Source organism: Actinoplanes sp. NBC_00393 (assembly GCF_036053395.1).
GTDB lineage: Bacteria > Actinomycetota > Actinomycetes > Mycobacteriales > Micromonosporaceae > Actinoplanes.
In genome coordinates this window covers 5,784,557-6,013,293 of record NZ_CP107942.1, presented here as the reverse complement: position 1 = coordinate 6,013,293, position 228,737 = coordinate 5,784,557, and the positions used below count along the sequence as shown (strand labels likewise).

The 228,737-nt window shown below is 68.9% G+C and carries 202 protein-coding genes, 1 tRNA gene and 3 pseudogenes (2 of these 206 running past the window's edge); 100 read left to right on the top strand and 106 right to left on the bottom strand.

Going from position 1 to position 228,737, the window contains the following annotated elements; all coding sequences use genetic code 11:
- From OHA21_RS27990 to OHA21_RS27960, 7 genes are all read left to right on the top strand, one after another.
- A protein-coding gene (locus OHA21_RS27990) for a copper transporter (protein WP_328459775.1) crosses the window boundary here: on the top strand, positions 1-717 show its 3' portion. 216 nt of this gene lie to the left of the window's left edge; the window shows 717 of its 933 coding nt (coding positions 217-933); its start codon lies off the left edge, out of view; the stop codon is at positions 715-717.
- Between the two features lie 21 nt (positions 718-738).
- On the top strand, positions 739-1,569 hold the full coding sequence (locus OHA21_RS27985; protein WP_328459773.1) for a hypothetical protein: 831 nt from the start codon (positions 739-741) through the stop codon (positions 1,567-1,569).
- Positions 1,524-3,227, top strand: coding sequence for a murein biosynthesis integral membrane protein MurJ (murJ, locus tag OHA21_RS27980; RefSeq protein ID WP_328459771.1), 1,704 nt, complete (start codon positions 1,524-1,526; stop codon positions 3,225-3,227). Before OHA21_RS27985 ends, murJ begins: the two co-directional genes overlap by 46 nt.
- Before the next feature lie 77 nt (positions 3,228-3,304).
- A complete protein-coding gene (locus OHA21_RS27975) occupies positions 3,305-4,417 on the top strand; it encodes a glycosyltransferase family 4 protein (RefSeq protein ID WP_328459769.1) in 1,113 nt (370 codons plus the stop codon).
- A gap of 17 nt (positions 4,418-4,434) precedes the next feature.
- Positions 4,435-6,648, top strand: a complete 2,214-nt coding sequence (locus OHA21_RS27970; RefSeq protein WP_442875177.1) for a hypothetical protein — start codon at positions 4,435-4,437, stop codon at positions 6,646-6,648.
- A gap of 133 nt (positions 6,649-6,781) precedes the next feature.
- Entirely contained in the window at positions 6,782-8,482 is a 1,701-nt protein-coding gene (locus OHA21_RS27965; protein ID WP_328459767.1) for a CTP synthase, read from the top strand.
- A 1-nt stretch (position 8,483) separates the two neighbouring features.
- The gene (locus OHA21_RS27960) at positions 8,484-9,062 is read left to right on the top strand and encodes an NUDIX hydrolase (protein ID WP_328459765.1); all 579 of its coding nucleotides are present in this window, start codon (positions 8,484-8,486) and stop codon (positions 9,060-9,062) included.
- Positions 9,063-9,216: 154 nt separating this feature from the next.
- Here the strand turns inward: OHA21_RS27960 and OHA21_RS27955 are convergent, their stop codons facing one another.
- From OHA21_RS27955 to OHA21_RS27945, 3 genes are read right to left on the bottom strand one after another with little or no spacing between them, the layout of a single operon-like run.
- Positions 9,217-11,373, bottom strand: coding sequence for a HEAT repeat domain-containing protein (locus OHA21_RS27955; protein ID WP_328459763.1), 2,157 nt, complete (start codon positions 11,371-11,373; stop codon positions 9,217-9,219).
- 32 nt (positions 11,374-11,405) lie between these two features.
- Positions 11,406-13,049: a HEAT repeat domain-containing protein gene (locus OHA21_RS27950; RefSeq protein ID WP_328459761.1), complete on the bottom strand. Its 1,644-nt coding sequence runs from the start codon at positions 13,047-13,049 to the stop codon at positions 11,406-11,408.
- 10 nt (positions 13,050-13,059) lie between these two features.
- Complete coding sequence (locus OHA21_RS27945) at positions 13,060-14,430, bottom strand: alpha/beta fold hydrolase (protein ID WP_328459759.1); 1,371 nt, start codon at positions 14,428-14,430, stop codon at positions 13,060-13,062.
- Positions 14,431-14,513: 83 nt separating this feature from the next.
- On the opposite strand from OHA21_RS27945, the gene OHA21_RS27940 reads away from it, so the two are divergent.
- Entirely contained in the window at positions 14,514-15,377 is an 864-nt protein-coding gene (locus OHA21_RS27940) for a CPBP family intramembrane glutamic endopeptidase (RefSeq protein ID WP_328459758.1), read from the top strand.
- Positions 15,378-15,576: 199 nt separating this feature from the next.
- On the opposite strand, the gene OHA21_RS27935 is transcribed toward OHA21_RS27940, so the two are convergent.
- Positions 15,577-15,972 carry a DUF4937 domain-containing protein gene (locus OHA21_RS27935; protein ID WP_328459756.1) on the bottom strand — a complete coding sequence of 132 codons (396 nt, stop codon included), beginning with the start codon at positions 15,970-15,972 and terminating at the stop codon, positions 15,577-15,579.
- A 43-nt stretch (positions 15,973-16,015) separates the two neighbouring features.
- Here OHA21_RS27935 and OHA21_RS27930 point away from each other — a divergent pair, with 43 nt between their 5' ends.
- Positions 16,016-16,417 (top strand): VOC family protein, encoded by a 402-nt coding sequence (locus OHA21_RS27930; protein WP_328459754.1) that lies wholly within the window; start codon positions 16,016-16,018, stop codon positions 16,415-16,417.
- On the opposite strand, the gene OHA21_RS27925 is transcribed toward OHA21_RS27930, so the two are convergent.
- On the bottom strand, positions 16,418-17,575 hold the full coding sequence (locus OHA21_RS27925; RefSeq protein ID WP_328459752.1) for a barstar family protein: 1,158 nt from the start codon (positions 17,573-17,575) through the stop codon (positions 16,418-16,420).
- A gap of 452 nt (positions 17,576-18,027) precedes the next feature.
- On the opposite strand from OHA21_RS27925, the gene ald reads away from it, so the two are divergent.
- From ald to OHA21_RS27895, 6 genes are all read left to right on the top strand, one after another.
- Positions 18,028-19,143, top strand: coding sequence for an alanine dehydrogenase (gene ald / locus OHA21_RS27920; RefSeq protein ID WP_328459750.1), 1,116 nt, complete (start codon positions 18,028-18,030; stop codon positions 19,141-19,143).
- Between the two features lie 14 nt (positions 19,144-19,157).
- On the top strand, positions 19,158-20,063 hold the full coding sequence (locus OHA21_RS27915; protein WP_328459748.1) for a site-specific tyrosine recombinase XerD: 906 nt from the start codon (positions 19,158-19,160) through the stop codon (positions 20,061-20,063).
- A 155-nt stretch (positions 20,064-20,218) separates the two neighbouring features.
- On the top strand, positions 20,219-21,151 hold the full coding sequence (locus OHA21_RS27910) for a ParA family protein (RefSeq protein WP_328459746.1): 933 nt from the start codon (positions 20,219-20,221) through the stop codon (positions 21,149-21,151).
- An 11-nt stretch (positions 21,152-21,162) separates the two neighbouring features.
- Positions 21,163-21,840, top strand: a complete 678-nt coding sequence (locus tag OHA21_RS27905; protein ID WP_328459744.1) for a hypothetical protein — start codon at positions 21,163-21,165, stop codon at positions 21,838-21,840.
- Positions 21,841-22,487: 647 nt separating this feature from the next.
- Entirely contained in the window at positions 22,488-22,799 is a 312-nt protein-coding gene (locus tag OHA21_RS27900) for a transposase (protein WP_328459742.1), read from the top strand.
- Entirely contained in the window at positions 22,796-23,680 is an 885-nt protein-coding gene (locus tag OHA21_RS27895; protein ID WP_328459739.1) for an IS3 family transposase, read from the top strand. The genes OHA21_RS27900 and OHA21_RS27895 overlap by 4 nt, the downstream gene beginning before the upstream one ends.
- Before the next feature lie 488 nt (positions 23,681-24,168).
- Here the strand turns inward: OHA21_RS27895 and OHA21_RS27890 are convergent, their stop codons facing one another.
- Together OHA21_RS27890 and OHA21_RS27885 are read right to left on the bottom strand one after the other, a co-directional pair.
- A complete protein-coding gene (locus tag OHA21_RS27890; protein WP_328459735.1) occupies positions 24,169-24,918 on the bottom strand; it encodes a DJ-1/PfpI family protein in 750 nt (249 codons plus the stop codon).
- A 90-nt stretch (positions 24,919-25,008) separates the two neighbouring features.
- On the bottom strand, positions 25,009-25,746 hold the full coding sequence (locus OHA21_RS27885) for a class I SAM-dependent methyltransferase (RefSeq protein ID WP_328459733.1): 738 nt from the start codon (positions 25,744-25,746) through the stop codon (positions 25,009-25,011).
- A 114-nt stretch (positions 25,747-25,860) separates the two neighbouring features.
- Here OHA21_RS27885 and OHA21_RS27880 point away from each other — a divergent pair, with 114 nt between their 5' ends.
- Entirely contained in the window at positions 25,861-29,256 is a 3,396-nt protein-coding gene (locus tag OHA21_RS27880; RefSeq protein WP_328459731.1) for a P-loop NTPase, read from the top strand.
- Positions 29,257-29,330: 74 nt separating this feature from the next.
- On the opposite strand, the gene OHA21_RS27875 is transcribed toward OHA21_RS27880, so the two are convergent.
- The 4 genes from OHA21_RS27875 to OHA21_RS27860 form a co-directional block, all read right to left on the bottom strand.
- Positions 29,331-30,296, bottom strand: a complete 966-nt coding sequence (locus OHA21_RS27875) for a GlxA family transcriptional regulator (RefSeq protein WP_328459729.1) — start codon at positions 30,294-30,296, stop codon at positions 29,331-29,333.
- A 10-nt stretch (positions 30,297-30,306) separates the two neighbouring features.
- On the bottom strand, positions 30,307-31,638 hold the full coding sequence (locus OHA21_RS27870; RefSeq protein WP_328459727.1) for a hypothetical protein: 1,332 nt from the start codon (positions 31,636-31,638) through the stop codon (positions 30,307-30,309).
- Positions 31,639-31,732: 94 nt separating this feature from the next.
- Positions 31,733-32,734: an acyl-CoA thioesterase/bile acid-CoA:amino acid N-acyltransferase family protein gene (locus tag OHA21_RS27865; RefSeq protein ID WP_328478571.1), complete on the bottom strand. Its 1,002-nt coding sequence runs from the start codon at positions 32,732-32,734 to the stop codon at positions 31,733-31,735.
- Positions 32,735-32,814: 80 nt separating this feature from the next.
- Entirely contained in the window at positions 32,815-33,081 is a 267-nt protein-coding gene (locus OHA21_RS27860) for an acylphosphatase (protein ID WP_328459725.1), read from the bottom strand.
- 215 nt (positions 33,082-33,296) lie between these two features.
- On the opposite strand from OHA21_RS27860, the gene OHA21_RS27855 reads away from it, so the two are divergent.
- Complete coding sequence (locus OHA21_RS27855) at positions 33,297-33,470, top strand: hypothetical protein (RefSeq protein ID WP_328459723.1); 174 nt, start codon at positions 33,297-33,299, stop codon at positions 33,468-33,470.
- A gap of 49 nt (positions 33,471-33,519) precedes the next feature.
- Here the strand turns inward: OHA21_RS27855 and OHA21_RS27850 are convergent, their stop codons facing one another.
- Positions 33,520-34,044 (bottom strand): GNAT family N-acetyltransferase, encoded by a 525-nt coding sequence (locus tag OHA21_RS27850; protein WP_328459721.1) that lies wholly within the window; start codon positions 34,042-34,044, stop codon positions 33,520-33,522.
- Between the two features lie 120 nt (positions 34,045-34,164).
- Between OHA21_RS27850 and OHA21_RS27845 the strand changes: the two genes are divergently transcribed.
- The 3 genes from OHA21_RS27845 to OHA21_RS27835 are packed head-to-tail and all read left to right on the top strand — an operon-like array spanning position 34,165 to position 37,026.
- The gene (locus OHA21_RS27845) at positions 34,165-35,199 is read left to right on the top strand and encodes a segregation and condensation protein A (protein ID WP_328478569.1); all 1,035 of its coding nucleotides are present in this window, start codon (positions 34,165-34,167) and stop codon (positions 35,197-35,199) included.
- A complete protein-coding gene (gene scpB / locus OHA21_RS27840) occupies positions 35,193-36,284 on the top strand; it encodes an SMC-Scp complex subunit ScpB (RefSeq protein WP_442875176.1) in 1,092 nt (363 codons plus the stop codon). The genes OHA21_RS27845 and scpB overlap by 7 nt, the downstream gene beginning before the upstream one ends.
- Positions 36,253-37,026 carry a pseudouridine synthase gene (locus OHA21_RS27835; RefSeq protein ID WP_328459717.1) on the top strand — a complete coding sequence of 258 codons (774 nt, stop codon included), beginning with the start codon at positions 36,253-36,255 and terminating at the stop codon, positions 37,024-37,026. Before scpB ends, OHA21_RS27835 begins: the two co-directional genes overlap by 32 nt.
- Here OHA21_RS27835 and OHA21_RS27830 read toward each other — a convergent pair.
- A complete protein-coding gene (locus OHA21_RS27830) occupies positions 37,020-38,003 on the bottom strand; it encodes an ABC transporter substrate-binding protein (protein WP_328459715.1) in 984 nt (327 codons plus the stop codon). The genes OHA21_RS27835 and OHA21_RS27830 overlap by 7 nt on opposite strands.
- 162 nt (positions 38,004-38,165) lie before the next feature.
- The gene (locus OHA21_RS27825) at positions 38,166-39,065 is read right to left on the bottom strand and encodes a LysR family transcriptional regulator (RefSeq protein WP_328459713.1); all 900 of its coding nucleotides are present in this window, start codon (positions 39,063-39,065) and stop codon (positions 38,166-38,168) included.
- An 82-nt stretch (positions 39,066-39,147) separates the two neighbouring features.
- On the opposite strand from OHA21_RS27825, the gene OHA21_RS27820 reads away from it, so the two are divergent.
- Positions 39,148-40,365: an MFS transporter gene (locus OHA21_RS27820; RefSeq protein ID WP_328459711.1), complete on the top strand. Its 1,218-nt coding sequence runs from the start codon at positions 39,148-39,150 to the stop codon at positions 40,363-40,365.
- Here the strand turns inward: OHA21_RS27820 and OHA21_RS27815 are convergent.
- Entirely contained in the window at positions 40,353-40,589 is a 237-nt protein-coding gene (locus OHA21_RS27815; protein ID WP_328459709.1) for a hypothetical protein, read from the bottom strand. The two genes, OHA21_RS27820 and OHA21_RS27815, sit on opposite strands and share 13 nt — an antisense overlap.
- 67 nt (positions 40,590-40,656) lie before the next feature.
- Here OHA21_RS27815 and OHA21_RS27810 point away from each other — a divergent pair, with 67 nt between their 5' ends.
- Entirely contained in the window at positions 40,657-41,811 is a 1,155-nt protein-coding gene (locus OHA21_RS27810) for a hypothetical protein (RefSeq protein ID WP_328459707.1), read from the top strand.
- A gap of 378 nt (positions 41,812-42,189) precedes the next feature.
- Here OHA21_RS27810 and OHA21_RS27805 read toward each other — a convergent pair whose 3' ends face one another.
- On the bottom strand, positions 42,190-44,418 hold the full coding sequence (locus OHA21_RS27805; protein WP_328459705.1) for a putative bifunctional diguanylate cyclase/phosphodiesterase: 2,229 nt from the start codon (positions 44,416-44,418) through the stop codon (positions 42,190-42,192).
- A 91-nt stretch (positions 44,419-44,509) separates the two neighbouring features.
- The gene (locus OHA21_RS27800; protein ID WP_328459703.1) at positions 44,510-45,904 is read right to left on the bottom strand and encodes an AMP-binding protein; all 1,395 of its coding nucleotides are present in this window, start codon (positions 45,902-45,904) and stop codon (positions 44,510-44,512) included.
- A gap of 226 nt (positions 45,905-46,130) precedes the next feature.
- On the opposite strand from OHA21_RS27800, the gene OHA21_RS27795 reads away from it, so the two are divergent.
- Positions 46,131-47,864, top strand: a complete 1,734-nt coding sequence (locus OHA21_RS27795) for an ABC transporter ATP-binding protein (RefSeq protein ID WP_328459701.1) — start codon at positions 46,131-46,133, stop codon at positions 47,862-47,864.
- Here OHA21_RS27795 and OHA21_RS27790 read toward each other — a convergent pair.
- From OHA21_RS27790 to OHA21_RS27775, 4 genes are all read right to left on the bottom strand, one after another.
- The gene (locus tag OHA21_RS27790) at positions 47,810-48,607 is read right to left on the bottom strand and encodes a PIG-L family deacetylase (RefSeq protein WP_328459699.1); all 798 of its coding nucleotides are present in this window, start codon (positions 48,605-48,607) and stop codon (positions 47,810-47,812) included. The two genes, OHA21_RS27795 and OHA21_RS27790, sit on opposite strands and share 55 nt — an antisense overlap.
- 1,117 nt (positions 48,608-49,724) lie before the next feature.
- Positions 49,725-50,561 (bottom strand): phosphotransferase, encoded by an 837-nt coding sequence (locus tag OHA21_RS27785; RefSeq protein WP_328459697.1) that lies wholly within the window; start codon positions 50,559-50,561, stop codon positions 49,725-49,727.
- Entirely contained in the window at positions 50,470-52,617 is a 2,148-nt protein-coding gene (locus tag OHA21_RS27780; RefSeq protein WP_328459695.1) for a 3-hydroxyacyl-CoA dehydrogenase NAD-binding domain-containing protein, read from the bottom strand. Before OHA21_RS27780 ends, OHA21_RS27785 begins: the two co-directional genes overlap by 92 nt.
- Positions 52,618-52,631: 14 nt before the next feature.
- Positions 52,632-53,846 carry an acetyl-CoA C-acetyltransferase gene (locus OHA21_RS27775; protein ID WP_328459693.1) on the bottom strand — a complete coding sequence of 405 codons (1,215 nt, stop codon included), beginning with the start codon at positions 53,844-53,846 and terminating at the stop codon, positions 52,632-52,634.
- Positions 53,847-53,960: 114 nt separating this feature from the next.
- On the opposite strand from OHA21_RS27775, the gene OHA21_RS27770 reads away from it, so the two are divergent.
- Positions 53,961-55,124 carry a TetR/AcrR family transcriptional regulator gene (locus OHA21_RS27770; protein ID WP_328459692.1) on the top strand — a complete coding sequence of 388 codons (1,164 nt, stop codon included), beginning with the start codon at positions 53,961-53,963 and terminating at the stop codon, positions 55,122-55,124.
- A 128-nt stretch (positions 55,125-55,252) separates the two neighbouring features.
- A complete protein-coding gene (locus OHA21_RS27765; protein ID WP_328459690.1) occupies positions 55,253-57,052 on the top strand; it encodes an AMP-dependent synthetase/ligase in 1,800 nt (599 codons plus the stop codon).
- A gap of 54 nt (positions 57,053-57,106) precedes the next feature.
- Here the strand turns inward: OHA21_RS27765 and OHA21_RS27760 are convergent, their stop codons facing one another.
- Entirely contained in the window at positions 57,107-57,421 is a 315-nt protein-coding gene (locus OHA21_RS27760; RefSeq protein ID WP_328459688.1) for a hypothetical protein, read from the bottom strand.
- A 627-nt stretch (positions 57,422-58,048) separates the two neighbouring features.
- Here OHA21_RS27760 and OHA21_RS27755 point away from each other — a divergent pair.
- Positions 58,049-58,867 (top strand): glycoside hydrolase family 26 protein, encoded by an 819-nt coding sequence (locus tag OHA21_RS27755; protein ID WP_328459686.1) that lies wholly within the window; start codon positions 58,049-58,051, stop codon positions 58,865-58,867.
- Between the two features lie 809 nt (positions 58,868-59,676).
- Here OHA21_RS27755 and OHA21_RS27750 read toward each other — a convergent pair.
- A complete protein-coding gene (locus OHA21_RS27750) occupies positions 59,677-60,429 on the bottom strand; it encodes a hypothetical protein (protein WP_328459684.1) in 753 nt (250 codons plus the stop codon).
- Between the two features lie 48 nt (positions 60,430-60,477).
- On the opposite strand from OHA21_RS27750, the gene OHA21_RS27745 reads away from it, so the two are divergent.
- Positions 60,478-60,840: a winged helix-turn-helix transcriptional regulator gene (locus OHA21_RS27745; RefSeq protein ID WP_328459682.1), complete on the top strand. Its 363-nt coding sequence runs from the start codon at positions 60,478-60,480 to the stop codon at positions 60,838-60,840.
- Here OHA21_RS27745 and OHA21_RS27740 read toward each other — a convergent pair.
- The 3 genes from OHA21_RS27740 to OHA21_RS27730 all read right to left on the bottom strand — a co-directional run bounded on the left by OHA21_RS27740 (position 60,767) and on the right by OHA21_RS27730 (position 62,540).
- Entirely contained in the window at positions 60,767-61,837 is a 1,071-nt protein-coding gene (locus tag OHA21_RS27740) for a LuxR C-terminal-related transcriptional regulator (protein ID WP_328459680.1), read from the bottom strand. The two genes, OHA21_RS27745 and OHA21_RS27740, sit on opposite strands and share 74 nt — an antisense overlap.
- A gap of 7 nt (positions 61,838-61,844) precedes the next feature.
- Positions 61,845-62,177, bottom strand: a complete 333-nt coding sequence (locus tag OHA21_RS27735; RefSeq protein WP_328459678.1) for an STAS domain-containing protein — start codon at positions 62,175-62,177, stop codon at positions 61,845-61,847.
- A 93-nt stretch (positions 62,178-62,270) separates the two neighbouring features.
- Positions 62,271-62,540: a hypothetical protein gene (locus tag OHA21_RS27730; RefSeq protein WP_328459676.1), complete on the bottom strand. Its 270-nt coding sequence runs from the start codon at positions 62,538-62,540 to the stop codon at positions 62,271-62,273.
- Positions 62,541-62,655: 115 nt separating this feature from the next.
- On the opposite strand from OHA21_RS27730, the gene OHA21_RS27725 reads away from it, so the two are divergent.
- The gene (locus tag OHA21_RS27725) at positions 62,656-64,473 is read left to right on the top strand and encodes a sensor domain-containing diguanylate cyclase (RefSeq protein WP_328459674.1); all 1,818 of its coding nucleotides are present in this window, start codon (positions 62,656-62,658) and stop codon (positions 64,471-64,473) included.
- Positions 64,474-64,554: 81 nt separating this feature from the next.
- Here OHA21_RS27725 and OHA21_RS27720 read toward each other — a convergent pair whose 3' ends face one another.
- The 6 genes and pseudogenes from OHA21_RS27720 to OHA21_RS27695 all read right to left on the bottom strand — a co-directional run bounded on the left by OHA21_RS27720 (position 64,555) and on the right by OHA21_RS27695 (position 69,383).
- Positions 64,555-65,094: a pyridoxamine 5'-phosphate oxidase family protein gene (locus tag OHA21_RS27720; RefSeq protein ID WP_328459673.1), complete on the bottom strand. Its 540-nt coding sequence runs from the start codon at positions 65,092-65,094 to the stop codon at positions 64,555-64,557.
- 142 nt (positions 65,095-65,236) lie between these two features.
- Complete coding sequence (locus tag OHA21_RS27715; RefSeq protein ID WP_328459671.1) at positions 65,237-66,028, bottom strand: S1 family peptidase; 792 nt, start codon at positions 66,026-66,028, stop codon at positions 65,237-65,239.
- Between the two features lie 127 nt (positions 66,029-66,155).
- A complete protein-coding gene (locus tag OHA21_RS27710; RefSeq protein ID WP_328459669.1) occupies positions 66,156-67,070 on the bottom strand; it encodes an aminoglycoside phosphotransferase family protein in 915 nt (304 codons plus the stop codon).
- An 18-nt stretch (positions 67,071-67,088) separates the two neighbouring features.
- A pseudogene (locus OHA21_RS27705) lies at positions 67,089-68,369 on the bottom strand (M14 family metallopeptidase); the annotation flags it as partial.
- A gap of 526 nt (positions 68,370-68,895) precedes the next feature.
- Positions 68,896-69,147, bottom strand: coding sequence for a hypothetical protein (locus OHA21_RS27700; protein WP_328459667.1), 252 nt, complete (start codon positions 69,145-69,147; stop codon positions 68,896-68,898).
- A 17-nt stretch (positions 69,148-69,164) separates the two neighbouring features.
- Positions 69,165-69,383: a hypothetical protein gene (locus OHA21_RS27695; protein WP_328459665.1), complete on the bottom strand. Its 219-nt coding sequence runs from the start codon at positions 69,381-69,383 to the stop codon at positions 69,165-69,167.
- 289 nt (positions 69,384-69,672) lie between these two features.
- Here OHA21_RS27695 and OHA21_RS27690 point away from each other — a divergent pair, with 289 nt between their 5' ends.
- Both OHA21_RS27690 and OHA21_RS27685 read left to right on the top strand, forming a co-directional pair.
- Positions 69,673-69,984 (top strand): hypothetical protein, encoded by a 312-nt coding sequence (locus OHA21_RS27690; protein WP_328459663.1) that lies wholly within the window; start codon positions 69,673-69,675, stop codon positions 69,982-69,984.
- A gap of 27 nt (positions 69,985-70,011) precedes the next feature.
- Positions 70,012-70,875, top strand: a complete 864-nt coding sequence (locus tag OHA21_RS27685; RefSeq protein WP_328459661.1) for a helix-turn-helix domain-containing protein — start codon at positions 70,012-70,014, stop codon at positions 70,873-70,875.
- Between the two features lie 209 nt (positions 70,876-71,084).
- Here OHA21_RS27685 and OHA21_RS27680 read toward each other — a convergent pair whose 3' ends face one another.
- Entirely contained in the window at positions 71,085-71,285 is a 201-nt protein-coding gene (locus tag OHA21_RS27680) for a hypothetical protein (RefSeq protein ID WP_328459659.1), read from the bottom strand.
- Positions 71,286-71,639: 354 nt separating this feature from the next.
- Between OHA21_RS27680 and OHA21_RS27675 the strand changes: the two genes are divergently transcribed.
- Entirely contained in the window at positions 71,640-71,891 is a 252-nt protein-coding gene (locus tag OHA21_RS27675; RefSeq protein WP_328459657.1) for a hypothetical protein, read from the top strand.
- 60 nt (positions 71,892-71,951) lie between these two features.
- Here the strand turns inward: OHA21_RS27675 and OHA21_RS27670 are convergent, their stop codons facing one another.
- On the bottom strand, positions 71,952-72,803 hold the full coding sequence (locus OHA21_RS27670) for a hypothetical protein (RefSeq protein ID WP_328459655.1): 852 nt from the start codon (positions 72,801-72,803) through the stop codon (positions 71,952-71,954).
- A gap of 486 nt (positions 72,804-73,289) precedes the next feature.
- Positions 73,290-74,255, bottom strand: coding sequence for an NADP-dependent oxidoreductase (locus tag OHA21_RS27665; RefSeq protein ID WP_328459653.1), 966 nt, complete (start codon positions 74,253-74,255; stop codon positions 73,290-73,292).
- A 93-nt stretch (positions 74,256-74,348) separates the two neighbouring features.
- Between OHA21_RS27665 and OHA21_RS27660 the strand changes: the two genes are divergently transcribed.
- The 5 genes from OHA21_RS27660 to OHA21_RS27640 all read left to right on the top strand — a co-directional run bounded on the left by OHA21_RS27660 (position 74,349) and on the right by OHA21_RS27640 (position 79,046).
- Positions 74,349-74,930 (top strand): TetR/AcrR family transcriptional regulator, encoded by a 582-nt coding sequence (locus OHA21_RS27660; protein ID WP_328459651.1) that lies wholly within the window; start codon positions 74,349-74,351, stop codon positions 74,928-74,930.
- Positions 74,931-75,063: 133 nt separating this feature from the next.
- Entirely contained in the window at positions 75,064-75,642 is a 579-nt protein-coding gene (locus OHA21_RS27655) for a DUF4956 domain-containing protein (protein ID WP_328459649.1), read from the top strand.
- Positions 75,643-75,647: 5 nt separating this feature from the next.
- On the top strand, positions 75,648-76,376 hold the full coding sequence (locus tag OHA21_RS27650; protein WP_328459647.1) for a polyphosphate polymerase domain-containing protein: 729 nt from the start codon (positions 75,648-75,650) through the stop codon (positions 76,374-76,376).
- A 36-nt stretch (positions 76,377-76,412) separates the two neighbouring features.
- Complete coding sequence (locus OHA21_RS27645) at positions 76,413-78,071, top strand: carbohydrate-binding domain-containing protein (protein WP_328459645.1); 1,659 nt, start codon at positions 76,413-76,415, stop codon at positions 78,069-78,071.
- Between the two features lie 57 nt (positions 78,072-78,128).
- Entirely contained in the window at positions 78,129-79,046 is a 918-nt protein-coding gene (locus tag OHA21_RS27640; protein ID WP_328459643.1) for an LLM class flavin-dependent oxidoreductase, read from the top strand.
- Here the strand turns inward: OHA21_RS27640 and OHA21_RS27635 are convergent.
- Genes OHA21_RS27635 through OHA21_RS27610 form a run of 6 tightly spaced genes read right to left on the bottom strand, consistent with a single transcriptional unit; the run spans position 79,036 to position 84,639 of the window.
- Positions 79,036-79,461 carry a YybH family protein gene (locus tag OHA21_RS27635; RefSeq protein ID WP_328459641.1) on the bottom strand — a complete coding sequence of 142 codons (426 nt, stop codon included), beginning with the start codon at positions 79,459-79,461 and terminating at the stop codon, positions 79,036-79,038. The genes OHA21_RS27640 and OHA21_RS27635 overlap by 11 nt on opposite strands.
- A gap of 19 nt (positions 79,462-79,480) precedes the next feature.
- Positions 79,481-80,671, bottom strand: a complete 1,191-nt coding sequence (locus OHA21_RS27630) for a glycerate kinase family protein (protein WP_328459639.1) — start codon at positions 80,669-80,671, stop codon at positions 79,481-79,483.
- A 9-nt stretch (positions 80,672-80,680) separates the two neighbouring features.
- Positions 80,681-82,174 carry an SLC13 family permease gene (locus OHA21_RS27625; protein WP_328459637.1) on the bottom strand — a complete coding sequence of 498 codons (1,494 nt, stop codon included), beginning with the start codon at positions 82,172-82,174 and terminating at the stop codon, positions 80,681-80,683.
- On the bottom strand, positions 82,171-82,830 hold the full coding sequence (locus OHA21_RS27620) for a response regulator transcription factor (RefSeq protein WP_328459636.1): 660 nt from the start codon (positions 82,828-82,830) through the stop codon (positions 82,171-82,173). Before OHA21_RS27620 ends, OHA21_RS27625 begins: the two co-directional genes overlap by 4 nt.
- Positions 82,827-84,293, bottom strand: coding sequence for a sensor histidine kinase (locus OHA21_RS27615; RefSeq protein ID WP_328459634.1), 1,467 nt, complete (start codon positions 84,291-84,293; stop codon positions 82,827-82,829). Before OHA21_RS27615 ends, OHA21_RS27620 begins: the two co-directional genes overlap by 4 nt.
- On the bottom strand, positions 84,280-84,639 hold the full coding sequence (locus OHA21_RS27610; RefSeq protein ID WP_328459632.1) for a hypothetical protein: 360 nt from the start codon (positions 84,637-84,639) through the stop codon (positions 84,280-84,282). The genes OHA21_RS27615 and OHA21_RS27610 overlap by 14 nt, the downstream gene beginning before the upstream one ends.
- 293 nt (positions 84,640-84,932) lie before the next feature.
- On the opposite strand from OHA21_RS27610, the gene OHA21_RS27605 reads away from it, so the two are divergent.
- Both OHA21_RS27605 and OHA21_RS27600 read left to right on the top strand, forming a co-directional pair.
- The gene (locus tag OHA21_RS27605) at positions 84,933-85,808 is read left to right on the top strand and encodes a DMT family transporter (RefSeq protein WP_328459630.1); all 876 of its coding nucleotides are present in this window, start codon (positions 84,933-84,935) and stop codon (positions 85,806-85,808) included.
- Positions 85,809-85,953: 145 nt separating this feature from the next.
- Positions 85,954-86,406 carry an HIT family protein gene (locus tag OHA21_RS27600; protein ID WP_328459628.1) on the top strand — a complete coding sequence of 151 codons (453 nt, stop codon included), beginning with the start codon at positions 85,954-85,956 and terminating at the stop codon, positions 86,404-86,406.
- A 206-nt stretch (positions 86,407-86,612) separates the two neighbouring features.
- Here the strand turns inward: OHA21_RS27600 and OHA21_RS27595 are convergent, their stop codons facing one another.
- The gene (locus tag OHA21_RS27595; protein ID WP_328459626.1) at positions 86,613-87,002 is read right to left on the bottom strand and encodes a RidA family protein; all 390 of its coding nucleotides are present in this window, start codon (positions 87,000-87,002) and stop codon (positions 86,613-86,615) included.
- Positions 87,003-87,078: 76 nt separating this feature from the next.
- Here OHA21_RS27595 and OHA21_RS27590 point away from each other — a divergent pair, with 76 nt between their 5' ends.
- The 3 genes from OHA21_RS27590 to OHA21_RS27580 are packed head-to-tail and all read left to right on the top strand — an operon-like array spanning position 87,079 to position 89,602.
- Positions 87,079-87,681, top strand: a complete 603-nt coding sequence (locus OHA21_RS27590) for a CGNR zinc finger domain-containing protein (RefSeq protein ID WP_328459624.1) — start codon at positions 87,079-87,081, stop codon at positions 87,679-87,681.
- A 7-nt stretch (positions 87,682-87,688) separates the two neighbouring features.
- Complete coding sequence (locus OHA21_RS27585; protein WP_328459622.1) at positions 87,689-88,336, top strand: DUF6518 family protein; 648 nt, start codon at positions 87,689-87,691, stop codon at positions 88,334-88,336.
- Between the two features lie 30 nt (positions 88,337-88,366).
- Entirely contained in the window at positions 88,367-89,602 is a 1,236-nt protein-coding gene (locus tag OHA21_RS27580) for an MFS transporter (protein WP_328459620.1), read from the top strand.
- A gap of 1 nt (position 89,603) precedes the next feature.
- Here OHA21_RS27580 and OHA21_RS27575 read toward each other — a convergent pair whose 3' ends face one another.
- The gene (locus OHA21_RS27575) at positions 89,604-90,350 is read right to left on the bottom strand and encodes a hypothetical protein (RefSeq protein WP_328459618.1); all 747 of its coding nucleotides are present in this window, start codon (positions 90,348-90,350) and stop codon (positions 89,604-89,606) included.
- A 254-nt stretch (positions 90,351-90,604) separates the two neighbouring features.
- Here OHA21_RS27575 and OHA21_RS27570 point away from each other — a divergent pair, with 254 nt between their 5' ends.
- Genes OHA21_RS27570 through OHA21_RS27560 form a run of 3 tightly spaced genes read left to right on the top strand, consistent with a single transcriptional unit; the run spans position 90,605 to position 92,247 of the window.
- Positions 90,605-91,264: a GTP cyclohydrolase II gene (locus OHA21_RS27570; protein WP_328459616.1), complete on the top strand. Its 660-nt coding sequence runs from the start codon at positions 90,605-90,607 to the stop codon at positions 91,262-91,264.
- A 1-nt stretch (position 91,265) separates the two neighbouring features.
- On the top strand, positions 91,266-91,742 hold the full coding sequence (locus OHA21_RS27565) for a deaminase (protein WP_328459614.1): 477 nt from the start codon (positions 91,266-91,268) through the stop codon (positions 91,740-91,742).
- Positions 91,743-91,767: 25 nt separating this feature from the next.
- On the top strand, positions 91,768-92,247 hold the full coding sequence (locus tag OHA21_RS27560) for a MarR family winged helix-turn-helix transcriptional regulator (protein WP_328459612.1): 480 nt from the start codon (positions 91,768-91,770) through the stop codon (positions 92,245-92,247).
- A gap of 14 nt (positions 92,248-92,261) precedes the next feature.
- Here the strand turns inward: OHA21_RS27560 and OHA21_RS27555 are convergent, their stop codons facing one another.
- Positions 92,262-92,594, bottom strand: coding sequence for a TM2 domain-containing protein (locus OHA21_RS27555; RefSeq protein ID WP_328459610.1), 333 nt, complete (start codon positions 92,592-92,594; stop codon positions 92,262-92,264).
- A 405-nt stretch (positions 92,595-92,999) separates the two neighbouring features.
- Entirely contained in the window at positions 93,000-93,662 is a 663-nt protein-coding gene (locus tag OHA21_RS27550) for an enoyl-CoA hydratase-related protein (protein ID WP_328459608.1), read from the bottom strand.
- Positions 93,663-93,806: 144 nt separating this feature from the next.
- On the opposite strand from OHA21_RS27550, the gene cmk reads away from it, so the two are divergent.
- From cmk to OHA21_RS27530, 4 genes are all read left to right on the top strand, one after another.
- Complete coding sequence (gene cmk / locus OHA21_RS27545) at positions 93,807-94,487, top strand: (d)CMP kinase (protein WP_328459606.1); 681 nt, start codon at positions 93,807-93,809, stop codon at positions 94,485-94,487.
- The gene (gene der, locus OHA21_RS27540) at positions 94,484-95,920 is read left to right on the top strand and encodes a ribosome biogenesis GTPase Der (protein WP_328459604.1); all 1,437 of its coding nucleotides are present in this window, start codon (positions 94,484-94,486) and stop codon (positions 95,918-95,920) included. The genes cmk and der overlap by 4 nt, the downstream gene beginning before the upstream one ends.
- Before the next feature lie 51 nt (positions 95,921-95,971).
- Positions 95,972-96,045: transfer RNA gene (locus tag OHA21_RS27535), tRNA-Pro, on the top strand.
- Between the two features lie 597 nt (positions 96,046-96,642).
- The gene (locus tag OHA21_RS27530; RefSeq protein ID WP_328459602.1) at positions 96,643-97,641 is read left to right on the top strand and encodes a class I SAM-dependent methyltransferase; all 999 of its coding nucleotides are present in this window, start codon (positions 96,643-96,645) and stop codon (positions 97,639-97,641) included.
- A gap of 132 nt (positions 97,642-97,773) precedes the next feature.
- Here the strand turns inward: OHA21_RS27530 and OHA21_RS27525 are convergent, their stop codons facing one another.
- On the bottom strand, positions 97,774-97,944 hold the full coding sequence (locus OHA21_RS27525; RefSeq protein WP_328459600.1) for a hypothetical protein: 171 nt from the start codon (positions 97,942-97,944) through the stop codon (positions 97,774-97,776).
- Between the two features lie 264 nt (positions 97,945-98,208).
- Here OHA21_RS27525 and OHA21_RS27520 point away from each other — a divergent pair, with 264 nt between their 5' ends.
- Together OHA21_RS27520 and OHA21_RS27515 are read left to right on the top strand one after the other, a co-directional pair.
- Positions 98,209-98,883 carry a DivIVA domain-containing protein gene (locus OHA21_RS27520; RefSeq protein WP_328459598.1) on the top strand — a complete coding sequence of 225 codons (675 nt, stop codon included), beginning with the start codon at positions 98,209-98,211 and terminating at the stop codon, positions 98,881-98,883.
- 297 nt (positions 98,884-99,180) lie between these two features.
- A complete protein-coding gene (locus OHA21_RS27515) occupies positions 99,181-100,068 on the top strand; it encodes a nitroreductase (RefSeq protein WP_328459596.1) in 888 nt (295 codons plus the stop codon).
- 91 nt (positions 100,069-100,159) lie between these two features.
- Here the strand turns inward: OHA21_RS27515 and OHA21_RS27510 are convergent, their stop codons facing one another.
- A complete protein-coding gene (locus tag OHA21_RS27510; RefSeq protein WP_328478567.1) occupies positions 100,160-101,098 on the bottom strand; it encodes an ATP-binding protein in 939 nt (312 codons plus the stop codon).
- A 368-nt stretch (positions 101,099-101,466) separates the two neighbouring features.
- Between OHA21_RS27510 and OHA21_RS27505 the strand changes: the two genes are divergently transcribed.
- The 3 genes from OHA21_RS27505 to OHA21_RS27495 are packed head-to-tail and all read left to right on the top strand — an operon-like array spanning position 101,467 to position 103,446.
- Positions 101,467-102,159: an SUMF1/EgtB/PvdO family nonheme iron enzyme gene (locus OHA21_RS27505; RefSeq protein ID WP_328478565.1), complete on the top strand. Its 693-nt coding sequence runs from the start codon at positions 101,467-101,469 to the stop codon at positions 102,157-102,159.
- Positions 102,156-103,088, top strand: a complete 933-nt coding sequence (locus OHA21_RS27500; protein ID WP_328459594.1) for an ATP-binding protein — start codon at positions 102,156-102,158, stop codon at positions 103,086-103,088. The genes OHA21_RS27505 and OHA21_RS27500 overlap by 4 nt, the downstream gene beginning before the upstream one ends.
- A 55-nt stretch (positions 103,089-103,143) precedes the next feature.
- On the top strand, positions 103,144-103,446 hold the full coding sequence (locus OHA21_RS27495) for a hypothetical protein (RefSeq protein ID WP_328459592.1): 303 nt from the start codon (positions 103,144-103,146) through the stop codon (positions 103,444-103,446).
- Positions 103,447-103,608: 162 nt separating this feature from the next.
- Here the strand turns inward: OHA21_RS27495 and OHA21_RS27490 are convergent, their stop codons facing one another.
- Entirely contained in the window at positions 103,609-104,034 is a 426-nt protein-coding gene (locus OHA21_RS27490) for a DUF5994 family protein (protein ID WP_328459590.1), read from the bottom strand.
- Positions 104,035-104,322: 288 nt separating this feature from the next.
- Between OHA21_RS27490 and OHA21_RS27485 the strand changes: the two genes are divergently transcribed.
- Positions 104,323-105,342, top strand: coding sequence for a fatty acid desaturase family protein (locus tag OHA21_RS27485; protein WP_328478563.1), 1,020 nt, complete (start codon positions 104,323-104,325; stop codon positions 105,340-105,342).
- 144 nt (positions 105,343-105,486) lie between these two features.
- The gene (locus tag OHA21_RS27480; RefSeq protein WP_328459588.1) at positions 105,487-105,942 is read left to right on the top strand and encodes a hypothetical protein; all 456 of its coding nucleotides are present in this window, start codon (positions 105,487-105,489) and stop codon (positions 105,940-105,942) included.
- Here the strand turns inward: OHA21_RS27480 and OHA21_RS27475 are convergent.
- From OHA21_RS27475 to OHA21_RS27445, 7 genes are all read right to left on the bottom strand, one after another.
- Positions 105,902-106,633, bottom strand: coding sequence for a GAF and ANTAR domain-containing protein (locus OHA21_RS27475; protein WP_328459586.1), 732 nt, complete (start codon positions 106,631-106,633; stop codon positions 105,902-105,904). The genes OHA21_RS27480 and OHA21_RS27475 overlap by 41 nt on opposite strands.
- 39 nt (positions 106,634-106,672) lie before the next feature.
- A complete protein-coding gene (locus OHA21_RS27470) occupies positions 106,673-107,467 on the bottom strand; it encodes a GAF and ANTAR domain-containing protein (protein WP_328459584.1) in 795 nt (264 codons plus the stop codon).
- A 331-nt stretch (positions 107,468-107,798) separates the two neighbouring features.
- Positions 107,799-108,035, bottom strand: a complete 237-nt coding sequence (locus tag OHA21_RS27465) for a hypothetical protein (RefSeq protein ID WP_328459582.1) — start codon at positions 108,033-108,035, stop codon at positions 107,799-107,801.
- Between the two features lie 85 nt (positions 108,036-108,120).
- Positions 108,121-108,300, bottom strand: a complete 180-nt coding sequence (locus tag OHA21_RS27460; protein ID WP_328459580.1) for a hypothetical protein — start codon at positions 108,298-108,300, stop codon at positions 108,121-108,123.
- Positions 108,301-109,040: 740 nt separating this feature from the next.
- On the bottom strand, positions 109,041-110,327 hold the full coding sequence (locus tag OHA21_RS27455; RefSeq protein WP_328459578.1) for a PP2C family protein-serine/threonine phosphatase: 1,287 nt from the start codon (positions 110,325-110,327) through the stop codon (positions 109,041-109,043).
- 343 nt (positions 110,328-110,670) lie between these two features.
- Complete coding sequence (locus OHA21_RS27450) at positions 110,671-111,012, bottom strand: hypothetical protein (RefSeq protein WP_328459576.1); 342 nt, start codon at positions 111,010-111,012, stop codon at positions 110,671-110,673.
- Between the two features lie 594 nt (positions 111,013-111,606).
- The gene (locus OHA21_RS27445) at positions 111,607-112,062 is read right to left on the bottom strand and encodes a response regulator (RefSeq protein ID WP_328459574.1); all 456 of its coding nucleotides are present in this window, start codon (positions 112,060-112,062) and stop codon (positions 111,607-111,609) included.
- A gap of 420 nt (positions 112,063-112,482) precedes the next feature.
- On the opposite strand from OHA21_RS27445, the gene OHA21_RS27440 reads away from it, so the two are divergent.
- Positions 112,483-113,277, top strand: coding sequence for a SigB/SigF/SigG family RNA polymerase sigma factor (locus OHA21_RS27440; protein WP_328459572.1), 795 nt, complete (start codon positions 112,483-112,485; stop codon positions 113,275-113,277).
- Positions 113,278-113,430: 153 nt separating this feature from the next.
- On the opposite strand, the gene OHA21_RS27435 is transcribed toward OHA21_RS27440, so the two are convergent.
- The 4 genes from OHA21_RS27435 to OHA21_RS27420 form a co-directional block, all read right to left on the bottom strand.
- Positions 113,431-113,889, bottom strand: a complete 459-nt coding sequence (locus OHA21_RS27435) for an ATP-binding protein (protein WP_328459570.1) — start codon at positions 113,887-113,889, stop codon at positions 113,431-113,433.
- Positions 113,890-114,803: 914 nt separating this feature from the next.
- On the bottom strand, positions 114,804-115,337 hold the full coding sequence (locus tag OHA21_RS27430; RefSeq protein ID WP_328478561.1) for an IS3 family transposase: 534 nt from the start codon (positions 115,335-115,337) through the stop codon (positions 114,804-114,806).
- The gene (locus OHA21_RS27425; protein WP_328459568.1) at positions 115,282-115,722 is read right to left on the bottom strand and encodes an IS3 family transposase; all 441 of its coding nucleotides are present in this window, start codon (positions 115,720-115,722) and stop codon (positions 115,282-115,284) included. The genes OHA21_RS27430 and OHA21_RS27425 overlap by 56 nt, the downstream gene beginning before the upstream one ends.
- 110 nt (positions 115,723-115,832) lie before the next feature.
- Entirely contained in the window at positions 115,833-116,759 is a 927-nt protein-coding gene (locus OHA21_RS27420) for an SEC-C metal-binding domain-containing protein (protein WP_328459566.1), read from the bottom strand.
- A gap of 185 nt (positions 116,760-116,944) precedes the next feature.
- Between OHA21_RS27420 and OHA21_RS27415 the strand changes: the two genes are divergently transcribed.
- The 4 genes from OHA21_RS27415 to OHA21_RS27400 all read left to right on the top strand — a co-directional run bounded on the left by OHA21_RS27415 (position 116,945) and on the right by OHA21_RS27400 (position 121,135).
- Complete coding sequence (locus OHA21_RS27415) at positions 116,945-117,325, top strand: hypothetical protein (RefSeq protein WP_328459564.1); 381 nt, start codon at positions 116,945-116,947, stop codon at positions 117,323-117,325.
- The gene (locus OHA21_RS27410) at positions 117,322-117,846 is read left to right on the top strand and encodes a DUF6036 family nucleotidyltransferase (RefSeq protein WP_328459562.1); all 525 of its coding nucleotides are present in this window, start codon (positions 117,322-117,324) and stop codon (positions 117,844-117,846) included. Before OHA21_RS27415 ends, OHA21_RS27410 begins: the two co-directional genes overlap by 4 nt.
- A gap of 921 nt (positions 117,847-118,767) precedes the next feature.
- Positions 118,768-119,823, top strand: coding sequence for an SEC-C metal-binding domain-containing protein (locus OHA21_RS27405; RefSeq protein WP_328459560.1), 1,056 nt, complete (start codon positions 118,768-118,770; stop codon positions 119,821-119,823).
- Positions 119,816-121,135, top strand: a complete 1,320-nt coding sequence (locus OHA21_RS27400) for a hypothetical protein (protein WP_328459558.1) — start codon at positions 119,816-119,818, stop codon at positions 121,133-121,135. Before OHA21_RS27405 ends, OHA21_RS27400 begins: the two co-directional genes overlap by 8 nt.
- Before the next feature lie 231 nt (positions 121,136-121,366).
- On the opposite strand, the gene OHA21_RS27395 is transcribed toward OHA21_RS27400, so the two are convergent.
- Positions 121,367-122,803, bottom strand: coding sequence for an ATP-binding protein (locus tag OHA21_RS27395; RefSeq protein ID WP_328459556.1), 1,437 nt, complete (start codon positions 122,801-122,803; stop codon positions 121,367-121,369).
- Between the two features lie 215 nt (positions 122,804-123,018).
- On the opposite strand from OHA21_RS27395, the gene OHA21_RS27390 reads away from it, so the two are divergent.
- Positions 123,019-123,912: an IS5 family transposase gene (locus tag OHA21_RS27390; protein ID WP_328459554.1), complete on the top strand. Its 894-nt coding sequence runs from the start codon at positions 123,019-123,021 to the stop codon at positions 123,910-123,912.
- Between the two features lie 385 nt (positions 123,913-124,297).
- Here OHA21_RS27390 and OHA21_RS27385 read toward each other — a convergent pair whose 3' ends face one another.
- Positions 124,298-125,230 (bottom strand): DUF1963 domain-containing protein, encoded by a 933-nt coding sequence (locus OHA21_RS27385; protein WP_328459552.1) that lies wholly within the window; start codon positions 125,228-125,230, stop codon positions 124,298-124,300.
- Positions 125,231-125,575: 345 nt separating this feature from the next.
- On the opposite strand from OHA21_RS27385, the gene OHA21_RS27380 reads away from it, so the two are divergent.
- The 4 genes from OHA21_RS27380 to OHA21_RS27365 all read left to right on the top strand — a co-directional run bounded on the left by OHA21_RS27380 (position 125,576) and on the right by OHA21_RS27365 (position 129,272).
- Positions 125,576-125,731: a hypothetical protein gene (locus OHA21_RS27380; RefSeq protein WP_328459550.1), complete on the top strand. Its 156-nt coding sequence runs from the start codon at positions 125,576-125,578 to the stop codon at positions 125,729-125,731.
- On the top strand, positions 125,728-126,600 hold the full coding sequence (locus OHA21_RS27375) for a hypothetical protein (protein ID WP_328459548.1): 873 nt from the start codon (positions 125,728-125,730) through the stop codon (positions 126,598-126,600). The genes OHA21_RS27380 and OHA21_RS27375 overlap by 4 nt, the downstream gene beginning before the upstream one ends.
- Positions 126,601-127,328: 728 nt before the next feature.
- Positions 127,329-128,060: a hypothetical protein gene (locus OHA21_RS27370; RefSeq protein WP_328459546.1), complete on the top strand. Its 732-nt coding sequence runs from the start codon at positions 127,329-127,331 to the stop codon at positions 128,058-128,060.
- Between the two features lie 438 nt (positions 128,061-128,498).
- Entirely contained in the window at positions 128,499-129,272 is a 774-nt protein-coding gene (locus tag OHA21_RS27365) for a hypothetical protein (RefSeq protein ID WP_328459544.1), read from the top strand.
- Between the two features lie 351 nt (positions 129,273-129,623).
- On the opposite strand, the gene OHA21_RS27360 is transcribed toward OHA21_RS27365, so the two are convergent.
- From OHA21_RS27360 to OHA21_RS27345, 4 genes are all read right to left on the bottom strand, one after another.
- Complete coding sequence (locus OHA21_RS27360) at positions 129,624-130,724, bottom strand: hypothetical protein (RefSeq protein WP_328459542.1); 1,101 nt, start codon at positions 130,722-130,724, stop codon at positions 129,624-129,626.
- On the bottom strand, positions 130,724-131,542 hold the full coding sequence (locus tag OHA21_RS27355; protein ID WP_328459540.1) for a toll/interleukin-1 receptor domain-containing protein: 819 nt from the start codon (positions 131,540-131,542) through the stop codon (positions 130,724-130,726). The genes OHA21_RS27360 and OHA21_RS27355 overlap by 1 nt, the downstream gene beginning before the upstream one ends.
- A 24-nt stretch (positions 131,543-131,566) precedes the next feature.
- The gene (locus OHA21_RS27350; RefSeq protein WP_328459538.1) at positions 131,567-132,496 is read right to left on the bottom strand and encodes a toll/interleukin-1 receptor domain-containing protein; all 930 of its coding nucleotides are present in this window, start codon (positions 132,494-132,496) and stop codon (positions 131,567-131,569) included.
- A 348-nt stretch (positions 132,497-132,844) separates the two neighbouring features.
- Positions 132,845-135,628, bottom strand: a complete 2,784-nt coding sequence (locus OHA21_RS27345) for an AfsR/SARP family transcriptional regulator (RefSeq protein ID WP_328459536.1) — start codon at positions 135,626-135,628, stop codon at positions 132,845-132,847.
- Positions 135,629-135,926: 298 nt separating this feature from the next.
- Here OHA21_RS27345 and OHA21_RS52800 point away from each other — a divergent pair.
- The 3 genes and pseudogenes from OHA21_RS52800 to OHA21_RS27330 all read left to right on the top strand — a co-directional run.
- A pseudogene (locus tag OHA21_RS52800) lies at positions 135,927-136,133 on the top strand (response regulator transcription factor); the annotation flags it as partial.
- Positions 136,117-138,849: a tetratricopeptide repeat protein gene (locus OHA21_RS27335; protein ID WP_328459532.1), complete on the top strand. Its 2,733-nt coding sequence runs from the start codon at positions 136,117-136,119 to the stop codon at positions 138,847-138,849. The pseudogene OHA21_RS52800 and the gene OHA21_RS27335, both read left to right, overlap by 17 nt.
- On the top strand, positions 138,846-141,584 hold the full coding sequence (locus OHA21_RS27330; protein WP_328459530.1) for a tetratricopeptide repeat protein: 2,739 nt from the start codon (positions 138,846-138,848) through the stop codon (positions 141,582-141,584). Before OHA21_RS27335 ends, OHA21_RS27330 begins: the two co-directional genes overlap by 4 nt.
- Before the next feature lie 25 nt (positions 141,585-141,609).
- Here OHA21_RS27330 and OHA21_RS27325 read toward each other — a convergent pair whose 3' ends face one another.
- Together OHA21_RS27325 and OHA21_RS27320 are read right to left on the bottom strand one after the other, a co-directional pair.
- Entirely contained in the window at positions 141,610-142,008 is a 399-nt protein-coding gene (locus tag OHA21_RS27325) for a MerR family transcriptional regulator (protein ID WP_328459528.1), read from the bottom strand.
- A 12-nt stretch (positions 142,009-142,020) separates the two neighbouring features.
- A complete protein-coding gene (locus OHA21_RS27320) occupies positions 142,021-143,481 on the bottom strand; it encodes a SulP family inorganic anion transporter (protein WP_328459526.1) in 1,461 nt (486 codons plus the stop codon).
- A gap of 335 nt (positions 143,482-143,816) precedes the next feature.
- Between OHA21_RS27320 and OHA21_RS27315 the strand changes: the two genes are divergently transcribed.
- From OHA21_RS27315 to OHA21_RS27300, 4 genes are all read left to right on the top strand, one after another.
- The gene (locus tag OHA21_RS27315; protein WP_328459524.1) at positions 143,817-144,146 is read left to right on the top strand and encodes an STAS domain-containing protein; all 330 of its coding nucleotides are present in this window, start codon (positions 143,817-143,819) and stop codon (positions 144,144-144,146) included.
- A 103-nt stretch (positions 144,147-144,249) separates the two neighbouring features.
- Entirely contained in the window at positions 144,250-144,705 is a 456-nt protein-coding gene (locus OHA21_RS27310; RefSeq protein ID WP_328459522.1) for a hypothetical protein, read from the top strand.
- A 75-nt stretch (positions 144,706-144,780) separates the two neighbouring features.
- Positions 144,781-146,286 carry a hypothetical protein gene (locus OHA21_RS27305; protein WP_328459520.1) on the top strand — a complete coding sequence of 502 codons (1,506 nt, stop codon included), beginning with the start codon at positions 144,781-144,783 and terminating at the stop codon, positions 146,284-146,286.
- Between the two features lie 90 nt (positions 146,287-146,376).
- Positions 146,377-148,065, top strand: a complete 1,689-nt coding sequence (locus OHA21_RS27300; protein ID WP_328459518.1) for a DEAD/DEAH box helicase — start codon at positions 146,377-146,379, stop codon at positions 148,063-148,065.
- A gap of 51 nt (positions 148,066-148,116) precedes the next feature.
- On the opposite strand, the gene OHA21_RS27295 is transcribed toward OHA21_RS27300, so the two are convergent.
- The 4 genes from OHA21_RS27295 to OHA21_RS27280 all read right to left on the bottom strand — a co-directional run bounded on the left by OHA21_RS27295 (position 148,117) and on the right by OHA21_RS27280 (position 149,433).
- On the bottom strand, positions 148,117-148,404 hold the full coding sequence (locus OHA21_RS27295; protein WP_328459516.1) for a TM2 domain-containing protein: 288 nt from the start codon (positions 148,402-148,404) through the stop codon (positions 148,117-148,119).
- Positions 148,405-148,529: 125 nt separating this feature from the next.
- Complete coding sequence (locus OHA21_RS27290; RefSeq protein WP_328459514.1) at positions 148,530-148,823, bottom strand: hypothetical protein; 294 nt, start codon at positions 148,821-148,823, stop codon at positions 148,530-148,532.
- A gap of 182 nt (positions 148,824-149,005) precedes the next feature.
- Positions 149,006-149,185 carry a hypothetical protein gene (locus OHA21_RS27285; RefSeq protein WP_328459512.1) on the bottom strand — a complete coding sequence of 60 codons (180 nt, stop codon included), beginning with the start codon at positions 149,183-149,185 and terminating at the stop codon, positions 149,006-149,008.
- Entirely contained in the window at positions 149,185-149,433 is a 249-nt protein-coding gene (locus OHA21_RS27280; RefSeq protein WP_328459510.1) for a hypothetical protein, read from the bottom strand. The genes OHA21_RS27285 and OHA21_RS27280 overlap by 1 nt, the downstream gene beginning before the upstream one ends.
- Positions 149,434-149,594: 161 nt before the next feature.
- On the opposite strand from OHA21_RS27280, the gene OHA21_RS27275 reads away from it, so the two are divergent.
- Positions 149,595-150,425 carry an isocitrate lyase/PEP mutase family protein gene (locus OHA21_RS27275; protein WP_328459508.1) on the top strand — a complete coding sequence of 277 codons (831 nt, stop codon included), beginning with the start codon at positions 149,595-149,597 and terminating at the stop codon, positions 150,423-150,425.
- A 498-nt stretch (positions 150,426-150,923) separates the two neighbouring features.
- Here OHA21_RS27275 and OHA21_RS27270 read toward each other — a convergent pair whose 3' ends face one another.
- The gene (locus tag OHA21_RS27270) at positions 150,924-151,361 is read right to left on the bottom strand and encodes a MarR family winged helix-turn-helix transcriptional regulator (RefSeq protein ID WP_328459506.1); all 438 of its coding nucleotides are present in this window, start codon (positions 151,359-151,361) and stop codon (positions 150,924-150,926) included.
- A gap of 55 nt (positions 151,362-151,416) precedes the next feature.
- Between OHA21_RS27270 and OHA21_RS27265 the strand changes: the two genes are divergently transcribed.
- Entirely contained in the window at positions 151,417-152,136 is a 720-nt protein-coding gene (locus tag OHA21_RS27265; RefSeq protein WP_328459504.1) for a hypothetical protein, read from the top strand.
- Between the two features lie 5 nt (positions 152,137-152,141).
- Here OHA21_RS27265 and OHA21_RS27260 read toward each other — a convergent pair whose 3' ends face one another.
- The 7 genes from OHA21_RS27260 to OHA21_RS27230 all read right to left on the bottom strand — a co-directional run bounded on the left by OHA21_RS27260 (position 152,142) and on the right by OHA21_RS27230 (position 160,030).
- Complete coding sequence (locus OHA21_RS27260) at positions 152,142-153,422, bottom strand: hypothetical protein (RefSeq protein WP_328459502.1); 1,281 nt, start codon at positions 153,420-153,422, stop codon at positions 152,142-152,144.
- 160 nt (positions 153,423-153,582) lie between these two features.
- Complete coding sequence (gene dhaK, locus OHA21_RS27255) at positions 153,583-154,578, bottom strand: dihydroxyacetone kinase subunit DhaK (protein ID WP_328459500.1); 996 nt, start codon at positions 154,576-154,578, stop codon at positions 153,583-153,585.
- A complete protein-coding gene (gene dhaL, locus OHA21_RS27250; protein WP_328459498.1) occupies positions 154,575-155,225 on the bottom strand; it encodes a dihydroxyacetone kinase subunit DhaL in 651 nt (216 codons plus the stop codon). The genes dhaK and dhaL overlap by 4 nt, the downstream gene beginning before the upstream one ends.
- On the bottom strand, positions 155,225-155,989 hold the full coding sequence (locus OHA21_RS27245; RefSeq protein WP_328459496.1) for an HAD-IA family hydrolase: 765 nt from the start codon (positions 155,987-155,989) through the stop codon (positions 155,225-155,227). The genes dhaL and OHA21_RS27245 overlap by 1 nt, the downstream gene beginning before the upstream one ends.
- Positions 155,986-156,846 carry a class II fructose-bisphosphate aldolase gene (locus tag OHA21_RS27240; RefSeq protein ID WP_328459494.1) on the bottom strand — a complete coding sequence of 287 codons (861 nt, stop codon included), beginning with the start codon at positions 156,844-156,846 and terminating at the stop codon, positions 155,986-155,988. Before OHA21_RS27240 ends, OHA21_RS27245 begins: the two co-directional genes overlap by 4 nt.
- A gap of 8 nt (positions 156,847-156,854) precedes the next feature.
- Positions 156,855-157,628, bottom strand: coding sequence for a LuxR C-terminal-related transcriptional regulator (locus OHA21_RS27235; protein ID WP_328459492.1), 774 nt, complete (start codon positions 157,626-157,628; stop codon positions 156,855-156,857).
- The gene (locus OHA21_RS27230) at positions 157,625-160,030 is read right to left on the bottom strand and encodes a transglycosylase domain-containing protein (protein ID WP_328478559.1); all 2,406 of its coding nucleotides are present in this window, start codon (positions 160,028-160,030) and stop codon (positions 157,625-157,627) included. Before OHA21_RS27230 ends, OHA21_RS27235 begins: the two co-directional genes overlap by 4 nt.
- A 164-nt stretch (positions 160,031-160,194) precedes the next feature.
- Between OHA21_RS27230 and OHA21_RS27225 the strand changes: the two genes are divergently transcribed.
- The 7 genes from OHA21_RS27225 to OHA21_RS27195 all read left to right on the top strand — a co-directional run bounded on the left by OHA21_RS27225 (position 160,195) and on the right by OHA21_RS27195 (position 167,081).
- A complete protein-coding gene (locus OHA21_RS27225; RefSeq protein WP_328459490.1) occupies positions 160,195-161,529 on the top strand; it encodes an ABC transporter substrate-binding protein in 1,335 nt (444 codons plus the stop codon).
- 1 nt (position 161,530) lies between these two features.
- The gene (locus OHA21_RS27220; RefSeq protein ID WP_328459488.1) at positions 161,531-162,433 is read left to right on the top strand and encodes a carbohydrate ABC transporter permease; all 903 of its coding nucleotides are present in this window, start codon (positions 161,531-161,533) and stop codon (positions 162,431-162,433) included.
- Between the two features lie 6 nt (positions 162,434-162,439).
- Positions 162,440-163,327, top strand: a complete 888-nt coding sequence (locus OHA21_RS27215) for a carbohydrate ABC transporter permease (protein WP_328459486.1) — start codon at positions 162,440-162,442, stop codon at positions 163,325-163,327.
- A 285-nt stretch (positions 163,328-163,612) separates the two neighbouring features.
- Complete coding sequence (locus OHA21_RS27210) at positions 163,613-164,704, top strand: IS630 family transposase (protein WP_328459484.1); 1,092 nt, start codon at positions 163,613-163,615, stop codon at positions 164,702-164,704.
- A gap of 32 nt (positions 164,705-164,736) precedes the next feature.
- Positions 164,737-165,231, top strand: coding sequence for a hypothetical protein (locus tag OHA21_RS27205; RefSeq protein ID WP_328459482.1), 495 nt, complete (start codon positions 164,737-164,739; stop codon positions 165,229-165,231).
- Positions 165,232-165,507: 276 nt separating this feature from the next.
- On the top strand, positions 165,508-166,413 hold the full coding sequence (locus tag OHA21_RS27200; protein WP_328459480.1) for a hypothetical protein: 906 nt from the start codon (positions 165,508-165,510) through the stop codon (positions 166,411-166,413).
- 14 nt (positions 166,414-166,427) lie between these two features.
- Positions 166,428-167,081 carry a hypothetical protein gene (locus OHA21_RS27195; RefSeq protein WP_328459478.1) on the top strand — a complete coding sequence of 218 codons (654 nt, stop codon included), beginning with the start codon at positions 166,428-166,430 and terminating at the stop codon, positions 167,079-167,081.
- A gap of 82 nt (positions 167,082-167,163) precedes the next feature.
- Here the strand turns inward: OHA21_RS27195 and OHA21_RS27190 are convergent, their stop codons facing one another.
- The 7 genes from OHA21_RS27190 to OHA21_RS27160 form a co-directional block, all read right to left on the bottom strand.
- Positions 167,164-167,559 carry a topology modulation protein gene (locus tag OHA21_RS27190; protein ID WP_328459476.1) on the bottom strand — a complete coding sequence of 132 codons (396 nt, stop codon included), beginning with the start codon at positions 167,557-167,559 and terminating at the stop codon, positions 167,164-167,166.
- Between the two features lie 121 nt (positions 167,560-167,680).
- Positions 167,681-168,427, bottom strand: a complete 747-nt coding sequence (locus OHA21_RS27185) for an ATP-binding protein (protein WP_328459474.1) — start codon at positions 168,425-168,427, stop codon at positions 167,681-167,683.
- A gap of 10 nt (positions 168,428-168,437) precedes the next feature.
- Positions 168,438-168,779: an STAS domain-containing protein gene (locus tag OHA21_RS27180; RefSeq protein WP_328459472.1), complete on the bottom strand. Its 342-nt coding sequence runs from the start codon at positions 168,777-168,779 to the stop codon at positions 168,438-168,440.
- Positions 168,780-168,885: 106 nt separating this feature from the next.
- The gene (locus OHA21_RS27175; protein ID WP_328459471.1) at positions 168,886-170,064 is read right to left on the bottom strand and encodes a TIGR02679 family protein; all 1,179 of its coding nucleotides are present in this window, start codon (positions 170,062-170,064) and stop codon (positions 168,886-168,888) included.
- Positions 170,057-174,094, bottom strand: a complete 4,038-nt coding sequence (locus OHA21_RS27170; protein WP_328459469.1) for a TIGR02680 family protein — start codon at positions 174,092-174,094, stop codon at positions 170,057-170,059. The genes OHA21_RS27175 and OHA21_RS27170 overlap by 8 nt, the downstream gene beginning before the upstream one ends.
- 8 nt (positions 174,095-174,102) lie before the next feature.
- On the bottom strand, positions 174,103-175,422 hold the full coding sequence (locus tag OHA21_RS27165) for a DUF2398 family protein (RefSeq protein WP_328459467.1): 1,320 nt from the start codon (positions 175,420-175,422) through the stop codon (positions 174,103-174,105).
- Positions 175,419-176,960: a TIGR02677 family protein gene (locus tag OHA21_RS27160; RefSeq protein WP_328459465.1), complete on the bottom strand. Its 1,542-nt coding sequence runs from the start codon at positions 176,958-176,960 to the stop codon at positions 175,419-175,421. Before OHA21_RS27160 ends, OHA21_RS27165 begins: the two co-directional genes overlap by 4 nt.
- Before the next feature lie 64 nt (positions 176,961-177,024).
- Here OHA21_RS27160 and OHA21_RS27155 point away from each other — a divergent pair, with 64 nt between their 5' ends.
- The 5 genes from OHA21_RS27155 (at position 177,025) to OHA21_RS27135 (ending at position 190,274) form a co-directional block, all read left to right on the top strand.
- The gene (locus OHA21_RS27155; protein ID WP_328459463.1) at positions 177,025-178,278 is read left to right on the top strand and encodes a hypothetical protein; all 1,254 of its coding nucleotides are present in this window, start codon (positions 177,025-177,027) and stop codon (positions 178,276-178,278) included.
- A gap of 220 nt (positions 178,279-178,498) precedes the next feature.
- Positions 178,499-180,001: a 3'-5' exonuclease gene (locus OHA21_RS27150; RefSeq protein WP_328459461.1), complete on the top strand. Its 1,503-nt coding sequence runs from the start codon at positions 178,499-178,501 to the stop codon at positions 179,999-180,001.
- Between the two features lie 3 nt (positions 180,002-180,004).
- On the top strand, positions 180,005-183,763 hold the full coding sequence (locus tag OHA21_RS27145) for a protein kinase domain-containing protein (protein WP_328459459.1): 3,759 nt from the start codon (positions 180,005-180,007) through the stop codon (positions 183,761-183,763).
- Positions 183,760-185,385, top strand: a complete 1,626-nt coding sequence (gene mads7, locus OHA21_RS27140; protein ID WP_328459456.1) for a methylation-associated defense system protein MAD7 — start codon at positions 183,760-183,762, stop codon at positions 185,383-185,385. Before OHA21_RS27145 ends, mads7 begins: the two co-directional genes overlap by 4 nt.
- Positions 185,382-190,274 carry an ATP-binding protein gene (locus OHA21_RS27135; RefSeq protein WP_328459454.1) on the top strand — a complete coding sequence of 1,631 codons (4,893 nt, stop codon included), beginning with the start codon at positions 185,382-185,384 and terminating at the stop codon, positions 190,272-190,274. The genes mads7 and OHA21_RS27135 overlap by 4 nt, the downstream gene beginning before the upstream one ends.
- 12 nt (positions 190,275-190,286) lie before the next feature.
- Here OHA21_RS27135 and OHA21_RS27130 read toward each other — a convergent pair whose 3' ends face one another.
- The 8 genes from OHA21_RS27130 to OHA21_RS27095 form a co-directional block, all read right to left on the bottom strand.
- A complete protein-coding gene (locus tag OHA21_RS27130) occupies positions 190,287-190,886 on the bottom strand; it encodes a hypothetical protein (protein WP_328459452.1) in 600 nt (199 codons plus the stop codon).
- Positions 190,887-190,987: 101 nt separating this feature from the next.
- The gene (locus tag OHA21_RS27125) at positions 190,988-191,692 is read right to left on the bottom strand and encodes a hypothetical protein (RefSeq protein ID WP_328459450.1); all 705 of its coding nucleotides are present in this window, start codon (positions 191,690-191,692) and stop codon (positions 190,988-190,990) included.
- On the bottom strand, positions 191,682-192,860 hold the full coding sequence (locus OHA21_RS27120; RefSeq protein WP_328459448.1) for a hypothetical protein: 1,179 nt from the start codon (positions 192,858-192,860) through the stop codon (positions 191,682-191,684). The genes OHA21_RS27125 and OHA21_RS27120 overlap by 11 nt, the downstream gene beginning before the upstream one ends.
- Before the next feature lie 100 nt (positions 192,861-192,960).
- On the bottom strand, positions 192,961-193,623 hold the full coding sequence (locus OHA21_RS27115; RefSeq protein ID WP_328459446.1) for an EcsC family protein: 663 nt from the start codon (positions 193,621-193,623) through the stop codon (positions 192,961-192,963).
- A 19-nt stretch (positions 193,624-193,642) separates the two neighbouring features.
- On the bottom strand, positions 193,643-194,065 hold the full coding sequence (locus OHA21_RS27110; protein ID WP_328459444.1) for a hypothetical protein: 423 nt from the start codon (positions 194,063-194,065) through the stop codon (positions 193,643-193,645).
- Between the two features lie 13 nt (positions 194,066-194,078).
- On the bottom strand, positions 194,079-194,570 hold the full coding sequence (locus tag OHA21_RS27105) for a hypothetical protein (protein WP_328459442.1): 492 nt from the start codon (positions 194,568-194,570) through the stop codon (positions 194,079-194,081).
- A gap of 5 nt (positions 194,571-194,575) precedes the next feature.
- Positions 194,576-195,076 carry a hypothetical protein gene (locus tag OHA21_RS27100; RefSeq protein WP_328459440.1) on the bottom strand — a complete coding sequence of 167 codons (501 nt, stop codon included), beginning with the start codon at positions 195,074-195,076 and terminating at the stop codon, positions 194,576-194,578.
- Positions 195,073-195,663: a DUF4352 domain-containing protein gene (locus OHA21_RS27095; protein WP_328459438.1), complete on the bottom strand. Its 591-nt coding sequence runs from the start codon at positions 195,661-195,663 to the stop codon at positions 195,073-195,075. The genes OHA21_RS27100 and OHA21_RS27095 overlap by 4 nt, the downstream gene beginning before the upstream one ends.
- Positions 195,664-195,997: 334 nt before the next feature.
- On the opposite strand from OHA21_RS27095, the gene OHA21_RS27090 reads away from it, so the two are divergent.
- Together OHA21_RS27090 and OHA21_RS27085 are read left to right on the top strand one after the other, a co-directional pair.
- Positions 195,998-197,908, top strand: a complete 1,911-nt coding sequence (locus tag OHA21_RS27090) for a hypothetical protein (protein ID WP_328459436.1) — start codon at positions 195,998-196,000, stop codon at positions 197,906-197,908.
- Between the two features lie 10 nt (positions 197,909-197,918).
- Positions 197,919-199,565, top strand: coding sequence for an Hsp70 family protein (locus tag OHA21_RS27085; protein WP_328459434.1), 1,647 nt, complete (start codon positions 197,919-197,921; stop codon positions 199,563-199,565).
- On the opposite strand, the gene OHA21_RS27080 is transcribed toward OHA21_RS27085, so the two are convergent.
- The 6 genes from OHA21_RS27080 to OHA21_RS27055 form a co-directional block, all read right to left on the bottom strand.
- Entirely contained in the window at positions 199,519-202,908 is a 3,390-nt protein-coding gene (locus OHA21_RS27080; protein WP_328459432.1) for a helicase-related protein, read from the bottom strand. The two genes, OHA21_RS27085 and OHA21_RS27080, sit on opposite strands and share 47 nt — an antisense overlap.
- 174 nt (positions 202,909-203,082) lie before the next feature.
- Positions 203,083-204,615 carry a protein kinase domain-containing protein gene (locus OHA21_RS27075; protein ID WP_328459430.1) on the bottom strand — a complete coding sequence of 511 codons (1,533 nt, stop codon included), beginning with the start codon at positions 204,613-204,615 and terminating at the stop codon, positions 203,083-203,085.
- Positions 204,616-204,646: 31 nt separating this feature from the next.
- Positions 204,647-207,682: a type I restriction endonuclease subunit R gene (locus OHA21_RS27070; protein WP_328459428.1), complete on the bottom strand. Its 3,036-nt coding sequence runs from the start codon at positions 207,680-207,682 to the stop codon at positions 204,647-204,649.
- A 1-nt stretch (position 207,683) separates the two neighbouring features.
- Positions 207,684-208,886 carry a hypothetical protein gene (locus OHA21_RS27065; protein ID WP_328459426.1) on the bottom strand — a complete coding sequence of 401 codons (1,203 nt, stop codon included), beginning with the start codon at positions 208,884-208,886 and terminating at the stop codon, positions 207,684-207,686.
- Complete coding sequence (locus OHA21_RS27060) at positions 208,883-210,844, bottom strand: type I restriction-modification system subunit M (protein ID WP_328459424.1); 1,962 nt, start codon at positions 210,842-210,844, stop codon at positions 208,883-208,885. Before OHA21_RS27060 ends, OHA21_RS27065 begins: the two co-directional genes overlap by 4 nt.
- On the bottom strand, positions 210,841-212,727 hold the full coding sequence (locus OHA21_RS27055) for an N-6 DNA methylase (RefSeq protein ID WP_328459422.1): 1,887 nt from the start codon (positions 212,725-212,727) through the stop codon (positions 210,841-210,843). Before OHA21_RS27055 ends, OHA21_RS27060 begins: the two co-directional genes overlap by 4 nt.
- 170 nt (positions 212,728-212,897) lie before the next feature.
- Between OHA21_RS27055 and OHA21_RS27050 the strand changes: the two genes are divergently transcribed.
- Both OHA21_RS27050 and OHA21_RS27045 read left to right on the top strand, forming a co-directional pair.
- Positions 212,898-215,312, top strand: a complete 2,415-nt coding sequence (locus OHA21_RS27050) for an AAA family ATPase (protein ID WP_328459420.1) — start codon at positions 212,898-212,900, stop codon at positions 215,310-215,312.
- Positions 215,309-215,701: a hypothetical protein gene (locus tag OHA21_RS27045; protein WP_328459418.1), complete on the top strand. Its 393-nt coding sequence runs from the start codon at positions 215,309-215,311 to the stop codon at positions 215,699-215,701. The genes OHA21_RS27050 and OHA21_RS27045 overlap by 4 nt, the downstream gene beginning before the upstream one ends.
- On the opposite strand, the pseudogene OHA21_RS27040 reads toward OHA21_RS27045, so the two are convergent.
- Both OHA21_RS27040 and OHA21_RS27035 read right to left on the bottom strand, forming a co-directional pair.
- Positions 215,643-216,505: pseudogene (locus OHA21_RS27040) on the bottom strand (replication-relaxation family protein). The gene OHA21_RS27045 and the pseudogene OHA21_RS27040 sit on opposite strands and share 59 nt — an antisense overlap.
- A 367-nt stretch (positions 216,506-216,872) precedes the next feature.
- Positions 216,873-217,553, bottom strand: coding sequence for a DUF2637 domain-containing protein (locus OHA21_RS27035; protein WP_328459416.1), 681 nt, complete (start codon positions 217,551-217,553; stop codon positions 216,873-216,875).
- A 512-nt stretch (positions 217,554-218,065) separates the two neighbouring features.
- Between OHA21_RS27035 and OHA21_RS27030 the strand changes: the two genes are divergently transcribed.
- Positions 218,066-218,887 carry a hypothetical protein gene (locus OHA21_RS27030; protein ID WP_328459415.1) on the top strand — a complete coding sequence of 274 codons (822 nt, stop codon included), beginning with the start codon at positions 218,066-218,068 and terminating at the stop codon, positions 218,885-218,887.
- 350 nt (positions 218,888-219,237) lie between these two features.
- Here OHA21_RS27030 and OHA21_RS27025 read toward each other — a convergent pair whose 3' ends face one another.
- Both OHA21_RS27025 and OHA21_RS27020 read right to left on the bottom strand, forming a co-directional pair.
- Positions 219,238-219,486, bottom strand: coding sequence for a GntR family transcriptional regulator (locus OHA21_RS27025; protein ID WP_328459413.1), 249 nt, complete (start codon positions 219,484-219,486; stop codon positions 219,238-219,240).
- A 315-nt stretch (positions 219,487-219,801) separates the two neighbouring features.
- Entirely contained in the window at positions 219,802-220,125 is a 324-nt protein-coding gene (locus OHA21_RS27020) for a hypothetical protein (protein WP_328459411.1), read from the bottom strand.
- Positions 220,126-220,380: 255 nt separating this feature from the next.
- On the opposite strand from OHA21_RS27020, the gene OHA21_RS27015 reads away from it, so the two are divergent.
- Positions 220,381-221,499: a cellulose binding domain-containing protein gene (locus tag OHA21_RS27015; protein WP_328459409.1), complete on the top strand. Its 1,119-nt coding sequence runs from the start codon at positions 220,381-220,383 to the stop codon at positions 221,497-221,499.
- Here the strand turns inward: OHA21_RS27015 and OHA21_RS27010 are convergent.
- Both OHA21_RS27010 and OHA21_RS27005 read right to left on the bottom strand, forming a co-directional pair.
- On the bottom strand, positions 221,490-221,843 hold the full coding sequence (locus OHA21_RS27010; protein WP_442874909.1) for a nucleotide pyrophosphohydrolase: 354 nt from the start codon (positions 221,841-221,843) through the stop codon (positions 221,490-221,492). The two genes, OHA21_RS27015 and OHA21_RS27010, sit on opposite strands and share 10 nt — an antisense overlap.
- A 60-nt stretch (positions 221,844-221,903) precedes the next feature.
- On the bottom strand, positions 221,904-222,050 hold the full coding sequence (locus tag OHA21_RS27005) for a hypothetical protein (protein ID WP_328459407.1): 147 nt from the start codon (positions 222,048-222,050) through the stop codon (positions 221,904-221,906).
- 215 nt (positions 222,051-222,265) lie between these two features.
- On the opposite strand from OHA21_RS27005, the gene OHA21_RS27000 reads away from it, so the two are divergent.
- The 8 genes from OHA21_RS27000 to OHA21_RS26965 all read left to right on the top strand — a co-directional run.
- Entirely contained in the window at positions 222,266-222,568 is a 303-nt protein-coding gene (locus OHA21_RS27000) for a hypothetical protein (protein ID WP_328459405.1), read from the top strand.
- 30 nt (positions 222,569-222,598) lie between these two features.
- Entirely contained in the window at positions 222,599-224,155 is a 1,557-nt protein-coding gene (locus tag OHA21_RS26995) for an AAA family ATPase (RefSeq protein ID WP_328459403.1), read from the top strand.
- A gap of 76 nt (positions 224,156-224,231) precedes the next feature.
- A complete protein-coding gene (locus OHA21_RS26990; protein WP_328478555.1) occupies positions 224,232-224,660 on the top strand; it encodes a hypothetical protein in 429 nt (142 codons plus the stop codon).
- Positions 224,657-224,875: a DUF2997 domain-containing protein gene (locus OHA21_RS26985; RefSeq protein WP_328459401.1), complete on the top strand. Its 219-nt coding sequence runs from the start codon at positions 224,657-224,659 to the stop codon at positions 224,873-224,875. The genes OHA21_RS26990 and OHA21_RS26985 overlap by 4 nt, the downstream gene beginning before the upstream one ends.
- A gap of 280 nt (positions 224,876-225,155) precedes the next feature.
- Positions 225,156-226,022 (top strand): ComEA family DNA-binding protein, encoded by an 867-nt coding sequence (locus OHA21_RS26980; protein WP_328459399.1) that lies wholly within the window; start codon positions 225,156-225,158, stop codon positions 226,020-226,022.
- The gene (locus tag OHA21_RS26975) at positions 226,015-226,650 is read left to right on the top strand and encodes a 4Fe-4S single cluster domain-containing protein (RefSeq protein WP_328459397.1); all 636 of its coding nucleotides are present in this window, start codon (positions 226,015-226,017) and stop codon (positions 226,648-226,650) included. Before OHA21_RS26980 ends, OHA21_RS26975 begins: the two co-directional genes overlap by 8 nt.
- A 72-nt stretch (positions 226,651-226,722) precedes the next feature.
- On the top strand, positions 226,723-227,190 hold the full coding sequence (locus OHA21_RS26970) for a hypothetical protein (protein WP_328459395.1): 468 nt from the start codon (positions 226,723-226,725) through the stop codon (positions 227,188-227,190).
- Between the two features lie 124 nt (positions 227,191-227,314).
- Positions 227,315-228,737, top strand: partial view of a putative bifunctional diguanylate cyclase/phosphodiesterase gene (locus OHA21_RS26965; protein WP_328459393.1) — the 5' portion only. It continues 512 nt past the right edge of the window; the window shows 1,423 of its 1,935 coding nt (coding positions 1-1,423); the start codon lies at positions 227,315-227,317; its stop codon lies beyond the right edge, outside the window.

The following is a 228,737-nucleotide window of genomic DNA, read 5'->3' as shown; positions in this document are numbered from 1 at the left end:
GCGCCGTACGGTCTGGCCGGCAAGCTGGCCGGGCGCAAGGTGGCCGTGGTGACGCTGCCGGAGGCCGGTGACTCGTCCGAGGGCGTCCTCGAGATGCTGAACGTGGCCGGTGCGACGGTGACCGCCCGGGTGACCGTGGAGACGAAGTTCTTCGAGACGGCCAACGCCAACGAGCTGCTCGACCTGGCGCACGCGTCGTCGCAGCCGAGCATCCCGGTGACCGGGCTGCCCAACAACAGCGACGGTGTGGAGACGGCGAGCGCGCTGCTCGCGCTCACCCTGCAGCAGGGCGCCGCCGCGTCGCCGACCGCGGACGACGTGACCGCCGTGCTGACCGCCTTCTCGCAGCCGGGCTACGTCACCGTCGCGGAGAAGGCGACCGGCGGCGCGGAGGCGATCGTGCTGGTGGCCGGCCCGCCGGCGACCGACAAGGAAGCCGGCAAGAAGAGCCAGGCTGCGGTCACCATGGCCGACCAGTTCGGCCGGACCCGGCCGTTGGTGGTGGCCGGCGACAGCGCCGGCGAGGGCAACCTGGTGTCCGGGGTGCGCAACGACCCGGCGCTGGTCAAGGAGATCTCCACGGTGGACAACGTGAGCACCGTGCAGGGCCAGGTGGCCACCGGGATGGCGACGTACGAGCGGCTGGTGCTGGACCGGGTCGGTCAGTACGGACTCGCCGCGGGCGCCACCTCGATGGTCCCGGCGCCGCTGCAGTAGCCGCGTCTAGACTTCTCGGCCATGGCTTTCCTCCGCTCGTTCGGCATCGGCGCGTCAGTCGCCCGGACCACGCTCGCCTGGGTGCGCCGCGACCCGAACGCGGGTGAGCTGCGCCGGACCAACTTCCACGGGCGTACCGTGTCGCTGGCCGGTGGCCCGGCACTCGCGCTGGGCGCCACGTTCGGCGCCGCTTCCGGAGCCCGCGACCGCAGGTTGGCGGCCGCGGCGGTGACGGCCGGGACGGTGAGCGGGGCGGTCGGTTTCTACGACGACGTCGTCGGCAACCGGCCCGAGCAGAAGGCGGCGAAGGGCTTCGCCGGGCACCTCGGCGCGCTGCGCGAGGGGCGGGTCACCAGCGGCCTCGTGAAGATCGCCGGCGTGGGCGCGGCCGGGCTGGCGGCGTCGGCTCTGGTCGGCAGCCGGCGGTCCGGGCGGTTCGGGCGCGGCGTGGACGTGCTGCTGGGCGCCGGGGTGATCGCGGGGACGGCGAACCTGCTGAACCTGCTGGATCTGCGCCCGGGGCGGGCGATCAAGGCTGGGATGATCATCGGCGCGCCGCTGGCGGTGGGCCGCAACGCGTCGATGACGGCCGGGACGCTGGGCGCCGGCTCGGCGCTGCTGCCGGCTGATCTGAACGAGGAGATCATGCTCGGGGACTCCGGGGCGAACGCGCTGGGCGCGCTGCTCGGGGTGGCGCTGACGGCGCGTACCGGGACGGCGGGGCGGGCGGTGGCGCTGGCCGGGCTGGCCGCGCTGACCGCGGCCAGCGAGAAGGTCAGCTTCACCAAGGTCATTCAGGACACGCCGTGGCTGCGGCGCCTCGACGAGCTCGGCCGCCGGCCACCGGCGTGAAGCCGCCCGCCACCGGCGTGGACTCGTCGGCCACCGGCGGGGACTCGTCGGCCGCCGGGGCGGAGCCGCCGGTCGCCGGTGGTAAACCAGCTGTCGGGACCGCGGCGAAGATCGCCGGTGCGGCCGCCCTGATCACCGTTCTGACCGTGGTGGCCCGGCTGGCCGGCTTCGGCCGGACCTTCGTCTTCAACAGCACGGTCGGGTACGGTGCTCTGGGCGACGGCTACAACGCCGCCAACGTCATCCCGAACATCGTCTTCGAGCTGGTCGCCGGGGGCGCCCTGGCCAGCCTGGTCGTGCCGCTGCTGGCCGGTTCGGTGTCGGCCGGCGACCACCGCCGGGTGAACGCCGTCGCCTCGGCCCTGCTGACCTGGGTCCTGTTGCTGCTCATCCCGCTGGCCGTGCTGGTCGCGCTCCTCGCCGGGCCGATCGCGGCCCTGCTGCCGGATGTGCCCGCCGACCAGCAGGAGACCGTCGCCGCCATGCTGCGGGTCTTCGCGCCGCAGCTGCCGCTCTACGGCATCGGCATCGTGCTGACCGGCGTGCTGCAGGCCCATCACCGGTTCGCCTGGCCGGTGATCGCCCCGCTGCTGTCCAGCGTGACCGTGATGGGGGCTTACCTCACCTACGCGGTGATCGACGGCGCCCGGAGCGATCTGCCCGGCCTGTCCACGGCCGGGCAGCTGACCCTGTCGGTGGGCACCACCCTCGGCGTCGTGGTGCTCTCGCTGTGTCTGGTGATCCCGATGCGGCGGCTGCGCGTGCGGTTGCGGCCGGCATTGCGGTTCCCGGCCGGTGAGGGGCGCAAGGCGGTCCGGCTCGGCTGGGCGGGTGCGGTCACCGTCGGCTCCCAGCAGGTGATGCTGCTGGTCGTGGTCGCGCTGGTGGCCGGTGGCGGGCTCACCCTCTACAACTCGGCGCAGACGGTGTTCCTGCTGCCCTGGGCGGTGCTCGCGGTGCCGCTGGCCACCGCGGTCTACCCCCGGTTGTCCGCCGCCGCGGAGCACGGTGACGAGGGCACCTATCGGGAGACGTTGGCGTCGACCGCGCGTACCGTGATGCTTCTTGCTGGTCTCGGCGCGGCCGCGCTCGCCGCGCTCGCCGTGCCCGCCGCGTCCCTGATGCAGGCCGAACCGGCCTGGTCGGGCATCGTCGGGTTCGCGCCCGGCCTGTTCGGCTACGCGTTGTTCGCGTTGTTGTCGCGGGCGCTCTACGCGCGGGGAGCGACCCGGGCGGCAGCGTTCGCCACGGCCGCGGGCTGGGTGGTCGCGGCGGCTGCCGCACTCGCGTTCGTCGGCCTCGGCGAGCAACGGCAGGTCTTCGGACTGGGCCTGGCGAACTCGATCGGGATGACGGTGCTCGCGGTGCTGCTGGTGCTGGCGGTGCGCCGGCATGCCGGCCCGGAGGCGCTGGCCGGCCTGACCCGGGCGACCGTGGCGGCGGTACTGGCCGGTGGCCTGGCCGCGGCCGCCGGATGGGGTGTGGTGTCCGGCCTCGACGCGGCGTTCGGGTCAACCCCGGGGGTGTTCGCCCGGCTCGCGGAAGGCATGCTGGGCGGTGTCGCGGTCGTGGTGGTGTTCGGCGTGGTGGCGTTCGCGCTCGACCGGCGGGACCTGAAACCGCTGGTGGCGCAGTTGCGCGGGCGTCTGCGCCGCTGACTCGCCGGGGCCGTGTCCGGCCCGGCCACCGGCGATGACAAGCTTTTGGCGACGTGCGCGAGGGAGGAACACAGGGCGTGAGCGGCGACGACGGTTGGTGCGGCTCGGTCGTGCTGGTGCTGGGATCCGCCACCGGCGGCACCGGCGGGCACGTCGCCTCGCTGGCCCGGGGCCTGCTGGCGGCCGGTTGCCGGGTGCTGGTCTGCGGGCCGGCGGCCACCGACGAGCACTACGGCTTCAGCGCGTCCGGGGTGGATTTCGCGCCGGTGGAGATCCCGGCCGACCCGGGGCCGCAGGACTCCGGCGCGATCCGGGCGCTGCGCCGGGCGATCGCCGGGCGGGACGCTGAGGTGATCCACGCGCACGGGCTGCGGGCTGCTTTCGTGGTGTCGATCGCGCGCACCGGCGTACCCCTGATCGCTTCCTGGCACAACGCCGTGCTGGCCAAGGGCCTGCGCGGCCAGGCCGGCGCCCTGGTCGAGCGGATCGTGGCGCGCAACGCCGCGCTGACCCTCGGCGCCTCGGAGGACCTGGTGGAGCGCGCGCTCGCGCTCGGCGCGAAGAACGCGCGGCTGGGGCCGGTCGCCGCGCCGGAGATGGCGCCGCCGCGGCGTTCGCGGGCGGCGGTGCGCGCGGAGTTCCGGCTCAAGCCGGAGACGCCGCTGATCCTGTCGGTCGGCCGGCTGCACCCGCAGAAGCACTACGACCTGCTGGTCGACGCGGCGGCCCGGTGGCGCGAGCTGGATCCGGCCCCGGTGGTGGCGGTGGCCGGTTCCGGGCCGAGCTACATGCCGCTGGCGCAGCAGGCGTCCCGGGTGCACGCGCCGTTCCACCTGCTCGGGCACCGCACCGACGTGCCGGACCTGCTGCTCGGCGCGGACCTGGCGGTGGTCACCAGTGACTGGGAGGCGCGCCAGCTGTTCGCGCAGGAGGCGCTGCACGCCGGGGTGCCGCTGATCACGACCGCGGTCGGCGGGCTGCCGGGCCTGGTCGGCGACGCCGCGATGCTGATCCCGCCGAAGGACCTGGACGCGCTCGACCAGGCGGTGCGGCGGATGCTGGCCGACCCGCAGCTGCGGGCCGACTACGCGGCCCGCGGGCCCCGGCAGGCCGCCACCTGGCCGACCGAGGTCGATGTGGTTTCCGGCGTACGCGCCGCGTATGCCGAGGTCTCGGCGGTTCGCCGGTGATCGCGATCCCGGAGTGGCTGGACCAGCAGCGCCGGGTACGCCGTCCCGGCACCCGCCGCGGCCGCCGCCCCCGGGCCTGGGTGCCGTATCTGCTGGTCGCGCTGGTGGCGGTGGCCAGCCTGCTCGGGCTGACGATCAGCCCCGCCGAACAGGACCGCCGGGGCCGCGCCGACTACGTGGTGGTGGCCGCCGCGGCCGGGCTGCGCTGGGAGGACCTGGACCCGCAGCGGACCCCCGCACTGTGGCAGGAGGCGACCCGCGGTTCGGTGGGCTGGCTGTCGGTGCGTTCGGCGCACGGGGTGACCTGCCCGTCGGACGGCTGGCTGACGCTGGGTGCGGGCAACTACGCGGCCTGGGACACCCGTGCTGTCACCGGCCGGTGCCCGCCGGCGGAGCCTGAGTTGACCCAGCCGGACGGGTTCGGGGCGAACCTGGTCGACCAGCGGACCGTGGTGCGGACGAATCAGGACCGGTTGCCGTACGGCACGACGCCCGGCGCGCTGGCCGAGTCGGTGCGCTGCACGGTGGCCGTCGGGCCGGGCGCGGCGATCGCAGCCGCCCGCCCGTTCGGCCGGGTCGACAACTACCTGCCCGAACTGCCCGATGAGCCGGCCTCGCTGCTCGACGACTGTGTGCTGAGCATCATCGACCTGGGCACGATCGCCGGCAGCGGCGTGGAACGGCAGGCTGCGGTGGCCGCGGCCGACGCGACCCTGGCCCGGGTGCTGGACGCCCGTCCGGAACGGTCACTCATGGTGATCGCCGGGGTGTCGGAGACCGAGCGCACCTCACGGCTGCACGTGGCGATCGCCGAGGGACCGGGCTGGGAGGGCGGCTGGCTGACCTCGGCGGGCACCGGCCGCGACGGCTACCTCCAACTGGTCGATCTGGCACCCACGGTGCTGTCGGCGCTGGGCCGGCCGTCGCCGGAGAAGCTGTTCAACGGGTACGCGGCGACGGTCTCCGAGGGCCGCCCGGCTGACCCGGCCGCCGCGATGCAGGGCAGCCAGGACGCCGACCGCCGGGCGATCGCCCAGCGCGGGGTGGCCGAGATCTTCTTCACCGTGCTGGCGATCGTGCAGTTCGTGCTCTTCGCCGCGGTGGTGCCGGTGCTGATCCGGGCCCGCCGGCACGCCGGCCCGGCCGGTCCGCCGCTGCCACCGGCCCGGCTGGTCGCGGCGGCCGAGGCGGCGCTGATCGCGGCCGGCCTGGCCATTCCGGCGGCGCTGGTCGCCGACCTGGTGCCGTGGTGGAACGCCGAACACCCGGCCTGGGTGTTCGGGTCGGCGACGGCGGCGGTGATGGTGCTCGGCACCCTGCTGATCCGGCTGTCGCCGCGCTATCCGCTCACCCTCTGGCCGATGGCGGCGGTGGCGGCGATCAGCGTCCTGGTGGTCGCCGTGGACCTGCTCACCGGCGCCCGGCTCCAGCTCAACGGGGTGGCCGGGTACTCGGCGCTGCACGGGGTCCGCTACGCCGGGCTGGGCAGTGTCGGGCTGGGGATCTTCGTGGCCGGTCTGCTGCTGCTGGCCGGCTGCCTGGCCCAGGGGGTGAGCCGGCGCTGGCGGCCGGTGGTGATCGTGTTCTTCGGCGGGATCGGCGTGGTCATGGTCGGCAGCCCGTACCTGGGTGCGGACCCGGTGGGCGCGATCGCGGTGACGGCCGGGGTGTGCGTGGCGGCGGCGATCAGTACGGGCGGCTGGCTGACGTTCCCGCGGTTCGCCTGGGCCGCGGTGGCCGGGCTCGCAGTGACAGCCGGGTTCGCGATGCTCGACCTGAGCCGGCTGCCGGTGGAGCAGGGCACGCTCGGACGCTTCCTGACGGCGCTGGGCAACGGCACCGCCGGACCGGCGATGCAGCGGGCGGCCGCGGCGAACGGGCAGGCGCTGCTGGACAGCCCGCTGACGCTGCTGGCGCTGGCCGGTGCGCTGATGCTGCTGTTCTGCCAGTTCTCGCCGTGGGGCGGGCTGAACCGGGTCTACGGCCTGCATCCGGCGGTCCGCGCGGGGCTGGCCGGCACAGCGGTGGCCACGCTGATCGGCGGGGTGCTCGGCGGCACGGCCGTGGGTGCGGCCGGCGCGGCGGCGGCTCTGGCGGTGCCGGTGGCCGTGCTGACCGCGTTGCGGGTGTTGTTGCACGCCGCTGACCGGACCCCGCCGCCGGGCGAAACGGACGGGCCGGGCGGACCGTCGTTGCGCAAATCCGACGAAGATCCAGTAGTGGTGCCGTAACGGCCCAAGGTGACACGCACGCCGACCAGCCCGAACATGGCGCGCGCGGCAATCAGTGTTACGGTGAACTCCCGTGGATGGGGCGCTGCCCCGGCCTCACAGTTGGAAAGATCGGCGACCACGGGAGCGGGCCTTGGCCTCAACAGTGCGCGACACGCGGCACATCTTCGTCACCGGGGGCGTCGCCTCCTCTCTGGGCAAGGGCCTCACCGCCTCCAGCCTGGGCAATCTGCTCACCGCTCGCGGCCTGCGCGTCGTGATGCAGAAACTCGACCCGTACCTGAACGTCGACCCGGGAACGATGAACCCGTTCCAGCACGGTGAGGTCTTCGTCACCGAGGACGGCGCCGAGACCGACCTCGACGTCGGGCACTACGAGCGCTTCCTCGACCGGGACCTGTCCGGCAAGGCGAACGTGACGACCGGCCAGGTGTACTCGGCGGTCATCGCCCGCGAGCGCCGCGGCGAATACCTCGGCGACACCGTGCAGGTCATCCCGCACATCACCAACGAGATCAAGAGCCGCATCTTCGCGATGGCCGACCCGGACGAGAACGGCAACGTCCCGGACGTCGTCATCACCGAGGTCGGCGGCACGGTCGGCGACATGGAGTCCCTGCCGTTCCTCGAGGCGATCCGCCAGGTGCGGCACGAGGTCGGCCGCGACCACGTCTTCTACCTGCACGTCTCGCTGGTGCCGTACCTGGCGCCGTCGGGCGAGCTGAAGACCAAGCCGACCCAGCACTCGGTGGCCGCGCTGCGCAACATCGGTATCCAGCCGGACGCGCTGATCTGCCGCAGCGACCGGGAGATCCCGGAGAAGATGAAGCACAAGCTGGCGCTCTACTGCGATGTGGACGCCGAAGCTGTCATCGCCTGCCCGGACGCGCCGAGCATCTACGACATCCCGAAGGTGCTGCACGACGAAGGGCTGGACGCGTACGTCGTACGCCGCTTGGGCCTGTCGTTCCGGGATGTGAACTGGAAGACCTGGAACGACCTGCTCGAGCGGGTGCACCACCCGAAGCGGACCATCACGATCGCGCTGGTCGGCAAGTACGTGGACCTGCCGGACGCGTATCTGTCGGTGAGCGAGGCGATCCGCGCGGCCGGCTTCGGCAACACCGTGAAGATCAAGCTGCGCTGGGTGCCGAGCGACGACTGCGTCACGCCGGCCGGCGCGGCGGCCGCCCTGAAGGGCGCCGACGGCATCGTGATCCCGGGCGGCTTCGGCGTGCGCGGCATCGAGGGCAAGGTCAACACTTCCCGGTACGCGCGGGAGAACAAGATCCCGATTCTCGGACTGTGTCTCGGGCTGCAGTGCATGACGATCGACGCGGCCCGCAACCTGGCGGGACTGGCCGGCGCCAACTCGGTCGAGTTCGACGAGAAGGCGACCTACCCGGTGATCTCCACGATGGCCGACCAGGAGGACATCGTCGCCGGCAAGGGTGACCTGGGCGGGACGATGCGCCTCGGTGCCTACCCGGCCGCGCTCAAGGAGGGCTCCATCGTCGCCGAGGTCTATGGCGCGACGGAGATCTCCGAGCGGCACCGGCACCGCTACGAGGTGAACAACGACTTCCGGGACAAGCTGGCGCAGGCCGGCCTGGTGTTCTCCGGGACGTCGCCGGACGGCCGGCTCGTCGAGTTCATCGAGCTGGACCGGGACGTCCACCCCTACTTCGTGGCGACCCAGGCGCACCCCGAGCTGAAGAGCCGGCCGACGCGGCCGCACCCGCTCTTCGACGGTCTGGTCAAGGCCGCGATCGCGTACGCCGCCGCCGACGAGCTGCCCGTCGAACTGCCGGCCGAGCCGGTCGAGGCGTCCTGACATGGCGTTCGAGCACGAGACGGTGTCGCGTGTCGAACGGTTCGAAGGGGCGATCTTCACGGTCTTCACCGACGCCGTGACGATGTCCGACGGCAGCACCGCCGATCGCGACGTGGTGGAGAACCAGGGCGCGGTCGTGGTGGTCGCCCTCGACGAGGACGACAAGGTCGTGCTGATCAAGCAGTACCGGCATGCAGTCCGGCAGCGGCTCTGGGAGCTTCCGGCCGGCCTGCGTGACGTGGCGGGCGAGGACGAGGCGTTGACCGCGGCGCGGGAGCTGGCCGAGGAGGCGGACCTCACGGCCGGCCGGATCGAGCCGCTGATCGACCTGCACACGTCGCCGGGGTTCTCCGACGAGTGGGTGCGGGTGTTCCTGGCCCGCGACCTGGCGCCGGTGCCCGAGGCGGACCGGCACGCCCGGACCGCCGAGGAGGCCGACCTGGAGGTCCGGCGCGTGGCCCTCGACGACGCCGTCGCCATGATCTTCCGCGGCGAGATCACGAACGCGGCGGCGGTGGCCGGGCTGCTGGCCGCGGCCCGTGCCCGCGACTCCGGCTGGAAGCTGCTGCCGGCGAACTGAGTGTGAATCCGCGTGCGGCCGCCTGGTGTTCCGGGCGGCCGCACGCGTTTCGTCGCGGTTGATCGGTCGCTTCGGGCACTTGCCACGTGCGGCCGGCCGGTCGTCACGGTTGGTGGGTCGCTTCGGGCACTTGCCACCTGCGGTCGGCCGGTCGTCACGGTTGGTGGGTCGCTTCGGGCAGCTGCACCTGCGGCCAGCCGGGATCGGGTGTCTCGTTCCGGATCCGGTCCAGCGCATAGCGGCAGGCCGCCACCCAGCCGTCGTCCTCGGCGATCAGGCCGTCGGAGCTGCCCCAGCGCCAGCCGACGGCACGGTACGGCGAGTCGACGTGCTGCTGCAGCAGCGGGACGGCAGCTGCGGCGGCCGGTCCGATCGCGGCCAGCGTGCGCACGGCCAGCACTCCCCAGGGGACGGCGGTGACGTAGCGGAGCAGCACCGGGACCACCGGCTCGGCGTCGCCGGTGAGATGCCAGTAAGCGGCGGCGGCGTGGATGGCCCGCCACTCGTAGTCGCTGTCGAACATCGGCGGAAGCAGCCCGGCGAGCGCGGAACCAGCCGCGCCCACCTCGGCCAGAATCTCGAGGGCGTGAAGCTCACGGATCTGCTCGCGGAGTAGAGCGAGCAGACCGTCCAGGTCGCCGGTGATCCGCCACAGCGCTCGCGCGGCGATCCGCTGCCGTGTGGGGTCGTCGCCGGCGCGCATCGCGGTCAGCTCGGGCAGCGCCGCGGCGGCGGCCGGGCCGAGATCGCCGAGTAGCGTGCCCGCCGAGTACGGATGGTCGGCCACCTGCCGCCGCAGCACGGGCGCGAGCGCGGCCGGATCGGCGCCGAGCCGCCCGGCCGCCCGGATCAGCCGGGCGCGCTGATAGCCGGTCTCGGCCGCCTCGATCGCGTCGATGATCACCGCTCGGCACGCCGTCGCCCACGGGCCGAGAGCCGCGACGGCGTCCTCCATCCCGGCCATCGGCAACGGGCGCTGCTGAAGCAGCGTGGCCAGCACCGCGTCGGCGCGGGGATCGCGCAGACGGCAGAGCGCGGTCAGCGCGGCGGCACCCACCGTGCTGTCGGACGCCCACACCAGGCTCTCATCGTGCATCGGCCCGCGCTCGGCGGTAGCCAGCAACAGGTCAGCGGCCGTCCGCCCGGCGTCGGCCGGCAGCAAGTCGGCAGCGTCGGCGGCCGTCTGCCCGGCGTCGGCCGGCAGCAAGTCGGCAGCGTCGGCGGCCGTCTGCCCGGCGTCGGCCAGCGGCAAGTCTTCAGGGTCGGCGGCCTTCCGCCCGGCATCGGCCGGTACCAAGCCGGCGGCGGCCTGTGCGGCGGCGGCCAGGTGCTGCAGGGCGATCGTGCGGACTGCTTCGCTGGGGTCCTGCTGGGCGGCGATCAGCGCGGGCACGAGCCCGGCCGCAGCGGCCCGCCAGGTGTGCAAGGGCCCGGTGACAGCATGGGCGGCGGCCTCGCGGATCGGTCTATCGGGATGCCGCAGCCAGGCGGTGAGCAACCGGATCTGCAGCTGTGGGTGCCGCGCGACGGAGTCGATGACCCAGGTCAGGCCGTTGCTGCCACCGCCGGGCAGCCGCTGGATCCGGGACAGGCAGGCGGGCGCCTCCCGCTCGATGATCCGCGCGACCGGCTCGGGCATCGGCTCGGCCGGCGCCGCGTTCATGATCGCGGCGGCCAGGCGCGGGAGGGGCTCGGGGTCGGCGAGGAACGGCGCGGTATCAGCGCGAAGCGACAGGACAGCACGGGCCCGGACCAGATCGCTGCGGTCCCCGGCGGCGGCCCGCCGCAGCCCGGCAATCGCGGCCGAGCCGATATCAGGCGAGCCGGTGCGGTTGGAATCGCTGCCGATGTCGCCCAGCAGCTGGGCGGCCGCAGCCCGGACTGACTCGTCCGGGTGGCCGGCGAGCAGTCGCAGGTAGACCGGCGTCCCGGCGGCCACGGCTCGGGCTGCGGCCGCCACCCAGCTGAGCTCGGCGTCCATCTGCGAATGCGTCTCGGCGGTGTCGCGCTGGGAGCTGGGCAGCAACTCGCGGTGCACGTCCATGTAGGAGGTGCCGTGGGCGATCGAGCCGAGCAGGCCGAGCACGCCTGCAGGGTCGGCGGCCGGCGCCTCCAGGATGCGGATCAGGAACGGCACCGCAAACGCCGTCGCCTCATACACCGTCCCCTGGTGCCAGATGTTGCCGTAGAGCTCGGTCAGAGCCTTCTCGCTGCCCTCGGCCAGGCCCCGCAGCAGGTCCGGCACGTCGTCCGCAGACCCGTACGCATGGGTCAGCGCAGCCCAGTCCACCGTCGCCAGGTCGTCCACCATGCCCGGCAACCTAGCCGCCGGGTACGACAGAATCAGCCGATGCGGGCCAGGGCTGCCGCGCAGGCGTCGCGCCACGCCTCGTCCTGGCGAACCCCGTCATAGCCCGCGGGCGAAAGACGGTACGGCGACTCGACCGCCGCCCGCAGCACCGGAACCGCCGCCTCGGCGGCCGGTCCGATCGTGCCCAGGCATTCCACCGCGATCAGACCGGACGGTCCGCCGGTCAGATGGCGGAGCAGAACCGGAACCACCGGCGCCGCATCGCCTGTGACGTGCCAGTAGGCCACCGCCGCCCGCACGGTGCTGGTGAACAGCGGCGGCAACAGCTCGGCAAGCGGCGCACCGGCCGGGCCGAGCTCGGCGAGCACCGTCAGAGCCTCCGGCTCCGCGATCTCCGCACGCAACACCGCAAGGAGATCGTCGCCGGCGATCCGCCACTGCGCCCGAGCCGCTCGAATACGGACCGGCGCGTCAGCGCTCTTCCGCAGCACCGCCAGCTCGGGCAGCGCGTCCGCAGCGTCCGGTCCGAGATCCCCGAGGATGCCCGCAACGGTGAGCGGATCCGTGGAAGCCTCCCGCCGCAGCATCGGCACCAGGTCACCCACCGGAAGATCCATGCGCTGGGCAGCCCGGATCAGCGCGGTCCGCACCGGCCCGGCCGGCGCGACCTCCACAGCGTCCAGGATCACCGCCCGGCAGCCGGTCGCCCACGGTCCGAGCGCCTCGATCGCCGCACCCAGCCGTTCCAGGTCAGCATCCGGCAGCGACCGCAGCAGCCCGGCCAGGTACGCGTCCGCGCGCGGATCACCCAGCCCGGCCAGCGCGATCATGGCCGAAAGCTCCCCGGTAGCCGCGAGATCATCGGCGTGGGCAGCGGTGATCCGCCCGGAGTGGGACAGGTTGCGCACGGCCCAGTACCGGACCTTCGGCGCCGGATCGCTCAGGGCGCCGGCCAGCAGCGGCGCCAGCAGTCCGGCGGCGGGCCGCCAGTGCATCAGTGGTTCCTCAGCGGCGTACGCGGCACCCTCACGAACCACCGGGTCCGGGTGCCGCAGCCACGCGCTGACCAGCTCGGTCTGCAGGTCACGCCGGTGCTCCAGCTCCCGCAGCACCCAGATCAGCGGATCGTCGTCGAAGTTTGGCAGCCGGCCGATCGCTTCCAGACAGGCGGGCGTGTCCCGTTCCAGAACAGCGCTGACCGTCTCCGGCAGAGCGTCACCAGTGCGCGCCAGCACCAGAGCCGCCCCGAGCCGAGCCAGCGGCGATGAGTTGCCCAGATACTCCTCGACCGCCTCACCCCGGGCCGCGAGCGCGTTGATCGCGGCGAGCCGGACGATCTCGCCGGTGTCCCCGCCGGCGGCCTGCCGCAGCGCCGCCACCGCGCCGCCCGCGACGTCCGGGCCGAGGGCGCCGACGGTGCCGGCCGCCGCGACCCGGACGTCGGGGTCGGGGTGTGCGGCCAGCAGCCGCAGGTAGACCGGCAGCCCGGCCGGCACGTCGCCGGCCGGGGCGAGGTCGCTGAGCACGTCCAGGACGAGCGCGGTGTTGGCGTCCGCGTCGTCCAGCAGGCGGATCAGGTGGGGAACCGTGGACGCAGTCGAGGGGTCAACCGTCGACTGGCGCCAGATGGTGCCGCGCAGCTCGTACAGTGCGCTGTCGTCCGCGAGATCCAGCATGCACCGCAACCTACCGAATCGGGCAGGTGAATCCACGCGGCGGGACGGTCAGATCGATCAGATATCGGTCGACGACCGCCTCCGTACAGTCGGTGGCCTGGTAGACGCCGTGCCCCCAGCCCTCGTAGGTGACCAGCCGCCCGTGCCGGCCCAGCTGCGCGGCGACGTGCGCCGCCCACTCATGACCGGTACGCGGATCGTGCCGGGCGTTGAGCAGCAGCACCGGCGTCCGGGTGTGGATGCGCGGCGGGTGCGGCGGGTTGGCCGGCGGCTGCGGCCAGCCCAGGCAGGTGGAGATCGCCAGTAGGCCGGCGCCGTACCGGATGTCCGGTCCGGCCTGGGCGGCTGCCCGCAGCAGCCTGCGGTACTCGCGGAAGTCGCGCACCGGCACCGGGAAGTCGGCGCAGGCGATCGCGGGCGCCAGTGGCGGCAGCGGGCGCAGGACACCTTCGGTACGGCCCTCGGCGAGGGCGGTGATGGCGGCGGCCAGCGCCGGCCAGTCGGGCTCCTGCAGGGTGCCGAGCGGCAGGGCGGCCACGTCGAACGCGGTGTAGGGCTCGTATTCGCCCTGGTCAGCCCGTTCCAGAACGGCACGCCAGGTGGTGCGGACGTCGGGCGGGCACGGGCCGGCCCGGTCGCACCAGGCCACGAACTCGTCGAACGAGTCCTGCACCGCGAGCGCCTGGGTGCGGACGAAGGTGGGCAGGTCCAGGCTGTGGTCGAAGACGCCTTCCAGGGTGAGCGCGCGGACCCGGCCGGGGAAGCGTTCGGCGTACTGCTGGCCGAGCAGCGTGCCGTAGGAGCTGCCGTGGAGGGTGAGGGTGGACTCGCCCAGGGCTCGGCGGAGTGCTTCCAGGTCGTACACCGCGGTCCTGGTGTCGGCGTGGTCGAAGACCGCGCTGGTGGCCCGGCACCGCGCCCAGAAGGCGCGGTTGTGCTTCACGGTGGCGTCGAAGTCGGCCTGGTCGCGCAGGATCACCGGCGGGCGTTCCGACACCGGCGCCGGCGCGCAGGTGGGGGCCTCACTGCCGGCGACGGTACGCGGATCGAGGCTCACGATGTCGAACCGGTCGAGCAACTCGTCGCTGAACCGGTCACCGGCGATCACCCGGTTGACCCCGGAGTCGCCCGGCCCGCCCGGCAGGAAGACCAGCGTCCCGATCGGGTGGGGCGCAGTCCGCCGGGCCACGGACAGCTCGAACGTCTCGCCGTCCGGTTCTGACCAGTCGACCGGCAGGCGCAGATCGGCGCATTCCACCGCCTCGCCGCCCTTCGGACAGTCGCCCCAGTCGAGCGCCGGTGTCGGCGGCCGAGCGTGGGCGACACCCGGCGTGAGCAGCAGAAGAGCGGCGACAGATCGAAAAAGGACCATGCGCCTCATCGTGGTCGCCGGTTGCGGCGTGACATATCCGGAATCGCCCCGAGGGGACACCGTAGGGGTCCGGCAATAACCACAATGGAGCGATGCGGACCAGGGTGTTGACCGCCGCCGGCCTCGTCCTGATCGCCGCGGCCCCGGTGCTGTTGTGGCTCACCGGACGGACTCAGCTCGCCGTGTCCGCCGACGCGGAGGCCGACACCGTGCCGCTGGCCGCCATCGCCGTGCCGTTCCTGGTCGGCCTGCTGCTGATCCGCCTGGTGCCGCCCCGGCTGCCGGAGCTGGAGCCGGCCACCGGCCCCGAGCGGGACGTGCTGGGCCGGCAGGTTCGCTGGCTGCTCGGCCTGGCGCTGGTGTTTCCGCTCGTCGGGCTGCTGGTGCGCGGCCCGCTGGACCTCGCCGACCTGTACCCGGTCGCCAAGGTCCTGGTGCTGCTGGTCGGCGCTTGGCTGGTGCTGCGCCGCATCCCCGGGCGGTCGGGCGCGCGGGAGCACCGCCACCGGATCCCCCGGTTGTGGCACTGGCTGGGCCCGGCCGTGGTCATCCTGGCCTGGGGTTATCTCTACTTCTACAGCCCGCTGGTCGGTGCGCAGGACCTGTCCGGTTACGAGGACTGGGATCGGGTGACGCTGGCGGTCGGGATGCTGTTCACCTTTCTCACGGCCAGCGTGCTGGAGGAGATCTTCTACCGGGTGATCCTGCAGACCCGCATGGAAGCGCTGTGGGGGCGGTGGCCGGCGATCACCGCTGCCGCGCTGCTGTTCGCGCTGATGCACGTACACCGTTTCGGCGACGGCCCGTTCTTCGACATCACCCTGCTGATCCTGGTCTCCAACGGCGGCCTCGGCCTGTTCGCCGGCTACCTGTGGTCGCGGTACCGCAACGTCTGGGCGATCCTGCTGGTCCACGGCGCGATCAACGCCTTGGCGCTGCTTCCGCTCTTCGTCTGAGCAACTTCAAGATCAAACCCCTTTCCGGTACGGGTCCGCGCCGCCCCCGCCGAATTCGACCCGTCCCGCCGCACCGCGCGAGCCCGCTGCCCACTCCCGGCCCCAGCGCGACCGCCGGGCTCATGCAGGTGGCTGGGCGTCAGCGCCCGGCCCGGCTGACGCCCAGTGCCGCTCCAGCGGGCGGGAGGGACGCTGAGCGTCAGCCGGGCCGGATGGCTGACCGCTGGGGGAGCACGGTCCAGGCGGAGTCGAGCCGGATCTGGTCGCCAGTGAGTTGCTCCAGGATCGCCTCGGCGAAGCCGGGCGAGAACGGGCGGCCGATGTCCTGGCGGGCCGGGAAGATCCGGACCTGGATGGTGTCGTAGGTGCCGGCCTGACCGGCGGCGATTCGGTCGTGCGCGCCGGACATGAACGCCCGGTAGGCGGCCTGGTCGTGCCAGCAGCCGATGATTTGCGCGCGACCGGGCTCGTGTTGGCTCCAGCCGCCGGCCTGGCCGAGGAAACCGGGCAGGTCACGCAGCGCGTTCCAGCCGGCCTGGGCGGTGGCGAAGGCCGCGGGGTCGGTGGTCGTGCAGGAGACCCATTTGATCAGCATCCGTCTCTGCTTAGCAGAGGGAAACCGGGGTAGAAAGGACGGCGTGAGCTTTCCGAAGCTGAGATCTTTCGTTCTGGACAGCCGTGACGTCCGCAAGTCCGCGGATTTCTACCGGGAGCTGCTCGGCCTGGAGTATCGGCCCGGCGACGAGACGCCACAGGAGGGGGAGGACTGGCTGGTCCTGCTCGCTCCGGACGGATCGTGGCGGCTCGCCTTCCAGCAGAGCGACGGGATGAAGCCGACCACCTGGCCGGACGACGCGATCCCGCAGCAGATGCACCTGGACACCGCGGTCGATTCGGTCGAGGAGTTCGAGCGGCAGCACGAGCGGGTGCTGAAGCTGGGCGGCACGGTGCGGTTCGACCGCAGCGATGACCCGGAGGAGCCGCTGCGGGTCTACGAGGACCCGGACGGCCACCTGTTCTGCATCTTTGTCGGATCCTGATCAGCGCAGGTCGACGTCGGCGCCGTCCGCGGCCAGCAGCTCGAGCAGCTGTTCCATGGTCAGCGACGGCGCCCACCAGCGCCGGTCGTAACCGGGCACCAGGTGCTTGCGGGCCACCGCCGAGTCGTGCCAGACCAGCCGGAAACCGGGCGACAGGCCCCACCCGCCGCGCAGGCAGTCGTGCAGCGCGCCCAGGTTCCAGCCGAAGTAGCCGCCGGGCCCGTTGACCGCCTCACCGATCGCGCAGTAGAAGCCCTCCTCGTCGGTGACGTGCCGGCCGTCGAGGTACACGGTGGCGCCGGGCTTGCGGTCCGGGCCGTGCCGGTGGTGGGCCAGGGCGGCGCCGGCCCACTCCTGCCGCAGCTCCCGGTCGTACCCGGCCCAGCCGGCCGGCTCGGTGGGGCGGCCCTGCTGCCAGCGCTGCCAGACCTCACGGGCGCGGGCCGGGCGGGGCGGTCCGACCGCGTCGGCGTACGTCGGTTCGAACGTGACATCGACCAGACCGTCGCCGAGCGCCGACGGGCGGACCGCGGCCACCTCGGCGCCGAGACCGGTGTCCAGCAGCCGGGTGGCGGTGCCGTCCCGGTCGGCGCTGAAGATCGACGCGTTCACCCAGCGCCGGTGCCGGGCGCCGCCGCGCTCCAGCACGTCGATGGCGCGTTGCAGCCGGGTGCCGGGCCGGCAGCCGAGCAGGGCGGCCGGCCGCGGCGGCGGGCCGGGCCGGTCGCGGATGACGCCGTCGATCCCGGCGCAGGCGCCGAAGTCGTCCTCGCCGTCCGCGTCGATGCCGGTGAGCAGGAAACTGTCGGCTTCCGGGGCCCGCTTCGGGGGCTGGCGCAGCCGTCCCTCGAGGATCACGTCCAAGGGGCCGTGCCGTCCGGTGCGGCTGCTCTTCAGGACGGTGACGTCGAGCAGCTCGGCGACGAACGAATCCGGCGGGTACTCCGCCTCCAGACCGATATTGCCCAGCCAGGTGGGGCCGCTGCCGTCACAGGCGGCGCGCAGCCGGCCGGCCGGGGTGCAGTCGAGCAGCGTGTAACGCTCGACCGGCGGCTCGGGCGGGTCGGCGAACAGTCCGTCGATGTCGGCGCACGTGGCGACGACGTTGTCACTGTCGTCGATGGTCTCGTCGACCAGAATCCAGGGAGTGCCGATCACCGGGCGACCGTACCGCCTCGCCCCCAACGGGGGGTAATCGCGGATATCGGGCCTTTCGTCGGGGGTGTGAGTTGCTGCGCCGGGAATGTCGGTTGTGTGCCGGGGAACGCCGGTGAATAGGCGTTACGCTGGTGGTCATCATGGCGGGGCGGGCGTGGGCTGCGTTCGCCTCATCCGCCAACTCGGCCGGGCTTCCGGCAACTGGTCAGCCGGTTCCCGACCGCGAAGCTCCGTGACCGGCGGGTCGCGCAGGCGTGCGAGGCCGGAATCAGCATCGTCGCGGTCGATCCGGCCTACACCAGCCGGGCCGGCGAAAGCGGGCGACCAGCCTGCCCAGAACCGTTCGGGACAGGCGCACTGACCAGCAGGCGAACACACTCCTGCCAGTGACCGGGAACGGTACTCTCCGCGCAAGGGACTAGCTCAGCGTTGAGAGAGGACGGTGTCGGCTCGTGAAGGTCGGCATTCCCAGCGAGGTCAAGAACAACGAGTTCCGGGTGGCGATCACCCCGGCGGGCGTCTTCGAGTTCGCCCGCGCCGGCCACGACGTGTATGTGCAGGCCGGCGCAGGTCTCGGGTCGTCGATCACGGATGCGGACTTCCGGGCGGCAGGAGCGACGATCCTGCCGGACGCGGACGCGGTGTGGCAGACCGGCGACCTGATCCTCAAGGTCAAGGAGCCCATCGCGCAGGAGTACCACCGGATGCGGGCCGGGCAGGTGCTGTTCACGTACCTGCATCTGGCCGCGTCCAAGGAGTGCACGGACGCGCTGCTGGACCGGAAGGTCACCGGCATCGCGTACGAGACGGTCGAGCTGGCGGACCGGTCGCTGCCGCTGCTCGCCCCGATGTCCGAGGTGGCCGGGCGGCTCGCCCCGCAGGTCGGGTCGTACCACCTGATGCGTCAGGGCGGCGGTCGCGGCGTGCTGATGGGCGGCGTGCCCGGGGTGTACGCGGCGAAGGTCGTGGTGATCGGCGCCGGGGTGTCCGGGATGAACGCCGCGGCGATCGCGCTCGGCATGCAGTCCGAGGTGCTGCTGCTGGACAAGAACGTGGCCCGGCTGCGCGCGGCCGACGCCGACTACCGGGGGCACATCCAGACGATCGCGTCGAACGCGTACGAGATCGAGAAAGCCGTCCTCGACGCCGACCTGGTGATCGGGGCGGTGCTGGTGCCCGGCGCGAAAGCGCCGACGTTGATCTCCAACGACCTGGTGTCGCGGATGAAACCGGGCAGTGTGCTGGTGGACATCTCGATCGACCAGGGCGGTTGCTTCGAGGACTCCCGGCCGACCACCCACGACGACCCGACCTACCGGGTGCACGAGTCGATGTTCTACTGCGTGGCCAACATGCCGGGGGCGGTGCCGCACACCAGCACCTACGCGCTGACCAACGTCACCCTCCCGTACGCTCTGGAGCTGGCGAACCAGGGCTGGCGCGACGCGCTGGTCCGGGATCCGGCGCTCGCGGCCGGCCTGAACACGTTCGACGGGCAGGTCGTCTACGGTCCGGTGGGCGAGGCGCACGGGATGCGCGCGATACCCCTGACGGAGGTGCTCCGCTGACTGTCGAGACGGCGATGAAGGCCTACCTCGACCATCTCGGTGTCGAGCGGGGCCTGTCGCGCAACACCCTGGCCTCCTACCGCCGCGACCTGGAGCGTTACGCGCAGGCGCTGGCAGCGGCCGGGATCGACGAGCTCGGGCAGGTGCGTGCGGCCGATGTGACCGCGCACCTGGCCGGGCTGCGCGAGGAGGGCCTGGCGTCGGCGTCGGCGGCGCGGGCCATCAGCGCGGTGCGCGGGCTGCACCGCTTCGCGGTCCGGGAGCGGCTGGTGCCGCACGACGTGGCAGCGGATGTACGCCCACCGGCGCCCCCGAAACGGCTGCCGAAAGCCCTCGACGTGGATCAGGTGGGGCGGCTGCTGGCCGTACCGGGGACCGACTCGCCGCTCGGACTGCGCGACCGGGCCATCCTCGAGTTCCTCTACGGCACCGGGGCCCGCATCTCCGAGGCGGTCGGCGCCGACATCGACGACCTGTCGCTCGACTCGCTCGACCCTGGACCGACCGCGATCCTGCGGGGCAAGGGCGGGCGGACCCGGGTGGTCCCGGTCGGCGGTTACGCGCGGGCCGCGTTGCAGGCCTATCTGGTACGCGCCCGCCCGCTGCTCGCCGCAGCCGGCAAGGGAACGCCCGCGATCTTCCTGAACGCCCGAGGTGGACGATTGTCGCGGCAGAGCGCGTGGACCGTCCTGCACCGCTGCGCCACCGAGGCCGGGTTGCCGGTGGACGGTCCGTACGCGGTGAGCCCGCACACGTTGCGTCACTCCTATGCGACCCATCTGCTCGACGGCGGCGCCGACGTCCGGGTCGTCCAGGAGCTGCTGGGACACGCGTCGGTGACCACGACGCAGGTGTATACGCTGGTGACCGTCGAGCGTCTCCGAGAGGTGTACGCGACGTCTCACCCACGGGCTCGTTAGAAGCTGCGTACCCGTAGGTGCGACACGCCGAAAGGCTGACCCCTTTAGGGCGGCAACCGTGGCGTACAGTCGGGCATCAGTTCCGGCTGCGCTAGCCCCGCGGCGGAAAACTGAATGAAACCCGGTTGAGGGCGAGTCGGGAGGGGGGCGGGAACATGTCAGGGAACGGCGAGCGGGCGGAAGCCTGGACCTCTACGCTCCGCGAACAGCAGAATTCCCTCGATCTCGGCGCCGACCTGGGCCCAGCCGACCCCACGGCGTACACGATGCGCCGCCCCATCCCCGAGCCGATGCCCACCGACCGGCACGGCCCGGCCCGCATCATCGCGCTGGCCAACCAGAAAGGTGGCGTCGGCAAGACGACGACCACCATCAACCTCGGCGCCGCGCTGGCGGAGTACGGCCGTAAGGTCCTGCTCGTCGACTTCGACCCGCAGGGCGCCTGCTCGGTCGGCCTCGGCGTCAACCCGCACAACCTCGACCTGAGCGTCTACAACCTGCTGATGCAGGACGACGTCGCCACCGAGGACGTCATCATCAAGACCGACGTGGCGGGTCTGCACCTGCTGCCGGCCAACATCGACCTGTCCGCGGCCGAGATCCAGCTGGTCAACGAGGTGGCCCGGGAGATGGCCCTGGCGCGGGCCCTCCGGAGTGTCCGCAAGGAGTACGACTTCATCCTGATCGACTGCCAGCCCTCCCTGGGCCTGCTGGCGATCAACGCGCTGACCATCGCGCACGGCGTGCTCATCCCGCTGGAGTGCGAGTTCTTCTCGCTGCGCGGCGTGGCCCTGCTGCTCGACACCATCGACAAGGTGCGTGAGCGGCTCAACTTCGACCTCGAACTCGAGGGCATCCTCGCCACCATGTACGACTCCCGCACCACCCACTGCCGCCAGGTGCTGCAGCGGGTCGTCGAGGCGTTCGGCGACAAGGTGTACCAGACGGTCATCACGAAGACGGTCAAGTTCCCGGAGTCGACCGTTGCCGGCGCTCCGATCACTACGCTGGATCCCGCGTCGTCCGGCGCCCGCAACTACCGTCAGCTCGCTCGCGAGGTCATCGCCGCCAAAACAGAACGAGGCTAGGTCACCCACCCGTGCTCTTCGCGCTCGGCGAACCGGTTGCGTTCGTCGCCCTGGTCGCCGCATTCCTGCTCGGCTTGCTGCTGCGCACAGTCGCCATGCGGTTCACCGCGCGCACAGTCGGCCTGGCCGAACGCCGTCAGGCCCTGGGCCTGCGCCTGCGCGAAGACATCGACCCGTTCGGTGCGGTATCAGCCGCGGTGGGCGGAATGGGCTGGGGCCGGCAGCTGACCGTCGACGAGGTACCCCGCTACCGCGGCCGCGGCCGGGCCGCAGCGGTCTTCGCCGCCGGGCCGGTCACCTGCATCCTCGCCGGCGAGCTGCTCATCGCCGCCTACGCGGTGATCTTCCCGGCCAACGCGGAAGCGGTCCTCTCCCTGGCCAGCATCGGCGACGTCCTGCGCGGCGTCGGCCTGCCCTACGCCGAACAGATCCTGCTCTCCCTCGGCGTCGGCCTGCTCGCCTTCGGCCTGCTGGCGCTCATCCCGATCCCACCGCTCGACGGTTTCGGCATCCTGTGGTTCGCGCTGCGCCGCCCCGGGGCCAGCATGAACTGGATGCGCCTCTGGTTCGAGGACAAGAACATCGGCGTACTGATCTTGCTGATCTGCGCCTTCTTCCCCCTCGGCCTGCCCATCCTGCTCATGATCCTCAACATTCTGGGCGCGCTTTTCCTGCGGGTTTGGGCTTAGACCCTTTTCAGTACGCGCGACGAATCCGTCCCCTTGCACCCTGAGCGACCTGGGTGCCGTCCCCGGCGCCCCAGCGCCCGTTCCGGGCTCACCCTGTGGTCCCGCTTCCGCTTCCGCGGAGGCTGCTCGGTTGCGCTCGCGGGCGGGGACGGTTTTGGGGCGGTGATGGCCCACTCCGGGCGGTCAGGCTTGATCCCTACGTGGGCCATCACCGCCCCAAAACCTCACCTGGTCACGGTGAGCGCCGCGGGTCCCGGCCTCCCCGCCCCTACCGCACCTCCGCGCCGACGCGTCGATCATGCCCGGCTGACGGCCAACGCTGCTTCAATCGCCCGGATACAGCCCTGCCGGTCAGCCGAGCGAACCGGCTGACGGTCACTGCTGCTTCGGGCGGTGGGATGCAGCGTTGTTGGTCAGCCGAGCGAATCGGCTGACGGTGAGTGCTGCTTCGGGCGGTGGGATGCAGCGTTGTTGGTCAGCCGAGCGAATCGGCTGACGGTGAGTGCTGCTTCGGGCGGTGGGATGCAGCGTTGTTGGTCAGCCGAGCGAATCGGCTGACGGTGAGTGCTGCTTCGGGCGGTGGTGAGGTTCCACCTTCGAGCCGGACACCTTGAAACCAGACAGTGGTCTGGGGGAAGGATGTCCGGGTGCCCCGCCCTTCGAAGTATTCCGAGGATTTCCGTCGGGACGCGGTCGAGCTGGTCCGTTCTGCGGGCCGCACGATCCGTGACGTCGGCCGTGAGCTCGGTGTCAACCATGAGACCCTGCGCGGCTGGGTCAACGCCGCGAAACGTGCCGAGGAGCAGCGTGCCGGCCACCGCGGTACGGACGACGGCGAGCTGAGCGGCGCCGAGCGAGACGAGTTGCGCCGGCTGCGGCGCAAGGTCGCCGAGCTGGAGACGGAGAAGGAGATCCTGCGGAAAGCGGCCGCCTATTTTGCGAAGGAGATGGGTCGTTGATCCACCGCTACCGGTTCATCTCTGAGCACCACGCTGTCTACGGCGTGGCACGGCTGTGCCGTGTGCTGGCGGTCAAGCGCAGGCAGGGCTACTACGAGTGGCTGGCCGCCGAACCGGCGAGGCAGGTGCGTCAGGCCGACGACGAGCACCTCGCCACCCTGATCCGGCAGATCCAGGCCGAGCATCGCGGCTACGGGTCCCCGCGGGTCAGCGCCGAGCTGCGCCGCCGCGGGCTGCGCATCAACCGCAAGCGCGTCGAACGTGTCATGCGTGAACGCGGTCTCGCCGGGATCACCCGACGCCGGCGGCGGTCGCTGACCCGGCCCGACGCCAAGGCCGCGCCGGCACCGGACCTGATCCGCCGTGACTTCACCGCCGCAGCGCCGGGCCGGCGGCTGGTCGGTGACATCACCTACCTGCCCACCGTCGAAGGCTGGCTGTATCTGGCGACCACGATCGACCTGTTCAACCGGGAGGTCATCGGGCACGCCATGGCCACGCACATGCGCGCCGAACTGGTCTGCGACGCCGTCGAGCTGGCCCACCGCCGCGGCCTGGTCCACCGGCGGGCGGTCTTTCATTCTGACCGCGGCAGCCAGTACACCTCCAGCACGTTCCGGGCGACGCTGACCAGGCTGAACATGCGGCCATCGATGGGCCGGACCGGGTCGTGTTTCGACAACGCCGTCGCCGAGTCCTTCTTCGCCAGCCTCAAAGCCGAGATCGGCACCCGGGTCTTCGCGACCCGCGCCGAGGCCCGCCGGGCGGTGTTCGCCTACATCAACTACTACAACAACAAAAGACTGCATTCCACCGTGAACCACCAGACACCACGCGAAGCACGTGTCTGCTACCGTCCACCCATCGCCCTCGCGGCATGAAACTCCGGTGTCCGGTCCCGGGGTGGAACTTCATGGGATGCAGCGTTGTTGGTCAGCCGAGCGAATCGGCTGACGGTGAGTGCTGCTTCGGGCGGTGGGATGCAGCGTTGTTGGTCAGCCGAGCGAATCGGCTGACGGTGAGTGCTGCTTCGGGCGGTGGGATGCAGCGTTGTTGGTCAGCCGAGCGAATCGGCTGACGGTGAGTGCTGCTTCGGGCGGTGGGATGCAGCGTTGTTGGTCAGCCGAGCGAATCGGCTGACGGTGAGTGCTGCTTCGGGCGGCGGGATGCAGCGTTGTTGGTCAGCCGAGCGAACCGGCTGACGGTGAGTGCTGCTTCGGGCGGTGGGATGCAGCGTTGTTGGTCAGCCGGGCGGGCCGGGCTGACGGCTAGCGCTCCTTAAAGTGCCCGGATGCAGCGCTGGGGGTCAGCTGGGCGGGCTGGGCTGACGGTCAGGGTTGTCTCGGGCGGCGGGATGCAGCGTTGGTGGTCAGCTGGGGTGGGTTGGGTTCGGTGGGGTGGCGTTTGTTCTTGGTTTGCGGAAGGCGGACAACGTCTGGCGCCAGGCGACTGTGGCTGCGGCTCGCATCTGGGACGGGGTGAAGGCTATTTTGCGGCTCAGGGCGAAAGCGCGGTCGACGGTTTCCTTGCGGGCCTTGGTGGGATGGCCGGCGTCGAACGGGGGCTGCGGATCGTACTCGATGTAGAGCTGGACCATTTCGGCGTGGTCGCGGCCGGCGATTTCGCCTACCAGCCAGAGGCCGAGGTCCAGGCCGGCTGAGACGCCGGCGGCGGTGGCTACTTTGCCCGAGCGTACGATGCGGTCGTTTTTGCGGGGTTCTGCTCCGAATGCGCTCAATGCGCGCTGGACGGTCCAGTGGGTGGTGGCCGGCTTGCCGGTCAGGATGCCGGCGGCGGCCAGGATGAGTGCGCCCGTGCAGACCGACGTGGTCCATTGGGTGGTTTCGTGGACCTGGCGCAGCCAGTTGAGCAGGTCTTCGTCGGCCATGGCGGTGGCGGTGCAGGGGCCGGAGCCGGGTACCAGGACGATGTCCGGGCGGGGAGTTTCGGCATAGGTGTGGGTGATGCCGAGGAACAGGACTCCGCTGTCGGCAACTACCGGGCCGGGTTCGGGGCCGACGAAGCGGACCTCGGCGCCGGGGAGGGAGCGCAGGAACTCGTAGGGGCCGATGGCGTCCAGGGCGGTGAGGCCTGGGTAGAGGACGATGGCGATCTGCATGGGTCGATCGTGGGCGTGCGGGTGTGTCGATCGCCGTAGGTGCGGTGGGATCGGTCCGAATCTGTGTGCAGCGGTGCCGGATTGCTGCGATCAAGCCGGCTTGCGATAGACGGAGATGTGTGTGGTGCTGTCCGGGGCGAAGGGCTCGCCGGCCCAGTCGGCGTAGCGGGCCTCCAAGTGGAGGCCGGCGTCGGCGGCGAAGGCGTCGATCTGCTCCGGCCACTGGTAGCGCATGCCGAACGGCTCCAGCTTCACGCCGCCGTCGCTGAAGACCAGCGTCTGGCGGAGGAAGGTCTGGGCCGCGCGGTCGTAACGGTGCAGGCGTACGCTGACCGACTCCTCGGTCACCGACCACACCTGGACCTGCTGTTCGTCGCGGTCGAACTGGGCCGGATCGGGGACGAAGGCCTCGATGACGAACGCGCCGCCGGGTGCCAGGACGCGGGCGACGTTGCGGAAGCAATCCTCCTGCCGGCCGGGGACGGTCAGGTTGAACAGGGTGTTGAAGACCAGGTAGACGAGCGGGTAGCTGCCGTCGACCGGCACGTCGGCCATGTCGGCGATGGTCACCGGCAGGTCGGCGCCGCCCGGCTTGGCGCGCAACAGGTCGACCATCTCGGGTGAGGCCTCGATGCCTTCAACCGGGATGCCGCGTGCGGCCAGCGGCAGGGCCACCCGTCCGCTGCCGATCGCCAGTTCCAGGACCGGGCCGCCGTCGGCGAGGCCGGCCAGGAACTCCACGGCCGGCGCCGGGTCGGGCAGGCCGGGCGAGTCGTAGTGGGGCGCCCACTGCCGGCCGAACAATCCGGGGTCGTCGAGAAGTGACATGAGTCCATGTCTACCGGTGATCTCGGATGTCGGCTACCGGACAGCCGCGCCTCTCGCCGCAGCGTGCGCAGTTGTCGTATGCGTTTGTGCCGGTCAGAGCTCCGGGGTGGTGCTGTGCGCGTCTGCGAGATCTACACCTGCGACCCGGAGACCGGGCCACTGCCGTATCCGGCGGGCTCCGGTCTGCTGCTCACCGACCGTACGGTGCTGACCGCGAATCATCTGCTGCCGACCGGCGACGTGCTGGTGCGGTTCCCGGGGGCGGACGAGAACACCTGTCATCCGGCTGAGGTGCGCTGGCGGTCGGAGGAACTCGACGCCGCCGTGCTGCACATTCCGGACGGTGACTGGGTGCCGCCGAATCTGCCTGGTCTGCGGTGGGGGCGGTTCGTCACCGGGATGTCCGGGGTCCGGGCGGAGGTGGCCGGCTTTCCCGACGCGCACGGCGGGATCCGGGACTGGGCGCAGGCTGTGGGGTCGCTCGAGGAAGATGACGAGCGGATCGCCGTGCACGTCGAATCGTGGCTGCGGCCGGGTGGGCGGACGTTGTGGAAAGGCATGGCCGGGGCGGGATTGTTCTCCGAAAGCCTGCTGGCCGGGCTGATCGTCGAGGATCCGCCGGAGGAGCGGAGTCGTCGGCTCATCGCGGTGCCGGTGGAGGCGCTGCTCGCCGATGCGGGCTTTGCGGCCGCGGTCTGGGGCGACGGTGGCGCGCCGGCTTTGGAACCGGTCGAGGTGGCCGGGCTGCGTAGCCGTCCGGTGCCGGTGCGGGTGAGTCCGGCCGGGTTGCTGCGGGCTGAGGCCGAGGTGGTGCCGTTCCACGGTCGCGAGGAGGAACTCGGGCGCCTGCGGGACTGGCTCGACGGGGGCGACGCGGCTGTGCGGGTGCTGACCGGGCCGGGTGGGCAGGGCAAGACCCGGCTGGCTCGGGAGTTCGCGCGGGAGGCGGGGCGGGCCGGGTGGCTTGTCGTGGAGTTACGCGAGGATGCGCCGGGCGGGCTGTTCGAGCGGTTGCGGGACGTTCGGGAGCCGTTGCTGGTGGTCGTCGACGAGGCGGACAAGCAGCGGGAACGGCTTGAGCGCCTGGTGGGCGAGCTTCCGGAGCAGCAGCGGGTGCGGTTGTTGCTCGTTGCGCGTACCGGTGGGGATTGGCTGCATGAGCTCGCCCTGGAAAGCGATCCGTTCGCTGCTCTGCTGCCGGGTGATGATCTTGGCGCGGTGACCGAGAGGCTCGGGCCGCTGGATGCCTGGCCGACGACGTTCCGGCGAGCGGTGACCGCTTTTGGTCAGCGGCTGGGAGTGGCTTCGCGGGCGTCGATCGAGGTGCCGTCGCTGGGCGATGATCGGTACGGCAACGTGCTCGCGGTCCACATGGAGGCGATGGCACGGCTGATGAACGCGGTGGATCCGGTGCCCGGCGATGATGCCGTGCAGGTTCTGCTGGAGCATGAGACGCGGTACTGGCTGCGGCGGGCCCGGACTACGTATGAGCTCGGTGGGCTGGATGCCGCGGTGCTGCGGCAGACGGTTGCGGTGGCGACGTTGTGCACGGTTCGGCGGGGGCCGGGGGAGCGGCTGTCGGATCTGCTCGAGCGGGTACCCCTGCTGGATGATCAGCCGCCGGCGGTGAAGGCGGCTGCGGCGCAGTGGTTGTCCGATTTCTACGGTGAGCCGGGCTGGCAATGCGCGGCGTTGCGCCCGCGGCCGTTGCACGAGCATCTGGTCGCTGTTGAGTTGGCGGCGGATCCGCGGATGCTGGATCGAGTAGTGCCGATCCTCACGGAACGTCAAGCATGTGAGTTGCTCACTGTGCTGGCGAGGGCGGGCGGAGAGACTGCCGCCTGGGTGATCGACACGCTGGTGCGGCGCTATCCGAAGCGCCTGGCATATCCGGCGTGGTTCGCGGCTGGGCTGGTGGATGAGGCTGCGGCGCAACCGCTGCACGCGGCCTTGGACGCGATCTATGACGGTGAGGCGGCGCGCGGCCGCAGATTCCGCCAGTCACTCTCCGATGCGACGGTCGCGGTGGGCATTGCGCTGAGCAGGCTCCGGCGGGGTACGCCCGAACAGCCCAAACCCGACTCCGAGTCGCTGCGTCCGCGGCCGGAGCGGCCGGTGGTGCCAGGCGTTCTGGCAGAGGTCGGAGCTCGGTCGTCCGCCGGAGCCCTCGTGCCCGTCGCGGTGCCGTCCTCCCCGCGCCGCTCCCGGCGTCTCCCGCTGAACTGGCTGCGACTTCCGTCGCCGGCGTGGGCTGGCCGTTCGCTGATGACCTGGGCTCGTCGTTGCTCGCCAGCGTGGATCGGCAGCTGGCTGGTGGCCTTGGTCCGACGTCGTTCGCCTGTGTGGGCGGCCCGTTCGCTGGTTGCTTGGTTGCGTCGTTGCTCGCCGGTTCGGGCGGGTCGTTCGCTGGTGGCCTGGGTGCGTCGTTCTTCGTCGGCGTGGGTGGGCCGTCCGTCGGCGGCGCGGGGCCGTCGTCCCTTGCTGGGTCGGTTCCGGCTTACTTCGCCGAGTTGGGTTCGGCGTCCCTCGCCCGGCTGGGTTCGGCGTCCCTCGCCCGGCTGGGTCCGGCGTCCCTCGCCCGGCTGGGTCCGGCGTCCCTCGCCCGGCTGGGTCCGGCGTCCCGCGCCCGGCTGGGTCCGGCGGGGAGTGCTGCGGTTGCCGGTCGTGGGGTCTGTAGTGCGGCTGGTGCGTGAGAATCCTGGGCCGGCGCGGGGCATCGCCGTAGGGGCAGCGGTGGTCGCGCTTGCCTCTCCGCTGCTGGCGATCATCCCGGAGAGTGAGGCCGGGGAGCCTGGTGTTGCCCCGGCCGAAGGGGCAGCTGCCGCGCCGCCGGTGCCGGAGCCGCCGGCCTCGATCGGGGAGCCGGCGTTCGTGCCGTCACCCACGCCGACCCGTAGCAACACCGGCACCGCACTTCCGAAGCGTGACCAGGTGGTTGGTCCGAAAAGGACGGAAGGTCGGAGTGGGCGGCGTGCCGATAGCCCATCCGCTGATAGCCCATCCGCTGATAGCCCATCCGCTGGCCGTCAGCCGGTGCGGACGGCCGCGCAGCCGGGGCGGACCGCTGCACCGCCGGTGCGGACCGCTGCGCCGAAAGCGCCGGCCGTGACATCGAGGCCTCGTCCGACGCGGTCGCCGTTGCCGACGGTGACTCGGACGCCGGTGGGTGGGCCACAGACACCGACCGACATTCCGACACTGACCGGGCTGCCTACCCTGCCGGGCCGCATGGCTCCGGCGTATTCGATTGCGCAGCCAGACCCGGCCGATCCTGCCGATCCGGCCGATACGTCTGGGTCTGACAATGCGCCCGATACCGATATTCCGCCTGAGCCGGATATCGCCCCTGCTGGGGACGATGCCGACGGGCCGGATGACATGTTCACACCGGACGACGGATCCACAGCGGATGGCGTGGCCGACGGAGATGGTGGGCCGGACGTAGGCGCCACTTCGGGTTCGGCAACGTCGGATGATGAGTCAGTGGCCGACGACGGGAGCGCGTGGTAGATCGCCGGGTCCGGCGCAGGTCGTTGATGGTTGGCCGCGGTGGGCGGCTGCGAAAGGCCAGCGCCAGGGGTGGGTCAGCCTGCGGTGGCGGCGGCTGTGCGGTAGCGGGACGGCGGTACCGCGTACCGATCCAGGAATGCCTGCCGCAATGACTCGGTGGAGCCGAAACCGCACCGCCTGGCCACCGCTGCCAGCGGCAGCTCGGTTGTGGTCAGCAGGTGGGCCGCGGCCTCGGTGCGGGCCCGGCGGACAAACTGCGCCGGGGTCTGGTGCACATAGGTCAGGAAGAGCCGCGACAGGTGGCGTTCGCTGACGCCGGCGCGGCGGGCCAGGGTACCGGTGGTCAGGTCGCCGTTGAGGTGGCCGACGATGTGGTCGGTCGCCCGCCGGACCACGAAGTCGTCGCTGCTGCGCCGGGCCAGGAACATGCTGACCTGCGACTGCTCTCCCGGCCGCTGCAGGTAGGCGACGGTGCCGAGGGCGACGCCGCGGGCCATCGCGGGACCGTTGTCCTCTTCGATGAAGGCCAGCGTGAGGTCGAGGGCGCTGGTCACGCCGCCGGAGGTGCTGACGTGGCCGTCCCGGATGTAGATCGGCTCGGGGTCGACCAGCACATCCGGGTAGTTCGAGGCGAGGCGGTCCGCGTACATCCAGTGGGTGGTGGCGCGCCGCTCGGTGAGCAGGCCGGCTTCGGCGAGGACGGTGGCGCCGGTGCAGACGGCGGCGACCCGGCGGGCGAGCGGGGCGAGGCGGCGGACGTGGCTCACCAGGTACTGATTGGCGGCCGCCCGCTCGTGCCCGAGCCCACCGGACACGAGCAGGGTGTCGATGGGCTCGTTGACCCGTTCGAGGATCGCCTGTGCCTCCAGCCGCAGCCCGGAGTCGCAGCCCAGGGCCTGCTGGCCGAGGGTGGCGAGCACCGTCCGGTACGCCGGGGTGGCGCCGATCCGGTTGGCGATGTGCAGCGCGGACGTGACGCAGGCGATGTCGAGCAGTTCCGCCCCGTCGTACCCGACGACCAGGAACAGTCGTTCATCCATACCGGCGAGCTTACCCCTGGGGGGTATCCGGATGGAACGTGGTTTTCACGGTGTGCGGCTCCAGCCGTACCGTCGCGCCGCCTGTGGTGGCCAGGCAGATCTTGTCGTCGGGGGTGGGCAGGGTGCTGATGTCGACGTCCTGGAGGGTGACGACCACGGTCGCCTCGTCGAGCGGGATCCGGAAGTCCGGGATCCGGGTGACCGGCTGTGGCGGCACCTTGGCGATCTGCCCCTCGACCGCCGCGGTGATCACCGGGGCGAGCGCGTTCACCACGATGCGCAGCAGGTTGTCGAGAAATCCGGGTACGCCGTTGAAGTCGAAATCGAAGGTCACCGCCTCCAGCCGGTCCAGTTTGATCACGACCTCGTTGGCGGCGTTGACCGAGGCGGTGACCCGTACGGTCGGGTGCGCGGTGGCGGTCCCGTCGAACGACCAGCCCACCGGCTTGGCCCACAGGTGCAGGTCGACGTCGACGCGGGCGGAACCGCGCAGCCGCCCGTTCTGACCGGGGATGATGTCCAGTTCGAAAGCCGAGAACCGGGCCGTGTACTCGGCGTTCACCGTGACGTCGACCGGGAACAGCCGGATCTGGGTGGACCAGTCGCCGGTCACCGGGTACGCCGCGGCCGCGTTGTCGAGCAGCCGGTTGAGCAGCGGCGCCCGGACCGCGACGAACGCCTTGCGCTCCGGCCAGGCCCCGGCGAGCGGCGCCACCTCGGGCTGGCCCGGCAGCAGGGCGGTGGTGGCCAGCAGCCGGCCCTCGCCGGTCGCGACGGCCGGTGGCGCCACCTGCAGCGTGCCCAGGCCGAGCGGCGGGATGCGCAGCGGGCGCAGGAACGTCTGCTCGATCAGCCTGGTCAACTCGGGCACGACGCCGCGGTTGACGATCTGGGTCATCACCGGGTTGCCGGGCACATCGACTCGCAGCGTCACCAGGTCGGCGGTGAGCACGCCGCCGGCTTCGACGATCATCTGCAGGCCGGCGTGCAGTGACGCCTCCAGCCTGGTCGGTTCGCCGTCGCTGAAGTGCAGGGTGAGGTCGACCCGGGGCACGACCAGCTCGAACGAGGCCCGGGACGCGGCCACGGCGGCCTGGTCGGCGCTGCCGTCGGCGATCTGGTCGAGCAGCGCGCGATGCCAGGTGCGGACGTCGTCGGACGGGGCCAGCGTGACCACCGGTGGGCTGGCCAGGTCGTAGTCGATGCGGGTCACCGACAGTGCCGGCAGGGCGATCGGCAGGCTGCCGGTGAGCAGCAGGTCGTGCGTGGCGTCGTACACCGAGCGGATGACCTCGTTGAGGCCGGCCTCGTCGATGCCGATCACCGCGTCGTATTTCGGCATGTCTCCTCCTCGGACGGACTGCACCCTTCACCGTGGACGGTGCGCGCCACCCACGGAACCCCCCGAACCGGTCATGGCACGCCGCCGAGAAACGTCAGCACGCGCGGCCAGCTGTCAACGCGGGCAGCCTGATCCGCCGACCGCGAGCCGCCGCCCGGCGCAACCAGATCGGTGCCGGTGGGCAGATGCGGAAAGGTGCCGACGCCATGACCGGCCGACGGATAGTGCAGCTGCTGCAGGCCGGGAAGCCGGGCAGCCAGGCGCCGGCCGCACCGGTGGAGTCCCACAGCCGGTCCTCGCCGCCGGTGATCGCCAGGACCGGGCCGCTGACCCGGTCCACCGCGATGCGGCCCAGCGGCACCGCCCGGCCGGCGTCGGTCCAGGCCGGGCGGGACTTCTCGGGGTAGCCGCCGTACACGAGGTCGGTGGGCGCGTAGACGACCACGCCCCCGATCAGGTCCGGGTGCCGCTGAGCGAGCAGCAGGGCGGCCTCGGTACCGCGCGAGTAGCCGACGACAGCGACCGTCCCGGTCCTGCCGCCGAGGAGCCGGGCGGCGCGGGTGAAGTATTCGAGGGGGACGTCGTTCAGCGTCGGTGGCAGGCCCGGTTCGCCGAAATAGGCGAGGGAGAGCGCGGGATGCCCGTGCGAGGCGAGCAGCGCGGCGGTCCACTTCTGGGCATTGCCGCCCTCGGAGCCGCCGAACACCAGCACGGGCCGGTTGGTACGGTCGCCGGCCGGCAGGTAGAGGTCGCCGATCAGGCCGTCGGAGGCGAGGGCCAGCGGGCGGTGAGTGACGCCGGGGAGCAGCCAGCGCCGGCGGAGGGTGGTGTTGATTCCGGCGTCGCCGGCGGAGGCGGTCAGGCGTACCTCGAAGGCAGCCTCGGCTTGCGGATCGCGCGAGCGGAAAGCATCGCGGTCGGCGTCGCCGCGCGGCGGTGCCATCGACCAGAGCAGGCCCATCGGGTCGGCGCCACGGTAGGTGCCGCCGGTCGAGGCGGCGGGCGCCGCCCTGATCGGAGCAGGCCGGAATGGTCGCCGCGACGACGAGCAGGGCCGCAGCCATCCGCGTTGCTCGCATCGGCGCCCCCGATCCACTCCGGACAATCGCCGTCGATGGTACGGCCGCCCTCCATCCCGATCAGCCGGCGCTGAGGCGCGGTGAGGGAGCCCGGGTGTCAGCGGATCTCGAAGTGGGTGGCGTCGGCGAGGGGCTCGTCGTGGACGGAGACGGCGGTGACATGGGCGTCCGGTGGGCCGGTGCGACACCAGGTGACCAGGCGTTCGACGGCTTCGGGGTCGCCCTCGAAGGCGGCCTCGACGCGGCCGTCCGGTAGGTTGCGCACCCAGCCGGTGACGCCCTGCTGCCCGGCGACGCGGCGGCAGGTGTCCCGGAAGAACACGCCCTGCACGGTGCCGGAGACCAGAACTCGCTTTCGGATCACGGAACGACCCTATGCCGCGTTCGGGATGGATAGCGTCGAAAGAAACCGGAATCCCGCGTTCGGCGATCTGTGGCGGCTGTACCCGCATCCGCCGATAAAACGAATGGTGAACATCTCAATTCTGGGACGTCAACGACGAATTTACGGTTCGCGTCTAGAGTCACTTCGCGCAGGCCACCCGGTCGCGCGTGGTGTGAGATCGAGGGGAGGCCGCCATGGCGAAGAAGGACAGCGCTAAGGCCAAGGCCACGAAGGCCAAGGACGAGACCAAGGTCAAGGCCGCCAAGGTCGAGGCGAAGGCCGAGAAGACCAAGGCGAAGGCGAAGGCCGCCAAGGCGGACGCCAAGGCCAAGGGCCCGAAGTCCAAGAAGGACAAGAAGAAGAAGTGACGGCACCGGGCCGCCGCCGAAAGACGGCGGCCCGACTGCTCGCGGCCGTTCAGGTTTCGTTGGTGAACAGTTCGCAGGTCATGTTGTAGTACCGGTCGGTCTGGCCCAGATGCCGCATTCCGAGGCGGCGGCACACCGCCTGCGAGGCGGTGTTCTCCGGCCAGGTCACCGCGAGGACGGTGGGCACGCCCATCCGGGCCGCGTACGCGAGAACAGCGTTCGCCGCCTCCGTGGCGTACCCGTTCCCCCAGGCGTCCGGGTGCAGATGCCAGCCGACCTCGGTCTCCTCGGCGGGTTGTGGCGGATCGCCGGAGGCGAGGAGCCGGACCAGCAGCGCGGTGCCCAGCAGATGTCCGCTGCGCCGGTCCTGGATCGCCCAGATCGCGTGCACGTCGTCCTGCCGATCACGCCAGCTCGCCAGCTTCGCGAGCGCCTCCGCGCGATCGCGCAGCACCTGTGGGTTGGAGCCCAGGTAGCGGACGACCTCCGGGCGGGAGTACATGTCGAAGATGAAGTCGGTGTCCTTGTCCTCCCACTCGCGCAGCAGGAGGCGTGGAGAGATCAGTGACCGCATCGCGGCAGCGTAACCGCGGAACAGCAACCGGTCACCCGTTGCGACGTTGGAACGTGCGGAAGCTGTCCGGCGAAGATCTGGAGGACCGACAGCGTGAGCCCGGAACAGGTCGTGACCGGCATGGTCTACGGTCGGCACGTGCCTGAAGAGCCTGTCCTGTCGCCACCCGGTGCGGTCGTGGAACCCGCCGGGCCTGTCGACACCGCTGAACCGGTCGTCGCGGAGGCCGAGTCCAGCGGGTTCACGGTGCGGCTGGACAACTTCACCGGCCCGTTCGACCTGCTGCTCCAGTTGATCGGCAAGCACAAGCTGGACGTTACCGAGGTGGCGCTGCATCAGGTCACCGACGACTTCATCGCGTACATCCGGGGCATGGGCGACGACTGGGATCTCGGCGAGGCCAGCGAGTTCCTGCTGGTCGCGGCGACCCTGCTGGACCTCAAGGCGGCCCGGCTGCTGCCGGCCGCCGAGGTCGAGGACGAGGAGGACCTCGCCCTGCTGGAGGCGCGCGATCTGCTTTTCGCCCGGCTGCTGCAGTACAAGGCCTACAAAGAAGCAGCCGCGCACATCGCGGAACTCGAGGCCACCGGCGCGCGTCGCTGGCCGCGGATGGTTTCGCTGGAGCCGCGGTACGCCGAAGCGCTCCCCGAGCTCGTGCTGGGCATCGGGCCGGAGCGGCTGCTGAAGATGGCGCTCAAGCAGTTCCTGCCGAAACCCGGCCCGCCGCAGGTCTCGATCGCGCACATCCACCAGGTGCGGGTCAGTGTCCGCGAGCACGCGGCGTTGCTGCGTGACCGGTTGCGCCGGGCCGGGACCGCGACGTTCAGCCTGCTGGTCGCCGACTGCGACAACACCCTGGAGGTGGTCGCGCGGTTCCTGGCGCTGCTGGAGCTGTACCGCGAGGGGCTGATCGACTTCGAGCAGCCGGTGTCGCTGGACGAGCTGACCGTGCGCTGGATCGGCGGCGACGATGTCGGCGGTGAGCTGGACATCGACGACTACGAGGGCACCAAACCGGCACCCGATGATGCCGCGCAGACCACCGGTTCGGACGAAACTCCCGAGGCTGAGCTTGACGCGCACCCTCCGCATGGTGATCTTGGCTCGGGTGATGATCCGGCCACCGGGCCGGCGGCGGTGGAGGAGAGATCGTGAGCAGCGAGGAGCGTCCCGAATCCCTGGCCGCGCAGGCGGCGGCCTGGGTGCCACCGTGGGAGCGCAGCCGGGAACCGGACCGGGAGTATCAGGCCGCTGCCGAGGCCGAGCACGACGCGGCCGGCGAGCAGTGGGACGACGCGGACGAAGCGGACCCGGTGGATGAATCGGGCGACGCAGACCTGACGGTTGAAAAGGACGAGGAGCCGGCGGGCGAGGTCCGGCCGCTGGTGGCGATCGACGCGCCCCAGGACGTGCCGGAGGGGGACGAGCCGGAGCCGTCCGAGGAAGAGGTCGGGCCGGAGCTGCCGCTGCCGGAGCCGATCGAGGAGGCCGCGGACGAGGACGGCGCGGACGAGGACGGCGAGCGCGAGGGCGAGGCCGTTCCGGTGGATGCGCCGGTGTCGCCAGGTGAGCCGGAACTCACCGGCGTTTCGGCGCCGACCCCTGCCCAGCGCACGGTGCCTGCCCAGGCCCGGGGGTCGCGGGACGATCTCGCTGCGGTTGGGGACGGCTTCGCGCGTACCCCGACGGTTCTTGATGATGCCGAGCTGGCGGCGGCCCTGGAATCGATCATGCTGGTGGTTGATGAGCCGGCCGGCGAGCTCCAGCTCGCCCAGGTGATGGAACAGCCGGTGGAGCGGGTGGCGCGGGCGCTGGAGAACATCTCGGCGCGGTACACGGCGGCCGGGCACGGCATCGATCTGCGGCGGGTGGCCGGTGGCTGGCGGTTCTACACGCGGCCGGAGTACGCCACGTACGTGGAGCGGTTCGTGCTGGACGGGCAGTCGGTGCGGCTGACCCAGGCGGCGCTGGAGACACTGTCCGTGGTCGCCTACAAGCAGCCGGTGACCCGTTCGCGCATCTCGGCCATCCGCGGTGTGAACTGTGACGGCGTGATGCGTACGCTGGTCACTCGCGGCCTGATCGAGGAGTGCGGCACCGAGCCGGAAACCGGGGCACATCTGTACCGGACGACGGTCCTGTTCCTGGAGAAGCTCGGGCTCAACTCGGTTGATCAGCTGCCGCCGCTCGCCCCGTTCCTGCCCGACGATGTGGAAGAAGTACTCGATGCCTCAGGCTGACACCGCCGAACGCCTCCAGAAAGTCCTGGCGGCGGCCGGTGTTGGATCCCGGCGCGCCTGCGAAGATCTGATCTTCCGGCGGCGCGTCACCGTCAACGGCCGGGTCGCCAAACTCGGCGACAAGGTCGACCCCGCCACGGCGGAGATCCACGTCGACGGGCAGCGGGTGATCACCAACACCAAGCTGGTCTACGTCGCGCTGAACAAGCCGCGGGGTGTGGTCTCCAGCCTCGACGACGAGAAGGGCCGCACCGAGCTCGCCGACTTCCTCGGGGCGAACTTCGAGCAGCGCCTGTTCCACGTGGGCCGGCTCGACGCCGAGTCCGAGGGCCTGCTGCTGTTCACCAACGACGGCGGGCTGGCGCACAAGCTGATGCACCCGTCCTACGAGATCTCCAAGACTTACCTGGCCGAGGTGGTCGGGCCGCTGCCGCGCAGCGTGGGCCGCGCCCTGCAGGCCGGTGTCGACCTGGAGGATGGCCCAGCGAAGGTCGACAGCTTCCGGCTGGTCGACGCGATCGGCAAGACCGCGCAGGTGGAGATCGTCCTGCACGAGGGCCGCAAGCACATCGTGCGGCGGATGATGGACGCGGTCGGGCACCCGGTGACCCGGCTGATCCGTACGGCGGTCGGCCCGATCCGGCTCGGCGACCTGCGTCCCGGTGGCTTCCGTCACCTGTCGAACGCCGAGGTGGCCGCGCTGTTCAAGGCCGTCGGCGACGAGGGCCCGGACGTTCAGTAGGGGCGCGAGGGGAGGGCGGCGACAGCGGATTCCTTGTTGAAGACCGCCTTCTCCGACGCGATGCGCTTGTCCACGCTGCCGCCGTGGAACAGGTCGACCACGACGCTCATCAGCAGGTCACCGATGATCGGGCTGCACTCGACGACGTAGTTCAGCTTGCCGTCGACCAGGCCCTGCAGGCCGGCTTTGGTGGCGTCGACGGTGGCGATCCGCGGCTTTTCGCCTGGCTCCTGGCCGGCGGCCTGCAGCACGGTGACCGCGCCGAGGCCCATCTCGTCGTTCTGGGCGAACACGGCGTCGATCTTCGGGTTGCGGCGCAGCAGCTTGCGCATGGCCGTGGCGCCGCCCTCCTTGCTCCAGTTGCCGGTCTCCTTGTCGATGACCCGCAGCTTGTTGTCCCGGGAGACGGTCGCGGCGAATCCCTGGGAGCGCTGTTTCGTCGGAGTGGAGTCGGGTGTGCCGAGGATCTCGACGACGTTGACCTGGCCCTTCGTCGTCTGGAAGTCGAGGCCCAGGTAGAGCGCGGCCAGGTTGCCCTCGGAGACGAACTCGGCGCCGATCGAGCTGACGTAGAGATCCTCGTCGGCGGCGTCGATGAGCCGGTCGGTGAGGACCACCGGGATCCCGGCTTCGCGGGCGCGGGTGAGCACCTGGGTCCAGCCGGATTCGACGACCGGCGAGAAGGCGATCACGTTCACCTTGGCGTCGATGAACGAGTGCAGGGCGGCGATCTGGCGTTCCTGGCTGCCTTCGGCATTGTCGAATCTCAAGTCGATGTTGTGGTATTCGGCGGATTTCTGAATCGATTTCGTGTTGGCCAGCCGCCATCCGCTCTCCGAGCCGACCTGCGAGAAGCCGAGCGTGATCGTCCCGGTCGGAGCGTTCTTGAGGTTGAAGCCCTCCTCGTCGTCGCCGCAGCCGGTGAGCGTCGAGTACAGACCGGCGGCGCCGAGCAGCACGAGGGAACGTCTACGCATCGGACATACTCCTGATGAGAGCGAAATTGTCGAGGATCGTTGTGAACGATAACAACGAGGTGATCGTCGATCAATGCGCAAATCAATTTGCCGTGCAATTCCGCGTCGGACTGTTTAAGAAGGAGATAGCGCCAGTTCCGGACAATGTTTGGATTTTTCGGCTCAATGCCGGGCGGTGGGCAGATAGTCGTCCAGCAGGGTGATCAGGGCCCGGGTGGCGGTGCCGGGCGTACGGTCCGCGGGCACCGCCAGCGACAGCGGCCAGACCAGGTCCGCCCCGGTCACCGGCAGGCTGACCACGCCCTCGGTGTCGGTCCGCAGGATGAACCGGGGCAGCAGGGCGATACCCAGCCCGTGCCGGACGTGCGCGACCCCGGTGGCGATGTCGGCGATCTCGATGGTGACCCGCCGCGGGACGCCGGCCGCGGTGAAGGCGCGATCGGTGACCGCCCGGTTGCCGTAGCCGGCCGGTGAGTCGATGAAATCGCTGCCGGCCAGCTCGTCGATCGCGACCGTGCTGCGTTCGGCGAGCGGGTGACCGGCCGGGACCACGAGGTCCATGACGGACGCGGCGAGCTCGATCAGGCGTACGCCGGACGGGTGCGCACCGGGCAGCGAGACGAACGCCAGGTCGAGCCGGTGCTCGATGATCGCCTCGATCAGGCCCAGCGAGCCGGTCGGCGCCGCGCTGGTGCGCAGCAGCACCCCGGGATGCCGGCGGTGGTACTCACCCAGCAGCGCGGGCAGGTCGATGATCCGGATCGAGGTGAGCGTGCCGATCCGCAGGGTGCCGCGCAGTCCGCCGCGGACCTCGTGCACCGCGTCGCGGGCGTCGCGGGCCGCGTCCAGGGCGGCGCGGGCGCGCGGCAGCAGGGCGGTTCCGGCGTCGGTGAGCAGCACCCGTTTCGCGTTGCGGTCCAGCAGGCTCGCGCCGAGCTCCCGTTCCAGCGTTTTCACGGCGGCCGAGACCGCGGACTGGACGACATGCAGGCGCACGGCAGCGCGGGTGAAGCTCTGCTCCTCGGCGACCGCGACGAAGTATTCGAGCTGGCGCAGTTCCACACCTGCAAGTATCAACAACGGAGATGGAATCAAGCTCGAACTTTCGTTGGCGGTGATGCTTGCCTCGTCCGACAGTGGCCGCATGACCGCATCGACCGCCAGGCTCCACGCCGGCTTCTGGGCCATCGCGCTGGCCTTCCTCACCGCCATGGCGTTCTCCACCGTGCCGACCCCGCTCTACCCGCTCTACATGGCACGCGACGGCTTCTCCACGTTCACGGTCACCGTCGTCTTCGCCGTCTACGCGGCCGGTGTGGTGATCAGCCTGCTGCTGGCCGGGCACGTCTCCGACCGGATCGGCCGCAAACGGGTCCTGCTGCCGGCGCTCGGGCTCGAACTGATCGCCGCCGTCCTGTTCCTCACCAGCACGGCGCTGCCGGTGCTGCTGGTCGCCCGGTTCCTCACCGGCCTGGGCGTCGGCATGATCACCGCCACCGCGACGGCGCACCTGCAGGAACTGCACGCGGCTCACCGGCCGGGTGCCTCACGGCACCGTTTCGAGGTGGTCTCGACGGCGGCCAACAGCGGTGGGCTCGGCCTGGGCACGCTGGCTGCGGGTCTGATCGCACAACTGGGGTACGCGCCACTGCGTACGCCGTACGCCGTCTTCTTCATCCTGCTGGTGATCAGCATCCTGGCCGTGGCGCTGACGCCGGAGACCGTGCCGCCGCAGGCGGAGAAATACCGGTACCGGCCGCAGCGGATCGGCGTGCCCGGCGACCGGCGCACCTACCTGGCCGCCGCCACCGGCGCCGTCGCCTCGTTCGCGGTGTTCGGCGTCTTCACGTCGCTGGCCCCCGCCTTCGTGGCCGGCACCCTGCACCACCCGTCCCGCTTGCTGGCCGGCGCCGTGGTCTTCGCGGTCTTCGGCAGCGCGGCCGTCGCGCAGTCGGTGACCGGCGGGCTCAGCGCCGCGGCGAGGACCACGCTCGGCCTGCTCGTTCAGGGCGGCGGCATCCTCATCCTGGTCCTGGGCATGCACACCGCCAGCCTCACGCTGTTCCTGCTCGGCGGGATCGCGGCCGGCGCCGGCGCGGGCGTGCTGTTCAAGGCGGCCCTCGGCTCGGTCGCGGCGAGCGCCGCCCCGTCCGAGCGCGGCGCCGCCCTGGCCGGGCTGTTCCTCATCGCCTACCTGGGCCTGGGCCTGCCCGCGATCGGCCTGGGCATCGCGTCGCAGATCGTGGCGGCGGTGACCGTGATGACGTGGTTCGCCGCGGTGCTGGTGCTGCTGCTCGCCGTGGTCGCCCTGCTCAGTTTCGGTCACCGCGTGCGCCCGGCCGCGGCGGCTCAGGTGCGGTAGCCGTGTGCTTCCAGGACCCGCAGCAGCCGCTGATCCCAGGCCCGCTCGTCGGCGTCACGCCAGCGGTGCTGTCGCGGGCACTGCCAGTTCGGCGGATCCGCGGAGGCCACGCAGCCTCCGAGCGCGAGGTCGCCGTCCTCGGCGGCCGCGCGTGCCTCCGGCACCGGCAGTCCGAACATCAGCGGTACGCCGGGCGCACCGCACTCGGGACAGGATGGGATCACGGCGGGAACGGTACCCGTCTCCAGTCCCTCTAATCGGACGCCGCCCGGCCGGGTAGGTTCGGGTGGCATGACCGATGAGTGGGTTTCGGCGCTGGCGAAGTACGCCCAGCGGTTCCATGCGGCCGCCGGTGACAAGCACCATGTGGCGTCCCCGTTGGGAGCGTGGCTCGTGCTGGCGCTGGCGGCGTCCGCGGAGACCGCCGGCGAGGAGTTGGGCGAGGTGCTCGGGATGGCGCCGGCCGACGCCGCACCGGTGGCGGCGGCGCTGCTGGACAAGCCGCATCCGCTGGTCGCGGCCGCCTCCGCGGTCTGGTACGCGCAGGGCCGCGTCGATCCGCACCGGCTGGACGCGTGGCGGGGCACCCTGCCGGCGGCCACCACCTTCGGGCCACTGCCGGACCAGGCCGCGCTGAACCGGTGGGCGCGCGACCACACCTTCGGCCTGATCGACAAGTTCCCGGTCGAGCTGACCCCGCAGGTCGTGCTGCTGCTGGCCAGCGCGCTCGCGACCAAGCTGAGCTGGGACACCCCGTTCGACGTGGTGCCGGGCGAGACGCTGGGCGGCGCCTGGGGATCGAGGCTGAAGCAGGTGCTGCGGACGCCGGTGGGCGGGCACACCGCGTTCGTCGCCACGTCACAGCCGGCCGGCGACGTGATCGTGCATGTCGCGCCGGCCACCGACGAGGAGTCGAAGGCGCGGGTGCAGGTGGTCTCGGTCGCGGCGGCCCCGGACGTCGCGGCCGACCGGGTGATCGCTGCCGCCTACGAGATCGGCCGGGATCCGTCCGCCGTCGCGCGCAAGTCGCTGTTCGACCTGCCGCTCGGGGACGGCCCGCTGTGGACGATCCGGGAGGAGCGGGCCGCGATGCACGCCGCCGAGCAGGTGAGCGCGGTGCTGCCGAGCTGGTCGGCGACGAGCGAACACGATCTGTCGGCCCCGGGACTGGGATTCGACGCGGCCGCCCGGGTGCTCGGTTTCCTTTCCGATTTCGAGGCCAAACAGGCAGCCACGGCACGGTTCGGCCGGTACGGGTTCGAGGCGGCCGCGGTCACCGGGTTCGCGACGCTCACGTCGATGCCGGCGGAACGGACGGTGCGCTTCGGCGAGCTGCGTTTCGCCCACCCGTTCGCGGTGGTCGCCGTGACCGGGCAGCCGGGCCCGTGGGACGGGGTGCCGGTCTTCTCGGCGTGGGTCACCGCCCCGCACGACGAGACGGTCTAGAGAGCTTTCGGCACCGGGTCTCACCGCCGGTCCTAAGCTCCGGCGGCCTCTGCAGCCCGCCCCGATCGCACCCGTCTGCCTTTCCTTCCGATCCAGCCCGACCCGCCCGGCTGACAGAGGACAGTGCGCGCTGCGGCCGAGGCTGTCCGACGGGGGACCTTCCGAAAAAACGGCCACACCCGCGGCGGGTGTACCCACACCCGCTGCGGGTGTGCCGGCGTTCGGGAACCCCTTCACCACCGGGCCGCCGTACCTCCCCGCCGGGTCGCATCGAAGGCGGGTTCCCGGACGCTCATCCCCGGCCTCCACCGGATGGGACGTGGTCCGCTTCCGCCTCCACCAACCGCCGCCGGACCCTGAGCGCAGGAGCCGTGCCGTCTAGCTGCGGACCGGCACGGGAGCGCTGAGGACGGCGTCGATCTGGTCGGCCGGGGCGGGGCGGGCGAAGTAGTAGCCCTGGGCGTATCGGTAACCGAGGTCGTGCAGCCGGGTGGCCTGGTCGAGGGTCTCCACGCCCTCGGCGACCGCGCGCAGGCCGAGGGTGCTGGCGATGGTGCTGAGCGAGGTGGCGATGGCCTCCTGCTCGGCGGTGCCGTTGAGGTCGTCGATGAACGACTTGTCGACCTTGAGGGTGGTGACCGGGCAGGTGCGCAGCAGGGTCAGCGAGCTGTGCCCGGTGCCGAAGTCGTCGAGGGCCACACCGACGCCGAGTTCGCGCAGCTCGTGCACGGTGCTCAGGGCCGCGCCGCCGGCGAAGACCGCGGTCTCGGTGATCTCGATGGTGATCCGGTCCGGGGTCAGCCCGTGCCGGTGCAGGGCGTCGGCGACCAGACCGGGCAGGTCCGGGTCGAGCAGCTGCCGGGCGGAGACGTTGACGTTGACCCGGGGGCTGTTCGCGCCGTGTTTGTGTTGCCAGGCGGCGGCGTCGGCGCAGGCGGTGTCGATGATCCAGGCGCCCAGGTCGATGATCAGGCCGCTGTGCTCGGCGACCGGGATGAACTCGGCGGGTGGGACCACCGGTCCGTCGACGGGGTGCCAGCGGACCAGGGCTTCCACGCCGGTGACGGCGCCGCTGGGCAGTTCCACGATGGGCTGGTAGAGCAGCCGGAACTCGCCGTGGTCGAGGCCGCGGCGCAGGGCGGCGGCGAGTTCGGCGTGGTGCTGGGCGGTGGCGTCGAGCTCGGGGGAGTGCTCGCGGTGCCGGTTGGTGCCGGTGAGTTTGGCGGCCTGCAGGGCGAGTTCGGCGCGGCGCAGCAGATCGGGTACGGCCGTGCCGTCCCCCGACGCGACCCCGACCGTGGCGGTGACCAGCAGGTCGTGGCCGTCCACCCGCAGCGGCGTGCGGAACGCCTGGAGCAGGGCCTCGGCGAAACCGGCGTGGTGGCCGGGCAGCAGCACTCCGAACTCGTCGCCGAGCAGCCGGGCGGTGACCGCTTCGGGACCGGCGACGGCGGCGACCCGGTCGGCGGCGGCGCGTAGCAGGGCGTCGCCGGCGTCGTCGCCGAGCCGGTCGTTGAGGGCGGCGAACCCGTCGAGGTCGCAGACGGCGACGGTGGTGGTGCCGGTACGGCGGGCCAGTTTCGCGGTGAACAGCCGCCGGTTGGGCAGGCCGGTCAGGTCGTCGTGGTGTGCCTGGGCGTCGAGGCGGTCGAGCAGGGCGTTGTTGTCCGACAGCGCGGCCAACTGCCGGACCAGGACGAGCAGGGTGAGCACGACGGAACCGCCGGCGAGCCCGGGTGGCAGGTGGCCGAACCGCAGCGTCGCGACGATGAGCATGACCGCGGTGACGGCGACGGCTGCGTACGGGACGGGGCTGAACTGCCGCATGACGCCGTGCCGGCTGTCGTCCCGGGTGACGTTCTCCGGCTGGGTCGCGGGTACGCCCAGCGCCAGGTTGGCCAGAGTCTGCAGGCGGGCGGCGGCGGCGATCAGCAGGCCGGCGGTGGGCAGGGTGACCACGGTCGGGTTGAGGAAGACGCGGTGGTCCAGCAGCGGGGCGACCGCCCAGGAGAGCGGGCCGAGCATGCCGATCGGGGCGAGGGCCCAGAGCGCGCGCCGGTGCACCGCGCCGCTGCGGGTGACGCCGACCTTGATCACGGCGACGACGGCGGAACACGCGGCGGCCAGGACCACGACGAGCATGGTGGCCTCGACGTTGTCGTTGAGCGCCGGGGTCGAGGTGGTCCAGAGGAAGTGCGTGATGATCATGGAGGAGGCGACCGCCACGACGGCGATGTCCAGGCACATCGCGACGCTGGCGCGCCAGGTGCGCCGCGGCCGCGGCAGCCGGACCAGGGCGACGACGCCGACGGCGACCGCGGCCAGGTAGAAGCCGGCGGTGACCGGGCTCATCTCGCGGGGGTGGCCGGTGAGGATGGTGTCGACGGCCTGCCCGGCGGTGCCGACAGTGAGCAGGGCGCCGGTGACCGCGAGGCGCTGCCAGAAGGCGCGGGCGGGGCCGTGACCGGTGCGGGCGGCGACGGCGCAGGCGAGGGCGGCGCTGGCGGCGGCGCCCACGGTCGACGGCCAGAGCAGCCAGATCGGTGAGCCCAGCGAGGCGTGCAGCAGGCCGAGCACGGCGCTGATCACGAAGAAGACGACGGACATGATGAGAACGCGTGTGGCCGCGGGGGCGGTGCGCAACGACGGTTTCATCATGCCGCGTCTGATCGGCAGGCGACGGCGCCGACTGAGAGGTTCAGCCGGCCGTGAGCTGCTTCTTCTGCACCTTGCCCATGGCGTTGCGGGGCAGCTGGTCGACCAGGTGGACGACGCGGGGGCGCTTGTGGGCGGCGAGACGCTGCGCGACGAACTGGATCAGCTCGTCCGGGCTGACCGGGTCGGCGACGACGAAGGCGGTGATCTGTTCACCCAGGTCGGCATGCGGGGTGCCGATCACCGCGGCCTCGCGGACGGCGGGGTGCAGGAGCAGGGTGTCCTCGACCTCCCCGGCGCCCACCCGGTAGCCGCCGGTCTTGATCAGGTCGGTGGAGGCGCGGCCGACGATGCGGTGCCAGCCGTCCGCGCCGATGGTGGCGACGTCGCCGGTGGGGAACCAGCCGTCGACCAGGCCGGCCGGCGCGAGGCCGCCGTCGCGCAGGTATCCCTTGAGCAGGGTGGGGCCGTTGACCTGCAGGTGGCCGATGGTGGCGCCGTCGGCGGGCAGTTCGGCGCCGGATTCGTCGACCAGCCGGGTGCCGACGCCGGGCAGCGGCAGGCCGACGTGGCCGGGACGGCGGTCGCCGGTGGCGCGGGTGCTGATCGTGATCAGGGTTTCGGTCATGCCGTAACGCTCGACGGGGGCCTGGCCGGTGAGCTGAAGCAGCGTGTCGAAGACCGGCACCGGCAGCGGGGCGCTGCCGGAGACGAGCAGCCGGGCGGCGCTGAGGGCGCGGGCGGCGTCGGGGGCGCCGGCGATCCGGGACCAGACGGTGGGGACGCCGAAGTACAGGCTGCCGCCGGCGGCGGCGTACGCCTGCGGGGTCGGTTTGCCGGTGTGGATCAGCGGGGAGCCGTGCCGCAGCGGGCCGAGCAGGCCGAGGACCAGGCCGTGTACGTGGTACAGCGGCAACCCGTGCACCAGGGTGTCGCCGGCGGTCCACTGCCAGATCTCGGCGAGGCCGTCGAGGTCGGCGGCGATCGCGGAGCGGGAGATCACCACGCCCTTGGGCAGGCCCGTGGTCCCGCTGGTGTAGAGCACCAGGGCCGGGCGCTGCGCATCCGGTTCGGGTGGCACGCTGCCGGGCCGCACGCCGGTCAACGGCATGATCGGTACGCCGGGCGAGCCCGCCGCCCCCGCATCGTCGGACAGCAGCAGGGTGGCGCCGGAGTCCCGCAGGATGTGGGCGCGCTCCAGTTCGCCGGCGTCGGGTGGCACCGGCACGACGGGCACGCCGGCCAGCAGCGCCCCGGTGATCGCGGTGACGGTGGCCCGGGTGGGGGTGGCGTGGACGGCGACGATCGGCGCCCCGGCGATCTCGGCGGCCACCCCGGCGGCCTGCCCGAGCAGCTCGTGGCGGGAGAGCGCGCCGTCGGGGGTGGTGACGGCGTCGGCGCGGTCGGTGTCGTCGTGCAGGGCGGCCAGCAGGCTCATCCCCGGATGATTGCACCTCCGCCGCAACCCCGTGCTTGAGCCCGGCGGCCGCGCTGTGGCCGTGACCCGGCAGATGATCGCGCGGTAGCTCGGGGCGGGACGCGTAGGCGTACCGGAAAGGGGTGAAATTGCGGAAACCCGGCGGCGGGCCTGGGTGAAGGACCCGTTGCTGAACGTGATTGTTGCTGGCTAGCGTCGACTTCCGCGCATGGTGGGGGAGGCGCATTTGTCCGATCGGGCCCGCTGGCGGGATCTGCGGAGGCTGACCCGCGGCTATCGGCGCTGGATCGCGGTGGCGGCGGGGCTGAGCCTGCTCGGTTCGGCGCTGGCGCTGGCCCAGCCGCTGCTGGCCGGCCGGGCGGTGGACGCTGCCGCTGGTGGGCGGATGCCGTGGCCGGTGTTCGTGGCGCTGGCCGGGCTGTTCGGGGCACAGGCCGCGGCGCTCGCGCTGGCCCGTTATGTGCAGGCGCACACCGGGGAGACGATGACGCGGGATCTGCGGCGGGCTCTCACCGGGCATCTGCTGAGGGTGCGGTTGTCCGTTCTGGATCGGTTACGCACCGGTGATGTGATTGCCCGGGCGTGCGGCGACACCACGGTGGTGAAGACCCTCGTCGCGCAGAGTCTGGGCACCGGGCTGGCCGGGGTGATCGGCCTGGCGGCCATCGTGGTGCTGCTGGCCTGGCTGGATCCGTGGCTGCTGGCGCTGGTGGCGGTGCTGTTCGGGGTAGCGGTCGGCAGCCTGCTGATGGTGGTGCGGCGGCTGCGGGTGGCGTCGCGCACCGCGCAGACCGCGGAGGGCACGCTGCTCGCGGATCTGGAGCGGGTGCTGGGTGGGATGCGTACGGTGCGCGCGTGCCGCGCCGAGCCGGTCGAGTCGCAGCGCCTGCGGAGTTCGGCGGGCCGCGCCTACCGGGAGAACCTGCGGATGGCCGGCCTGATCGCGCTGAGCGGCCCGACCAACGACCTGGCGGTGAGCGGCGCGTTCCTGGCGGTGCTGATGGTCGGCGCGACCCGGGTGGCGGCCGGTGAGACGACGCTGGGCCGCCTGGTCGCGTTCACCCTGGCCATGACGTATCTGTCGGCGCCGATCTACGAGATCTTCCAGGCGGTGAGCGCGGTGCAGCAGGGCTCCGGGGCGCTGCACCGGATCAACGAGGTGCTCGCCCTGCCGGTGGAGCGGGACCGGCCGGTCGGTGTGGTGCCGGTCGGCGGCGGCGAGCCGCCGGTGCTGGAGTTCCGCGGGGTGTGGTTCGGCTACGACCAGGCGCGGCCGGTGCTGTGCGGGATCAGCTTCGCGGTGCCGGCCCGCGGGCAGGTGGCGCTGGTCGGCCCGTCCGGCGCGGGCAAGTCGACGATCTTCGCGCTGGCCGAGCGGTTCTACGAGCCGGACCACGGGCAGGTGCTGGTGCGCGGCCGGTTCCTGCCCTACGAGCGGCATCGCGCGGTGGTCGGCCTGGTCGAGCAGGACTGTCCGCTGCTGGCCGGCACGCTGCGCGAGAACCTGCTGTACGGCGCCGGCCCGACCACCGACGACGAGGTCACCCGGGTGCTGGCGATGACCGGCCTGACCGCGGTGGTGGCGGCCCTGCCGCACGGCCTGGACACCCCGGTCGGCGAGCGCGGCGGGCGGCTCTCCGGTGGGCAGCGGCAGCGGGTGGCGATCGCCCGGTGCCTGCTGTCGCGGCCCGCGGTGATCTTGCTGGACGAGCCGACCGCGCACCTGGACCCGGACGGCGAGCGGGCCCTGGCGGCGGCGTTGCGGGAGGTGGCGCAGGTGTGCGCGCTGGTGGTGATCGCGCACCGGTTCTCCACGGTCCGGTCGGCGGAACGGGTGCTGGTCGTTGACGGCGGGGTGGTCTCGGCGGACGGCACGCACGAGGAGTTGCTGCGCTCCAGCCCGTACTACCGCAGGCTGGCGGCCGGGGTGCCGGCGCAGCGCCACCGGGCGTTCTCGTGATCCCACCAGCAGCGTTCGCAGACCAGCGGGGCCGGGACGCCCTCGGTGAACGCCTCCTCGGCGACCCAGGCGGCGTACTGGTCCTCGCCCATCGCGGCGATCAGCCCGGCGGTCTGGGTGCTCTGCGCGGTCAGCGCCTTCACCTTGCGGGCCAGGGTGCCCGGGTCGAGGCTGAGGCGCAGGGACAGTTCGTTATCGCGCCGGGTGACCGGATATCCGGGGGCGAAGACGTCGAAGCGCTCGTTGACGATGCGCCACTGCCGGGCCCAGTCGCCGGTCACCGCGGACTGCAGCAGCCGGGTGCGTGCCGGCGCCGCCCAGTCGACCGCGGCGGCGGTCCAGCGGCCCACAGCCTGATGGTCGGGGTGGCCGGTCTGCCCGTCCGGGCCGAACGTGACGACGGTGTCCGGGCGGATCTCGTCGATCAGATCGCAGAGCCGGGCGACGGCGCCGCTGGACGGCACCCGCGCACACTCGCCGTCGCGGTAGCCGAGCCAATGGTGCTCGGTGACACCGAGGACGTCGAGGCAGTCACGCAGTTCGGTGGTGCGCTGCGCGGCCAGCCGGTCCGGTGGCCAGCGCAGCGGGTCGGCGGTGCCCCGTTCGCCGTGGGTGGCGGTGACGCACACCACCCGCGAGCCGGCGTCACGGGCCAGAGCCATCAGCCCGCCGGAAAGGTAGGCCTCGTCGTCCGGGTGGGCCCACACGCCGAGGATGGTGCCGAGGTCACTGATCTGCTTCATGCCCTCGAGCATGGGCGTGGGCCCTTGCTGAATTCTGTGGGCTTCCTTGCTGAATCCTTGTCGGAGATACGTCGGCCGGTCCTCGCGGCACTCGAAACATGGGTCGAGGTCCGCTTTCCGATCCCGCTCCTTCGGGGTACGCGCCACGCCGCCCCACCGAATCGTGGCCGTCCCCGCCGCTCCCCGCGATCCAGGCATCCCGTCACGCCAGCCGGCGCGCCCGCCGGGCGCACCCTGATCGTCACGCTCAAACCACAGCCGGCTGATCGGCAAGCGACAGCGCTGTCGTACGGCCGGGTGATCAACCGGCAGGGCCGCTCAGGGCCGGCCTCCATCAAGACCGGCAGCCTGAGCCTGGCGCTCGCACCGAGGCCCGTGACCCCATCGCCGTGACCGCGTGGTTCGCCCGGGCAAGGCAGACCCGGCGCTGGAGCAGGGGTGACGTCCCTGGCGGGCGGCTGAGGCGGTGTTTTCAACCTGATCGATCACCAGGCCCTGCGGTAGCGCTGTTTCACCGCCCCGCAGGCAGCGCAGGCGCGCGGCCCAGTGATCGAACAGGCTCCAGAAGCGGCCCCGGCCGCGCGTCAGCGTTGCCTCCCGCCGATCCGCCGGCTGCTGTTCGGGAGCCGGCGGCTGCGGTTTGAGCGTGACCAACAGGGCGAGCCCGGCCGTCCCGCCGTCCCGCGTCCTGCCTTCCAGCGTCCCGCCGATGGGCGGGCAGCGGGCGAAGTCTCATCCGGGTCGGGGCCGGTTGAGCGTCTGCCTTCGGCGCCACCGCCGGGGAGATGCGGCGGCCCGGTGACATATGGGTTCCCGAACGCCGGCACACCCACAGCGGGTGTAGGTACACCCGCTGTGGGTGTGGCCGTTCATCCGGAAGGTCTCCCGCCGCAGAGCGCCGGCCGCCGCGCACTGTGCTCTGCCAGCCGGGGCGGGTCCGGCTGGATCGAAAGGGAGGGCAGACTGGTGCGCGCCGGCACCGCGACACTCGCGGATCCGAACCGAGACCGTAGACCGCGGCCCGGCCGGCCTGCCACCCGGCACATCTCGCGATCGAGGCGGGCGGCGGACGGCCGCCGACCCCGGACCGACGGCGAGAACCCGACGCCGAAAGCCTCTAGCGCGGGAAAGTGGCGAGTTCCTTGACGGCGGTGGCGAGCTCCCGGTCGTAGCCGTCCTCGATCATCTCCTGGCAGCCGGTGTCGCCGCCGGCGGCCAGGCGGCGGATGTCGTGGATGGATGCGCTGATCCGGTCGCGGACCTCGTGCACGATCTGGCGGACGGTGCCGCGCCAGCCGTACGCGTCGAGGAACATCCGCAGCCGGCGCGGCCGGTCGGCGAAGGCGGTGAACCCTTCCGCCTCGGCCACGCCGCGGGCGGTGAGCGGCACCCAGGCGAAGGCGGCGAAGGCCAGGTCGGCCTCGCGGGTGACCGGCCCGGCGAACTCCCAGCCGACGAAACCGGTGAGCCGGCCGTCGGCATAGGCCACATTGGCCGGTACGGCGTCGTTGTGGCCGATGATCAGGCCGGGTTCCCAGGTGCCGCCCTTGCGCCACTTCGCGTCGGCGGGCGGGACGAAATCGGCGACGGCGGCGTGATATTCGCGCATCCACTGGGCGACCTGCCAGAGGGTGTCGTCGTCGTGCACCCACTGCGGCCAGGGCCGCTGTTTGCCGAGCGGGTCGCCGGGGAGCTTGCCGTCCGGGGTCGGCGCGCCGTCGAACCCGGCGTCCGCCAGATGCTGCAGTAACGCGTCGACCGCGGGGACCCACACAGCGGCGGCCGGGCGGAGATCCGCCCGGCCGCCGGGTAACTCGTGTTCCTCGCACATGATCAACAACCGTAGACCGTGCGGTTGCCGATCAGGCGAAGACCTCCCCTGCCTCGGCCTTGGCCAGCAGCAACGGCGGCGGGGTGAACCGGTCGCCGTAGCGTTCGGCCAGCTCGCGGGCACGGGCCACGAAGCCGGGGAGCCCGCCCTCGTACTGGTTGATGTACTGCAGCACACCACCGGTCCAGCCCGGGTAGCCGATGCCGAGGATGGAGCCGATGTTGGCCTCCGGCACCGAGGTCAGCACACCCTCGTCGAGGCATTTGACCGTTTCGATCGCCTCGATGAACAGCATCCGTTCCTTGAGATCCTCGAACGGGATGGACCGGCCCTCGGGCGTGCCGAAGGCGGCCAGGCCCGGCCAGAGCCCGGTGCGCTTGCCGTCGGTGTACTCGTAGAAGCCGGCCCCGCCGGACCGGCCCGGCCGGCCGAACTCGTCGATCATCCGGTCGATGACCTCGTCCGCCGGGTGCGACTCCCACGGGATGCCGGCCGCGTCGGCGGCAGCCTGGTACTCCTTGCGGATCTTGCGGGGCAGGGTGAGGGTGAGCTCGTCCATCAGCTGCAGCACCGGGGCCGGGTAACCGGCCTGGTTGCTGGCCTGCTCGATGCTGGCCGGCGGAACGCCCTCGGCGAGCAGGGCGATGCCCTCGTTGGTGAAGGTGCCGATCACCCGGCTGGTGAAGAAGCCGCGGCTGTCGTTGACCACGATCGGCGTCTTGCGCAGCCGCTGCACCACGGCGAGCGCCCGGCGTACGGTGAGCTCGCTGGTCTTCTCGCCCTTGATCACCTCGACCAGCGGCATCTTGTCGACCGGCGAGAAGAAGTGCAGGCCGATGAAGTCGGTCTGCCGGCGCACACCCTCGGCGAGCAGCGTGATCGGCAGCGTCGAGGTGTTGGAGCAGAGCAGCGCGTCCGGGGCGACCACGCCCTCGATCTCGGCGAACACCTTGTGCTTGAGCGCCGGGTCCTCGAAGACCGCCTCGATCACCACGTCCGCCCCGGCCAGGTCGGCGACCTGGTCGGTCGGGGTGATCAGGTCGAGCAGGGCCTGGCCCTTCTCCTGGCTGATCCGGCCGCGGCCGACGTCCTTGGCGACAAGCTTCTCCGAGTAGCCCTTGCCACGCTTCGCGCCGTCCAGGGAGACGTCGCGCAGCACCACCGGCAGGCCGGAGCGGGCGCAGACGTACGCGATCGCCGCGCCCATCATGCCCGCGCCCAGCACCGCGACCTTGGTGATCGGCGGCACCTCGCCGACGTCCCGGTTGTTGACCTTGGCCAAGTCGAAGAAGAACGCCGAGATCATGTTCTTGGCGATCGGCCCGGTGACCAGCTCGACGAAGTAGCGGCTCTCGATGATGAACGCGGTGTCCACATCGACCTGGGCGCCTTCGACGGCGGCCGACAGGATGTTGCGCGGCGCCGGGTAGGGCGCGCCCTTGAGCTGCTTGCGCAGGTTGGCCGGGAAGGCCGGCAGCTGCGCGGCGAGCGCCGGGGTGGCCGGGGTGCCGCCGGGGATCTTGTAGCCCTTGGTGTCCCACGGCTGCACCGCGTTCGGGTTCGCCGCGATCCAGGCGCGGGCGGCGGTGATCAGCTCGTCCGGGCTGTCGACGATCTCGTCGATCAGGCCGATCTCCTTGGCGGCGGCGAGCTTGTGCCGGGTGCCCTTGAGCAGCACCTGAGTGAGCGCGGTGAACAGGCCGAGCAGCCGCACGGTACGCACGACGCCGCCCCCGGCCGGCAGCAGGCCGAGGGTGACCTCGGGCAGGCCGACCTCCAGCCGGGGATTGTTCAGCGCGATCCGGTGATGGGTGGCCAGCGCCAGCTCCAGGCCGCCGCCCAGCGCCGAGCCGTTGAGTGCGGCCACGACCGGCCGGCCCAGCTTCTCCAGCCGGCGCAGCTGTCCCTTGACCTCGTTGGACAGGGCGAACGCGTCGCCGCCCTGGTCCGGGCCGACCGAGCGCAGGTCCTCGAGGTTGCCGCCGGCGAACCAGGACTTCTTCGCCGACGTGATGATCACACCGGTGATCTGATCGCGCTCGGCCTCCAGCCGGCTGACGGTCGCCCCCATGCTGCGCACGTAGTCGCTGTTCATGGTGTTGGCGCCGGAGTTCGGATCGTCGAGGGTGAGGATGACGACGCCGTCGTCCTCGCGGTTCCAGCGGATGGTCTCAGTCATCTTCAAGATCTCCCTCAGAGCCGTTCGACGATCGTGGCGATGCCCATGCCGCCGCCGATGCAGAGGGTGGCCAGGCCGTACCGCCCGCCGCGCCGCTCCAGCTCGTCGACGAGGGTGCCGAGGATCATGGCGCCGGTGGCGCCGAGCGGGTGACCCATGGCGATCGCGCCGCCGTTGACGTTGACGATCTCGGGGTCGAGTTTCAGGTCGTCGATGAAGTGCAGCACGACCGCGGCGAACGCCTCGTTGATCTCGACGAGGTCGAGGTCGTCGACGGTGAGCCCGGCCTTCGCGAGAGCCTTGCGGGCGGCCGGCGCCGGGCCGGTCAGCATGATCGTCGGGTCGGCGCCGCTGAGCGCGGCCGCGACGATCCGGGCGCGCGGGGTGATGCCTGCGCGCTGCCCGGCGGCCTCCGAGCCGATCATGACGAGCGCGGCGCCGTCGACGATGCCGGAGGAGTTGCCCGGCGAGTGCACGTGGTTGATCTTCTCGACCCAGTGGTACTTCTGCAGCGCCACCGCGTCGAAGCCGCCCTGGTCGCCGATGACCGCGAAGGACGCCGGCAGGTTGCCCAGACCCTCCAGGGTGGAGTCGGCGCGGATGTGCTCGTCACGGTCCAGGATGAGCAGGCCGTTGCGGTCGCGGACCGGCACCACGGACTTGTCGAAATACCCGTTCTGCCAGGCCTTCGCCGCCTTCTGCTGCGAGCCCAGGGCGAAGGTGTCGACGTCGGTGCGGGAGTAACCGTCCATGGTGGCGATCAGGTCGGCGCTGATGCCCTGCGGGATGAAGTCGGTGTTCAGGCTGGTCTCCGGGTCGAGCGCCCAGGCGCCGCCGTCGGAGCCCATCGGCACCCGCGACATCGACTCGACACCGCCGGCGAGGACCAGGTCCTCCCAGCCGGAGCGGATCTTCTGGGCGGCCACGTTGACCGCCTCCAGACCGGAGCCGCAGAAGCGGTTGAGCTGGACACCGGCCGTCTCGTACGGCAGACCGGCGGCGATCGCGGCGGTCTTGGCGATGTCGGAGCCCTGGTCCCCGAGTGGGGAGACGACGCCGAGCACGACGTCCTCGATGTCGGCCGGATCCACGGTCGGGTAGCGCCGCCGCAGTTCGTCGATGAGGCCGACGACCAGGGAGATGGGTTTCACCCCGTACAGCGAGCCGGTCTTTTTGCCTCGTCCGCGCGGGGTCCGCACGGCATCGTAGATGAAGGCCTCGGTAGTCATCGCCTACTCCCTCGGATGCGAATTGCGGCTAACTTTTGCCGATGTTTCCGCTAGGTGTCAAGGCTACGGGAACGAACGTGCAGCGAACCGCAGATCACGACTAGGCTGGCGGCCGTGCACCCGCCGATCGAGGCCCGCAAGCGGCCCAAGGATCGCAAGGCGCAGCTCGCCCTGGCTGCCGCCGAGCTGTTCTGCGAGCGTGGCTACCACGGGGTGAGCATCGACGAGATCGCCACCGCGGTCGGGATCAGCGGCCCCGCGATCTACCGCCACTTCCCGAACAAGTACGCGATGCTCGTCCACGCCACCCGCCAGCTGGCCGACACCGTGCTGACCGCCACCGAGGGGCGTACCGATCTGGACGAGCTGCTCGGCGTGCTGGCCCGGCTCGCCGTCGAGGGCCGCAAGGTGGCCGGGCTCTACCAGTGGGAGTGGCGGTATCTGACCGGCGAGCACCGCGAGGAGTTCCGCGACGGGCTCGCGATGTTCGTGCAGCGGCTGGCCGTGCCGCTGCTGCAGGTGCGCCCGGAGCTCACCGGGCCGGACGCGGACGCCCTGGTCCGGGCCGCGCTCAGCGTCTTCGGCAGCCTCGGCACGCACCGCGCGGCGATCGCCAAGGGCCGCGCCGAGGCAGCCCTGCACCGGGTGGCGCGTGCGGTGCTCAGCGACGAGCCGCCCACGCCGGTGCCGGTGGCGGAGCAGCGCGCGGAGCCGCCGGTCACGCGGGTGGGCGCGCGCCGCGAGATCCTGCTGGCCGAGGCGGTCCAGCTGTTCCATCGGTACGGCTACCACGCCGTCGGCGTCGAGGAGATCGGCCGCGCCGCCGGCATCAACGCCTCCAGCGTGTACCGGTACTTCCCCGGCAAGGCCGACATCCTGGCCGCAGCCTTCTACCGCGCGTCGGAGCGGGTCGCCGAGACCACCGCGGTCGCGCTGTCGCGTGCCGACGGGGACGCCGACGCGCTGCGCCGGATGGCCGAGTCCTATGTCGAGCTGACCTTCGAGCGCAGTGCCCTGGTCTCGGTCTACCTGGCGGAGAACAACAATCTGCCCGACGCCGACCGGCACGAGCTGCGCAAGGTGCAGCGGCTGCACGTCGAGGAGTGGGTGGGGCTGCTCGGCCGGCTGCGTCCCGAGGTGCCGGCCGCCGAGGCGCGGGTGCTGGTGCACGCGGCGCTCAACGTGGTGGCCGATCTGAGCCGGTGGGTGCGGTTCGACCGGCGCACCGGGATGGACACCCACCTGGTGCGGCTGATGTGCACCGTCCTGACGGCCTGAAAGTTAGCCAAGATTCGCAATCTTGCCGACGGATCGACCACGCCCCTTCCCAAAGAAGTTAATCGGCGTTTACAGTCGCGGCGATGGAGGATGTGCCGAGCGTCACAAGCCTCGAAGGAGGCAACACGATGGATGCCGACCTCGCCCAGCGGTGCGCCGACACCGTCCGCGGCCTGACGATTCCCGCCCTGCTGCACCGCAACGCCACCGAGTTCCCCGACCTGCCGGCGCTCAGCGTGCTCGGCGACGACCGCACCCGCACGTGGCGTGAGCTGCGTGACGAGGTCGCCGTGCTGTCCCGGGGGCTCGCCGACCTCGGCCTGCGCTCCGGCGACCGCATGCTGATCCAGATGTCCAGCCGGCCCGAGCACTGGCTGGTCGACCTGGCCGCCGCCCACCTCGGCGCGGTGCCGTCCACGGTGTACGCGACGCTCTCCCCCGAGCAGCTCGCCTACCTGGCCCGGCACAGCGCCGCCGAGATCATCGTGCTGGAGGGCGAGAAGGAGCTGGAGCGGTGGAGGCCGCTCCTCGCCGACCTGCCCCAGGTGCGCCACGTCGTGGTTCTCGACGCCGAGGGTGACGGGCTGGTGAGCCTGCGGCAGCTCATGGCCGGCGAGCCGGACCTCGTCACGTTCGAGAAGACGTGGCGTGAGGTGCGCCCCGAGCAGCCGGTCACCCTGCTCTACACCTCGGGCACCACCGGCGACCCGAAGGGTGTGGTGCTCAGCCACGGCAACGTGATCTACCAGTCGGTGGTGCTCGAGGCCACGGTCGATGTGCCGGATCATGCCGCCTCGCTGGCGTACCTTCCGCTGGCCCACATCGCCGAGCGCATCCTCGGCATCTACAACCCGATCTACCGGGCCGGGCACGTGACCATCTGCCCCGATCCGGCGCAGCTGCTCGCCGGGCTGGTCCGGATCCGGCCGGTCTCGTTCTTCGGGGTGCCGCGGATCTGGGAGAAGATGGTCGCCGGGGTGCAGGGGCAGCTCGCCGCGGCTGAGCCGCAGGTGCGGGCCGCCGTGGACGCCGCACGGGCGGTCGCGCTGGAGGCGTACCACCTGCGCGCCGCGGAGAAGCCGGTGCCGCCGGAGCTGGCCGCCAAGCTCGCCGTCCTGGACGAGAAGGTGCTCAAGCCGCTGCGGGCCCGGCTCGGTCTGGACAACATGATCCACGCCGGAAGCGGCGCCGCGCCGATTCCCGTCGAGGTGCTGCTCTACCTGGCCGGGCTCGGGGTCGACGTGCTCGAGGTGTGGGGGATGACCGAGACCACCGGCACCGCCACGATCAACACGCCGACGCACTTCCGCACCGGGACGGTCGGCCGGGTCAACGCGGGCATGGAGCTGAAGCTCGCCGAGGACGGCGAGATCCTGGTCCGCGGCCCGCTGGTCTGCCTCGGCTATCTGCGCGCCGACGGCGGGGTCGACCCGGTCACCGACGCCGACGGCTGGCTGGCCACCGGTGACGTGGGCACGCTCGACGACGACGGCTACTTGACGATCACCGACCGCAAGAAAGAACTGATCATCAACTCGAGCGGGAAGAACATCTCCCCGGCGCAGATCGAGAACCTGCTGCGGGCGCACCCGCTGATCGCCCAGGCCGTGGCGATCGGCGACCGCCGGCCGTACGTGACCGCGCTGATCGCCCTCGACGAGGAGATGGTGCCGGTGTGGGCGGCCAAGCAGGGCATCACCGCCGCCGGGCTGGCCGAGCTGGCCGCCGAGCCCGCGCTGGTCGCCGAGATCACCGCGGCGGTCGAGGCGGCCAACTCGAAGCTGGCGCGGCCGGAGCAGGTCAAGACGTTCCGGGTGCTGCCGACCGGCTGGACGCCGGAGAGCGGTGAGCTGACCCCGACGCTGAAACTGCGCCGCCGGATCATCCAGGAACGCTACGCCACCGAGATCGACCAGCTGTACGGCTAGAACTCCGAGCGCGGGTGGATTTCAGCGTGCTCTGGAATCCACCCGCCAGGAGCGTCAGTCGCAGTATTCAAAGAAGCCCTTCTCGAAGCCGCGGTCGAATCCCTTGTCGTAACCGCGCATGTAGTCGGTCTCGTCGTCGTCGAACTTGAACGCGAACTTCTGCATCTTCTCGCACTCGTCGCGGGCCATCTCCCAGCCGTCGCGATAGCCGTCCCGGTAGCCTTTCTTGAAGTCCCCGAAGTCGGCGACACTCGTCACCGCCGTGCCACCGGCCGGTGCGGCCGCAGCCGGGCCGGCGGCCTGGGCCAGGCCCGCGGTGGCAAGGAAGAGCACGGTCCCGAATGCGGCACCCAGTTTCCGAACGCGCATGATGATTGAACCCCCGTCTGACTTTTCCGGGAATGGTTTCCCGTACCGGAAAAAGAACCTACGCCGCGCTTCCCGGGCCGTCCGGCGTTCGCTTTCCGGGCCGCTGTTCCGGCAGTTTTTTCGGATGATCGGATGATGCGGGATCCTGGGTAAATGCCCGGTTATTCCGACAGCGGGGGAGCTTGTCGCATTCGCGGTGTGCGGTACGTCATCAAGGTCATCCATGGGCCGTCCGGGCGAGACGAACCGCTCGGCGGTGGGGCATGATGAGGCGGACTTTGCAGTCGCTCGACAGGAGTAGGTGTGGTTTCCGAGCCGGACAACGGCCGTGGGCTCTCGCGTCGGGGCATTCCGGCGCTGCTGGCCCTGACCCTTCTGGCGGGCTGTGGCACCTCCGCCGGCGCTGAGACGACCGGGGCCGCCGCTCCGGCGCCGGCCACCACGACTTCCGCCTCCGCCCCATTGGATGCGGCCGTCGCAGCGGCCTCCGCCGTCCCGCCGGCGCCCCCTTCGGCATCCGCTGCCCCGTCGACTGCGCCTTCGGCTTCGGCTCCGGCTTCGGCCAAGCCGATCGCGAAACCGGCGGCCACGCAGAACGCGGCGGCCTCCGACGGCCGCGGTGGCCCGGTGCCGTTCCTCCCCGGCAAGGCGATGCTCGGCTCCTACATGGCGCTCGGCGGCAAGTCGCTGAGCCAGAGCCTGTCGCTGCGGCGCGGCCAGCTCGACCGTGAGCAGCGCATCGTGCACCGGTTCTACCCGTGGCAGGGCTACATCCCCACCTCCGAGCCGGACGTCAGCAAGAACAGCGTGCTGCTGGTCTCCTGGCACGGCGCGCCGCTGGGCGGCATCAACAACGGCTCGTCGGACGGGAACATCCGCTCGGTGGCCCGCAAGCTGAAGGCCATGAAGCGCCCGATCCTGCTGCGCTGGGGCTGGGAGATGAACGGCGACTGGTTCGAGTGGAGCGGCCCGCAGAACGGCGGTCCGGCCAACTACGTGAAGGCGTACAAGCGGATCCACCGGATCTTCGACGAGGTCGGCGCGAACAACATCGCCTGGGTGTGGAGCCCGAACTGGAACTCCTCGCCCAACACCACCGCCAACAAGATCCAGAAGTACTACCCGGGCGACGCCTACGTCGACTGGGTCGGCGTCTCCGGCTACAACTTCTACGGCGAGTCCCCGTCGACGCTGTTCAACCCGATCACCAAGCTCTACGGCAGCCGCAAGCCGATCATCCTGACCGAGACGGCCGCCGTGAAGTCGAAGGCCACCTGGATCAAGCAGCTGAACACGTGGGTCAAGAAGACCCCGTCCGTCGGCGCGGTCGTCTGGTTCGACACCGACGTCCAGCACGACAGCGACCACAACTTCCGGTTCGACACCGATTCCTCGGCCTTGGCCGCCTACCGCACCATGGCACGGAGCTCCCGCTTCGCAGGCTGATCATCGGTACGACCTACCCCGCCCCACCCAACCGTGACCGCCCCGCCGAACCACGCGGCCTCCCCATCGGGTCCCGGCCCCACAGCGCCCGCCGGGCTGAAGCACGGGCGCACTCTCACCAGCCCTCCCCGAGCCCACCCACCCACGTAGGCGGCCGGCCGAGCCGCAGCCGAGGCCGGTCGTGGGCGTCCGTTGGCATGCGTGGGCGACGGCCGAGCGGTCCGGGCCGCCGCCCAAGCACGCAATGGCGGGCTGCACCCGGCCGCCCGAGACGGCTGGCGCCCAGGCACGTATGGCGCGGGCGGACTTCTGCCGGTGGGTGTTTGTGCTGGTGGCGGTGGCTGACAGCAGCGCGTCGAGGGCTGGGGCGGGAGCGTTGAGTTCGGTGGCGACGGTAGCTGTGGATCGACAGGTCGGTGCCTTCCGGAAAGTACTGGCGCGTCGCACACGGTCGTGCGTCGCGGCCGGCGGGCCTGCACCCAGGGGCCGACGCAGGGTCCGGCCAGTCCGCAGGCACGCGATACCGGCCGGACCCCGTTGCTGATCACCCCGCCAGCCTGCTGGAACCGCCGCAACCCGGTGCACCCCGGAGGCGACCGCGGCCTCATCGGTCGACGCGAGCCCAGTCATGCCCGGCTGGCGCTGACGCATGGAATGGCGCGCGTATTAGATGCACCAGTGCCAGCTGAGCCCTGCCGGCTGGCGGTGACGCATGGAATGGCGGGCGTATTAGGTGCGTCAGTGCCAGCTGAGCCCTGCCGGCTGGCGGTGACGCATGGAATGGCGGGCGGGAAGCCGTGGGCTGTGGGTCAGCGCAGCGCCGCGGTCAGGGTTTCCAGCTCGGTGTAGAGGCGGGCCGCGGTCGCCGGGTCGAAGTTCGGGCCGGTCAGCGGGACCGGCGTGCCGCGGCGCAAGGCGGTCAGCGGCGCGGCGGGCGGGTTGTGGATCAGCGCGGCCAGCGGCTCGGCCGCCGTGGCCGGTGACTGGCCGAACAACCGTGCGGCCGCGCCCACCAGCGTGCGCCCCGGCTGCCGCAGGTAGCGGTGCATGCCGCTGTCGACGAGGAGCGGGTTGTAGAGGACGTACCGAATGCCCGGATAGCGATCCGGGAAGCCGGCGCCGAGCAGATCGTTCGCGCGGGCGGCCTGCATGGTCGCGGTGAACATCCGGTAGCCGCGGGTCAGCTGCAGATCGTCCCAGTGCAGATGCCTGGCCTTGATGCCGCCGGTGCCGCACAGGTTGAGGACCATCGGCGCCGGGCTCGCCTCCAGTGCGGGCCGTAGCAGGGAGGGGAGCAGATAGCGGGCCAGCACGCCGATCGCGAAGGTCTGTTCGAAGCCTTCGCCGGTGACCACCCGGCGCTGGTCGAAGCGGCCGGCCGCCAGGACCAGCGTGTCGATCCGAGGGGGCAGCCGGGTGGTCAGGTCGATGGTCTGCCGGACGGAGGTCAGGTCGGCGTCGGCGCTGCCGAGGGCGATGACCCGGTCGCCGTCCTGCCGGAGCCGGTCGGCGAGGGCCCCGCCGATGCCCCGGGTTCCTCCTGCGATGACTACGGTGCGCATGCTTTCATCGTGGTCAGCACCCGGCGCCGCCCGAAAGAAGGCACATTGATGTCACCGGTGATCCCGCTGCCCGCGACTCCGGCCGATCGTGCGACGTGCGCGGCGACCGACATCCTGACCCGGGTCGGCGAGAAATGGAGTGTGCTGATCCTCGCCGTGCTCAGCGACGGGCCGCGCGGCTTCAACGAGCTGGACCGTTCGGTGCTGGGGCTGAGCCGGCGCATTCTCACCCGTACGCTGCGGATCCTGGAGAGTGACGGCCTGGTGAGCCGGCGCGTGACTGCTCAGCGGGTGGAATATGCCCTGACTGATCTCGGCAGTTCGCTGCTGCCGCTGATCATCGCGATCGGGGAGTGGGCGGTGCGGAACGCCGGCGAGATCGAGGCGGCGCGGGCGCGGCACCGAAGGTGACGCCCGCGGGGATGTAGAGGCCCTCGCGCTGGGCGCGCAACGCGGCGATCGTGCGGGAGCCGGCGTCGAGCTTGGTCATGACGTGCTCGATGTGGCCGATCGTGGTACGCGCAGTGATGTTCAGCGCGGCGGCGATGGCGGCGTTCGTGCTGCCGTCCACGAGCAGGCCGAGGACCTGCAGTTCCCGGCGGGTCAGGCCGTGCAGATCGGGTGGCGGGGACAGCAGCACGACGGCCCGGTGGTGGCCGGGCGGTTGCGGGGGGCAGGTCAGCGCGGTGATCCGGGCCAAGTCGGTGCCCTCCGGATCGCAGGGCACCAGGAACGTCACGTGGCTGTGCAGGCCGACCAGCGCGGTGGCGTTGGCGAGTGCCGGTGAATCGACGTCGAGCAGCGGATCGCCGGGCAGGCCGGGCAGCGGCTCAGTGCGCCCGCCGTGGGTCAGTACGACTCCGGCCGCGGCGTCACCGACCAGACCGGCGAGTGCGGTGATGCCGCGCATCGGATCCACCGCGTGCGCGATGAGCGGGGCCAGCCGGTGCAGTTCGTCGCTGACCTCGTCGCTCGGCGGAACGCTGGACTCGTTGTGCGAGCCGAGAATGCCCAGGTAGCGGCCGTCCGGGGTGAGCAGTGAGGTGGTCAGGCCCTCGCCGAAGCCGGCCGGTTCCAGGTAGTCGGCCCACACCTCGAGGTCGGCGACCGGCACCGGGCAGTCCTTGGCCCGGATCGGCCGGTGGCGGGCGTTCAGGCCGATGAGCTCCATCTCCGCCATGAACGCGGCGCCGTTGTAGAAGCGGCGTACCCGCTCGGAGTATCCGGTGATGGCGACGGTGCGCTGCGCCCGGTGTTCCGGATCGAGCAGGCTGATCCAGGCCGCGTCGTACCGCAGCAGCGGGGCCAGCGGCTCCAGCAGGGCCTGGGCCCGTCGCTCCACGCTGCCGTGCATCGTCGCGATCTCGAAGATCTCGGCAGAGATCCGTCCGCGGTCCGCGGCGCTCACCCGTCCATCATGCCGCGACGTGGCCGAGCAACACCTCCACACCGCACAGTCGCATCACGAGATTCACGCACTGGTGTGCAGCCACGATCCGGACCGGCTCGGTCTCAAACGTACGCAGCTCCCGTAACCCCGCGTGATCACAGAACTCGAGCCCGCTGAGGTCCAGGTCGACGTGACCGCTCTGCAGGGGCCCGTTCAGATGCTCGCGGAACTTCGGCGCGGTGTAGAAATCGAGTTCGCCGGTGACCTCGACGAGCCAGTCACCGGTGGGCCGCCGGCTGGTTTTCACGTAGATCTGCGGCGGCGACGCGTCCAGCACGTATTCCCACGAATCGCGCATTTCGCCGTACCTCCACCCGTTCCCACGCTTCCAGGTGTGACGGTAGAGGCGAGGGCGGGGTGCGCACAGCGGAAGAAATTACGGTACGAAGTGTCAAGTAGGCGACGGTGCGTCGACCATGGCGGTGAAGAACCCCCACACCAGGATCTGCAGGACGATGCCGACCACGCCGAAGACCACCCCGGCGACGGCCTGACCGCGGTCTCCGGCGCGGATGCCCAGGATGCCCAGCACGATGCCGGCCACGGCCGAGGTGGCGCCGAACGGGAAACAGGCGACCAGCGGCAGCGACAGCGCCCCGAAGATCAGCGCGAGCATCGGCAGGCGGCTGACCTGCGGCACCCGCTTATACGGCACCACCACCTGCGGTGCCGGCGGCAGGTCGCTGTCCCGACCTTACCGACGGCCTTCAACCAGGTGATCCCTCAAGTCCGCGCTCCGCCGACCGACAAACGTGGCGGCGGAGGGAGGGACGGTCATGAGCACCGACGAGCACGATGCGGGCGCGACCCGGTGGATGCGCAGCGCGTTCGCGGCCTTCTACGTGGCCCTGTCGATCACGAACTTCCTCACCATCACCGGCGCGGCCCGCCCGGCGATGACCGCGCTCGCCGCCGCCACGGCCGCGATGCTCGGTTTCGCCGCGCTGCCGATCGCCGACCGGCCCGGTCTGCGCTGGCTCACCGGCGGCGCGCTGGGTTTCCTGCCGGTGCTGGACAGCGTCGCCCAGGTCGCGATGACCGGGCAGCTGCATTTCACCACGCTGCTGATGCTCGCCCTGGTCGGCGTCGGCGCGGCGGTTCCGTCCCGCGCGGTCGCCGTGGGCGCCGCGACGTTCGGCCTCGCCGGCTGGGCGCTCGCCGTCGCCGGGCGCCCCGAACTGCGTACGCCCGAGCTCGGCCACTACGCCGTGCAGCTGGTGATCGCCGCGCTGCTCGCCGCCATCCTGCACGAGGCGGTACGCCGCCGGCAGCGCCAGCTGCGGGTGGCCCGTGACCAGGTGGCCGCCGTAGCCGACCGCTTCACCAGCCTCTTCCACGCCACCCCGGCCGGGGTCGGGATCGCCGACGAGAACGGCGTCCTGGTCGCCGTCAACCCGGCGTTCTGCGAGCTGGCCGGCCTGCCCGAGGACCAGCTCGTCGGCGCGAGCAGCCGGCCCTACCTGGAGAACGGCGAGGCCGAGAAGCGTTTCGTCCGCCCGGACGGCACCGAACGCTGGGCCTGGCTGACCGTCGGCCACAGCAGCGGCGGTGACGGTTCGTGGACCTTGCTGCAGCTGCAGGACATCACCGACCGGCGTCTCGCGGAGTTCGCCGTCCGCGAGTCGGACCGCCTGCTCGCCGCCGTCTCGGCCGCCTCCCGGCGGATCCGCACCGGCGAGGACGCCCGCAGCACGATCATCGCGGCCGTCCGTGAACTCGCCGAGGCCGACAACGTCACCCTGCTGGAGCCCGCCGCGAACGGCCTGGCCGCCCCCACCGAACTGGTGGCCACGGGCGTGGCCGGCGCCGACGTGATGGGCACCCGGGTGACGCTCGACGGCACCTCGATGACCTCCCGCGTCTTCCAGGACCGCGAGCCGATCTTCCTGTCCGACCCGGCGCACGACCCGCGGGTCTCGCCCGCTCTGCTGAAGCTCGTCGAGGGCCGTTCCATGCTGTGGCAGCCGGTCCTCGTCGACGGCAAGGCGATGGCGGTGCTCGCAGTCGGCTGGAAGCGGCGGGTGGAATCGGTCAGCGATCACCGTGCCCGCGCCGTGGCCCTGCTCGCCGACGAGACCGCCCTCGCGCTGGAGCACGAGCGTCTGCTGCGTCGCCTCGAGCAGATGGCGTTCACCGACACTCTCACCGGCCTGCCCAATCGCCGGGCCTGGCAGCGCCGGCTGGACGATCTGATGGCCGACGGCGGTCCGCTCACCGTGGCGATCGCCGACCTGGACCACTTCAAGCGCTACAACGACACTTTCGGTCACAACGGCGGCGACGACCTGTTGCACCGGGCCGCGGCCGCGTTCGCCGGCGAGCTCGGCGCGGGCGACGTGATCGCCCGCTGGGGCGGCGAGGAGTTCGTGATCGCGCTGCCCGGTCACACGCCGGCCGAGGCCGCGGCGGTCCTCGAGCGCGTCCGCCGGGCGATGCCCGACGACGAGACCTGCAGCATCGGTTACGCAGCGTGGAACGGCGCCGAATCGGCCACGCAGCTGCTCGACCGCGCCGACCACGCCCTCTACGAGGCGAAGAACAACGGCCGCGATGCGGTCTGTGGGGCGCCGGAGAGCTTGGCCGTCACTCCCTGAGGTTTTTCTTTCCGGTACGGGCAATGCCCGTCCCCAACCCCAGCTACCCCGTTCCGCCGCACGACGCGAGCATCAGCGGCCTTACGGCTCCAGCGCGGCCGCCGGGCTTGAGCTTGACCGCCAGATCTGCCGGGGCGCGAAACCTTCGCGGCGAAGCCAGTGCTCGGTGTAGACGATCTTGTCGGCCGCGACCACCCCGATCGGGCCCAGCGGCGGGTCGTCCAGCGACCGGGACCGTTCCACGTGATCAGACTGCCAGCGCACCACCGCCCAGTGCTCGTCGAAATCCGCGTCGCCGGGCTGCAGGATCCGGGCCGCACCGAAGATCTGCGCGCCGCGGCTGCTGGCCTGACCGACCAGCGGAGCGAAGACGCCGACCGAGATCCGCGGGTCGGCGCGCAGGTTGCGCATCTTCGGCGAGTCCCCGGCGGCGGTGAAGACGAGGGTGAAGCCGAGGTGGAAGTAGCGGACCGGGGTGGCGAGCGGTCCACTCGGCCCGGCGGTGGCCAGCACGCACATGTTCTGGCTGGACAGCAGGTTGAGGATGCGTTCCTCGAGCCGTTCGCGGTCGAGCCGCTTCGTCGGCGCCGGCCCGGCCAGCCAGGGATTGGTCACCGTCATGGACGTGGATCATTCCAGGTGGGCGGCGCACCGCGGCGTTCTGGTCCCAGTCCTCGGCGGTCGCACCCGTGCCCGCAAGCAGCACTGCGGGTGGGCGGCCGCTCCCGGCGGCTCGCCGCACCCGCAGGGCGAGTTGTCTCTGTCAGCCGCCCAGGCTGCTCGCGGCCGAGCGGATCGCCGACGAGAAGTAGCTGACCTGGGTGTAGACGCCCGGCTTGTTCGGCCGCGCACACCCGGCGCCCCAGCTCACGATGCCCACCTGGATCCAGGCGTTGGCGGCGTCGCGACGGAACATCGGCCCACCCGAGTCACCCTGGCAGGTGTCGACCCCACCGGCCGTGTACCCCGCGCAGATCTCCTCGGCCGCGATCACCTCACCGCCGTACATCGCGCTCGAGTTGCACGTGGCGTCACTGACGAACGGCACGGTCGCCTTCAACAGGTACCGCTGCTGCGCCCCACCCTCCCGGTTGGCGCCCCAGCCCGCGATCGTGAACGTCCCCGAGTCGTAAGCGGTGCTGGTCGCGATCGGCAGCGTGGCCACCCCGGTCACCGCGCTGGACAGCCGGATGAACGCCCAGTCGTCGCCGTTCCCGTTGTACCCAGGAGCCCGGTACACGTAGTTCGACCGCCGGGTGATCCGGCTGCTGGACTGCAGGTCGACCGCGCCGAGAGTGGCCGTGATGGACGTGTTCGTGCCGGTCCGGCTCACACAGTGCGCCGCGGTCAGCACCAGCGTCGGGCTGTAGAGCGCGCCACCGCAGCCCATCGACAGCCGCACCATCCACGGGAACTCCCCGAGGGCGGCCCGGGTGCCACCGACGACGTACGGGGTCACAGGCGTCTCGTCCGCGACGGCGGAGCTCGGCGCGACGAGCACACCCATGCTCGCGGCGGTGATCACAGCGGCCAGAAGGGTTCGCCATCTGCGCATCGGGGGTCCTCCTCAGTCGGGGCGCCCCCGGTGGGGAACGCCGCTGAGGAGAGCATGCATTTATGTATGTAGATTTTTAAATCCCATGGCACTCATACCGCGGACCATGCCCGGCGGTAACCTGCCCTTAACCACTGAGGATCCGCTCCAGCGTGCGCCGGCCGATTCCGCTCATCACCGGATTGCTCGTCTCGTAGTACCAGACCAGGCCGAGCGACTGCTCGAACGCCCACGCCCGCCCGCGCGCCCACTCCAGGTCGTCACAGCCGAGTTCGGCGCGCAGCACCCGCCGCGGTCCGGGCTCCAGCAGATGCCAGGCGCAGGTCAGATCCAGCGCCGGGTCGGCCGGCCGGAAGCCGCCGACGTCGAGGACACCGGCCAGGCGGCCTGCAGCCACCAGCATGTTGCCGGGCATCAGGTCACCGTGGGTCATCACATCCTTGTCACTGCCGCGAGGCAACTCGCGCATTGCTTCCCAGAGCCTACGGAGCCGGGGTACGGGGAGCAGGCGCTCACTTTCGGTCAGGCAGGTCTGCACCCAGCCCTCGTGGTCGGCGATGACTCCACCCCGGCCGCGGCCGTCGAAGGTGCGTCCCTCGGTGCCGACGGCCCGCATCGCGGTGATCAGTTCGGCCAGGTCGCGGGCGAACGGCTCGGAGTCACCGGGGTCGTCGTCGGTGGCGATGGTGCCGGGCAGCCACGTCTGCACCGACCAGGGCAGCGGGTATCCGTACCCCGGCTCGCCGATCGCGACGGGCTCCGGCGTACCGAATCTGGTCTTGCCGTGCAACAACCTGGCCGCCCGCGCCTCGGCCTCGATCTCTTGCCTGACCTGCTCGATCTCGCTGTCCCGCTCGGTTTCGCTGGCGCGCTCGTTGCCGCTTTCGATGTCGCGCAGCGGGAAGCGGGCCGTGAGGCCCGCGCCGATGCGGAAGATCGCATTGACCGTCCCAGCGGAACGGACCTGCCGCACGGGCAGGTCCGTCCACTCGGGAAACTGTGCCGCGACCAGCTTGCGCACTGTTTCTTCGGATATCCGCACGCAGCGAGTATCCGATTAGCAGTAGGTGGCCTGCTTCCCAATTACCTTGTACGGGCAGTCCGCGACCTCGGCGAGCAGCAGCGCGGCCTCGCGGTTGCGGGACGTCTCGCGCGGGATGACGCTGGCCGACGGGTAGAAACCGCCACCGGACGCGCTGCCCGGGTACAGCTCGAAGGTGTACGCGAAGATCTTGTGCGTGCCCCAGAGCCAGTCGAGCGAGTCACCATCGGTGATGTACAGATCGCTGGACTGTTGCGGCGTGTAACCGTTGGTGGCGGCCATCTGCCGGCCGAACGTGGCGAACGTGTTGGCCTGGTCCGCGTTCATGCCGGTGCTGGTGTTTGCGGTCGTGTGCCCGTAGGGCCAGAGGACCAGCTGCGAATACGAGTGGAAGTCGATGGCAGCCTTGATCTGCTGGACGCCGCCGACCACCCGGCTGTTGACGAAGTCACGGATCACCCGGGTCTCCGGCGCGGAGAACGCCGACGGCCCGCGGTAGGTGGCACTCGAGGTGCTGCCGGACGAGCCGCCGCAGCAGCCCCAGCGGTAGCCGTAGTTGCGGTTCAGGTCGGTGCCGACATAGCTGGACCCGCTGTTGGGTTGCCGGTTCTTACGCCACGACCGGTAGCTGCCGGACGCGATGTCGTACTCGACGCCGTCCGGGTTCACCATCGGGATGATCCAGATCTCCCGGCTGTTGACGATGTTGCGAACCCGCGTGTCACCGGCATATCCGCTGGTGAACTGCCCCAGCAGGTAAAGCGCCTGCTCCACGGTGAGGTGCTCGCGGGCGTGGTGGTTGGCGTCGAACAGCACCTCCGGCTCGGCCTCGTCGGTCGCCACGTTGTCCGAGATCTTCACCGCCACGATGTCGCGGCCCTCGTACGACTTCCCGAGCACCCGCTTGCTGGCAATCGCCGGGTAGGCAGCCACAGCCGAGTTGATCGCCGCAATGGTCTCGCTGTAGTTGTGGTAGGCCGAGTCCGCCGGCGGGAAGTCAAAGGTCTGCATGACCTCTTGCACGGTGAACCCGAGCTTCCGCAGTCGGCTGACCTCAGCCCCGGTAGCCGTGACCGTGGCAACCCCGTGCTCGATGTCCTCGATCGCCACACCGGTGCGGGCGATGGTGTTGCGGTGCGCTTGCGTACGCACGTCGTAGATCTCATATTCAGCCGCGGGATCCGGCGTAGCTCCCGCGCCGGCAGGCGAGGAGCCGGCAAACGCGCCGGTGACACAGAGCGCAACCGCAGCAACGGCGGCCAGGGATCGTCGTCTCATGAACGACCTCCGGGGGTGCAGGGGAATGGTTCCCCTACCCCACCACCACGTATAGAGAGTCAGCAATGCATCAGGCCATGCCAATCATCCCCTGATACACATGTGATGCCCTGCCGTCCCAGCCAGCCGGCCGCCATCGGCCGCCTCAGTCCGTGCATCCCGCGCCGTGCATCCCCGCGCTGCTCACCACCCACCGCGGGCCGCACGCCGCGGTCCGCACGCGCAGACCGCGCACCGTCATCCGCCAACCACGGTCAAGGTTGCCGTAGTCCTGCCATCGCGGATCGCCATGACCGGCCTCCTGCCGTCCGTCCGCTGCGGTGGCCGTTCATGGCCGGCCGCCTACGGTGAACCGCCACGGTCGGCCTCCTGCAGCCAGCCGCCCACCGCAGTCCGTCCATAGCCTGGCCGTCCGCAGTCAGCCCCCTTCGGCCGGGCGGCTCGTACCTGAGCAAGGCCACGTGGGCAAGCCCGGTGGGACCCTGCGGAGGCGGGGCAATCGCTGCAGCTTCGTCCCGTTTCGCTGTTGATCGGTGCTGAGGCTTGCTCACATCGCCGTCGGCCGGTGCGGCCGGTTGAGCTCGTCCCGGCGTGCGGCGACCGCGGCTCGGAGGGCCGGCCACAGCCGTAACCGGCTGCTGCTGTCTGCTACTGCCAGCAGAAAGGCCAGTTCCCGTCGCTGTGCGGGCGGGACCAGGGTGATGACGATCAGCAACGGCAGCGCCGCCGAGACGAGTTCCACCAGCAGGAAGAACGCGACCAGCATGGTGACGAGGCCGACGATGGCGAGTGCGGACATGGTGGCCTCCCCTGGGGCTACTGGCTGAGGGCGGCGGCCAGGACCAGCACGAGGGCCAGGCCGAGGGCGAGGAAGACGGCGGCTGCCGCGGCGACCGATTCCACGATCGCGCCGATCGGCTCGAGCGCGCGCTTGACGAACCGGATCGCGACGACGAGGCAGAGTGCTGCAAGCATCAGGAAGATCAGGCTGTGATCACCGAGGAGCGGCAACTCCGGTAGCGATTTGTCGACCATGAGTACCACCAAGGGCGTGATGGATTCCTGCGTCGAGCATCTATGTGACGCCCATGAATTTCCACAGATATTCATAGGATGCGAATTCTCTACGCATAAAGGTCGATCAGGAACCTGGCAAACTGCTACGCTGCAGATCAGCTACAAGATGCCCCGCCGAAGCACCGTCGCCGGCATCCGGACGGGTTCAAAGATCCGACCTTTTCTGTCAAGAAGCTGACCGGTAAGTCACTCCATCAAGTGATCTATTCGCCTGGTTATCCAAGGCGCTTGACTATAGTTTTAGGCGGTGAATCTTGCCTTCAGCGCGATCGGTGGCATGGTCGTCCTCGGTGCCGCCGCCCTGGTTACTCTTCGTCTCATGAACGCCAGGCGGTCCGCTTCGGCCGGCGCCCCTCACTCGTTCGCCCCCTTGCGCCCGATTGCGAACGTGTGCACCGCCGGTTCGTGTCCGACGATCTACGTCTCGGACACTGGTCGCCTCGTCGTGCAGGGTTACACCGTGACCGCTGTTCAGGCCGGCGTCGACGTGCCCGACGGTGAAGCCCTCGTCGAAGTGCCACTTGATCTACTGAAGGAAGCTTTGCAAAAGCTGCCATGACCGTCCTGCGATTGGGGGACGAGCCTGTTGGATGGTCCCCTTGTCGATCAGGAGCCGGTCGGTGCGGTCCTGGCTCAAATGCGCCGCGCCCAGCGCCTTACCGGCGCGCAGCTGGCGGAGTTGGTCGGTATGAGCCAGCCGAAGATCTCCCGCATCGAACGCGGCCGCGGCCTGCCTGACCCGGAAGACATCGCCACCATCGCCCGTGCACTCGGAGCGGACGAGACACTCGTCCGCTCCCTGATGGAACGCGCCGAGCAGTCGCATGACCGGATGACCGACTGGCGTCCCACATCCGCCACCTTGGCCAGTCGTCAGGAGAACGTGGCTGACTGGGAGGCGGCGACCCGGACTGTCCGAGATTTCCAGCCCGCGGTGTTGCCCGGCCTCGCGCAGACCGGAGAGTATGCGCGAGCGGCGATGTTGTCCTTCCAGCGCCTGGTGCGAACATCAGCCGAGGACAACCTGGAGATGGCCATGGCGGCGGCTGTCACCGAGCGGACCCGCCGTCAGGAGATCCTGGCCGACCGGGCCAAATCCTTCCACTTCATCATCACCGAGGCAGTGCTACGCAACGGAATCTGCCCGCCGACCGAGATGCTGGGCCAAGTCGAGCGCCTGCGCACGCTCTCCGCCCGGCCCAACATCACCATCGGCGTCATCCCAGACGGAGCCCCCGTCGAGATCCCGCCGCTCCACGGCTTCACGCTGCTCGACGACAACATGGTGATCATCGACGTTTACAACACGGGCCTGACGTCCCGCGGCCGCAACGACGTCGACCGCTACCGCCAGGTCTTCGACCTGTTCCTAACCAGCGCCATCGACGATCTGGCCCCCTTACTGGATAAGTACCAGCGCTACTACGCCGATCAACTGAATCCGCGTTAGCCGCGGCAGGCGCCGCCGCCCCGGCACACCAACGAGCCGCACGGCGGCGCGACTGCCGTCCCAAACGGCAGTCGCATGGCGGAGTGGCCAGTGGCGGCTGCAGCCACATGCGAGTGGCCAGTGGCGGCCGCAGGCGCACGACGAATCGGCCAGCCGCCGGCAGCCGCACAGCCGAGCGGCGGCCGCACTCGCGAGACCCGCCCGGAACGTCAGTGACCTGGCGGCGGGTCGGCGACCTCACGCCCCGTCGGGTCGACGAGGCCGGGTGCCATGCTGCCGCCGTGTGCCTCCTGCTCCGGGTGCTCCTGCTCCGGATGCTGCTGCCCGTCGGGCCGCTCCGCGACGTCAGCCGAACCAGGCCCGTCCTGCGTGGTGAACTCGGCGAACTGCTCAGGGTCGTAGTCAGTCATGATCCGCGTATACCCGCTCACGCCACACCGACTCCTCACTCGTGGGCGGTCTCGCCAAGGGCCTTGCGCACCTGCTGACTCGTCACCTGTCGGCGTACGGCTAAGAGTGCAGAGCTGCGTACGGGTGAACGTGCAGAGGTGAGCACGGTTTGTCCGTCGTACGCGAAACGCTCAGCGTGACGCTGCTCGGGTCGTTGTCGAGCGGGCGTGGGGCGGCTGACGATGGGAGCGTTGGATGAGCAGCGATGGCTGGATGTGCGCCGGTTCCGGGCGCTACGACAGGGGCCAGCGTTTCGGAGATCGCTCGCGAGACCGGCCTGAACTGGCGGACCGTCAAGAAATACTTGGCCGCCGGTGCAGCTACGGTGGCGCCACCGCCCCGGGCCCGGCGGTCTCGCGGTCACCGGCCACGACGATCTGTTGGAACTGCTGCTCGAAGTCTGCGAAGACTTCTTCACCCACACCAACCCGGCGACCCGCGCCGAGGTCGACCGTTTCCTACGCGCCCACGGCGTCACCGGCGGCCCCGGCTGGCTGATCGACATGCTCAGCCTGACCCGCCGACACCTCCAGGATCCGGCCTACCGCGACGGATCTAGTTCCTAACGCTTCGCCGGCCGGGCTGTCGTTTGGGCGTTCGATCCCACTTCAGAACAGCCGCATTGATCAATGGCTGTAAGTGTGCGGCCCGCTGAGCCAGCGGCTGAGATACCTGCTCTGCAGGTCGCCGGTGAGCAAGCCGGCCAGAGTCGTGGTGAAGCCGCTATCGAAGCGCTCCCAGTAAGGGCCCCGCTCCTTCAGCACCACCGTCCAGGCGTCAGCGGGAACGTTCGGGCGAACGTGCCAGAACAGGAAAAGGGGTGAGGAGGTCCAACTGCCCCACGCGACGAGATCGTCGCCCGGCTGAAACCAGCTCGGGATATCGACCCGATCGGGTGTCCAGTGCGCGGCGTCGCCGAGCTGCCACTCCGCTTCCTCCGACCAGGCGTCCAGGTCACCGAAATCCATGCGCACCAACGATCGGGCCAACCGATTCTCTTCGGCCAGGTCGTACTGTCCTCCTATGCCGTTCACGATCAGGCAGTCGTCGATGGTGCCCGGCCCATAGGCGCCGATGAAGCGTTTGTAGTCGCGCGGCAGAGTGACGCCCAGAGCAGCTTCAGCTCCTGACCAGTCGAGCACCGCCGTCGACGGAGACAGGCCCAGAAGCTCGCCGAGGTCAACATCGCCACCATTCGGTTCAGCGTTGCGTTCACCGAACAGGTAGTCGCCGGGCCGGAGCAACTCGCCTCCGACGCCGGTGACGATGGCATGGGTTGCGGTGAGTTCGGCGACGGTGAGTTGGACCGCTCGCTCGTGACGCCCGTGCTCTTGCGTCACGGTGTCGAACCGCTCGCCGGGCTTCGGCCAGTGCCGCACATGGAAATCCGGCTTACCCTCCAGGCGCCAACCATCGTTGACGATCTCCGCAGAGTGGACCCTGAAACTCAGACGAATGACCGGCACAGTGATCATCATGTCGCATCAGCAGCGGCTACAACACGGCTGATCCAACCAGCAGCAATCCTTGACCAGTACCCCCAGTCGAGGCGGCTGAGCTGTGCAAGATCAGCAGTACTCGCCTCTGCAGAACAGCGAGTACCCCGACATCACCCGATAGCTGCCGGTGTGTAGAGGTGGACCGCTGCGGCGTTGGAGCCGAAGACGTTCAATACCGGTGCGCTGGCCCCGCGCTCCGCGACCGCGACCTCGCCGGCTGCTAGAAGCGCACGGCCCACGCCGTAGGCCCCGCAGTTCGGCGCTGACCTCCATTCCGTGGAGAAAGGCGCGGTGACCTCCATTTGCGCAGGGAAAGGCACAGCCGGGCGCTCCGCGCAGATTGGGTCAGGCCGATCCGAAGTCGGCTGGCCTCCAAGGGGCCGCAACCGTCTCGACGTGCGCACCTGGGGCGGCCTCCGCACGTCCGGCGAAAAGGTGCTGGGTCATTGACCGCCGCTGAAGCGCTCAGGGCAGGACGACCAGCTTGCCGACGGTGTGCCGATTGGCCAGATCGACGTAAGCCTGCGGGCCCTCCTCCAGCGAATAGGTGCGGCTGACCGTAGCCACGAGCTCGCCGTCAACGGCCAGGTCGGCGACCTCCTGCATGCCGCCCAGCTCACCCTCGGTGTCGAGCACCAACTGGACGGAGACGTCGTCTCGGCCCACCCACTCCTGGCGGGGGACCGGGAAGGTGATCGTGTAAAGCCGGCCGCCGGAGCGCAGGGCACGGGCCACACCCGCAAGCTGGTCACTAGGGAGCGCCAGGTTGAGAGCGACGTCAACGCCAGAGGGATAGGACGACTCCGCGTAACCGACGACCTCGTCGGCACCGAGCTTGCGCAGCAGATCGGCGTCTGCGGGATGGGCCGTGGCGACGACGTGCGCCGCATTGCGCAGCAACGGTATGAGAGCCGTGCCGACGCCGCCGGTGGCGCCGACGACCAGGACGACCTCGCCGGGCTGGATGGCCGCCGTGAAGGCGAGAGCCCGCGCGGTCAGGCCAGCAGTGCCGAGCGCAGCGGCCTCGACGGCGGAGAGCGTGGGCGGGCGGCGAGCGATGAACGGCGTGTCCGCCTCCACCACCGCGAACTCGGCGAGGGTGCCGGTGCCCAGCGAAGGGCGGCCTTGGCCGGCGATCGGGCGCAGCGCCCGGGGCATGGCATGCCCGAAGATCTCGTCTCCGACCTCATAGGTGGTCACGCCCGGACCGACCTCAGTCACCGTGCCGGCGAAGTCGTTGCCGAGCACATGCGGAAAGGCCAGCGCCACCATGGCCTGCATGTCACCGGCGGCGAGCTTGAGGTCGACCGGGTTGAGCGCGGCAGCAGCGATGCGGACCTGGATCTGCCCTGGCCCGGGCCGGGGGACCGGCACGTCAGCAACCGTGAACTTCTCTGCCGGGCCATAACCCGTGGTGACGACAGCCTTCATCCCCGCACCTCCGATAAGCGGACCGCTCGGTCAGGTTCCGAGCAAGACGCTAGCCCTAAGCGGACCGCCCGGTCAACTTATTAGAATCGTGCTGTGCGCGCCGATGCCGCCCGGAACCGGGCTCTCCTGCTGGCCGCGGCCGAGGCCGCGTTCGCCGAGCGGGGCCTCGACGTCTCGGTCGCCGACATCGCCCAGCGCGCCGGGATCGGCAAGGGCACCGTGTTCCGGCACTTCCCGACCAAGGGCGACCTGCTCGCCGAGGTCATGCTGGACCGGATCGGCGCGCTCAGTCACGCCGGAAAGCGGCTGACCACGGCTGACGATCCGGGCGCCGCGTTGCTGGAGTTCCTTACTCTCGCCGCCGAGCGTCAGCAGCAGAACGACATGTCCCTGCTGCGCGAGGCGCACGCCGTCAACGAACGGCTGGCCGATGCGCGTACCGAAATGTTTGCTCTGATCGACATCCTGGTGGAGCGGGCCCGGGAGGCCGGGGCGATCCGTGCCGACGTGACCGGGACGGATGTCGCGCTGCTGATGTGCGCGCCCGGCCATGTGGCCGGCTTCGCCCCGCACGGCGGCCCCGATCTGTGGCGCCGCTACCTGGCGATCATCTTCGACGGCCTGCGCCCGCAGGGCGCCGGGCCGCTGCCGGTGCCGCCGCCGCAAGTGGGCTGAGCGCCAAAGGTTCCGGAAAGACGATTCCGAGCGTTCTTTGAGGTTCAGCGCATGGTTTGCAGCGCTGCAGCCGGTTACCGTTCCATTGAAGTTCATCAATTGGTAATCCGAACGACAATGGAGGCGCTCCACTATGCCCCGGCTCGCGCTGTTCGCGATAGATCTGCTCGCGGTCTCCCTGCTGGTCTTCGGCCTCTACTTTCCCCGGCACCGCCGGCGGGACCTGGTCGTCGCCTACCTCGGGGTCAACGTCGGGGTGCTGGCCGTCGCCGGTTCGCTGAGCTCCAGCAACGTCGGCGCAGGGCTCGGACTGGGCCTGTTCGGCGTTCTGTCGATCATCCGGCTGCGCTCCACCGAATTGGACCAGCACGAAGTGGCCTACTACTTCTCCGCGCTCGCGCTCGGCATTCTCGGGCCGCTCAGCGGGGGACCGGCATGGCTGTGCCCGGCATTGATGGGGCTGATTCTCGTCGTCATGTATCTCGGTGACCATCCCCGGTTGTTCCGCACCTACCGGCGGCAGGTGATGGTGCTCGACTCGGCGCTCACCGACCAGGTCGCCCTGGTCGCCCAGCTGGAGCGGGTTCTCGGGGCACGGGTGCACACGGCCACCGTCGAGCGGATCGATCTGGTCAATGAGACCACCGTTGTCGAGGTGCGGTACTCGTACCCTCAAGGGCAGAGTGCGCCGATGCTCGCGCGGGCGCGCTGATGCGCGTGCCCACCCACTTGGACGCGATCTCGCTTGCCGAACTCACCGAGAAGGCCGAGCTGCAGACCCGGGTGGACCGCAAGTATGTGCTGCCTCTGGCGGCGGCGCAGCGCGTCCTGTCCCGGCTGGATCCGTGCACCCGGGTGCTGGAGATCGATGGCGCGCGGTCGTTCCGGTACCGGTCGGTGTACTTCGACACCCCGGATCTGGTGAGTTTCCGGCTGACGGCTCGCCGTCGGCGGCGCCGGTTCAAGATCCGGACCCGGACCTATCTGGACTCGGCGACCTGCTGGTTGGAGGTCAAGACCGAGGGGTATCGGGGCGGCACGGTCAAGAACCGGCTGCCGTATGCGACCGGTGACCAGGACAGCGTCGATCCCGGGCGCTGGTTCGTCGACGACGTCCTCGGTGACAGCACCGGCCTCGAGTTCGCGGCGACGCTGGTCACGCACTACCGGCGGACCACGCTGTATCAGCCGGCCGGGAACTCGCGGGCCACCGTCGACATCGGCCTGACCTGGACCGGGACCGACGGCCTCGGGCTGACGCTGCCAGACATGGCGGTGATCGAGACGAAGACCGGCTCGGCCGCCTCCCCGATCGACCGGCTGCTGTGGGCCTGCGGGCACCGGCCGGTGAGCATCTCCAAATACGCGACCGGGCTCGCGGCGCTGCGACCCGATCTGCCGGCCACACCGTGGCGGCGCCTGCTCCGCAAGCACTTCAGCGCCTGAACTCCATTCCTGAGACGACGAACAGAAGGATCAGCCATGCGCAAAATCGTCCCCGCCGTGCTCACCGCCACGGCCCTCGCGACCTGGGCAGCGCCCGCACTCGCCGCCGGCCCGGCAGCATCCGCCGCGCTCGCCGCCAATCAGGCGAGCCACGACAGCGCCGCCGACCACGTCTGGAACGAGTCCGACGTCGCCACCGTCACCCTCACCGGCTCCGGCGCCACCACGACGAGTCCGAACGTCACCGTCAACAGCGGCACGGTGACCATCACCGCCGCCGGCACCTACCGATTCACCGGTACGCTCACCAGCGGCCAAATCGTCGTCAACAGCACCGGAACCGGCATCGTCCGGCTGATCCTCAACGGCGTAACCGTCACCGCAGCCGCGGACGCCCTCAACGTGATCGCCGCCGACGAGGTGCTGGTGTTCCTGCAGGCCGGCAGCACCAACCGGCTGACTTCCGGCGGCGACGGAGCAATCGCCTCGGCCGCCGACCTGACCATCGCCGGCACCGGCACACTGAACCTCACCGGCACCGCCAACGACGCCGTCAACGTCAAGGACGGCCTGGTCATCGCCGGTGGCACGATCACCGCGACGGCGCCGGACGACGCGATCCGCGGCCAGGACTACGTGATCGTCACCGGCGGCACGACTACCGCGACCGCGGGCGGCGACGGCCTGAAGTCCGACAACGAGGAGGACGCCACCCGCGGCTACGTGGCGATAACGGCCGGAACCGTCAACGTCACGGCCACCGGCGACGCGATCACCGGACAGACCGACGTGATCGTCGCCGGCGGCACGATCACCGCGAGGGCCGGCGGCGGCAGCACCGTCACACCGGGGGAGACCTCGGCGAAGGGCCTCAAGGCCGGTGCGCTGCTGGTGATCAGCGACGGCCGGACCACGGTGGACGCCTCCGACGATGGCCTGCACTCCGACGCCGCGGTCACCGTCGACGGCGGCACCACCACGGTCGCCACGGCCGACGACGGCGTGCACGCCGAGACCACCGTGACGATCTCCGCCGGCACCGTGAACGTCACCAAGTCGTATGAGGGCGTCGAAGGGCTCAAGGTCTACCTCTCCGGCGGCAACGTATCGGCGACCGCCTCCGACGACGCGGTCAACGCCTCCGACCCGACGACCGGCGAGATGCAGAACTCCCCGAACGCGCTGATCTCGGTCACCGGCGGCACGGTCGTGGTCAGCGGCGGCACCGACGGCCTGGACTCCAACGGCGCGCTCACCATCGGCGGCGGCACGGTCGTCGTCACCGGCTCGGCCACCCGCGGCGGCGGCGAGGGCGGCCTGGACGCGAACGGCGCGGTCAGCATCACCGGCGGCACGCTGATCTCCTCCGGGATCAGCGCCACCACCAGCACCCTGCCGGCCTCCGGCCAGGGCTGGGTGTCGGTCACCTTCAGCACGAACCAGGCAGCCGGGACGGTGGTCCATCTGGCCACCATCTCCGGTACGCAGATCGCGTCCTACCAGCCCACGAAGGCCTTCCGCGGCGTGGTCTTCTCCTCGAACCAGATCAGCCGGGGTACGACCTACGCGATCCGAACCGGCGGCACAGTCTCCGGCACCGCGGTAGGCGGCGGCCTCTACGTCGGCGGCACCCTGTCCGGCACCCAGGTCACCACGGTCACCGCCGGCACTCAGTCGGGCGGCGGCCGCCCCTAGTTCGGCCGTACGCAGAAACCGTTCCCCGCGAGGAACACACGATGCCAGGGTCGTGGCATGACTCCCGTCTTCTCGGTGCAGGCCCAGCCCACGGACGCCGCCTCCTGGCTGGAGCTCGCGATCCGCTGCGAGCAGGCCGGTTTCGACACCCTGCAGGCCGCCGACCACCCCGGCTCGTGCTCGGCCCCGTCCGTCGCGCTGGCCGCGGCCGCCGCCGTGACCAGCAGAATCAGGCTCGGCGCGTACGTCTCGAACGCCGGTGTCCGCGAGCCGATCCACCTGGCCGCCGACGTGGTGACCCTGGACGTCGTGTCCGGCGGACGGGCCCGGCTGGGTCTCGGCGCCGGCCACACCCCGGCCGAGTGGCAGGCGATCGGCCGGGACCGTCCGGACGTGCGCGGCCGCGTCGACCGTTGCCTGGCGGTCGCGGAGGCGGTCGTCGCGCTGCTGAACGGGGAGACTGTGACCCGGCACGAGCCACTGCTGGACATGGTCGAGGCACGCTTGGAGGCGCCACGGCCGGTGCAGGAGCGGATCCCGCTGACCATCGGCACCGCCAATTCGCGGATCCTGCGCTGGGCCGGCGAGCATGCGGACATCGTCGGCCTCAGTGGTCTCGGCCGCACCCTGGAGGATGGGCACAGGCATGAGGCGCGCTGGCGTACCGATCAGGTTGATCAGCAGATTGCGCAGGTGGTGGCGGGTGCTGCCGGGCGGGCGCAGCCGCCGGCGCTGGAAGCGCTGGTGCAGATCGTCGAGGTCACCGACGATGCCGAGGCGGCCGCGGCCCCGCACGCGCAGCGCCTCGGCATGTCGGCGGCGGATCTCCTCGAGGCGCCGTTCGTGATGATCGGCACCGGCGAGGAGATCCGCGCGGCGTTGGCCCGCCATGAGAAGCGGTGGGGCATTTCGAGGTACGCGGTACGCGCGAACACCATCGACGCAGTCGTGGACGCCGGTCTGCTCACGGAGTGAGGTCGAGCAGCGCCTGACCGGTGGCCGGGTCGAACGGGACCGAGTCGTGGTCGTGCACGATCAGCCACCGGCCGTTCTCCCGGCGGCAGCCGAGGGTTGCCCGCACCCACATGTCGACCACGCCGCCGGTCTTGAGGGTCCCGGAGACGCGGTAGAGGTACGAGCAGAAACCGACGTCACCGTCCACGGTCACGTGCAGATCCCGCACCTCGTAGCCGATGTCGGTGGCGTAGCTGTCGAACCACGCCTGGGTGGCGGTCTCGACGGCGGCGCTGCCGCGTGAGTGCAGCGGCGGCAGCACGTTGAAGGCGATCACATCGGGGTGCTGGCGTGCGGCCAGCGGTTTCGGGTCCTTGGCGGCCACAGCGGCGACGCGTTCGTCGACCAGGGCTCGCAGTTCCGCTTCAGCATCCATGCCCCGGTTGTGTACCCCGTCAGCGGGCTGCGATAGCCGCTCCGAGCACGATCAACCGCAAAGCGCGTTCGGCGGCGTCGCGCAGCAGCGGTTCCGCGTTGGCCACCGCGTACTCCATCGGCATCGGCGCCGGCGGCAGCGCGACGATCGTGTCGATGCCGATGTCGCGGACCGTTTCCGCACCGTCGCGCAGCGACCCGGCCAGGGCGAGGACCGGGGTGCCGGTCCGCTGGGCCCGACGGGCGATCTCGGCCGGCACCTTGCTCATCCGGGTCTGCCGGTCGATGGCGCCTTCCGCGGTGATCGCCAGGTCGGCGCCGGCCATCAACCGGTCCAGGTCGAAGCCGGCCAGCCCGCTGTCGAGCAGCGCGGCGAACCGGGGCTGCAGCTGCGCGCCCAGCCCGGCGGCCAGGCCGGCGCCGAGCCCGCCGGACGCACCGGATCCGGGACCGTAGCGCACGTCGAAGTCCGGGCGCCCGTCACGCTCGAGCAGCCCGGCCCACACGTCGAAGGCGTCGGACAGTTCGTCGATCTGGGCTGCCGTCGCCCCTTTCTGAGCGGCGAAGACGCGGGCCACGCCGCGGGGCCCGCAGAGCACGTTGTCCGGGTTGCAGGCCACCACGATCTCGGTGTCGGCGAGGGCGGGGTGCAAACCGCTGAGGTCGAGGCGGTCGGCGGCGGCCAGGGCGCCGCCGCCGTCGGGCAGGTCACGGCCGTCGGCGTCGAGGATGCGGGCGCCCAGGGCGGTGAGGGCACCGGCGCCGCCGTCGCTGGTACCGGAGTCGCCGCAGCCGATCAGGATGCGGCGGGCGCCGGCGTCGAGGGCGGCGCGGATGAGTTCGCCGATACCGCGGGTGGTGGTGCGGGTCGGGTCACGGCGGTCGGCGGGGACCAGGCGCAGGCCGGCGGCGCTGGCCATCTCGATGACCGCGGTGCCGGTGGCGGCGCCGCCGAGGCGCGCCCAGGCGGCGGTGACCGGGTCGCCGACCGGTCCGGTGACGGTGACCGGGACGAGGGTGCCGCCGGTGGCGATGGCCAGGGCCTCGGCGGTGCCTTCACCGCCGTCGGGGACGGGGACAGCGTCGATGTGCGCGCCGGGCAGGACCCGGCGGACGCCGGCGGCGATGGCGGCGGCGACCTCGGCGGCGCTCATGCTCTCCTTGAATCCGCTCGGTGCGACGAGGATGCGCTGCGGAACGACCATGACCATGGGGAGTCCTTAAGTGGTGACGGGCAGGCCGAGCAACGGCCAGATGAACCAGGTGAAGAGCAGGATCAGGACGACGGTGGCCGGTCCGAGCACCGCGGACAGCCGTAGCAGGTCACGCGGCGTATAGGTGGGCACGTCTTTGAGCCGGGCGAACATGCCGACCGGTTTGGCGGAACTGGGCAGCGTGTGACAGAAGCCCGCAGCCGCCGTGGAGGCGAACGCCGCCGCGGCCGGGTTGACCCCGGCGAGCGGTGCCACCGCGACGATCACCGGGATCAGCACCGCGGAGCGCGCCGACCGGGATTGCACCAGCAGGTGCGACAGTGCGGAAACGGTCACGATGACCACCAGGAACAGGTTCGGTGAGGTGCCGCCGGTGAACGGTTCGAGCAGCGCCCCGGCCACCCAGCCGGCGGCCCCGGTGGCGGTGAGCGGCGTGCCGAGCGCGAGCGTTCCGGCGAGGAACAGCAGTAGCGACCAGGGCACGGTCTTCAGGGCGCCGTCCAGCGTGGTGGATCCGTACCGGGGTGAGGTCGCCACCAGCGCCCCGATCAGCGCGACGACCGCCGGGTGCACGTGGTGCAGCGGCTCGGTGCACCACAGCGTGACGACCGCCGCGAGCAGCAGCGCCGCCCGGATCTCATAGACGCTCAGCGGCCCGGTCACTGGCTGGTTCGGATCATTGTCGAGGTCGGCTACGGTCAGCCGCACCGGCGTGCGCCGCTCAGCGCGGTCCGTGCACATCCACAGCACGATCTCCGCGCACAGATGGCTGCTGACCAGCGCCAACGGCAAACCGAGCAGCATCCAGGTGACGAAACTGAATCCCTCCCCGGTCGCGGTCGCGACGACCTGGCTGGTCACCAGGTGCGCGCCGGCGCCGAGCAGCGACCCGACCGCGGACAGCAGGATCACCGACGGCATGAGCAGGGCGAGGGCCCGAACCAGGCGGGGCCGGTCCGAGAGGACTGAGGCCAGGGCGGAGAAGACCGGTACGGCCAGCGCCGCCCGCCCCGACGTCGACGGCATGGCGAACGTCGTCACCACCATCGAGGCGGTGACCAGGTGCACCAGCTGCCGGGGCGTCCCGGCGCCGGCCACGACGAACGCCGCCGCCCGCCGCGTGAGACCGGAATTGGTCAGCCCAGCCGCGATCACGAAAGCCGCCAGCAGCAGCCACACCGTCTCATCGCCGAGCGTCTCGAACAGCTCGCCGGTGTCGATGACCCCCGCGAGCACCAGCACGGTCGCCGCGCCCAGCGCGATATAGGTGTCGTCGATCTTGGTGAACGTCCACAGCCACACCGCAGCGGCGAACACCAGCAGCGTCACGGACGCCGCGCCACCGGGCCCACTGCCCGAGCGCCCCGCGGTCCAGGCGAACAACCCCGCCACCACAAGCCCGGCGATCGGCAACAGGATGCGCGGCCTTCTTTTCTCCGGTACGGGCGATGCGCCCGCCGCCACGACCGGAGGCGTAGTCGAGTATTCGGTAACGGTCATCGCAGCCGATAGCCCATCCCGTAGACGGTTTCGATCCGCGAGTCCCCGACCTTCTTGCGTAGCGTGCGCACGTACACGTCGACCACATTGGAGGCGGGGTTGAAGTCGTAACCCCACACGTGCTTGAGGATCTGCTCCCGGGTGAGCACCTGATCCGGATGCCGCAGAAACATCTCCAGCAGCCCGAACTCCCGCGCCGTCAGATCCACGACCCGTTCCCCGCACTGCGCCCGCCGGGTCCGCAGATCCAGCAGCAGATCCCCGTGCTCCAGATGGAGACCGGCATCGGCCGGCACCGCCTCCTGCAGCCGAACCCGGATCCGGGCGAGCAGCTCCGCGAACCGGAACGGCTTGGACACGTAGTCGTTCGCCCCGCCTTCCAGCCCCGCCACGGTGTCCTCCACCGCGTCCCGGGCGGTCAGCACGATCACCGGCAGCCGCAGCCCTTCGGTGCGCAGCTGCCGCAGCACCGCGAACCCGTCCATCACCGGCAACCCGATGTCGAGGATCACCAGGTCGAAGCCACCGCCGCGGGCCAGCAGCAGCGCCGTGCCCCCATCAGCGACATGCGTGGTCACGAACCCGGCCGAGTGCAGCCCTTTCTGAATGAACGAGGCGATGTTGACGTCGTCCTCGGCGATCAGGATGCGGCTCATCCGGCATTCCTTTCGAACCGGTCGGGCGCGGGCAGGTCCAGACCGAACGTGGCGCCCTCACCCGGAGTGCTGCGCACCCAGGCCCGGCCGCCGTGCGCGTCGGCGATGGTCCGCACGATCGCCAGACCCAGTCCGGCGCCGGCGCGGGGGCCGTGCCGGGCGGCGGACCCGTGATGGAACCGCTCGAAGATCACTTCGGCCTCCTCGGGTTGCACCCCGGGTCCGCTGTCGGACACCCAGATCAGCAGCCGCCGGTCGGCGCCGGTGCCGTCGAAGCGCGAACCCATCCGGATCTCGTCGCCGTCGGCGGTGTGCTGGGCGGCGTTCGCGGCGAGCTGCAGGACGGCCTGGGTGACGCGCTGCCCGTCGATCGTCGCGGTGCCTTCGGCGATGTCGCCGAGCAGCCAGGTGCGTTCGGCCAGGGCCTGGGACTTGGCTTCGATGTCGAGCATCAGGTCGGTCACCTCGGTCGGGCGGGCCTTGACGAAGTCGGGGCGTTCGGCGCGGGCCAGCACGAGCAGGTCGGAGACGATGCGGCTCATCCGGCCGAGTTCGTCGTCGACCAGGCGCAGGGTGTGCTGCCGGTCGGCGGGGTCGTCGCCGAGCAGTTCCAGGTGGCCGCGGATGACGGTGATCGGGGTGCGCAGTTCGTGGGCGGCGTCGTCGACGAAGCGGCGCTGCAGCCCGTACGCCTCCTCCAGCCGGTCGAGCATGGCGTTGAACGTGTTCGCGACCGCGGCGATGTCGTCCCGGCCGTGCACCGGCACCCGGGCGGTGAGGTCGCGTTCCCCGATGTCGGCGGCGACCCGGTGCAGGGCGCGGACCGGGGCGAGGATCCGGCCGGCCGCGATCCACCCGATGATCAGCGCGAGGGCCAAGCCGCCGAGCGAGACCAGGGTCATCAGCCGCACGACGTCGTCGGTGGCCTCGCGCCGCTGCTCGGTGAAGATGGCGATGACCAGCGACCCGCGGACCGGGGCGGCGCCGATGTCGACGCGTCCCCAGCGCATCGGCCCGGCCGGGGTGTCCACCGAGCCGTACCGGTCATCCGGGTCGCTGACCTCGGCCAGCAGCCCGGCGTCCGCGGCGATGTCGTACGGCGCCCGCGTGCTGCCGCTGCCCCGCCGGTCGGCCTCCAGCACGTCGGTGCCGGCCAGCCCGATCAGGGCCTCGTCATCGTCCGGATGCTGGCGGGCCAGATACACCTCCAGAACCCGGTCCGGCGAGGCGAACGGCTGCGCAGTCGTCGGATCGACCCCTTCGGCGAGGAACGCGGAGAACTCCTCGGCCTCCTGCTCCAGCTCGGCGTTCGCGCGGCGTTCCCCGTCGGCCAGCAGCGAGCTGCGCACGGTGACGATCACCGCGACCAGCGCAATCGTGGTGGCCAGCAGGATCCACCCGGTGATCCGCCACCGGGCCGGCACCGAGGAGCCGCGCCCGGCGACCGGGTCAGTCGTCGTCATCGGTGTCCTCGGCGTCGTCGTCGACAGTCGGCCGGGGCGTACGGATGACCGGCGGTTCCAGGCTGTCCGTGCCCGTGCCCGTGCCCGTGCCCGCGCTCGCGCCCGGGCTCGCGCCCGGGCTCGCGCCCGGGCTCGCGCCCGGGCTCGTGCCCGCGCTCGCGCTCGGCCCGGCGGTGGGCGCCGACGGTGGTGCGACCGCGGTGGTCGGCGCGAACGACACCTCGATCGGCGCGTCCGGCAGATCCGGCGGCCCGGGCGGCCGCGTCATCGCCTGGCTGGCGACGGCGAGCAGGACCGGGATGACGAGCACCGCGGCCAGGACGAGGAATCGGGGTATCACACGCACGAGACTCAGCGTGCCGACCGCTGGTGATCTTGGGATGAGAATGAGATGAGGATGTCTTCATCTGACCCCGGCGACGAGACAGACGAGCGCGACGTCCGAAAATCGCTCGCTCAGACCCCGGCGACGAGACCGGCGAGCGCGACGTCCGAAAATCGCTAGCTCAGATCCCGGCGACCGGGCCGGCGAGCGCGACGTCCGAGAATCGCTAGCTCAGATCCCGGCGACCGGGCCGGCGAGCGTGACGTCCGAAAATCGCTAGCTCAGAACCGGGCCGGCACGGTTGGCTCGCAGGTATGCCCGCGATAGCCGCCGCCACCGTCACCGTGATCCTCTGGGCTTCGGCCTTCGTCGGCATCCGGGCCGCCGCACCGCACTTCCACCCGGGATCCCTCGCGCTGGGCCGGCTGCTCGCCGGCGCCCTCACCCTGCTGATCTTCCTGGCCATCCGCCGCCAGGGCCTGCCGCCGCGCGCCGCCTGGCCGGGCATCGCGGTCTCCGGGGTGCTCTGGTTCGGCGTCTACATGGTCGCGCTGAACTGGGGTGAGCAACTCGTCGACGCCGGCACCGCGGCGATGATCGTCAACGTCGGCCCGGCCGTGATGGCCCTGCTGGCCAGCTGGCTGCTCAAGGAGGGCTTCCCACCACGGCTGCTCGCCGGGATCGCCGTCTCGTTCGCCGGTGCCGTAGTCGTCGGGCTGTCGATGTCCGACGGCGGGCGCGCGTCGATCCTGGGCGTGCTGCTCTGCCTGGTCGCCGCGGTCACCTACGCCGCCGGGGTAGTCGCCCAGAAACCGGCGCTGCGGCACGCCACCGCGCTGCAGGCCACCACGTTCGGCTGCCTGATCGGCGCGATCTGCTGCCTGCCGTTCGCCGGCCAGCTGATCGAGGACGTGTCCGAGGCGCCAATCGGTATCACCCTCAACGTCATCTACCTGGGCGTCTTCCCGACCGCGATCGCATTCACCACCTGGGCGTACGCGTTGGCGCGCACCACCGCCGGCAAGATGGGGTCGACCACGTACGCCGTACCCGTGGTGGTGATCCTCCTCTCCTGGATGCTGCTGGGTGAGGTGCCCGGCTGGCTGACCCTCGCCGGAGGCGCGCTCTGCCTGGCCGGCGTGGCGGTGTCACGCAGCCGCCCCCGCGAGCGCGTGCCCGCCCTGCAGTAAGCGGGGCAGTGCGGAGCGCGGCTGTCCGTGCCAGCCCCCTGCAGTAAGCGAGGCAGTGCGGAGCGCAGCTGTCCGTGCCAGCGCGTGCTCGCCCTGCGGTGAGCGGGGCAGCGCGGAGCGTGACTGTCGTCTACCGTCGGGCAGCGTGGCATGGGCGGGGGACTGGGCAGCCCGGATGGCGGGTGACGACTGCCGGTGGTGCGCCCACGGGCGGCCCGACGAGATCGACTTCGGCTTGCGCATCTTCACCGGCCAGGTCACCGACGCGTATTTCGCCCGCCGCGCCTTCGTGCGCGGCTACGCGGTCGTCGTCTGGCGCGGCCGGCACGTCGTCGAGCCGATGGACCTCACCGTCGGTGAGGCCGACCAGTATCACCGCGAGGTCATCTTTGTCGCCCGCGCCATCCGCGACTGCTTCCGGCCGGCCAAGATGAACTACTTGACCATGGGCAACTGGGAACCGCACCTGCACACCCACGTCACCGCCCGTTACGCCGACGACGTCGGCGACGGCGGCCCGCTGCCGGCCACCACGCCACCTCTGCTCGACGAGACGAGGTGGCGCGCCGACGCAGCCGCCGTCCGCGCCCTCCTGTGAAACCCGATCGTGGCCGTCCCGCGAGCACCCCGCGAGCCGCTGCCGGGCACGACCCCAGCGGTGTCCCGCGAGCCGCTGCCGGGCACGCCCCAGCGGTGTCCCGCGAGTACCCCGCGAGCCGCTGCCGGGCACGACCCCAGCGGTGTCCCGCAAGCGCCCCGCGAGCCGTTGGGGCACGCTCCCAGCGCGGCCGCCGGGCCGAAGCGTCAGATCACCGCCACCGCATCGATCTCCACCAGGCATCCCGGGTTCAGCCCCGACACGAAATGCACTGTGATCGCGGGCGGCGGATCGTTGCGATCCCACACCTCCTGGAACGCGGCCACCCCGTCGTCGAACGTCTGCCCCTCAAGAGCGGCGATCCGCCAGTGCACGACGTTCGCCAGTGTCGCCCCCTCGCTCTCCAGGATCGTCCTGATGTTGCGGAACACCTGTCGGGCCTGCTCGCCCATGGTCGGCCCGACGACCTTGCCGTCGGCGTCGACCCCGTTCTGCCCGCCGATGTAGATCGTCTTGGCCGGCTGCTCGACCACCACGGCCTGGCTGAAGGCCGGGCTCCGGTGCAGTCCCTCCGGGTTGATGTGCCGAACGCTCATCGTCACTCCTCCGTGCCAATCGAAATCGTAACCAGTTGAAGCGGTGTCCTCTTGCATAACCAGTTATAGTGGTTTCATGCGAGCGAGCGCAACCGGACGAGTGCTGACCGATCCCCGCGGCGGTTCATTCCGCTTCGACGCCGGGGCCGTCTGCCTCGACTTCGCCCACACCGGCGGCGAGGGGCCGTTCGCGGTCTTCGAGTCGCTGCACCAGCCCGCCGACCTGGCCGCCTGGCTCGCTGTCTTGCCACCCGGCGTGTCACCCACCACGCCGGTCACCACCGCCGAGCTCATCGCCGCAAAGATCCTGCGCCAGGCGATCTGGGTGGCCGCCCACGCCCGCGCCGACCACCTCCCGCTGCCGGCCGATGCCGTCGCCGTCATCAACGCCGCCGCCGCCGAAGCCCCGCTGGTCCCTGAGCTCGCCGCCGACGGCGCCACCGTCGGCTGGGCCGCCCCGGTCACCGCCACCCAGGCCATGTCGACCTTCGCCCGCGAGATGATCGAGTTGCTCACCGGACCACTCGCCGACCGCATCCGCGAGTGCGCCAGCGACAACTGCCCGCTCGTCTTCGTCGACTCGTCGCGCCCCAACGCCCGCCGCTGGTGCGCTATGGAACGCTGCGGCAACCGCCACAAACTGCGCGCCCATCGCGCCCGAAAAGCCACCGACGCGTGAGGGTCTCATGCAACCTGATCTCCAGCCGGCTGTTCTCCGGCCGGCCGCATCTCGGCCGACGCTGCTGATGGCGCTTGCCGTCCTGCCGGCCGGCTTCCTGCTCGGCTTCCTCGACTTCGTGTGGATCAAATACGTGCCGTCGCCGCTCGGCGACCTCGGCAACTCCTCAGCCGTGTGGGCGGTCGCCGCGTTCGCCTTCGGCTACTGGATCCGCACCGGCCGTCTGCGCGCCGCAGCAGCCGCCTCCGCCATGCTCGTCATCGCCGTGCCCAGCTACTACATCGCCGCCGCCCTCATCCAGAACGACGACTGGGCCGTCATCAGGCAACCCAGCTCGATCATCTGGATGGCGTTCGGCGTCATCGCCGGCACCGTCTTCGGCATCGGCGGCACCTGGGCCCACGACCACGACTGGCGCCGCATCGCCGGCCCCGCCCTGCCCGGCGCCGTCCTGTTCGCCGAGGCCCTGCTGCACGCCACCCGCATCGGCGACCCGAATTACGGCAACACCCCGATCGCCGACGTGCTGATCAACACCGCGCTCGGCGTACTGATCATTGTTTTGATCGCCCGCCAGCGCCTGCTGGCCCTGGCCGCTGCCGTGCCGTTAGCCTTGGCGGGCTTCGCCGCCTTCCTCCTTACCGGTTTCCGATAACCGGTCGGTGGGCGGGTAAGGGGAATCCCTATGAGATCCCGGCTCGGCAGCGCCCCCGCGGTGCTGTCGCTCATCGCGCTCACGCTGTCCACCTTCACCTACGTGACCGCCGAGACTCTGCCGATCGGCCTGCTGCCATTGATCGCCGACGATCTCGGCAGCACCGTCTCCGCCGTCGGGCTACTGGTCACGGTCTACGGCCTGGTCGTGGTCGTCGCTTCCGTGCCGCTCACCAAAGTCACCCAGCGCATCCCGCGCAAGCTGCTGATCTGCGCCTTGCTCGCGGTCTTCGCCGTCTCGAACGCGCTGTGCGCGTTCCTCGACGGCTATGGGCCGCTGATGGCGGCCAGGGTGGTCACCGCACTCAGCCAGGCGATCTTCTGGGCGGTCATCACCCCGGCCGCGGCGGCCCTGTTCCGCGCGCAGGTGCGCCCGCGGGCACTGTCGATTCTGTACGCCGGAAGCTCCCTCGGCGCTCTCGCCGGCGTCCCGGTCGGCACCTGGCTCGGTCAGCAGACCAGCTGGCAGATCGCCTTTCTCGCGCTCAGCGGCCTGAGCCTGCTCATCCTGATCACCCTGGTCGTGCTGATGCCCAGCGCGCCGCCGGGGGAGCGGGAGACCGCGCGCGGCAGTGCTCCGGACGTCGGGCGTTACTGGGCGATCGTCGTCTACACCGCGCTGGCGGTCGGCGGGTCGTTCACGATGTTCACCTACGTCAGCCCGTTCCTCACCGACGTCGCCGGGTTCGGCGAGTCCGGGGTCAGCCCGATGTTGTTCGTGCGCGGGCTCGCCGGGCTGGTCGGCGTGTTCGTCGCCGGGTGGGTGGTCGGCCGCAACGGCTGGCTGACCATGGTCGGTTTCATCGGCGTCCAGTTCGTCGCGTTGAGCTGCCAGTGGGCGTTCGGCACGTCGCAGGTCGGGGCCGCGATCACGCTGGGGCTGTCCGGGTTCGCGCTGGCCGGGATGGCCGCCGGGATCGGGGTGCGGGCTTTGGAGACCGCGCCGACCAGCTCCGACATGGCCTCGGCCGGTACGTCGACCGCGTTCAACGTCGGCATCACCGCCGGCGCGTTCCTCGGCAGCGTGCTGATCCCCGAGCCGGGGGTGCGCAGCACCGCGCTGGCCGGCGCCGGGCTGACGCTCGCCGCGCTGGTCGTGGTCCTGCTGGAGCCGGTGGTGTCGAGCCGGCGCCGGGCGGCTGCGGGCACCGGCGCCGGTCTCGAACCGGCTACTTCGTCGCGAGTCCGTTCGCAGCCGGAGCCTTGACCTACTCCTTCGCCAGCTCGTTCGCGGCCGGTGCCTTGACGTCGACCGGCACCCCGAACTCGGAGTAGGTGACGTCCATCTTCGTCGGCAGCTCGGCGCCCGGCGCGGCCGGCATGGTCATCGTGTAGCGGGTCAGCCGCCCCTCGTCGTCGATCTTCGCCTCGAACGGGATCGTCGGCTGCGGCAGCTTGGCGATGTCGGCCGCGCCGAGACCCATCTGCTTGCCGGTCTTGGCCAGGTCGATCGTCCCGGTCAGGGTGTCGGCGCCCGCCCACTTCACGTCGGCCGCCGTCTCCAGACTCTTCGCGTACTGCGAGGCGTCGAAGTTGCCGAGCGTGCCCGGACCGCCCTCGCCGCCCATCTTGCGCCAGGTCTTGCCGTCCATCCCCGGGATCTCCGCACCCGGCATGGTCATCCGCAGGTAGGTGACGCCGTCGACGGTCCGCATCTCGGTCTTCAGCGTCTCGCCGTCAGCGGTGTTCTCCATGCTGAACTCGCTGACGTTCTTCTTCGGGTCCAGCACGCCCTGGAAGCTGCCGGAGTCGCCCATGTCGATGACCGCCTTGTAGGACTGCTCCTGCAGCTTGGTGGCCGCCGCGACCAGGGCCTCGTTCGGGTCTTTCGACGTGTCGGCCGCCGCCTGGGTGTCTCCGCCCGTGCTCGCGTCCTGGTTGTTGGCGCAGCCGGTCATCGCCAGCACCGCGGCCGCTGCCAGTGCTATACCGCCACGCATCAGTCGCTTGTTCACAAAACCTCCCCGTCGTGCGGCGCCGGTACCAATAGCGCCAAAGCAGGCCACTCTAGCCACGTCCATCGACAGCAGTCGACCCTGCTCCGGTGTACGTGTGGTTGCATTTCGGAACTCCCCTTGGGTGGCGCCGCCCCGCTGCCGATTGCGTGGGACGCCGGAACAGGGGGTGGCGTTCGCCACCGAAATCGTTCTTGAAGTTTCAACATCGCCGGACGATGCTTGGTGAAGCTTCAACAACATGGGGGTTTGGTATGACGATCGCGCTGGGAACACCGCTGGCCAGGGTGCGCACCCGGGTCGTCGTCCCGCTGCGGTTCCCCGACGGGTACACGACCAGCGCCGAAGTGCACACCTTCACCGGTCTCGCTGACGGCCGCGAACACCTCGCCCTCGCCCTCGGCGACTGGCGCGCCGCCCTGGCCGGCTCCGCGCTGGGTGGTCCCGCCCCGCTGGTCCGCCCGCACAGCGAGTGCCTCACCGGCGACGTCTTCGGCAGCGAGCGCTGCGACTGCGGCCCGCAGCTGCGCGAGGCCGTCGAGCGCATCACCCAGACCGGCGGCTTCCTGCTCTACCTGCGCCAGGAGGGCCGCGGCATCGGCCTGTACGCCAAGCTCGACGCCTACGCGCTGCAGGACACCGGCCTCGACACCTACCAGGCCAACCTGGCCCTCGGTCACGGCGAGGACGAGCGGGACTACACGCCCGCCGCGCAGATGCTGGCCGCGCTGGGCGCCGACCGGATCCGCCTGCTCAGCAACAACCCGGACAAGGCCGCCCAGCTGGAGACGCTCGGCATCGCGGTGACCGAGCAGATCCGCACCGGCGTGCACCTGTCCGACGCGAACGCTCGCTACCTGGCCGCGAAGCGCGACCACACCGCCCACACCCTCGACCTCCCCTTGGCCGGCTGATATGACCGCTGTTGTTTCGGTGACCGCCGACACCGACCGGCACTGGATGCACGCTGCGATCACCGTCTCCCGCACCGCGCCGCTCGTGGCCGCCCGCTACGCCGTCGGCGCCGTGATCGTCGACCACGACGGCACCGTGCTGGCCACCGGCTACACCGGCGAGATCGACCCCACTCACCACGCCGAAGAGGTGGCCCTCGCCAAACTTCCCGGCGCCGACCTCTCCCGCGCGACCATCTACACCACGCTGGAGCCGTGCACGACCCGCCGCTCCCGGCCGGCGTCCTGCACCAACCTGGTCCTGGCCGCCGGTATCAACCGGGTGGTCCTGGCCCTGCGCGAACCCCTGCTGTTCGCCGACTGCGACGGCGTCGAGACCCTGCGCGGCCACGGCATCGACGTCCTCGAACTCCCCGACCTGGCCCACCACGTCCGCGAGGCCAACGCCCACGTGCTCGCCCCAGCGGTCGCGCCCTGAACTGAAGATCGGCGAGGATGATGAGGTGACCGACACCCGACCCGCTGTCGAACCCCGCTGGCTCACCGACGGGGAGCAGCAGACCTGGGTCAACGTCGCCCAGCTGCTCATGCTGCTGCCCGCCGCCCTGGACCGGCAGCTGCGGGAGGAGACCGGAATCCCGCACGCCTACTACCAGATCCTGGCCATGCTCAGCCACGAGCCGGGCCACTCGATGCGGATGACCGACCTGGCCCGGGTGGTCGGCAGCACCACCAGCCGCCTGTCCCACGCGGTAGCCAGCCTCGAACAACGCGGCTGGGTCACCCGGCAGGCCTGCCGCAGCGACAAACGCGGCCAGATCGCCTGCCTGACCGACGCCGGCATGGCCGCCTTGGAGGCCGCCGCCCCAGGCCACGTAGCCGAAGTCCGCCGCCTGATCTTCGACCACCTGACGGCCGACGACGTAGCTTGCCTCGGCGCCATCACCGCCAAGCTGCTACCCACCCTGAACCAGGGCACCTGACCCACCCGCAGCGGTCAGGGCGTCTGATCGACGATGCCGTAGCGGGCCATGATCGCGGCGCGACGGTCACGGTTGACAGCCCGAACCCGGCGCCCGACGAAGAAGACGTCCAGCAGAGTCCACAGCCCGCATCCGCCGAGCGTGAAAAGCATCGCGATCGAGCGCCCGGTGTCACCCAGGTAGAAGCGGTGACCACCGATCAACCCCACAAAACACCACATTGCGTACGCGACCCGCGCGTCCTTCCGCACCGACGCGTACTCGGACTCGGCCCGCAGAAGCCGGTACTTCTCCCACTCGGGCAGCCCCACCGGCACCGCAGACGGCAGTGATCGCCCCAAGCTCATCGGCGAACCATAGCCGGGCGCGCCTTCCCCGCCCAGGCCGCTCAGCCGCGCCCCGCCACCTCGCTGCCCCGCGTTCTGCCGCAGGCCGCGCCACGAGCACCCGGCTGACCGCCACTGCTGCTTCAGTCGCCCGCAAGCGACCGTGACCGTCAGCCGAATGGGCTCGGCTGACCGCCACTGCTGCCTCAGCTGTTCGCACACGACGCTGACCGTCAGCCGGGGTTGCTTGGCTGACGGTCAGTGCTGGCTGAACGCACGGGAAGCGACACTGGGCGTCAGCCGGGGTTGATCTTGACCGGGCCGGGATTCGGGCTCGTGAGGGGGCAGGGTCGCGTTTGTTGCGGTTCGGGAAGACGGTGGGGCGACTTGCCTTTTGCGCTGGGCTGAGCGGGTCGTGCATACAAATCAGATGGTGGAAAGGGCGAGGGCATCCAGGACGCTGGGGTACATGCGGGTTTTGATCATTCGCAGAGCGTGACCGGCCTTGCTCGCCTGGGCCTGAGCCAGGGAGATCGCCGTGCTCAGCACGGCGTCTTCCGAGACGGCCCGGTCGATGATGCCCAGGTCGGTGGCCTCCTCGGCGCCGTAGCGGCGGGCAGTGATCATGGCCTCGTGCGCGGCCTGTGGAGTGAGGCGGGCCTGGATCAGCGCGCTCATGCCGGGAGTGAAGGGCAGGCCGATGTCCGCTTCCGGCAGGCACCAGAAACCGCGATCGGCGCGCATCACGCGCAGGTCGTGGGCGAGCGACAGCATGGCGCCGCCGGCGAAGGTGTGCCCTTGCAGGGCGGCGACGGTCACCATGGGCAGGGTGAGCACGCGGGCGAGCAATTCATGAACAGACTTGGCGTACGCGACGCGCTGATCGGGGTGTTCACCGAGCCAGTCGAGGTCGAGGCCGAGGCTGTAGTGCTTGCCGGTGGCGGTGGTGACCAGCGCGGCCGGGGTGGGGCCCTTCTCGATCTCGTCGAGCAGGGTGTTGAGGGCGGCGATCTGGTCGGGGTGGAGTCGGTTCTCGGTGTCACCGAGGTTGAGCACGTAGACGTCGTCGTGGCGGTCGAGCTGCGGCATTGCGGCCCCCTTCGTAGTTACTCATCAGTAACATAGCGGAAGCCGGCGGGTTCGTCGATATCTGCTGCATGCAGCCCCGGTTCGTCGATGACTGCGTGGGCGGGCACAATGGGAGGGTTGGTGTTGGGGACGGTTGGAGGAACGGTGGCTCTTCAGGAACGGCCGGAGAAGTGCGTGGTGGCCGTCGACGGGCCGTCGGGCTCGGGCAAGTCCACCGTTTCCCGGCGGCTCGCCGCGGCCGTCGACGGGGTGTATCTCGACACCGGCGCCATGTACCGGGCGGTGACCTGGGCAGTTCTGCAGGGCGGCGCCGACCTGACGGACCCGGAGGCGATCGCCAAGATCGCGCTGGAGACCGAGCTGTCGATCGGTACGGATCCCGCCGCGCCACACTTCGCCGCGAACGGCACCAACGTCGACGCCCCGATTCGCGGCCCCGAGGTCACTTCCGCGGTGTCCGCGGTCGCCGCTGTCCCCGCGGTCCGCAAGCAGCTGGTGACGCTGCAGCAGGCGATCATCGCCTCGCACCCACGGATCATCGTCGAGGGCCGCGACATCGCTTCGGTCGTCGCACCCGACGCCGACCTCAAGGTCTACCTGACCGCGTCCGCCGCTGCCCGCGCCGCTCGGCGCAGCGCCGAGGACGCCACCGACGTCGCCGCAACCGAGGCCGACCTGGCCCGTCGCGACAAGCTCGACTCCAGCCGGGCGGTCGACCCGCTCCGGCAGGCCTCCGACGCCCTCGAGGTGGACACCACCGGCATGGGCATCGACGAGGTTGTCGCCCACCTTCTTGAACTGCTCAACAGCAAGGTAAGTAAGTGACTGAGCTTCCCGCCGGCCTCGATCTCAACGATTTCGAGGGTGGTTTCGACCTCTCTCCCTCTTCTGATTCGTCGTCCTCCGACGAGTTTCAGGGCCCGGTTCCCGTGGTGGCCGTCGTCGGCCGCCCCAACGTCGGCAAGTCGACGCTGGTCAACCGGATCATCGGCCGCCGGCAGGCGGTCGTGGAGGACGTGCCCGGCGTGACCCGGGACCGGGTTCCGTATGACGCGCAGTGGAACGGGCGCCGGTTCACCGTCGTCGACACCGGCGGCTGGGAACCGGACGCGCGTGACCGGGCCGCGGCGATCGCCGCCCAGGCCGAGATCGCCGTGCAGACCGCTGACGTGGTGGTGTTCGTGGTCGACGTGACCGTCGGCGCCACCGACGTCGACGAGGCCGCGGTGAAGATGCTGCGGCGTAGCCACAAGCCGGTGATCCTGGTCGCCAACAAGGCGGACAACCAGAACCTCGAGCTCGAAGCGGTTTCCCTGTGGTCGCTGGGCCTCGGTGAGCCGCACACAATCTCGGCGCTGCACGGCCGTGGTTCCGGTGACCTTCTGGATGACATTCTGGCCGCGTTGCCGCCGACGCCGCCGGTGACCGAGGGCGGGCCGCGAGGTCCGCGTCGTGTCGCCCTGGTCGGACGGCCGAACGTCGGCAAGTCGTCGCTGTTGAACCGGGTGGCGCGCGAAGAGCGCGCGGTCGTCGACTCGGTGGCCGGCACCACTGTCGACCCGGTCGACAGCCTGGTCGAGATGGACGGCGAGGTCTGGCAGTTCGTCGACACCGCGGGGCTGCGCAAGCGGGTGCATCAGGCTTCGGGTACGGAGTACTACGCGTCGCTGCGCACTGCCGGGGCGGTGGAAGCGGCTGAGGTGGCGGTCGTGCTGCTGGACTCCGGCGAGGTGATCAGCGAGCAGGACCAGCGCGTCATCACCCAGGTGATCGAGTCCGGGCGGGCGCTGGTGATCGCCTTCAACAAGTGGGACCTGGTGGATGAGGACCGCCGGTTCTACCTGGACAAGGAGATCGACCGGGATCTGAAGCGGGTGACCTGGGCTGTCCGGGTCAACATCTCAGCCAAGACCGGCCGCGCGGTGGACAAACTGGCGCCGGCCATCCGCCGTGCGCTGGCCTCGTGGGAGCAGCGGATTCCGACCGGTGCTTTGAACCAGTGGCTGACGGCTCTGACGCAGGCGACGCCGCACCCGGTGCGGGGTGGGCGGGCGCCGCGGGTCTTGTTCGCTACCCAGGCCGGGGTGGCGCCGCCGCGGTTCGTGCTGTTCACGACGGGGCCGTTCGATGCCGGGTACCTGCGGTTCATCGAGCGCAAGCTGCGTGAGGAGTTCGGGTTCGAGGGCTCCCCGGTGGAGATCTCGGTGAAGCCGCGCAAGAAGACCGGGCCGGGGGGTCGCGGGAAGGCGCACGGCTGAGGTTGGTAGGCTTTAGGAGATGTCGCGCCGGGCTGAGGCTCGGGGCGGGATCGGGCTGTAGCGCAGCTTGGTAGCGCACTTGACTGGGGGTCAAGGGGTCGCAGGTTCAAATCCTGTCAGCCCGACTTAACAAAAGGCCAGCGTAGCTGGCCTTTTGCATTTGTCGACCTTAATGCGATTGCATGTGTGCGACACGTGTTTTTGCCCGTACGTGCGTACGGTTTCGGTGGAACTGTCTCAATCGTGTTGCTCCTCAGCGTCTCTCGGGTGGGTCTTCGTGCTCAGTCCGGCTGGCCGGCCGCGATCCTCGCCAGTAGGGCTGGGCAGCGTCTCCTCGGGTGTGGCGTGCTTGGCGGGCTCCCTGATGTGGGCGGCGCGCTCGAACGCCGCAGAGGTCGTCCATTATGGATGATCGCGACACCCTGGTGACACGAATGCTCGTACGGTGATCTCCGGCGAGGCCAGTTTCTTGTCTTGATCCATGGTCGTGGTCGGTGGCAGGGTTGCGGAAGTGGACCGGGGTTGTCTTCGGTAGTCCCTCAACTAACCTCGCGCGGATGATGTGCCGGTGGCGTACGACAACGGGTCGGGGAGTCGTGACGAGCGTCTACAACAGCGAGCGGCTGGCAGCCGCGTATGCGTTCGACCGGCCGTCGGTCCATCAGTAAATCCTGCGATCAGCCCGCCTCGATCACCGCGCCGTCGGGCACTCGATGTCGGGTGTGGAGCGGGGCCTGTCCACAGCCGCGCTGGCCCCGCTTGCCGAGCACGTGTCCGGGCTGGAGGCCGTCCCCGCCATGCTCGCGCATTGTCGGACCGTCGCGCCGCAGGCCCAATTCGTAATCGGCGCGGCCGAGCAGTTGCCGTTCGGGGCAGGGATGTTCGATCTTGTTACGGCGGCCGGCTCGCTGAACTACGCCGACCTCCGGCCGGCGCTCTCTGAGGCAGCGCGGGCGCTGGCACGCGGTGGGAAATTCTTGCTCTATGACTTCTCCGAGGGCCGGCACTCGGAGAGCGGGGACGCGCTGGCGGATTGGTTTCGCCGCTTTCGAGCGCCGGTTTCCCTGGCCCGCTTGCTGGCGGCCGCTCGACCCGCGCGAGTTGCTCCCTGCGGCTTGCGGCTGCTGGACTACACCGATGTCGAGCTTCGGCTGCCGACGACCTTCGACGCCTATCTGCGGGATACGGTCAGCGAAGTCAACGTCGAAGCGGCGATCACGCGCGGAGCCTGCAATGCCGTGGAGGCCCGCGGCTGGTGCCGGGACACGCTGGCACCGGTCTTCGCGGCAGGCGACGTGACTGTCGTCATCCCGGGATACGTCGCGACGCTGAGCCGCGACGACAGCGAATCACCTTTGCGTCGGACACCGCGGGCTGATGTCGCTGGAACGCGCGCGGTATCGACCACCCGGCCGACCTCACCCTCTGTCGATCACTGCCACGCCGCGGCTCACCACGACGGCTGTCCGTGGCCAGTGAATGATGGCTATACCGCAGACATGATCATCCACATCGATGGTTATGGCGCCCCTGGGCGGCCCGCATTCACGAACTTTGTGCCAGAGCCCGTTCAGCGTGTCCGGCGACTGATCCATCAGCCGGCGGGTCGGGCGTCCGGCTCGGTCAGATCGGCCGGATCGAGCCGGAGCATGGCGAGCAGGCCGCAATGTCGGGAGACGTCGATATGGTCGGGCAGTTCCGGTCGACAAAGTCTGCCCTGACGTGCTGGCCGCGCTCGCGAAGAACGGAGATCACGGCTGCCTTGGAAATGGTCATGATGGGCTCTCTGAGAAGATGGAGCCGGTCGGCGGTTGTCAGCGCGACGCCGGTCAGGATGGCGGCGCGGTGACCGCTCAGCGGACGGAATCGGTAGCCGGTTCGGCGCGGACCGCGAACGGGTGGCAGAGCGCCTGCATTGCCTCAGCTCGGTGGTCGGCCGCCGGCAGTGTCCGGTCGGTCCTTCCGGCGTCCCGGCCGGAGGTCGGTGCCATGAACAACGTGGCCTGGTCGTGCGTGGGTGTCATGCAGATCCTTGTCGTTCGATTCGTGGGATGTGGCTGCGAGGCCGTTCCGGCGTGGCACCACCTCAGAATGGGGTGCTGAGCGCGGAGCCGACGGCGCACCACCTGAAGAGGAGCCGGCGGCGACCGGCAGCCACGACGCCTGATCCACACTGGCCTTCGCCGGCCAGCGGTGACTCGGTCATCCGCGTACAGTGGCGTTCGCTCCAGTGCGCCGCCTCCCCCGACGGTCAGCATCGCACCCTTCACCGCGACCCGAGGAGCATCATGTCCCTGACGCCGGCCGACATCCACAATACGGAGTTCGCGAAGGCTCCCCTCGGCCGGCGTGGCTACGACGGGAACGATGTCGACTGCTTCCTTGACGAGGCCATCGGAGAGATGATCAGGCTGCTCGAGGAGAACGAAGCGTTGCGCCACAGGCTCGACGCCCGCGCACCGGTGAGAGCGTCGGACGGGCCACGTCGAGTTGACCGAGCCGAGTTGTCCGCGGCGACGGCAGCACTCGGGCACGCCCAGCGAGCATGCGACCGCGCCGAGCGCGAGGCCCGGCACGTACGGAAGCAGTTCGACGAGGCGTACCGGGCCGCCGCTGCGGCGGCCACTGTCCGCGGCGAGGCGTCCCCGGAACGGGTTCTGAGGATGGCGCAGCACACCGCTGACGGGTATGTGGGTGAGGCTCGGGACAAATCCCGGATGCTGCTCACGGAGGCCCGCGAGCAGGCCGGCCGCGTGCTTCGTGATGCCCGGGACGCGGCCGCCGCCATCGACCGGAGATCCCACGACCAGCAGAACGAGGCGGCGACCGACCTGGCAACCGGCCGGGCGCGCATGGTCCGTGACATCGACGATCTGACTCGCCTGGCCGCGGGATACCACAGCGCCCTGAAACGCCATCTGCACCACCAGGGAGGACTCATCGACGGCACGGCCGGCAAGTGACCTCGCCGAGCGTTGCCCGCCGGGTCAGCATCCGAGTGTCATCGGCGTCCGAACACGCGTACCGTAGGCCTTGATCGGGACTTCGTCTCGGTCTGTGCCTTCACCGGCCTCGGTGGACCTCGTCCTCGCCCTGTTCGTGGGGTAGGGCCCTGTGCCCGCGTTGGTCCCCGACGATGGGAATCCCATGGCCTCGACCCGGCTGTTTTCCAGTGCCGTCCAGTCCCGCATCCGGTGCACGCTGCCAGGTCACCCGAAACCGCGCCTCATCGAAGCCACGCTGCCGCTGAGGGATGTCCGATGAAGCCGGCCCCGGTCGGCGTGGCCCGCCCGGTCAGTCACCACATCACCAACGAGGCTTTCCACCAGGCTGTCGCCGCGGCCCGGCATGCGCCTTCGGCATATGACTTACAGCCGTGGCAGTGGCGGATCACCGACGTGACACTGGATCTGTTCGTGGACCACACCCGGCTGACGACGAGAACCGACCCGGATGCCCGGCTCGCGACCATCAGCTGCGGCGCCGCACTGCACCACGCCCGTCTGACGCTCGCGGCCCACGGCTGGCGGGCCACGGTGACCCGCAGTCCCGACGACGCTGATCCCGCGCATCTGGCACGCGTGCGGATCGACGGCCCGGCCCCGGTGGACGCGGAGACCGCCGAGCTCGCCCGCGTCATCGACCTGCGCCATACCGACATCCACCCGGTCACCGGGGACCCGGTCGAACCGGCGACCTTGCGCACGATCGCCACCGCCTTCGAGGCGCAACATGTGCGGCTCGGGCTGCTCCGTCCTGATCAGATCCTGGAACTCGCGGTCGCCGCCGCCGACAGCGCGAGCCTGGAGCCGGCGGTCGCGCAATGGCAGAAGGAACTGGCTCTCTGGGCCGGTAACGATCGGATCGTGGGGTCGCCCGGCGGTCGTCTGCCCACCGTTTCCTGCGGGCGCGACCGGGCCGCGACATTCGCCCTGCTGCACGGCCCTCGCGATAACGCGATCGACTGGCTGCACGCCGGCGAGGCGCTGTCCGCGGGCTCGCTGGTCGCGTCGACGTTCGGTGTGTCGGTGCTGCCGTTCAGCGCGCCGATCGAGTTCGCGGTGGCTCGCGAAGCGCTGGCACGGGTTGTACCCGAACTGGGTTTTCCGTATCTGATGGTGAGCCTGGGCCGGCATCCCGCCCGGTAGCGGCGGCGGCGCCCGGCTGGAACTGACTGTTGGATTCACGCACCGGGTGTCGCTCCTCGCGACGGCCGATGCGTTGGTCGGCTTGGCCGCCTCACCCTGGTGCCGAATGGGTGAGCTGGAAGCTGAGCTGTAGCCGGGTGCCGGTGGAGTCGGTGGTGATCTCCATGGTGGTGCAGGCCTGCTGGATGAGCTTCATGCCGCTGGGACGCCTTTTTTGGGTTCCGACTCGCGGGCGGGTGGCGGGGTCACAGGCGGAGCGCAGGGTGGTACCGATGCCGGGGCCGTGATCGCCTATTTCGCACCAGAGGCGGTCATCGCGGTACCAGAGCAGTAACTGGCCGAGCCCGCCGCCGTGTTCGATGGCGTTGATCATCGCCTCGTGGACGGCCAGCACGAACCGGTTGGCGTCGTCGCCGGACAGGCCGTGGGCAGCGCTGACGGCGTGAACCTGTCGGCGCAACATGGGCAGCGAGTCGTGATCGAACCAGCGTGCCAGCGGCAGCGCAGCGCCGGGGTCGCCGGTCAGGCCTCGGCCGGTGGTGACCAGTGTGCCACCGGCCAGGGCGAGAATCGTCTGGTCGAGGCTGGCGTGGGTGAAGGCACTGGTCCAGTCCAGGCCGAGGCGCTCCAGGGTGAGCAACTCGGCGGCTGCGGCGGTGAACGCCGTCGCGGCGTTGCGGTCAGTGTCGTGCAATGCGCCCGGTGTGCGCCGGTACAGGTCGACGGCTCCGGCGTGCCGGACGGCGCCGGCATGCAGTGGCAGCGCGAACACGGCTCGTACGCCGGCGTTCAGCGCTGCGGGGGTGAACCGCGGCCAGCGTTCGCTCCATGACGAGTCGGTCAGGTCGGGGGCGTGAACGGGCTGGCGGGTAGCGGCGGCGTCATGGCAGGGGCCGTCGTGCAGCACGTCCTGTGCGGATTCTATCCGGGCACTGGCCTGATCGCTGGAGAATCGGACCTGGGGAGTCGTTGTGTCCGGTCGGCCGGGGAATGGCGGGGCTGATAGGCCGATCCCATGGATGCCCGGCATCAGGACGACGCCCGAGCGGCACAGTGCGGTCAAACTCGGGCCGTGGGCGCTGACAAGGTCCCAGACGCGGCAGGGATGGGCGTCATCTCGATCGTGCATGCTCTGCTGAATCATCAGCTACTCCTGGATGGCGCCAACTGATGCTGGAGGGCTACCAGGGACTGGGGCAGCTAGTGGAAGCGAATGCCGCGATCGTGCGCACGCTCAGCGTGTCAACGGCGACCGCCGTTGGATGTCTCGGTGCGGCCGGTCCGTCGAAACGTGCACTCAGCGACAACAGTAGACCTATCCATCGGCTGGTGCCGTGTTCGTTGCGGCGACCGGGTACGTCACGACGGCCGAGCGGGAAGGATGGTCGTTCGTGTTCGGTGGGTTGCTGCCCGACGACTTCCCGCCGACGGCGGCGGCCGCGGCACCTTGGTAGTGGCAGGGTGCCGCACGCCTCCTGGCGTCGCCCCGAGGGTAGGACATCGGACATCGGCGGACGGGGAGATCACCCGGTCGTGCATGTGTCGTGGCTGGACGCCCGGGCCTGTTGCCGCCGGGCCGGTGGCCGGCTTCCGAGTGAGTCCGAGCGGGAGTACGCGGCGCGCGGTGGGCTTGACGGGGCGCGGCGGCCCACCTGGCCGAATCCGGTGTCGTCCAGGGCGATGAACAGCACGTTGGGTGACCCGGGCGCCGCTCGGACAGGCTCCTGCTATGCAGGGCTCGACTCGTCAGTTGTCCGTTCGATCCGGCCTGAGTACGTCGTACCCGGCTTGTATTCACGCAGGCCCATGCAACCGTTCCTTCCGCTGACGCAGCCGACGGTCGGCTCACCGCAGCCTGACTGGACGCCTGATGTAGGCGCCTGTCCTCACCCGTGGTGGATGACTGCGCGCACAGTTGAAGCGTGGACGCCATCGGAGCGATCTTCGTCCGGTCCGTATACCGTTGGTCCCGTGGCGGTGTGGCCTCATCGTCGCTCGCTGCTCCAGACCTCGGCAGCGCACCGTTCTAGCCGGGCGCCCTGGAGTAGTCGTGACAGTAGTAGCGCACCACGCGTCGATTTTTGCGGGTGAGACGGGGGCTGAGCAGGCGATCCCCGACCTGCTCCCATCATCTGCTGACGTCCCGGCGGATTCGGGCATCGCGTGCAGCTACGGCCGGCGGTGACGTCGTGCAACAGCGCCATTGGGCACAGCCCCTTCGGCCGCCTTATCTGGTTACCGCGGGGACCGACGGTCGCGGAATATCGGTGGGTGTCATCGCTGATGCGAGCAGTGCCGTTGTCGAATTGAAGGTGCACGGCCGGTGGTCACGGGAGCTCGGCAGCCAGGTCACCGCAGGTCTGCGGCTGTGCCTGGCCGGGCCGTCCGAGGCGCTCATCATCGATCTGCACGATGTCGGCGATCTGCATGGGGTGAGCCTGCCGTACTGGGTGGCGGCACAGCGGACGGCGCGGTCCGGACCGGCACCGGCACACCTGGCGCTCTGCGCCCCGTCGACGACGATGCTGGACTACCGGCTGCGAAATCACGAGTGGGACCCGACGTTGTTGTTCGCCACGATGGCGGAAGCCCGCATCGCGATCGTCGGCAGGCTGTTGCGCGAACATTGGTGGCAGACCCGTCTGGCGCCGCAAGCAGCTTCCGTGCGGGCTGCTCGTGAGCTGGTTGCGCGGGCATGTCAGACGTGGCAACTGCCCGGTCTGCGACCTGCTGCCACGTTGATCATGTCCGAGCTGGCCAGCAATGCGGTCGAACATGCCGGCACCGAATTCGTGATCACCGTGTTCCGACGCGGCCGCGATCTGCACCTGGCTGTCCGGGACGGTGACATGCGCTATCCGCGCCCGGACGGGTCCGCACGTGATGGCGGGCAGCCTTCGCTCGCTGAGCGTGGGCGCGGTCTGGGTCTGGTTCATGCCGCCTCTGCGGGATGGGGAGCGATGCCGACACTTGGGGGCAAGGTGGTCTGGGCGACGGTGACCGGCGACTCGGACAGATAGCGGCGCGTTCCTGCCTCCGCCCCATGTGCGCGCGCACCCGGTGGGGGATTAGGGCATGAGCGTTCATGTGTTGGTGGCTTTCACCCTTGCCGTCGCCGTCGCCGTCGCCGTCGCCGTGGCGATGCGGTGGGTCGCCAACCGGACCGGGCTGCCAGCCGCCGCGCTGTTGCCGATCATCGGCATCGGCTACGCGCTGCTGCCGGGACCCAGCATCTCGCTCGATCCGGAGATCATGCTGACGCTCCTCTTGCCGCCGCTGCTCTACAGCGCGGCCCTGGATTCCTCGCTGCTCGGAATCCGCCGCAACCTGCGTACCGTGGTGACCTTTCGGTTTTCCTGGTTCTGCTCACCGCGGTAGTGATCGGCCTGGGCTTCGCGTGGTTCGTCGCCGGTGCCACCTTGGCCGCCGGCATCGCGGTCGGCGCGGCAGTGGCACCGCCGGACCCGGTGGCGGCGCCGGCGGTCGGCCGCAAGCGCCTGCTGCCGGACCGCTGGTGCAGCGGTAGGGCGGCAGCGGCGATCAGCCGGCCCGCTCGATGCCGGCGAGCAGCTCGGGTGCGCGGCGTTTGTCGTCGTTGTCCGCGGCGGCGGTCAGGGCGGTGTCAGCCGATCCCTGGCTCGCGTCGGGCGGGATGACCAGAAGGTCGAAGCGGTCGCGTCCGAAATCGCTCATGACCGTGATCAGCCCGGCGGGCTGGGAGGTGTACCAACCAAGTCGGGCCGCCGAGCGGTCGGCGGCGGCCCGCGGGGGATGCGGAAGGTCCCACTCGGCGGGGTTCATCAGTACGTGCGTGATGGCACCCCGGCGGTCGGAGAGGGCTTTCACCAGCGCCGGGAGCTCGTTGGTCAGGTTGGTCGAGCGTGGCCACCAGGCTCCGTCGAGAGCGGTGGTCCGGGAAGGGTGGGGGTCCAGCCGCAGTCGTGCGGCGTCGGCGGTCCGGTCCATCGGTGTGCCTTCCTGTCGGCGACGTCCGCGCCATCAAGGGGCGGGCGCGGTGCGCTCGTCAGGAGACGTCGAGAAGCCGGGTGTGGCTTCATCGTACGCGCGTTCGTAGTGTTTGCCGGGCGAGTGGCCGGGTACTCTCTACTCACTCGGCTGTCCAGACTCCCGCAGCCTTCGTCATCAGCTTCCGCTCGCCCGCACGATGGTTTCGTGTCCGGGGAGCCCGTTGCGAGGGAGTCGCGCGATGTGCGTCCCAAGTCCTGTTGCCGGCACGTCCGCACCACGCAATTCATGACATCCGCGATCGTGCGGCCGAGAGCGGCCGGTAGTGACTTCGCCGTACTGAACCGGCGTGTCACCGAGGCGGGCCTGCTCGAACGGCGGCCGGCCCACTACGCCGTACGGATGACCGCCGTGGCCGTGATGTTCGCCGCGGCGTGGGCAGCCGTCTTTTTGATTGGCTCGTCGTGGTGGCAGCCGGCTGTCGCCGTACTCATGGGTGTCGTGTTTGCGCAGGTGGCCCTACTGGCGCACGACGTAGCCCATCGGCAGGTCTTCCGGACGCGCAGAACCAGCGAGCTGGTGGGCCGGATGGTGGGCAACGTCGGCATCGGCATGAGTTATGGCTGGTGGGTGGACAAGCACACCCGGCACCACAACAACCCCAACCATGACGATCTCGACCCGGATGTGCAGCCGGAGTTGCTGATCTGGGCCACCGAGTCAGCGGTGGGCCGGCGCGGTCTGAAGGGCTTCGTCAATCGTCACCAGGCGGGGCTGTTCTTTCCGCTGCTGACGCTGCTCAGCATCGATCTACGGATTTCCAGCATCAAGGCGCTCCAGCGACCCGGCATGAAGCATCGAGGGCTGGAAGCCGGCTTGATGGCGCTGCACGTGGTGGGGTACCTGTCTGTTCTGCTAGTGGTGCTGTCCCCGTTGCAGGCGCTCGCGTTCTTCGTGGTGCATCAAGCGGTGTTCGGCGTCTACCTTGGGATGACGTTCGCGCCGAACCACAAAGGGATGCCGCATCCGACCGGCGACGAGGACTACCTGCGCAAGCAGGTGCTGACCTCGCGCAACGTCACCGGCGGCCGGCTGATCGACGCAGCCCTGGGCGGCCTGAACCACCAGATCGAGCATCACCTGTTCCCCGCGATGCCCGCCCCGAACCTGCGCAGGGCCCGGCCGATCGTCAAGGCGTACTGCACGGATGCGGGCATCCCCTACGAGGAGACGAGTCTGGTCGATTCGTACCGGCAGGCACTACGTCACCTGCACGAGGTGGGCGCCCCGCTGCGCTCGCAACGGTGACGGCAGCGCCGGCCGCCGTCTCCCAACGGGGGAAGACACCGCGTTCGGCCGAGATGATGCCGTAGCGTCGTCATTTGCGGGAAACTCTCGCACGTCGCTCCGGACCCTGGCGGCAACCCGATCTGCCGACGCCATGGAGCACCGATGAGGTTGTTCGTTCCCGGACTGGTTCAACCGCCACCCGTCACCGACATCGCCGACAGCACCAGCGATGTTGCGTTGCTCGACGCCATCTCACAGAGCAGCATTCCAGCCTTCCTCATCCTTCTCGACCGTACGTCGGCGGCGGTCCATGCTGTCCTGGCGGAGCTCCCGCCCGGGTACAGCCGCGACGAGATATTCGCGGCCAGTTACCTCGAGGTGTGGTGGCTGGCGGGCTGCCACATCGGGCCGGATCTCGACGTCGCCGCATGGATCACCGGCATCGCGCGGCGGCGGATCGCGGACGTCCGCACTGGTCCGCGGCCGGACCGCGACCAGCAGCAGCCCGGCTACGCTCAGTTGGAGTTCGCCGCCATGTTTCACCGCCCGAACCGCGACCCCTTGGCAAGGATGACTGTCAAGGCTGGGTCAATCCGGGCAGGGCGGTCGAATCGGTGACGATCAGCTCGGCAACCTCGGTCAGTCGCCGGTTGTTGTTGCGGGCGTAGGCGCGGATCCGGCGGAACGCCTCATCGACGCCGATCCCCTGGACCTGGGCGAGGGCGCCCTTGGCCTGCTCGATGATGATCCGGCTGTTCAGGGCTCCCTGCAACTGTTCGGTGAGCGCCTCACTGCGGCGGATCGTGCGTTCCTGCATCAGGCCGATGGTCGCGACGTCGGCGAGCGCCTGCATGATGGGAACATCGGCGGGGTCGAAGTCTCCGCCGGTGGAGCTGCCGAAGATGTTCAGGGCACCGATCACCTGGGCACGCAGCCGCAGAGGGAACGCGTGCACGGATCGGAAGCCCGCCTGCGCCGCCCGGGGCGCGAAGCGGGGCCAGCGTTCCGTAGCCGCCGCGAGGTCGACGTTGATCACCGACTGCCCGGTCCGGAACGCTTCCAGGCAGGGTCCCTGGTCGTTCTGCAGTTGGAACAGCTCCACCAGGCGGACGTTCTCGTCGGAACCCGCCATGAACTCCAGCCGCCCTCGTTCATCGGCGAGCATCAGCCCGGCGGCGGCCGCGTCGACCAGGCTGCGAGCCCGATCGGTGAGCATGTGCAGGAAGTCGAGCAGATCGAACTCGTCGACCAGAGTGTCGGCGGCCTCGACGAAGACCGTCGCGAGCCGCTCAGCCGAAACGGTGCTCATGGCCTGCCTCCCGGTAAACCTGTACCAAACAGCCGCTCATCAGTTGTTCCCGTCCAATCGCAGCCGGCGCTCGACGACGTCGCGGGCGACGTCCTCGAGACGACGGTTCTCGGCATAGGCGTGCGCTCGCATCCGTGCCAGAGCCTCACCGATGGATACCCCCAGCTGCACCATGACCATCCCTTGCGCCTGAAAAAGCTCCGCGCGCCGTCCGACATCGAGAACCGCGATGCCGTCGCCGTCACGCGCGACCTCGCTCTTGTGCGAGTCGAGCAGCGCTTCCACGGTGAGCTCCGCGAAGGTGAAAGCCGTCCGCAGTTCCGCGCCGCTCAACGGGCCCACCCGATCGCGGAAGATGTCCATGACACCGAGCCGGGCGGCGCCGACCTGCAGCGGGAACGCGAAAACGGCGCGGACGCCGTCGGCGCGGGCAGCGGGAGCGTACATCGGCCATCGGTCGTCGGCACGGTCGGACAGATCCGCCGTGAGCACCGGCCGGCGAGCGGCGAAGGCATCGATGCAGGGACCCTCGCCGAGAACGAACTGCAGCTCCTCGACGCGCTCAGCCACCGGATCCGAGGTCGCGCACACCCCCCGCGTCCCGTCGGCGGTCATCACACTGATGCCGGACCCGCTGGCCGACAACGCCTCGACGGCGGCACGGCAGACCCGCTGCAGCAGGACGAGGCCGGTCGGCTGCCGGCCGATGAGGTTTCGGGCGAGCGCCCTGCGCTCCTCCTCGCTGTGGGCCGCAGTCATGACGACGCAGCATCGCGAGAGTGCCGGGCTGAGCCGTGCGTCAATACGGGCACAGCCTTCCCCTTCCCGGCGCACACGCCGGGGGCTAGGGCGGCATGAGCCAACTGATGGGTCTCACCATACTCCCGGCCCGCGCAGCCACCCGCGTGCAAGCGACTCAGCGTCAGCTGGCGCGTGTCCCGCCATCGTCTTGGCCATCACGACGCCGACGTAGGTTTGCGGCACACTTCGAATCGGCGAATCGGCGCTAGGCCGGGTAGGGTCGAGGTGAGCAAGCCGCCAGGCGGGAAACCGGTCACGACATGCCACTCCCAGGAGAGGCTCAGTGGCGGACCGGCGGTTTCGCACTTGCCCTGAGGCGTACGACTCGGCGACGCGCGACCCCGGTGACCTGGCGGCTCACCGCTCAGCCGGCGAAGGTCACCTCGCCGTCAGCGACCAGCGAAAACTGTAGTTCAGCGGCTCTACTTCCTCGACCCGGAACCCTCTCCGTCTGGCCGCCGGGCAGCATCGCTGCATAGGATTCGTCATTCGACACCTCCACGCTGCCACGGACCCACTCGATCAGCACCCCGAGGGCGGCGCGCACCTCGTGTCTGAAGCTTGCTGGATTCGCGGCAAGCGGGCTGACGTCCTGGCCCACACGAAAACGCCTGATCAGGTTTCGCCGCTCGCGTGACGATTGCGTTTGCGCCCTTCCCCGAAGGGTCCCGGCTGGACGATTGTCGTCAGATCACAGCACCACGAGGCGCGACCTCGACCGCGGCGACGCCTCGGCCGAAGAGAACGACGAGCCGATCAGCATGCCGGGTGTGCAGCACTCCCGAATCCTGTGCCAGCGTGGAGATCATCCGGTCGATCAGCGTCTCCTCGTCCGTGACGTCGGGATCGTCGTATGTGATGTCCATGCGATCGCCGCCTATGAGCCGGACTCGCAGCACAGTGGACGCCATGCCCTCAAGCTAGTCGAATCGGACGCCGGTCAGTATCCATCGGGACGGCCGCCTCCGGAGGTTCAGGACAGACGCACCGAGCTGGACGACTGACAGGCCCGCGCTCGGTGGGTTCGCGGCTTCGTCGATCAGGTCGGCGATCCAGCCTGCGCAGGCCCCAGCCCGCCCGTTCCTGTCAGCCAGCATGGAGATCAGGTCCGGCGCTGCGCCACGCGCAGCGCCGAGCCGTGGATCAGTGCCAGGCCGAGTAGCGGACGCGCTGCGTATCCGGCTCGATGTAGTCGACCTGGTAGAGCACCCGGAACCGGGAGCAGATGCCGGAGGCCGGCAGCAGTCCCCGCCGCCGGTACGAGACCCGTCGGCTGACCGTGGGCGTGGCGGGTGCCGGTCACAGTCGCGGACCTCAACGATGATGCCGTCGTCGTCCCAGGTGAGCATGAAAATGCCCACCGCCAGCGGTGTGCTGGGTGACGTTCTGTACCAGTTCGGAGATCGCGAGCAGGACGTCGTTGACAACAGTGTCGAGGAAAATCGGAAACAGTACGGCGTGGGCGTCGTGGCGTCCGGAGATCAGCGGCCCTCTCCGGCCAGGTCTGATACCGGTGACCCCTGATATCAACTCGATGCGGCCTGGTCGATTCCAAGCTTTCACGCCCACGCGCCGGAAATGCCGGCACATAAGTCATAGGCGGGCGCTACCGGCCTGACGCGGCATGGTGCGACCGGTGGTCGTCAGCGTTCGCCGAAGCCGGCGCTCCGGAGGGCCAGCGCAGGTAGAGCATGGCGGTGTCGTCGCTGTGGCGGCCGGCGTCGGCGGCCTGGATGTCGGCGAGCAGCGTGTCGACGTATTCGTGCGGGTCGTCGATGGTGGCCAAGTGGGCGGCGAGTTCGATGAAGCGTTCTTCGCCGAGGCGGGTGCCGTCGTCGCAGAAGCTCTCGATGACGCCGTCGGTGTACAGCAGCAGTCCCGCGCCGTCGGGCACGGTGGTGCGCGTTTCGGTCCAGCGGGCTCGGCCGGGCGCCATGCCCAGCCCTGGCCCGTAGGTGGTGGGGGCGGGGTAGGCGCCGTCTCTGGTGATGATCAACGGTGCTGGGTGCCCGGCGCTGAGCAAGACCACTTCGCCGCGGCCGGGGGTGATGCCGACGGTGCAGACGGTGGCGAACATGCCGTCGTGGGGTCGTTCGGCGACCAGGACCTGTTCGAGCAGGCGCATCCGGTCGGCTTTGCGCAGGCCGGCGAGGGTCAGGGTGCGCCAGCCGAACCGTAGGCCGACCCCGAGGGCGGCTTCGTCGGGGCCGTTGCCGCAGACGTCGCCGATAAGGGCGTGGACTGTCCCGTCGGCGGTTTGCACGACGTCGTAGAAGTCGCCGCCGAGCAGCGAGCGTTGCTGGCCGGGCAGGTATCGGCTGACCGCGCTCACCGTCTTGTCGGTCAGTAGCGGCGTAGGGAGCAGGCCACGCTGCAGGCGGGTGTTCTCCTCGGCCTGCAGCCGGCTGTCGCGCATCCGCCGTTCGGCGCCCTGGACGCGTTTGCGCTGCACCGCGTAGCGGATGGTGCGCGACAGCACCGCGGCGTCGACCTGGTCCTTGACGAGGTAGTCCTGGGCGCCGGCCGCGACCGCCGCCGAACCCGTTCCGGCGTCGTTGAGGCCGGTCAACACCAGCACCGCGGCCTGCGGCCAGCGTTGCAGCACCAGGCGCAGGGCCTGTAGTCCCTGACCGTCCGGTAGGTGCAGGTCCAGCAGGACACATTCCGGGTCGTAGCCGCTGTTGCTGGCCTGGGTGAGGGTGCTGACGTGGTGCAGGCGGGCGTCGAGGTCGCTGTCGGCGAGGTACTCCTGGACCAGGAACGCGTCGCCGGGGTCGTCCTCGATCAGCAGGATGACGATGCCGGCGACCGACGCGTCGGCCTCGGACCCGCTGGAAAGCCGATCCAAGTTGCCCGGTCGCGACGCGACGCCCCTGCGCCCGTCAGCGGTCACGGTGTGTACCTCTTTCGCCGCCGGCTGGTCGTTCGCACGCTGTTGACCAGTAACCGGTCCACGTCAGTATGACCGACCCACGGCCTTCATGGGACAGCCGCTATCAGGGGTACGCCGCCTACCTGCCCATCGACTCCAGTGACGTGCCTGCACGTCAGGGCCGGGAACTATGGAGGTGAGTCGGTTGCCCTATTAGCCTGGAGCCGTGAGGCACGACGGCCAGGCTGCTGCTCTTGCCCGCCGTGACAGCAACGCGGTGCAGCATGAGACAGCCATCGCAGAACGAGAGACGCGGGTCACCGCCCGAGAGGCGGTGGCCGATCAGCGCGACATCGATCACGAATCAAGGCTCACTCGGCAAGCCGAACGCGAGGGTGCCTTGACCCGCCGAGAACTCGCTGTCCGGAGCCGTAGCCTGGAACTTGAGCGACGCGAATGCGCGATGGCCGATCGAGAACGACGCGCCGAGCTGCGACAGGACGCGGCCGACAAGCGCACTGCCCAGGCGGATGAACGGGACCGAGAGGCAGACCAGCGCGAGATCGATTTCCAAACCGAAGCAATCGACCCTCGCTAATGATCGCTTGTTCGTCACCAGTGTTCCCCAGGCGAGGTTCGGGGGTGCCCGGCTGCCGGAGCGCGCGAGGCCCGCATCACCGATCGTGAAGTTCGCTGTGCCGTCCATCCGGGCATCCGAGCATCCGCGCGAATCGGGAGGATCACCGTCGACGAGACGACTGGATCGGTAATTCGTGGGCACTCGACACCGCTCTCGGTGCAGGAGGACGCATGGCGATGGGTCAGGCTGGTGTGCGAACAGCTTCGCGTGAATTGTGTGAGGCTGCCGGATGGCTGCAGCGGCGGGCTTGGCTGGCGTGTGCGCAATCGCGGGAGCTGAGAGCCGTCCGAGACAGAATCCGGCAGCGCCTTCCGGCTGGGCAGCAGACAGCAGTGAATCGCTGACATCCCGGAGCTCGCTGGGGCGAGGTTGTGGGGCTGACTGCTGCCTTCTGCCGATGGTGCGGTGAAAGTCAGCGATGAGGCGCCGTGGCGTGACGGGGGTGATCAGATACCGGTCCGCTCCCGCGTTGATTCCGGACGTCCTGACCGCGGCGTGACAAAGCTTCTCAGCGTTGTTCGCGATCTCCGGCCGATTGCGGCCTCCGCGCCCGGCTGGCAGCAGCCCCGACCTGCATCAGCCGCAAGTATCGGTGTCCAGCCGGACGCCGTCACCTCGTTAGTCGAACTCGAGTGCCTGCCTCGCGGGTACAGCCTCGGCTCAGGTCGCTGATCCATCGGAAGCTCGGTTCGGCAGCACTGCGGTATGCCCGAAGAAGTTACGAATGGCGATGATCGCACGGTCGTAGTCGTCGAGGCCGGTCGGTTTGGTGACGTAGGCGTTGGCGTGTGAGCCGTAGCTGGCGGCGATGTCGTCCGGTGCCGCTGATGTCGTGAACACGATCGTGGGAATGCTCTTGAGGGCGTCGTCGGACTTGAGCGCGGTGAGGACCTGCCGGCCGTCGACGCGCGGCATGTTGAGATCCAGCAGGATCAGGTCCGGGCGCGGCGCATCGCGGTATCGGCCTTCGCGCTGCAGAAACGCCAGGGCTTCGGCGCCGTCCTCGACATGGTGCAGCACGCTGTGGATGCTGTGCTCGCTGAAGGCGTTCTCCATGAGCGCGACGTCACCGAGATCGTCCTCGACGATGAGTACCTGCAGCAGTTCGGCGGTCATGCCCGGCGCCCTTTTCTCGCGGTGTTCCCCATCGTCACGGGAGTCGGGCTGGGGTGACACATGATCGGTGGCCGTCACAGTACCGCGCTGCGGAGCAGGAGACGCCGCTGTGCCCGGCGACGGGCATGCACGCCGTTTATGGAAAGACGTCAGGCGGTAAATCGGTGACTGACTCAGCAGACGACGCTCCCACGTGTGTCATCAGCAGGGCCAATAGGGGTATGTGGCGTTGCTGTCAGCAGACGGTCTCGGGACTTGCGCATTGTCCGAATCAACAACCACTATTCGGCTGGGTTTAGATGGCCGATCGGGTGGTTTTCTGTGACGAATGGGCGGGGACATAGTGCTGCGACAGGCTGTGGCTGATCACGTTGACCAGCCGTCGCACCTGACGAAGTGCCTGACCAAAGGGGTTCCCGTATGACTGTCATCGCTGACACCGCTGTCCGTTCCGATGCCACCACGAGCACCGACCGGGCCAGCGAGCTGATCATGGCGATGGCGGCCCTCCCGGCCGGGCACCCGTCCCGGGCCGGCCTGCGGGACCGGGCGATCGAGGCGTGGCTGCCCCTCGCCCGGCACCTGTCCAACCGTTACGCCAACCGCGGCGAGCCCCGCGACGACCTCTACCAGGTCGCCGTCATGGGCCTGATCAAGGCCACCGACCGGTTCGAGGCCGACCGTGGTGTCGACTTCGCCGGGTTCGCGATCCCGACCATCGTCGGTGAACTCAAGCGACACTTCCGGGACAAGACCTGGTCGGTACGGGTGCCACGGCGCCTGCAGGAGCTGCGCCTCGCGATCACCGGCGCCAACAACACGCTCAGCCACACCCTCGGTCGCGCTCCGACCGTCGCCGACATCGCCAAGCACCTGGAGATCAGCGAGGACGAGGTCATCGAGGGCCTCGAAGGCGCCCGCGCCTACAACTCCACCAGCCTGTCCACCCCGATCAGCGAGGGCGGCACCGAACTCGGCGAGACCCTGGGCGCTGAGGACACCGGCTTCGCCGAGGCGGAGGCCCGGATTTCGCTCGGCCCGGCGATGGCCACGCTCGACGAGCGCGAGCAGAAGATCGTCACGCTGCGCTTCTACGGTAACCTCACCCAGCAGCAGATCGCCGAGCAGATCGGTATCTCCCAGATGCACGTCTCCCGGCTGCTGACCAAGGCATTGGCCAAGCTGCGCCGGCACCTCGACACCGTCGACGCCTGACCGGCAGCGTGACCACCTTCGGCCGCTCCCGGCTCGGCCGTGAGACGCCGTGAGCTCTGCTGCCACCGCTACGAGCCCGCCCTTCTGCGAAGCACCAGATCGGGCTGACCTGCACGGTGCATCCGGCTCGTCAGGTGTCCGAGGCCGGGGGCCTCAACGGTCCTGACTGAGGACGGCGACCGGCTGCGGCTCGACGGAGAAGGACGCCCAGACATGCTTGACGTCGTCTTCGGCATACCAGCCGACGTCCAGGGACATCGCGCGGACGATGGGCAGGCCACGGCTGCGATCCCCGGCCAGGGACAGCGCGGCCTCGACGGGGGCATAGCCGGGATTGTGATCGGCGACGTCAAGGACCAGACGACCTTCGTGATACAGCAGCCGTACGGTGGTGGGCGGCAACCCGTGTTGCAAGGCGTTCGTGGCCAGCTCGGTGGCGACCAGCACGACGCGCTCGGCGATGTCCTCCAGATCGTCGCAACCCGCGGTTCGTATCCCGCTGAGGGCCTGCTGCAGTGATGTGCGCAGCGAGCGCAACTCGGCGGAACCGGACAGTGCCCATCGCTGCAGTTCAACGGCGGGCGGCGGCCGGCAATTGTCGACGTGATTCATTCCTGTGCAGTGCCCTGCCGGAAAACTGTCAAGCCCCGAAACGGAAACTGGTTTCGGCGGTCCCAATGCTGCGGGTAGACGTAAACGGCATCGTCCGGGTCGTGGTCGCCGTCGGAGTTGACCGAGCCGCGTCTGACCGCGCCCACTCTGGACGCCGCGAGGTCAGTGACCGGGCGATGAGTGGCGCGGCGTGCCGTCTCAATGAGCGGGTGCGGGCCGCGGGCGGTACGGCGAGCGCGAACGACCCTCTGGAACAGGCCGTGCTCGGCCGCCGGTAGACCCCAGTGCGGGTGAGGTCAATCGCTGCCGTGACCGCTGCGGCACGGTAGGTTCGGTTCAGGTGTGCCGGGAAGCCTGGTCGGCGATGTCATCGCGGTGCCCGCTTGCCGGAGGAGAACCCGTGTCCGTGCCACCACCGCCTCATCGTCATCTGTTCGGCCGGGGCAGCTGGCCGGAGGTCAGCCGTCTGCCGATACATCGCCGTCAGCTGCCGGAGCCGCAATGGCTTCCGAAACGGGGCGCACCGCCTTCATAGTGGTCGCTGTACCGGCTGGGGGAGCGCCTCGTCCGAGGAGCCTATCGATGAGACCCATCGGCACAGGTTGCCAGTGATGACGGTCGGGCTCCAGAGGCAGACCCGTACTTTGCTGGATAACCCGATTGAGTGATATCGACGTTCGTTATTTGCCAGGCTTTGATCGTCTCGTTGGGCAAGGTGAAGGCTTCTCTGATCTGGAGGGACCCTTACCGAGAGCCGAGGTGCGGACCATGTCCGATACCAATGCGATCGTCCAAGACGAAGAGACGGGCCTGTTCGGGTGGCAATCCCCTGAAACCGTAGAGACTTTGATCTTGAGGTTTTTAGATCTTGAGGGTGGGAGAGCGGCGGCGTAGCCGCCTCCTTCTCCAGATCCTCATGCTGCCTGTTCGGCACGGACCCGGGCCTCGTAGACCGCCGGCGGGAGCCGGCCTGCGGTCGAGTGCCGTCTGTCGTGGTTGTATTCGTCGATGAACGCGGCGACCGCGGTGCGGGCCTGGGCCCGGGTGGCGTAGCGGCCGGCGTCGGCGAGCAGTTCGAACTCGAGGGTGGAGTTGAAGGACTCGGCGACCGCGTTGTCCAGGCCGGAGCCGGTGCGGCCCATGGACTGGCGCACTTTCGCCCGCTGGCAGGCGGCGCGGAAGAGGTTGCCGGTGTACTCCCCGCATTGATCGGAGTGGAAGATCACCCCGGCCACGTCGCCGCCGCGGACCGCGATCGCGACCTGCAACGCCGCGGTCGCGAGGGCGGCGTCGTGGTGGGCGCCCATGGCGAACCCGACCGCTCGGCGTGAGTGCAGGTCCAGCACGGTGGCGAGGTAGAACTTGCCCTGCTCGCACGGGATTTCGGTGAGGTCACCGACCCACGCGACGTTCGGCTCGGGTGGCGGGCTGAAGTCCCGGTTGAGCAGGTCCGGCGCCTTGCGCGCGGACTTGTCCGGGCTGGGTGAGGTTGCGGCGGCGGCGTTTCGGCCGGGCGACCAGGCGCTGCTCGGCCATGATTGCTGCGATCGTGTTCACGCTGACCCGCCAGCCCATCGCCCGCAGATCGTCGGTGATCCGTGGGGACCCGTAGCGGCCCTTATGCCGCCGGAACAGTGCGATCACCAGCGTGGTCAGCGCCTGCCGGCGGGCCCGGCGCAGCGACGTGTCGCCGGGCAGCCACTTGTACAACCAGGCCGGTGACACGCCGAGTGCCCGGCACGAGACCGCGTACGGGATGCCCGACCACAGGCCACAACCGTCACCGATCCCGAACCAGCCACACCGGAGCACGCCGATCACGCGATCGGCCATTTCTGCATGACTACCGAATCACCAGGCAGCGGAACCATCAGATCAACGCTTCACCAAACCGCGTCGGTGGATCGAAGCTTAGCGACCTCGAATGCTGACGATCCGTTTTGCTACCGGGGCCGGCCGCAGCACTTCTTGTATTTGCGTCCGGAGCCGCACCAACAGGCGGCGTTGCGTTCCGGCGGCCAGCTGATCGTGAGATGGTCGGGTGCGGTCTCGCAGTAGCGCCGTTTGGTGGTCGCGTCCGTCGGCGAACCGCCATGCTGACGAGCGAACTCGATGAGCTCGCCGACCTGGGCGGCGACGACGGTGATCGAGGTGACTCCGCTGTCGCGTACCTCGCGCCACCGGTGTTCGGCGGCGTCGTAGTACTCGTCTTCTGGTTGCTCGTAGACGCCGGGCCACTGCTGCTGGGCGAGTCGGCGTTGGTCGCGTTGGAAGGTGAGCATGCGGGTCTGCCGGGGGATGTAGCCGGAGTCCATCAGGTCGAGAACGTCCTCGGCGGTCGTCGGCTCCTCCGGATCGGGCAGCTCGGGCACCAGGGTGTCGAGCCGGTCGGGGGAGTGTCCGAGTTGCTGACGTACGTGCTGCCGGTTGCGCAGCATGATGGTGGTGCCGATGGTGAGCAGCTGGTCACGGCGGCGCAGTGCGTGGAGTTGCCCGTCGGTGAGGCGGGCGGCGGCGCGGTCGTACCAGCGAGCGGCCTGGTCGAGGTCGCCATGAGAGGTGAGAAGTTCCGCGGCGAGTTCGCACTGCCGTTCGCCCAGGGCGGGATCTTTCGCCGCGGCGTTCAGCTCGGCGTACGCCATCTCAGTGTCGCCTGCCTGCAGGTGCAGGTCGGCCATTTGGATGCGGGCGTCGCAGCCGTATTCGCCCCCGCCCCGGATGAGGTCGTCGAGGATGGCGCGGGCACGGTCCGGGAGTCCGGCCCGCTGCCAGGCGTCGGCCGCCTCCAGCAGGATCTCCGAGCGCTCGTCGGGGTACCTATCGGCGTCGGTTTCGAGCTCTTCCGCCAGCTTCGTGTCGGCGTGGGCCATGGCGCGGATCGTACTGGCCGTTGATGCTGATCGACACCGGCGGTCGCCCGCCCGTGTAAGACCGCAGTCGTCCGACCGGGGTTCGGTGTCTAGAACTGATCGGCCGGCAGGGCGGGTTGATCGTCTTCGGATGGCGGTAGCTCGTACGATCAAGCTGAGGGCGAAGCAGGAGGGAAGAGTCGATCATGGCGTATCAACCCATGACCTTGGTTGACCTGGCCGGCCGCCTGTCTCGTCAGCCTGACGCGAAGATCCGGTGGAAACATGTATGGGAGTTTCTCGAGGAGTATCGATGGGAGCCGGCCGACAAGCGGGCTGACCTACTGCTCCAGGAGCCACCTATGACGGGTGACGCGCGGTGGGATGTCCTGCTCGCCGCGCTCGCGGAACACCTCGCCGCGCAGCTCGACCGATCGCCACCTGATTGGGCCAGGTCTCGGGTGCTGGCGACGCCGTGGTTTCCTTCCCCGTTGCCGTCGAAGCGGATGGAGGCGCTTGTCTGGGCGCCCGCCGCTTTCCGCAAGCATGGCGTCTACTTGTCCGTACGTGATCTGGACGCTGCATGACTGACGACGGACTTCTCGGCCGAGCCGAACTCGAGCGTGCTTTCGCAGCGCTGGGCGACCGTCTTTTCCGCCGCGGAGTCGTGGCAGACCTTTTCATCGTCGGCGGCGCCGCGATGGCGCTGGCGTACGACGCCAACCGCGTGACGAGGGATGTGGACGCTACGTTCGTTCCGCACGGCGTCGTCCTGGAGGAGGCCCGCAACGTGGCGGAGGCGATGGGCTTGCCGCCTTGGTGGCTTAACGAGCAGGCCAGCGCATACGTCTCGACGCAGAATGACGCCGGAAAGCGTGAGGTCTTCGACCATCCCGGAATTCGAGTGATGGCAGCATCGCCCGAGCACGTATTCGCAATGAAAGCATTCGCAGCCCGCGGCCGCGACGAGGAAGACCTTCGCGCACTCGCATCGATCATCGGTATATCGACGCTTGAGGCGGCGCTCGAAATATGTATTCAGTTCTTCCCCGATGAAGAACTTCCACCCAGGTCGCAAGCCATGCTTGAGGATCTGTTTTCCTCCTGATTATGGAAAAGTGCCTGGTTTGCTGGCATAGATGGCAGGGGCCGCACATGACTGGCCGTGGTCACATCTCTGGTCACGGCGTTGATCAACTTTTTGCTGGACTCGGGGAAAGTGGACGGCATGGCGGTGTCGTTCTGTCCGAATCTGCGTACATAAAAGCACATGCTGATGCTGCTTAACCGAATTGTAATGCGACCCCCTGGGGGTCAAGGGGTCGCAGGTTCAAATCCTGTCAGCCCGACTTAACAAAAGGCCAGCTTAGCTGGCCTTTTGCATGTCTGGACATCGATGCAACCGCGGCGGCGTGACACGCATTTTTGCACGTACGCGCGTACGGTTTGCGCCTGCGATTCCGGCGGATCTTCAAAGGCAATTCGTACTCAGCAGCTCGTGAGTCCTTCCCTCCGCATCGGCCTCACTTCCGGGACGCCTGGTTGAGCAGGGCGTTCATGTCCGGACCGATCGAATCTCGACGTGACTGGTCCCCTTGTGGGTGATGTCGAACCCCGATGCACGGCACCCTCCTATCTGGATGATCACGACACCTCGATGACACGAACGCTCGTACGGTGATCTTCGTCTGGGTTCGCCGGTCCTGTCCGGGGCCGGTGATTCCATGATCGTGGTTGCTCGTCGGATTCGGAAGTTGGCTGCGGTTGTCCCGGGTTGTCCGCAGTAGTCTCGGCGTTGATTGATCGGCGTTTCGGCACGGCTCCGGGGCCGTTGGCCGGAGTTCGTCGTTGGTCACGAATTTCAGCGGGTACTCGTTCCCCTGCCGTTTCCCGAGGCGAAGGTGCCGTAGGCGGAGGATCGTGCGCGCCTGCAACGGATCGTTGCAGGTATGGAGTGGACGTGATCATCCGGCGGGGGATCGCGGCCCGGTGCACGCGTGCCCGGCGCCCGCGACGGCATGATGGTCTGATGCCGGTGAACCACCTGTCCGAAGTTGAACGTGTCGAGCGGCAGCTTGCGTCGGCGATGGCCGCGCGTCCGCGTGACGACGGTGCCTACCTGGCCGCATTGCAGGACGCGGTCACGCTCACCCGCACCGACGCGGATGCCGCCGAGGTGTTCTACCTTCCGGAACTGCTCGACGATCTGGCGCAGGCCTACGCCGGCACCGGCCGGTTCGACGAGGCGTTGCAGACCATCCGCGAGGCTGTGGACGCCGGTTTGGCGGGGCAGCCCGACAGTCGATGCCGGATCGCGGAGATTCTGATGCGAGCCGGCCGGGTCGGCGAGGCCGAACCGATTTGGGCCCAGGTCAGGGCTGACACCCCCGGCGACGTGTGGCTGTTCAACAACGCCGGCCTCGAGTACGCCGCTGTCGGTGACCACGTCACCGCCCTGGCCTGGCTGACCGACGGGATGCGTATCGCTCTGGACACCCGTGACCCCGAACGGCTCATCCCTCAGCTCATCGACCTGCGACGGACGAGTATGACCGAGCTGGGCATGGAAGCCGACGACCTCCAGGCTCGCGCGGTGGACTTCCACGCCGACCGGGAACGCGAGTCCGGGCAGCGGATCCTGCGCACCGCGGCACCGGCGGCTGTCACCGGCTACCGCGCGGCGGCCGCCCCGATGATCGTGGCGTTGTCATGGTTTCCCGCTGAGGAGTATGACGAAGCGCTTGCCCGGTGGCCGGAGCTGACCGAGCCTGGTGGGGCGGCGTCCGGTGGGCGATCGCATGCCGAGTATTGCCGGGCCATGCAGGTCAAACTCGCCGAGGCTGCCGACTCCGGGGTGGCCCGGGTCAGCATTGCCCCGATCCGGATCGATGCTTTCCTGGCCTGGTGCGCCGAACGCGGCGAGAACCCTGGCGAGGCCCGGGCCGGGTACGCCGCCGACCTCGCCCGGATCCGTCCCGAGCAGCTGATCTCCTGGCCGCCGGGACGTAACGAGCCGTGCTGGTGCGGTTCGGCCCGCAAGTACAAGAAATGCTGCGGCGCACCCCAGGCCGGAGACCATGGCTGAACCCGCCGTGGAGGCGGTGCTGGCCGACCTGGCCCGCATCGACGTGGACCTGGCCGCTGCGGCTCGGGCCGGTTTCGACTCGCTGACCTGGGGAGAAGGACTCAGGGCTGTCACCGGGCATGCTTTGGCCGACTTCCTGTGGTACCAGCTACCGACGAAATGGCTGTGTGACCTCGAGGAGAAACAGCAGGTCGCTACCGCTCTCGGTGAGCTGTTCCATCGGTTGGGGCGCATCCGGTACGCCGGCATGTGCGGCTCGGCCGCCACCGCCGACATCCTTGCCACCTACGAGCATGACGGCGGTACGGCCGGGTTCAAGGCCTACCGGTCCGCGCTGGCGGCCAGCGGCCTGCAACCACCCGACCTGCCGGGCGTGATCGAGTGGGGATCGATCATGGGCAGCGACGAGGCCAGTGCCTACGCGTCGGCGTCGCTGGCGCTGGAACACGCCATCGACAACGGCGAACTGCGACCCGGCCGGCCGGGCTGGCGCAAGGTCGCCGAGCAGACCATCCGCGTGTTCCTGGACAGTCCCCGCGACGACCTCACCGGCAGCACCTGGCTGCAGTGGGTGCACACCGAACGGCTGCAGGACTGGGCCGACGGCCGCGGCGCCGAACGCCGGCGTCTCGCCACGGCGACCTCCAACCAGCTTTTGCACCCGGTCGCTGCTCCCGACACCGCCGCGGAACATCTCGCGCCGTTGCAATGGCTGCTCGACCACGCCGCCGTGGGTGCGGCACTCACCCAGACCGGCACTCTCACTCGGCCTCTCGTCGCCGAGGGCTGTCGCCGCTTCGGCTGGCTAACGCTTGCTGCCAACCCGCGTTCGGAATCCGACATCGTCGAACTGTGGACCCTGCGTGAGCTCGCCAAACAGATGGGTGTCGTGCGTCGCTCCGGACGCAAACTGTTGTTGAGCAGCATCGGCAAGACTGTCCTGGCCGGCGGAACGCCAGCACTGTGGCAGGCCACCATGCGCGGCCTGCTCGGCTCGGACGCCGCCGACGCCGCTGCCGGCGAGGTCGCTCTGCTGCTGCTTCTGTCCGGCCAGGACTACGACTACCGGGCACTCGACGCGGCTGTCGCGCAGGCGCTCGCCGAGCAGGGCTGGCGCGACCAGCACACCGACCAACAGGTCACCCCTGACCAGGCCGGCAGGCTCCTCGGAGATCTCCGGCGACGGCTACGCCTGCTCGGCCTCGCCGCCGAGTGGCGCTTCGACGAACCGCTGCGGCTCACCGACGCGGGCCGGCTCGCCGCTCATGCAGCGCTGCGAGCCCGGGCTCTGCGGCCTCGGGCCCATCCGTAGTGCGGGGAAGACCTCCGTATCGAATCGTGCGACATCGGCGAACTGCTCGCCCTGTTCCCGCCGGCACTGCACGCTGACGACGCCGGACCCACGGTGCATGCCGTCGGTCTTGCCATCGTTGCGTCACGGGCGACGGCACGGACGTACGGCTCGCCCCACCGGTTCGACCGGGGCACTGTTGAACACCGACTGCCACACCGTTCGCCTCGCACGGGCATTGGGCGCGATTCGTCACGGTCGCGTTGCCCCGCTGTGCTGCCACGCCTGAAGGAGGTCGGCGGGGCCGTAACTGGCGCTCAAACCGGCGGCCGACACGCCACTGCGGCTCAGGGCCACCAGGGGGATGGGGTCGTCGGTGATAGCCGTGCGATGTCTTTGCAACGCCACCAGGTCGTGGTCGTCGAAGGCGGCGGCCTCCAGCCATCTGATCGAGCCGATGAAGAGAAGGTGCTTGGCCACGGGTTCGCGGTCGGCGCCGACGATGTCGATCTCGATGCTGTTGGAGCGGGTCCAGTAGGAGCCGATCGCCGGTGCGGCGGGCAACGCGCCGTCCGGCAGCAGGCGTGCAAGGGATTCCCTCAGCAACGGTTCCACCGCTCGCCCGCGCCAGGTGGTCCAGCCCGCCTTGACGCGTTGCAGGGTGAGGTCCCCGCGCAGGCGTTCGATCTCGGCCAGGTGGGGCGCTACGAAGGTCAGCCAGAAACGCAGGTAAGGGTCGGTGACTCGATAGCGACGTTCTTTCGAAGCCGTGGTGGAGAGCGGTAGTTCTGCCGCGACGACGCGCTTGTCGATGAGCACCTGGGCGGCTCGCGTCAACGTCGAGTGCGAGATGCCTCCGGCTGCCCGGGCGATGTTGGTGAAGGTCCGCTCGCCGCTGCCGATCGCGGACAGGACCGTACGGGCCATCGCGGCATCGGGGAACTCGGCGGCCAGGGACCGCTCGGCCGAGACCAGCAGGGGCGAGACCGGATTGGCCAGCTCGGCGGCGAGGAACGTCCAGAGATCGTCGCCTGGCCGCCAGCCGGCGCAGATCAGCGGAAGACCGCCGGTGACCAGAGCCGCGTCGAAGGCCTCGGCCGGGTCCAGCCGGAGCATTTCACCGACCTCCGCCGGGTTCAGCGGGCCGAGGACCATCTCCTTGCCGCGCTGATGGAACGGCCTGCCGTAGGAACCGAGGGCTTCCATCATCGACAGGTCGGATCCGACCAGCACGAGCAGAACCGGCTTGCGGCTCAGCTCACGGTCCCAGGAACGCTGCAGGATCCCCTCGAAGGCGTCCACCCGGTCGACCAGGTAGGGCACCTCGTCGATCACCACCACGCTCGGCTGATCGTCGGGCAGTACGCCGGCGAGCTGCCGTAGCGCGGCACTCCAGTTGCCGGGGGTCGCGTCGTCGAACACCTCTCGCTCCGGAAGGGTGGATGCCCGCACCGCCTCGGTGAAAGCTTCCAACTCGATGTCTGTGGACGCGCCGGAGGCGGTGAAGAAGACGGCCGGTACGCCGGCGCGGTCGACGAACGCCTCCACGAGACTGGACTTGCCGATCCGGCGCCTCCCTCGGATGAGTAGACACTCACCGGGGGAGGGGTCCCCGCTGCCACGCTCGATGTCTGCCAGGAGTGCCTGGAGTGTGGAGAGCTGCTGCTCCCTGCCGATGAATGAAACCACAGCACGCTCCAGGACAGTTCGATCCGGCCACGATACTACTGCCGATGATACTATCGCTGGCGATAGTATCTTGGGTGCTGCGGTGTGGTGTACTAGGCGGCGTTTCGTAAGTGCGGGCGAGGTGTGACGTGTCCCGGCGTGGCGGTTGTCGATACGAAGTGAGGTCTCCGGTAAACGGGTTAGCGACCAAGCAAACCTGAACCACCGGAGACCTCGTGCCCAGGGTAGCGGCAGCGAGGCGACACGATCTCACCGACGCTCAGTGGGCGGTGCTGGAACCTGCGCTGCCTGCGGAGCCACGGCGAGGTCGTCCGCCGCGATGGACGAAACGGCAGATCATCGATGGGATCCGGTGGCGGGTCCGGGCGGGAACACCGTGGCGGGACGTGCCCGAAACGTATGCACCCTGGCAAACGTTGTATCGCTGGTTCCGGCGCTGGCAGCGCGACGGGACCTGGGCGAAGATTCTGGCCCGGCTCCAGACCCGGGCCGACGCCGCCGGTGACATCGAGTGGGCGGTGAGCATCGACTCCACGATCAGCCGTGCTCATCAGCATGCTGCGGGAGCCCGTCATGATGGTGACCTGCAGAAGGAACCGCCGGGTGGGGTGTTCACCGAACCCGGCGATCATGCTTTGGGTAGGTCACGGGGCGGGTTTACCACCAAGACCCACCTGGCCTGCGAACAGGGCCGTAAGACGCTGTCGACGGTGATCACTGCTGGTCAGCGGGGTGACAGTCCGCAGTTCATCAAGGTCCTCGAACGCATCAAGGTCTATCGGGTCGGTGGTGGCCGGCCCCGCACCCGGCCGGATCTGATCCTGGCAGACAAGGCGTACACCAGCCGGGGCAATCGCGGGTACGCCCGCCGCCGCAAGATCAGGGTGTGCATCCCGAGCAAGGCTGACCAGGACGCCCACCGCAAAGCGAAAGGCTCCAAGGGCGGGCGTCCTCCGGCGTTCGACCCGGTCGTCTACCGGCAGCGTCACGCCGTGGAATGCGGCATCAACCAGCTCAAACAGAACCGGGCGATGGCCACCCGGTACGACAAACTCGCCGTCCGCTTCGAAGCCACCGTCACCATCGCCGTCATCAACCAGTGGCTTTGATGACCTTTACGAAACGCGGCCTAAGGTGCTGGCTACAGCGGGTGTGACAGGAAGCAGCACGCTCGTGGGCTCTACCCTGAGTAAGGCCTGCTCAGGTGTCGTCCGTCGACCCCACCGTTCACGTACGGTGGCGGTTGGCTGAGACAGTGCACGCCGTGTCTGCGGCAGATTCGTGCACCTTCTGGCGCATCAGAAGGCCTGTTCGGCTGTCCTGCCTGGGGATCCCGTGCGTGACGGCGTGGTTGGCAGCCCGCATGACCGGCGACACGGGCGTCGAAGCCTTGCCGAAGCCAGGTGTCGGAGGCGGTCGTCGTCGACACGTACGCTCACGCACCTGCGACTGGACCTGATCTCCGCCCGCAGGGAGAGCACGACCCGTCCTCGCTCATTCGGTGAACTCGGTCCAGGAGACGGCACGGTCGAACCGCTGGGCGGCGAGGTCGTCGACGCGGATCATGAAACGGCCGAAGTAGACGTCGTCACGAGTCCGGAACTGCACCAACGGGAGCCACTCCCGGCGGACCCGCTGCAACTGCTGTTCCACGAGGAAGGCCTTTCGGGCGCGGTCGACGCTGGTCAAGCGGCCTCGAAGCATCGTCTCCGCCATCTCCAGCTCGGGATCGTCGTACAGGCTGCCGTAGGACACCCCACCGGTGTTCCATGAATAGCCGCCGAACTGGAAGGCGGCGAAGTTGCCGGCCGGCCAGAGCCGGTCGACCAGGGCACACAGTTCCCGACGATGCGGCATGTCGCGCGCCAGCTGCTGCTGGAAGACGGACAGGTCCGCATCCTCGGCGGTCAACCACGAGGGCAGGTCGGCGTGGACGACAGCGAAAAGGTCCTGCTCGGGGGCGACGAAGTCACGGTTCTGGTAGTAGGGATGGGCAGCGTGGTCAGCCGGCAGATGCGCCGTGGTCTCCGTGCCGGCCCGTACATGAAGCAACCGCCCGTACTGCTGCTCGTCGCTGCGCTCACACACGTCGTAGTCCTCTTCGTGATGCAGGAACACCAGCAGGGACCCGTCCGACGGTAGCGGCAGCCGCTCGACCCGCGGCAGCGCGGCACAGTCGAAGGACGCGATGAACGGCAGCGGGTAGCCCTCCGGGTCGGTGGGCCACGGCATGCCGACCGGCAGCTGCGGCACGCCACCGGCCCGACCGACGAGCAGGTCGGCGGGCCACCGGGCCGGCAGCCCCCGAGGATGCGCCACGACCTCGCCGTTGTACTGCCGACTTGTCCAGATGGAGAAGCGCAGCAGCTCGGCGAAAGTCGCCGTCTCGGTTTCGGTGAAGCCCGCGTCGGTCGCGGCTCGCCGCAAAGCCCGTAGTGATCCACGGACGTCATGCTGACAGACCTGGATTGATCGGCGGCGCCAGGCGTATCCGCTCTTCGGCAGATCCGCGCACCGGCTTGGTGCTGGTCGTGGAACCGGCTTGGGGAGCGCCTCGTCCGAGGAGCCTGTCGATGAGACCCATCGGCGCAGATTGCCAGGGATGGCGGTCGGCTTCCAAGGGAAGGCCCTACTCTGCGGTATAGCCCGATCGAGTGATATCGACGTTCGTCGGTTGCCGTGCGTTGATCGTCTGGTTGGGCAAGGTGAAGGCTTGTCTGATCTGGAGGGCCCTTACCGAGAGCCGACTACCTGCACCAACGCACCGCTGGCATGATCGGCAGCCTGTCCCACCTGATCCGCGGCGCCGCCCTGGACGCCATCCTCACCGGCACCGAGAAGATCAACCGAAAGCTGCTCGACGCCGTCGACCTCGACCACGCCGCCCAGAACCACGCCCGGCACCCGAACGCCGCCCGCCGGCCATGACCGGCGACCAACTGCTCCCGCTGCCCCGGCCGGTCCGGCCGTCAGCCGCTGAGACCGCCGAACGCTACGTCCACCGCCTCGCCGAGGCCAACCACCTGCGGCCCAGCTACCTGCGCCAACTGCTCACCACACCGCCGAACTCGCTCGGGCCGATCCAGCTGGACAAACTGGCCGCACTGGCCGGCCGCGACCCCGCCGTCCTGGTCCGGGCCCTGCCCGAGTTAGCTCCCCGCACCCGCACCCCTGGCCGGACCCGCGAGAACGAGGCCCGCAAGACCCTGAACGAGCAGCGCAAACGCGAACGATTCGCGGCGATCCGCTACGACGCCCGGCTCGGCATGTCCATCCGCACTCTCGCCACCAAGCACCACGTCAGCCGCCGCACCGTCAACAAGGCCCTGCAGTCCGAGATCCCGCCGCCCCGCAAGAAGATCGAACGGCAACCGACAGTTCTGCTCGGACTCCGCGAATACATCGACGCGATGCTGCAAGCCGACCCGGCGATCACCGCCGCCACGATCTGGCAGCGGCTGCATGACGAACACGACGCCACACCGTCCTACCCCGCCGTCCGCACCTACATCACCACCCGCCGAACGACCCGACCCCCATCAGCAAGACTCATCGATGAGACACCAGCAGCCCCAGCCAGCCGCCAACTAGCGAACGCTCCGCCCCTGGCCGCGACGCAGGAAGCGACCATTCGGCTTCTGCACCTGGCGTTCCTCGAGATCCGCGTCCTAACGGCTGCCGCCCACGACAACGAATCGGCCGAATCCCTTGAACAGCGACGCGAACGGGCCAACGAGATCGCCGACATCTGCCACGACCTGACCCCATGGCTCGACCCCGCCGCCGCAACGGCCTGACCGACGGGCTCCGCCACCAATGGCGAGCCGCCAGCACGCGCCAACGACGCTGGCTGCAAACCCGCTTCGACCAACTCGGATACGACCACCACTGGCTCACCGGCCTCGCGCCCGAGCCACCAGCCCCGCCGAGCCAGCCCGAACCATAGGCGCCGAACCGGCGGACAAAGTTCACTGGCAGAAACCCCAGCTCGAACGTTCTTCAGTGGCACGGACAAACTTCATTGGCAAAGGACAACATGGATGGCCGGCGGAATCGGTGGATCGGCTGGCTTCGGGAGTGAGAGTTGGCCCCACGTAGGAGCGGATGGTGGCCCCACCGGCTGACCCGGCAGGAGTGATTCGGTGAGTTTGGCCCCACCCTCGGGTCGGGCGGTGAGACGATCGGCAGGCTCCGATGTGAGGGAGCGTGCCGTGGGGCCGAAGTCGAAGGTCGAGCTGTTCGCGGCCATCCTTTGACACCCCTCTTGGCCGCTGCCCGTACTGCTCACTCACGGATGCCAAACGATCTAGCGCGCGACATCAAGCAGAAGCGCCGTGTCGCCAGGACAGCAACCCGTCCTCCCTGCGACGGTCACTCCCGCTCGATAAGGGCCGGCTATTCGAGTTCAGAGACGTAGCGCGAAGGCTGCAGCGCAAGATCGTTGATCAATGCGCGTTAACGCCCAGGGTGATCGCATCTGCAGGTCGGGTCTGCTGGGTTGCCCGGGTTTCCTATCGTGTTAACCGTGACCGATGTAGTTTCTGCTACTAGTGCGCACGACGACGATGATGACGGTTTCCTGTTTCCTGACCGCATCAAGGTGTTCCTGGAGGGCGTTGGTGACAACGCCGAGGTTCTCCGCAACTACCTAGATCGGCTCCATGACCGCTGTTCGGCGCTGAGCACCGAGATGCGTAGGAGCGCTTGGGCGGCGGTGGGCTTCGCAAGTCTCTTCGCGGTGCTGTCTGGCAAAGGCGTAAGTGAGATTTCGTTTCTTGCAGTAAAATTAACAGATTTCGCTATGATACGGATCTTAATCCCGCCGATCGTGGCTGGCATCATGCTTCGAAGGCTTCTGATCCAGAATCAAAGAAATGTTGCGCTCGAAGCCTATTGGGCAATATGCCGCGCCAAATTTCCACAAATGTGGGAGTCGGGACTCCTTGAGATCACGGTGCCCTCCGGGTCGCCTTTCAGCGTGGGTGCAGGTGAGAGTGCGATTGCAGATGGGACTCGATATGCTCGAATACAGGGTGCTGTAGAAACAGTAGAGACTGTCGCATTGTACATCATTCTGCCAGTTGTATTTTCGGCCTATGCTTTCATTCGTCTTTTCATGCAATTCGGAGCTGGGCATATACTTGTATGGATCTCACTTGTTGCTACCGCGGCAGTAGTCGCGGTAGGGTTCTTTTGTATGGGCGGTCCAGAGATCTACCCCATAGAAGACGAATCCGACGAGAATGAGACTGATTAGCGCCGTCACGGGGGTCTCTACGCCTGCTTGAGTGACCTTTCGCATGGGGCCGGGATCGCCAGGTTGCATGGCGCACCTGGCGACCGGGCATGAGGCAGCTTGGTGTGCCAACGTCACCGCCCGCCGCTCAGGCCGGTACCTGGATAGTCGTCTCGACCATGGGACGGTAAGTCGAGCGAGAGCCGATCTGACAGCAACGCTGACAGCAGCCGGCACAGATGATCTCGATCCACGCGATCTTGCGCCGGACGATTTCCGAGGTCACAGCCGCGTGCAGACGAGGCCGGATAGATCGCCCAGAACTTACAAGCGAGGGGTCGCCGTCGCATGATCGGTTGCCCTCAAGCTACCCACCGCAACAGGGAGCTCGAAGCTCACGCTGGCACTCGAAGTAATCAATACTTAACCTAGCGTTGCGCGAGAGTGACGGGAGGGACGATGCCAGGAATCTTCGGCGATGACTCCATGAGGCATGACGACTTTTTCGCCCGGGCCGATCAGTTTCAGGCAGCTGCACAAGCGCGCGACAGGGAGCGACGTCAGCGTTGGGTCGCTAGCCAACGAGACAATCCGGCTTTCCGCGCCGTTACTGCGCGCGCGGCCGTTTTGGATTGGGTCTATCAGCGGCGCAAAGGCCACCGAGAGCCCTTCGATGCCTGGCTAGCTACAGGGAAGTTTCGAGTCGAGCGTGATCGCATAACGAACGCTGAAGTAAACGAGGCGGCGGATTACCTTGCCGCACAGGGTCTCGTCAAAATTGTTGCAGGCAGTCGACCTGGCGCCAAAGGCCTACATTTGACATCCAAAGGGGCTGATTGCATGGAAAACTTTGATGGCGACGTCACTGAGTACGTGAAGGAACAGAATCGGAGGGGGTCGCGCATCAACATAGGAACGATTCACGGACCTGTCGGCATAGGTGACAACAACAGTATTAGTCAGACAATGGGTGTCGACCCGCGTGCCATGGCGGCATTCGTGCAATCATTGTTAAGCGCCCTACCTGATCTTCGTCTAGAGGCAGGACAGCAGGCTCGAGCCGAGGCCGCGTTGCAGGAAGTGCAACGGGAGGTTGAGCGAATCGACCCAGATCCTGAACGCGTGCAAGGAGCCTTCGCGCGCTTCGCTAAGGGAATGGTCGAGGCGGGGCCCAAGGCAATGACTGAACTAATGCTCATGTTTGCCCGAGGGTATCTAGGACCTGGAAGCTAATCGCGGGCGCCGGTAAGTCAAGGAGGCCACGTCAAACGCCCGCCTTGCTGAGCATGTGTAGGACAACTGGTTGACGGCACTCGGCGGAGCAGTACATGACCAAGGCGGTGTTCGATCGGCGGCACGACAGGGCAGCCGTGACAGCAACCTCATCTGACGGCGATGGCCACGGCGACCCGACGGCGAAGGACCGTCCGTGGTCATGGCCGAAGTGGACGAGCCCGGACGAGCCGTCCCAGGACTTGCAAGCGGGTGACTAAATGAGTGACAACAGCTGGCGACCACAGCGGGCGTCCTTGGACGTCAAAGGACCGTCGTTGCAGCTCAGCGTTTGGAACGCGCAAGGTCAGCTCATCCTGGTGGTTCTGGGGTCATCGCGGTACGCCGGTGGCGAGCGATGAGGCCGGTCGCTTCCTCGGTCTCGACGTCGCCGAGGAAGCGGGTCCGGGCCTTCAGCGATTCCAGGGTTGCCCGCACCTCGGTCAGTGGCCGGTCGCCTGCGGCGACGCCGGCGAGCAGCCGATCCATCGGTTGCCACAGCTCGTCGACCCCGCCTGGGATGAGCGGGCCGAACGTTTCCTCGGCGGCCGCCCGCACGACGTCCCAACGGTCGGCCGCGGGTGGGTGGGTCCGGCTGCCCGTCACAAAGGTGGCGTGCTCGAAGAGTTCGATGCAGGAGAACAAGATACGAGCACCGAGCAGGCGTCCGTACGCCTGAGCTCTTCCGATGTGAGGTTCGGCGGCGTACGTGCCGGACAGGATTCGGAAGGCCAGGACGTCGGCCGTGACCTCGTCGTATTGCCGCCGATCACCGTCGCGCGGGCCGGCGTGGCCCAGCAGGATGTGGGACAACTCGTGGGCCAGCACGAAAACGTTGGCGGCCTGCGTCAGCTCGCCGATCTTCCGGCCGTGATCGGGGGTGGGCGGCCGCGGCTTGGCCGAGGCGTTGCGGTGCAGCAGGCGGTACTCGGCCAGCAGGAGCTCGAGGATCACGGCCGACTCCCGCTCGGCCTGCCCAGGCGGTACCTCCGGGTCCGGGTCGCACACCTCGACGAACGCCTGAACGACCTCGAAGACGGTGAGGAACAGCCCGGTGTCGATCTGCACGAGATGACTGTCGTCGGGGAAGCGGCGGGTGCCGGCCGCGAATCCGTCCAGGGCCAGTTCGACGATCAGCACCCGGTCGCGCAGTTCGGCCATCCGGCGGGCGAGCGGCTCGTTCCCGCTGACCAATTCGGTCAGTTTAGGCCAGAACCGCCGCAACGGAGCTGCCAGGCCGAACTCCGCGTACCCCTCCAGGTCGCCGGCCAGATCCGCCTCGCCTGGGTGGAAGATCCTGCCCTCGGCGATGTTGGCCAGCGCGTAGTCGATGCCGGCGCGGATCGCGTCGTCGTCCGGGGGAGAGCTGAGGATGTCACGCCAGTGGCGTGACGCTTCGGACTCCGCGTCCATCACGGATTCGCTGCCAGGTCGTGGGCGACAGTGCCGAAATCCCGGGCGCGGGCGTCGCGCGCTGTCGGCGATGTCACCCTCTGCGCGAGTTTCGCGGCCAGGTCCGCGGGCGTGTGATCCTCGGCGCGCAGGTAGCCGATGGCTGGATCGAGGAGTTCCGGCCTTACCCGCACGTCACCGACCAGTACAGGCAGGATGTAGTCGTCCCGGCGTGAGACGGCGGCCGAAACGGCGTACTCGAAGGCGTCGCGGTGCCGCGCCTCCCGCAGGTAACCGGCCGAGATGAAGGGCACGAAGTACCGGGCGCGCCGGCCGTAGATCCGCCGTCCTTCGAGAATAAAGTTCCGTCCCCACCACTCGTAGGTCATCTCCTTCTCGTAGAAGACGCGGAGATCCCGCTCGCGGGCCGCGGAGACGACGCTCTGGACGTAGTCGGACTCCTGCTCGGCGCAGGACACCGCGACGTCGTAGTCTTCGGCCTCGGCGATCTCGGTCCGTTGAAGAGCGACCGCCGTCGGCGCGGCGATCTCATCCCGGAACCCGTCTTCAGCGAGCGCACCCGCCAGGACGTCCGCCTCCATGACCTGCTCTGGCCCGGCGGTCGCGACCCAGAGACGGTAGGTCTCGGTCCGGCGGACTCGCTCGCGCAGATTGCCGGCTTTCGTGTGGAGCCAGTGACGGGCGAATCGCCGGAGTCGCTCCGGGTCGACGGGCGACACGTTGAGCTCGGATCCGTCGAGCGCGGAACCGAGAGCGGCCAGCAGGTCGTCGGCGGAGAGCGGTTCGCAGAACCGGACCAGAGCTTCGAGCTGCGTCATTCGCCCTCCATGAGACCCATGCCGTCAGCCGCGCACGCTCTCCAGATGATCGATAACCTTCCCCCACAGGTGGTGGAAGAGCTCGTCAGCGGTCACCATGGATGGTGAGCTGGCGACTGACCCCGAATCGGTGAACTCCAGACCGGGCCGGCCGGTGTCGGTGTCCCATTGCGCGGTCACCCAGCCGTTGTACCCGTTGCCGCTGATGAGCGGCCACTGGAAGGCCATCAGCAACCGGTTTTCGGCGATGGCGTCGGCGAAGTACAACCGCAGACCGCACACCGGGCGGCCCTGCCGCTCGACGCGGACATCGACGGCGGTGCCGGAAACCCGGACCAGGCAGCGCACTCCGAAGGGCGTCAACTTGTTCGCCGAGGTCTGGAAGAGGGCGCCTACTCGGGCTAGGGCATCTTCCAAAGTCTCGTACGAGCTGAAGTCGGTCGTGGGCAGGCGGGGCAGCCGGACCCCGAACGTGTCGTGGACAACGTCCATCACCACGCGCGGTTCCTGGCGGCGTTCGCGTGCGGCGCCGACCCGCTCGGCGATGATCTTCGCCAGTTGGCCGGGCGTGTGGTCCTCAAGTCGCAGGTAGCCGACCGCAGGGTTGAGCAGCTCGGGCGGCACGTGGACAGATCCGACGATGATCGGCAGGAGATAGCTGTCTGCGCTGATCTCGATGGCGCGCCGCATCGCCGTGTTGAACTCGTCCATCGGGTACGCGCTCGCCAGGTATTCCTTCGACAGGAACGGAGCGACGTACCGGGCCTTCGTGCCCCCGTAGATGGTGCGCATGCCGGTGATGAAGTTGCGGCCCCAGAACTCGACCGTGTTGTCCTTGTCGTAGAAGACCTTCAAGCCGAGAGCCTGGCAGGCACGAACGACGGGTACGACGAGAGATCGTTGCGCTCCGGCGAACGAAAATGCGACGTCGTACATTTCGGTACTCTCGGTCACCGGGCGATTCTAGTCCGAGCTGGACCTTACGCGGCTGAGGACGCGGCTCCCCAGCCTGGAAGGATGGGGAGCCGGGCGACTTGCCGCAGGACTGCGATGCCCGACTCGAGCAATCGCGGGCCGGGCGCAGGCCCGGCCGGGTGGACTCGACGAGGATGACGACGGACTCGGGCACCACGACGACGGTCGCCGGTGGACCGAAGACGCGCCGTCGCAATGCCCGGATCGGCAGGCTGAACAGCCAGATGATCAGGCTCGAGGCGATCTGTTGGAGGACCTGCTCGACGAAGGTGTGATCGAGGTTCATGACTTGATCGTCGGCGGGTGATATGGGAAGACGTCTGAACGTTAGCGACCTGCCAGGCGCGCGCGGACCTGAGCAGCCTGCGGCGCTCCCAGCGTTTCGTACGCCTCCAGCGCGAGGGCCCATTGCCGCCGTGCCTCGTACCCGTCGCCGGCCGCGGCGGCCAGCTCGCCGAGATGGTGTTGTGCCCGGGCCCGCTCGAAGATGCTGCCCGAGCTTCGTGCCGCCCCGACGGCCTGGTTGAACGCCTCGACGGCGTGGTCGGCGTCGCCGATGCGCTGGTAGATCTCGCCCAGCGCGTTGAACGTCATCGCGGCGTCCATGCGCAGACCGATGCGCTCGAACTCGTCGAGCGACGCCAGCAGGTCGGCGGTCGCCTCGCGGGTGTTGCCCAGTTCGGCCTCGACCAGGCCGATCCCGCGCAGCGTGATGGCGGCGTTCCGGTCGGAGCCCGAGCGCTGGTAGAAGTCGTAGACCGGCCGCATCTCGTCCAGGAAGGTCCGGTAGTCCCGGTTCTCGTAGTGCAGCCAGGCCAGATTGGCTCGGGCGGTGGCCTCACCGTGCTCGTCGCCTACCTCACCGAACAGCTCGCGGGCCTGTTCGTAACGGTCAGCGGCTTGCTGCGGTTCGTGCTGTTCCAGGTATGCCAGGCCGAGGTTGTTGACGATCATCGCCTCGGCCCGCCGGTCCCCGCAGCGGCGGGTGGCCTCGAGCGCCGCTTCGTGGGTGGCGGTCCACGGCTGCCAGCGTTTGGCGAGGTAGTAGTAGCCGCGAAGGGTGTACGCGAGTTGCCAGCACAACTCGTCCCATCCTGAGTCGGCCGCTTGCAGGCACATCTGCGCCAGGTTGCCGTTCTCCGTCGTGAGCCACTGCAGGGCGGCGTCGTAGTCCGGCAGGGGTGGGATGTCCGCTTGCCGGTCGAGCAGTTCCAGGCGTACCCGGTAGCGGTGTGGGGTGATCAAGCGATCAGCGGCGTCGGCCGTACGCAGGAAGTAGTCGGCGAGGCGGTGCAATGCCGCCGCCCTCTCAGCCTCCGGGACCGTCGCGGAACCGTGCTGCCGGGCGAAGACCGCAACCAGATCGTGGAAGTGGAAACGGCCCGGGCTGTGATCGGCCACGAGGTGGCGCTCGGACAACTGCCGCAGGTGCCGCCGGGCCTCGGCTTCCGAGATGTCGACCAGCGCGGCCACCGAGTGTGCGTCGAAGGAACCGCTGATGTGCAGGCCCAGCAGCATGAACGTGCGAGCGAGCGGGTCGGGCAGGTCGTTGAGCGAGACGCGGAAGGACGCGGTGACGCTGCGGTCGTCGTCCTCGAGCTCGCCGAGTCGATCGGATTCCACCGAGAGTGCCGTCTCCAATGCGGTCAGTGAATAGTCCTGGCTCGCACGGTAGCGGGCGGCCGCGATCCTGATCGCGAGCGGTAGACGCCCGCACAGGTCGACGATCCGGCGCAGCACATCGTCGCCGGACTCGTCGGGCGGCGACTCGGCGTGCGCCACAGCGCGGAAGAGGTCCATCGCATCCCGTGGCTCGAGTACGTCGAGGGGCTGGACGAGCGCGTCATCCAGGGCGCTCAGGCGGCGGCGACTGGTGACGATCGCCGCGCACCCGCCCGGCCGCGGCAGGACCGGACGTACCTGCGCGGCGTCGTGGACGTTGTCGAGGACGAACAGCAACCGCCGGCCGTCGATCAGGTCGTGGTAGAACGCGGCCAGCTCGTCGAGGTCGACGGGGATCAGCGCGGCGTCGACGCGTAGGCGGCGCACGAGCCGCTCCAGCGTCTCGGCCGCGGTCAGCGGATCTCGCCGGTTCGTGTATCCATGCAGGTCGAGGAAGATCACTCCGTCGGGGAAGGCGTCGGACAGCGCGTGGGCAGCACGTACGGCCAGCGCGGTCTTTCCCGAGCCGCCCATGCCGAAGAGGGCGCAGACCGATGCCGGTGAGGGCGTGCCCATCGCGTCGAGGATCCGGCTCAGCTCCTGCTCGCGGTCGGTGAAGTGCCGGTCGGGTCGTGGCAGACCGGAGATCGGCCGGTCACCGGTCGCCACCGACGTGGCAGGGGCGCGCACCGCGACGGCGGCGCCGGTGCTTCGCAACGCGCGCTGGTGGGCGGCCTGCAACTGCTCGCCGGGTTCGAGCCCCTGTTCCTCGGCCAGCCGCCGATGCGCCCGCCGATAGATCTGCCCGGCGTCGTCCCGCCTGCCCAGCGCGGTCAGCGCGTCGATGAGCAGCGCTGCCGTGCCCTCCCGTAACGGTCCGGACGTGACGTCGTCGCTCAGCAGTTGGACCACCTCGTCGGCATGGCCCAGTTGTGCCTCGATCGTGGCGAGCATCTCGACCGCGACGAGGCGCTGCTCGATCAGGTCACGGCGCAGCGGCAGGAGCCGGTCGCCGACGTCGGACAGCGGGTCACCGCGCCACAGCTCCAGCGCCTCGCGCAGCAGCATGGCGGCCTGCTGGGGCTCGTGCCGCTCGCGTTCGGCGCGGGCCTGCGCCACCAGGCGCCGGAACCGGTGCCAGTCGACCTTGTCGGGGTCCACGAGCAGCCGGTAGCGGGGGCGGCGGCTCTCCAGTTCGGCGTCGAGCTGCGCGCGTTTCAGGACCTTCCGCAGGCCGGAGACGTAGTGGTAGGCGCTGTCGCGGGTGGCGCCGCCGGGCGAGCCCCACACCGACGAGATGATCTCCTCGATTCCGGCGCCGGCCTCTGCGCGTACCAGGAGCAGGGCCAGGACCGCTCGGGCCGTCGCGCCGCCGACGTCGATCGGTCCCGCATCGGTGAGTACTCGTACCGGTCCCAGAACGGTGAAACGAACCGATGCGTCGACCATGCACCATCTGTACCGTACGGATCACAGGTTGTGAACTTTCAGATCCACTTCAGAATTGGCCGAGATCGATTCTCTGGCCCCGGGCCGACAGTCGAGTCGTTGAATTCGACCGCGACAGGAGGCCGACATGTGCGCCGAGCCGATGCCAGACACCTCAACAGTCCGCCGAGTGCTGGTCAAGCTCGGCGCCGCAGGTGTGGAGATCGCTGTCCGTGGCGCGCCGGCTGACGTGGAGGCCCTGATCGAACGGCTCCGGCCGTGCCTGCGACCGGGAAACGCCAATGGGTGCTTCTCCCCGCTGACCACGCGGGAGGCGATGGTGGCGACCCTGGTCGGCCGGGGCCTGACCAACCAGCAGATCGCTCATCGGTTGCGAATCTCGCCGCACACGGTCAACTTTCATCTGCGACAGATCTTCCGAAAACTGGAGATACCATCCAGAGTGCACCTCGCCACGCTTGCCTGCGGCGGCCACGAAAGGGTCAACGGTGACCGACGGGACTGACGTCTTCCTGTGCTACTCGTGGGTGGACAAGCGGCGGGCCGACGAGCTTTACGACGCGCTGACCGAGGCGGGGCTCACCGTCTTCCAGGACGAGCCCGGGTTGCAGGACTACGACCACATCTCCGAGGGCGTCGACGCCGCGCTTCGCTCCGCGCGAGTTGTGGTCGTCCTTTACACACCGTCGCTGCCGGCCAGTGAGTACTGCCGTCAGGAGATGCATTTCGCTCTGCTGCGCTCGTACCGCCTGCACCGCAGCCGCGCCCGGGTGCTCGCGGTGATCCAGGGCATGGACATCGCGGACGTGCGACCCGAGCGGTTGCACCACTGGCGGCTTCCGCGGACCGACTCGGACCCGCGCACCATCGCCGCGCAGATCGCCGAGTATGTCGCCCGCCTGGGTGACGTGGACTCCCGCCGGCTCGGCGACGCACCCGATCCGATGCCCGCGCCCTGGCGCACCGGCCCTCGGCGTGACCCGCACGAGCTCTACGGCCGGGAGTTCGAGCTGTGGCGCATCCACGATGCGCTGTTCCCCGAGGACGATGCCACCATCGGGGGACAGGTCGCCGCGGTGACCGGTCCCGGCGGCGAGGGCAAGACGATGCTGGCCGAGCAGTACGCCCGGTTGTTCGCCGACGACTTCCCGGGCGGCGTGCTCGGTCCCGGGCAGGCCGTTCCCGCGCCGGGCCTGCCGTACCTGTGGCTGGTGGACGACGTGCCCGATGGCATCGACCTGCCTGCCTTCAAGGCATTGCTCGCCCCGACGCCGGAAGGCCGGACGCTGGTGACGGCCCGGCACGACCTCCAGGGCTGGGTGCATCCGCGCAAGCACATCCGGATCGGCGGGCTCGGCCGCTCCGCGGCGCTTGCCGCGCTCACCTGCCGCTGGCCGGCAGGCTCCGGCGAGCGAGTTGCGCGACGCCTCCAGCGGCTGGCCGAAGACCGCCGCGAGTACGGCGCCGCGCGCGATGTGGTCGACGCGCTGGGCAGACACGCCCTGGCCTTGCGCCTGGCCGCTGGTCTGGCCGGCGCGCCGGGCTTCACCGGCTTTCGCGAGCTGGCGACCGCGGTGCGTGACCCCGACCGGGATGCGCTCGCCATGGCCGAGCAGCTGCGCCCCCGGCTGTCCACCGATCACATCGGCAGCGTCGCCGCCACGGTGACCCTCGCCGTCCGCGAGCTGCCCGAAGCGGGCTGCGACCTGCTGTTGGTGACGAGCGTGCTTGGATCGGCTCCCGTCCCGGCAGCGCTGATCGCCGACATCCTGGCCGACGCCGGCGGACTCGATCATGTCGCCACGGGTCTGGCCGAGGCCACCGCACGTCATCTGGCCGAGGAGCTGCCTGACGGATCGTTGCTGATCCATCCGATGATTCTCCGCGCGGTGCGAACACTGCATCACGACGATCCGCACCGCCAGGCTCTGCGGCTGGCCGCGGTGGACACGATCGGCGCGTGGCTCGACGCCAGCTGGGAACGGCAGCGTCCGATCGGTGAGCCCGCCGTTCTGTTGCCGCACGTCGCCGCTGTCGCCGCCGGAATGCACGACATCGACGAATGGCACCTGCTCAACGAGGCCGGACGGGTCCACATGAAACTCGGTGACAGCCGTGCCGCGCTCGACGTCTTCGACCGCTTGCACGAGGTCTGCCGGGCGGGACTGGGCGAGAACGACCCGGTCACGCTTGCTGTGCGGCTGGGATTGGGTACGGCGTACGGGCTCCACGGTGATCATGCGAAGGCGCTGAGCCTTCTTGAAGGCGTCCACAAGGCACTGGCCGAGCGGCTCGGAGCCGATGATCCCGACGCGCTCACGGCGCTCAACAACATCGCGGTCGTCCACACGTCGGCCGGTGACCACGAGGTGGCCCGTGACCTGTACCGGCAGGTTCACACGGCGCGCGAGCGCAGGTACGGGCCGGGGCATCCCGACACGCTGGACGCGCTGCACAACCTGGCGATCGCGACCGGCCGCGTCGGTGACCAGCAGAAGGCGCTGGGGCTAAAGAAGGACGTGTACGACGCGGTGCGGTCCGTGCACGGCGACGACCACGAACGCACTCTCGACGCGTACGAGAGCCTGGCCGTGACCATGCTGGAGCTGTCCGACCGCGACGGCGCCCGGCGCATCTTCCGGCAGGTGTACGAACAGCACCGGGCCGCACCGGTGGCCCGTGCCGCGACCGCGGCCGCAGCGGAGAACTCGGCCGCAGCCGAGGACGACCCGGACCTAGTCCTGCGTCTGCTGGCCGAGGCGTACCGGATCCGGGTCGACGTCCAAGGCCCGGCGCACCCACGCACCCGCCGTTCGCTGCGTTCCTTACTGATCGGACGCGTGCGGGGGCTCGACGAGGCTCCACTCGGGGCCGTCGAGCCGACCGCGGATTTGCCCGGCGGTGTGCTGCCGGAGGACATCCGCCTCGATGCCGACGACATGGACGAGCGGATCGAACTTTTCGGCCTCGCGAGCACCTACTACGACAGACAGCTCAAGCGATCCGGTTCGGACTCGACGGACACCGCGCTGGCGCTCTGTTATCTGGCGCACGCGACGGCCGCGCTCGACCAGATGGATCTTCAGTTCGACCAGGCGTGGGTTCTCATCGACAACGCCGCCGAAGGGCTGGAGGACGACCACGGACCAGATCATCCGGACACCGTGGCCGCCGACCGGATCCGGCGGTGGATCGCATCACTCGGCGGTGAACCGGCATGACGAGCCCTCAGATCTTCCTCTCGTTCGCCGGACCGGACCGGACGACCGCCCACCGCCTCCGCGAGGAACTCCAACGACGAGGGCTGCGGGTGTGGCTGGACGAGACCCTGCCGGTCGGACGCGGGATCACTGCGGGCATCGAGGACGCGCTGAACGCGTCGACGATCATGCTGATCCTCTACTCGGCCGCGTTCCCGCTCCGGTCCGCGTGCCAGTTCGAGCTGACCGCCGCCTATCTGGCGGGCGAGCGCGAAGGCGATCCGCTGCGGCGGATCATGGTGATCAACCCCGAGACGTACGAGCACCACCTGCAGCCGATCCAGCTGGCTGACGCCAAATTCGTCCCCATGCCGCGTGACGTCCAAGCCATGACGGCTCTGGCACAGGCCCTCACCTCGGCTGCCGCGTCGGTGGACGGCACGTTCGGTGAGGTGAGCTTCACCGAGCGCCCGCCGTGGTACCCGGACGGGACAGCCGGGGTACAGGCCTTCGTCGGCCGGTATCGCGAGCAGTGGGATCTGCACAGCCAGCTGCGCCGGGTCGACGTCCCGTTGATCACCGCGGTCACCGGCGGGCCGGTCGTCGCGCTCACCGGCCTGGCCGGCAGCGGCAAGTCGACGCTCGCCTCGGCGTATGCGTGGCACTTCGGCGCGGCGTACCCGGGCGGCGTGTTCCGCACCGCGCTGTCCGGCACGACCGCCGGCGATGTCCTGGCCAGGTACGGCGACGAGGTCCGGAAGATTGCCGAAGCACTGACCCTGCCGAGCGCCGGCGCCAGCCGTGCAGAGCTGACGGCTGCCGTGGCGGACCACCTGTCCACCGCGGGAAAGCCGGCCCTGTGGATCATCGATGACGTGCCGCACGGGCTCGACCGCGGCATCCTCGCCCAGCTTCTGCCGCCGGCCGGCACTGTCGTGCGTACGATCATGATCAGCCGGCGGGACGTCTTCGACGGTGTCGCGCCGGTGGTCGAGCTCGGTGCGATGTCGCTCGAGGACTCGGTCGCAATGCTGCGTTCGCACCGTGAACCCGACGATGGTGAGGACGACCTGGCAGCCGAGCGGGTCGCGCGACGCCTGGGCGGTCATCCCTTCAGCCTCGGGCTCGCCGCCGCGCGGCTGGCGGATCGGCAGGGCCTGCGTTCCTACGCCGACCACCTCGACCGGATCGACAGCGATCCGGCCGCGCTCGATCCCGCGATCGATCTCGTCGGTGAGGCACTTGCGGAACTGAGCGACGGAGCCCGGCTCATCCTGCATGTCGCCGCGCTGCTCGCTCCAGCTCCCGTGCCGGCCGTGGTCCTGGCCCAGATCGCGGGCGAGGCGCGGCTGGGCGGCGATCCGGCCGACGACCTGACCGAACTGCGCAGGCTCCAGCTCGCCACCCGGACCGGCGATCAGTGGCAGGTCCACTCCATCGTGCTCGACGCGGTCCGGCGGCTACCGCCTGTCGACGACCTTGCCGATGCGGCCGCCGACGTGCTGCTGGCCGAGGACCCGAAGACGCCGGTGACACCCCACCTGGCCGCCCTGGCCGACCATGACCTGCTCGACGCCGGTCGCTCCTCCCGGCTGCGACGCAAGGTCGTCGAGCAATACCGCCGGCACGGCGAGCCGGTCGCGGCGGCCGCGCAGTGGGACCGGCTCCTGGCGGCCGGCGACGCCGCGCCGGATGACCTGCTCGCCGCCGCCACCGCACACCTGGAGGCCGGCCACTACGAGCGAGGCGTCGATATCGCCCGGCAGGCAGCCAACCCGGACGCCGCGTGGCTGGTGGCCCATGGTCTCGACGCGCTCGGCCGGTTCGGCGAGGCCGACCCCTGGTGGTCGCGGGTCGATGCGTCACCGGCCGTCTCGACGGAGGGTGCGATCGCGTACGTCCGCAGCCGCCGCCTTCGCGGCGACATGAAGCAGGCCCGGGTACGGGTCGACGAGCTCATCGCCCGGCTGACCGACTCCGACGGGCGCGAGGCCGCCCGACTTGAGCTGGCCGTCATCCAGCTCTCCACCAACCAGCAGCAGGAGGCCCGCCGCACCGCCGAGGCCGTGGTCGAGAACTATGCGAGGCGAGGGCTCCCCGAACACACCAACGCGATCGCCGCGCAGGCCGTGCTCGCGCAGGCCTGGCTCACCCTGCACCTGTTTGAGCTGAACCCCGACCGGCACCAGTGGGAGGCCGCAGCACACAACCTGTGGGAGACCCGCGAGAGCCTACGCCGGTCGCACGGCCCGCTGAACGCCCGCACGCTGGTCACGGACGTGGAGTACGGGTTCGCGCTCCTGTGCCTCGGCCGCCCGAAAGACGTGCGAACACACCTCGGCGAGACGATGGCGGCGCTGAATCGCCGATTTCCGGCCGGGCACCACTTGATCTCGCGGGCGACGTTCCTGCTCGCCCAGGCTGAGGCGCAACTGCGCAAATTTGACCATGCTTTGGAGCTCTACCAGCAGGCGTACGACGGACTGCGGCAATCGCTGGGACCCAGGCACCCGGAGACGCTGGCCGCCCAGTACGGCCTTGGCGTGGCGCTGATCCTGACAACCTCGCGCAGCCGGGGCATCGGGTTGATCTGGGAGGTGTTGCGGGCTGCGCCGTCGGTGGTCGGGCTCAAGACCGACATGTTCGGTCAGAGCCTGGTTGGGATGCTCCTGCTGCCCTTGTTGCCGCGCTGGGTGCTGCGTCTGCTCAGCCGGATCGGATCCACGGCGGACCAGGATGGTCCGCACAGATCGTGAAACCGCGTGAGTCACGGGAGCTGGATCAGCCGGCGTGGCGTTCGATTTGTTCGGCGATCTGCCGGGCGAAGCCTTCCGCCATCTCGAGCTGTTGACGCAACGCCTGCACCCGGGTGTCGGCGGCATCATGAAACATCGCGAGCCGCTCCTGCAGCGCCTTCCGCTCCTCGCCAGTGACAGCCGGATCACCGAGCGCATCCAAAATGGCGAGCAGGTCACGCATCTCGTCCAGGGTGAAGCCCAACGGCTTCATCCGCTTGATGACGCGCAGCCGGTCCAGATCAGGCTCCGTGTAGAGCCGGAACCCGCCCTCGCTGCGCGCTGAGGGCAGGACCAGGCCGGCGTCTTCGTAGTGGCGCAGCGTACGGATGCTCAAGCCCACCCGTTCGGCGGCCTCGCCGATCTGCATGCGTCCTGCCGTCATCGGGTCAGTGTCTCAGTGGCCGGCGTTGAGCTGCCCGGCGAGGGTTTCGTGCATGCGGGCGCTGGCGTCGTTCAATCCGGTGAACTCGACCGTTTTGCCGCGCTGGACATATTTGGTGTTGATCGCGTCGAGGGCTGCCACCGAAGAGGCGTCCCAGACGTGCGCATTGCTGAGGTCGACCACCACATGCTCCGGGTCGCTCTCGTAATCGAACTGGTAGACCAAGTCGTTGCTCGATGCGAAGAAGAGCTCACCGCGTACGAAATAGGTGTTGTTGATTTTCTCCACCGAGGTGAAATGGGCAACCCGGCGGGCGAAGATGACCATGGCGGCGAGTACGCCGAGGATCACGCCTACGGCCAAGTTGTGCGTGGCGAGGGTGCCGGCGACGGTGGTCAGCATGACGATGATCTCGCCCCAGGGCATCCGCTTGAGGGTGGCCGGGGCGATGCTGTGCCAGTCGAACGTCGAGACCGACACGATGATCATGACGGCGACCAGGGCGGCCATCGGGATCAGCGCGACGACGTCGCCGAGCGCAACGACCAGGACCAGCAAAAACGTGCCGGCCAGGAACGTGGACAGCCGGGTGCGGGCGCCGGACGCCTTCACGTTGATCATCGTCTGGCCGATCATGGCGCAGCCGCCCATGCCGCCGAAGAAGCCGGTCACGATGTTCGCGACGCCTTGACCCCACGACTCGCGCGTCTTGTTGGAATGCGTGTCGGTGATGTCGTCGACCAGCTTGGCGGTCATCAGCGACTCCATCAGCCCGACCAGGGCGATGCCGAGCGCATACGGCGCGATGGTCTGCAGAGTGTCAATCGTGAACGGGATGTCGGGGATGCCGAAGGTGGGCAGGCTGTCCGGCAGAGTGCCCTCGTCACCGACCGTAGGCACAGTGACGTGGACGAGCACGGTGAACGCGGTCAGCAGCACGATCGCCACCAGCGGCGCCGGCACCGCAGTGGTCACCCTGGGCAGCCACACCATGATCGCTAACGCGACGACAACCAGGGGATAGACCAGCCACGGTACGCCGAGCAGGTGGGGAACCTGCGCCGTGAAGATCAGGATGGCCAGCGCGTTGACGAATCCGACCATCACGCTGCGTGGAATGAATCGCATCAGCTTCGCGACCCCGAGCAGGGCCAGCACGATCTGCAGCAGACCGCCGAGGATGACCGCAGCGATCAGGTAGTCCAGACCGTGCGACTTCACCAGCGGCGCCACGACCAGGGCGATCGCGCCGGTGGCGGCGCTGATCATGGCGGGTCGGCCGCCGGTGAACGCGATGGTGACGGCCATCGTGAACGAGGCGAACAGGCCGACGCGAGGGTCGACCCCGGCCAGGATCGAGAAGGAGATCGCCTCCGGGATCAGCGCCAACGCCACGACCAGGCCGGCGAGGACCTCAGTGCGCAACACCTTCGGGGACGTCAACCATGGCGGGCGGGAAATCTGCGAAGACATGAGCTCGTTTCCATTCGGGCGCACTTGCGGGCGCGGTCAAAGCGGCCGGCGCCCCGACGACCCTACTCTCTCGTCAGAGGAGAGTTATCGTCGCCCGGCGCGGCGTTGCCGCGGCCGTTTCTGTTACTCGAAATCGCGGCTTGACCGGTTGATGATGCTCACTGTGCGATTCTTCGGTTTCGCGTTGATCTCCCTCACGCCGCTTTCTAGCCTGATGGGCGTTCGAGGGGGGATGCGATGCCCGTGGGGATTCGTCTGCGCAGACCGGTGGAGTTCGGGGGGACTCATGGTGTGGGCGTCGCTGTGCCGGAGCCGTCAGGCGTCCGGATGGGCCGGTGGCGGCCGGCCCATCCGGCCCGGTGAGCCCACCAGGCGGACACGGGGAAGGCGGCGAGACCGTAATCCTGGCCATCGCCGGCGAGATCGACATGGAGACGGTGGGCCATCTGACCGCTGTCCTGTACGACGCCATAGCCACCCCCGGCGTAGCCGAGATCGTCGCGGACTTCTCCGGGGTCACCTTCTGTGACGCCGTCGGCATCCAGGGCCTGTACGACGCCTACGCCCAGGCACGGTCCGGCGGCATCCGGCTCAGACTGTCCAACCTGCAGCGGCCGGTGCGCCGGGTGCTGGAGATAACCGGGATGCTGGACACGCTGACCTGACCTCCTGGCCGGATAACTTCCACGGCTCGGCCGGAAAGCCGAAAATGCGATGTGAGCCGCGGCTGAAGGTGGGTATCGGGCGGGCAGGACAGGGGGTGCGGCCATGGCCGGCACAAGCGATGAATCGGCCCGCGCTGGGCGTACGCGCCGGGCTGCCGAAGCCCGTCAGCGTGCTGAGCTGGCCCGGCAGCGTGCTGCCGAGGCCGCGGCCCGGCTGGCGGAGCTACGGCGCGACGAGGGGGACCTGGTCGATCCGGATGCGAAACCGAGGGGTTCGACCGTCGAGCAGAGTGAACGCGCGGTGGAACTGGCCGGGGAAGCCAAGCGGCTGGCGCTGAAGGCTGCCGAGAGTGCCGCCGCGGCCGCGCGAGCCAGCGCCGAGATGCACGATTCGGCGGCACAGCTGGAGAACCACTCGGTGGAACTCGGTCTGGGGGACGTGGCCGAGCATCGCCGGCGGGCCGGTCAGCATCGGGAGCGGGCTGAGTCCGACCGTTCCGAGGCGCTCGTGGACGAGCGCCTGAGGGAGCAACTGCGGGAGTGGCCGGAACCGTCGTAACGACGGGGCGGCGGCGTATCGACGATCTCTGTACGATGTGCGGCGCCCGATGTCTGCGTACGGGGAGGAAGTCTGATGTCGGTTCGCCTACGCCGTCCTGGCGTGTGGCTGGGCGCGGTTGCCGGGATGCTCGCCGCGATCGCCGTTCCGGCCGTCGCTGTCGCTGCGCCGCAGCTGACGGTTCAGTTCCCGAACGTGACGCTGCTGCCGGGCGGCGCGGCCGAGACGCAGTGGAACCGGGTGGAGAACAACGACACCGGCGTCGAGTTCACCCTGCACGACGTCAAGATCACGATCGACGCGACGAAGGTCGCCGGCGTGGCCACTCCGAAACTGCTCACCCCGGCCGGCTGCACCACGGCCGGCGCCGTCTACACCTGCATCCACGAGACGCTGCCGACGCCGGAGGACTACTCGGCGCTCCGGCTGCCGCAGATCAGCTACACGCCGGTCGGTGCGGTCGGCGCTGAGGGCACGGTGACGCTGACGCTGACCAGCCGCGAGACGGGCACGGTCAACAGGACCGCGACCGTGGCCGTCGCCGAGGCGGTGGCACTCGCGGCGGAGGGCGAGCAGTACGTGCGGGGAGCGCAGGGCGAGCCGGGCGACACGGTCAGCCTGCACCTGGACGGCGTGCGCAACATCGGCGAGAAGGCGATCACCGGGGTCGACCTGTCGTTCCCGACCGGTCCGAAGCTCGACATGGCGAAGCGCTACAGCAACTGCGAATACGGCACCACCGCCGCTTACTGCCACTTCGACACGGAACTGCAGCCGGGTACGGCGTACGCCCTCGCCGAGGACATGACCGCGCGGCTGGCGGCCGACCTGCCCGCTCCCGGCAACCTCGCGCGGCGTTTCATGTGGCTGACGCCGGCCGACAACCGGGACAACGTGGACCGGGTGCGCGCGGAGAACCCGAAGCGCGGCACCGACGGCCCGCTGACGCTGGTGGCCAAGCCGGCGGCGAAGAGCCTGCCGCAGACCGACACCGGCGGTAAGCGAAGCTGGCAGGACGTTCTCATCGCGGTGCGGGGCCAGCACAAGGCCCAACTCGCTGCGATCGGCGCCGAAGCCGACGGCGCGGTCGGCAGCACGGTTCAGGTCGAGGTCGGCATCGAAAATCTCGGCCCGGCCTCGGTCTACGACGTCGACAAGATCGACGAGAATGTGACGGCCAGCGGCTACATGCCGGAAGGCACCACGATCGTGGAGGCGGCGGACGGCTGCCGGTTCGACGCCAAGAACAAGCGCTACTACATCTGTGCCTTCACCGGCGACCTGTTCCGCGCCGAAGCGTCGGCGACCTGGCCGTTCACCGTGCGCATCGACCGGGCCGGCACGCTCACCGGCCAGGTGGTCGCGTCGACGAAGAAGATCGAGCCGACTCTCGAGGACGACACCGCCGACATCGTCATCAACGCCACGGCGGGTGGCACCGGTGGCACCGGCGGTGGGGGCACGCTGCCGATCACCGGCGCCCCGATCGGGATGGTCGCCGGGGCAGGTGTCCTGCTGCTGGTGGGCGGCGCGGCCGCGTACCTCATCGGTCGCCGTCGCCGCGCTGACTTCACTGCCTGATCTCCGCTGAACAGCCCCGTCCGGCGCCGCCGGACGGGGCTGATGCACGCCGGAGGCCAGGTGGTCTGAGCGCCTCCGTATCCTGGGGGTATGGCTGAAGACCTGCCGGAGACCGATGCGGGCTTCGCCGCCCTGGAACTGCGTCCCGAACTACTGACCGCGCTCAGCGAACTGGGCTACGAAGAGCCGACGCCGATTCAGCGCGAGGCGATCCCGCCGTTGATCGCCGGCAAGGACCTCGTCGGCCAGGCGGCGACCGGCACCGGCAAGACCGCGGCGTTCGCGTTGCCGCTGCTGCAAGGCCTGGTGGCCGGCGGGCAGGACGGCCCCGACGCACTGGTGCTGGTGCCGACCCGGGAGCTCGCCGAGCAGGTGTCGCAGGCAGTCCACCGCTACGGCCGCAGCCTGGGCGTGCGTGTCCTCCCGGTCTACGGCGGTCAGCCGATCAGCCGCCAGCTGCAGGTGCTGCGCCGCGGCGTGGACATCGTCGTCGGCACGCCGGGCCGCGTCCTCGACCACATCGAGCGCGGCACGCTGCAGCTCGGCGAGATCCGTGCCGTCGTGCTCGACGAGGCCGACGAGATGCTGGACATGGGCTTCGCCGAGGACATCGAGGCGATCCTCGCGGAGACTCCCGACACCCGGCAGACGGTGCTGTTCTCGGCGACCATGCCGCCGCGCATCGACGCGATCGCCCGCCGGCACCTGCGCGAACCGTTGCGGATCCGGATGGCCCGCGAGGCCACGCCGGCCGACAGCCTGCCCCGGGTACGGCAGAGCGCGTACCTGGTCGCCCGGGCGCACAAGACCGCCGCGCTCGGCCGGGTGCTGGACGTCGAGGCGCCGCAGGCGGCGATCGTGTTCTGCCGCACCCGCGAGGAAGTCGACGAGATCACTCAGAGCCTCAACGGCCGCGGCTACCGCGCCGAGGCCCTGCACGGCGGACTGAGCCAGGACCAGCGCGACCGGGTGATGGGCCGGCTGCGCGGCGGGGCCACGGAGTTGCTGGTCGCCACCGACGTCGCCGCCCGCGGCCTGGACGTCGACCTGCTCACCCACGTCATCAACTACAACGTGCCGTCGGCGCCCGAGGCGTACGTGCACCGCATCGGCCGCGTCGGCCGGGCCGGCCGCGAGGGCGCCGCGATCACCCTGGCCGAGCCGCGTGAGCAGCGGATGCTCAAGGCCATCGAGCGGCTCACCGGGCAGCGGATCATCGCGGAGAAGCTGCCGACGGTCACGGATCTGCGGGTCCGGCGCATGGAGCTGCTCCGTACGACGGTGCACGAAGCTCTCGAGGCCGATGACCTGGACCGGTTCGGCCCGATTCTGGAGGCGCTGACCGAGGACGCGGACGTCGAGTCGGTCGCGCTGGCCGCGCTCAAGCTGCTGCACGAGGCGAACGGCGGCGACGTCGACGAGCCGGAGATCCCGTCGGTGGCGCCGCTGCGCGAGCGGGAGACCCGCAAGCCGGGCGCTGATCGGTACGACAACGACCGGCCGATCCGTCAGAAGCGCAACCGGTCGGCCGACAACGACACGACCCGGGTGTTCGTCGGCCTCGGCCGCCGCGCCGGTCTCCGCCCGCAGGACCTCGTCGGCGCGATCACCGGCGAGGCCGGCCTGCCCGCCCGCGACGTCGGCGCTATCCAGATCACCGACCGGTTCGCCCTGGTCGAGGTGCCGGAGGCAGCCGCCGACCGGGTGATCCGCTCGCTGCAGCACAGCACCATCCGCGGCCGGCGCCCCACGGTGCGCCGCGAACGCTTCGACCGATAGTCGTCGCCAGGCCGGGCTGCGCAGGTCGTCTGCACAGCCCGGTGCTGGGTGTCAGGCGACGCCGGTGGCGATCTGGGCGTTGACCGTCCGGGTCTGGCTGGGCAGCGTGAACAGGTCCACGATGAGAAGGATGCCGAAGAAGCCGCCGATGGTGAACAGGGTCAGCAGGCCGCGGCCGGTCTTGCCCAGGTAGAACTGGTGGATGCCGAGCCCGCCGAGGAACAGCAGCAGAAGGTAGGCGATCCAGGTCTCCTTCAGCGGACGGGGCAGGACGACCTGCACCGGTGCGGGGGAGTGAGCGAAGTGGCCCTGCGGGTGCGGAGCGTGGGGCTGGGACAAAGGTGTCTCCTTGAAGAGCAGGCGATTCCGCCTGCAAGATCATCTTGCGCGCGCCACTGTAGTTGATCAACTACGGGATGCGGAAGGTCCACTGTTGCTGGTGCAGCCGAAAAGGTGGCGCCGCTCTACAGTCCGCGGCTGTTGTTCCAGTTCCAGACGTAGTAGCCGTAGGCGATGTTGCCGAGGCCCGCGGTGAACAGGAACAGCAGAAGGTGAACGCCGAATGACTGCCGCTTGCGCAGCGCGACGGCGTAGCCATAGCCGCCGGCGGCTGCGGCCGAGGAGACGACATTGTTGACCACGACCTGCGGCTGCTGGTGGTACCCCTGCGGGACGGCACCGTACGGCTGGACGGGCTGACCGGGATAGGGCTGCGGGGCGCCGTACGGCTGGGCCGGGTACGGATGCTGCCCGGGCACACCGACCTGACCGGGGTACGCCTGAGGCGCGAAGCCCGGAGCGGAGCCGTAGGGATACGGCTGCGCAGCGGGCGTCAGGCGTTTTGCGGCGGTGCCGCATCATCTTCGGATTCCGGGCAGCGCGGGTGAGACCGTGTCGGTGGTGGTCACAGGCGGCCAAAACGCCTGCCGATCACCGGCGCTCAGACGGTGGCCAGGTTGAGGGCGTGGGTGTGCAGCACGTCGTCGTGGCGGGCGATCTCCAAGCCGTTCTGGTAGATGGTGACGCCGCCGCGCCAGGCGCAGTAGGTGACCTGGTGGTAGCGGCTGATGTGGTCGTCGTGGTGGCGGACCTCGAGCAGGTCCGCCTTGGTGGCGGCCATCAGGCGGCGCTCCGGTAGGTGTGGTTCATGGTCCATTTGCCGAGCCGGGCGGAGAGCCGGGCCGCCGGGTGTTCGATCACGGTCGGCCAGGGAGGGTCGGCGTTGCGGTCGCGGCCCTCGGCCTGGGCGGTACGGGCGCGCGTGGCGAACTCATAGTTGGCGCGGGTGTCGTTGTACGGCCACGACTCGCGTGCTGCGGTGTCGCGAATGGCCTGCTCCTCGGCGGTGCAACGGCTGCGGTGTCGCATGACGTCGGTCCTCTCTGAACGCGGAGTGTGCCCCTCTTACGGTGAGGTACGCCTGCGGGACCGTGACGGCTCATCAGTGTGAGTCGGCTCAAATCCGGGAGACACACGATGAGGGCCGATTTCCGCCAGCATCGGCCTGCGCTGCGGCTGAGGATGAGGCCGTGGACATCACCGAGAAGGCCCGCACGCTGCGGGCATTGCATGAGCGAGACGTGCTGGTCCTGCCGAACGCCTGGGACCCGGTCAGCGCGGCCCTGATGGTCCGCGCCGGAGCGCGCGCAGTGGCCACCACCAGCGGCGCAGTGGCCTGGTCACTCGGCAGCCGAGACGGCGAGACGCTCACCCGGGACGGCATGATGGCGGCCGTGCACCGCATCGCCGCAGCCGTCGACGTGCCGGTGACCGCCGATGTCGAAGGTGGATACGGGGACGTGGCAGCGACCGTACGGGCGACGATCGCGGCGGGCGCGGTCGGCGTGAACATCGAGGATTCGCGGGCCGAGAATGGCACGTTGCGGGATGCCGGCGAGCAGGCGGAACGCGTCCAGGCCGCCCGGGAGGCCGCCGGCCTGCCGGACTTCGTGCTCAACGTGCGTACCGATGTGTTTCTGTTGCAGGTCGGTGAGCCTGCCGGGCGGCTCGATGACGTGCTGGCCCGCGCCGCCGCCTACGCCGAGGCCGGCGCCGACTGCCTGTTCGTGCCGGGCCTGCTGGACCTGAAGATCCTGGCTGAGCTGACCGCGGCGTCGCCGCTGCCGATCAACGCGATGGCCGGGCCGGGCGGCCCGTCGGTCGCTGAGTTGGCCGCGGCGGGCGTGCGCCGGATCAGTGTCGGGACCGCGATTGCGCAGGCCGCGTACGGCGTGGCCGAGCGGGCCGCCCGGGAACTGCTCGACGCCGGCACCTTCGGCGCGCTCAGTGATGCGCCCAGCTATGCGGACCTCGATGAACTACTGAATCTTGTTGTCGAGGTTCCGTCATCGTCCCGCTGACAGGCGCAGGGATCCGCACTCGCTCTCGGCCAACCCCTCCAAGACCAAGCCTTCCGCCCGCCTGTCTCGGGGCCGACGGCACCGAACGTGGTTGATCGGGTGCGCCCAGACCACCCGAACAGCCACGAAACCCGATCCACCACAGTCGACGCTCATTCACCGTCACATGCCGGCGGTTGCGTGGCTTCCCGCAGGCCAGCACACTCGCTGCGGATGTAGCCACACCCGCAGTGGGTGTGGCCGCGTGCCGGGAAGGTCGGCGACTCCGCCCCGGCCGGTGCGGGCGGGCCACGGCGCAGACCGGTCGCGGCCGGGTCGGTGGGACGTTCGAGGGTGCCCGCCTGCTGCTTCTGACGACGACCGGTGCCTGAGCGGCGGTGATGCGGGCGGAGGTCTCCTCGCCGAGCCGGACGTAGATGCCGAGGAAGGGTCCGCCGCCGCGCCCGCTGACTGGGCGGGGATCGAGACGGGCCGCGAGCGCCGCAGTGCGGTGGGCGGTCAGCGGGCGTGGCGGCGGTGCAGGCGGGCCAGCCCCTGCAGGGTGTCGGTCACGAGCCGCTGCTGGTCGGCCGAGAGGCCGGCGGCCGCCTGCTCGATCTCCTCGGCCAGCGGCTCGAGTTCGCGTTGCAGGGTCTCGCGGGCGTGCGGTGTGGCGGTGATTGTCTGCCGCCGCCGGTCGTCCGGATGCGGGTCGCGGCGGGCCCAGCCGGCTCGCTGCAAGCGGTCCACCAGCCCGGTCGCCGCGCCGGACGTCAGGCCGAGCAGTCGCCCCAGCTCCACCGGCCCGACCGGCTCCTCCGCAACGACCAGATGCTTGAGGGCCAGGAAGTCGCCGGAGCTCAACCGCATGCGGCGGGCGATAGCAGCGTCCACTTCGGCCGCAGCGGCCGCCAGATGATGCACCGCCCAGGCCAGCTCGTGCGGTTGCGGGTCCACGGCCGCCATCCTACATTAGCTTAGAAACTAAGCTACTTAGTTTCGGAGGCGAACCATGGACACGCAACGATCCCTTGCCCTGGCCGGCGCCTGTGCGGCTTTCCTCGCGGTGCCCAACCTCGGCGCGCTGCTCGGCAAGGGGGAGCAGACCGAGCGGTACGACACGGCGATCACCCCACCGGACTACGCGTTCGCCGTCTGGGCGCCGATCTTCGCCAGTTGCGCAGCCTCGACCGTCGGCCAATGCCTGCCGGCGGGCCGGGGCGACCCGGTGAGCCGCCGGACCGGATGGCCGCTGGCCGGGGCGTACGCGATGAACGCCGCCTGGTCGCTGGCCGCCCAGAGCAACCGATTCGGGCTCACCCCGTACCTGCTCCCGGCAGCCGCCGGGCTGGCCGCCACCGCCCACGTCCGGTTGCAGCAGGCGCCGCCCGCCGAAGGTCTGGTCGCGCTCACCCCGGTCAGCACCGGCCTGCTGCTGGGCTGGACCACCCTGGCCAGCGCGATCAACATCGTCGCGGCGCGCGGCGACCGTGACACGCCAGGCGTCGTGCGCGCCGCCACGGCCGGACTGCTCGCGGTGTCGGCCGCCGTGGCCGCCGGAGTGGCTCGAAGCCGTCGTGGCCGGCTGCCCATCGCGCTGGCGTCGGGATGGGGACTGGGCACTCTCGCGGGCATGCGCAGCCGGCCTCGTGGGGTGCGTGTGGTCGCCGCCCTGGGCGCCGCGGCCATCGGTGCAGCGGGACTCGCCGGTGCCGCACGCCCGGCGCGGTGAAAGGATCAGTTTCCGAGCTGTCGCTGGGTCCGCTCGGTGATCTCGCCGGAGACCTTGCCCATCATGGATCTGGCCCGGCCGAAGGCCTGCTTACCGAAACGGCCGGCGGCACCGACGCCCTCCGCCAGGACCTTGTCCTTCACCCCGCCCCCGGTGTCGAGCACCTTGGCGCCCACCTCGGACCCCGTTTCGAGAACCTTGTCGCGCACCTCCACGGCCGCGTCGAGCCATCGCCGGGCAGTGCGCGACTTGCGGATGCGTTCGATGCCGAGCCGGCCGTTGAAGTCGAGCACGGTGGTCGCGACCTGGTTCGTCGAGTGCACCACGGCGCGCGACGAGGTCGGGTTCAGCAACACCTTCGCGTTGGCGGTGCCGACGGCCGCGTCCATCCGCATCATGAGGCGTTCGGTGGTGCGGAAGATGAGATCGAGGCGCTTCTGCCGGGCGATCCGGATGGCGACGCGGTGCTCCTCCAGCTCTTGCGCGGACGCGTCCAGCACGCGGTCGAGTTCGAGTACGGCGACCCCGTCCTGAAGCTGGAAGCAGCGGGCCAGCACAGCGAGCCACTCCTGCACCTTGATCTCGGCTTCCTTGGCCGTCGTGGCCAGGTCACCGACGTTTGTGGACTCCAGCCGGCCGGCGATGGCATCGAGCTGCCGCAACGCGTACGCCTGGGTCCGGGCCAGCGGCACCGGCGTGGACTGCACCTTCGACCAGGTGACCTCGGAGACCCGGCCCACCCGCTCCCGGATCGTCAGGGCCTCGTCGAGGACGAGCTCCACCCCGATCATGTCCGCCACCACCGCGTCGGTCTGCGCCCGCAGCACGGCATCGACCTTCGCGTCGATGACGGCGAGATAGTCGGTGATCTCGTCCATGGTCTGCTTCATCGCGAGTTGCGCCATCAGCCCGGCGGCACCGGTCAGCAGCGCCGGGTTGGCCAGCATCGCGCCGGGCGTCTGCACGATCTCGAGCAGGCCGGTGATCTTGCCGTGGTCGGTCAGCACGGCACGGCTGAGACCGTTCTCCGAGCCGGCCATCAGTTTGTACTTGTCCATCGCCTTGGCGGACTCGGCGCTCAGCTGGACCCAGCGACCGGACTGCTCGGAGATCTCGGCCCCGGCCTTGGCGATCTTGGAGCCGGTGCCGAGGACGCTGCCGAGCCGTTTCAGCCCGAGATCCTTCGACGGCAGCCGCTCGGTGGTGAGGAAACGATCGACAGCCGCCGCATCCCCGATGACCGCCAGGCCATCGCCGTCACTGATCAGCTGGATCTCGTTCGGCAACGTATCGCTCCTTCAGGTGGCACGGATCGGCCCAAACGCTACGTCGGCCCCTTCCGGCTCACCATGGTCCACTCGTCTCGATGATCTCGGAATCGGACGATGTCCCGCGGCCGGGACAGGGAAACACCCCGGCGGATCCGGCCGGGGTGTTTCCGAGAGGTCAGAAGACTCGGACGGCAGCTTCGGCAGGGGCTTCCAGCAGGCTGGTGATCTCGTCGTCGAGGCGGACCAGCGTCAGCGAAGCGCCGGCCATGTCGAGTGAGGTGCAGTATTCGTTCACGTAGCTGCGAACCACGCTGATGCCCCGGCCTTCGAGCTGCTGGTGAGCGTGCCGGTACAGCAGGTACAGCTCACTGATCGGCGTCCCGCCCAGGCCGTTGATCATGAGGGCGACCCGGTCGCCGGATTCATACGGCAGGTCGCTGACGACGGCCTGCAGCATGTCGTCGACGATTGCGTCCGCGTCCTTGATCTTGCGGCGTTCGCGGCCGGGTTCGCCGTGGATGCCCACACCGAACTCGATCTCGTCGGCGCCGAGCTCGAACAACGGCGAGCCTTTCGCCGGCGGCGTGCAGGCGGTCAGAGCGACCCCGATCGTACGCGTGACGTCGTTGACCTTGCGCCCGATGCGCAGCACCTCGTCCATGTCCGCGCCCTGCTCAGACGCCGCCCCCACGGCTTTGATCACGAAGAAGTTCCCCGCCACACCCCGCCGCCCGACGGTGTACGTCGAATCCTGCACAGCCACGTCGTCATCGATGGTGAGGATCTCCGCGCGCACCCCGTCCGCCTCGGCCATCTCCTTGCCCATGTCGAACGCCATCCGGTCGCCGGTGTAGTTGTTCACCAGCAGCAACACACCCTTGGGCGAGTTGAGCAGCTTGGCCGTCTCGTACACGTAATCCATCGGCGGCGCAGCGAACACATCACCCGGGCAGGCCGCGTCGAGCATCCCTCGGCCGACCGCCATCACATGGGCCGGTTCGTGGCCGGACCCGGAACCCTGCACGATGGACACCTTGTCGTCGCGCGGCGCATCAGTCCGCATGATCAGGTTGTAGGCCGGGACGTACTTCAGCTTGCCCGGGTTGGCCAGGGCGACGCCTTCGAGCATCTCGGCCACGTAGTTCTTCGGGTCGTTGACGAACTTCTTCATGACGCGCCTCCTCGCCGTTGCCAGGTTTCACTGATCCGTTCGACGATGACCGCCACGGCCACCGCGCCCGCGTCGACCGAGTCCCTGCTGCGCTCGCCGGTGTAGGACGCCCGCCCGCGTTTCGCGACCATGCCGAGGGTCGCGTCGGCCGCCTCGCGGGCGACCGTGGCGGCCGCCCGCAGCGCCTTCTCTCCGTCGGCGCCGCCGTTGAACTCCTGCTCCAGCCGGTCGGTCATCGGCACGAGCACGTCGAGCAGCGTCTTGTCACCGACGTCGGACTGGCCGCGGGCCTTGATGCCCTCGATGGCGGCACGCAGCATCGCCACCACCTGCTCACCCGTCAGATCCTCGTCGGTCCCGGCGGTGCCGCCGGCCCGCAGGAAAGCGGTGCCCCACAGCGGCCCGGAGGTGCCGCCGACCCGGGACGCGATGAGCATGCCGGTGCGTTTGAGGAAGGTGCCGGCGTCGGCGCGGTCGATGCCGTCCCAGCCTTCGACGACCTTCTCGAAGCCGCGGGCCAGCGAGTAGCCGAGGTCACCGTCGCCGACGACGGCGTCCAGGTCGCCGAAGTACTTCTCGTTCTCGATCGCGGTCTCGGCGATGGTGCGGACCACCAACTCCGCACCGGGCAGCGCATTGCCGCTCATCAGGATGCCTCCAGGCAGGCGCGCAGGTCGGCGAGGGTGAGGTACGGCCCCGGGCGCGCCCCGCTCCGGTTGGCCAGCACGTCGATGTCGGGGCGGCCGGGGTCGCCGAGTTCCGAGACGACCAGCAGCGCTTCGCTGAAGTCCTCGTCGCGGGTGTAGCCGTTGACCGTGACCAGGCAGCCGAGCCCGGCGCCGACGGCGGCGAGCAGCCCGTTGCGGGAGTCCTCGACGACCAGGGTGTCCGCCGGGTCGAGGCTGAGCCGGTCGACGGTGAGCTGGTAGATCGCCGGGTCGGGTTTCTTGGCCGGGACGACGTCGCCGGCGAACACCGGGATGCGGGCAGCGTCGTCTTTCCCGACGGCGTTCGTGAGCACTGCGCGTACCGAATCCTCTGCTGAGGTGGAGGCGACCGCGACCGTCCAGCCTGCCTGGAGTGCTTCGTGGATGATCCGGGCGATGCCCGGCCGGGCCGGAAGGTGGCCCGCGGCCACCAGATGCTTGAAGGTCGCGGTCTTGGCCTGATGCCAGGTGCGCAGCAGCTCGGTACGGTCGGCGTCGCCGGCCGCCGCAGCGAAGGCCGGATCGGCGAACAGCGACGCCATCCGCTCCTTGCCGCCGCCGATCTTCAGCTTCTCGGCGTACTCGTCCGGCGACCAGCGCACCGGCAGACCGAACTGCTCGAACGTCTCGTTGAAAGCGGGCAGGTGGCCGTGGCGTTCGGTGTCGGCCAGCACCCCGTCGCAGTCGAAGATCAGCGCGCTCACCAGGCCCGCCCCGACCCGCCGAACAGCCGGATGTGCCGGCGGGCCATCTCGATGACCGCGGCCCGCTGATGCCGGAACAGCGACGGCGGATCCCACTTTCCGCGCTCGCCCGCCTCCCGCAGGAACTCCAGGCCGGACTGCATGAACGTCTCCTTCAGCGCGGTGGAGATGTTGACCTTGGCGCAGCCGCGGGCGATCAGATCGGTGAACTGGTCGTCGGACAGGCCGGTGCCGCCGTGCAGGGCCATCGGGATGCCGGTCGCGGCGACCAGGTCGCTGACCCGCTGCGCGTTCAGCACCGGGGCCTGTTTGTACTGGCCGTGCGCGTTGCCGATGGCCGGCGCGAAACAGTCGACGCCGGTGCGCCGGATGAAATCGACGGCCACTTCCAGGCTCTGCACCATCGGCGCGTAGTCGGAGCCGACGTCGTCCTCGACACCCTGGATGCCCTCGATCTCGCCTTCGACGTGCGCGCCGGTGCGGCGGGCCTCGGCGACCACCTCGGTGGTCTGCTTGAGGTTGTCGGCCACGTCGAGTTCGTGGGCGTCGAACAACACCGAATTCCAGCCTCCGGCCAGGCAATCCGAGATGACCGCGCGATCCGGGCAGTGGTCCAGGTGCAAGGTGATCGGTACGGGCACCGCGTCGGCGAACGTGCGCACGATGTCGAACAGCTGCCGGCGCCCGTACATGCGGACGGTCTTCACCGAGGTCTGCAGGATGACCGGCGCCTGTTCCTCGACCGCGGCGGCGAGCACGGCCTCGGTGGTCAGGTCGTTGATGATGTTGAAGGCGGCCACCCCGTACCGGTCCGCGAGGGCACGGTCGAGCAGGTCCTTCATGGCGACGACGGGCATGCCGCCAGTCAAGACCGGCTCGGGTGCACTCCGATATGGGGGAGATTCCCCACCCAGTCGTTGTCCAGGGCGGTGACGACCGCGGCCGTGCGGTTGGAGGTGCCGGTCTTGCGCATGATCGCGGCGACGTGTTTCTCGACGGTCTTCGCGGACAGGCCGAGCCGGCCGGCCATCTCCCGGTAGGTCAGGCCCTGGCGCAGCAGTTGCAGGACCTCGGCCTCGCGCGGGGTGAACGGCGCCGGCCCGGCCGGGGCGGTGTAGCGCAGGTCGGCGCGGACCGTGGCCGGCGACGGGTCGTGCCGGCCGGAGGCGACGATTGCCGCGGCCGCTGCCTGCGACAACGCCTCCAGGTGGTCGACGCCGCGGGTGGACAGGGCGCCGGCGGCGGGGGTGAAGACGACGTTGACGGCGATCACGTCGCCGCGCCACCAGATCGGCACCGCGGCCGCCGGGCCTTTGCGGGCCGGATGCGCGGCGGCGAGATGCCCGGCGCGGATCTGCCCGTAGTCGGGGATCACCACCGGCCGGCGGCTGCCGAACGCCCGGCCGGTCGCACCCTCGTCGAGCGGGAACGAGCGGCCGAGCTGGCAGTGGGCGCCGTACTCGGCAGCCTTGACGTAGCAGCTGCGACCGGCGTCGATCAGCGACACACTGCCGGCGAGCGAGCCGGTCAGCCGGCCGGTATGCCGCAGCAGCCGGCGCAGCACCGGTGCCAGGCGCAGGTCGCCGTAGACGTCGGCGACCGCCTCGTCGAGGCGGAACTGGGCGGCGTGGCCGCTCACCGGGGCCCCGGCGGCAGGATGATGATCGGCGTGCCGGGCTCGGTCGGATCGGGTTTCTTGCCCTTGCTGACCTCGATGATCACCGGCCCGCCCTTGACAGTGCGCCCGCTCGGGTTGGTGCCGGCGGCGGTCCCGGCCGGGCACTCGGACTCGACCTCCTTGCCGATCGAGACGAAGAAGCCGGCGCGGGCGATCCGGTTGCGGGCGGAGCGCAGCGAGTCACACTCCACGTCGGGGATCGAGCGCTGCTCGCCGTACGCAATCTTGCGGCTCTCGGGTCGTTTGAACTGGACCTTGGGTTTGCCCTCCATGTAGTCGGCGAGAGTGCGGATCACGGCGGGGTTGACCTGCTCGTGGCGCAGCCGGTCGCGGTGCGCCTGGTAATCGGGATTGACCAGGTAGCCGGCGACGACCAGTTCGGTGGTGCCGGCGATCAGCGAGGCGGTCCGGTCCTTGTCGGTGGTGCCGGTCTTGCCGAACACCGGGTGCCCGACCGTCCAGCGGGTGTTGCCGGCGGTGCTGCGGCCGCCGCAACTGCCGAGCCGGGCGGAGTCACCGACCGGGCAGCGGGCCGCGTCGACGGCGGCGCGGGCCACGTTCTCGGTGGTGGCCCGGTTGCACTCGGGCCGGCCGACGTCGAGTTTGACCTTGTCGTTGGTGACGATCTGCTCGATCGGGGTGGGCTGGCAGTACATGCCGTCGGCAGCCAGGGTGGCGTAGGCGTTGGCCATGTCCAGCGGGGTGGTCGCGGAGACGCCGAGGGTGAAGGCGCCCCACTGGTGGGAGCTGCCGGGCGCGGCGAACTCGGCGTCCTTCTCCGCGCGGAACTGGATGCCGAAGCGTTTCGCGGCCTCGACGACCTTGTCGGCGCCGACCCGTTCCTCCAGCGGCACGAAGTAGGTGTTGATCGAGGCGCCGAGGCCGGTCCACATGTTGTAGATGCCCTCGCCGCCGCCCCCAGAGTTGCTGGGGCACCAGAAATGGGTGCCTTCGCAGGCCGACGGGTTGCTGCGGTTGATGATGTACTTCGACTTGTACCGCTTCTCGGTCTTGATCGGGTAGGCGAGCGGGAAGTCGTTCTCCAGCGCCGCGATGATCGTGAAGATCTTCATGACCGAGCCGGCCTGGTACCCGGTGATGTCGCCGCCGCCGGTGAGCAGCGGGTTCGTCGTGTTCGGGTACGTGCCGCGGATGCCCTTGCGGGCTTTGCGCGGGTCCGACGAGATCCGGTTCTGCGGGTCGTCCGCGTCGTCCAGCTTGTACTTACGGTTCGTCGCGAGCATCCGCACCTTGCCGGAGCCGGGCTGGACCGCGGCCAGCAGCAGCGCGTTCTTGTTCTCCTGCGAGATCAGTTGACCGATGCGGCTGCGAGCCTGGTTCTGCCCCTTGACGTCGAGTGTGGAGGTGATCCGGTAGCCGCCGCTCTTGAGCCGGCGCTCCCGCTCGTACGGCGCGGGCCCGAACTCCTGCCGGCTGATCCACCACCGGTAGAAGAAGTCGCAGAAGAAACCCCAGTTGTTCGTGCCGACCGAGACGCAGCCGTTGCTGATCGTCCGGGCCTTGCGCGGGATCGGCTCCTTGATCGCGGCATTGGCCTGGGCCTGGGTGATCGCGCCCATCTCGACCATGCCGGGGATGACGTACGCGTCGCGCCGCTGCTTGATCTCGCCGTAGCCGTCCGGGGTGGTCGGGTCGTAACCCGACGGCGCCCGCACGATGCCGGCCAGCATGGCGGCCTCACCGATGGTCAGGTCCTTCGGCAGTTTGTTGAAGTAGACCCGGGCGGCGGCATAGACGCCGTACGTCCGTTTGCCGAACGGCACGATGTTCAGGTAGCGCTCCAGGATCTGCTCCTTGGTCAGCTGCTTCTCGACCTCGAGCGCGTACTTCATTTCGGTGATCTTGCGTTTCGGCGTGTCCTGGGTGGCCTCCACGACGTCCTGCGGGTTGCTCGCCGAATAGGCCAGCGACATCCGCACCCACTGCATGGTGATCGTCGAGGCGCCCTGCTTCGGGCCGCCCTGGTTGTTGTTGACCAGCGCCCGGGCCACACCCTTGAGGTCGACGCCGTTGTGCTCGAAGAACTGCCGGTCCTCGGCGGCCACCATGGCGTCCTGCATGGGCTTGGAGATGCTGCGGAGCGGGACGTCGCTGCGGAACTCGTCGTGGAACTGGGCGATCAGGGTTTTGTTGTCCGACGCGTACAGCCGGGACACCTGGGGGGACCGGAACGCCTTGAGCTCACTGGGCAGGCTCGCGAACGTCTGCTCGCCGGCCTTGGCGGCCAGGCCGGACATAGCCGCGTACGGGAACACGGCTGCGGCCACCACGACACCGGTGATCAGACCGCACACCAGCAGGACGAACGCATTCGTGAAGACGTTGTGATCCCGCCTGCGCATCCAGGAACTCACCACACCACCACCCGTGATCGGCGAAACGATCCGCGTCAATCACACCTCATGGTGTCAAGTGCCGACAATGCCGTTGCGTATCAGCGCATGCGGTTATATCGACGGCCACTTATGCTGCGGCCAGGGGAACGAGTGGAAATGGGAGAACAACGATGTTCATCCGATCGATCCGCTTTGCGGTGGGAAGTGCCCTGGTCCTGACGTTGGTGGCCGGCTGTGGTGGTGTGGGGGGATCCGATGCGGACACCGACGGCGCCGCGGTGAACCTGACCATGATGGGGTTCGGCACCGGCGACGAGATCGCCAAGACCCGTTTCGACGCGGCCAACGCCGCGATCGCCCCCAGTTCGGCCACCGCCGCCGAGGGCAGCTTCGACGCCCAGGCGTTCCTGTCCGCGGTCGCCTCCGGCAGCCCGCCGGATCTGGTCTACATGGAACGGCGGCTGCTCGGCACCTACGCCGTGAAGAAGGCGCTCACCCCGCTCGGCGACTGCGTCGACCGGGAGAAGATCGACATGGGCCAGTTCCGCGAAGCCGCGGTCGCCGAGGCCACCCTCAACGGCCAGCTCTATGGACTGCCCGACTTCTACAACAACCGCGTGCTGATGCTCAACGACGCCGCGTTCGCCGAGGTCAGCCTGGACCCGTCCGGCTTCAACACCGGTGACTGGCAGGGACTGTCGACGGCCGCGGTGCGGCTGACCAAGACCAGCGGCGGCAAGCTGCAGCGCATCGGGTTCGACCCGAAGATGCCCGAGTTCCTGCCGCTGTGGGCGCGTGCCAACGGCGCCGCACTGGTCAGCGACGACGGCAAGACGGCGCAGCTGAACGACCCGAAGGTCATCGAGGTGATCGAGTACACCGTCGGGCTGGTCAACGAGCAGGGCGGCTGGTCGAACTTCAAGTCGTTCCGCGACTCGTGGGACTTCTTCGGCGCGAAGAACCAGTTCGCCAGCAACCAGCTCGGCGCGTTCGCGATGGAGGACTTCTATCTCAACGTGCTCGCCGCGAACTCGCCGAAGACCAAGGTGACCGTCGCGCCGTTCCGCGGTGTCGACGGGCAGCCGGTCGACTGGATCACCGGTAACGCCTGGGCCATCCCGGCGAACAGCCCGCACGCCGGGCAGGCCTGCAAGTGGATCAAGACGATGACCGACAGTGAGACCTGGATCGCCGCGGCGAGGGCCCGGGCCGAGGTACGGCAGAAGGAGAACAAACCGTTCCTCGGAGTCTTCACCGGGAACAAGAAGGCTGACGAGGTGATCTTCCGGGACATCGTGAAGCCTGATCCGGCGGTGCAGACAGTTCTGCAGGCGCAGGAGACCGGGTTCTCGGAGCCGGCGATGGCGGCCGGTGAGGAGTTCAAGGCGGCCTGGCAGAACGCGGTCAACCGGGTGCTGGAAGGTAAGCAGAAACCCGCTCAGGCGATGGCCGAAGCCCAGCAGCAGGCTCAGGCCGCGCTGGACAAGGCCAACAGCGGATCCTGAGGTGAGTGCTGTCCGGCGGCGGGAGACCTGGGCTGCGCTCGGGTTCCTGTCGCCGTGGCTGATCGGGTTCGCGGTGTTCATGGCCGGGCCGATGATCGCCAGCCTGGTCCTGTCGTTCACCGATTACGACGTGCTGACCAGCACCGACTTCGTGGGCGGGGAGAATTACCGGCAGCTGCTCGCCGATCCTCGGGTGCGCACGAGTATCGCCAACACGCTGATTTATACGGCGCTGCACGTACCGGTCACCATGATCGTGGCTCTTGCTCTGGCGAGCTTGCTCGCCCGCGTCGGGCGCCGCTCGGCCGGCTTCTTCCGGACGCTGTTCTATCTGCCCACCATCACGCCGAAGGTGGCGGTTGGGGTGCTGTTCCTGCTGCTGTTCAACGGGCAGGTCGGCGTGCTCAACTCCGCGCTCGGGGTGGTCGGCATCGATGGGCCGAACTGGACGGTGGACAGCCAGTGGATCAAGCCGGGTCTGGTGTTGATCGGCGCGTGGAGTCTCGGCAGCACGGTGATCATTTATTTGGCGGCGCTGCAGAACGTGCCCCGCGATCTGTATGAGGCTGCGGAGATGGACGGCGCGTCGGCGTGGGCGAGGTTCCGGGCGGTCACCGTGCCGATGATCAGTGGGGCGCTGTTCTTCACGCTGATCATCAACACGATTGCGTCGCTGCAGACCTTTGACGAGGTTTATACGGCCTTCTATGGAAGTGCCAACCAGCAGACGTACGGGAATGACGCCGCCCTGTTCTACGTGGTCTACCTGTTCCAGCAGGCCTTCCAGTTCCTGCACATGGGGTATGCGTCCGCTTTGGCCTGGCTGCTGTTCCTGATCATCGTGATCATCACGGTGGTGCAGGTGCGGCTCAGCCGGCGGTTCGTCTACTACGAGAGCGAGTGAGGCGCGATGACCGCTGTCGAGACGCCGCAGGCCGTGGCTCCGGCCTCCGAAGCGCCGGCCGGCAAACGCCGCCGCCCGCATCCCTGGCTGTTCTGGATCATCCTGGCCCTCGCCGCGGTGGTCTTCGTGTACCCGTTCGTGTGGCTGGTCAGCGCCTCGCTCAAACCGCGCCCGGACGTCTTCGACAACCGGCTGCTGCCCGCCGAGTGGGCGCCGGAGAACTACTCCGCCATCTGGACCGCCGCGCCCGTGCTCACCTGGCTGCTCAACAGCGTCGTCGTCGCCCTCGCCGCCGCAGCAGCGGTCACCATCTCCAGCGCGATCGTCGCGTTCGGCTTCGCCTACTTCCGGTTTCCCGGCCGCAACGCGCTGTTCGCGCTGGTCGTCGGCACGATGATGCTGCCCGGGGCGGTCACCATGATCCCGACCTACCTGATCTGGAACGAGCTAGGCCTGGCGGCGACCCAGGTGCCGCTGTGGGCCGGCAACCTGTTCGGCAGCGCCTTCTACATCTTCCTGATCCGGCAGTTCTTCCTCGGCGTACCCCGCGAACTGTTCGAAGCCGCCCGCGTCGACGGCGCCGGCTACTGGCGGCTTTTCTGGCGCATCGCGATTCCGCTGTGCCGGCCCGCGCTGATCGTCGCGTTCATCTTCGAACTGCGGGCCAGCTGGTCGGACCTGCTGAAACCGCTGATCTACCTGCGCGACCCGGCGCTGTTCACGATGCCGCGCGGCATGAAGGCGATCCTGGACCAGTTCGGGCAGGCGGGGGAGGCCCGCTGGGAAATCGTCCTGGCCGGCGCGGTGATCACCACGGTTCCGATGATCATCGCGTTCTTCCTGTGCCAGCGTTACTTCGTCGAAGGGGTCGCCACTCAGGCCCGCAAAGGCTGAGTCAGACCGCCCACGATCCGGCCCATGTCCGTTCGGCCGGCACCCTCTGATCTTGCGACTTTCGTCGTCTGTACCGACTTCGTGCTCAACATGAGCGAGCAGTGAACCCGCGGCTTCTCCTCGGCGTGTACCACTTCGAGGGTCCACAGCAGCGCCGACGTTCCGGCTCGTGGCCACCAGCTTCGCGCTAGTGCCTCGTCTTTGAACCTTGGCCGTGTAATCCATCGGATCTGAGCACGTTCGGGCAGGCTGATCCTCTCGCTGCTGTGTGGGAGGTGATGCCGGGTGGGCCGACGCCCGGAAGTGTTCGTGCGGGCGTTGTCGATGCCGGAAGGTCAGCGGCTGCAGCGCATCACCCGTACCGCGAAGGATCCGGTCAAGCTGCGCCGGGCGATCGTCGTTCTGATGTCGGCGCAGGGCCAGCCGGCAGCGGACATCGCGTACCTGCTCAAGGCCACCGACGACTACGTCCGTGACGTGATCCACGCGTTCAACGACAGGGGGTTCGACGCGTTGAACCCAAAATGGAGAGGGGGCGCACCGAACAAGATCAGTGAGCAGACCCGCGACTGGATCTGCGTGATCGCCCGGTGTGACCCCCGATTCCTCGGCCGGCCCTTCTCCTGCTGGTCACTGTCGAAACTGCGTGACTACCTGGTCGAGACCGGCAAGGTGAGCACGATCAGCGTGGAGACCGTCCGGCGGATCCTGCACGAACGCGGCGTGAGCTGGCAGCAGTCGAAAACGTGGAAGGCCAGCAACGATCCGGACTTCGTCGCCAAGATGCGCCGGGTCCTGGATCTCTACGACCACCCGCCCGCCGGCGGCCGGGTCGTCTGCGTCGACGAGTTCGGGCCCTTGAACCTGCAGCCACGGCCCGGCAAAGCCTGGAAACCGCAGGGCCGGCCGGTCCGACTACGGGCCACCTACCACCGTGATCACGGGGTGCGGCATATGATTGCCAGCCTCGACCTGACCACCGGGAAGTTGCATTACCGGATCCGTGACCGCAAACGCTCCAGCGAGTTCCTCGACTTCCTCAAGAGCCTGCGTCGTCGCTGGCCAGGCGAAACGCTGCACCTGATCCTGGACAACTTCTCCCCGCATAAACACCCGAGCGTCCGGGCCTGGTGTCAGGCCAACGCCGTCGAGCTGGTGTTCCTGCCGACTTACAGCTCCTGGCTGAACTGGATCGAGGCCGAGTTCGCCGCCCTGCGCTACTTCGCGCTCAACGGCACCGACCACCAGTCACACACCGAGCAGGACGCCGCGATCGGCGACTACATCCGCTGGCACAACCAGCGCGCCCGACCGAAAACCGGATACGCGACCAACTCCAAGATCCGCCACCCGGATTACCCCTTCAAGGCCGCATGACGAGGCACTAGATCAGCACGGGGGAGGTCGACGTGTCCGGCGGCATCATCTACGACACCAACTTCTACGCCGTGCTCGAAGCCGAAGTGAACGCGTTCCGCAAGGCTCTGACGAAGCGTTGGCGTAAAGAAGTCGCGGCCGCCTGCTGGGAGAACAGTCCGTTCAAGACCGCCTTCCATCGGTACCAGGCTCCCTATGGGGAGGACCTCTGGGACTACTGGGATCCGATCAACCGGCTCCACCTCATCTACGGTCCCTGCGAGGTCGTCGAATGGGCGCAGGGTGACCAGCAAGGTGGCGTGCCGTCCTGTCCGGGACGTATCAACGCCCCGCAGTCGGGTTCTGGGCTGTTGTTCACGATCGATCGTTACGGCAATGAGGTGGTTGCGCCGAGCGAGGTCATCTGCGGCATGAATTCGATCATGCAGCATGTCGAGTACTGGGCCCACGCTGAAGGCAGCGCGGTTCTCGGCAAACTGCCGCAGTTCGACAGACATGATCAGCGCGCGATTGAGAAAGCGCAGTAAGCGCTCATTGCGATCGGCGGTCCCCTGGGCCTGGAGTCCGCGCCTTCTGACGCCGGCTTCACGCCCGCGAGCAACGCCGATCTGAGCAACAAGATTCGCAAGCTCATCGGCCAGGACGGTCGGGTCGCGGGTTGGTTCGTCGGCTGGACCGGGCTGGCCGCCGACAAACTCAAAGGCGGCTTCTTCGCTTCGATCGCTCCGACCCTGCACAACCAGGCCGGGATCGCCGCGAGCCTCCACAACCTCTACAGCGCCCGAGGCACGATCATCCAGGAGATGCGTTCCGGCTCCCTCAAGATCCTCAGCGACGCCGGCAAGGCACTCGATGAGACCAAAGAGGTCACCACCGACCTCAACCCGGTGTGGCAGACCTTCCAGGGGATGGGCACGGCGCTCAGCATCGCCGGCGGCTGGAACCCGGCTCTGGGAGCTTTCGGCGCCAGTGTCCAGCTCATCGGCATCATCGGGCAGAATTTCGCACCGAGGATCAAACACACCGCGTACGCCCACGACGTCGAGGCGGTGATGACAGCCCTCTGGAATCATCTCGACGAGCAAGCCGACGACCTGTTCGCCCGGGAGAACGACTACAACAACGGCATTTACAGCCTCCGCGACACCGTCTTCGGGTACCACAGCTTCAACCTGGAGTTGTACGACCTGACCGAGAACACCGCCACCGGCGATAGTGGCAGCAGGGACGACGGATTCCACATCGCCGTCGACACCGTCTTGGAGCTCGCCGACACCTGCTACGAATGCGCGGAGTTCTTCGAGCGTCAGCTCATTCCGAAGATCGCCGACGTCCAAGCGGCCGATGCTTCGCTGGCCACTGCGGACGGATCAGAAGGCATGGCCGACCCGAAGGTCAAGGCCATGGTCGCGGAGTACGGTGAGTTTTTGAGGACCGCATGCGGACGCCTCTATCTTGCGGGCGAGCAGATCAAGGTGGCGGCGCAGGCCTACTCGGCGACTGACTCGGAAGCCGGTAAGGCCTTCACATCCGTTATGCAGGACTGGGACGAGCCCTCCGCACCGAGTCAAGCTCGTGACTGGGCGGGCGACACCGACCGCAGCGGCTGGCAGGTACACATTCCGGGCGCGCCCCCGTATGTCAACGACACGACCCCCGGCGGCGATGACACAGGTGACCAGGACTACCAGACGGAGGCCAACCGGTGATGAGACGAGTAGTGATGACCGGCATCGTCGTCACGCTTCTACTGGCGGGCTGCGACTCATCAGCCGACCCCAGCAATGACGAGCCGAAGACGCCACCCCCGTCGCCCGCCCAGTCGCCATACCCGGCAGCGTCCACTGCCCAGCAAGCCACGGAGGCCGAGCTCAGTGCGGTCTGCGACGAGCTGGACAGGACCGTGACGCTGCCAGGCGACGGGACCGTCCAATACGCTCCCGAGTTCCACTACGCAGTACTCGCGACCAACGCGCCGATGTGCCGCATCGAACCGGACGGCGAGTACTACGAGGTGGCCACCGAAGCGCCTGTCTTCGGCCGGGCCAGGTTCAATTACGGCAGATACACGGACGCAGACATGCAGAAGGTCAGTTACCCGAGGTACACGCCCGAGACGGCGGAGGAGCTGCTTACCCTTGACCAGGCGGATCCTTTGACCGACGAGTTGCCATGCGCAGCCGAGCCCTGCAAGAGCGGCATCCACGGATACCAGTACAACTTCCGCTTCGAGGCCGTTATGGGCAACGTCTCGGTGAATGCGCAATTCGACTACATCACCACGGACGTGAAGGGCGACAAGAAACCGCAATACCGGACGCAGGCGATCGAGGCGTTCAAGGCTTCGATGGAAGTCATCACCGCCGGGCTCGCATAGTGATCTCCAGTATCGGGCGTTCTGGCCGGGATCGATGAAGGGTGCCCGTGGGGTGGACAAGGTCGCCTCCACGAAATCACGGTCAGGTTGGCGGGACGTCGAGCCGGTCAGTGAAGCGGTTTGCCTGCCGACGGCTCGTCAGGCGTACGCAGCGCGGGTGTTTGCCGTGTTCTGCGACGAGGCTGTTGACTCGAGGGCGCATGGAATGGCGGTAGCCGATTGCGTACTTGATGAATGACCAGGTGATGCGGTCGTGGCCGCCGTCGGCGTGCTGACCCCCGCGGTAGCGAAGGCGACGTTGGGTGATGCCCCAGAGGCAGGTCCAGGCCGGTAGGTCGAGGTAGAGCACGGGGTTCCAGCCGTCGTCGTAGTACAGGGCGTCGAGGTTGTTGACGGTCAGCCCGAGCCGGGTGGCGAGCCGGCGGGCGAGGACGGTCTTGCCGGAGCCGCCGCAGCCGATGATGGCGATCCTGTCCATGGGCGGCGGCGGTAGCGGTGCGCCGGGAGTGCGGGCGGACGCGGGCCGAACATCACCCGGCCCCCGGCTGCGACTTCAGCCGCTCCGGCCTCCGGTCGCTGCGTTCCTCGCTGCGCGTGGATCACCCTGGTCGGTTTTCGCGCTGGGTGCGCGTACCCCCGCGGGGTAATGCCGCCCAGACCACCTTGCCGCCGGCGGCGGGAAGCGTGCCCCAGCGTTGGGTCATCGCCTCGACCAGCAGCAGACCGCGCGGCGCCCCGGGCTGCGCGGCCCCCACCACCCCCGCGACCGGCAGTGCCGTGCTGCCGTCGCGCACCGCCACCATGAGGTAGCGCCGGCCCAGCGTCAGCCGCAGATCCAGCATCGTGTTGGCGTGCACGACCCCGTTGGTCACCAGCTCGCCCGCGACGATGCTCGCCCGCCCGCGCAGCTCCGGCAGATTCCAGCGGGCGCAGGCGTCGGCAGCCAGTTCACGACCACGCCGTGCTGCCCCGCTCACCGGAAGCATCGTCTCGATGATCGACGCCGGCCGCGAACGCACCTCGGCGGACAGCGCCTCCTCGAGCGAGGAATGCACCATCAGGGTGCTGTGAGCGATGGTGAGCAGCCCCGCGACGACCGGATCGGGCGCGAAAACCATCAATGGCGTGCCCGGCCACTGCGCCGCCTGCCGGGCCGCCGACGGGAAGACGGTCGCCGCGGCGGGCTCGGTGACGACCGTGTCGCTCAGATCCACCACGATCGCGTCCGGCCTTTCGGCCAGGCATTTCAACAGGGAAGCACGCACGCCCGGCAGGGCAGCCAGGCAGAGTTCACCATGCATGCGTACGAGCAGACGCGTCCCGATCGGCTCGACCTCGCACCGCACGGCACCCACCTCACCGCGGAACCGAAGCGTCCCGGCCGGCGAGCAGCAGCCCTTCCACGCCGGCGGCCTGCAGCACATCCATCACGCCCTCCCGAATGTTGACGAGCTGGTATGAGCATCCCACCCGCGCCGCCGCCTCGTGGCCGGTCAGCAGGCTCCGAATCCCGGCCGCGGTGAGCAGCGGCACCCGTTCCAGGTCGACGATCAGGGCCCGCACGCCGTGCTGTTCGGTAGCGTTGGCGATGAACAGCCCGAGCGCCGCGCTGGCGTCGCTGTCGACCTCCCCGCCCACCAGGATCCGGACAACACCGGCACCTTCATCGTGCTTGCGCATGGTGAACAGGCCGGTCATGAGCTTCCTTCCGCGAAGGTTCCGGACGTCTGCCGCAACGATGGCATTGTCACTCGCGAGCGGCGGCGATGTGGCCCGCCGGCGAAGGTTCTCCCGAAAGCAGCAGTCAGCCTGACCGTTCGAGGTCCGTCAGGAGGTCGTCGAGCAGCCGTTCCTCCATGACCGCCCGGCCGCGGCCGCTCATCGCGGCGGCCAGGTCCGGGTCCCAGGGCGTCACCGCGGGGGTCCCGGTCAAGGCGATGCCGGTCCCGTCCGCGCCGGTGTAGTCCGCGGCCGTCATCCGCCACGGCACGGCGGCGGCATAGCGGGCCAGCGCGGCGCCCGTCAGCCGGACGCCGGTCCAGTCGAAGTCGTTGCGCCAGCGGATCACCGTGCCCGGGCGCAGGGCGGCCAGCATCGCGTGGACCGCTGCCGACGGGACGCCTTCGGTGCAGATCAGCGCCCCGCTCGCCCGCCCGGCCGCGGCCCGCAGCACCGCCGGGTTCTCACAGACGAAGACCTCGGGCACCGCGATGCTCAGCGGGGCGAGCCGCAGCTGGTGCAGGGTGACCCGCAACGGCACATGCGCTTCGGCGGCGTCGGTCAGCCAGTGCCCGAGCAGGCCGCCGGTGGCCGGGAGGTTCAGCACGAGCACCTGACTGGCGAGGTCGTCCGGTACCACCCCGGCCAGTTCCCACAGGGCCCGTTCCTGTTCGGCGCTCACCGGCGCCGGCACCTCGTGCCAGCGGGCCAGCGCCCGCAGCACCAGGCCACGGACCGGGCCGTCGGCGAGGGCCTTGGTGTCGCCGAGCACCCGTTCAGCGAACACCGGCATCGGTTCGCCGGCCGCCGGCAGCGCGTCGAGCACCGCGACCACCGGGGAGAACGGCAGGCCGCCGCGCACGATGCGGGTGAGCGTGCCATCGCGGCGCAGCGCCTGCAGGAAGTCGGCGTACCAGGGTTGCTGTGCGTGCCGTCCGGCCTCGGCAGCGGCGAGCAGGGCGTCGCGGCCGGCCGATTCGCGGGCGCGTTCGGCGGGCCGGTCCCGGAAATCGCCGACCGCCTCGGTCAGGGCGACGCCGTGCGCGTCGCGCAGGAAGGCGTCCAGTTCGGCCAGCCGGATCGTGACGCGGCTGACCCCGGCCGGGCGGTGCACCCCGGTCACCCCGATCACCACGAGCCGTTCGGCGTCGTCGGGTGCGGCCAGCGACACCGACCCGGTGAGGCTGCCGCCGGTGCGTTCCAGGCTGCGCCGGGCCGCGGCGAGTAGCCGCCGCCAGCCCGGGTCGGCGGCCAGGTCAGGCATCGGCGGGTGCCCGCCGGGTCTCCGGGGAACCGAGCGCCCGGGCCAGGGTGCCGTCGAAGTCGGCGATGTTCATGGCGCCGTCCCAGACCAGCAGGACCGTCGACACGGTGTGCTCGACGGTGGAATGCGACAGGTCGTAGTGGGCGCAGCCGGTGACGGCCGGATGGGTGGCCCACAGGTCGTAGCCGGTCATGAACAGGTCCAGGTCGAACTGTTTGGCCAGCGACATCAGTTCGCCGCGGCCGTTGTCGTCGACGCCGGCGAACGCCTCGTCCAGTCCGAGCAGCCGGGGCGCGTCCGGCCGGGCCGAGCCGAACAGGGCGTTCGCGGCGGCGAACAGCGGCAGGTGCAGCGACACCGACTGTTCGCCGCCGGAGAGCTGGCTGTGCCGGGCGCGGGTGAGCGGTTCGGTGACCCCGCCGGGCCGGTGCAGGGTGAACGCGAACACCCGCCACTGCCGGTAGTCGAGCACTTCGGCGAGCAGTTCCCGGTAGGGCTTCTCCGGTGCCTGCGCGCGGGCCGTCTTGATGCGTGATGCGAAGTGCCGGCGCAGGGTGGTGAGCTGGCCGGGCCCGAGCCGGGCCGGGTCGCGTTCCAGCAGTTTGCAGACCTCACGCTGCTCCGGGTCGAGGTCGTCGGAGAGCCGCCAGCCGACGCCGACGGTCAGGCCCGAGGACATCCGGCGGGCGCGCATCTGGGTGTCCATCGCGTGGACCAGGTCGCGGGCCTCGATCGTGCGGCGGTGGATCTGGCCGGCGAGCTGCCCGAGCAGGGCGTCCTCGAAGACCCGCTGTTCGGCGTCGGTGAGCAGTTGTTCCTGGTCGCGGCGTTCACCGGCGATGCGGTCGGCGAAATGCGCGACCGGGGTGAGGCCCTGCTCGTCGGCGACGCGCACGACGATGACACCGTCGTCGGTGTCCCATTCCGGCCGGTGGTCCAGCCCGGCCGCCGGCAGTTGCGCCTGCAGTTCGGTGAGCGCGCTGGTCAGCCGGGTGGCGCTCTGCTTCAGCGAGGTCTCGGTCGGGCTGAGTTCACGGGTGGCGGTCAGGATCGCCTCGTGCAGCGCGACGACGGCCGGGTCCAGGTCGTCGTGCGCGGTCTCGGCGGCGGGCCACCGCAGGTGCGGCGGGCAGCGCATCAGACCGAGAAGATCACTTTGGGCGTACGGGCGCAGCCGCACCGCCTCGCGCCGGGCCTCGGCGACCGCTTCGGTGACGGCCTGCTCGCCGAGTTCGACCCGGGCGTTCGCGCGTTCCAGTTGGCGCAGCGCGGAGGTGTGCTCGTCGCGGGCCGCGTCCAGCGCCGACTCCGCCGCGGTGACGGCCTGCTCGGTCTGTGCGACCTCGGCCAGGACCTGCGCGGCTTCGGCGCCGATCGCCGCCGACAGGGTGCGCAGTTCCTCGTCCTTCTCCTCATGCCGCAGCCGGGCGTCGCGGGCGGTGCGGGCGGCCGTCTCCGCGCGCAGTTCCGCCTCGGCGTGCCGCTCGGCTGCGTCGTCGGCCTGGGCCGCGGCGCGTTCGGCCGTCTCGTAGGCGTGCCGCAGCTCGATGCCGAGCCGGTCGAACCGGTCCAGCGCCGTCGCCGTCGCGTCGAGGCGTTCCACCGGCAGGCCACGTTCGGCGACGGCCCGCCGCAGTGCGGCACCGGCAGCCGCCTGTTCGGCCACGGCCGCGTCGAGCCGGCCGGCCGCGTCGGAGGCGGCCTCCCGGCGTACCCGAAGCAGCGTGCCGGCCTGGTCCCAAGCCCGTTCGGCCTGGTTGATCGCGGTGCGGGGCGGCAGCGCCGCGCCCGCACGGTCCGCCTGCGCCAGCACCGCGCGGCGTGCCTCACGGGCCTGCGTCACCTCGGCGATCTCGGCGTCGAGGGCGGCGAGACGGCGGTCGCAGTCGGCGATGCGGGCCGCGCGGCGGGCGGCGCGGGCGGTCGCACCGATGAATTCGCAGTGCTGCTTGGCGAACCGGCCGACGCCCGCACCCTGCGCCCAGCGCCCGGACCCGGCGACCGCGGACGGGCCGGTCAGATCGTCCAGAGCGACACCGGCCAGCACCGCGGTGATCCGTTCGGCCGGCACGAACTGCTGGTCCTCGGCGACCAGCACGTCCGCCAGCGAACGGCCGGCGGGCGGGCCGGCCCGCAGGAAGGCGTCCTGTTCGCCGGCATCGAGTGCGGCGTCGGTCTGTTCGGCGCTCGGATGCACCCACGCGTCGAGCAGCCCGGCGGCCTGCAGGGCTGCTTCGATCGCGGCGGCCTCGGCGTCGGGGGTGCCGTCGGCGAACCGGACGAGCTGCCACAGCGGTGCGCCGGCCCGGTCGGTGCGCGGCGCCGGGCGGGTCGGTGACGGCGGGGGAGCGTCGTCGTGTTCGGCGGCGATCGTGGCCCGTTCGGCGGTCACCTCGTCGCGTTCACCGGCCAGCCGGTCGGCGCGGCTGCCGAGAGTGGACACGTCGTCGCGGATGGCGCCGGCCGGAGCGGCGACCTGCTCCGCGTAGAGGTCACGCAGGGTGGTGTCGTCGGCGGGCTGGATGATCGAGTCGGCCAGGTGGTGCGGCAGGTGAGTCAGGCCGAGTTCGGTGAGCAGGGCGTCGTGGTCGGCGCCCCACGCGTGGACCGCGGCGACGGTCTGTTCCTTCGCTGCGTCGAGGGCGGCGACCGCCTGCTGCTCGGCGGTCACCGCGTCGTCGACGGCGGCCCGGGCGGCGCGGTCGGCCTCGGCGGCGCGCACGTGCTCGCGTTCGGCGTCGGCGAGTCGGCCGGCCATCTCACGCACGGTCCGCACGTCAGCGCGGCGGGCCTCCGCGCGGGCGGTCAGCCGGGTGCCCAGCCCGTCAGCGTCCGCGTCGCCGGGCCGCCACTCGACACCACCGGTCTCGGCCTCGGCGGCCAGGGCGGTGACGGTGCGGGTCACCCGTACCTGTGCTTCCTGCGCCGTGGCGGCGGCCGTGACCGATTCGGCCTGCCGTTTGCCGGCGGTGGCCTGTTCGGTGGTGACGCCCGCGTCGGCGCGGCGGGCCGCGTCGGCCAGGTCGTGGACGTGCCGTTCCAGGTCGGCGAGTTGTTCGTGCGAGCGGTAGGCGGCCGACCCTTTCAGCCGCTCCAGGTGGGCGCGCAGCCGGCCCGGCTCGCCCTGCGCCGCGGTCAGCCGCTGCTCGGCGTCGGTGGCGAGGCGTTCTGCGGCGGCGCTGTCGCGCCGGGCGGCGGCCAGCGATTCCCGGCGTTCGCCGACACCGTCGCGGCGTGCGGTGAGCGCATCGGCGGCGGCCCGCGCGTGGGTGCGCAGATAGGTGGCGTAGACGCCGAGGAAGGCGGTGGTCGCCGTGTCAGCGGCGATCAACCCCTCGAGGGTACGGGCGACGGCCTCCATGTCGTCGAACGACCGGGCCGCCTCGACCAGCAGGTGATCCTCCACCGGGCGCAGACCGCGCTGCAGGGTGCGCGACAGCTCCACCGGGTTGAGATCCTTCGCCAGCTGCGGTTTGCGCAGCGTCAGCACCAGGTCGAGCAGCTGCTCGTAGCGGGCCGGGCCGAGCCCGAACAGCCGGGCGTCGACCAGATGCCGGTACTCCTCGGCGGAGTCGCGGACCGCTTCGGCGCCGAGCCGGTCGATCAGGTCGCGGCGCGACACCGGCCGGTCGTCGGCGTCCAGCAGCGACAGGTCGACGCCGATGCGGCCGTCGGCGACGAAGTGCCAGCGGGTCACCCGGTCGTTGTGCCGGTGCGCACGCAACCCGATGCCGATGGTCACGTGCTGCTTGCCGTCGCCGAACTCCATCCACACGTACGCGTGCGACGCCTCCTGCCCCCGGTAGAGCAGGTTCGACTTCATCGTCCGGTCCTCACCGGCGAACGGGTTCAGCCGGCGTGGTTCGATCCGCCCGTCCAGCACGAACGGGAACAGCACCTCGAGGGCCTTGGTCTTGCCGGAGCCGTTCGGGCCGCGCAGCACCAGCCAGCCGTCGACGAACAGGAACTCCTCGTCGCGGTAGTCCCACAGGTTGACGATGCCGGCCCGGGTGGGTGCGAAGCGTGCCAAGACGATCCTTAGAAGAGTGTGCGCTGTTTGACCTGGGCGACGGTGCTGCGATACCGGCCGATCAGCGGACGGGCCAGGACCCCGCCGGGCACGGCGAGCACCGCGCCGAATCGTACGAGCAACGCCACCGCCTCACCGCGCAGCCGCTCCGGGTCGGCATGCCAGGCTGCGCCGAACGCGGACCCGTACGTCGCCAGGATCTCCGCCGTCGCCTCCCGCAGGAAACTGTCGGTGACCAGCGGAAGCTTGCCTTCCGCAGCCTGCTGCGGCGGCTCGGGCGCTGCCTCGGCCGGGTCCATCGCGATCGGCACACCGGCCGGCAGGCCCGCATCGACCTGCCCGACGAGCTTCGCGTGCGCCTCGGCGAGATCCGGCATCGGCATGCGGCGCACTCGGCGGCCGTCCGGATCGGACACCCGCTCGGCGATCGCCACCGCCAGCAGCACCGCGGCCTGCGCCACCGACCCGGTGCCGGGGAACCGTTCCACCGACCAGTTGCTGGTGTCGACCAGCAGCACCCCTTCGGCGCGGCGTTCCAACCTGAGCCCGGTCAGCCGATGCAGATCGGCCGGCAGGGCCTGACCGCGCAGATGGTTACCGATCTCGGCCGCGACGTCGTCGAAGTAGACGATCGGGCGTTCCAGCACGGCCCGGCGCGCGGCCTGGGCGGCGGCCCGCCGTTCCGCGTTGCCGCTGCTGCTCATCGAACGTTCCAGCAGGGCGTTCACCGAGTCGATGTGCTGCAGTACCCGCGGTGGCCGGAACAGGGCGAGCACCGCGTCACGGGCGATGTCGTACAGCGCCTCGCCGGTGCCGGGGTCACTGGCCCAGGCGGTGCTGGAGCCGTCGGCCAGCCGCAGCACGCCGCGTTCCTCCAGCCAGGCGACCGCGTCGACGAATGCCCGCCGGTCCGCGCCGATGTCCGGGTCCAGACCGAGCCCGACGATCCGGTTGGCGTCACCGGCGACCGCCTCGGCCAGCTCGGTCAGGGTGATCTGCACACCGGCGCGGCCCAGCGTGGCCAGGCAGAGTGAGAGGTACGCGTAACGCTGCCGGTCGAACGGGCGGCCGGTGCGCGACAGAGCCGGCCGGTCGGTCTCCAGCCGGTCGGCGGTCCGCACCAGCCGGGCGGTGCCGCCGTGCAGTTCCAGCCGGTAGCCGAACGCCTCGGACAGGTCGCGGCGCAGTTCGGCGGAGAACCGGCGGACCCGGGGCAGCGCTTTCTCGTCCGGGAAGACCGCGGTGATCAGCGGGTGGCGCAGCAATAGCCGCACGGCCCGCTGGTAGTCGGCCAGTTCCAGGTCGGAGATCTCGGCGGCGAACCTCATGCGGCGGCAGGCTCCCGGCGGACCGTGGTGTGCTCGGCGGCGCTCACGGTGAGCGTGTAGCCGTCGAGGTGCAGCAGGCCGGAGGCGGTGTGCACGGTGCTGAACCGGCCGGGGCTTGGGGTCAGCGTCAGGCGTACCCCGAAAGCTGCCGCCGCGAGTGGCACCTCGCGCTGGTTGGCCTGCCGCGCCGCCAAAGCGATGTCCAGCAGCCGGCGCAGCGCCCCGGCCTGAGCGTCGTCCAGCATCATCGGCCCGTCCCCGGCTTTCACCAGGCCGGCCGCGGCCTCGGCTTGCCGGCGCTCGTCGGCGACCTGCCGCTCGCGCAGCGCCCGCCGCGACGCGTCCGACCGTTCGATCCGCGCCGGCCGGCCGTTGCCCTGCCCCGGCATCCGGCCGGACTGCACCAGCGACCGGGACAGCTCCACGGCCGGTGCCTCCCACCAGGACAGACGGCTCGGCACGGCTTCCGGGTCGGCGTAGCCGACACCGACGTGGCGGGGCCCGCCGAGCCCGAACACCACCTCGAAGATCGCGTGCGCCGCCTCGTCCGAGCCGGCCCCGGTGAACCAGGCGGCCAGATGCCGCAGCTGCGACTCCCGGCTGACGCCGCCGCGGCGGGCCTCGGTCACCCGGCGCAGCAGAGCCAGCACGTCACCGATCGCGGCCATCGTGGCGCCGGACAGCCGGTCGGCCTCACTCGGGGCGTCGTTGTCCGGTGCCAGCCACGAGCGCAGCCCCTCCCAGCGGCGCCGCCAGTCGGCGAGCCGCTCGGCCGGGGTGGCGAAGAGCCGTTCGTCAGCCTCGGCGGCCGCCTCGATCATCCGGTCCAGGCCGGTGGCCTCGACCTCCAGGACGGCCTCGCGCAGGCGCGGCGTGTACCGCTGCAGCTCGTCGTGGAAGTCGCGCAGATGCGCGAGCAGCGCGTCCTTGTGCGCGAGGAACGCCTCCGGCCGCACGTCGTGGGTGCGGCTCAGATCGCCGAGCATGTGATAGAACCGGGCCGCCCGCTCCGCCACATCGGCGAGCGCCCGGTCGAGCCGGTTCAGTTTGCGGTAGACCTCTTCGGCGTCGCCGCTCTCGTTCGCCGCGGTGAGCGCCTTCAGGTCGGCCAGCAGGTCGGCGAAGACCAGCCGCGACAGGGTGCTGTCGTCCAGCCCGGCCGCCAGAACGGACTCGACCGCGCGGTGGGCACGGTATCCGGCCTCGGTGAACTGATAGACCGAATGCCGGTTGCGGTACTCCGCCAGGGTGGCCGCGCGTGCCCCGTCCTGGCTGCGGTCGAGCACACCCCAATCGACGAGCGCGTCCAGCAGCCGCGGCAGTTCGAGGACGGCCGGGTCCTGACCGAGCCGGACCAGTGCGTCCTGCACCTCGGAGGTGTGCAGAACCACCTGGTAGGAGGTGCGTGCGGCCTCGAAGGCGCGCAGCACCCACAGGTAGGCGAGCCGGTTCTCGGCATTGACATAGCTGAAGAGGCGGAGCCGGTCATCCAGGCTGAAATCATCCAGCCCGAACGACGAGGTCTGGGACTCCGGCATGTCGCCCACCCTATCGTCCGGGCAGGTCCGTACCTGAACGGGTGACGGTCTCTATAGTGCCGGGATGCCCGTTTCGGGCAAGCGCAAGAACAAGAAGTCCGGCAAGCCCACCCCGGCGCGGATACCGGTTTCCTCGGCGCCGCCTCCCGCCGCGGCGGTCATCGGGCAGGTTCTTGGACGGCGAGACCGGCTCGACGCCGCCCGACGCGAGCGTGCCCGCCCTATTGCGGACGGGCTCGTCGCTGACCTGGCGGCCTCGAACGGCGACGCGATCGCCCGCGAGGACGAGCTTTGCGCCCGTCTTGGGCCGATCCTGCACGAGCTGGCCAGCGGGCCTGGCATCGAGCAGTACGTGTCACCGGACACGTTCGCCCGGGTGCTGGTCGAACGGGCGATCGCAGCGGTCCAGGTCGCGCTGACCGCCGGAGGGGACCCGCTGCCCGCCTGGCGGGCCCTGGCTGCGGTGGCCGCTGTGGTGCCCTACGGCTTGGCCCAGCAGGCATTCGAGCAAGACCTGCCCGGTCTGCGCAGCCTGCCCGGTGGCACCCAGTTGCCGGCCCTGCCGGAGACGCCGGCGCCGTCCGAGGTGCGGTGGACCCGTGACCGGTACGGCAGCCGCATCGGGGTCGTCGCTGCCTTCCCCGCCGGCGAGACGCATCGCTGGTACCTGTGGGACATCGACGCCTGCACGTACCGGCCGCTCACCGTGCACAGCGGCTACTACGCATCGGCGGAACAGGCGGCCGAACAGTGGCGGGCAGGCGTCGGCCCCGTCGCATCGGACGGCACATCGTGGGAGCCGGGCCTGCTCGCGGAAGTCATGCCGAGGCTGGAGGGCCTGCTCGAAACCGGCGGCGAGTCGCCCGAACAGTTCGCCGAGTACTACCGCTGCCGTCAGCTGTCCTACGTGGTGCTCCAATCGCAACCGGACGCGGCTTCGGTTGATGTGGACTGCGATGAGGTGGCCGACGAGTTCGTCGCCTGGCTCGCCGAACAGGGCACTGCGGCGACCCCGGACCTGCAGGAGGCGGCCGCCGAACTGGCCGACTCGTGGAAGTCGGAGACGCCGTCGCTGTATTTCACGTGCCCGCCGCACCGGGTCGCGTACATGGTCACCCACCTGCGCAACTACTACCTCGACGACTTCGTCGAAGAGCTGATCCGGTTGCTGCCGCAGTGGATCACCTGGCTGGCGGAACGCACCGGCGCGGCGCCGGAACTGGTGGAACGTTGCCTGCCGTACGCCCGCGGCGAGAAGGACCCCGCCGACTTCCACGAAGGCGAACGATCCGAGGCCCTGGCCCGCGTCATCGAGTAACTTTCGACCAATCTGTGCCCTTTTGTCCGACAAGATTGTGGTTAGACAAAAGGCATCGATCAGGAAGCACCCATGAACGGTTGGGCTGTCAAAATGGGAGCATATTTCTAGGTACCTGGCGGGCTCATGGACTGGCGCACTGTGGTAGAAAATCTTGGTGATGCGCCGGAGTGACCTGTTAGAGCTTTTGACGCACTCTTGCGAGAAAAGTGGGATGCGAGTGTTCCGGCCCGACGGAACTGACTGGCCGGACGCGCTCATACTCGATTCCAAGCGTGGGCTGCTTGCGATTGATGTGGCTGAAGGTTCTATTGACCCGAAAGACCGCACGCTGATAGTGGCGCTCAATCGAAAGATTGCCAGCCTGCGGCAGGACATATCTGAGGTTGCTGATCTTCCGCTCAAGCGGCGTGTGCTCGTCTCGGGCTCGTCGACGGGTGAGCCGGTGCTGCTCGGCTCCGACGAGTTGGCTGACGGGAGTTGGGTCGCCGGCTGGCTCGAATCGGACGTGCCAGCTGAGCTGTTGGACGACTGCGAGCGCAAGCTCGCGCCGGCGTTGGTGTTTCCCACGATTCCGGTGCGTTCGATCTCGGACGAGGGAGCTGATGAGCGCGCGGGCTATCGGTTGCGCCTCGATACTCGGCAGTCGGACATAGCTACCCAGTTCATTCCGGATGTGGCGATCTTGCGCGGTCCGCCTGGGAGCGGCAAGACGCTCGTGTTGGCGGCCCGGGCCCGGTGGCTTGCGGAGAATCACCCCAACTGGACTATTCAGATATTGTGCTTCAATCGCTTGCTGGTTCCGTACCTGCGGGGCCTTGTCAGCGATCAGCCAACGGTTCGGGTGAGTACCTTCGGCCGATTCGCGCATTCCCAGCGCCATCGCATCGACCTGGGCGACGAGGAGCGCGCGGACGCGGACTTGAAGGTAGCCAAGAATCGGGGCATCCAACCCGCAGTGGACGCCATTCTTGTCGACGAATGGCAGGATTTCCTGCCGGCCTGGACGAGATTCGCATTGGAGACCCTTCGTCCCGGCCGGGGCGGCGTCCTCCTTGCCGGTGATGAGGACCAGGCGCTGTATCGAGATGTCGATGTCTCCAAGGCGCTCGCTGGGCGGTCGGTTCGCGAGATCACTCTGGGCCAGCCCTATCGGTGTACTGCGCCGATCCTGCGGGTGGCCGCCGCGCTCGATTCGGCGTTCACCATCGAGGGAATCGACTACGCGCCTGAGGGGGAACCGGTCGATCTCGTGTGGGCGGAGTCGCCGATTGGCCAGGCCGAGGCGGTGGCAACAGATGCGTACCTGTTACTGGCCGACGGCCGCCGCCCCCAGGACATCGGCATCCTGGTCACCTACCGGCGACACATCGGTGCCGTGTGCCGGGCGCTTGCCGGCCGTGATATCCCGTACCAGGTGGTCCGAAATGACGAGGCCGACGCGTACCAACGCGACACCCCGGCCGTGACGGTGATGACTGTGCACTCGGCCAAGGGGTACGAGTTCGCGGCGGTGTTCCTGGTGGGGCTGGAAGGGCTGCCTCAGCCGGACTCACCGGAGAACGCCCGTTGGCCACGGGTTGGCTACGTCGGAGCCACCCGGGCGAGAGACCAACTGGTAGTTACGTACTCCAAAGACGGCTACTACCTGAACCGCCTGCGGGCGCTACCGACCTACACACGTCGTTGGACGTGGCCAGACGACTATCCCGTGGAGGCATGACACGTGGCGGAGTTGATGGTCCTTGGGGACTGGGAAGGGCCGGGCGAGAAACGTACGGCCGAGCACCTCGCCGCGGAGCTGCCGGCGAGTTGGGAGATCCTCGCGGGACGCAAGCTCCCCGGGAAGGACCGTGATGACGTCGACCTTCTGGTTGTCGGTGAGCAGCTGATCTTCCTTCTCGAGGAGAAGTCCTGGGGTCCGCGGATCGTTGCGGGCGACAACCGGTGGCAGGTCAAGGATCAGTACCGTCCGAACCCGCTGGACCGGGCGAACCACCTGGCGCGCGTGGTTGCTGGTTGGCTCCGGGACAAGGTCCCGCACTGGGCGGATGCCGTGAAGAAGCAGAAGCGTGTGGTCGCAGGTGTGGTGCTGAGCCACCCGAAGCTGCAGTTGCTCGCGACCAGGGAGCACGACTCCCGCGAGCTGGTCCTTCCGTTGTCGCAGGCGGCGGAGACGTTGATCAGTCTGGACAAGGCGGCCGCTGCCGGTCTGACAGCGGTTCGCGGCAGCGCCCTAACCGTGTTGCGAGGTCTGGGCCAGCGCGACCCACGGGTGCGGACCATCGGGCCGTACATCGTTGAGCAGGAACTCGCCCGCGTCGGCCGTGCCCGCTGCTTTCGTGCCCGGCAGGACGGCCAGGAGGTTTTGCTGCGGTGCTACCCGCTCTACGGTTGGGACGGGGATGACCCCGAGACCTTCATCCGCCGCGAAGAGCGGGCGATCCGCAGCCTTGCCACCCAGGGCCGAGCCTGGCAGACCCACCCGGTGTTCCGCGACGAGGACCACCAATGGCTCGTCGTCGCGGTTGTCCCACCATTGGACGCTCGGAATCTGACCGCATCACTCCTCGAGCAGGACCCGGCCCGACCGCTCTCGGTCGATTTGGCGCGGGAAGTGGTCCGAGACGCCTTCCAAGCGCTGGCCGAGGTGCACGAGTCACAGATCCTTCACCGAGGGCTGCATCCCCGCCGGATCTGGCTCGGCCGCCAGATGCGGGTCTGCTTCAGCGACTTCTATTACGCCCGCATCAGTGGCCAGCAGAGCATCGCGCTGTTCGTCGACGAGGGCGACCTAGCGCAGCCTTATCGTGCTCCCGAGTGCGCCGATAGCCTGGTCATGGCGACCCCGGTATCCGACGTCTACTCGCTGGCCTTGGCGATGGGTGGTTGGCTGATCGGCGACATCGCCGAGACTCCGGATGCGGCTGTGATCGGTGAGCGGCTTCAAGATCACGACCAGCTCGGCCGGGTGCTCCTCGATTGCATGAGTTCGGATCCGAAACGACGTCTCACCGCGCAGCAGGTGGTTGACCGGTTACGGCAAGCGGATGCGTCCTCCCAGCCGCCACAGCCGGAGACGAACGAGTTCGCCGTCGGCGAGACGATCCAGGGGCGTTACGTGATCAAACGCCAGCTGGGTCGTGGCAGCTTCGCGACAACGTGGCAGGCCTGGGATGAGGACCGTCAGCAGCCGATGGTGCTGAAGGAGTTCCATCGCGCCGAGTCCGCGGCGCGAACCGAGTACGCGTTCGCTGACTTCGTCCGGCATGAGAATTGCGCGAAGGTCTACGACATCCAGCTCAAGAAGCTCCCGGGCTTTCTGGTGTTGGAGTACATCGCCGGCGATAACCTCCGGGAGCGATCCCGGCAGGCGCCGATCGACCTGACTCTGGCCCGTCGCATCGCCAAGCGGATCCTTGACGCGCTCAGCCATATCCATCGCCACAACCGGGTACACGCCGATGTGAGCCCCGGCAACATCATCATCAACCCGGACGATGAAGCGTTTCTGATCGACTTCGGTCTCGCGGCCGTCATCGGCAAGCAGGGCAGTGTTGGCACCCCGGCTGTGATGGCGCCGGAGGTTCTCGACGGGGCGCACGTTTCGGTGCAGAGCGACCTCTACTCCTTCGCGGCGAGCCTCGCCATCGCGATGCTGGGTCGTGCCCCCTATGTGGGTGATGCCGCAGACGGGCCGATGCGCGACAGCACGCCGGCCCCGGCTACCCAGAGCGAGCGGGAGCAGTGGGGACCGGAGGGCGCGGCTTTCCTCGACGCCCTCTTCCGGGCGCTGGAGCCGGATCCGGCGAAGCGGCCCGCCGACGCCGAGGAACTGGACCGGCTCCTCGAGATCGCGCAGCCGGATCCGGAGTCTCCTGGAGAGATTCGGACAAACGAGACCGTTGACCATCTGCGGTCCCTCTATCGCGGCAGCACTGGCGGCAACAGCGGAAACCGGGGCCTCGATGAGGCCTTCGCGAAGGAGACGTACGTTCCGACGCGGCTCGACTACGAGTTGATGCCCGCGATCCTCAAGGGCGATCTGCAGACTGTCTTGCTGACCGGCAACCCCGGCGACGGAAAGACGTCCTTCCTGGAGAAGGTTCGTGCCGAACTTCTCAAGAATGGCGGAACTGAGATCCGTGTCGATTCGTCAGGATGGCAAATCGATCGGGACAGCCGCTCCTACCACGCGGTCTATGACGCCAGCGAATCCCATGACGGCGCCTCCTCGGACGACCTTCTCCAAGCGGCTCTCGGTGACCCGGATGACTCCACGGGGCGAACTACACTCATCGCCGCCAACGACGGTCGGCTGCTCCAATTCTTCACCGACTTCGAGTATCCCTACGAGGAGATCGCTGAGCAGGTTCGCCGGCAGATCCACGAAGGAGCGCCCGCGACACCCCAGGTGACAGTCGTCGACCTCAAGCAACGAGCGCTCGCCAACTTGGAGCGAACCGGCCTCGCGGCCGACATCATCGACACTTTCGTCGATGACCAGCGCTGGGACATCTGTTCCTCGTGTACCTCACGGGATGTCTGCCCGATCCGGAAAAATGCGACCGCGCTGCGCACCGGTGCGCGCGAGGCCACCGTCGAACTGATCCTGATTAGCCACCTGCGACGGCGCCGGCGGGCGACATTCCGCGACGTACGGTCGGCGATCGCGTGGCTCATCACTGGGGATTTGACCTGTGCCAAGGTGCACGAGGCTAGAGCCAACGGTCTCGACCTCTCCCGTGACAGCCCTCGCTCGCTCGCGGATCTCGCCTTCGACCCCCACTGCGGCGACTATCTGGTGCGGGAGTGGACCGATATGGATCCCGCTCTGGTGGCGGCGCCCGACGTCGAGCGGGCCGCACGGATGGACCGCAACCTGATCTCGGATCCGGCCCGGTTCAACCCTCGTACGGCGGCAGCGGCGTTCCGCGGCCTTTACATGGGCACGTGGTCCACGAACGGTGCGGTCACGCGCGACCGAGTGCGGGCGTACCGATACCTTCCCGACTTCATCGAGATGCTCCGTGACGTGAACGACGACCGCCATCTCGAGCGCCTTCTGCTCGGTGCGAGCCGGCTGGTCGGAGCACCGCTTTACAGCCGGGATGGATTCGCGATCCGGGAGGGTGACCTGAGTAGCGGCTGGGCTGTCCTCAAGGCGATTCCGAAGGCGCACTTCACGCTCCATGCCGATGGCGGTAGCCGCGACTATGTCGAGTCGATCCCGGATCGGCTGACGCTCAAGCATGAGGCGGGGCCCAGCACCCCGCTCACCCTCGACTCCGTCGAACTGCTGTTGCGGGCGGCGGACGGCGAAATCCTCAACGACATCCACTCCGACGCGGTTCGGCAGGAACTCGACGGCTTCGCCGCTCAACTCCGCAGGCAGAGTGCGACCAAGGTTCAGATCATCGACCCGGCCGGGGCGACTGCTGCAGCGGTGCGGCAAGGCCAGCGAATCCACCTGGAACTCTCATGACTTTCGCGATTCCGAAAGAGCTCTCGGATCTCAACAGTGTCGCTTTCTGGCTCATGGTGCCCTGCGAGCTGAGCGATGTGGACATCGATCGCATGATGACGCCCATTCTCGAGATGGCCGTGAAGCAGGGTCGGAAGGCCACCATCAAGGCGGACAAGAACGGCTATCAGCACTATCTGGATGGATTAAGCAAGTCTGACGGCCTCGTCGGCTTCGCCAACAGCAGCGGCCGAGACTTCCTCGATGGCTGGTTGCGTACGTCGATCATGAAGATCGGCGCCAGCGAGAAGATGGACTACATGCAGCCGCTGACGATCGCCACTTACCGGTCCGGGTTGGTGACCCGAATCCGGAACAGGCAGGCGGACGATCTGGCGTACAAGAGCATGGTCGCCTCACTGGAGCGCGACCAGGTCGAGAACCCCACTGCTGAAATCAAGCAAATTTTCATGAATGTTTTTGGCCGAGGTGTCGAAGTCGGCCCTATGCCGTCGGCGACTCCCGGATACGACGGCCAGACTGAGATCGACATCAACAGTCTGCTGCAGCTCTTCCTCCTGGAGGAGTTCGAGGGAAGCCAGAAGATCGCGCCGAAGCGGGAGCGCAGCGACGACGGGTTCGCGGTGCCCGGAGCGATCCTGCCCATCGGCACGGACATCCTGCGGCTGTTGCGCTTCTTCGGTCCGAAGATGCCGCCGGCGGAGGCCATGTCGCTCCTTATCTCGATCCTGTCGCTCAGGCTGTTCCAGATGCCCCTGCGACTGGGTGCAGCTGCCCGGAAGATGCTGCACGGCGAGGTGAGCGAGGATGTCGAAAACGCGGATGCCGACAATCCGTTGGAGATTTTCTGCGACTTCACTCGAGAAAAGGGCGGGCCGTCCGACGAACTGTCCCGCCTCTGCATCCGGCGGGACCTGGACAACATGCGGTCGTTCTTCACCGATCGACTCCTGATCCGTTCGTTGCACGAGTCGATCGAACTGCTGGACGACGCCCCGACGTTGAGCTCGATGTCGCCGTCGGAGCAGCTGAAGAAGGCGTGCGCGTTGCGTAACGACCCTGAGATGCAACTGACCCTGCGCATGCATCTGAAGCGAATCGTCAACGCCTTGGACGATTCCGAGGCGGGTGACGAGGGACGCGCGTTGGTCAATGAGGTTCGTAGCTCCGGACTGAGCGCCGCTGACCAACTCGCGACCGTCCTGGTGGAAGGCCTACGTTCACGTGGCTTGAAGAACCAGATGCTCTGGTTCTACACCTCGGGTGGCATCAACAAGAGTTACGGCATCCTGTCCGGGGCGGTTCGCAGCCGTGCGTCCTGGCGGTACGCGCCAAGCGACGAGCTTCTGACGGCCCTCCTCGCGTTGTGCTTCGTCGAGGAGGACGGAAAGCGGACCAGGAGTCAACTTCCCATCGATGAGGTGCTGAAGCGACTCGAGCGCAGGTTCGGCATTCTCGTCGCGCGGCCCCCCAAGATGTTCGACGACCCGGATGGTCGTGCCGGCGCGGCAGCGAATCTCGACGCCTTTGTCCGAAAACTGCAGCTCCTCGGCTGTTTCCAGAGCCTTTCTGATGACTTCAGCGCCCAGTTTGTGAACCGTCCGCGGGAGGCAGTGGCATGAGCACCGATGACGCTAACCCGCTGGAAATGGCCGTCGCGGGTGTGCTTACCGCGAATCTGGCAGGTGTTCGTCGTGGACACTGCGCCAGGGTCGACGACGTCGATCTCAAAATGGCCTCTCAACTGGCCGACCTGTTGGTCAAGAGCCTGCCCATGGCCGACGTGCACGTTCTGGAGAAGAACCCGTCGGGAATCCACAGCATCGACTCAGACCGCGCGGTTGAGCTGCGTAACCGCAAGGAAAAGCCGCTGATTCTCCTGGTTCCGGCCGGTGAGGGGAACGCGGCCAGTTCGCTGGACAACTCGTTCGACCGCCTGCCGCTGGTGAGCCTTATGCAGCAAGCCGCGGCCAAGTTTGAGCGGGATTTGCGTAGGTCGGATGTCTCCCATGAGATCGTCCTGCTCCGCCAGTTGATCGCGAAACGGGCGGGAACCGCCGCCTGGTCGGAGTTCCTCGCGGCGATCAGCGAGGACCCGACTGAACAGGTTGTCGGGCGTGAGCTGTGGCGACTGGGATTGGTGCCGGACCACGGCACGGCGATCATCAGCCGGCTGGAGAGGAACAGCAAGGCCGCGAAGGCCATCGCGTTCGCGGTTCGGCCGAGCGCGTCCACCAGCGAGCGGCTGGTAGACGCGGGCGTCCGTGAATCGGACGAACGGTCCTTCCTTCGTGCGTTCCTCGAGACGGCTGGTGTGCCGCTGTCCAAGCCGAGCCTGTGGACCCGCAAACTCGCGACGGAACGCGACGGGTCGCTGACATTCGACAAGTGGCCGATGGCCGACGATGTCGCGTCCGATCTGACCGCGGTCAGCCTCGAACCGTTCTTGAAAGCTGATCAGAGCCTCGACAAGCAGAGCAAGCTTGAGAAGGGCGAGCACGGTCAGCTGATTTGCAAGGTTCCTCTTGACGCTCAGGGCGTGGTCGTCGTGAAGTGGACGACCTATCCGCCCAAGACCGACAGGGTGGAGAAGTGGCTTCTGGAGGTGGTGCCTCCCGAAGATCTGCGGAGCGAGGAGACTGCGCCGATCGGCACCGCCACGGTGGCCGGCAGTCGTCGACGTGCCACCATCAAGGTGAGCGCGACCGAGGATGACCTTGCCAACGGCAGCCAGTTCGTGGTGCACCTGAAGGGGTTGGACAAGGACGGCAACAACGTGCTCCTGTCCGATTATTCGCCCGCCGAGGTGGATAGCCAGGAGTTCGAGGTAGCCATCGTCGAGGGTCAGCCCGCTGATCCAGCGCGGACGGCATCCGCTCACTCGCTGCCCGAGGCAGTCGTGCGGGCCGCGCTCAGCGGCCTCGACGACCACACCGAGGATTCGGTGAGCTGGGACTACACGGGCCAGATCTTCGGTCTGCGGCTTGGTAGCCGGCGTGTGGTGCAGGTCCGGGTCTCCGAGCTTCTCGTCGCCGTGCAGAAGCGAGCGATCAATGACGCCGACATCTGTGGCGTTCTTTCCGCTCGTGCTCAGGTGGGCATGCCCCTGACCAGCGAAGATGTTCGGGCAATGCCGGTGGAGCTGCCCCGAACCCTCAGGGACAAGAGAGCCAAACTTCTTCGCGCGTTTGGGGAAGCCTTTCCCCGGGACACCGCGGAATCGGTGAGCTGGAGCCCTGACCTTCACAAACAGGTTGAGGAATACCTCGCCACCTACCGGCGGGCACTCGACGCCAATCCAGAGATGGGTTCGGCGCTGCTCCGAATGGAAACGCTCACCGTGCGAACCCGGGCCGCGACCGGTCCGGTCGTCGGTGTGGTGCTGCTTCCGCTTCACCCGTTGCGGCTCGCCTGGATCGCGGCGCATGACCGGCTGCTGCGGTCATGGGCGTCCGACCTGACCGAACTTCCGCGGTCGGCCCGCCCGGCGAGTGTCGACGTCGAGCTGATGCAACGGGTGACGCCTGCCAACTTGCCGTTCATGGTGTTGAGCGATGACGAGACACCCATGCTGTACGACTCCGAGCTGACCCACGGCAGCGCGCTGTACCTGCCCATCGACGAGGCTGCCCGAGAGGCAGCGGCCGACGCGATCTGCGAGGCGCTGCGGGTGAGCCGGGACGCGGGCCGTGTCCGAGCGACCTCCAGCCTGGTGCGCGAGCGAATCTCGGCGTTCCGGCGTGGCCATCCCGGTGGCGCGGCCCTGCGGTTGCTGGCGATCAACCCTGGCTCGGGCGATGTCGTCGCGGATGCGATCAGGCCGCTGGTAGTGCCCGACGAGGAGGATGATGCGATCGAGGGCGCTCGGCTCGAAGTGACGGCGTACACCGACCATGCCTCCTTCATCGAGCCGGTGAGCGCCGTACAAGAATTGCAACGTACGTTGCGGCTCGCCGCGCGTACCTCGCGGGCCAGCCATCTGTCGCCTCCGTTGTCGCTCTCTGTCCGATCGATGTCAGCGATCGCCTCGGATGAGGCCGGCGCCCACCTCGCCGTGGTCCAGAGCCTGCCCACCGCTCGTCGTGGCTACGCGGCGCAGCCGAGTGGTCGTACAGCATCCTTCCGGGACTTGTTGACGCCGACCACGACGCACCTCGTCGAGGGTGACGACGCCCGCCGGTGGCGTATCATGCCAGCGCTGAACACTCGGCAGGGCAACGAGCACGGTGACTTGTCCACCGTGCATCGCTCCCACCAGACGGCGCTCGCTCGTCACCTCGGTCTCGGATCCGGGACGCCCAACGTCGAAGTGACCGTCGATCAGGTGGACGCGGAGAGGCTGCGGCGTCTGCATCAGCGGGCCGACTGGATCCTCACCGTCGATCGTTTCCTCGGTATCAACCTGTATGAGCAGGCCCTGCAAACCGGCAGCCGCGACCAATACCTGCTGGACTACGCGCCGGACTTCATCGAGGGCATCGGGGATCGCCTGACCGTCACGACCGCTCACCGCGGCGAGGTGGCTGCGCTCCTGAGCAGCGCTATGAAGGAGATCGACCTGGCTCCGCTGGACGCCAGCGTCGGCGACCTGTTGCGTACGCTGTCGGTGGTTTCGGGCCGTCTCGCCCTGCGCCTGCTCGGCGAGGACAACCTCGCACGCGAAGCGGTCAGTCTCGGCGCGTTGATCATGCACCTGCAGAAGCGCGGTGAGCTCGACGGCGCCATCATCATCCCGGTCGACGCACACCCGGAGATCTTCGGCTCCGGCACCGGCAACGATCGCACCCGGCGATGCGACATGCTGCTAGTACGGGTGGGCCAGCGGTCCTTCCGCATCGAATGTGTCGAAGTCAAGGCACGGCGGGAGGCAGCGCTTCCGCAGGCCCTGGCTGACCGCATCGCTGAGCAATTGACCGACACGAGATCGCTGCTGACAACTCGGTTCTTCGCCACCGACCCGCCGCGCATCGACGGTGAGTTGCAGCGTGCTCGACTCACCAATCTGCTTCACTACTACGCCGACCGCGCGGCAGCACACCAGCTGATCGACAGGAGCCGCGTCGCCGACATCCACAAGTGGATCGATCGGATCGAAGAGCAGCTGGAGAATCCGGAGATCTCGCTACGCGGCTACGTCATCGCACTCGGCGGCGATGAAGGATTCCCGAGCCGCTACCAGGACATTCCGATGTCTGTCATCACCGCTCGGGAGCTTGGTGAGGTCGGCCTCAGCGCGGTGTTCGACGCGCCTTCGGATACCGAGAGATCCGCCGATGGGGGGCAGCCTCCCAAGCCCACATCGGACCCCGCTCCACGTCCGGCCGAGCCTCTTGCTCCGCGTGCTGCCGAACCTCCTGCTCCGCGTCCTGTCGAACCTCCTGCTCCGCGTCCTGTCGAACCCCCTGCGGAGCGCTCCGCGGAAGCCAGCGACCAACCTGTATCCGAGCCGGACGAGGTGAAGGTCGAGCCGGGTCGCCGGAACCTGTCTGATCCGGTCGAGGTGACACTCGGCGATGACGGGAACGGCGCCGCCGCGACCTGGCGAATCAGCACCAAGGGCAGCCCGCATGCCTTCATCGTCGGAATCCCGGGCCAGGGCAAGTCCGTCACCACGCGAAAGATCATTTCTGATTTCGCGGTCCAAGGGCTCCCGTCACTCGTGTTCGACTTCCACGGCGACATGGCCGCCAATCCTCCCGCCGGAGCGTCCGTCATCGACGCCTCGCGAGGCCTTCCCTTCAACCCGCTCGAGGTTCGGGCCGATATCGCTCGACCAGCCAACAACGCAGCCTGGGAGATCGCCGAGGTCATGACCTACGTGTGTGGGCTCGGGGAAATCCAGCGCAACCACGTCTACAAGGCGCTTCTGCAGTGCTACGACGCCCTGGGTTGGCGAGACAACGAGACCGGGACAGGACTGCCCCGACTCGCTGACTTCGGGACCGCGTTGGAAGCGGTGGAGGCGCAGGAACGCGGACGCAACGCGCGCGACCGTCTTCGGCCACTCACCGACTTCGGGCTCTTCCGCGACGACGCGGAAGAAGTCTTCGACCCTGCCGCATCAGGCGGAATGATTGTCGACGTCAGTGGTCTCGGGCTTGAGGAGGTCCAACTCGCGGCCGGCGCGTTCCTGCTGCGAAAGGTCTACCGCGACATGTTCAAGTGGCCCGAGGACACGGGCATGCGACTCGCGGTGGTGCTCGACGAGGCGCATCGCATGGCGAACGACGTCACGCTGCCGAAGCTGATGAAAGAGGGAAGAAAGTACGGCGTGTCGGTAGTCGTCGCGAGCCAGGGAGTGGACGACTTCCGTCGACAGGTCCTCGACAACGCCGGGACAAAGATAATTTTCCGTACGAACTATCCGAGCTCCAAGACCGTAGCGAACTATCTCCGCGGCCGCACCGGGCAGGACCTCAGCCAGCAGATCGAACAACTCGGCGTCGGTGAGGCATACGTTTCGACACCCGACCACGTCCAGGCCCGCAAGGTCTATATGAGGCGGGCCTGACCGCGGCGAGCGTCAGCGAGTCATGGCCGGCGTGTGGATGACGATCTCGTTGGTCATCCGGGAGGCAGCCTTGAATACGTCGGCCTCACTGACCTCCCTGCCGTGCACGTGCAGTTCGGCGTGCCGCTCCGACCGCTTGATCATCCCGAGCAGGTCGGAGACCGAGCCGGGGTGTTCGCGGCACAGTTTGACGGCGACCCGCAGGTGGCGGTCCGAGACTCCGGCGACGTACTCCTGCATGCCGGCCTCCCACGCCTGCGGGTAGACCAGGTAGCCGGCGGGCAGGCTGCCCGGCCCGCCGATCATCGCCAGGGTCTCCAGTCGCTTGATTTTGAGCGGCGCCGCCTTGAGACCGATGTACGTGACGCCCACGACCGCGACAACGGCAGCGATGCCGAGGGCGAGCAGCAGGTTGCCGGTGCCGGTCGCAACGATGAGCGCGAATGCGGTCAGCACCAGGGCGCCGGCGACCAGGATCGGGCTGCCGCCGCTGCCGGGCGCACTCCGCTGCGCCTCGTCGACGCACTTGCGGATGACACTGTTGAGCAGTTCGTCGTCCGGCTTCCACAGGTCAGCGCGTACCGGCACACCACGATCGGAGGGCGGGGTCATGGCAACGGTCCTTCCCGAATGCGGCCCGGCTCGACCGAGGATCTTTCCGGGATTGCCGCGAACATCGGCGGTGAATGCCCGCACTTGAGGAACGCGCCGAGTCAGGTGCGAACCGCTTTCAGCACGGCGATCGCCTCCGCGAAGGAGCGGAAATGTACGTCGGTCCGCACGGCGCGGTCAGCCAGGGTGAGCACCAGGCCGCGTACGCGCGACAGCCGATGCTCGATCTCCGCGACATTGTCAGGTCGTAGATCGAGACCGGCGATGAGGGGACGGGAGCCGGCGAGTTCGTCGAGGTCCTCGATCTGGAACTCGTTCTCGTACTCGGGGGACTGGTCGCGTAGGAAGGCCCAGGAGTCCTGGTACTCGGGAAGGACGTCCACCTGGTAGAAGGCTGCGTTGAGGTCTTCGGCGCCGTCCTGGGCGCTGAAGACCCAACCGGGATCGTCGTCGTGGGAGATCTCGATGCCGGCGTAGACGATCCCGATGCCGGCGTCGCGCAGAGCGGCGCGCACTGGATACTGGGGAACGGCGTTCGTTAGTCCTTGAATCAGACTCGCCCCGGCAAGCCTCGCGCGGTGCACCAGTTCCGCCGGGTCGGCGGTCAGATCGATGGCAACCGCAAATGTCGCGCCCCGAAGCGTCGCGCGGATTTCAGCTGCCTGGTCCGCCGTCACGGTCCGTTGATCGCTGAAGCGAGCATCCAGGTCGAGGTCGACACTGATAATGCCTACCCCGAGAGCTTCAAGGGCGCTGGCCTCCGCGGTGGACGCCACCCGATCCACCTTGATGAACTTATTCTTCATAGCGCACCACATTTCCGCCCAGTTGGTCCGCCCCCCGGAAGTCCTTGGGGATCACCCAGGTCTTGCCGGCAGTGCTGGTAGAGATTTTCCAGTACGGCGAACCCTCCGGTGTGTGCCGCCCTCCACCTGGATGGACCTGAATGTTCGTAATCTCCGGATGGCCGTGAATCCGCACCTGAATGGCGTTTCCAGATGTGCCTCTCTTGGTGCTCGGCTCGACGACAGCGGTGTATCCGGCGGCATTGAACCGATCGGCGATGTCCTGCGCTGACTGCCCCGCAAGCGACGTCGGATGACTGACGATGTTGTCCACGAATGCCCGCGGAGTGTTGTCTGCCGCCTGCGCCGCCTTGGGACCACCGTCTGGTTCTGCCGCGCCACCACTCGCGGTACCCCGGGCATCCTGGCTCGAGGGATGGGCCGGGTGCGAACCGGACAGACGGTCAGCCAGCATACGAAGCTGTCCGAGGGTCTTGCTGAGCAGGTCGACTTCGGGAAGGAGCCTTCGCATGCTGTCGAGCAGCGCTCGCAGGAAGTGCTGGATCTTGTTGACCCAGGTCGTCACCAGCCCGGCGACCTGGCCGACGACCGCCGGCGTGGCGAGCCCGAGCGTGAGTCCTTCCGCGGCGAGCCATTGCGGGAGGCGTACCGCAAGGGTGGCGACGAACTGAGCAGTCAGATCCCGGACCATGCCCCGGACCAGGCTGACCAGCAGGCCGGCACCCTCGACGGCATACGAGATGCCGCTCGCCGCGACAGAGATGCCTTGCAGCATGCTGAGGTGCTCGGCCGCGTGAGCGCGGTATGCGTCGCCCGACGCTCCGTACCATTCCGCCACCTCCACACGGAGCCGGTCGGCGAACTCGAGGCGCGCGGACTCGGTGAGTGCGGCGACGTTGGACCAGGCGGCAGCCTGGGCGGCGACCTCGGCAGGGTTGCCGGCCAGCCAGTCCAGGGCATCTTGCAGTGGCCGCACGTGCTCGATCAGCCAGGCGACACCCCAGGCGGCGAGCGTGCCGAGCGGATCGACCGCCAGGGCCAGCGTGTCGAGGGATGCACTGACACCCCCGAGCGCGGTATCCACCCAGTTCAGGCTGCGGATGCCGGTCACGATCTGGTGGGCGTCCTCCACGAGTCCGAGCCCTGTGAAGGTCGTGGTGGAGTCCATCGGGCGGACGGCCTCCCGTTGCGATTCGCACACCTGGACATCAAAGTGCATCGATCATAGAGGTCGATCGCACCGAGGGGCCCAGCTTCATGGGATTTCGCTATCGGAGGTGGGCCGGGAAGCTTGCTTTGGCCGCCCGGCCGACAAATGCGGTAAAGGTGGTATCCACCCCGGCTCCGACGAGGCCGCCGGCGATCGGGATGCCCTTGGCCAGGGTGAGAACCGACCGTTGCGTCCCATATTTCGCGAGGAGCATGAAACCCACCCGGGCGTTGATCTTTCGGATGACGGCGATCGGGATTGCTTTGATTGCCTGCGCGGTCAGCTTTGTCCCGATCTTGACGCCGACGCCCTGCAGCGTGCTCGCCAGCGTTCCGCCCGCCGTCGCCAAAGTGATGACGGTCTGCACGTGCGGATCCGCGATGTTGTAGCCGCGAAGATGGGCGATCGCGCCCACGAGCCGTGCGTTGATTACCAGCGCGCCGGCGACGTTTGCGGGGAGCGTCAGGGGCATGGTCACGAAACCGCCCAGGCCGGTGACGAACCCGTTCGTCGACGATGCGGCCATCGACTCCTTGACCAGCCGGTCGATCACCCGCTCGATTTCCTGTTCGCGCATTTCCGGGTCGACCTTGCCGAGGCGGGCCTCCGCGTACGGAATCGATCCGGTGATCGGGCCTAGGCCGTCCTGGGTGACCTTGACGACCATGTTCTGGAAGAAGCGGACCATCGCATGGGAATCGCTCTCGTCCTTGACGTCCATTTGTTCTCCGTTCAAAGGGTCAGAGGCTTTGCTGGCGGGCGACCTGCAAGCAGGCACGCAGGGTTTCTTCGGGTACGCGCAGCGCGGCGGCGAGCGTGCGGTCCGGGTCGACGCGCTCCCGGCCGGCGAGGTCGTCGTACAGATCGAGCAGTCCGCGGTGGAAGGCGTCACCGTCGGAGGGCAGGGCGGCCAGCCGGTCCTCGGTGTACTGCACGACCATGCTGCGGAAACCGCCGACGCCGAGGATCTCGTTGAACTCCGCGACCATCTCGCCCAGCCGCCGGTCAGCACGGCGCAGGATCGCGGAGTCGATGCCCTTCTCGGTCGTCTCGATGACCAGGCGCTGAGGTCCGACCGGGTAGACGTCGGTGTCGGCGTTGCTGAATTCGGCGATCACCCGCAGGTCGGCGTCGCGGCGTTCGAGGGTGGTCGTGTCGCTCATCAGTTCTCCCTGTTCAGGCGCGGTAGCCGGGGAGGATGGTGGCGTCGTAGACGATCTCGTGGCCGAGGTGGCGCAGTGCGGCCTCGATCTCGGCCTGCTCTTCGAGGGGAAGCCAGGTCGCCGGCTCGTAGTCCATCCCGTAGCCGCGATCGGGCCGGCCGAACTTGGCGAGAACGCTGGGCGGGGCCAGGTCAGCGGTGCGCAGCCGGGCCTCGGGGCGCCAGTAGACGTCGAGCTCGTCGTACCAGTCGAACGGGGTGTCGTCGGGCAGCGTGTGGAAAGGCGGGGCGCCGTCGAACTCCCGGTTGGCGAACCGCTTGCGCACCAGCGGCAGGGCGAGCGGCGAGCGGCGTACGTCTCCCAAGGTCTTCGCCTCGACCACTGCCTTGATGAGCGCGACATCGCGCTGGGCCACCTCGTACGGAATGACCTCGAGCGCAGCGAGTTCGTGCGGCTTCTTGCCGCGCTGGCGTGCTGGGGCGTCCGTGCCCACGAAGTACTTCACCTCGATCAGCCCTGACGCTCGATGCTGGTGACCTTGACGCTGATCTTGGTTTTGCTGGTTTTGGTGCTCACGCTGATCTCGTCCTGGTCGTAGCGGTCGCCGGTCAGCTCGAACGAATCGATGATCGGGCCGTCCTCGTCACCCTTCACCTCGTAGATGACCTCCCAGGTGTCGTCCGGCGAGAGCGTCGGTCCGTCGTACCCGACCTCGACCTTGACTTCGACGCTGCACCCGGCTGAGCCGAAGCACTGCTTCTTGATCACCTTCGGGGTGAGCGTGAGGTTCGCGGCCGAAAGTGTCGGCCCCGCAGTGGGGGTTGGCTCCACTGTGGGAGTCGGCACTTCCTGCTCCTGCTGCCAGGCGCTCAACGCCTGGGCGGCCGGCTGCTGCGGCTCGTCGGGCGCGGTGACCGCGAGCGTGGCCAGGATGGTCGCCGCGATCAGCACCAGCGCGGCGACGGCGCCGGCTGCGACAGGCCAGAGTCTCTTCTGCTTCGGCTCGGTCACTTGAGGTTCACCGTCACGCCGCCGGAGAAGATCGAGTCGTGCAGCTCGAGTGAGGTGAGCTTGGTGCCCTCCGGCACGTCGAAGACCAGCTTGCCCTTGGCCGAGTTGCCCGGGTTGATCTCCTCGAGCAGCAGTTGGCTCTCCCCGTTGGCGTAGATGGCGGCCGAGGAGTCCGGCGAGTACTCGACCTTCTTGGCGTCGAAGGCCTTCTGCGCCGAGTCAGTGAAGAGCTGCGCCTCCTTGCCGATGTTCTTCACCTTGATGTCGATCAGGCAGAACTCGCCCTGCGCCTTCTGGCCGAGCAGGTTCGTGCCGACCTTGTTCACGCGGCACTTCACCTTCGTGACGGTGAACTCGAACTTCCCGTCCCGAGCGGGGTCGTTGAGGCCGGGCGTCTTCTCCTTCTCTTCCTTCTCGGTCTTCTGCTCGGCGGGTGCGGCAGTGCCGGCCTCGGCCGGGGCGTTGGCGGCGGCGGTGTCCTCGCCTTCGCCGGCGCTGGCGCAGCCGATCAGCGTGAGGGCTACGGCGGCGCCGGCGAGCCAGGGCCACAGGCGCTTCTTGGCGGGCGTGATCTGGACACGCGTCATCAGAACCTCCGAACTGAGAATGGTGGTGTACACGGCACGAGCGTCCCGCAACCCCGACAATCAAAGCAGCATCAAAGAACTATGTCAACAGACATAGTCTTGGCTAGGTGTGTACACCACACCCTGTGTCAGCGAAGGCGCCGCGTGACGACGTTCGCATCGCCGGCGTCGCCACGAGCCGAACCGTTCGGCCGTGAGCACGATGCCGTCCGCTACGCAACGTGAGTTGATGAAGATGCCTGGGCGACGTTTCCGGCCGCGGTCATCCTGCCGTCGGCCAAAGACCTGCTGACGCTCGGCTGAGAGGAGAGAAGCACCCACTACAGTCGCATCCGTGAACCATGACGTTGTCGTCCGGCACCCCAGCTCTTCGAAGCGAGTGGTACCGCGTATTGGCGAAATCCTTATCCAGGACGGGGGCCAGTACCTTGTTAGGTGGGAGGACGACGGAACGGAGGAGGAGCTCACCCTGAGCGCAGCCGACGAGACGTTGTCTCGGCAGTCATTGCGCTATCAACACCTCATCGACCCGGAATCAGTCGACGCTGCATTCCAGTCGAATCCGGCAGCTGTCGTTCTTCGCGTGGTCGCGGAGAGCGGCGAGCCAATCAGTCAAAAGGCGATCAGGCGCGCCTTGTCCCGCCTTGGCGTGTCCGACTTCGACGTGGACAAATTCGTGCCCGATGCGTGGCACCGTCTGCTTCAGCATGACGCAATCAAAACCTTAGGATCGCCCGCGACGGAACGGATGAAGGTCGCGTGGATCGGTGGTGACCCGTCGCTGCAGCCCGTGCAAGGGACACTTGACGAGGCTGGGCGACCTGTCGAGGCACATCCCGAGACGACCGGGGGGAAGCCGGACCAGCGCGACGCGATCGACGAGCCCACCGCCCTCCCGGAGCTCGGAGGCTCGGCACTCGAGACGGCAGCGGAGCCCGGCGAGCAGCCAGGCGAATCTTCAACTCCGGTGCCCGCTGATCCGGCGCCGTCACCGGCAGCTCAATTTCCCGAGCAGCCCGACGGGGCGGCTCCGGAGCCGGCTGAGCCGACTGTCGAGACCCCGAACGTCGCGCCGTCGGACATGCCGGGCCTGCCTGACGACTTGGCACTCGACGCACTGCTAGCCGCCGCAGTGGGACAGATCGCTTCAACGGGAGGTAACACCTCTGAACAACGGGACGCCTTTGCGGAGCTGTTGCGCCGCTGCGCTGCGACCGAGGATGAGGTGACGCCAGCCCTGGTGTCTAACCTGGTCGAGGTAGCTTCTGCTGTTGCCGCAGGCGGACCGCGTTATGCCGACGTCATCGAGGCCACGCTTCGGCAGGTCGCAGCCCTCATCCTCCAGGCCAAGGACAAATCCGGGGACCTGGACCTCAGTTCGATGGCTGCCGTAGCTATCCGCCTGCCATTCACGCCCCATGGCGGTCGTGTCGCGCTGCTTCGGGCGATTGCTCAGGTGCAGCCTGGCGTCCTGGCAGCCGACCAGTGGTGGGTCGGTGTAACGCTGAAGGATCTGACCGCTGCGGCCCGCGGAGGGTTCGGGGGCGTCACCTCGCTGCAAGACGTTGCCGAGCAGATTGTGCGTCCTCTCGTCCTCCAAGAACTGGCGAGGGCGAACACCGTTGCGCGGCTGGGCGCAGTATTCGGCCTACCGGGTGAGTTCGTTTCCCTGATCCCGCCCAGGTCGGTGGCCGCGGCGCTGCGGCGGATCGCGGGCGACAACCCCGCTGTAGCGGGTTGGCTGAAAGTCCTTGCTGGTGCCGAGGAGTCCGAACGGCAAAATCAGGAATTGCAGCGGGCCCGCAAGGAAGTCGCCCAAGCCGAAGCGCTGGTACAGCAGGCCGAGCGCCAATCGGCGGAATTGGCCGAACGCTGTCGCCGCCTCGAAGAGATGGTGCGCAGCGACCACACGCAGGCAGTGCAGTTGCGTTCGGCGCAGGACCGGCAGATCCGCATCGATGGTGTTCGGTCACTCGCGGAACTCGCCGCCGAAGTGGAAGAGTTGGCGGCGGAGAACGCCGCCTCAAAAATGCTCGTCGATCGGGTACGTGCGCTCGTTGCCGTGCACGATCTGGAACCCCTGGGGAAAACCGGCGAGGAATCACCGTTCGACCCATCCACTCACGATCCAATCGGTGATTTACCCGAGCCGGGAGTGCCGGTTACGGTGATCCGACCTGGCTACAGGTGGCGACCGAGCGGTGAAGACATTCTGCTCGACAAGGCGCTGGTGACGATCGTGTAGGGAGCGGTTCATGGGGGTTCACGGGCATGCCGTCGGAGTGGATTTCGGGACGTCGACCTCGTTGGTCGCTGCTCGCGCCGGACGGCTGCCGGTGGAGGTCGTGCCCTTGGGGCGGACGACCCGGTCATTCCCTTCCATCGCTGGCTTCCGGGGCGAGCAGCTGTTAGTCGGCGAGGACACCGACGATCTGTCAGGTGATGCGGTGATCCGGTCCGCGAAGCGCGCCATCACACAGAACCTGGAGACGTTGTCGGTCGCCGGCCGCCGTATACCAGCCGACGAGGTGATCACCGCGCTGCTGGCGGAGATCGGGCGACGCGCTGAAGCGGTGGACCAGCCACTCAGCATGGCGCGCGATCTTCGGCTGGGATGCCCGGCGATGTGGGACGGCGCGCAGCGGCAGCGGCTCCTGGGACTCGCGGAGAAGGCCGGATTCCCCATCGACGAGACGACGCTGGTCGACGAGCCGATCGCTGCGGGTATTGCCTGGGTGATGAATCGCTCGCTGTTCTACGGGGAGCGGCTCGAGGGCCGCCTGCTGGTGTTCGATATGGGCGGAGGAACCCTGGACATCGCAGTGCTCGACGTGCTCAGCGACGGTCCGGGAACGGAACCAGAGATCTCCGTTCTCTCTGCGCTCGGCGCCGAGTTGGCCGGAGACAAGCTCGATCAGGCGATCGCGGGGGACCTCACCAGCGATCTGGCAGCTCAGGGGCACAGTTCAAGCAGTGCCCGGCGTCCCGAACTGTTCACCGCATTGGTGCTTCGGGCCGCTCGAGACGCCAAGATCGCGTTGTCGCAGCGGGCCGAGCATCGGATCATGCTGCCGTCCCGTCAGCTCGGACAGCTGCCGATGCTCACCTATACCCGGGAGAAGCTGGAGGAGGCGTTTCGTCCCCAGATGGACATCGCGGAAGCGTTGGTGTGGGCCGCGCTGCGCGCCTCGCGCTTGACAGTGCGCGACAATCGGAGCGCTGCCGACCTGCGCGTGCTCACCCCGGAGGCGCTCCGTGGGGACGTCGACTATGTCCTTCTCGCCGGCGGGATGAGTCGCATCCCGTACGTGGAACGACGGCTCGGCGCCCTCTTCCCTGGTGCCCAAGTCTTCGATAACGCCGGCGTACAGCCCGACGAGGCGATTGTGGCAGGTCTGGCAGACACCATCAGTTATCGCAGGCTGAACCTGCACCGGCCAGGATTCGACTTCATCATCGAGTGGGAGGAGGGCGGTCAGCTTCGGCAGGAGATCCTTTACCCTGCGCACACGCCGTTCTACTCGCCGCAGCAGGTCCTGAGTGGTCAATCCGACCTGGGATTTGCCCGGCATGATCGTGACTTCCCCGGACCGCGGTCAGGCTCGGGCCGACTGCGAGTGCGGTCGACATCGGGCGAGTATCTCGGCTTGGCTGTTGACAACCAGACCATGGACGGCCTGGTCGTGCGGTTCGGCAACCGGATGGACTTCAAGCTTTACTGTGACGGCCGGATCCTCATCCGCGACGGATCAGGGCGCGCCCTGCACATGAGGGTCGACCGGTGGCCGGTGATCCGAGGGCGCGACAGTGGACGGCTGCAGTTGCGCAGCGCGGTGGATCGGGAGCCGATCGTTCCTACCGGCTGGTATATGGATAAGGAGTACGCGCCTCCGATTCGATGAGGGCTACCGCCACGGCGGTCAGACCGATGTCGAGTTCCTTTCGCGCGCCCAGCTCAAGCCGGATGTCGGCCCTGCGCGCGCGAAGATTCCGCAACCGCGACTCGTGAAGCCGCAGGATGTTCGCCTTCCGCCCGTCGGCACGAAGCTGGCGCAGCAACGCGGCCGTCTTGTCTATCTGCAGGTCCAGCGACGCTTCACGTGCCTGAATCCGGCCTTCTACCAGAGCGGCATTATCCTGCCGGCGGACGTTTTCGACCGCGAGGTGCCGCTGGGCAAGATGGTCTTTTGCGAGGTTCCACAGCCGCATCAAGTTTGTTGGCGTTTGCTGCATCCCGTCGGAGAGCTGCCCGTCGGCCAGGGCGGTCAACACCTGATCGCCGATATTGTCGTCCGCCCTGTACGTGTCGAGGTCGATGGCTGTTGCCCACAACTCCAGGGAAGGTCGCAACCCGGTGGTACTGGCAAGATCGAAGGTGACAAGGTAGCGGCGGCCTGCAGGTAGGCCAGGAACCGCCAGTACACCGAACCGTGGAAGTGCCAGGTTCTCGCCTTCGAGCACTTCAAGGGCGAGTTTGACCAGGGGATGTCGAGCTGACAACAGTTCGGCGTCGGAACGGCTTGCGACCTCCGTGCGGACGGTGCAGTTCAGCCGCTCACCGTTCTGCAGCAAAGCGGCTAGTTTCGAGCGGGACCAGCGGCTACCGCCTTCTGGCACACGGCTTGACCGCAGCCGCTCGGCGAGCTTTGGCGTGCCGATGACGGTGAACACACCATCGGGGTCCGGGCTGCCGAGGCGACCGCCGTACCGTTTGACGAGTTCGTCCATTAGACGTCGGATCTCGGCGGTGCCGATGAAACGGCCGTTGCCGGGGCCGTGCTCGGTCATACCGTCGACGATGAGACCGTCGAGCCCGGACAACTGGGCCTGTGCGGACCGGAGCTTTTCGATCTCATGGGAGCGCTGTTCGATCGCCACGGCGACCCGGTCGATCTCGCGCCGTTGCTCGTCCGGTTGCAGGCGCGGATTTAGGACATTCTTCGTGATTTCCGCGAGCTCGCTCCGCAGGATCGGCTCAAGTTCGCCGATCGAGTTCCGGAAGACGCCGATCCGGTCGTACAGCCTTTGGAAAATGTCGGTTTCGATGGTTCCAGGAACGTGGACGTTGTAAATGAAGATCTTCTCGTGTTTTTGTCCGAACCGGTCCAGTCGACCGATGCGCTGTTCTACCCGCATGGGGTTCCACGGCAGGTCGTAGTTGACCAGCACGTTGCAAAACTCGAAGTCCAAGCCTTCACTGCCGACTTCGCTCAGGAGGAGCATGTCGAAGTCACCGGCCCGGAACTCCCGCATGATGACCTCGCGTTCGGCCGGATTGGTTCCGCCGTGCATCACCCGTACGGTGAATTCGCTGGAAAGCCGGCTCTCCAGATACGCCAGGGTTCGGCGGAAGAACGAGAAGATCATCACCTGGCGCATACCTTGCCCGCGTAGCCGAAGCAGCTCGGCAAGGACCTGCTCGTACTTGGTGTCGACCGGTATGGGTGCCGTCAACGAGGAGGCACGCGGCAACCCGGAAAGGTCCGCCTCGCCTTCCTCGTCGAAATCCTCCACCTCGCTGTCGGCCGCCTCACTGAGGAAGGCGCTCGGATGGCGCTCGCTCATCAACTGCTGTGACGCCGGAATGCAGCTCGCCGCCTGGCGTAACGGCATCTGCGTGGCGAAACCCGGTGGCACGTTCATCTCCAACGCGCGGCTCATGTACCAGGCCTTGACGGATTCGTAGTACGCCCGCTCTTGATCCGTCCACGGCACGTCGATGCGGCACGGCACCCGGATAGCCTTATCGTCGGGCACCTCGGCCTTGCGGGTACGGGTGAGGACGCCGCTCAGCACGTTGAGTTCGGCCAGTAGCCGCCGGGCCCTAGCGACCTCGTCGTGGCGCAATGGCCGGCCGACGTCGAGTAGCGTGCATAATGCTTTGTAGTCGGGCCGGCCGGTGACCATGGTCCCGAATTGCTTTGCCCGTAGCTCCCTCAAGCGGGTCAGGAGCTTGCGCGGCTTCTCGCGGCCGCCGTCCACCAATGCTCCGGCGACCTCGTTGAGGATCCGGTTGGGTTCCAGCTGCGCGTCGAACACCCCCCGATCGCCAAACTGGCCCTCATCCAGCAGGTTGATGAGATTGAACAAATCGTCGTTGCCGAGGTTGAGTGGCGTCGCGGATAGGAAGATCAGGAAGTCGGTCCAGTCGGCGAGCAGTCGCCCCAATGCATTCGACTTGCTTTCCCGGTTACGCAGATAGTGCGCCTCATCCACGATCACCAGGTCAAACCTCGGGTGTAGCTCCGCCAACTGCTCCAGAACCTTGTCGGCGCCGCGCAGCGCTTCGAGTGAGATGACGCCATGCAGTTTCGGGTCTTCGCCGCGACGTAGACGGTCAGCGAAGTCAGATAGGTCGGCAGGGCGAATGATCTTGAGCTGGCGGTCGAAGCGCCGCTCCATCTCCATCTTCCACTTCAGAGACAGCACCGCTGGGGCGACGCAGAGGACCCGGTCAAGCCTGTGTCGCTGTTCGAGTTCGCTCCAGATCAAGCCGGCTTCGATGGTCTTACCCAGACCGACCTCGTCGGCGATCAGCAGCCGCCCGGTGGAGCCGGTGAGAACCTTGAGGACTGGCTTGAACTGGTAGGCGCGAAACACGGTTTTGCTGGAACCGAACGAATACAGCGTGTCAGTCAGCGCATTTCGCAACTTCGTCCAGGTCAACGTCAGTGCCAAATGGGAAGCCCTGGCCGGCTGCTGCGACAACCAGAACGCCGGGTCCTTCGGATCACCCTCGACCAGCACCAGACTGCCCTCGTTGTACGTCTTCACCTCGCCCTGCATGTCGACGTCGTACTGATAGTGCTCCGCCGTAAGGCGGAATCCTCTGACGCGCCCGATCACGCCACCGCCGCGGGACTGGACCATGTCACCCTGGCGGAATCTCGCGCTGCCCGCGAAGGGATCTGCTCGACTCCAGTCACTGTCGAAGTGCTCCGGGGCGAATGTGAGGTCGCAGTCCTCGATGCTGCGGTCGCGTCCGGCATGCGCGGGCGCCGCCGGCCGTCCCATAGACATGATCAGGCTTTGCCAAATGCCACGGCGCTGGAAGGCGTAGGCGCCGTTGTGCAACTCGCGACTCGCGATACGACTGGTCGTGACGCGTACGTCACCAGCAACGGCTTGAATCGAGTCGCGATCCTCGTCCGGAACCTCGCCCAGAACCAGGCATTCGACCACACCCAGATCTTTCAACCAGCCGTAGCCTGAGCTGGGAGGCTCATACCGCCGGTTTTCGGTCATGGTTCTACCTCCGGCGTGGCTCGAGACCTGGAACAGTGGCCGTGATGGTACCGACGGCAACTAATTCACCGGCGGTGGTGCCACTCCGCCTTCCGGCTGATGTGAAGGTGACCGGGGCGCGGATCTTCGCGGTCGTCAAGCTGATGCGCTCCACGTACCGGATCCTCTTCGCCGCTACCGAAAATCCTGGCCTTCGGCGAGTTGGTGAAGATGACGCCGAAGTGCCACCACGTCGGCGAGTGTCGGCTGGTCCGGGTTCGGTGTCGACTGCATGTCGGCGAGCAGGGCATCCAGCTCTGCGATCGCCTCGGGGATTCGGCCGAGACCAGCCATGATCACGGCCGCCTGGTGGCGCAGAGGGAACCCGACCCGGCCGGGGCTGGCGGCAATGAGGCTGCGCAGCGTGAGCAGCGCTTCCGTGGCCTCACCCAATTCGGCCTGGCAGGTCGCCACATGCTGCCGGCACTCCCGGACGAGTTCGTGCTCGGGTCCGTTGCGGGCGGTCACGTCGACGATGAGCTGCTCGAAGACGGGCAGCGCCGTACGGAAGTCACCCGCCAGCATCAGCATGCCCGCGTAGTCGAGCCGCGCTTCCAGGATCTCCGGCGAGCGCTGCCCGTAGACCGGGGCAGCCCGCCGCAGCATCGTCTCCAGGGCGTCCGCCGCCTGCCCGAACCGTTCCTCGTCGGCCAGCGCCAGCGCCTGGTCGCGGACGGCGTGAACGTCGTCGAGACTCGGAATGCTGGCCGACGCAGCGGCCGCTGCGGCCGGCCGAGCTCTGGCGATCGTGTCCCGGGGAATCGGTCCGAACGGGAACCGGTGCGGCGATGTCGGATCGGCGGCGCTGTGGTCCTGCGGCGGCCGGCTCAGGCCCGACAGGTCGGTTGCTGCCCAGCGAAGAAGTTGACGGTAGACGACGGCTGCTGACTCGGGCCGGTCCTGCGGATCCTTGGCCAGCAGGGCAACGATCAACTCGTCGAAGGCCGCTGGCACGTCGTCGCGAGCGTCGGCGACGTGCGGGACAGGTGCCTCCAGGTGTTCGTGCAGCATTCCCAGCGCATTGTCGGCCGCATACGGCGGTTCTCCGGCCAGTAGTTCATGGAGGATGCAGCCGAGGGCGTACAGGTCGGCGCGGTAGCTGACCGAGGAGGAACCGAGCGCCTGCTCCGGCGCCATATATGTAGGCGTGCCGATGATGTCGGTGGTCAAGGTGAGTTTGGGCAGGTCGGCGTCGAGCACTGCGGCGACGCCGAAGTCGAGCACTTTGACCAAGCCGGTCGGGCCCAGGATCAGGTTGGTCGGTTTGAGGTCACGATGGACCAGCGAGGCGGCGTGCGCGGCGGCGAGCACTGAGCAGATCTGCGCCCCGATGGCGGCCGCCCACGGTACGGGCAGCGGCCCGTTCTCGGCGATCAGATCCGCGAACAGCGTGCCGGGCACGAGCTGCATGACGATGTACAACTCGTCGTCGACCACCCCGGCGTCGTGCACAGTGGGCACGCCGGGGTGGTCGAGGCGGGCGGTGATGCGGGCCTCACGCTGGAACCGTTCGACGACGGTGTGCCGGTCGGCCTCGACGGCGAGGCCGGGCTTGAGGAACTTGACTGCGACCGGCCGGTCGAGGCGTTCGTCGTAGCCGGCCCAGACCTGACCCATACCGCCACTGCCGACCGGGTACGTAAGCTCGTACCGGTCGGCGATCCGCATCCCCGCCTGCACAGGTCACCCCCGCGATGGCTCACGTGATGCCGTGCCTCCGGCGAATCAGCCGGTACGCCTGGCTACGCGCGAACTGGTTCATGTGGCTGCGCAGCGTCGGATCGTCCAGGTAACGCTGCATCAGCTTTCCGTTGTCGTCGTGCCGAGACAGGATCACATCCTCGATGCGCTTCTCGCACACCACCCCGAAGTTGCTTTCGTCATTGACAAGCGCGGCGGCCTCCACCGCGCCGTCCTCGGCGAGCGCCACGACCTGCTGCTCGAACCAGACCTTGTCGGCCTCGCCGAGCCCCATCCCGAACCGGTCGTTCAGCTCGTCGATCAGATCGGACAGCGCCACCTTGTCCGGGTCGTTCTTCGGCCCGGCGCCCCCACCGGTGAAGCCGGGCAGCATCTGCTCACCCTCGGCCTCCAGCGACGCGTCGTGCGTACCGGTCTTGCTCACCCGCAGGTGGGTCAGCTGCACCTCGCCGATGTCCACCGACGGGTCCTGCCGCCGCGGCAGCCGGTTCAGCAGCGCCCGCCCGTACAGGTACAGCCGTTCCAGGTCGGCGTCCTGGTAGGGCACCACCTGGGCGAGGAACGCGTACATCCGGGTGTAGTCGCGTAACGCCGCGCGGAAGCCGTCGGCGGCTTCCGGGTCGTCGGCGGCGAGCGCGACGTAGCGGTCGCGCGCCGGGTCGGTGAAGCGGTACAGCGCGGCATGCGCCTTCTGCAGCGCGGCGTCGGTCTTCGCCTTGCCTTCGGCTTCGAGCAGGGCTTCGACGTACGCCTGCATCTCCGAGCCGACCAGCAGGGCGTACGACATGACCGCGTTCTCCGCCGTGTAGAGCAGGTTCGGGTCGGTCGGGATCGTCGCGGCGGTCTCGAAGTACGGCTTGAACTGGTCGGTGATGTCGGCGGCCTCGTTGACGAAGTCCAGCACGAACACGTCACCCTGCGCCTTGAGCGGATGGGTCCGGTTGAGCCGGGACAGGGTCTGCACCGCGGCCACCCCCTTGAGCGGCTTGTCCACGTACATCGTGGTAAGCAGCGGCTGGTCGAAGCCGGTCTGGTACTTCTCCGCCACCACCAGGATCTTGTACTCGCGGTCCTGCTTGGCCTTCGGCGTGCCCGCGTGTTTGTCGTCGGCGGCTGTGTATCCGAACCGCTCCGGCAGCTCGCTCTCGCCGAAGCCGTTCATCCGCGCCTCGGTCACCTCGACGCCGTCGAGGCTCAGATCGCCGGAGAACGCGACGAGCGGCTCGCACCCGGCGTAGCCGTTGGTCTCGAGGTATTTCTTGATCGCGGTGTAGAGCTTGGCCGCCGCCTCCCGCGACCCGGTCACCACCATCGCCTTTGCCCGCCCGCCCAGCCGCGGCGCAGTGTGCTTGCGGAAGTGCTCGACGATGATCTCCGCCTTCTGCGCCATCATCGTCGGGTGCAGCACCGCGAACCGGGCCAGCTGCGACGCCGCCTTCTTCGGGTCCACCTCCGGGTCGTCCGGGTTCTGGTTGGCCAGCTTCCAGTACGACTTGTAGGTCACGTACTGCCGCAGCACGTCGAGGATGAAGCCTTCCTCGATCGCCTGCCGCATTGAGTACGTGTGGAACGGGTGCATGTTCCCGTCCGCACCCAGCGTCCCGAACAGCTCCAGGGTCTTCGGCTTCGGCGTGGCTGTGAACGCGAAGTACGACAGCGTCTCGTGCCGGCCGCGGGCCAGCGCCGACGCGGTCAGCAGGTCACCGTCGTCGTCGATGTCGTCGCTGCCCTTTCGCAGCAGCACCTTCTTCAACGCGGCCGCGTTGTCCCCGGACTGCGACGAGTGCGCCTCGTCCACGACCACCGCGAACCGCTTACCACGCAGCCCGTCAACCTTCTCCAGGATGAAGCCGAACTTCTGCATCGTGCTGATGACGACCTTGGCCGTCTCCCCGCTCAGCGCGGCGGCGAGCTGGCTGGAGTCCTTGTCGATGCGCTGCACCACGCCCGGCACGTGCTCGAACTGGAACACCGTGTCCTGCAACTGCCGGTCCAGCACCACCCGGTCGGTGATGATGATGACCTTGTCGAAGACCGGCTCGTTCGCCTTGACGTTCTTCTCCGGGATCGCCCGGGTGGTGTGCAGGCTGGACAGCCGGTGTGCCAGCCAGGCGATCGTGTTCGACTTGCCCGACCCGGCCGAGTGCATGACCAGGTAGTTGTCTCCGGAACCGTGCGCGGCGGCGTGGTCGGTTAGCGCGGTGACCGCGTGCCACTGGTGGTAGCGCGGGAAGATCAGCGCCCGCGACTCCTTGTTCGTGTGCAGGAACCGCCGGACCAGGTCCATCCAGGTGTCCGGATGCCAGATCTGCTCCCACAGGTAGGCGGTCCGGTACCCCACGGCCGCCGGGTTGCCCGCGCCGCCGGACACCCCGGGCCCTTCGGACCCGGTGTTGAACGGCAGGAACCGGGTGTTCTCTCCCGCCAGCTTCGTGGTCACGAAGACCAAATCAGGATCAACGGCAAAGTGCACGAGGGTACGCCGAGCGAACAGCAGTTCCTTCGGGTCCCGGTGCTTGCGGTACTGGTCCTTGGCATCCTCGACGGTCTGCCCGGTCAGCGGATTCTTGAGTTCCGCCGTGGCGAGCGGAATGCCATTCACGAAGAGGGCGAGGTCGAGGCTCTTCTGGTCATGCTCGGAGTAGTGCAGCTGCCGAGTCACGGTGAGCCGGTTGGCCCGGTACAGGTTCATCGCATCGTCGGTGATCGAGTGAGCCGGCTTGAAGTACGCCAGCCGGAACTGAATTCCTTTGTCCTTGACCCCGCGCCGCAACACATCAAGCGGCCCACGCTCGTCGATCTGCTTGGCCAGATACTCCCTGAAATGCCGCTGCGTTTCAGCAACGTCGTTGCCGTGGTAGGCGACCAGCTTCAGCCAAGCATCGTTCTGGGTGGCCCCGATGAACGCGAACAGCTCCGACGTGTCCAGCCCGACCTGCCGGTCGTAGTTCCCCGGAATACCGCGCCACCAGCCAGCGTCGAGCAGCGACTGCTCGATGGCTGCCTCGAACGCACCCTCCCCGTGCACCTTCACATCAGTCCCCCCGTGCCGTCGTAACGTCAACCTGTCCAGTCACTGCCGCAGTAACCAACGCTCGCTGCCGCTCGTCGATAAGCTTGATTTGATAGTCAAGCGCTGCTGTCAACGATGCTGTTCGTGCTCGATGTTGGGCGAATTCCATCACCACTTCCTTCTGCCGGGCCACTGGCACGGCAGGAACAGGAAGGTCGCGAACAACCGAAGCGGGTAGATTATTGGCCAAACCCCCTGCACCGGACACTCCTAGTCTGATTAGGTCTCGTAGTTGCGGGGCCTTTAGCATTAGAGCAATGAACTCGGGAGTCGCTCGCGTAGAATCCACTTGTATCCGGTAGATCTTGTCGCACAGCAGTAAACGACCAGGGTCTTCCTCCACGACGGCTGCATTGCCGATCAGATCGAGTGAACCGCTGGCCCGGGACATGAGTAGATCTCTGCGGCGAAGCTTGTATTGAAGGCGAGGGGCAAGCGTGGATGGCAGCGTCTTGTGTTGGTCACGAGCGAAAACCCCGCCGTTGACACAACCCGCTTTGAGTACGCCCCACTCGTCTCCCTCCGTCTCTCTATTCTCACACTCCGGGGACCAGCCCTGCTCGATGCGGCGCACTATATGACGCAGGCGAACGACATCATCACCGCCTTGCGAGAGCCGCTCATAGTGCTCGCCCACCAGTTGCACTTCCCGCTGCCCGACTAGATCACGTTGACGGTTGCGCAGCGTCAGCAAAGACCCGATACGGGCAGTCTCGGCGTCCAGGAAGTCGGCGATACGCCTCTGCTCCTCCAGGGATGGCTGCGGGATCTCAAGGCTGGCGAAATCCTCATAGTCGATCGTCTTGCCTTGCCGGATTCCTTGTGCGATGTTCGCTAGCCGCGAAACGAATAATGTCGACCTGAAGTAATGTGCATAGTAGCGTGGTTCGATCGGAACGGCCGCCCGGAAGACTGTATATGCCGGACTCACCAGGCCGCGGACTCGGGAGAAAGAGAATCCGTGTTGAAATGATCGTAGACCGATGACGAAGTCATCCGGTTCGACGAGTTTGTAATTAGAGACGTCATCACCAGGGTTCCAGACAGATTGCTCCAGGCTTTCCCGGAGTTCGACACCCGCTTTGGTTGCTGACGCCAGAGGTGCCGTTACGCCCCTGACATCACGTCGCCGGAAGATGAATTTGGCACGTACATAGTTGTTCACTTCGTTACCTCGCCGAGCAGCGCCTGGATTCGCGCCTCTAAAGCCGTCATCTCTTCGTCGATCTCGGAGAGTGGACGGGGTGGCTGGTAGACGTAGAAGTGGCGGGTGAAGGGAATCTCGTAGCCGATTTTCGTCTTGGACTCGTCGATCCAGGCGTCGGGAACATGAGGCAGGACTTCTCGCTTCAAGTAGTCGTGGATGTCCCCATGCAACGGAACGTTCTCGTTGTCGCGCAAGTCAGCGTCAGGCAGTGGTTTGCCCCTGCGGTCCGTTTGTACTTCACCCGTTGGGTCGTTAACCGAGAATGCTTCCCACACGGCTTTCTCCACGGCGGCCGGAAGCTTGCCCAATACCGCAAGCTTCATGGCGAACTCAGCGCGGCTGCTCGCCGCCGTACCAATCATCGACTTTCCCGCTGCCAATAGCGCCTGACGCCCGTCGTACCGAGTGACGGCTTTGGCATCAGCAAGCAGGGCGACGGCTTCCTCAGTAATCTCAAAGCGCGTGCGTAGTGGCCGCTCGACGGTGATCCGGTGATAGCCGAAGTCACCGGTCTGGAAGACCTTGACTTTGCCATGCTTCGCGTGCGTGGGGTCGCTGCCGATCGCGAGTGCGTCAACGTATGCATTGGTCATCTCAGCGATGTGGTCGTCGGTTAGCATCTTGCGCTTCTCGCCGAGGCCTTTTCGCATCCTGGTCCAGGAGTCACGACCGTCCAGCAGTACGACCTTCCTGCGGCGCTCTGGGCTCTTCCGGTTGGTGAGAACCCAAAAGTAGGTGGAGATCGGCGTGTTGTAGAAGAGCTGGTCGGGCAGGGCGACGATACCTTCGAGCAGGTCGTTCTCCAGGATCCAGCGCCGGATCTCCGACTCGCCGGAGCCGGCCGCGCCGGTGAACAGTGGCGAGCCGTTGAAGACGATCGCAAGGCGGCTGCCGCCGTCCTCCGGCCGTTTCATCTTCGAGATCATGTGTTGGAGGAAGAGCAGCGATCCGTCGTTGATGCGGGGCAGGCCGGCGCCGAAGCGTCCCGCGTGCCCGCGGGCCGCCTCGTCCTTGACGAACTTCTCGACCTTCTTCCACTCCACGCCGAATGGCGGGTTGGCGAGCATGTAGTCGAACTTCTCGCTCTCGTGGCCGTCCTGGCTGAACGAGTTGCCGAACGCGATCTTGTTGGGGTCGCCGCCCTTCATCATCATGTCGGAGCGGCAGATTGCGTACGTCTCGCCGTTGAGTTCCTGGCCGTAGACCTCGACGGTGGCGTGGGAGTTGTGCGCCTCGATGTGGTCCTGTGCCTCGCTGAGCATGCCGCCGGTGCCGCACGCCGGGTCGTAGATCTTGCGGACGATGCCGGGGATGACCAGGTCGTCCTCGTCCGGGGCAAGCAGCAGGTTGACCATCAGCTTGATGACCTCGCGCGGCGTGAAGTGCTCACCGGCGGTCTCGTTGCTGATCTCGGAGAACTTCCGGACGAGTTCCTCGAAGAGGTAGCCCATCTGGTGGTTGCTGACCACGTTCGGCCGCAGGTCGATCTCGACGAACTTGCTGACCACCTGATAGAGCAGCCCGGCCTCATCGAGGCGCGTGATCTGGGCGTCGAAGCCGTACTTGTCGAGCACGTCGACCGCGCCAGGGGAGAAGCCGCCGATGTAGGAGCGCAGGTTGGTGGCGACGTTGTCCTGGTCGGCGAGCAGGCCGCGGAAGTTGAGCTTGCTGGTGTTGTAGAAGGTGAGCCCGGCGGTCTTGCGCAGCACCGGGTCCATGTTCTGCACGCCGGCGGTCTTGAGCTGCTCGTGCCGAGCGAGCACGGCGTCCTTGGTCGGCTCCAGGACCCAGTCGAGGCGGCGGAGCACGGTCAGCGGCAGGATCACCCGGCCGTACTCGGACTGCTTGTAGTCGCCGCGCAGCAGGTCGGCGACCGACCAGATGAAGTTCGCCAGTTTCTGGTGATCTGTGCTCACCGGGGTCCTTCCGTTGGTGCGTTTTCGGTGGGGTGCAGCTTGCCGGAGGCCAGGCCGTCGGCGGTCAACCGGGTCATGTCGGCTGCCAGTGCGGTGGCCTTCCGTATCGTGTCGTTCAACTCGTCCAGGCGCCGGAAGACTTCGCCGTGCCGGCGCTGCTCCTCGATCGGGATCCGGGGCACCTGCGCGCGGCGTACATCCAAGCGCAGCGTGCCGGACAGGCTGCTGGCCTGGCGCTCGTTGGCCGAGGTGCGCAGGTGCCCGGCCAGGAACCACGGATCGAGCTTGTCGGGGTCCGGGCGCAGCAGATAGATGTTGCGGCCGAGCAGTGGGCCGCCTTCGGTGACGACCCGCGCGGTCAGTTCCCGGGCGACGACCGGCACGGCCACGTCGCCGGGCTGCACCGGGATGCGCGGGCTGAGCTGGTCGTCGGCGGCCTCGGTCGGTGGGCGGCCGAGGGCGATGTCCCGGCCGGTGAGCATGACTCCCTCGGCGGGTTGGCCTTCCTTGCCCTGGCGGACGAGGCCGAGGATCTTCAGCGCGCCGGTGCGGGCGAGGTCGTGGATCGACACCAGTGGCTGAGGGGCAGGGGAGCCGGTGACCTCGGTCAGAGCGGGAACGAGCGCGGGCAGGCGATTCAAGGCCTCGGTGAGCCGCTGCCTGGTGTCGTGCAGGCGGCCTTCCACGTCGGCGGCTTCAGTGCCGGCCGGCGTTCGGCGGGTGGGCATGAGGTCAACGGCCTCGTCCAGCACGTCGATCACCGGCACCTGATGCGCGATGGCGTCCGTGGCGGGGTCCCCGCCGTCGAGGACGGCGCCGACCGTGGTGCGGATGCGCTGGTATGCCTGCTCCTGCTCGACCGCGGAGGCGTCGACGAGCAGCACGTTCGAGGCTGCTTCACCCGTACGTTGAAGGACCCAGAGGTGCAGGCCGATGGCGTGCGGCGCGGCAGCACCCGGGGGAAGTGCGATGATCGCGCGCAGTGCGCCGCGGCGCAGTAATTCGGCGCGGATGCGGCGGCCGGCCCGACGGCTCGCCGCAGACGGCGGCATCAGCAGCACAGCGATGCCACCCTGCTTGAGGTGTGCGTAGGCGTGCTGTACCCAGGCGAGTTCCGGTTCGGTGCGGGGTGGGACGCCGAACTCCCAACGGCGGTCGTAGCCGAGCTCCTCATGTCCCCAGTTGGTCAGCCCGAACGGAAGGTTCGCGACCACAGCGTCCACGGTGAGGTCGGCGAACGCGTCGTGGCGCAGTGAGTCACCGGTGCGGATGTCACCGGGCAGGTCGTTGAGGCGTAGCCAGAGGCCGGTGAGCCGGGTGGCGGCGTCGTCGTTGTCCTGCCCGTGCAGGTGGGTGGCGCCGGCCAGGGCGGCAGCGCGGAGCAACCGTCCGATGCCGCAGGCCGGGTCGAGCACAGCGCGGTCACGGACCCGGGCGAGGGAGACCATCAGATCGGCCAGCGGTTCCGGCGTGCTGATGGCGCGCTTGGCGGACAGTTCGGCGAATCGGGACCACAGTTTCTCGAAGGTGGTGCGCGTGCCGTGCTGTTCGACGAGGGAGTCGATCTCGGAGCGCAGGTTGTCGAATGGCAGGGGCCGGTCGTCGAGCAGGTGCTCACCGGCGGCCGCCAATGCCTCGGCAGGGTCGTCGACGGCAGCCAACAGGTTGCGCCAGAGCCGGTCTTCCGAGGTCACCGTGGGCAGCCGGCCCTGTGCTGCCAGCCACTGCTCGACCTGTTCGAGGTCGAACAGAGGGCTCGCTGCGGTGCCGCCCACAGGCTCCGGGAAGGAGTCGTAACGCTTGCGCCAGTTGGTCACGGCGGCGCGCCCCACGCCGGCGAGCCGGGCAATGTCAGCTGCGGTGACCTTCGCTGTTTGCTGCACGTCAGGGAGTGTACACATTCGTCAAGGCCGGTGCATGTTGACACAGTTGACAAGCAATGCTCTTATTGACCGCGTAGGACCGATGCCGCCACGCGTCGGTCGGCGAACCATTTCTCCTCATCGCTCTGAACCGCGATCAGAGCCACCACCATCTGGCATCAGGGGGTCCGATGGACGACGTGTTCGCGCTCTACCACGAACTCACCGAACGGCTCCGCAGCTCCGGGGCAGCAGGCTCGGTGACTGATCTGATCCTCGCCGCCTATCAGGGCGACGATGTCCTCGCCGCCACCATCGGCGGCCAGCCGCTGCCGCAGCCGTCGGCCGGCTCGGGCACGGAAAGCGAAACGCCCTACGTGTTCCTCGAATCGGTACAGGTCACCGGCTTCCGGGGGATCGGTTCGCAGGCCGCGATGCGGTTGAAGCCGGAGCCCGGGCTCAACGTCTTCGTCGGCCGCAACGGGTCCGGCAAATCGAGTTTCGCCGAGGCGGTGGAGTACGGCCTCACCGAGGAGACGGCGCGCTGGTCGAAGCGTCCGCCCGTATTCCGCGAGGGCTGGCGCAACCTGCACCACGACGGTGACCGTGAGATCACGATGAAGCTGCGGCTGGGCGTGGACGGGCGGCCGGTCACTGTCCGGCGGGCCTGGCCGGCCGGGACGACGGATCTTGCCGCGGCGACGGTTACCACAACGCAGGGCGGAGGGGCGCTTCCTACGGGAGAGCTGCCCTCGTGGGCCGGACCGGTGGACCGCTACCGGCCGTTTCTCGCCGCGCGTGACTTGGAACGGGTCGTCTCCGCGAAGCCCAGTGAACTTTATGACGCGATCGCGCCGATCCTCGGCCTGGAACAGTTGGGCACCGCCGCCCAGCGGCTGCAGACACTCCGCAAAGGCGCCGAGGACCGCGTCAAGGAGATGAAGGCGGCGTTCACACAACTGCGGGCCGGTCTTGCCGAACTCGATGATCCTCGGGCGCGGGAGGCGGCTGTGGCGCTCGGTGGCCAGGCTGCCAAGGCGGATCTAGAGGTCCTGGTCGCGCTGGCGACGAGTGATGGCAGCACCGAGGACGCCGCCGCGGCGGCGGCCGCGCGCCGGCTCGCCGACCAGGTGCTGCCCGACGCCGGCCGGGTGCTGGCCGAGTTGGAGGAGGCCGCCGAGACAGTACGGGATCTCGCCGGCACCGGCAGCGCGGTGGCGCACCGGACGGCCGGACTGCTCGAGCGGGCTCTTGAGATGCACCGTGACGAGGGCGACCAGTCTTGCCCGGTGTGCCGGGTCGGCGCCCTCGACGACTCGTGGCGGCGACAGGCCGAAGCGGAACTGGAGCGTCTGGCTGCGGCCGCCGCGGCGGTGCGCGCGGCGGATGAACGGCACGCCGAGCTGCGCCGGCAGGTGGGAGAACTGCTCAGCAACGTACGCAACGCGGTTACCCCTGTGGCAACCGTGCTTGCAGCGCACCTGCCGGACGAGAGTGCCGTCGTGAGCGACGCCCTCGCTGAACTCGTGCCGGAGCCGGCCGTCTGGGCGACATTCGTGGCTGCCCACGCCGAGTTGGTGCGTGTCGCGGGGGAGTGGCTCGCGCGGTGGCACGGCGCTTGGGCGGAGCCAAGTGCAGCGATCCGGCGGTGGGTCGACATGGCCACGGCGGTGCGCCATGAGGCCGGGAGACTGGAGCTGCTCACCAAGGCGCGCGCCGAACTCGTCAAGGTGACTGACGACATGCGTGCCGATCGGTTCAAGGTGGCTTCGGCCCAGTCCCAAGCGATCTGGGAGCTGCTGCGGCAGGAAAGCAACGTCGCTGTCGGTGAGATCAAGCTGGGCGGCAATGCCACCCGCCGTCGCGTCGACATCCCGGTCACCGTCGACGGAACCGGCACGCCGGCGCTGGCAGTGATGAGCCAGGGTGAGTTGCACTCTTTCGGCCTGGCGCTGTTCCTGCCACGGGCGTGCGCCGCGGCGAGCCCCTATCGGTTCGTGGTGATTGACGACCCGGTGCAGAGCATGGATCCCAGCAAGGTGGACGGCCTGGCCCGGGTGCTGCACGAGGTCTCGCTGACCCGGCAGGTCCTCGTCTTCACCCACGACGACCGGCTGCCCGAAGCGATCCGCCGGCTCGACATCAAAGCCACCGTCTTCGAGGTGACCCGCCGGGACGGCTCGGCCGTTGAAGTACGAAAGGCGTGCGACCCCGCCGATCGCTACCTCGACGACGCCCGGGCGGTCGCTGGAGCGGTCGACATCCCGGAGGAGGCAAAGTACCTGCTAGTCGCGGGATTCTGCCGGTCCGCCATCGAGGCTGTGGCGATGGACCGGTATCGGGCAGAGCGGTACGAGGCTGGCGTTCCGTACGTGAAGATCGCCGAATCGGTGGGTTCGGCGCACACCGTCAAGGACAAGCTGGCCCTCGGTCTGTTCGGTGACGTCGGGCGCCGTGGCGAACTGCTCAGCTACCTCAACCGGAACTTCGGTGCCCGGGCGGCCGATGTGGTACAAGCTGTGGCGGGGGCCGTCCATGGTCACCGCAACATGCCGTCTCGCGCCATGGTCGCAGGGTCGATCGAACTGGTGGGGAGGCTGCGATGATCGATTTCGTGTGCTTGCAGACCGCCGACCGGATGCTGACCAGCGTCATCCGAGGCACCCGCGGCACCTGGCCCCGGGCCTGTGCTTGGCTGTTGCGGCACGAACTGGAAGCCGCCATGGACCGCTTCTGGGAGCGGGTGCAGCCGGAGATCGGGCGAGCCCGGACGCAGCGTCCGAAGCTGTTGCTGCTTAGCCACTACGCCGGACCCGAGGTCGGACAGCGGGCTGGGTACCTGTGGTCGGTGTTGTCACGTGCCGGCCACCACCACTGGTACGAGCTTGGCGTCACCGCGGGTGAGCTTGCCCGGTATCACTCCGAGCTTCTCGAGATCATCGCGCTGCTGGACGCTGTGGGGCGGCCTCAGCATCTTGGTACGGCAACTCGCTGAGCCGCAGCCGTAGACCGCCATGGCGATGCAGCCACCAGATGCTGTCGGCGGGGGACTGCTGGGTGAAGGCGGCATGGTCGCCGGAGGCGGTCGCGACCGGAACCAGGATTCTGGTGTCGGCGAGTGCCTCATGCAGGTTGGCTCGCGGCGGGCGGTAGGGAGCCAGAACAGGACCGGCCACCGCCACTTGCTGTGCTCGGTGAGTCGGGAATACCTCTCGATCTTGTCCTTGAGTACGGTCAGGGATTCGGTGGCCAGGTCCATCTCGAGGAGGAACGGCACCGACCGTTCTCCTTCAGACCAGATGCCGTGTCCGTCGGGGCGCGGGCTGCGGTAGAACACGTTGGGGTTGCCGACGGCATGGGTGAAGAAGCCGCCGTCCAGTTCGGCGGACGGCAGCCAGCGAACAAGGTGGCTGCCGGGATGCGTACGTTCGTAGGCTGCCAAGCCCACGAAGAACTGGTTGGTGGCCAGCAGATGCGGCAGGTTGGCCCGCGACGTCAGGTGCTGTCGGCGCCGGCGGGCCTGATCGCGGCGTGGGGGTTCGTCGCCTCGTTGGGCGGCGACGACGTCGGTGCCGAGTTGGTCGAGGACGTAGTGGTAGGGATGGGAGCCGCCCTCCCAGCGCTGCGGCCGGAACCGAGTCAGTACTCCGAGGTTCATCAGTTTGAGTAGCCGCCGTTGGCAGAAGCCGAGTGACGGGAACAAGGCGGCGGCGATCTGGTCGGTGGTCAGGACGCCGTGGTCGTACAGCCATCCGAGTAGTCGCAGGTCGCGTTCCGTGAGGGCGGCCTGGACCCGCATGAAGCGTTCTTCTTCCGTCTTACGTATAGCTGTTTACCTCCCGGTCGGAAGACCCCTCTGAGGGTCTTGTCGGATCTCAAGGCATTGGTTGTTGACCGGCCTTGACCTGCGGTGTCAGGGACCACAGGGGTGGGTGTGGGGGTCTGCGTCAAGGCAGACCCCCACACCCACCTTCGAACGCACCCTGCCGCCGCCGCCCAAATGATCAGGCGACCGATGGGTGGGTGGGGGAAGCGGATGCTGGAGTATGAGGACGCCCGCGCCGAGGCCTGCAGGTTGACCACGGTCACCGCGGAGGCCGGCGGTCAGGCGAGGCCAACCGGCGCTGTCGCGGCCAACCGGGTTGGCCAACCGCGACAGGCTCCACCTAACGGGACGCGTCCGCCTCGTCGCGCAGCAGTTTGACGAGTGCGGAACCGCGAGCGTTGGACAACGCATGACCGTTGCCCCGCATGACCTGCATGACGGCTTCGCGGGACAACGGCCGGCCCTGTCCGGTGATCTCGGCGGCGGCGAGCCGGGCGGCCGCAAGCAGCCCGCGTACCTCGCCGTCCGCGTCCCGGTCAGCGGCGGGGACCGGCGCTGTCCCGGACGGTCGGCTGTTGTCACCGTCCGGGACCGGGTGCGGCCGTCGAGGTCCCGTCCGGGACGGCCGGCTGCCGTCCGGGACAGCGGACGACGACTCGTCCCGGCGCGAGTGACCGGTCCCGGCGTGCCCGAGAGCGATCTTGACCATCGCCAGGAAGCCGACCGCAGGTAACGCCGCGGCGATCCAGCCGATCACCGAAGGTTCCGCTTCGACGACCTGCGCACCCAACGACAACACCACCGCCACCACCAGGACCACCGCCGGGAACCACAACGGCTCCCGGACACATTTGCGGCGGCGCAGTTCCAGACCGCTGGCGACCGACATCAACTCCAGGACGACCGCGTCCGCCCACGCCAACCAGCCCGGTTGGCCGTGGCTGGCGGCCACATCGTGCACATGGGTGAACGATGCCGCCCCGGCAGCTGCGCCGATCGCCAGCATGATGACGACCTGCACGATCCCCTCGACGCGAGCAGCTCTGTTCGCGCGCGCTGAGCGGGTGTTTCGCGTACGGGTCAACGGCGCCTCGCACGCGCCGGGGAAGCCCGGCCTTCGCTGTCAAGCCGCGTCAGGTGCTGTGGGGTTCGGTCAGGCCCGTGCTGACAGGCGGCGGGCGTATCCTGCGCTCCCCACCTGCCGTGGATTCGATCGATAATCATGACAACCACCTCCATGGGGTGAACGGGATTGGGTGACGGATCAGCGGGAGCCGATACCGCCGTCACCCGATGAAGGGAGCGCTTCGCGCAGATCTGGACACGTGATCGCGAAGTTTTCGAATCAGCTACCCGACCGAGAGGGCGGTGGTGCCGTTGAGCCGGACGCACGCGGACAGCTGGCACCCGATCACGCTCGCCGCGGACAGCCGCCGGGACAGCCCACTGTTCGACTGGTTCCCGGACCGCTTCGCGATGCTGCCCTGGACCGTCCGCGCCGGCAGCCTCGCCGCCGGGCTCCCACACCGGGACATGGCACCGCGCAGGCTGGAACGGTTCCTGCTGGAAGAAGCCGGCTATGGCGAGCGCGACCAGATCTGGGCCGGCGTCATCGCCGGCGCCCGCCAACCCGCCACCGCCGAGGTGTACCGGATCCTCGCCCTCGGCCTGGCCGTCCGCGGCCTGCGTAGCTTCCGCAACCGGCTGTTCGTGCGCGACCGCGGCGAACTGCTCGACGTCGACCAGGACCTGGCGTACGGATTCCTGCGCCGCCTCACCACGATTCCGCTCGACGCCACGAACCTCGGCGGCCGGCTGATCAACAGCGGCGTCAGCTACGCCAAAGTCCACTGGAAACGCTACCTCGACAGGCCGCCCGCCATTGAACCCGACGCCGCGGAGGGCGCAGCGGCCACGGATTCAAGCCTGCAAGCGGCGTTCGACGCACTGGTCACGGGCTTGGCTGAGATCGGTACGCCGTTGGCCGACGACGACATCAAACTGCTCGCCCTGACCTCGCTCGACGGGCGCAGCGTGGTCCATGCCGCCAGTGTTCTCGAGCTCCCGTTGCAGGTGGCGTACAAGAGACGGCAGCGCATGGAGGTACGCATCCGGGCCTACCTGCGAGCGCTGCGCGAGCAGGAGATGGCTACCGGTCCCGGTGCTACGGCAACGGCGGAGGTGGCGGCACCGTCGACTCGTCGAACGGCGGCGCGCCCTGGCCAACCGCCACCAACTCAGAGATCAGCGCGGCCAACTCGGTTGCCCAACTCGGATCGCGATCGACCCGCAACACCCCACGGATCCGATCCGAGGCCACCAGCACCGGCCCACCGGATCTCGCCGCCACGCTGAAATCGGGTCCGTGTACGAGCAGCGCCGTTCCCGCTGCCCCAGGCTGCACGGAGACTTCCGGCGGAAACGATCCGGAACGCGCGATGTCCCACAGCGCGGCCACGATGTCGGCCAGTTCCGGCTCGTCCTCGATGAAAGCCACGTACGAGGAGGCCGCACCCCGCGACCGCACCGACCATGACGCCGCGGGCAGGTCGCGAAGCTCTGCCGCCAGCGCTTCCGCGGACGCCTTCCGCCCATGTACTGCGGACGGCAATCCACCGGGCGATGTCTCGTGGCTCCGCTGATGGGCTGCGTCCGTCATGTCGGTCAGCGTGCCACCGGTGCCAACGTGGTGAAAGAGTGTCGAGCTAGCGTTCGACACTGCCGGGCTTGCTGACCACGAAGGTGCCGCGCCCCACGACGGTGACTACCAGCCCGCGCTCGCGGAGGAGTTGGAGCGCTTTGCGGGCAGTCCCGCGCGCGACTCCGTATTCCTGGACCAGCTGGTTCTCCGAGGGGATCGGCCGGTCTGGAAGAAGCTCGCCGGCCACGATACGTGCCTCGATGGCATCAGCCACCTGGACGTAGAGCGGTGTCGGTCCCTCATGGTCGATCACAAAGGGACCCTCTCACCACAAGGTCAGCCATGAATCGTAAAGGGGAACTATGGTGAACCATGTACAGGTGTGGTGAACCGACGTAGCATGAGGTAAAGGTCGGACTCGTGGGGAGGAGAACGAGATGAGTGCACCGGCTGCTGACCCTCTCTGGGTGATCGCCGAGCAGGTTGCCGACTGCCTCTCGCAGCGTGGATATGCCTTCGTCGAAGACGACAAGTTGGCCCGAGCACTCGAAGAATTTCTCTGCGCGGCGGGCATCCCGGTGCACCCCGATCCGCCTCGCCGGCCATCGTGCCGTGTCTGGTCACTCGCCTAGATGACTGCGGCGCGGACGCCGAAGATCAGTAGGTCACCCAAAATGATCAGCGCGGCCCCGGCGCCGACACGCTGGGCAGAACGCGTCGGGTCTTGGGCGAAGATCCCTATGGTGGTTACGACGACTCCGAGAATGATGAATGGGCCGGCGATCAAGTTCGGCAGCACGGGAAAAACGGGGCCGCCCGGCTTACTCGCGAGCAGCGAGAACATCAATAGCGGTGCGATCCCGCAGAAGATCGCGAATACGCCTGTGTAGCGGCGCAGCTCACCGGAGGCGTCGGTGCCGCTCGATCTGTCGTTCCTTCTCTCGGCCGGCATGCCATCGACGGTAGCGAAAGCAGGGGCGTCGCTCGCTCCGTGGTGAGCGGATGTCCGCCACGTGCTCGCCGGGCTGCAATGTGCCACTCTCTTGGTGATCTCGCGCGGCCCGCCCCTGCGAAAGTATTGCCCTGCCAGCCGCTTCCGCCATAACATTCGGTCAATCTCGCATCGACGTTCGTGAAATCCCCAGCACTTCATGTCGAAGCGCTTCGACGGGCGTCGTGTGATCCCCCGTCCGAGATTGGATCGAGTATGCGTAGACGTACCGTTGCGCTCTCCCTGGCCGCTTCTGCGGCTCTCACCGCCTCTGCCGGCCTGGTCACCGCGCTGCCGGCGAATGCCGCGGCCGGCTGCCGCGTCAGCTACGCCGTCAGCAGTCAATGGCCCGGCGGCTTCGGTGCCAATGTCACCATCACCAACCTGGGCGATCCGCTCACCAACTGGACCCTCGTCTGGTCCTATTCCGCGGGGCAGACCGTCACCCAGGCCTGGAACACCAACCTGACCCAGAGCGGATCCCAGGTCACCGCCCGCAACGCCGGCTACAACGGCTCCGTCGCCACCAGCGGGACCGTGAGTTTCGGCTTCAACGGGTCGTCGTCCGGCACCAACAACCCGGTACCTACCGCCTTCACCCTCAACGGGACCGCCTGCACCGGTGGTGTGACGAATCCGCCGAGCTCGCCCACGCCGTCGGCCTCGACCGGCAACCCGGGCACCGGCATTCCGAGCGACGCCGCCTGGGTCGACTCCGGTCAATGGGCGAACTGGACCAACAACGGCTACATCCTCTACAACAACATCTGGGGCTCGGGCGCGGGCAGCCAGACGATCTGGGCCCGATCCGGCACCAACTGGGGTGTCGTCGCGAACCATCCGCGGACCAGTGGGGTCAAAAGCTACCCCAACACCGGAAAGACGCTGAACCGTACGCTGAGCTCGCTGCGATCGGTGACCAGCTCGTTCAACGTCTCCGTGCCGGCGGACGGGGATTACGCCACCACCTATGACATCTGGGCGAACAACCACGCCTACGAGGTCATGATCTGGGCCAACCAGCAGGGCGCGGTCGGGCCGATCGCGGAACAGTACGACGCGAACGGCGCGGTGCCGAACGTGCGGAATCTGAGCGTCGGCGGGCACACCTGGAACGTCTACCGCGGGTCGAACGGGGCCAACGCGGTGTTCTCGTTCATTCGCACCGACACCAATTCCGGCACCATCGATCTGCTCGCCATCATGAACTGGCTGCGCACCAACAACTGGTGGGGTGACGTGACCGTCGGCGAGGTGCAGTTCGGCTTCGAGATCACCGGCACGGCCGGGCAGTCGAACTTCACGGTCAACAGTTTCGGGCTGAACTACAGCTGACCGATTTTGGCGGCGGAATCGCGGGCCGCTTCGACCGTGTAGCGGCGGCCCGCTTCCGCCAACTTGTCGACGGCGGCCTCGACCAGGTCGATGCCGAGGGTGTCCGCCAGGCGTACCAGATAGATCGTCACATCGCCGATCTCGGCCCGGACTCGCGGGCCGAGATCGGGGTCCTGCATGACCGCGGCTGATTGTTCCGGCGTCAGCCACTGGAATTCCGCGAGCAGCTCGCCGACCTCCCCGGCCAGGGCCATCGCCAGGTTCTTCGGGGTGTGGAACTGCTCCCAGTTACGTTCCGAGGCGAAAGCGCGCAGGGATTCGGTCAGTTCGGCGATGGAAGACAACGGCTACGACCCTCGAGATCCGGCAGCGAAAGAGCGGTAAAAGAGGATCGTAGCCGCAGGTCACGGCGGGCCGTCGGAGTCCATGCCGCCGGTGAAGCGGTCGGGGCTCTCCGGCTCGCCTTCGTTTTCCTCGGCGGTCACCTCGGTCTGTTCGTGCTCTTCGGCGAAGTCGCCGGTTTCCTCGTCAGGATCACCGATGGGTTCCATGGTGGACGACTGCCCGCCCGGTTGCGGGTTAAACGACGCTGTCGCGGGAAGCCGCCGGGTATGACTGAGCAACCGAATGAACCCGTTGAGCGCGGCGCCGCAGAGGAAGCATCCGACACTCCGATCACGCCGACCGAGGTCGATGCCGGCCGCCGGCCGCCGAGCGAACCCGCGGACGCCGAACGGCCCGGTGATGAGGAGAAGGAACTGCGGCCGTGAGCGAGCAGCCGTGGGGCGTGGACGCGAACAATCCCCTCGACGAAGGCAGTGAGCCGACCGCGGAAGGCGTCGCGAATCTGGGGGAACAGCGGGCCGGGCAGGATTCGACCGCGCAGGATGCGAGCGACGTGAACGGCAAGGACGAGCCGGCCTACGACCCGGAATCGGAGCATGCGCCGCAGGCCGGGGAACAGGGCGGGCAGCCGAATCTGTCGCCGGATCCGGCGGTCGCGGGGCGGCGTAGCAATCTGGGGCAGGGATCGACCGACGACAGCCCGGGAACGCCGTCCGGGCTCTGACAACCCCCGGCGCGGCCGTAGGATGCGCCGGTGGAGAGGTCGTTTGCGGAGACGTTCGCGCAGCTGTTGAAAGCCCGGTTCCCGGTTCTTTACCTGGAGACCTACGAGGAACAGCGGGCGCTGCATCACCTCGCGGGCATTTCCGGAAACCCTGATCTGGTACGGGTACCGCGCGCTGTCTGGACCTGGTCGCAGACTTCCGGCCTGATTCAGCCCAATGGTGAAGCTCGCTCGGGCGGCCAGCGGGCCACCGACGCGCTCAGAGCTGTGCAGCGCATCGACGAGCCGGCCGTGTTCGTCTTCCGCGATCTGCATCCGTTCTTCGCGCAGAGTTCCGAGGTGGTCCGGCTGGTGCGCGACATTGCGCAGGCGTTCCGGGCCGGGCGCAGTCCGCGCACGCTGGTGCTGCTCTCGCCGGTTCTGGAGTTGCCGGTCGAACTGACCAAGGACGTCACGATCGTCGACTTTCCGCTGCCCGGACAACTGGAACTGCGCGGGCTGCTCGACGCGATGGTGCGGGGCAATACCGCGTCCGGGCGGCTTCAGGTGGGGCTCGACGAGAACGGGCGGGAGCGATTCGTCACGGCCGCAGCCGGATTGACCATGCAAGAGGCAGAGAATGCGTACGCGCGAGCCATGGTCAACGACGTCGTGCTGGATCTCGAGGACCTGGAGATCGTGCACGACGAAAAGCGGCAGACGGTACGCAAAGCGGGCGTGCTCGAATTCATGATGGCCGGGACCGTGCTCGACGACGTCGGCGGACTGGAGAACCTCAAGGCGTGGTTGGTCAAACGCAACGGATCGTGGCTGGACGAAGCGGCCGAGTATGGGCTTCCCGCGCCGCGCGGCGTACTGATCACTGGGGTGCCTGGTTGTGGGAAATCCTTGACCGCGAAAGCGGTCGCCACGGCCTGGAGCTTGCCGTTGTTGCGCCTGGATATCGGCCGGGTGTTTTCCGGGCTGGTCGGCTCCAGTGAGCACAACATGCGCACCGCGCTGCGAACCGCGGAGGCGGTGGCGCCGTGCGTGCTGTGGATCGACGAGATTGAGAAAGGCTTCGCCGGCGGTGCGGCGGGGGATTCCGGGACCGGGGCGCGGGTGTTCGGCACGTTTCTTACCTGGATGCAGGAGAAGCGCAGTCCGGTGTTCGTCATTGCGACCGCCAACGACTTCGACGGATTGCCGCCGGAGTTTCTGCGTAAGGGGCGGTTCGATGAGACGTTCTTCGTTGATCTGCCGAGCCGGGCTGAGCGGGTCGCGGTGTGGGCGGTGCATCTGCGCCGGGCGATGCGGAACCGGCGTGTTGCCGGTGAGCTGCCGATTGACGACGAACTTTACGCTGAGCTGGCCAGCCTGACCGAGGGCTATTCGGGGGCGGAGATCGAGCAAGCCGTGGTGGCCGGGCTGTTCGAGGCGTTCTCGGAACGGCGGCCGCTGCGCCGTGACGACCTGGTCCGGGCGGTGATGAGCATCGTGCCGCTCAGCGTCACCCAGGCTGAGCGGATCGACGCTCTGCGGGGGTGGGCACGGAACCGGGCGGTGTCGGCTACGGCTACCGATGACTGGGACGTCAGCAACCGATAACCTGTCGGACCCTGGCGGTAAGGTGACCGCACGCTGAAGCGAACGGGGGGCAAAGGTGAGCGTTTCACTGCTACTGGTGCCGTTGGCGCTGGCCGGGGCGGCTGCGGTGCAGGCTTCGGCGGGCCGCATGGACGGCGGTCGGCTGGTCTGCCAGGTGCAGACCCGGATGCGTGATGTGACGCTGCTCGAGGCGGCGCTGCGCGACACCGGTGCGACCGTGACGGTGTCTGCTGACGCGCTTTCCGCGACGTGGGAGAAGAGCGCTGCGACTTTCACCCGTGGCGCGGACGGCATCTGGGCTGCGCATGTCACCGGTGTCGATCAGCAGGGGGCGGTCGAGCTGATGACGACTGTTGATGCTGCGTATGGGCGCCGGGTTCAGCAGGCTGTGCTGGAGCGGCTGCGTGATCAGGCGCCGGCGGCAGGATTGCGGCTGGAGTCGGAGTCGGTGGATCAGGACGCCAGTGTGCGGCTGGTCTTCGAGGTGGAGAAGGAACGGGCATGACGGAGCAGCCCCGCATCGTGGTTACCATCGGCGCTGACGGGCAGGTGCGCGCCGAGACCCTCGACATCGTCGGTGACCGGTGCCTGGACTACATCGCCGTGCTCGAAGATCTGATCGGTGGGCAGGTGCAGCACAGCGCCTACACCGAGGACTACACGCGCCAGAGGCAGGTTGCGCAGGAACGGAACGTGGATCGTGACGTGGACCCCGCCTAATCCAGGCCAGGATCCGTACCCCGGTTCGCGGCCGTATCCGCCTGCCTTCGGCCAACCGCCTTTGGGGGACAGCCCGGCTGCCTATGGCAAGGAGCCGTTCCCGGCCTTTCCGCCGGTTTCTGGGCAGCCGTCGATGCCGGCGTTCCCGCCTCCGTCCGGGGCCTACCCGCCCGCGCCCAGTCACCAGCAATACTCGGGTTACCCGCCGCAGGCCGGCCAACCAGGGGCGAAGCCGACCGGGCCTGCGCGGCGGTCCTGGCGCATCGCGCACAGCGCCTGGGTGGTCGCGCCGATGGTGCCGTTCAGCTGCTTCTCCGCGGTCGGCTTCCTGTATGTCGGTATCCGCGCGCGGCGCCCGGCCTGGTGGATCGCCGGGCTGCTCTACACCGTCATCGCCAACGTCTGCTTCTTCATCGGGGGCGAGGCCGCGGACGACTCGGTGGCGCAGAACGTCGCCTTCGCGACCATGTTTCTGATCTGGCCGATCAGCGTTGCGCATGCGCTCGTCATCAACGGTTCCTGGCTGAGGTGGCGGGCCGCGCAGGTGCCGTGGTATTCGCAGCCTCAGCAGACGCCGTGGGCCGCGCCGCCAGGGCCGGTGGCTACTCCGCTGCCGCCGCAGCTGCAGGATGTCGTTCCGCCGCCGCAGCAGTACTACGCCGGTCCAGCGCCGGCATCGAGCTTCTCTCCGCAGACTTCTTCGCCGCCGAGTCCGACACCGCCAGGCTTCCCTGCGTCGCCGGGCCCCGCGCCGATGTCGGCCTTTCCTGCGTCGCCGGGCCCCGCACCGGGTTTTCCTGCGTCGCCGGGTTCCGCACCATCGCCGAGCTTTGCTGCGTCGCCGGGTTCGATGTCACCGCCGAGTTATGCGCCGGCTCAGGGGCCGCTGGTGGAGCCGCCACCCGATCGGCTCAACGTCAACATCGCCGACGCCCGGCAGCTTGCGGCGGTGCCCGGCATCGGCGCCGAACGGGCCGCACATCTCGTCGCGACAAGGCAGGCTCGGGGTGGTTTCAGCAGCCTGACCGAGTTCGCCGCCGTGGCCGGACTCGCGCCGCACGAGTTCGTCGCGGTTCGGGAGCGGCTGTCCTGCGATCCGCTGCCACCAGCGGGCGAGACACCCTTCGGCCGGATAGTCGATGTCTGAGCCTCCGCTCGTGCGGGTGGCCCGGTTCCTCGACCGGACCACCGCCGAGGGGCCGGGGGAGCGGACCGCGATCTGGGTGCAGGGCTGCACCATCCGGTGCGCGGGCTGCTTCAACCCGCACCTGTTCGGCGTGCGCGGCGGAGTTCCGACCGCCCCGGCAGAACTCGTGGACCGGGTTCTGGCCACCGGAACCCCTGGGCTGACCCTGCTCGGCGGCGAACCGTTCGAGCAGGCCGCCGGCCTCGCCGCGGTGGCTGCCGGGGTTCGGCAGGCGGGCCGGTCGGTCATGACGTTCACCGGCTACGAGTACGACCACCTGCGCGAACTCGCCGCACAAGGGCACGACGACGTCGCCGCGCTGCTCGACGCCACCGACCTGCTGGTCGCCGGACCGTTCCGGCAGGACCTGCTGGACCACGAGCGGCCGTGGGTCGGGTCGACGAACCAGCAGTTCATCCGCCTGACCAACCGCATCGAAGACGTCCCGATCGACGTGGCCGTCACACCCGACCGCATCGAGGTCACGATCACCGCCTCCGGCGCCGTCTCGGTCAACGGCTGGGCCGACACCGAGACGCTCGACGCGCTGCTCGCGGACCTGCCGACCCGGCGAGGCCGGCCAGCCTGATCTGCCGGCCGGGTGGCCTGCCAGCCTGGCGGCTCAGCCGTTCGCCCAGGCGCTGCCTGGATCGTGTTTGCGATGATGATGATCGTGGATGAGCCGGTGGCGGACCCGTACAACTTCGGGTTCTGGTGCACGATCATCGTGCTGGTGGTGTGCCTCGGCAACCTGTACCTGCTGCCGTCCTGGTGGAATGGTTCGTGGCGGGCCAGCAACGTCCGCTGGTGGGACCGGGCATGGCTGGTGACCGTCCTCGCGGTGACCACGGCATGCCTCGGGACGATCCTCGGAGCAGTGCTCCAGGACCACGATGTTCAGGCACGTTGGGCATGGGGTCTCAACCTGCTGGTGTTTCTCGCCGCCGCCCTGCTTGCCTGCCTGATCCCGCTGGTGGGCGGCTGGAGCAGATTCGACTTCGCGGTGCCGCCGAGGCTTCGCCCCTCGCCGACGGCTCCGGAGCGGTGGGCTTCGGCCGAGACCCTCGCGCACGGCAACCGGGCGGAGCGGCGCCGCAAGGGGCGGATGAGGTCGTCGAGACGACGGTAAGAGCACGACCAGTGGCCGGTCTAACGGCCGGAAGGGTCAAGTAGCTGGTCGCGGAACCGAAAGACACCGCGTGAAGGTGAGCGGCGCACGGGAACGATCAAGGCGGAAGCGGTGGAGCCGGCTGTTGGAGGCCCGCGCGACGGCCCGGTCGGCCATCGCCGGCACCGCGGTGGGCATCGTCATCCTGGCCGGCTCGGCGGTGCTGGCGTCCACCGGCATGGCCGAGACCACCGAGGAGGTCCGCCGCGTTCAGGCGGTCACGCAGAAGCTGACCGCGATCTCCGTGCAGATCAACGCGGAGGACGCGGCGTTGCGGGAGTACCTGGCGACCGGAGGCACCGAGTACCGGCGCTTCCAGTTGGCGGCGTCGCTCGGTTCGGCGCGGGAGAATCTGGACTGGCTGCAGGACACCAATGCCGTCGACCGGGCTGAGCTGGATGCCATTCGCGGCGCCTATGAGAACTACAACCGGATCGTTCTCGACATCATGTCGAACACCGAGCGCGGCGCGGCCGTCGCCGGCTACGCCGATCTGGCCTCGCTGACCTTCGCGCCGCTGCGGGACAACGTTCTCAGCATCGGTGACCACCACCAGCAGGAGCTGGCCGGGTACCTGGTCGAGGTGAACCGGCGGGCCGAGCTGCTGCAGGCGATCGCGGTGGCGACGATCGGCATCGTCCTGGTGCTGTTCGCGGTGTGCGCGCGGGTGCTCGTCGGCTACCAGCGTGGCGCCGAGCGGCAGGCCGAGCAGCGCCTCCACGAGGCCACCCACGACCCGCTGACCGGGCTGGGTAACCGGACGAAACTGCACGACGAACTCGACGCCGCAGCCCGGCACTGGAAGCAGACCGGGGAACCGTTCAGCCTGCTGCTCATCGACCTGGACCGGTTCAAGGAGGTCAACGACACGCTCGGGCACCACGCCGGCGACGAGCTGCTGATCGAGGTGGCGAACCGGCTGACCCGGGAATGCCGGGCCGGTGACGTCGTGGTGCGCCTCGGTGGCGACGAGTTCGCCCTCATCCTGCCGACGACGCCGGACCACCCGGAGGCGCTGGTCGCCGGAAACCGGATCCTGGAGGCGCTGCGCCGGCCGATTCAGCTCAGCGACCTGCTGGTCGACATCGACGCGAGCATCGGGGTCGCGTCGTACCCGCGCGACGGCCAGGACCCTGCTGAGCTGCTGCAGCATGCGGACGTCGCGATGTACGCAGCCAAGCGCCGCCACGGTGGCGTGTCCGGTTACGACCCGTCGCTGGACTCCGGCGACACCACCCGGCTGACGCTGCAGAGCGAGCTGCGGCGCGGTATCGAACGCGGCGAGCTGGTCGTCTTCTACCAGCCCAAGGTCGACGTGGCCACCCGTCAGCCGTGCGGCGCGGAGGCCCTCGTGCGCTGGCAACACCCGACGCGAGGGCTGCTCGGCCCGGACGCCTTCATTCCGCTGGCCGAGGAGACCGGGCTGATCGACCTGGTCACCGCCGACGTGCTCGATCAGGCGTTGGCTCAGATCGGCCGGTGGACCGAACTCGGTCACGAACTGCCGG

What these genes read in the sequence shown, in the direction of transcription:
- OHA21_RS27985 (WP_328459773.1), top strand. Translation starts at nt 739, where the DNA reads ATGGCTTTCCTCCGCTCGTTCGGCATCGGCGCGTCAGTCGCCCGGACC.
- OHA21_RS27960 (WP_328459765.1), top strand. Translation starts at nt 8,484, where the DNA reads ATGGCGTTCGAGCACGAGACGGTGTCGCGTGTCGAACGGTTCGAAGGG.
- OHA21_RS27955 (WP_328459763.1), bottom strand. Translation starts at nt 11,373, where the DNA reads ATGGTGGACGACCTGGCGACGGTGGACTGGGCTGCGCTGACCCATGCG.
- OHA21_RS27950 (WP_328459761.1), bottom strand. Translation starts at nt 13,049, where the DNA reads ATGCTGGATCTCGCGGACGACAGCGCACTGTACGAGCTGCGCGGCACC.
- OHA21_RS27945 (WP_328459759.1), bottom strand. Translation starts at nt 14,430, where the DNA reads ATGAGGCGCATGGTCCTTTTTCGATCTGTCGCCGCTCTTCTGCTGCTC.
- OHA21_RS27940 (WP_328459758.1), top strand. Translation starts at nt 14,514, where the DNA reads ATGCGGACCAGGGTGTTGACCGCCGCCGGCCTCGTCCTGATCGCCGCG.
- OHA21_RS27935 (WP_328459756.1), bottom strand. Translation starts at nt 15,972, where the DNA reads ATGCTGATCAAATGGGTCTCCTGCACGACCACCGACCCCGCGGCCTTC.
- OHA21_RS27915 (WP_328459748.1), top strand. Translation starts at nt 19,158, where the DNA reads ATGAAGGCCTACCTCGACCATCTCGGTGTCGAGCGGGGCCTGTCGCGC.
- OHA21_RS27910 (WP_328459746.1), top strand. Translation starts at nt 20,219, where the DNA reads ATGTCAGGGAACGGCGAGCGGGCGGAAGCCTGGACCTCTACGCTCCGC.
- OHA21_RS27890 (WP_328459735.1), bottom strand. Translation starts at nt 24,918, where the DNA reads ATGCAGATCGCCATCGTCCTCTACCCAGGCCTCACCGCCCTGGACGCC.
- OHA21_RS27885 (WP_328459733.1), bottom strand. Translation starts at nt 25,746, where the DNA reads ATGTCACTTCTCGACGACCCCGGATTGTTCGGCCGGCAGTGGGCGCCC.
- OHA21_RS27875 (WP_328459729.1), bottom strand. Translation starts at nt 30,296, where the DNA reads ATGGATGAACGACTGTTCCTGGTCGTCGGGTACGACGGGGCGGAACTG.
- OHA21_RS27870 (WP_328459727.1), bottom strand. Translation starts at nt 31,638, where the DNA reads ATGCCGAAATACGACGCGGTGATCGGCATCGACGAGGCCGGCCTCAAC.
- OHA21_RS27855 (WP_328459723.1), top strand. Translation starts at nt 33,297, where the DNA reads ATGGCGAAGAAGGACAGCGCTAAGGCCAAGGCCACGAAGGCCAAGGAC.
- OHA21_RS27850 (WP_328459721.1), bottom strand. Translation starts at nt 34,044, where the DNA reads ATGCGGTCACTGATCTCTCCACGCCTCCTGCTGCGCGAGTGGGAGGAC.
- OHA21_RS27845 (WP_328478569.1), top strand. Translation starts at nt 34,165, where the DNA reads ATGGTCTACGGTCGGCACGTGCCTGAAGAGCCTGTCCTGTCGCCACCC.
- OHA21_RS27835 (WP_328459717.1), top strand. Translation starts at nt 36,253, where the DNA reads ATGTGGAAGAAGTACTCGATGCCTCAGGCTGACACCGCCGAACGCCTC.
- OHA21_RS27830 (WP_328459715.1), bottom strand. Translation starts at nt 38,003, where the DNA reads ATGCGTAGACGTTCCCTCGTGCTGCTCGGCGCCGCCGGTCTGTACTCG.
- OHA21_RS27820 (WP_328459711.1), top strand. Translation starts at nt 39,148, where the DNA reads ATGACCGCATCGACCGCCAGGCTCCACGCCGGCTTCTGGGCCATCGCG.
- OHA21_RS27810 (WP_328459707.1), top strand. Translation starts at nt 40,657, where the DNA reads ATGACCGATGAGTGGGTTTCGGCGCTGGCGAAGTACGCCCAGCGGTTC.
- OHA21_RS27805 (WP_328459705.1), bottom strand. Translation starts at nt 44,418, where the DNA reads ATGTCCGTCGTCTTCTTCGTGATCAGCGCCGTGCTCGGCCTGCTGCAC.
- OHA21_RS27800 (WP_328459703.1), bottom strand. Translation starts at nt 45,904, where the DNA reads ATGAGCCTGCTGGCCGCCCTGCACGACGACACCGACCGCGCCGACGCC.
- OHA21_RS27790 (WP_328459699.1), bottom strand. Translation starts at nt 48,607, where the DNA reads ATGAAGCAGATCAGTGACCTCGGCACCATCCTCGGCGTGTGGGCCCAC.
- OHA21_RS27780 (WP_328459695.1), bottom strand. Translation starts at nt 52,617, where the DNA reads ATGACTGAGACCATCCGCTGGAACCGCGAGGACGACGGCGTCGTCATC.
- OHA21_RS27775 (WP_328459693.1), bottom strand. Translation starts at nt 53,846, where the DNA reads ATGACTACCGAGGCCTTCATCTACGATGCCGTGCGGACCCCGCGCGGA.
- OHA21_RS27765 (WP_328459690.1), top strand. Translation starts at nt 55,253, where the DNA reads ATGGATGCCGACCTCGCCCAGCGGTGCGCCGACACCGTCCGCGGCCTG.
- OHA21_RS27760 (WP_328459688.1), bottom strand. Translation starts at nt 57,421, where the DNA reads ATGCGCGTTCGGAAACTGGGTGCCGCATTCGGGACCGTGCTCTTCCTT.
- OHA21_RS27750 (WP_328459684.1), bottom strand. Translation starts at nt 60,429, where the DNA reads ATGCGCACCGTAGTCATCGCAGGAGGAACCCGGGGCATCGGCGGGGCC.
- OHA21_RS27745 (WP_328459682.1), top strand. Translation starts at nt 60,478, where the DNA reads ATGTCACCGGTGATCCCGCTGCCCGCGACTCCGGCCGATCGTGCGACG.
- OHA21_RS27735 (WP_328459678.1), bottom strand. Translation starts at nt 62,177, where the DNA reads ATGCGCGATTCGTGGGAATACGTGCTGGACGCGTCGCCGCCGCAGATC.
- OHA21_RS27725 (WP_328459674.1), top strand. Translation starts at nt 62,656, where the DNA reads ATGAGCACCGACGAGCACGATGCGGGCGCGACCCGGTGGATGCGCAGC.
- OHA21_RS27720 (WP_328459673.1), bottom strand. Translation starts at nt 65,094, where the DNA reads ATGACGGTGACCAATCCCTGGCTGGCCGGGCCGGCGCCGACGAAGCGG.
- OHA21_RS27715 (WP_328459671.1), bottom strand. Translation starts at nt 66,028, where the DNA reads ATGCGCAGATGGCGAACCCTTCTGGCCGCTGTGATCACCGCCGCGAGC.
- OHA21_RS27700 (WP_328459667.1), bottom strand. Translation starts at nt 69,147, where the DNA reads ATGTCCGCACTCGCCATCGTCGGCCTCGTCACCATGCTGGTCGCGTTC.
- OHA21_RS27695 (WP_328459665.1), bottom strand. Translation starts at nt 69,383, where the DNA reads ATGGTCGACAAATCGCTACCGGAGTTGCCGCTCCTCGGTGATCACAGC.
- OHA21_RS27680 (WP_328459659.1), bottom strand. Translation starts at nt 71,285, where the DNA reads ATGACTGACTACGACCCTGAGCAGTTCGCCGAGTTCACCACGCAGGAC.
- OHA21_RS27670 (WP_328459655.1), bottom strand. Translation starts at nt 72,803, where the DNA reads ATGATGATCACTGTGCCGGTCATTCGTCTGAGTTTCAGGGTCCACTCT.
- OHA21_RS27665 (WP_328459653.1), bottom strand. Translation starts at nt 74,255, where the DNA reads ATGAAGGCTGTCGTCACCACGGGTTATGGCCCGGCAGAGAAGTTCACG.
- OHA21_RS27655 (WP_328459649.1), top strand. Translation starts at nt 75,064, where the DNA reads ATGCCCCGGCTCGCGCTGTTCGCGATAGATCTGCTCGCGGTCTCCCTG.
- OHA21_RS27645 (WP_328459645.1), top strand. Translation starts at nt 76,413, where the DNA reads ATGCGCAAAATCGTCCCCGCCGTGCTCACCGCCACGGCCCTCGCGACC.
- OHA21_RS27640 (WP_328459643.1), top strand. Translation starts at nt 78,129, where the DNA reads ATGACTCCCGTCTTCTCGGTGCAGGCCCAGCCCACGGACGCCGCCTCC.
- OHA21_RS27635 (WP_328459641.1), bottom strand. Translation starts at nt 79,461, where the DNA reads ATGGATGCTGAAGCGGAACTGCGAGCCCTGGTCGACGAACGCGTCGCC.
- OHA21_RS27630 (WP_328459639.1), bottom strand. Translation starts at nt 80,671, where the DNA reads ATGGTCATGGTCGTTCCGCAGCGCATCCTCGTCGCACCGAGCGGATTC.
- OHA21_RS27625 (WP_328459637.1), bottom strand. Translation starts at nt 82,174, where the DNA reads ATGACCGTTACCGAATACTCGACTACGCCTCCGGTCGTGGCGGCGGGC.
- OHA21_RS27620 (WP_328459636.1), bottom strand. Translation starts at nt 82,830, where the DNA reads ATGAGCCGCATCCTGATCGCCGAGGACGACGTCAACATCGCCTCGTTC.
- OHA21_RS27615 (WP_328459634.1), bottom strand. Translation starts at nt 84,293, where the DNA reads ATGACGACGACTGACCCGGTCGCCGGGCGCGGCTCCTCGGTGCCGGCC.
- OHA21_RS27605 (WP_328459630.1), top strand. Translation starts at nt 84,933, where the DNA reads ATGCCCGCGATAGCCGCCGCCACCGTCACCGTGATCCTCTGGGCTTCG.
- OHA21_RS27595 (WP_328459626.1), bottom strand. Translation starts at nt 87,002, where the DNA reads ATGAGCGTTCGGCACATCAACCCGGAGGGACTGCACCGGAGCCCGGCC.
- OHA21_RS27590 (WP_328459624.1), top strand. Translation starts at nt 87,079, where the DNA reads ATGCGAGCGAGCGCAACCGGACGAGTGCTGACCGATCCCCGCGGCGGT.
- OHA21_RS27585 (WP_328459622.1), top strand. Translation starts at nt 87,689, where the DNA reads ATGCAACCTGATCTCCAGCCGGCTGTTCTCCGGCCGGCCGCATCTCGG.
- OHA21_RS27580 (WP_328459620.1), top strand. Translation starts at nt 88,367, where the DNA reads ATGAGATCCCGGCTCGGCAGCGCCCCCGCGGTGCTGTCGCTCATCGCG.
- OHA21_RS27570 (WP_328459616.1), top strand. Translation starts at nt 90,605, where the DNA reads ATGACGATCGCGCTGGGAACACCGCTGGCCAGGGTGCGCACCCGGGTC.
- OHA21_RS27565 (WP_328459614.1), top strand. Translation starts at nt 91,266, where the DNA reads ATGACCGCTGTTGTTTCGGTGACCGCCGACACCGACCGGCACTGGATG.
- OHA21_RS27555 (WP_328459610.1), bottom strand. Translation starts at nt 92,594, where the DNA reads ATGAGCTTGGGGCGATCACTGCCGTCTGCGGTGCCGGTGGGGCTGCCC.
- OHA21_RS27550 (WP_328459608.1), bottom strand. Translation starts at nt 93,662, where the DNA reads ATGCCGCAGCTCGACCGCCACGACGACGTCTACGTGCTCAACCTCGGT.
- OHA21_RS27525 (WP_328459600.1), bottom strand. Translation starts at nt 97,944, where the DNA reads ATGACACCCACGCACGACCAGGCCACGTTGTTCATGGCACCGACCTCC.
- OHA21_RS27520 (WP_328459598.1), top strand. Translation starts at nt 98,209, where the DNA reads ATGTCCCTGACGCCGGCCGACATCCACAATACGGAGTTCGCGAAGGCT.
- OHA21_RS27515 (WP_328459596.1), top strand. Translation starts at nt 99,181, where the DNA reads ATGAAGCCGGCCCCGGTCGGCGTGGCCCGCCCGGTCAGTCACCACATC.
- OHA21_RS27510 (WP_328478567.1), bottom strand. Translation starts at nt 101,098, where the DNA reads ATGCCGGGCATCCATGGGATCGGCCTATCAGCCCCGCCATTCCCCGGC.
- OHA21_RS27495 (WP_328459592.1), top strand. Translation starts at nt 103,144, where the DNA reads ATGAGCGTTCATGTGTTGGTGGCTTTCACCCTTGCCGTCGCCGTCGCC.
- OHA21_RS27490 (WP_328459590.1), bottom strand. Translation starts at nt 104,034, where the DNA reads ATGGACCGGACCGCCGACGCCGCACGACTGCGGCTGGACCCCCACCCT.
- OHA21_RS27485 (WP_328478563.1), top strand. Translation starts at nt 104,323, where the DNA reads ATGACATCCGCGATCGTGCGGCCGAGAGCGGCCGGTAGTGACTTCGCC.
- OHA21_RS27480 (WP_328459588.1), top strand. Translation starts at nt 105,487, where the DNA reads ATGAGGTTGTTCGTTCCCGGACTGGTTCAACCGCCACCCGTCACCGAC.
- OHA21_RS27475 (WP_328459586.1), bottom strand. Translation starts at nt 106,633, where the DNA reads ATGAGCACCGTTTCGGCTGAGCGGCTCGCGACGGTCTTCGTCGAGGCC.
- OHA21_RS27460 (WP_328459580.1), bottom strand. Translation starts at nt 108,300, where the DNA reads ATGGACATCACATACGACGATCCCGACGTCACGGACGAGGAGACGCTG.
- OHA21_RS27450 (WP_328459576.1), bottom strand. Translation starts at nt 111,012, where the DNA reads ATGGACGGCACAGCGAACTTCACGATCGGTGATGCGGGCCTCGCGCGC.
- OHA21_RS27445 (WP_328459574.1), bottom strand. Translation starts at nt 112,062, where the DNA reads ATGACCGCCGAACTGCTGCAGGTACTCATCGTCGAGGACGATCTCGGT.
- OHA21_RS27440 (WP_328459572.1), top strand. Translation starts at nt 112,483, where the DNA reads ATGACTGTCATCGCTGACACCGCTGTCCGTTCCGATGCCACCACGAGC.
- OHA21_RS27435 (WP_328459570.1), bottom strand. Translation starts at nt 113,889, where the DNA reads ATGAATCACGTCGACAATTGCCGGCCGCCGCCCGCCGTTGAACTGCAG.
- OHA21_RS27425 (WP_328459568.1), bottom strand. Translation starts at nt 115,722, where the DNA reads ATGGCCGATCGCGTGATCGGCGTGCTCCGGTGTGGCTGGTTCGGGATC.
- OHA21_RS27420 (WP_328459566.1), bottom strand. Translation starts at nt 116,759, where the DNA reads ATGGCCCACGCCGACACGAAGCTGGCGGAAGAGCTCGAAACCGACGCC.
- OHA21_RS27415 (WP_328459564.1), top strand. Translation starts at nt 116,945, where the DNA reads ATGGCGTATCAACCCATGACCTTGGTTGACCTGGCCGGCCGCCTGTCT.
- OHA21_RS27410 (WP_328459562.1), top strand. Translation starts at nt 117,322, where the DNA reads ATGACTGACGACGGACTTCTCGGCCGAGCCGAACTCGAGCGTGCTTTC.
- OHA21_RS27405 (WP_328459560.1), top strand. Translation starts at nt 118,768, where the DNA reads ATGCCGGTGAACCACCTGTCCGAAGTTGAACGTGTCGAGCGGCAGCTT.
- OHA21_RS27400 (WP_328459558.1), top strand. Translation starts at nt 119,816, where the DNA reads ATGGCTGAACCCGCCGTGGAGGCGGTGCTGGCCGACCTGGCCCGCATC.
- OHA21_RS27380 (WP_328459550.1), top strand. Translation starts at nt 125,576, where the DNA reads ATGATCGGCAGCCTGTCCCACCTGATCCGCGGCGCCGCCCTGGACGCC.
- OHA21_RS27375 (WP_328459548.1), top strand. Translation starts at nt 125,728, where the DNA reads ATGACCGGCGACCAACTGCTCCCGCTGCCCCGGCCGGTCCGGCCGTCA.
- OHA21_RS27365 (WP_328459544.1), top strand. Translation starts at nt 128,499, where the DNA reads ATGCCAGGAATCTTCGGCGATGACTCCATGAGGCATGACGACTTTTTC.
- OHA21_RS27360 (WP_328459542.1), bottom strand. Translation starts at nt 130,724, where the DNA reads ATGGACGCGGAGTCCGAAGCGTCACGCCACTGGCGTGACATCCTCAGC.
- OHA21_RS27355 (WP_328459540.1), bottom strand. Translation starts at nt 131,542, where the DNA reads ATGACGCAGCTCGAAGCTCTGGTCCGGTTCTGCGAACCGCTCTCCGCC.
- OHA21_RS27345 (WP_328459536.1), bottom strand. Translation starts at nt 135,628, where the DNA reads ATGGTCGACGCATCGGTTCGTTTCACCGTTCTGGGACCGGTACGAGTA.
- OHA21_RS27330 (WP_328459530.1), top strand. Translation starts at nt 138,846, where the DNA reads ATGACGAGCCCTCAGATCTTCCTCTCGTTCGCCGGACCGGACCGGACG.
- OHA21_RS27325 (WP_328459528.1), bottom strand. Translation starts at nt 142,008, where the DNA reads ATGACGGCAGGACGCATGCAGATCGGCGAGGCCGCCGAACGGGTGGGC.
- OHA21_RS27320 (WP_328459526.1), bottom strand. Translation starts at nt 143,481, where the DNA reads ATGTCTTCGCAGATTTCCCGCCCGCCATGGTTGACGTCCCCGAAGGTG.
- OHA21_RS27310 (WP_328459522.1), top strand. Translation starts at nt 144,250, where the DNA reads ATGGCCGGCACAAGCGATGAATCGGCCCGCGCTGGGCGTACGCGCCGG.
- OHA21_RS27305 (WP_328459520.1), top strand. Translation starts at nt 144,781, where the DNA reads ATGTCGGTTCGCCTACGCCGTCCTGGCGTGTGGCTGGGCGCGGTTGCC.
- OHA21_RS27300 (WP_328459518.1), top strand. Translation starts at nt 146,377, where the DNA reads ATGGCTGAAGACCTGCCGGAGACCGATGCGGGCTTCGCCGCCCTGGAA.
- OHA21_RS27285 (WP_328459512.1), bottom strand. Translation starts at nt 149,185, where the DNA reads ATGGCCGCCACCAAGGCGGACCTGCTCGAGGTCCGCCACCACGACGAC.
- OHA21_RS27280 (WP_328459510.1), bottom strand. Translation starts at nt 149,433, where the DNA reads ATGCGACACCGCAGCCGTTGCACCGCCGAGGAGCAGGCCATTCGCGAC.
- OHA21_RS27265 (WP_328459504.1), top strand. Translation starts at nt 151,417, where the DNA reads ATGGACACGCAACGATCCCTTGCCCTGGCCGGCGCCTGTGCGGCTTTC.
- dhaK (WP_328459500.1), bottom strand. Translation starts at nt 154,578, where the DNA reads ATGAAGAAGTTCGTCAACGACCCGAAGAACTACGTGGCCGAGATGCTC.
- dhaL (WP_328459498.1), bottom strand. Translation starts at nt 155,225, where the DNA reads ATGAGCGGCAATGCGCTGCCCGGTGCGGAGTTGGTGGTCCGCACCATC.
- OHA21_RS27240 (WP_328459494.1), bottom strand. Translation starts at nt 156,846, where the DNA reads ATGCCCGTCGTCGCCATGAAGGACCTGCTCGACCGTGCCCTCGCGGAC.
- OHA21_RS27230 (WP_328478559.1), bottom strand. Translation starts at nt 160,030, where the DNA reads ATGCGCAGGCGGGATCACAACGTCTTCACGAATGCGTTCGTCCTGCTG.
- OHA21_RS27225 (WP_328459490.1), top strand. Translation starts at nt 160,195, where the DNA reads ATGTTCATCCGATCGATCCGCTTTGCGGTGGGAAGTGCCCTGGTCCTG.
- OHA21_RS27215 (WP_328459486.1), top strand. Translation starts at nt 162,440, where the DNA reads ATGACCGCTGTCGAGACGCCGCAGGCCGTGGCTCCGGCCTCCGAAGCG.
- OHA21_RS27200 (WP_328459480.1), top strand. Translation starts at nt 165,508, where the DNA reads ATGCGTTCCGGCTCCCTCAAGATCCTCAGCGACGCCGGCAAGGCACTC.
- OHA21_RS27195 (WP_328459478.1), top strand. Translation starts at nt 166,428, where the DNA reads ATGACCGGCATCGTCGTCACGCTTCTACTGGCGGGCTGCGACTCATCA.
- OHA21_RS27190 (WP_328459476.1), bottom strand. Translation starts at nt 167,559, where the DNA reads ATGGACAGGATCGCCATCATCGGCTGCGGCGGCTCCGGCAAGACCGTC.
- OHA21_RS27180 (WP_328459472.1), bottom strand. Translation starts at nt 168,779, where the DNA reads ATGACCGGCCTGTTCACCATGCGCAAGCACGATGAAGGTGCCGGTGTT.
- OHA21_RS27175 (WP_328459471.1), bottom strand. Translation starts at nt 170,064, where the DNA reads ATGCCTGACCTGGCCGCCGACCCGGGCTGGCGGCGGCTACTCGCCGCG.
- OHA21_RS27165 (WP_328459467.1), bottom strand. Translation starts at nt 175,422, where the DNA reads ATGAGGTTCGCCGCCGAGATCTCCGACCTGGAACTGGCCGACTACCAG.
- OHA21_RS27160 (WP_328459465.1), bottom strand. Translation starts at nt 176,960, where the DNA reads ATGCCGGAGTCCCAGACCTCGTCGTTCGGGCTGGATGATTTCAGCCTG.
- OHA21_RS27155 (WP_328459463.1), top strand. Translation starts at nt 177,025, where the DNA reads ATGCCCGTTTCGGGCAAGCGCAAGAACAAGAAGTCCGGCAAGCCCACC.
- mads7 (WP_328459456.1), top strand. Translation starts at nt 183,760, where the DNA reads ATGACTTTCGCGATTCCGAAAGAGCTCTCGGATCTCAACAGTGTCGCT.
- OHA21_RS27135 (WP_328459454.1), top strand. Translation starts at nt 185,382, where the DNA reads ATGAGCACCGATGACGCTAACCCGCTGGAAATGGCCGTCGCGGGTGTG.
- OHA21_RS27130 (WP_328459452.1), bottom strand. Translation starts at nt 190,886, where the DNA reads ATGACCCCGCCCTCCGATCGTGGTGTGCCGGTACGCGCTGACCTGTGG.
- OHA21_RS27125 (WP_328459450.1), bottom strand. Translation starts at nt 191,692, where the DNA reads ATGAAGAATAAGTTCATCAAGGTGGATCGGGTGGCGTCCACCGCGGAG.
- OHA21_RS27120 (WP_328459448.1), bottom strand. Translation starts at nt 192,860, where the DNA reads ATGGACTCCACCACGACCTTCACAGGGCTCGGACTCGTGGAGGACGCC.
- OHA21_RS27115 (WP_328459446.1), bottom strand. Translation starts at nt 193,623, where the DNA reads ATGGACGTCAAGGACGAGAGCGATTCCCATGCGATGGTCCGCTTCTTC.
- OHA21_RS27110 (WP_328459444.1), bottom strand. Translation starts at nt 194,065, where the DNA reads ATGAGCGACACGACCACCCTCGAACGCCGCGACGCCGACCTGCGGGTG.
- OHA21_RS27095 (WP_328459438.1), bottom strand. Translation starts at nt 195,663, where the DNA reads ATGACGCGTGTCCAGATCACGCCCGCCAAGAAGCGCCTGTGGCCCTGG.
- OHA21_RS27085 (WP_328459434.1), top strand. Translation starts at nt 197,919, where the DNA reads ATGGGGGTTCACGGGCATGCCGTCGGAGTGGATTTCGGGACGTCGACC.
- OHA21_RS27080 (WP_328459432.1), bottom strand. Translation starts at nt 202,908, where the DNA reads ATGACCGAAAACCGGCGGTATGAGCCTCCCAGCTCAGGCTACGGCTGG.
- OHA21_RS27075 (WP_328459430.1), bottom strand. Translation starts at nt 204,615, where the DNA reads ATGCGGATCGCCGACCGGTACGAGCTTACGTACCCGGTCGGCAGTGGC.
- OHA21_RS27050 (WP_328459420.1), top strand. Translation starts at nt 212,898, where the DNA reads ATGGACGACGTGTTCGCGCTCTACCACGAACTCACCGAACGGCTCCGC.
- OHA21_RS27045 (WP_328459418.1), top strand. Translation starts at nt 215,309, where the DNA reads ATGATCGATTTCGTGTGCTTGCAGACCGCCGACCGGATGCTGACCAGC.
- OHA21_RS27030 (WP_328459415.1), top strand. Translation starts at nt 218,066, where the DNA reads ATGGCACCGCGCAGGCTGGAACGGTTCCTGCTGGAAGAAGCCGGCTAT.
- OHA21_RS27020 (WP_328459411.1), bottom strand. Translation starts at nt 220,125, where the DNA reads ATGCCGGCCGAGAGAAGGAACGACAGATCGAGCGGCACCGACGCCTCC.
- OHA21_RS27015 (WP_328459409.1), top strand. Translation starts at nt 220,381, where the DNA reads ATGCGTAGACGTACCGTTGCGCTCTCCCTGGCCGCTTCTGCGGCTCTC.
- OHA21_RS27005 (WP_328459407.1), bottom strand. Translation starts at nt 222,050, where the DNA reads ATGGAACCCATCGGTGATCCTGACGAGGAAACCGGCGACTTCGCCGAA.
- OHA21_RS26985 (WP_328459401.1), top strand. Translation starts at nt 224,657, where the DNA reads ATGACGGAGCAGCCCCGCATCGTGGTTACCATCGGCGCTGACGGGCAG.
- OHA21_RS26975 (WP_328459397.1), top strand. Translation starts at nt 226,015, where the DNA reads ATGTCTGAGCCTCCGCTCGTGCGGGTGGCCCGGTTCCTCGACCGGACC.
- OHA21_RS26970 (WP_328459395.1), top strand. Translation starts at nt 226,723, where the DNA reads ATGATGATGATCGTGGATGAGCCGGTGGCGGACCCGTACAACTTCGGG.